Source organism: Thiohalophilus sp., assembly GCF_034521165.1.
Classification (GTDB): domain Bacteria; phylum Pseudomonadota; class Gammaproteobacteria; order UBA6429; family Thiohalophilaceae; genus Thiohalophilus.
On the sequence record NZ_JAXHMV010000016.1, the window covers coordinates 112,274 to 301,307 of the forward strand.

The 189,034-nt window shown below is 56.6% G+C and carries 178 protein-coding genes and 1 riboswitch (1 of these 179 only partly in view); of the genes, 67 read left to right on the forward strand and 111 right to left on the reverse strand.

Annotation, left to right across the window (positions count from 1 at the left end; translation table 11 throughout):
* Positions 1–96, forward strand: the 3' portion of a protein-coding gene (locus tag U5K34_RS15105; protein ID WP_322569234.1) for a thioredoxin family protein. Its footprint begins 972 nt before the window's first position; the window shows 96 of its 1,068 coding nt (coding positions 973–1,068); the start codon falls outside the window, past its left edge; its stop codon occupies positions 94–96.
* A 34-nt stretch (positions 97–130) separates the two neighbouring features.
* Here the strand turns inward: U5K34_RS15105 and U5K34_RS15110 are convergent, their stop codons facing one another.
* From U5K34_RS15110 to U5K34_RS15145, 8 genes are all read right to left on the reverse strand, one after another.
* Positions 131–2,299, reverse strand: coding sequence for a putative bifunctional diguanylate cyclase/phosphodiesterase (locus U5K34_RS15110; protein WP_322569235.1), 2,169 nt, complete (start codon positions 2,297–2,299; stop codon positions 131–133).
* A gap of 637 nt (positions 2,300–2,936) precedes the next feature.
* Positions 2,937–3,566 (reverse strand): ABC-type transport auxiliary lipoprotein family protein, encoded by a 630-nt coding sequence (locus U5K34_RS15115; RefSeq protein ID WP_322569236.1) that lies wholly within the window; start codon positions 3,564–3,566, stop codon positions 2,937–2,939.
* A complete protein-coding gene (locus tag U5K34_RS15120) occupies positions 3,563–4,372 on the reverse strand; it encodes an MlaD family protein (protein WP_322569237.1) in 810 nt (269 codons plus the stop codon). Before U5K34_RS15120 ends, U5K34_RS15115 begins: the two co-directional genes overlap by 4 nt.
* Positions 4,373–5,179 carry an ABC transporter ATP-binding protein gene (locus tag U5K34_RS15125; protein ID WP_322569238.1) on the reverse strand — a complete coding sequence of 269 codons (807 nt, stop codon included), beginning with the start codon at positions 5,177–5,179 and terminating at the stop codon, positions 4,373–4,375. It abuts the gene before it with no gap.
* Entirely contained in the window at positions 5,176–6,228 is a 1,053-nt protein-coding gene (locus tag U5K34_RS15130; protein ID WP_416224119.1) for an MlaE family ABC transporter permease, read from the reverse strand. Before U5K34_RS15130 ends, U5K34_RS15125 begins: the two co-directional genes overlap by 4 nt.
* Positions 6,229–6,885: 657 nt before the next feature.
* Entirely contained in the window at positions 6,886–9,096 is a 2,211-nt protein-coding gene (locus U5K34_RS15135) for a xanthine dehydrogenase family protein molybdopterin-binding subunit (RefSeq protein ID WP_322569240.1), read from the reverse strand.
* On the reverse strand, positions 9,093–9,560 hold the full coding sequence (locus tag U5K34_RS15140; RefSeq protein ID WP_322569241.1) for a (2Fe-2S)-binding protein: 468 nt from the start codon (positions 9,558–9,560) through the stop codon (positions 9,093–9,095). Before U5K34_RS15140 ends, U5K34_RS15135 begins: the two co-directional genes overlap by 4 nt.
* Positions 9,561–10,149: 589 nt before the next feature.
* Positions 10,150–10,461, reverse strand: coding sequence for an antibiotic biosynthesis monooxygenase (locus tag U5K34_RS15145; RefSeq protein WP_322569242.1), 312 nt, complete (start codon positions 10,459–10,461; stop codon positions 10,150–10,152).
* Positions 10,462–10,639: 178 nt separating this feature from the next.
* On the opposite strand from U5K34_RS15145, the gene U5K34_RS15150 reads away from it, so the two are divergent.
* From U5K34_RS15150 to U5K34_RS15160, 3 genes are all read left to right on the forward strand, one after another.
* Positions 10,640–10,966 carry a hypothetical protein gene (locus U5K34_RS15150; RefSeq protein WP_322569243.1) on the forward strand — a complete coding sequence of 109 codons (327 nt, stop codon included), beginning with the start codon at positions 10,640–10,642 and terminating at the stop codon, positions 10,964–10,966.
* Positions 10,967–11,019: 53 nt separating this feature from the next.
* The gene (locus U5K34_RS15155) at positions 11,020–12,759 is read left to right on the forward strand and encodes a chloride channel protein (protein WP_322569244.1); all 1,740 of its coding nucleotides are present in this window, start codon (positions 11,020–11,022) and stop codon (positions 12,757–12,759) included.
* Positions 12,760–12,935: 176 nt separating this feature from the next.
* A complete protein-coding gene (locus U5K34_RS15160) occupies positions 12,936–16,334 on the forward strand; it encodes an EAL domain-containing protein (protein WP_322569245.1) in 3,399 nt (1,132 codons plus the stop codon).
* A gap of 14 nt (positions 16,335–16,348) precedes the next feature.
* Here U5K34_RS15160 and U5K34_RS15165 read toward each other — a convergent pair whose 3' ends face one another.
* Entirely contained in the window at positions 16,349–17,104 is a 756-nt protein-coding gene (locus U5K34_RS15165; protein ID WP_322569246.1) for an SDR family oxidoreductase, read from the reverse strand.
* A 135-nt stretch (positions 17,105–17,239) separates the two neighbouring features.
* Here U5K34_RS15165 and U5K34_RS15170 point away from each other — a divergent pair, with 135 nt between their 5' ends.
* The 4 genes from U5K34_RS15170 to U5K34_RS15185 all read left to right on the forward strand — a co-directional run bounded on the left by U5K34_RS15170 (position 17,240) and on the right by U5K34_RS15185 (position 22,123).
* A complete protein-coding gene (locus tag U5K34_RS15170; protein ID WP_322569247.1) occupies positions 17,240–18,166 on the forward strand; it encodes a DMT family transporter in 927 nt (308 codons plus the stop codon).
* Positions 18,167–18,502: 336 nt separating this feature from the next.
* Positions 18,503–19,342 carry a mechanosensitive ion channel family protein gene (locus tag U5K34_RS15175; RefSeq protein WP_322569248.1) on the forward strand — a complete coding sequence of 280 codons (840 nt, stop codon included), beginning with the start codon at positions 18,503–18,505 and terminating at the stop codon, positions 19,340–19,342.
* 152 nt (positions 19,343–19,494) lie between these two features.
* A complete protein-coding gene (locus tag U5K34_RS15180) occupies positions 19,495–21,390 on the forward strand; it encodes a DUF294 nucleotidyltransferase-like domain-containing protein (protein ID WP_322569249.1) in 1,896 nt (631 codons plus the stop codon).
* Between the two features lie 10 nt (positions 21,391–21,400).
* The gene (locus U5K34_RS15185; protein ID WP_322569250.1) at positions 21,401–22,123 is read left to right on the forward strand and encodes a 3'-5' exonuclease; all 723 of its coding nucleotides are present in this window, start codon (positions 21,401–21,403) and stop codon (positions 22,121–22,123) included.
* A gap of 640 nt (positions 22,124–22,763) precedes the next feature.
* On the opposite strand, the gene U5K34_RS15190 is transcribed toward U5K34_RS15185, so the two are convergent.
* From U5K34_RS15190 to U5K34_RS15220, 7 genes are all read right to left on the reverse strand, one after another.
* On the reverse strand, positions 22,764–24,428 hold the full coding sequence (locus U5K34_RS15190; RefSeq protein WP_322569251.1) for a BCCT family transporter: 1,665 nt from the start codon (positions 24,426–24,428) through the stop codon (positions 22,764–22,766).
* A gap of 28 nt (positions 24,429–24,456) precedes the next feature.
* The gene (locus U5K34_RS15195; protein ID WP_322569252.1) at positions 24,457–24,882 is read right to left on the reverse strand and encodes a universal stress protein; all 426 of its coding nucleotides are present in this window, start codon (positions 24,880–24,882) and stop codon (positions 24,457–24,459) included.
* Positions 24,883–25,083: 201 nt separating this feature from the next.
* A complete protein-coding gene (locus tag U5K34_RS15200; protein ID WP_322569253.1) occupies positions 25,084–26,292 on the reverse strand; it encodes a hypothetical protein in 1,209 nt (402 codons plus the stop codon).
* A gap of 86 nt (positions 26,293–26,378) precedes the next feature.
* The gene (locus tag U5K34_RS15205; RefSeq protein ID WP_322569254.1) at positions 26,379–27,245 is read right to left on the reverse strand and encodes a glycine betaine ABC transporter substrate-binding protein; all 867 of its coding nucleotides are present in this window, start codon (positions 27,243–27,245) and stop codon (positions 26,379–26,381) included.
* A gap of 99 nt (positions 27,246–27,344) precedes the next feature.
* On the reverse strand, positions 27,345–28,256 hold the full coding sequence (locus U5K34_RS15210) for an ABC transporter permease (protein WP_416224120.1): 912 nt from the start codon (positions 28,254–28,256) through the stop codon (positions 27,345–27,347).
* Between the two features lie 21 nt (positions 28,257–28,277).
* Positions 28,278–29,489 (reverse strand): glycine betaine/L-proline ABC transporter ATP-binding protein ProV, encoded by a 1,212-nt coding sequence (proV, locus tag U5K34_RS15215; protein ID WP_322569256.1) that lies wholly within the window; start codon positions 29,487–29,489, stop codon positions 28,278–28,280.
* Between the two features lie 681 nt (positions 29,490–30,170).
* Entirely contained in the window at positions 30,171–32,618 is a 2,448-nt protein-coding gene (locus tag U5K34_RS15220) for a putative bifunctional diguanylate cyclase/phosphodiesterase (protein WP_322569257.1), read from the reverse strand.
* Positions 32,619–33,355: 737 nt separating this feature from the next.
* On the opposite strand from U5K34_RS15220, the gene U5K34_RS15225 reads away from it, so the two are divergent.
* Together U5K34_RS15225 and mnmH are read left to right on the forward strand one after the other, a co-directional pair.
* Entirely contained in the window at positions 33,356–34,489 is a 1,134-nt protein-coding gene (locus U5K34_RS15225; protein WP_322569258.1) for an NAD(P)/FAD-dependent oxidoreductase, read from the forward strand.
* Positions 34,490–34,530: 41 nt separating this feature from the next.
* Positions 34,531–35,634, forward strand: a complete 1,104-nt coding sequence (mnmH, locus tag U5K34_RS15230) for a tRNA 2-selenouridine(34) synthase MnmH (RefSeq protein WP_416224121.1) — start codon at positions 34,531–34,533, stop codon at positions 35,632–35,634.
* A 237-nt stretch (positions 35,635–35,871) separates the two neighbouring features.
* Here the strand turns inward: mnmH and U5K34_RS15235 are convergent, their stop codons facing one another.
* From U5K34_RS15235 to U5K34_RS15245, 3 genes are all read right to left on the reverse strand, one after another.
* Complete coding sequence (locus U5K34_RS15235; protein ID WP_322569260.1) at positions 35,872–37,653, reverse strand: radical SAM protein; 1,782 nt, start codon at positions 37,651–37,653, stop codon at positions 35,872–35,874.
* A 259-nt stretch (positions 37,654–37,912) separates the two neighbouring features.
* Complete coding sequence (locus tag U5K34_RS15240) at positions 37,913–38,557, reverse strand: adenylate kinase (RefSeq protein ID WP_322569261.1); 645 nt, start codon at positions 38,555–38,557, stop codon at positions 37,913–37,915.
* Positions 38,558–38,915: 358 nt separating this feature from the next.
* On the reverse strand, positions 38,916–39,617 hold the full coding sequence (locus U5K34_RS15245; RefSeq protein WP_322569262.1) for a PEP-CTERM sorting domain-containing protein: 702 nt from the start codon (positions 39,615–39,617) through the stop codon (positions 38,916–38,918).
* A gap of 625 nt (positions 39,618–40,242) precedes the next feature.
* Between U5K34_RS15245 and U5K34_RS15250 the strand changes: the two genes are divergently transcribed.
* On the forward strand, positions 40,243–40,995 hold the full coding sequence (locus U5K34_RS15250; RefSeq protein ID WP_322569263.1) for a Crp/Fnr family transcriptional regulator: 753 nt from the start codon (positions 40,243–40,245) through the stop codon (positions 40,993–40,995).
* 221 nt (positions 40,996–41,216) lie between these two features.
* Positions 41,217–41,450, forward strand: coding sequence for a DUF6316 family protein (locus U5K34_RS15255; RefSeq protein WP_322569264.1), 234 nt, complete (start codon positions 41,217–41,219; stop codon positions 41,448–41,450).
* 97 nt (positions 41,451–41,547) lie between these two features.
* Here the strand turns inward: U5K34_RS15255 and U5K34_RS15260 are convergent, their stop codons facing one another.
* Entirely contained in the window at positions 41,548–42,294 is a 747-nt protein-coding gene (locus U5K34_RS15260; RefSeq protein ID WP_322569265.1) for a Crp/Fnr family transcriptional regulator, read from the reverse strand.
* A 978-nt stretch (positions 42,295–43,272) separates the two neighbouring features.
* Between U5K34_RS15260 and U5K34_RS15265 the strand changes: the two genes are divergently transcribed.
* The 5 genes from U5K34_RS15265 to U5K34_RS16255 all read left to right on the forward strand — a co-directional run bounded on the left by U5K34_RS15265 (position 43,273) and on the right by U5K34_RS16255 (position 45,811).
* A complete protein-coding gene (locus U5K34_RS15265; protein WP_322569401.1) occupies positions 43,273–43,623 on the forward strand; it encodes a DUF4398 domain-containing protein in 351 nt (116 codons plus the stop codon).
* A gap of 42 nt (positions 43,624–43,665) precedes the next feature.
* Entirely contained in the window at positions 43,666–44,586 is a 921-nt protein-coding gene (locus U5K34_RS15270; RefSeq protein ID WP_322569266.1) for an OmpA family protein, read from the forward strand.
* Between the two features lie 104 nt (positions 44,587–44,690).
* Entirely contained in the window at positions 44,691–44,834 is a 144-nt protein-coding gene (locus U5K34_RS16245) for a DUF3309 domain-containing protein (protein ID WP_416224122.1), read from the forward strand.
* Positions 44,835–44,977: 143 nt separating this feature from the next.
* Positions 44,978–45,235 (forward strand): BON domain-containing protein, encoded by a 258-nt coding sequence (locus U5K34_RS16250; RefSeq protein WP_416224123.1) that lies wholly within the window; start codon positions 44,978–44,980, stop codon positions 45,233–45,235.
* A gap of 426 nt (positions 45,236–45,661) precedes the next feature.
* A complete protein-coding gene (locus U5K34_RS16255; protein WP_416224114.1) occupies positions 45,662–45,811 on the forward strand; it encodes a lmo0937 family membrane protein in 150 nt (49 codons plus the stop codon).
* 201 nt (positions 45,812–46,012) lie between these two features.
* Here the strand turns inward: U5K34_RS16255 and U5K34_RS16260 are convergent, their stop codons facing one another.
* From U5K34_RS16260 to U5K34_RS15280, 3 genes are read right to left on the reverse strand one after another with little or no spacing between them, the layout of a single operon-like run.
* Positions 46,013–46,195 carry a DUF3330 domain-containing protein gene (locus U5K34_RS16260; RefSeq protein ID WP_416224115.1) on the reverse strand — a complete coding sequence of 61 codons (183 nt, stop codon included), beginning with the start codon at positions 46,193–46,195 and terminating at the stop codon, positions 46,013–46,015.
* On the reverse strand, positions 46,195–46,317 hold the full coding sequence (locus tag U5K34_RS15275; RefSeq protein WP_322569267.1) for a hypothetical protein: 123 nt from the start codon (positions 46,315–46,317) through the stop codon (positions 46,195–46,197). The genes U5K34_RS16260 and U5K34_RS15275 overlap by 1 nt, the downstream gene beginning before the upstream one ends.
* A 31-nt stretch (positions 46,318–46,348) precedes the next feature.
* Entirely contained in the window at positions 46,349–47,101 is a 753-nt protein-coding gene (locus U5K34_RS15280) for a DUF2189 domain-containing protein (protein ID WP_322569268.1), read from the reverse strand.
* A gap of 344 nt (positions 47,102–47,445) precedes the next feature.
* On the opposite strand from U5K34_RS15280, the gene U5K34_RS15285 reads away from it, so the two are divergent.
* Positions 47,446–47,958, forward strand: coding sequence for a phage tail protein (locus U5K34_RS15285; RefSeq protein WP_322569269.1), 513 nt, complete (start codon positions 47,446–47,448; stop codon positions 47,956–47,958).
* Positions 47,959–47,966: 8 nt separating this feature from the next.
* On the forward strand, positions 47,967–48,524 hold the full coding sequence (locus U5K34_RS15290) for a hypothetical protein (protein ID WP_322569270.1): 558 nt from the start codon (positions 47,967–47,969) through the stop codon (positions 48,522–48,524).
* A 26-nt stretch (positions 48,525–48,550) separates the two neighbouring features.
* Here U5K34_RS15290 and U5K34_RS15295 read toward each other — a convergent pair whose 3' ends face one another.
* The 3 genes from U5K34_RS15295 to U5K34_RS15305 form a co-directional block, all read right to left on the reverse strand.
* On the reverse strand, positions 48,551–49,066 hold the full coding sequence (locus U5K34_RS15295) for an MOSC domain-containing protein (protein ID WP_322569271.1): 516 nt from the start codon (positions 49,064–49,066) through the stop codon (positions 48,551–48,553).
* Between the two features lie 74 nt (positions 49,067–49,140).
* Positions 49,141–50,766 carry an aspartate:alanine exchanger family transporter gene (locus U5K34_RS15300; protein ID WP_322569272.1) on the reverse strand — a complete coding sequence of 542 codons (1,626 nt, stop codon included), beginning with the start codon at positions 50,764–50,766 and terminating at the stop codon, positions 49,141–49,143.
* Positions 50,767–51,149: 383 nt separating this feature from the next.
* Entirely contained in the window at positions 51,150–51,848 is a 699-nt protein-coding gene (locus U5K34_RS15305) for an SDR family oxidoreductase (protein WP_322569273.1), read from the reverse strand.
* Between the two features lie 183 nt (positions 51,849–52,031).
* Between U5K34_RS15305 and U5K34_RS15310 the strand changes: the two genes are divergently transcribed.
* On the forward strand, positions 52,032–52,757 hold the full coding sequence (locus tag U5K34_RS15310; protein ID WP_322569274.1) for a VC0807 family protein: 726 nt from the start codon (positions 52,032–52,034) through the stop codon (positions 52,755–52,757).
* A gap of 375 nt (positions 52,758–53,132) precedes the next feature.
* Here the strand turns inward: U5K34_RS15310 and U5K34_RS15315 are convergent, their stop codons facing one another.
* The 8 genes from U5K34_RS15315 to U5K34_RS15350 all read right to left on the reverse strand — a co-directional run bounded on the left by U5K34_RS15315 (position 53,133) and on the right by U5K34_RS15350 (position 59,767).
* The gene (locus tag U5K34_RS15315; protein ID WP_322569275.1) at positions 53,133–53,633 is read right to left on the reverse strand and encodes a DsrE family protein; all 501 of its coding nucleotides are present in this window, start codon (positions 53,631–53,633) and stop codon (positions 53,133–53,135) included.
* A 210-nt stretch (positions 53,634–53,843) separates the two neighbouring features.
* Entirely contained in the window at positions 53,844–54,080 is a 237-nt protein-coding gene (locus U5K34_RS15320) for a sulfurtransferase TusA family protein (protein WP_322569276.1), read from the reverse strand.
* Between the two features lie 11 nt (positions 54,081–54,091).
* On the reverse strand, positions 54,092–54,508 hold the full coding sequence (locus U5K34_RS15325) for a DsrE family protein (RefSeq protein WP_322569277.1): 417 nt from the start codon (positions 54,506–54,508) through the stop codon (positions 54,092–54,094).
* 74 nt (positions 54,509–54,582) lie between these two features.
* A complete protein-coding gene (locus U5K34_RS15330) occupies positions 54,583–55,179 on the reverse strand; it encodes a TetR/AcrR family transcriptional regulator (RefSeq protein ID WP_322569278.1) in 597 nt (198 codons plus the stop codon).
* A gap of 222 nt (positions 55,180–55,401) precedes the next feature.
* The gene (locus U5K34_RS15335) at positions 55,402–55,995 is read right to left on the reverse strand and encodes a hypothetical protein (RefSeq protein WP_322569279.1); all 594 of its coding nucleotides are present in this window, start codon (positions 55,993–55,995) and stop codon (positions 55,402–55,404) included.
* 242 nt (positions 55,996–56,237) lie between these two features.
* On the reverse strand, positions 56,238–57,482 hold the full coding sequence (locus U5K34_RS15340; protein WP_322569280.1) for a glycosyltransferase: 1,245 nt from the start codon (positions 57,480–57,482) through the stop codon (positions 56,238–56,240).
* 3 nt (positions 57,483–57,485) lie between these two features.
* Positions 57,486–58,178 carry a hypothetical protein gene (locus tag U5K34_RS15345; protein WP_322569281.1) on the reverse strand — a complete coding sequence of 231 codons (693 nt, stop codon included), beginning with the start codon at positions 58,176–58,178 and terminating at the stop codon, positions 57,486–57,488.
* On the reverse strand, positions 58,169–59,767 hold the full coding sequence (locus U5K34_RS15350; RefSeq protein ID WP_322569282.1) for an MGH1-like glycoside hydrolase domain-containing protein: 1,599 nt from the start codon (positions 59,765–59,767) through the stop codon (positions 58,169–58,171). The genes U5K34_RS15345 and U5K34_RS15350 overlap by 10 nt, the downstream gene beginning before the upstream one ends.
* Positions 59,768–60,182: 415 nt before the next feature.
* Here U5K34_RS15350 and U5K34_RS15355 point away from each other — a divergent pair, with 415 nt between their 5' ends.
* Positions 60,183–60,836, forward strand: a complete 654-nt coding sequence (locus U5K34_RS15355; RefSeq protein WP_322569283.1) for a rhomboid family intramembrane serine protease — start codon at positions 60,183–60,185, stop codon at positions 60,834–60,836.
* On the opposite strand, the gene U5K34_RS15360 is transcribed toward U5K34_RS15355, so the two are convergent.
* From U5K34_RS15360 to U5K34_RS15375, 4 genes are all read right to left on the reverse strand, one after another.
* Entirely contained in the window at positions 60,833–61,039 is a 207-nt protein-coding gene (locus tag U5K34_RS15360) for a hypothetical protein (protein ID WP_322569284.1), read from the reverse strand. The genes U5K34_RS15355 and U5K34_RS15360 overlap by 4 nt on opposite strands.
* A gap of 247 nt (positions 61,040–61,286) precedes the next feature.
* Positions 61,287–62,396, reverse strand: a complete 1,110-nt coding sequence (locus U5K34_RS15365; protein ID WP_322569285.1) for a polysaccharide deacetylase family protein — start codon at positions 62,394–62,396, stop codon at positions 61,287–61,289.
* Positions 62,332–63,192 (reverse strand): glucosaminidase domain-containing protein, encoded by an 861-nt coding sequence (locus U5K34_RS15370; protein WP_322569286.1) that lies wholly within the window; start codon positions 63,190–63,192, stop codon positions 62,332–62,334. Before U5K34_RS15370 ends, U5K34_RS15365 begins: the two co-directional genes overlap by 65 nt.
* Positions 63,193–63,504: 312 nt before the next feature.
* Complete coding sequence (locus U5K34_RS15375) at positions 63,505–64,173, reverse strand: rhodanese-like domain-containing protein (protein WP_322569287.1); 669 nt, start codon at positions 64,171–64,173, stop codon at positions 63,505–63,507.
* A gap of 206 nt (positions 64,174–64,379) precedes the next feature.
* Here U5K34_RS15375 and U5K34_RS15380 point away from each other — a divergent pair, with 206 nt between their 5' ends.
* Positions 64,380–65,033: a rhomboid family intramembrane serine protease gene (locus tag U5K34_RS15380; RefSeq protein ID WP_322569288.1), complete on the forward strand. Its 654-nt coding sequence runs from the start codon at positions 64,380–64,382 to the stop codon at positions 65,031–65,033.
* Positions 65,034–65,159: 126 nt separating this feature from the next.
* On the opposite strand, the gene U5K34_RS15385 is transcribed toward U5K34_RS15380, so the two are convergent.
* A complete protein-coding gene (locus tag U5K34_RS15385) occupies positions 65,160–66,056 on the reverse strand; it encodes a DMT family transporter (protein WP_322569289.1) in 897 nt (298 codons plus the stop codon).
* 1,097 nt (positions 66,057–67,153) lie between these two features.
* Here U5K34_RS15385 and U5K34_RS15390 point away from each other — a divergent pair.
* The gene (locus tag U5K34_RS15390; RefSeq protein ID WP_322569290.1) at positions 67,154–68,728 is read left to right on the forward strand and encodes a PAS domain-containing methyl-accepting chemotaxis protein; all 1,575 of its coding nucleotides are present in this window, start codon (positions 67,154–67,156) and stop codon (positions 68,726–68,728) included.
* A gap of 208 nt (positions 68,729–68,936) precedes the next feature.
* On the opposite strand, the gene U5K34_RS15395 is transcribed toward U5K34_RS15390, so the two are convergent.
* From U5K34_RS15395 to U5K34_RS15405, 3 genes are all read right to left on the reverse strand, one after another.
* Positions 68,937–69,872: a lipase family protein gene (locus U5K34_RS15395; RefSeq protein ID WP_322569291.1), complete on the reverse strand. Its 936-nt coding sequence runs from the start codon at positions 69,870–69,872 to the stop codon at positions 68,937–68,939.
* A gap of 451 nt (positions 69,873–70,323) precedes the next feature.
* The gene (locus U5K34_RS15400; RefSeq protein WP_322569292.1) at positions 70,324–71,199 is read right to left on the reverse strand and encodes a DUF3494 domain-containing protein; all 876 of its coding nucleotides are present in this window, start codon (positions 71,197–71,199) and stop codon (positions 70,324–70,326) included.
* Positions 71,200–71,487: 288 nt separating this feature from the next.
* Positions 71,488–71,736, reverse strand: coding sequence for an addiction module protein (locus tag U5K34_RS15405; RefSeq protein ID WP_322569293.1), 249 nt, complete (start codon positions 71,734–71,736; stop codon positions 71,488–71,490).
* 338 nt (positions 71,737–72,074) lie between these two features.
* Between U5K34_RS15405 and U5K34_RS15410 the strand changes: the two genes are divergently transcribed.
* Positions 72,075–73,612 (forward strand): IS3 family transposase gene (locus tag U5K34_RS15410; RefSeq protein WP_322567243.1). Its coding sequence is split into 2 segments (ribosomal slippage): positions 72,075–72,537 and positions 72,537–73,612, totalling 1,539 coding nucleotides; the frame shifts between segments, so codons are not numbered across the junction.
* Between the two features lie 50 nt (positions 73,613–73,662).
* Here U5K34_RS15410 and U5K34_RS15415 read toward each other — a convergent pair.
* The 8 genes from U5K34_RS15415 to thiC all read right to left on the reverse strand — a co-directional run bounded on the left by U5K34_RS15415 (position 73,663) and on the right by thiC (position 80,041).
* Positions 73,663–73,986 carry a hypothetical protein gene (locus U5K34_RS15415; protein ID WP_322569294.1) on the reverse strand — a complete coding sequence of 108 codons (324 nt, stop codon included), beginning with the start codon at positions 73,984–73,986 and terminating at the stop codon, positions 73,663–73,665.
* 157 nt (positions 73,987–74,143) lie between these two features.
* A complete protein-coding gene (locus tag U5K34_RS15420) occupies positions 74,144–75,004 on the reverse strand; it encodes an IS3 family transposase (RefSeq protein ID WP_322567236.1) in 861 nt (286 codons plus the stop codon).
* Positions 75,001–75,312: a transposase gene (locus U5K34_RS15425; RefSeq protein WP_322567235.1), complete on the reverse strand. Its 312-nt coding sequence runs from the start codon at positions 75,310–75,312 to the stop codon at positions 75,001–75,003. Before U5K34_RS15425 ends, U5K34_RS15420 begins: the two co-directional genes overlap by 4 nt.
* Before the next feature lie 91 nt (positions 75,313–75,403).
* Entirely contained in the window at positions 75,404–75,919 is a 516-nt protein-coding gene (locus tag U5K34_RS15430) for a hypothetical protein (protein ID WP_322569295.1), read from the reverse strand.
* Positions 75,920–76,056: 137 nt separating this feature from the next.
* Positions 76,057–76,533 carry a hypothetical protein gene (locus U5K34_RS15435; RefSeq protein ID WP_322569296.1) on the reverse strand — a complete coding sequence of 159 codons (477 nt, stop codon included), beginning with the start codon at positions 76,531–76,533 and terminating at the stop codon, positions 76,057–76,059.
* Positions 76,530–76,934 (reverse strand): hypothetical protein, encoded by a 405-nt coding sequence (locus tag U5K34_RS15440; protein ID WP_322569297.1) that lies wholly within the window; start codon positions 76,932–76,934, stop codon positions 76,530–76,532. The genes U5K34_RS15435 and U5K34_RS15440 overlap by 4 nt, the downstream gene beginning before the upstream one ends.
* Positions 76,928–77,674 carry a TIGR04255 family protein gene (locus U5K34_RS15445; protein ID WP_322569298.1) on the reverse strand — a complete coding sequence of 249 codons (747 nt, stop codon included), beginning with the start codon at positions 77,672–77,674 and terminating at the stop codon, positions 76,928–76,930. Before U5K34_RS15445 ends, U5K34_RS15440 begins: the two co-directional genes overlap by 7 nt.
* A gap of 477 nt (positions 77,675–78,151) precedes the next feature.
* Positions 78,152–80,041, reverse strand: coding sequence for a phosphomethylpyrimidine synthase ThiC (thiC, locus tag U5K34_RS15450; RefSeq protein ID WP_322569299.1), 1,890 nt, complete (start codon positions 80,039–80,041; stop codon positions 78,152–78,154).
* Between the two features lie 50 nt (positions 80,042–80,091).
* A riboswitch (TPP riboswitch) is annotated at positions 80,092–80,258 on the reverse strand.
* Positions 80,259–80,775: 517 nt separating this feature from the next.
* Here thiC and U5K34_RS15455 point away from each other — a divergent pair.
* A complete protein-coding gene (locus tag U5K34_RS15455; protein ID WP_322569300.1) occupies positions 80,776–82,227 on the forward strand; it encodes an HD-GYP domain-containing protein in 1,452 nt (483 codons plus the stop codon).
* 29 nt (positions 82,228–82,256) lie between these two features.
* On the opposite strand, the gene U5K34_RS15460 is transcribed toward U5K34_RS15455, so the two are convergent.
* Positions 82,257–83,147, reverse strand: a complete 891-nt coding sequence (locus U5K34_RS15460) for an alpha/beta fold hydrolase (protein ID WP_322569301.1) — start codon at positions 83,145–83,147, stop codon at positions 82,257–82,259.
* A 200-nt stretch (positions 83,148–83,347) separates the two neighbouring features.
* Between U5K34_RS15460 and U5K34_RS15465 the strand changes: the two genes are divergently transcribed.
* The 5 genes from U5K34_RS15465 (at position 83,348) to lpxL (ending at position 88,615) form a co-directional block, all read left to right on the forward strand.
* On the forward strand, positions 83,348–84,010 hold the full coding sequence (locus U5K34_RS15465; protein ID WP_322569302.1) for a protein-L-isoaspartate O-methyltransferase: 663 nt from the start codon (positions 83,348–83,350) through the stop codon (positions 84,008–84,010).
* A 162-nt stretch (positions 84,011–84,172) separates the two neighbouring features.
* Entirely contained in the window at positions 84,173–84,496 is a 324-nt protein-coding gene (locus U5K34_RS15470) for a rhodanese-like domain-containing protein (RefSeq protein WP_322569303.1), read from the forward strand.
* Positions 84,496–85,818 carry a TolC family outer membrane protein gene (locus U5K34_RS15475; protein WP_322569304.1) on the forward strand — a complete coding sequence of 441 codons (1,323 nt, stop codon included), beginning with the start codon at positions 84,496–84,498 and terminating at the stop codon, positions 85,816–85,818. The genes U5K34_RS15470 and U5K34_RS15475 overlap by 1 nt, the downstream gene beginning before the upstream one ends.
* Positions 85,819–85,822: 4 nt before the next feature.
* Positions 85,823–86,383 carry a hydrolase gene (locus tag U5K34_RS15480; protein ID WP_322569305.1) on the forward strand — a complete coding sequence of 187 codons (561 nt, stop codon included), beginning with the start codon at positions 85,823–85,825 and terminating at the stop codon, positions 86,381–86,383.
* 54 nt (positions 86,384–86,437) lie between these two features.
* On the forward strand, positions 86,438–88,615 hold the full coding sequence (lpxL, locus tag U5K34_RS15485) for an LpxL/LpxP family Kdo(2)-lipid IV(A) lauroyl/palmitoleoyl acyltransferase (protein WP_322569306.1): 2,178 nt from the start codon (positions 86,438–86,440) through the stop codon (positions 88,613–88,615).
* A 91-nt stretch (positions 88,616–88,706) separates the two neighbouring features.
* Here lpxL and U5K34_RS15490 read toward each other — a convergent pair whose 3' ends face one another.
* Positions 88,707–89,423 (reverse strand): 3-deoxy-D-manno-octulosonic acid kinase, encoded by a 717-nt coding sequence (locus tag U5K34_RS15490; protein ID WP_322569307.1) that lies wholly within the window; start codon positions 89,421–89,423, stop codon positions 88,707–88,709.
* A gap of 48 nt (positions 89,424–89,471) precedes the next feature.
* The gene (locus U5K34_RS15495; RefSeq protein WP_322569308.1) at positions 89,472–90,596 is read right to left on the reverse strand and encodes a glycosyltransferase family 4 protein; all 1,125 of its coding nucleotides are present in this window, start codon (positions 90,594–90,596) and stop codon (positions 89,472–89,474) included.
* A gap of 419 nt (positions 90,597–91,015) precedes the next feature.
* Between U5K34_RS15495 and U5K34_RS15500 the strand changes: the two genes are divergently transcribed.
* On the forward strand, positions 91,016–92,047 hold the full coding sequence (locus U5K34_RS15500) for a glycosyltransferase family 9 protein (RefSeq protein WP_322569309.1): 1,032 nt from the start codon (positions 91,016–91,018) through the stop codon (positions 92,045–92,047).
* A 508-nt stretch (positions 92,048–92,555) separates the two neighbouring features.
* Here U5K34_RS15500 and U5K34_RS15505 read toward each other — a convergent pair.
* The 10 genes from U5K34_RS15505 to U5K34_RS15550 all read right to left on the reverse strand — a co-directional run bounded on the left by U5K34_RS15505 (position 92,556) and on the right by U5K34_RS15550 (position 104,641).
* Positions 92,556–93,353 carry a glycosyltransferase family 2 protein gene (locus tag U5K34_RS15505; protein WP_322569310.1) on the reverse strand — a complete coding sequence of 266 codons (798 nt, stop codon included), beginning with the start codon at positions 93,351–93,353 and terminating at the stop codon, positions 92,556–92,558.
* A 5-nt stretch (positions 93,354–93,358) separates the two neighbouring features.
* Entirely contained in the window at positions 93,359–94,309 is a 951-nt protein-coding gene (gene waaF / locus U5K34_RS15510; protein ID WP_416224124.1) for a lipopolysaccharide heptosyltransferase II, read from the reverse strand.
* A 69-nt stretch (positions 94,310–94,378) separates the two neighbouring features.
* Positions 94,379–95,332 (reverse strand): ADP-glyceromanno-heptose 6-epimerase, encoded by a 954-nt coding sequence (gene rfaD / locus U5K34_RS15515; RefSeq protein WP_322569312.1) that lies wholly within the window; start codon positions 95,330–95,332, stop codon positions 94,379–94,381.
* Positions 95,329–96,768: a bifunctional D-glycero-beta-D-manno-heptose-7-phosphate kinase/D-glycero-beta-D-manno-heptose 1-phosphate adenylyltransferase HldE gene (gene hldE, locus U5K34_RS15520; RefSeq protein ID WP_322569313.1), complete on the reverse strand. Its 1,440-nt coding sequence runs from the start codon at positions 96,766–96,768 to the stop codon at positions 95,329–95,331. Before hldE ends, rfaD begins: the two co-directional genes overlap by 4 nt.
* A gap of 25 nt (positions 96,769–96,793) precedes the next feature.
* Positions 96,794–97,018, reverse strand: a complete 225-nt coding sequence (locus U5K34_RS15525) for a zinc-finger domain-containing protein (RefSeq protein ID WP_322569314.1) — start codon at positions 97,016–97,018, stop codon at positions 96,794–96,796.
* 39 nt (positions 97,019–97,057) lie between these two features.
* Positions 97,058–97,981, reverse strand: a complete 924-nt coding sequence (locus U5K34_RS15530) for a branched-chain amino acid transaminase (RefSeq protein ID WP_322569315.1) — start codon at positions 97,979–97,981, stop codon at positions 97,058–97,060.
* A gap of 751 nt (positions 97,982–98,732) precedes the next feature.
* Entirely contained in the window at positions 98,733–101,624 is a 2,892-nt protein-coding gene (gene glnE / locus U5K34_RS15535; RefSeq protein ID WP_322569316.1) for a bifunctional [glutamate--ammonia ligase]-adenylyl-L-tyrosine phosphorylase/[glutamate--ammonia-ligase] adenylyltransferase, read from the reverse strand.
* 373 nt (positions 101,625–101,997) lie between these two features.
* Positions 101,998–103,653, reverse strand: coding sequence for a chaperonin GroEL (groL, locus tag U5K34_RS15540; protein ID WP_322569317.1), 1,656 nt, complete (start codon positions 103,651–103,653; stop codon positions 101,998–102,000).
* A gap of 61 nt (positions 103,654–103,714) precedes the next feature.
* A complete protein-coding gene (groES, locus tag U5K34_RS15545) occupies positions 103,715–104,005 on the reverse strand; it encodes a co-chaperone GroES (protein WP_322569318.1) in 291 nt (96 codons plus the stop codon).
* Between the two features lie 186 nt (positions 104,006–104,191).
* Positions 104,192–104,641, reverse strand: coding sequence for an FxsA family protein (locus tag U5K34_RS15550; protein WP_322569319.1), 450 nt, complete (start codon positions 104,639–104,641; stop codon positions 104,192–104,194).
* Positions 104,642–104,727: 86 nt separating this feature from the next.
* On the opposite strand from U5K34_RS15550, the gene cutA reads away from it, so the two are divergent.
* From cutA to U5K34_RS15635, 17 genes are all read left to right on the forward strand, one after another.
* A complete protein-coding gene (gene cutA, locus U5K34_RS15555; protein ID WP_322569320.1) occupies positions 104,728–105,051 on the forward strand; it encodes a divalent-cation tolerance protein CutA in 324 nt (107 codons plus the stop codon).
* Positions 105,052–105,059: 8 nt separating this feature from the next.
* On the forward strand, positions 105,060–107,285 hold the full coding sequence (locus tag U5K34_RS15560; RefSeq protein ID WP_416224125.1) for a protein-disulfide reductase DsbD: 2,226 nt from the start codon (positions 105,060–105,062) through the stop codon (positions 107,283–107,285).
* Positions 107,286–107,357: 72 nt separating this feature from the next.
* Positions 107,358–107,915 carry a TlpA disulfide reductase family protein gene (locus tag U5K34_RS15565; protein ID WP_322569322.1) on the forward strand — a complete coding sequence of 186 codons (558 nt, stop codon included), beginning with the start codon at positions 107,358–107,360 and terminating at the stop codon, positions 107,913–107,915.
* 267 nt (positions 107,916–108,182) lie between these two features.
* The gene (locus U5K34_RS15570) at positions 108,183–108,602 is read left to right on the forward strand and encodes an REP-associated tyrosine transposase (protein WP_322569323.1); all 420 of its coding nucleotides are present in this window, start codon (positions 108,183–108,185) and stop codon (positions 108,600–108,602) included.
* Positions 108,603–109,346: 744 nt separating this feature from the next.
* On the forward strand, positions 109,347–109,790 hold the full coding sequence (aroQ, locus tag U5K34_RS15575) for a type II 3-dehydroquinate dehydratase (RefSeq protein WP_310693515.1): 444 nt from the start codon (positions 109,347–109,349) through the stop codon (positions 109,788–109,790).
* 29 nt (positions 109,791–109,819) lie between these two features.
* The gene (gene accB / locus U5K34_RS15580; RefSeq protein WP_322569324.1) at positions 109,820–110,281 is read left to right on the forward strand and encodes an acetyl-CoA carboxylase biotin carboxyl carrier protein; all 462 of its coding nucleotides are present in this window, start codon (positions 109,820–109,822) and stop codon (positions 110,279–110,281) included.
* Positions 110,282–110,346: 65 nt separating this feature from the next.
* Positions 110,347–111,690, forward strand: a complete 1,344-nt coding sequence (gene accC, locus U5K34_RS15585) for an acetyl-CoA carboxylase biotin carboxylase subunit (protein WP_322569325.1) — start codon at positions 110,347–110,349, stop codon at positions 111,688–111,690.
* Between the two features lie 105 nt (positions 111,691–111,795).
* A complete protein-coding gene (gene prmA, locus U5K34_RS15590; protein WP_322569326.1) occupies positions 111,796–112,695 on the forward strand; it encodes a 50S ribosomal protein L11 methyltransferase in 900 nt (299 codons plus the stop codon).
* A gap of 178 nt (positions 112,696–112,873) precedes the next feature.
* Positions 112,874–114,574: a DUF3426 domain-containing protein gene (locus tag U5K34_RS15595; RefSeq protein WP_322569327.1), complete on the forward strand. Its 1,701-nt coding sequence runs from the start codon at positions 112,874–112,876 to the stop codon at positions 114,572–114,574.
* A 163-nt stretch (positions 114,575–114,737) separates the two neighbouring features.
* Entirely contained in the window at positions 114,738–115,724 is a 987-nt protein-coding gene (gene dusB / locus U5K34_RS15600) for a tRNA dihydrouridine synthase DusB (protein WP_322569328.1), read from the forward strand.
* A complete protein-coding gene (gene fis / locus U5K34_RS15605; protein WP_322569329.1) occupies positions 115,721–116,014 on the forward strand; it encodes a DNA-binding transcriptional regulator Fis in 294 nt (97 codons plus the stop codon). The genes dusB and fis overlap by 4 nt, the downstream gene beginning before the upstream one ends.
* Before the next feature lie 79 nt (positions 116,015–116,093).
* Positions 116,094–117,653, forward strand: coding sequence for a bifunctional phosphoribosylaminoimidazolecarboxamide formyltransferase/IMP cyclohydrolase (gene purH / locus U5K34_RS15610; protein WP_322569330.1), 1,560 nt, complete (start codon positions 116,094–116,096; stop codon positions 117,651–117,653).
* Positions 117,654–117,681: 28 nt separating this feature from the next.
* Positions 117,682–118,971 carry a phosphoribosylamine--glycine ligase gene (gene purD / locus U5K34_RS15615; protein WP_416224126.1) on the forward strand — a complete coding sequence of 430 codons (1,290 nt, stop codon included), beginning with the start codon at positions 117,682–117,684 and terminating at the stop codon, positions 118,969–118,971.
* A 161-nt stretch (positions 118,972–119,132) separates the two neighbouring features.
* Positions 119,133–120,020: a phosphoribulokinase gene (locus tag U5K34_RS15620; protein ID WP_322569332.1), complete on the forward strand. Its 888-nt coding sequence runs from the start codon at positions 119,133–119,135 to the stop codon at positions 120,018–120,020.
* A gap of 133 nt (positions 120,021–120,153) precedes the next feature.
* Positions 120,154–121,260, forward strand: coding sequence for an FIST signal transduction protein (locus U5K34_RS15625; RefSeq protein ID WP_322569333.1), 1,107 nt, complete (start codon positions 120,154–120,156; stop codon positions 121,258–121,260).
* 216 nt (positions 121,261–121,476) lie between these two features.
* The gene (locus U5K34_RS15630; protein WP_322569334.1) at positions 121,477–122,520 is read left to right on the forward strand and encodes an NADP(H)-dependent aldo-keto reductase; all 1,044 of its coding nucleotides are present in this window, start codon (positions 121,477–121,479) and stop codon (positions 122,518–122,520) included.
* 73 nt (positions 122,521–122,593) lie between these two features.
* Positions 122,594–122,935: a histidine triad nucleotide-binding protein gene (locus U5K34_RS15635; protein WP_322569335.1), complete on the forward strand. Its 342-nt coding sequence runs from the start codon at positions 122,594–122,596 to the stop codon at positions 122,933–122,935.
* Between the two features lie 227 nt (positions 122,936–123,162).
* Here the strand turns inward: U5K34_RS15635 and U5K34_RS15640 are convergent, their stop codons facing one another.
* Positions 123,163–124,245 (reverse strand): cyclic nucleotide-binding domain-containing protein, encoded by a 1,083-nt coding sequence (locus U5K34_RS15640; protein WP_322569336.1) that lies wholly within the window; start codon positions 124,243–124,245, stop codon positions 123,163–123,165.
* 230 nt (positions 124,246–124,475) lie between these two features.
* On the opposite strand from U5K34_RS15640, the gene U5K34_RS15645 reads away from it, so the two are divergent.
* Positions 124,476–125,438 carry an HDOD domain-containing protein gene (locus U5K34_RS15645; protein ID WP_322569337.1) on the forward strand — a complete coding sequence of 321 codons (963 nt, stop codon included), beginning with the start codon at positions 124,476–124,478 and terminating at the stop codon, positions 125,436–125,438.
* A gap of 73 nt (positions 125,439–125,511) precedes the next feature.
* On the opposite strand, the gene U5K34_RS15650 is transcribed toward U5K34_RS15645, so the two are convergent.
* On the reverse strand, positions 125,512–126,096 hold the full coding sequence (locus U5K34_RS15650) for a TIGR04211 family SH3 domain-containing protein (RefSeq protein ID WP_322569338.1): 585 nt from the start codon (positions 126,094–126,096) through the stop codon (positions 125,512–125,514).
* A gap of 61 nt (positions 126,097–126,157) precedes the next feature.
* Entirely contained in the window at positions 126,158–126,532 is a 375-nt protein-coding gene (locus U5K34_RS15655) for a Rieske (2Fe-2S) protein (RefSeq protein ID WP_322569339.1), read from the reverse strand.
* A 169-nt stretch (positions 126,533–126,701) separates the two neighbouring features.
* On the opposite strand from U5K34_RS15655, the gene U5K34_RS15660 reads away from it, so the two are divergent.
* Both U5K34_RS15660 and U5K34_RS15665 read left to right on the forward strand, forming a co-directional pair.
* Complete coding sequence (locus U5K34_RS15660; protein WP_322569340.1) at positions 126,702–127,088, forward strand: HU family DNA-binding protein; 387 nt, start codon at positions 126,702–126,704, stop codon at positions 127,086–127,088.
* 192 nt (positions 127,089–127,280) lie between these two features.
* On the forward strand, positions 127,281–127,877 hold the full coding sequence (locus U5K34_RS15665; RefSeq protein ID WP_322569341.1) for a CBS domain-containing protein: 597 nt from the start codon (positions 127,281–127,283) through the stop codon (positions 127,875–127,877).
* A 149-nt stretch (positions 127,878–128,026) separates the two neighbouring features.
* Here the strand turns inward: U5K34_RS15665 and U5K34_RS15670 are convergent, their stop codons facing one another.
* Together U5K34_RS15670 and U5K34_RS15675 are read right to left on the reverse strand one after the other, a co-directional pair.
* Positions 128,027–128,614 (reverse strand): hypothetical protein, encoded by a 588-nt coding sequence (locus tag U5K34_RS15670; RefSeq protein WP_322569342.1) that lies wholly within the window; start codon positions 128,612–128,614, stop codon positions 128,027–128,029.
* Between the two features lie 152 nt (positions 128,615–128,766).
* Positions 128,767–129,675: a cyclic nucleotide-binding domain-containing protein gene (locus U5K34_RS15675; protein ID WP_322569343.1), complete on the reverse strand. Its 909-nt coding sequence runs from the start codon at positions 129,673–129,675 to the stop codon at positions 128,767–128,769.
* A 208-nt stretch (positions 129,676–129,883) separates the two neighbouring features.
* Here U5K34_RS15675 and U5K34_RS15680 point away from each other — a divergent pair, with 208 nt between their 5' ends.
* Positions 129,884–131,323 carry a rhomboid family intramembrane serine protease gene (locus U5K34_RS15680; RefSeq protein WP_322569344.1) on the forward strand — a complete coding sequence of 480 codons (1,440 nt, stop codon included), beginning with the start codon at positions 129,884–129,886 and terminating at the stop codon, positions 131,321–131,323.
* Here the strand turns inward: U5K34_RS15680 and U5K34_RS15685 are convergent.
* The 15 genes from U5K34_RS15685 to U5K34_RS15755 all read right to left on the reverse strand — a co-directional run bounded on the left by U5K34_RS15685 (position 131,308) and on the right by U5K34_RS15755 (position 138,858).
* Entirely contained in the window at positions 131,308–132,747 is a 1,440-nt protein-coding gene (locus U5K34_RS15685) for a hypothetical protein (RefSeq protein ID WP_322569345.1), read from the reverse strand. The two genes, U5K34_RS15680 and U5K34_RS15685, sit on opposite strands and share 16 nt — an antisense overlap.
* Before the next feature lie 351 nt (positions 132,748–133,098).
* Positions 133,099–133,308 (reverse strand): DUF3565 domain-containing protein, encoded by a 210-nt coding sequence (locus tag U5K34_RS15690; protein WP_322569346.1) that lies wholly within the window; start codon positions 133,306–133,308, stop codon positions 133,099–133,101.
* On the reverse strand, positions 133,301–133,783 hold the full coding sequence (locus U5K34_RS15695) for a YajQ family cyclic di-GMP-binding protein (protein WP_322569347.1): 483 nt from the start codon (positions 133,781–133,783) through the stop codon (positions 133,301–133,303). Before U5K34_RS15695 ends, U5K34_RS15690 begins: the two co-directional genes overlap by 8 nt.
* Positions 133,784–133,802: 19 nt before the next feature.
* Complete coding sequence (locus tag U5K34_RS15700) at positions 133,803–133,937, reverse strand: hypothetical protein (RefSeq protein WP_322569348.1); 135 nt, start codon at positions 133,935–133,937, stop codon at positions 133,803–133,805.
* Positions 133,927–134,382 carry a YcgN family cysteine cluster protein gene (locus tag U5K34_RS15705; protein WP_322569349.1) on the reverse strand — a complete coding sequence of 152 codons (456 nt, stop codon included), beginning with the start codon at positions 134,380–134,382 and terminating at the stop codon, positions 133,927–133,929. The genes U5K34_RS15700 and U5K34_RS15705 overlap by 11 nt, the downstream gene beginning before the upstream one ends.
* Positions 134,375–134,854, reverse strand: coding sequence for a DUF2244 domain-containing protein (locus tag U5K34_RS15710; protein WP_322569402.1), 480 nt, complete (start codon positions 134,852–134,854; stop codon positions 134,375–134,377). The genes U5K34_RS15705 and U5K34_RS15710 overlap by 8 nt, the downstream gene beginning before the upstream one ends.
* A gap of 3 nt (positions 134,855–134,857) precedes the next feature.
* The gene (locus tag U5K34_RS15715) at positions 134,858–135,136 is read right to left on the reverse strand and encodes a PilZ domain-containing protein (RefSeq protein ID WP_322569350.1); all 279 of its coding nucleotides are present in this window, start codon (positions 135,134–135,136) and stop codon (positions 134,858–134,860) included.
* Between the two features lie 82 nt (positions 135,137–135,218).
* The gene (locus U5K34_RS15720; RefSeq protein ID WP_322569351.1) at positions 135,219–135,674 is read right to left on the reverse strand and encodes a hypothetical protein; all 456 of its coding nucleotides are present in this window, start codon (positions 135,672–135,674) and stop codon (positions 135,219–135,221) included.
* A gap of 52 nt (positions 135,675–135,726) precedes the next feature.
* Positions 135,727–136,083, reverse strand: coding sequence for a PilZ domain-containing protein (locus U5K34_RS15725; RefSeq protein WP_322569352.1), 357 nt, complete (start codon positions 136,081–136,083; stop codon positions 135,727–135,729).
* A 273-nt stretch (positions 136,084–136,356) separates the two neighbouring features.
* Positions 136,357–136,689, reverse strand: a complete 333-nt coding sequence (locus U5K34_RS15730) for a TraR/DksA family transcriptional regulator (RefSeq protein WP_322569353.1) — start codon at positions 136,687–136,689, stop codon at positions 136,357–136,359.
* Between the two features lie 73 nt (positions 136,690–136,762).
* Positions 136,763–137,086: a PilZ domain-containing protein gene (locus U5K34_RS15735; protein WP_322569354.1), complete on the reverse strand. Its 324-nt coding sequence runs from the start codon at positions 137,084–137,086 to the stop codon at positions 136,763–136,765.
* A gap of 295 nt (positions 137,087–137,381) precedes the next feature.
* Positions 137,382–137,675, reverse strand: coding sequence for a hypothetical protein (locus U5K34_RS15740; protein ID WP_322569355.1), 294 nt, complete (start codon positions 137,673–137,675; stop codon positions 137,382–137,384).
* A 107-nt stretch (positions 137,676–137,782) separates the two neighbouring features.
* On the reverse strand, positions 137,783–138,142 hold the full coding sequence (locus U5K34_RS15745) for a hypothetical protein (RefSeq protein WP_322569356.1): 360 nt from the start codon (positions 138,140–138,142) through the stop codon (positions 137,783–137,785).
* Entirely contained in the window at positions 138,135–138,365 is a 231-nt protein-coding gene (locus U5K34_RS15750; protein ID WP_322569357.1) for a hypothetical protein, read from the reverse strand. The genes U5K34_RS15745 and U5K34_RS15750 overlap by 8 nt, the downstream gene beginning before the upstream one ends.
* Complete coding sequence (locus U5K34_RS15755; protein WP_322569358.1) at positions 138,358–138,858, reverse strand: heme-binding protein; 501 nt, start codon at positions 138,856–138,858, stop codon at positions 138,358–138,360. Before U5K34_RS15755 ends, U5K34_RS15750 begins: the two co-directional genes overlap by 8 nt.
* A gap of 107 nt (positions 138,859–138,965) precedes the next feature.
* On the opposite strand from U5K34_RS15755, the gene U5K34_RS15760 reads away from it, so the two are divergent.
* Positions 138,966–139,352 (forward strand): hypothetical protein, encoded by a 387-nt coding sequence (locus U5K34_RS15760; RefSeq protein WP_322569359.1) that lies wholly within the window; start codon positions 138,966–138,968, stop codon positions 139,350–139,352.
* A 1,056-nt stretch (positions 139,353–140,408) separates the two neighbouring features.
* Here U5K34_RS15760 and U5K34_RS15765 read toward each other — a convergent pair.
* The 5 genes from U5K34_RS15765 to U5K34_RS15785 form a co-directional block, all read right to left on the reverse strand.
* Positions 140,409–141,302, reverse strand: a complete 894-nt coding sequence (locus U5K34_RS15765; RefSeq protein ID WP_322569360.1) for a phospholipase A — start codon at positions 141,300–141,302, stop codon at positions 140,409–140,411.
* Between the two features lie 10 nt (positions 141,303–141,312).
* On the reverse strand, positions 141,313–142,215 hold the full coding sequence (locus tag U5K34_RS15770; protein ID WP_322569361.1) for a patatin-like phospholipase family protein: 903 nt from the start codon (positions 142,213–142,215) through the stop codon (positions 141,313–141,315).
* A gap of 98 nt (positions 142,216–142,313) precedes the next feature.
* Positions 142,314–143,426, reverse strand: a complete 1,113-nt coding sequence (locus U5K34_RS15775) for a GGDEF domain-containing protein (RefSeq protein ID WP_322569362.1) — start codon at positions 143,424–143,426, stop codon at positions 142,314–142,316.
* Positions 143,427–143,478: 52 nt separating this feature from the next.
* A complete protein-coding gene (locus U5K34_RS15780; RefSeq protein WP_322569363.1) occupies positions 143,479–144,297 on the reverse strand; it encodes a DUF2189 domain-containing protein in 819 nt (272 codons plus the stop codon).
* 245 nt (positions 144,298–144,542) lie between these two features.
* Entirely contained in the window at positions 144,543–144,908 is a 366-nt protein-coding gene (locus tag U5K34_RS15785; RefSeq protein ID WP_322569364.1) for a TusE/DsrC/DsvC family sulfur relay protein, read from the reverse strand.
* 462 nt (positions 144,909–145,370) lie between these two features.
* On the opposite strand from U5K34_RS15785, the gene U5K34_RS15790 reads away from it, so the two are divergent.
* Positions 145,371–146,561, forward strand: coding sequence for a GGDEF domain-containing protein (locus tag U5K34_RS15790; RefSeq protein ID WP_322569365.1), 1,191 nt, complete (start codon positions 145,371–145,373; stop codon positions 146,559–146,561).
* Here U5K34_RS15790 and U5K34_RS15795 read toward each other — a convergent pair.
* From U5K34_RS15795 to U5K34_RS15850, 12 genes are all read right to left on the reverse strand, one after another.
* Entirely contained in the window at positions 146,555–147,025 is a 471-nt protein-coding gene (locus U5K34_RS15795) for a cbb3-type cytochrome c oxidase subunit I (protein WP_322569366.1), read from the reverse strand. The two genes, U5K34_RS15790 and U5K34_RS15795, sit on opposite strands and share 7 nt — an antisense overlap.
* An 18-nt stretch (positions 147,026–147,043) precedes the next feature.
* Positions 147,044–147,547, reverse strand: a complete 504-nt coding sequence (locus U5K34_RS15800) for an acyloxyacyl hydrolase (RefSeq protein ID WP_322569367.1) — start codon at positions 147,545–147,547, stop codon at positions 147,044–147,046.
* Positions 147,548–147,558: 11 nt separating this feature from the next.
* Positions 147,559–148,911: a TrpB-like pyridoxal phosphate-dependent enzyme gene (locus U5K34_RS15805; protein ID WP_416224127.1), complete on the reverse strand. Its 1,353-nt coding sequence runs from the start codon at positions 148,909–148,911 to the stop codon at positions 147,559–147,561.
* A 258-nt stretch (positions 148,912–149,169) separates the two neighbouring features.
* Positions 149,170–151,602, reverse strand: coding sequence for an endonuclease/exonuclease/phosphatase family protein (locus tag U5K34_RS15810; RefSeq protein WP_322569369.1), 2,433 nt, complete (start codon positions 151,600–151,602; stop codon positions 149,170–149,172).
* Between the two features lie 39 nt (positions 151,603–151,641).
* Positions 151,642–152,928: a glycosyltransferase gene (locus tag U5K34_RS15815; RefSeq protein ID WP_322569370.1), complete on the reverse strand. Its 1,287-nt coding sequence runs from the start codon at positions 152,926–152,928 to the stop codon at positions 151,642–151,644.
* Entirely contained in the window at positions 152,925–155,174 is a 2,250-nt protein-coding gene (locus U5K34_RS15820) for a hypothetical protein (protein WP_322569371.1), read from the reverse strand. Before U5K34_RS15820 ends, U5K34_RS15815 begins: the two co-directional genes overlap by 4 nt.
* Positions 155,171–155,917, reverse strand: coding sequence for a TVP38/TMEM64 family protein (locus U5K34_RS15825; RefSeq protein WP_322569372.1), 747 nt, complete (start codon positions 155,915–155,917; stop codon positions 155,171–155,173). Before U5K34_RS15825 ends, U5K34_RS15820 begins: the two co-directional genes overlap by 4 nt.
* Before the next feature lie 129 nt (positions 155,918–156,046).
* Complete coding sequence (locus U5K34_RS15830; RefSeq protein ID WP_322569373.1) at positions 156,047–156,682, reverse strand: DUF2459 domain-containing protein; 636 nt, start codon at positions 156,680–156,682, stop codon at positions 156,047–156,049.
* A gap of 346 nt (positions 156,683–157,028) precedes the next feature.
* Entirely contained in the window at positions 157,029–157,460 is a 432-nt protein-coding gene (locus tag U5K34_RS15835) for a globin (RefSeq protein WP_322569374.1), read from the reverse strand.
* 430 nt (positions 157,461–157,890) lie between these two features.
* Entirely contained in the window at positions 157,891–158,355 is a 465-nt protein-coding gene (locus U5K34_RS15840) for a DUF3617 domain-containing protein (protein ID WP_322569375.1), read from the reverse strand.
* Positions 158,356–158,595, reverse strand: a complete 240-nt coding sequence (locus U5K34_RS15845; protein ID WP_322569376.1) for a DUF2007 domain-containing protein — start codon at positions 158,593–158,595, stop codon at positions 158,356–158,358.
* Positions 158,595–158,999 carry a phosphate-starvation-inducible PsiE family protein gene (locus tag U5K34_RS15850; protein WP_322569377.1) on the reverse strand — a complete coding sequence of 135 codons (405 nt, stop codon included), beginning with the start codon at positions 158,997–158,999 and terminating at the stop codon, positions 158,595–158,597. Before U5K34_RS15850 ends, U5K34_RS15845 begins: the two co-directional genes overlap by 1 nt.
* 83 nt (positions 159,000–159,082) lie before the next feature.
* Here U5K34_RS15850 and U5K34_RS15855 point away from each other — a divergent pair, with 83 nt between their 5' ends.
* The 3 genes from U5K34_RS15855 to U5K34_RS15865 all read left to right on the forward strand — a co-directional run bounded on the left by U5K34_RS15855 (position 159,083) and on the right by U5K34_RS15865 (position 162,436).
* Positions 159,083–159,277 carry a hypothetical protein gene (locus U5K34_RS15855; protein ID WP_322569378.1) on the forward strand — a complete coding sequence of 65 codons (195 nt, stop codon included), beginning with the start codon at positions 159,083–159,085 and terminating at the stop codon, positions 159,275–159,277.
* Between the two features lie 435 nt (positions 159,278–159,712).
* A complete protein-coding gene (katG, locus tag U5K34_RS15860; RefSeq protein WP_322569379.1) occupies positions 159,713–161,872 on the forward strand; it encodes a catalase/peroxidase HPI in 2,160 nt (719 codons plus the stop codon).
* Between the two features lie 93 nt (positions 161,873–161,965).
* Positions 161,966–162,436: a Dps family protein gene (locus tag U5K34_RS15865; protein WP_322569380.1), complete on the forward strand. Its 471-nt coding sequence runs from the start codon at positions 161,966–161,968 to the stop codon at positions 162,434–162,436.
* A 194-nt stretch (positions 162,437–162,630) separates the two neighbouring features.
* Here U5K34_RS15865 and bfr (U5K34_RS15870) read toward each other — a convergent pair whose 3' ends face one another.
* Positions 162,631–163,116: a bacterioferritin gene (gene bfr, locus U5K34_RS15870; RefSeq protein WP_322569381.1), complete on the reverse strand. Its 486-nt coding sequence runs from the start codon at positions 163,114–163,116 to the stop codon at positions 162,631–162,633.
* Between the two features lie 24 nt (positions 163,117–163,140).
* Positions 163,141–163,605: a bacterioferritin gene (bfr, locus tag U5K34_RS15875; protein ID WP_322569382.1), complete on the reverse strand. Its 465-nt coding sequence runs from the start codon at positions 163,603–163,605 to the stop codon at positions 163,141–163,143.
* Positions 163,606–163,820: 215 nt separating this feature from the next.
* Between bfr (U5K34_RS15875) and U5K34_RS15880 the strand changes: the two genes are divergently transcribed.
* The gene (locus U5K34_RS15880) at positions 163,821–164,024 is read left to right on the forward strand and encodes a (2Fe-2S)-binding protein (RefSeq protein ID WP_322569383.1); all 204 of its coding nucleotides are present in this window, start codon (positions 163,821–163,823) and stop codon (positions 164,022–164,024) included.
* Positions 164,025–164,440: 416 nt separating this feature from the next.
* Positions 164,441–165,040: a glutathione S-transferase family protein gene (locus tag U5K34_RS15885; RefSeq protein ID WP_322569384.1), complete on the forward strand. Its 600-nt coding sequence runs from the start codon at positions 164,441–164,443 to the stop codon at positions 165,038–165,040.
* 409 nt (positions 165,041–165,449) lie between these two features.
* Here U5K34_RS15885 and U5K34_RS15890 read toward each other — a convergent pair whose 3' ends face one another.
* Complete coding sequence (locus U5K34_RS15890) at positions 165,450–166,070, reverse strand: DsbA family protein (protein WP_322569385.1); 621 nt, start codon at positions 166,068–166,070, stop codon at positions 165,450–165,452.
* A gap of 199 nt (positions 166,071–166,269) precedes the next feature.
* Between U5K34_RS15890 and U5K34_RS15895 the strand changes: the two genes are divergently transcribed.
* Together U5K34_RS15895 and U5K34_RS15900 are read left to right on the forward strand one after the other, a co-directional pair.
* Positions 166,270–167,439 (forward strand): acetate/propionate family kinase, encoded by a 1,170-nt coding sequence (locus U5K34_RS15895; RefSeq protein WP_322569386.1) that lies wholly within the window; start codon positions 166,270–166,272, stop codon positions 167,437–167,439.
* A gap of 124 nt (positions 167,440–167,563) precedes the next feature.
* Positions 167,564–169,957: a phosphoketolase family protein gene (locus U5K34_RS15900; RefSeq protein ID WP_322569387.1), complete on the forward strand. Its 2,394-nt coding sequence runs from the start codon at positions 167,564–167,566 to the stop codon at positions 169,955–169,957.
* 115 nt (positions 169,958–170,072) lie between these two features.
* Here U5K34_RS15900 and U5K34_RS15905 read toward each other — a convergent pair whose 3' ends face one another.
* From U5K34_RS15905 to U5K34_RS15940, 8 genes are all read right to left on the reverse strand, one after another.
* On the reverse strand, positions 170,073–170,879 hold the full coding sequence (locus U5K34_RS15905; protein ID WP_322569388.1) for a cobalamin-binding protein: 807 nt from the start codon (positions 170,877–170,879) through the stop codon (positions 170,073–170,075).
* 4 nt (positions 170,880–170,883) lie between these two features.
* Positions 170,884–171,114: a cysteine-rich CWC family protein gene (locus tag U5K34_RS15910; RefSeq protein WP_322563792.1), complete on the reverse strand. Its 231-nt coding sequence runs from the start codon at positions 171,112–171,114 to the stop codon at positions 170,884–170,886.
* Positions 171,115–171,244: 130 nt separating this feature from the next.
* Entirely contained in the window at positions 171,245–171,826 is a 582-nt protein-coding gene (locus tag U5K34_RS15915) for a hypothetical protein (RefSeq protein WP_322569389.1), read from the reverse strand.
* Positions 171,827–172,067: 241 nt separating this feature from the next.
* On the reverse strand, positions 172,068–172,667 hold the full coding sequence (locus U5K34_RS15920) for a hypothetical protein (protein WP_322569390.1): 600 nt from the start codon (positions 172,665–172,667) through the stop codon (positions 172,068–172,070).
* Entirely contained in the window at positions 172,654–172,986 is a 333-nt protein-coding gene (locus U5K34_RS15925) for a hypothetical protein (RefSeq protein WP_322569391.1), read from the reverse strand. The genes U5K34_RS15920 and U5K34_RS15925 overlap by 14 nt, the downstream gene beginning before the upstream one ends.
* Before the next feature lie 1,019 nt (positions 172,987–174,005).
* Positions 174,006–176,093, reverse strand: a complete 2,088-nt coding sequence (locus tag U5K34_RS15930; RefSeq protein WP_322569392.1) for a P-loop ATPase, Sll1717 family — start codon at positions 176,091–176,093, stop codon at positions 174,006–174,008.
* 235 nt (positions 176,094–176,328) lie between these two features.
* The gene (locus U5K34_RS15935) at positions 176,329–177,042 is read right to left on the reverse strand and encodes a hypothetical protein (protein ID WP_322563748.1); all 714 of its coding nucleotides are present in this window, start codon (positions 177,040–177,042) and stop codon (positions 176,329–176,331) included.
* Positions 177,043–177,309: 267 nt separating this feature from the next.
* Positions 177,310–180,585: an LAGLIDADG family homing endonuclease gene (locus U5K34_RS15940; RefSeq protein WP_322569393.1), complete on the reverse strand. Its 3,276-nt coding sequence runs from the start codon at positions 180,583–180,585 to the stop codon at positions 177,310–177,312.
* 550 nt (positions 180,586–181,135) lie between these two features.
* On the opposite strand from U5K34_RS15940, the gene U5K34_RS15945 reads away from it, so the two are divergent.
* From U5K34_RS15945 to U5K34_RS15970, 6 genes are all read left to right on the forward strand, one after another.
* Entirely contained in the window at positions 181,136–181,576 is a 441-nt protein-coding gene (locus U5K34_RS15945) for an Hsp20/alpha crystallin family protein (RefSeq protein ID WP_322569394.1), read from the forward strand.
* A 269-nt stretch (positions 181,577–181,845) separates the two neighbouring features.
* Positions 181,846–182,346: an Hsp20/alpha crystallin family protein gene (locus U5K34_RS15950; protein WP_322569395.1), complete on the forward strand. Its 501-nt coding sequence runs from the start codon at positions 181,846–181,848 to the stop codon at positions 182,344–182,346.
* A gap of 251 nt (positions 182,347–182,597) precedes the next feature.
* A complete protein-coding gene (locus U5K34_RS15955) occupies positions 182,598–183,983 on the forward strand; it encodes a DegQ family serine endoprotease (protein WP_322569396.1) in 1,386 nt (461 codons plus the stop codon).
* Between the two features lie 303 nt (positions 183,984–184,286).
* Positions 184,287–188,003: a response regulator gene (locus tag U5K34_RS15960; protein WP_322569397.1), complete on the forward strand. Its 3,717-nt coding sequence runs from the start codon at positions 184,287–184,289 to the stop codon at positions 188,001–188,003.
* Positions 188,000–188,380, forward strand: a complete 381-nt coding sequence (locus tag U5K34_RS15965; protein WP_322569398.1) for a response regulator — start codon at positions 188,000–188,002, stop codon at positions 188,378–188,380. Before U5K34_RS15960 ends, U5K34_RS15965 begins: the two co-directional genes overlap by 4 nt.
* 183 nt (positions 188,381–188,563) lie before the next feature.
* Positions 188,564–189,013 carry a hypothetical protein gene (locus U5K34_RS15970; protein ID WP_322569399.1) on the forward strand — a complete coding sequence of 150 codons (450 nt, stop codon included), beginning with the start codon at positions 188,564–188,566 and terminating at the stop codon, positions 189,011–189,013.
* Positions 189,014–189,034 lie beyond the last annotated feature (21 nt).

The following is a 189,034-nucleotide window of genomic DNA, read 5'->3' on the forward strand; positions in this document are numbered from 1 at the left end:
GTACTCGAGTACGTTTTGTCGGGCGCCTACCAGGATTATGAAACATACCAGTTATGGCGGCAGCACAAAGGGCGCCAGAAAGCGGGATTTGAATAAGACATAAACTGTCTATACAAGATCATTTTTCCGTTTACGAAATGGCTTTAATATGCACCTGTTGCATTAAAAACTGCTCAAACTCCTCTGACTTCAGTGGTTGACAGAGATAGAATCCCTGTACAGTGTCACACCCCAGATTTTGCAGGTAATATAATTGTTCTTCACGCTCCACACCTTCTGCCAGAACATCCAGTCCCAGGCTGTGGCCGAGTTGGACTACAGCACCGGCTATAGCTCCTGAGTCCACGTTTGTATCGATTTCCTTCACAAAGGATCGATCCAGCTTTATACGATGTACCGGCAACTGATTAAGATAGCTCAGAGATGAGTACCCGGTACCAAAATCATCGATTGCCAGACTGATACCAAGATCATGTAGTCCCTGGATTGTTGAGATTGCATCCTTAACATTATCCATAAGCATGCTCTCGGTCAGCTCCAACTCCAAACATTGCCCACTAATATTATACTTATTCAGTATTCTGTCGACGGTCTGTACAAAACTACTATCTCGCAACTGATATACGGATACGTTGACTCCAATCCGAAATCCATAAAAACCCTTATTTTTCCACTCTGCAGCCTGCTTACAGGCAGTACTTAACACCCACTCGCCAATTTCCCTGATAATTCCAGTCGATTCTGCAATCGGGATAAACTCACCCGGTGAAATATCACCACACTCCGGATGTTCCCAGCGTATCAACGCCTCTACCCCCACGATACCACGTGTATTAATATTTATCTGAGGCTGATAAACCAAATATAATTGATTTTGTAAGATCGCCTGTCGCAAGGCCTGATCCAGTGCTATGCGCCTTTCCATCTCCTTCTGCATATCCATATCGAAAAATTGGCAGGAGTTACAATCTGCCGACTTGGCACGGTACATAGCCATATCAGCATGCTTGAGCAACGCATCAGCATCCCCGTCATCAAACGGATAAATTGTCACACCGATACAGACACCTGTATGCACCTCATTTCCTTCGATGCTAAAGGGCCTGGATAGCTCGTTGACAATTTTTTCGATCATCGTTGCACTATTATCTATATGCTCAATATCACTTTGAATTATGACGAACTCGTCCCCTCCGAAGCGAGCAACCGTATCGCTTCTGCGAACACAACGTCGTAAACGCGAAGCCACCTGTTGCAGAAGTTTATCACCTGTATTGTGCCCCAGACTGTCATTAACAAACTTGAACCTGTCCAGATCCAGGAACATTACACCCAGCAACTTCTCATTCCGGTCGGCAGAGGCCAATGCCTGCTCTAAATGTTCACGCATATACGCCCGGTTAGGAAGTCCTGTGAGAACATCGTATAAAGCCATATAACGAATCCTTTCCTGAGCCTGCTTGTTCTCACTGATATCCTCATGAATAGCGACAAAGTGAGTAATTCTTCCTGATTCAATAATCGGCGTGATAACCTGTTCCACAGTATAGAAATGTCCGTCTTTGTGACGTTCCACGAGTTCTCCGCGCCATACCTCACCAGAGAGTATCGTTGACCAGATATGCCGGTAATAATCTTCTTCATGCTGACCGGAATTGAGTACCCGTGGATTTTTCCCCAAAACCTCTGCGCCGCTGAATCCGCTCATTTTTTCAAAGGCCTTGTTAACCCACTCTATGTTGCCGTTTTTATCGGTAATAAAGACAGCATTAGCAGCAGAAGACAGTGCAGTACTCTGGAGCCGAAGTTCCTTCTCGGCTTTTTTACGCTCGGTAATATCGTGAAAGGCCAGAGTCAGTCCAATCAATTTCCCATCCTGAAGCATTGGCGTAGTTACATGACTCACCGGGATCAACTTGCTGTCTTTTCGAGTAAATACGTCATCAATATTTCGACGTAACACCTGATTTTTCAGTGAAAGGTAGATATCGCACTCATCAAAAGAATAGGCTGAACCATCCGATTTTTGATAGTGGACAGCATCATGGAGAAGTACTCCGGACAATTCGTCGCCCTGCCAACCAAGCATCAACTCCGCCTGTCTGTTCATCCAGACGACACGACCTTCCGGATCGATAATAATTACACCTTCCCCAAGACTATTGAGGGCATTGTTGTAGAGTTCTTCGACAGGCAACGTTGTTGAGTTATTCATTAAATATAAATCCGGATACATTTCTGATGTATATACAGCCCCTTTACTATCAATTTTCCCCGGTCTGATACGGCTACTAACCATGTTAACAATACTTATCGCCACGCATTCGCAGGGTGATTTTATTTCTTTAATGTATTGTTATCGTGCAGTTAGATAGAGTCAGCAGACTTACAGATAACCTATTTGCAACAAAACGCCTGGTGAATTCAGCCCTGGGGTCTGGTTGTTCGGGGGAGCTGTTCATCTTGCGGCTGATCGCGCCTCTTAAGAACAGGGGTTTTATGGCGCAGCACAAGATTTAACACAAAGACCTGACAACAAGACATTATAGTTAACGTTCATTTTATGATAAACCTTTTTCTCCGGTTAAAACCCAGTCTGAAAATGTGTTGTTGATTCGCTTCCGCGCTGCTCGATTTGAAAGGGCTCACAAGGCCGGAAATTTTTATGTCACAAATTTGTTAATTTTGTTATCCGCAACACAGCAACGATCTTGATTAAACCCGAGCATCTATCTTGGTCTTTGCGGTATCGTGACACTGTTTATTGATTCATTCAGGCAGGGGTTACAGGTATCAGGGGCAGGGAAAATAATGCAACTGTGCGACAGCATCTCGGGCGTCATTGCGATCGATCATGCGATACGCAGAGCCCCTGTCGCGGCGCCCTTCAAATGAGCGACCCGGTCATGAGGGATAAGATGTGTGCCTGCTCTCGTTCAGCCCTTGCGAGACTCATTCAGTTGCTGCAAGGTCCAGTCGATCAGCTCGGTTGCCAGGACATCACTGGCGTGACCGAAGGCCTCGACGACCGCCGGGATCCTTTCGCCTTTCGCCTTCTCCCGGATGGCAAAGCGTCGGCTGGCGATAATTCGCTTGTCGGTGCTCTCGACCAGATGGACGTCCAGGCGAATGACCACTTCCGGTACGCCCGCCCGGTATTCAACCTGGAACGCGCGCAGTTTCCCGCCGAGTTCGAGTTCGGCCTGCAATCGTTCACTTCCACTGCTGAGCCGGGCTATGCGCCCGTCATTACCAAAGGCCTCGAGCAGATGATCGCGCAACAACACCGGTGCGGGCGAACTCCAGCGAACGTTCGGATAAACGTTCAGCCGATTGCCTTGCGGCACGACCACAATCCGCGTGGTGTTCAAGAGTTCATTGGCCGAAGGCCGATGAATGCGTAATGAAAGCTCTAAAGGCTCTGCCGCCGTCGCGACCACCTCCGAGGGCGGCAGCCGATAAATATCCTGCGGTGCGGGTTCGGGAAAAAGATTGCAGGCAGTCAGACCCGCGACAACAATGACCCCCAGGCCGACCAGCTTGCCCCCTTGCAACAACGATCTCATGGCTGATACTCCCTGACAGGTTCACGACTGAGCAGATAACCAGACGGATTCCGGTCGAAACGCTGCACCGCCTTGCGCACGGCCGCCGTGGAACGGCGCAGCTCATCGAGTGCCGGTCCGAGATCGTCCAGACCCTGCATACCATCGGCCAGCGCCGCCTCGTTTTCGCGCAGCAATCGCTCGACCCGCGCGCTGACCCGGGACAGACTCTCAACGCCACGACGCATCGCCTCGCTCTGGCCGGCCAGCGTTCCGGTAAACCGGTCGAGGTTCTCAAGGCTACGCGCAAGATTCGCGGTATTCTCTCTGGACAGCAACCGGTTACTGTTCTCAAGCAACAGCGAGGTATCGTCGAGCACCTCTGTCAGCGCTTCGCTCAAGCGGGCAATTTGCGAGGGTCTTGCCGTGATTGTCGGCACACTGTCATCCACCTGCTCCAGCGGCGGACTCTGTGCCGACCCGCCGAGCAACTGGATCTCGCTGGCACCGGTAATATTGGCCAGGATCAACTCGGCGCGGGTGTCCTGGCGGACCGGTGTGCTGGCAGCCACCTGGACGCGAGCGATGACCTGTCCCGGATCGTCCGGATCGATCCGGATCCGTTTGACCAACCCCACGGGGATCCCGTTATATAAAACACGATTGCCACTCGCCAGACCGGTAACCGCCTGGCGGAAAACGATATCATACAGCCGGGACTCTTCAGTCGGTCCGCTCTCCGCCAGCCATAATACAAACCACATCGCTCCGGCGGCCACCGCCACGGTGAACAGACCGATCAGAATATAGTGAGCACGGGTTTCCATTTAGCGAACCTCGGTGGTTGTTTGGGCCTGTTGCGCGGCACGACCACGCGGGCCATGAAAGTATTCCTGCACCCAGATATCCGGGGTCGCGGCCACCTCTTCGAGGGTACCGGTAACCAGCACGCGCTTGCGCGATAACACCGCAACCCGGTCGCAAATCGTGTGCAGCGTATCCAGATCGTGTGTGACCAGAAACACGCTGAACCCGAACGCATCACGCAGGGTTAATAATAACCGGTCGAAGGCGGCCGCGCCGATGGGATCGAGCCCGCTGCTGGGCTCGTCGAGAAACAGCAATGGTGGATCCAGCGCCAGGGCACGTGCCAGGGCGGCGCGCTTGACCATCCCGCCGGACAGCTCGGCGGGATAGAGCAGACCCGCCTCCGGCGCCAGCCCGGTCAACGCCAGTTTAACCCAGGCCAGCGACTCGGCCTGCGCACGCGCGAGCCCGCCATGTTCGATCAGCGGCAGAGCGATATTTTCAAGCACCGTCAGGGACGAGAACAACGCCCCCTTTTGAAACAGCACCCCGCTGCGACACATCAGTTGTGCCCGGCGCATCCCGTACAGCGCATACAGATCTTCCCCCAGGAAACGGACCGTGCCGGCGGCCGGCCGCAGCAGCCCCACGAGGCTGCGCAAGAGGACGGATTTGCCGGTGCCGCTGCCGCCCACCACGCCGAGAATCTCGCCGCGATAAAGATCCAGATCCAGCCCGTCATGCACCACATACTCACCAAAGCGGTTGACCAGTCCCCGGACCTCAACCAGTGCTTCGCGCGCCGCGCCGTCGCTCGCATGACTCACCAGCCCGCCTCCATAAAATAAAGCGCCGACACGGCATCCAGCAGGATCACGATAAAGATCGACTGCACCACACTCGAAGTGGTGTGCAAGCCGACCGACTCGGCACTGGCGCCGGACTTGAAGCCTTCCAAGCACCCGATCAGTCCGATGATAAAGGCGAACAGCGGCGCCTTGGACAGGCCGACCCAGAAGTGTTGCAGGGGGACCGCGTTGACGATCTCCAGGTAACGCGTGAGGGAGATATCGAGAGACAGGAGTGAAACAACCGCGCCACCGACCAGGCCTGAAATCACGGCAATAAACGTCAGTAGCGGCAGAGTCACCATCAGTGCCAGCACCCGGGGCAATACCAGCAACTCGATCGGATCCAGCCCCTGCACGCGCAGAGCATCGAGTTCCTCGTTGGCCTTCATCGAACCGATCTGGGCGGTGAAGGCACTGGCGGTCCGCCCGGCCAGCATGATCGCTGTGAGCAGAACGCCGAATTCGCGCATGAAGGAATAGGTCACCAGATCCACCGTGTAAATGGTCAGCCCGAAATCAACCAGCACCGTAGCGCCGAGCAGGGCCACGACCGCCCCGACCAGAAACGTCAGCAAGGCAACGATGGGCACGGCATTCAGGCCGGTCTGCTCGATATGACTGACCAGCGGTGTGAGACGCCAGCGCCGTGGTCGCGGCAGCACCATTAAAAACGTCAGCAACGTTCGTCCCATGAAATCCAGCAACGTCACCAGATCCTGCCAGATGATCACACTCGTGCGCCCGATGTGCGCCGTCACATCGCCAAAGGCATACTGACTTTTGGGAATATCCAGAACAGGGCGCCGCAGCGCATCGCAAACGGTCAGCAACAGCTCGCGGCGTTCCCCGGTCAGGCCGGGCACGGAATCCGGCAGGGCCTGCGTTCGTTCGGCCCCCAGCAACCGGACCAGTAATGTGGCCCCCGCCGTATCCATCTTACCCACGCCCTGAAGATCCAGCCGTAGCGGCGTGTCATCATCCAGGGTCAGCTTCGCCAGCGACGCGTCCAGCACCGTGTAATGCATCAGCGTCCAGTCACCGGTGAGGATCAGCGAGACGCCCTGCGGCCCCTCCTCCAGGCGCGCCTGCCCCGGCGTAGAGGCGGCCGAATCCGGCGCCACTACCCGGCCACCCGATAGCGAAAACGCGGTGGATAGTCCAACACCGCCTGTTGCCCACACCTGCTCATGCCAGGGGTCCCATCCTGTTTGCTGCTAACCTGAATTATTCTTCTGATACATCACTGTACCACTACAACTGCCCTTCGGGCAGTTGTCGGGACGAGGGGAAAAACAAGTTGGCAGATAGCAGTCACAGTTGGCAGCGCGGGATGCGGGGACGAGAGAACTGTAGGAGCGCCTCCGGCGTCCTGCGGACGCAGTGACGAGGAGCGAGGGACGAGTGACGAGGAAAAGCCTTGAGAGTGCCTCCAGCGCGGCAGGCCATGCGGCTCGCACAATCTATCGCGGCGCAGCCGCTCCTACCAAACCTGTCAGAGAAGGTGTTCTCCTCGTCACTCGCAACCCGGACCTCGCCCCTGATTTTGTAGGAGCGCCTCCGGCGCGACAGGTCGTGCGGCCCGCCCGATCTATCGCGGCGCAGCCGCTCCTACCGAACCTGTCAGGTAAGGTGTTTTCCTCGTACCTCGTTACTCGTCACTCGTCCCTGCCCAAAGGGCCAGGCTATGCGGCACTCAAATCCACATCCTTCAACGGCACGCGTCGAATCCGATTGCCGGTGGCGGCGAAGATGGCGTTGAGCACCGCCGGGGCGGCGACGGCGATGGTCGGCTCGCCGATCCCGCCCCAGAAGCCGCCGGAGGGCATGACAATCGTCTCCACTTCCGGCATCTCCTCCATCAGCATCGACGGGAAGTCATGGAAGTTGCTCTGCTCGACACCGCCGTCCTTGATGGTGCACTCGCCGTAAAGCAGCGCCGACAGACCGAAGACGAACGAGCCTTCCACCTGCGCCTCGATCTGTTGCGGGTTGACGGCATGGCCGGGATCGGTGGCGGCGACGATGCGGTGGATTTTGAGTTTGCCCTGCTCATCCACCGATACCTCGGCGCAGGCGGCCACGTAACTGCCGAAGGTCTTGACCACCGCCAGGCCGCGATGGATGCCCTCACCCGCCGGTTTACCCCAGCCGGCCTTTTCGGCCACTGCATCGAGCACCGCCCGGCTTCTGGGCTGGTCGGCCATCAGGCTGCGGCGAAATTCGAGCGGATCCCGGCCGGCGGCATGGGCCAGCTCATCCAGGAAGCATTCCATATAGATGGCGTTCTGGTTGATGTTGACCCCGCGCCAGAAGCCCGGCGGCACCGGCGGGTTGCGCATTGCGTGTTCCACCCGCAGGTTGGGCACGCTGTAGCTGATGGCGTGATCGCCCTCGGGATGAAAGCCCTGGAAAGTGACCGGATCCATGCCGTCCTGCAGCCCGCCGGGCATCACGGCGGCGAGGATCGACTGGCCCGAGATGCGCACGTTTAACCCGGTCAGGTTGCCGGCCTCGTCCAACGCGCCGACCAGCTTGCAGTGGGTGATGGGATGATAGTGACCGTGGGCCATATCCTCCTCGCGGCTCCACAACAATTTGACCGGGGTACCGGGCAGCTGTCTGGCGATGGTCACCGCCTGGGTGACAAAATCATGAAACGCCCCGCGCCGACCAAAGCCGCCGCCCAGGTGAATCTTGTACACATCGCATTTTTCCATCGGTAAGCCGGATGCCTCGACTGCCGCTGCCAGCGCCGCCTCACCGTTTTGCGTGGGGCACCAGACCTCGCACTTGTCTTTGCTCCACAGCGCGGTGGCGTTCATCGGTTCCATGGTGGCGTGGTTCTGGTAGGGATAGCGATAGGTCGCCTCGACGGTGCTGGCCGCGCCGTTTAACGCCTTGTTGACATCACCGGCCTGGTTACCGACAAAGACATCCTTGTCGGAGGTCAGTCCCTCCTCGAGCATTTTATCGATCGCGGCGCTGTCGAGTTTCGCGTTCGGCCCGTGATCCCAGGTGATCGGCAGCGCCTCAAGCGCCTGGTTGGCCTGCCACCAGGTATCGGCCACGACGGCGACGGCGTCCTCACCCACGCGCACCACCTTGCGCACGCCGGGCATGCCAGTGACCTTTTTCTCATCGAACGCTTTGAGCTTGCCACCGAAAGTCGGGCAGGCCTTGATCGCGGCGTTGAGCATGCCGGGCAGTTGCAGGTCGGTGCCGAAGATCTGCTTGCCGTTGAGTTTGTCGTCGGTGTCCAGCCGCGGGATCGGCTTACCAATGATCTCCCACTCGTCCGGTTGTTTCAGTTCTACATGCTGCGGCGGGAACAATTCGGCGGCCGCCTCGGCCACCTGGCCGTAGGTGAGCGTGCGCCCGCTGGGCGGGTGGGTAATCACGCTGTTGGCCGCGCGGCATTCGCCTTTGGGCACCTCCCAGCGCTCGGCCGCCGCCTGTAGCAGCATCTCCCGCGCCACGGCCCCGCCCTTGCGCACATAGCGATGGCTATCACGAATGCCGCGGCTGCCGCCGGTGGAAAAGCTGCCCCAGACCCGATCCCGTGCGCGGTTCTCGCCGGGGGTCGGGTATTCGGTAATGATCCTGTCCCAGTCGCACTCCAGCTCCTCGGCCACCAGTTGCGCCAGGCCGGTCAGGGTCCCCTGCCCCATTTCGGAACGGGCGATGCGAATGATGACCGTGTCATCGGGCTGGATGACGACCCAGGCGCCGATTTCGGGGAAACCTTCGGAGGGCAGCTCATCCCACTCGCCCGCCACGGCCGTGGCACTCATGGGCAGATAGAGCCCGAGGGAGAAGCCCGCGCCCAGCCCGACCGCGCGGGTGCTGGTGATCAGAAACTCGCGCCGGGAGACATTGATGCTGTCGGTTTTCATGAGGTGCGCTCCTTGCCGATCGCCACGGCCCGGTGAATCCCGCGCCGCACCCGGTTGAAGGTGCCGCAGCGGCAGATGTTGGTGACCTGGTTATTGATATCCGCGTCACTGGGCTCGGCGTTTTTATTGAGCAGCGCCGCCGCGGCCATGATCATCCCCGGCTGACAGTAACCGCACTGCGGCACATCCAGCTCCTTCCAGGCCTGCTGCAGCGGATGGCTGTTATCCTCGGAAAGCCCCTCGATGGTGACGATTTGCTTGCCCGCATCCATGGCAGAGACCGGCACGGTACAGGCGCGCACCGCCTCGCCATCCACATGCACCGTGCACGATCCGCACAGGCCGATACCACAGGCATACTTGGTGCCGGTCAGCCCCAGCTGCTCACGCAGCACCCAGAGCAGCGGCGTCGAACCATCGACCTCCACCTCGACCGTTTCGCCGTTGATGTTCAATGTCGCCATGCGAAGCCCTCCGAAAAACCTGCCAGAAGTCTAGACGCGGCAGGCAGGCTTAACAACAGGCTTTGAACGTAGTTTTTGTGGGAAAAGAAAATTGCAGAACAGCTGAATAGTGAGCCTGTAGGAGCGCCCCGCGGGCGCGACGGCCGAATCTGGCACACCAGTCGCGGTCGAAGCCCGCTCCCACAGGGATAGTTGGCAGTTGGCAGTTGGCAGTTGGCAGAAATAATGTAGGCCAGGTTGCGCGCAGCGCTACCTGGCATTCCACAGTCGACAGCGTACCTGTTATCTCTCGCAGAGCCGCCAGGGCGCTGAGAAACACTATCTTTTTAATCCTCAGCGAACTCCGCGTCCCTGCGAGAGTCAGATATCTTCGTATCAAAATAACGAGCCTGTGGGAGCGCCCCACGGGCGCGACTGCCGAATCTGGCACCATCGCGGTCGAAGCCCGCTCCCACAGGGATAGTTGGCAGTTGGCAGTTGGCAGTTGGCAGTAAAAGCTGAACCAGGTTCATTCATCGGTCAAGTGATCGCTCATCATCATCAAACAGTGCCAATAGTGGTGTATACAACGTGCCAGAGGCCTAGGCTGTTAACCGGATTGTTCGCTGGCCACGACGACCTCGTGCATTTCCAGCTTGCCCTCGCCGTCGAATGCCTCCTTTGGCATCGGATTGCTGTGGGCCAGCTTGAAATCCTCGCTGCCTACCCAGGCCTCGAACGACGCTTTGTCCTGCCAGGTGGTCAGCACCACATAGGGGGTCTCGTCACTCTCTGGCCGGAGGACTTCCATGCGCACAAAGCCCGGCTGCTGGTCGATCTGGCCCGCCCGTTGGCGAAAACGTTCCTCGAACGTCTCTTCCCATCCGGCGGCGACCGGCACGCGATTGGCGACAATAAACATGATTACAACTCCACTGATAAGCGATTTTAGTGTGCCTGGGAGTTTATCAAAGATGAGCGGGAAAGCGGTTGCGGTGAACCGGATTACATCAAGAGGTGGCTCACCGTGCTTGATGGGCGCTGCCAGGGATGCAAGACTGAGCGACCGGTTTACTGAATAACGACAATGGGAGAGCCTGATGGCGGAGATTATTGAACTGCCCGACAATTTTTTCGGCAAACACGATCGTGAACGCGTGGAAAGCTTTGCCGCTCACGAAGTGGCCCACGGACGGGCGACGCGCTGGCACTGGGCCAAAGACGACGATGATGACGATATTTTTCAACTGTTCGCCGGCGGCGCGGACGAGTACCTGATCCTCACCCTCAGCCGGGATCGCGAACAGGATGCTTACTGTGCCCACGACGGCGAGGGCCGGCATCTGGTCAGCGGCTCGATGGATCATGTCATGGCCGAGGTGGATGCCTATCTCAGCGCGCTGCATGGCGAGCCACCGGCCTCCTGAATCGCCGCCCGCCCGGGCAACCTGCCTGCCCTGGCCACTGACCGAGACAACTCATGATCCCGTCGAAAATGAGCGAATGGCTGGAGCGATTCCGCATCCAGCTGGCCCGGCCGGATGCAATATTGCCGCTCTCCTTCCTCGGGCTGGTCGCCGGTATCCTGGCGGCCCTGACGGTCATCGCCCTGCGCCTGCTGGTCGACGCGGCGCAGACCACACTCTATCCAATGACGCAGGCCGGAGACTTCGAGTCCCTGCCCTGGCACTGGCGGGTGGCCACCGCCCTGGCGGGCGGGCTGCTGATCGGAGTGCTGTTTCGCCTGGTATCGGCTCCGGCGCAGACCGTCGGGGTGCTGCATGTGATCGAACGCCTGGCCTATCATCAGGGCCGCCTGCCGTGGATCAACGCGGTGGTGCAGTTTTTCGGCGGCGCGATTTCGATGATCGCCGGGCATTCGGTCGGCCGCGAGGGACCCAGCGCCCACCTGGGGGCAGCCAGCAGCAATCTGCCGGCCCAGGCGCTGGGCCTGCCGCATAACAGCCTGCGGGTGCTGACCGCCTGCGGCGCCGCCGCCGGGATTGCCGCTTCCTTCAACACCCCGCTGGCCGGGGCGGTGTTCGCCATGGAAGTGCTGATGCTCGAATACACCGTGGCCGGTTTTGCCCCGGTGATTCTGGCCACGGTCAGTGCCACCGCCATCAGCCAGCTGGTGTTCGGCAACACCTACACCTTTTCCGTCCCCGAGCTGCATCTGGGCAGCGTGGCACAGCTGCCCTATATATTGGTATGCGGGGTTCTGATCGGCCTGCTCGCCGCCGGTTTCAATGCCCTGTTTCAGCAGGTCGCCCTGCACAGCCGACGCCTGCCCCCCTGGTCACGGCCGGTGCTGGCCGGCCTGCTGGTCGGCGTCTGCGGGCTGTTTGTTCCCGAGGTGATGGGCATTGGCGATGACACGGTCAATGCCATCCTCAGCGGCGAGACCGCCCTGCGCCTGCTGCTCGTGGTGCTGATCGTCAAGGTACTGGCCACCGCCGGCGGCATCGGCCTGGGGCTGCCCGGCGGGATCATCGGCCCGACCTTCTTTATCGGCGCGGCCGCCGGGGGGCTGCTGGGAGCCATCGGCATCCAGCTCGGCTTCATCGAACCCGGCAGTGTCGGCCTGTACGCAATGATCGGCATGGGCGCCATGATGGCCGCCACCCTGCAGGCGCCCATGGCCGGGTTGATCGCGATCCTGGAGCTGACCGGTGAGCCGAACTTTATCCTGCCGGGGATGCTGGCGGTCGTGACCTCGACCATCGTCAGCGGGCGGCTCTTCCGGCACGAATCCCTGTTCCATACCCTGCTGCGCGGCCGTGGCCTGGACTATCGCAGCGATCCGGTGGCGCAGTCATTACGGCGGGTCGGCGTGGCCAGCGCCATGAACCGCAAGATCGTCGTCCTGCCCCGGCAGGCCGAGACCCGGCAGGTGGATCGCGCCCTGCAGAATGAACCGGTCTGGGTGCTGGTCAAGGAAAAAGAAGCGGACCCGCCACAGATGGCGCTGGCAGGCGTGGATCTGGCCCTTGCCCGCAAACAGTCTCCCGAGGCCGACCAGTTCGATCTGCTGGAGCTGCCCGGCGAGCGGCGCACGCTGGTGGCCGTCGATATGCGCGCCACCATGGAAGAAGCCCGCCAGCTATTACACGACAGCGGCAAAGAGATGGCCTGCGTCGTCAGCCAGAACGTGCCGGGACTGCCCCGCATCTATGGCGTGCTGAGCCAGGACGAGGTGGAAGGCAGTTATCGTTATTGAGAGGTCGAGAGACAACCGCCGTCAATCTCCGCATCGCCAAAACGCGGGGCCGATTTGATACCCCGAAAGCAGGAGTTCAGTTCGCGTACCGGCTATGTGGTGTTATGTGATTTTCTTAAAGGCGCCACGTAAATTGACGTTAATGAATCATACCCCCTGATGTAGTATTCGTTCTCATGAGAACCGTCTTTTCTGTCAGCCGGGCCCCGATACGGGGGCAATGGTACTCCGGCCTCACATTTCTGCTCATCAGCCTGTTGTTTCTGATGAACCTGTCAACCGCACAGGCACAGGAAAGCTCGACCCCGGTCAAAATAAATAAAGACGGGTCTGCGCGGTTTAAACCCCTTCTCACCGATGAGGAGGAGCAGTATCTGCAACAATTATCCCGCATCCGGGTTGCCCTCATCGACAACCAGCCTCCCTTGACCATGGTCCAGGCAGGTGAGCCGGAAGGTTATCTTAATGATCTTCTTTTCAGGCTTGCCGAAGCATTGGGGCTCGAGGTGGAATTCGTGCCGATGTCTTATTCACAGTCCGTCGAAGCCTTGCAGAAAGGCCAACTGGACCTGTTGAATGATTATTCACCCTATCACGGACGAACCAGCGCATTGCTTGAAAGCCGGCCGGTTATTAACTCGCCTTTTGTGGTTGTCGGTAGTGCCAACCTGCCGCCGATTCATTCCATGGCGGATATCAGAGACAGGAAACTGGTCATGGTAGAGGGGTTTCAGCAAACCTCGCGGGTGCAGGAGCATTACCCCGAACAGGAACTGATGTTGGTTGATAGCATTGATGAAGCCTATCGTGCCCTGCGAAGCCAGGATGCGGCGTTTTATATCGACAATGCCACCCATGCCGGTTTCTACCTGCGCCATCACCTGATCAGCGATCTGCGGATTCTGGGTGAGCTGCCCCGACAGGAGCTTGGCAGGCTCTCACTGCGATTCGCGATTAACAAAACACACCCTCTGCTTCATTCGGCAATCGACAAATCACTCGAGCGGCTTGTAAAAAGCGGAGAATTGGAAAAACTCAAGGAGCAATGGCTGGCGCCACAAACTGAAGCACCAGTATTTCAATTAACAGCAGAAGAACAGGCCTGGCTAAAACAACACCCCGAAATCCGGGTTGTTCTGGATCCCGACTGGGCACCGGTGGAATACCGCGACCGCTCGGGCAACTATGAAGGTATCTCCCTGGACTATCTTTCCCGAATTGAAGCCATGCTGGGAATCACGATACACATCAGTGAAGGCCTTGACTGGCAAGAAGGCGTCGCGGCGGTAAAATCCCGCAATTCAGACATGTTCGCTTCGGTGGCAAAAACTCCCCAGCGAGAGGCGTACTTGACCTTTACACGCCCCTATTTGCATATGCCAATACGAATTTTCGCGCGCGATGATGTTCCCTATATTGGCGATCTGGAAAACCTGCGGGAAAAACGAATTGCCGTCGTCGAAAATTATGCCATACACGACTGGTTGAGCACGGATTATCCGCATCTAAACCTTGTACCGGTCGAAACTCCCGTGGATGGCCTGGCCAGTGTCGCTGATCGAGATATTGATGTATTTATCGGCAATGTTGTGACCACGAATTATTACGTCAAGAAACATGATTTTGGCAATGTTCGCGAAGCGGGCGACACGCCTTATTCCAACAGCCAGGCTATGGCCGTGCGCAGCGACTGGCCGATTTTCGCATCCATACTGCAAAAGGCGCTGGATGCCATTCCTGAAGACGAGAAAAAGAACATTTTTAACCGCTGGGTATCGCTCAAGTTCGAGCGCACCATCAATTACACGTTGCTATGGTGGGTTCTTTTTGTTGCCCTGGCGACAATCATGGTATTCGTGTACTGGAACAGAGCACTCGATAAACAGGTGGCCCATCGCACGCACGATCTGGCCGAAAGTGAGGCCCGATTCAGGAATATTTTCGAGAAAAATTCATCGGTCATGCTCCTGGTTAACCCGGATACCGGTCATATTGTCGAGGCAAACAACTCGGCGATCGATTATTACGGCTATACGGCTGATGAACTGATCGGAATGCCAATCAGCGATATCAATACGCTTCCACCGAAGCAGATCCAGGAACATATCGACAAAGCAAGAAACGAAGAAACAAATTACTTTATGTTTCAGCACCGGCTTGCCAGCGGAGAAGCACGCGATGTCGAAGTTTACTCAACCCCCATATATACCGGAAGCGGTTCTCTCCTGTTTTCAATTATCAACGATGTTACCGATCGAAAACGCGCCGAGGAACACATCGCCATCCAGGCCCACTATGATGCATTGACCGGGCTACCCAATCGCCTCCTGGCTCTCGACCGTCTCGCAATGTACCTGCGGGAATCCGACCGAAGCCACGAGAAAACAGGTGTCATGTTCCTGGATCTTGATGACTTCAAGAAAATTAACGATACCATGGGACATGATGTCGGCGACATACTGTTAATTGAGGCCGGCGAGCGCATTCGCGATGCATTACGCGATATCGACACGGTCGGAAGGCTGGGCGGTGACGAATTTATCATTCTGGTCGGGCATATCACCGATCAATCGACCCTGATTCCCATCGCTGAGAAGTTACTGGAAAGATTTCAGCAACCGTTTTCCATTCAAAACCGCGAACTTGTCCTGACAGCCAGTATCGGCATATCGGTATATCCGGACGATGGCAGCGATGCACAGACACTGTTGCGTTATGCCGACTCGGCCATGTATTCCGCCAAGGAGCAGGGCCGCGCCACGTATACCTTTTTTACTGATGCAATGAACCAGAGAGTCTCCCGACGTCTGAATCTGGAAGAGCAAATGAACGGTGCGCTCGAACGTGGCGAATTCTCTCTGCATTACCAGCCCAAAATTGATATATCAAGCGGAAGAATCCTGGGTGTTGAAGCGCTGTTGCGCTGGAACAACCCGGAGCATGGCGCCGTATCCCCTGCCGAGTTTATTCCGATCGCCGAACAAACCGGGTTGATTGTCCCCATTGGTGAATTTGTCATCAAGGAAGCATTACAATTTATCACCGACTGTCGCAAGAATTACGACCCGACATTGTCTATCGCTGTCAACCTCTCGCCACGTCAGTTCCGTGATCATGGCCTGGTTGATTTCATCCGCCGCTGCATTGAGGAGTTTAATCTTCCCTGGAACGCACTGGAACTTGAGATTACCGAAGGCGTATTGATGATCGGCCTCGGGTACATCGAAGAGGCGATTGAAACCCTGAGCCAGCAAGGCGCTATACTGGCCATGGATGACTTTGGCACGGGGTATTCTTCACTAAGCTATCTGCGCCATTTCCCGTTTAATGTACTCAAGATTGATCGCAGTTTTATAACCGGTATTTCGGCTAACGCCCATGATCTGGAACTGGTCAATGCGACTATTGCCATGGGACATAACCTGGGGATGGTGGTTGTTGCCGAAGGGGTCGAGACACAGGAGCAGTTGAATATCCTCAGGCAACACGGCTGCGATGTCGCGCAAGGGTACTATTTCAGCAGGCCCGTGACACCCGGAAAGCTTATGGATCAATTGAGCCGCAAAATCCAATAAGACCCGATCTGCCTTCATTCCTCATAGATCATCCGGCGCGTCATTCCCCCGTCGATGACAAAATTCTGCCCGGTGACAAACCCCGCTGCATCGCTGATCAGGTAATCGACCATCGCTGCAATGTCGGCGGGCTGGCCGACCCGCCCGACCGGATGCTGTTTATGATCGCGTTCACTCAGTTGGGACGCCTTGCGCCGGGAAGGTGCCTGCCAGTCCCCGGTGGCGATCCAGCCCGGGCTGATGCAATTGACCCGGATCGCCGGCCCAAGACTCACCGCCAACGCATGGGTTAACGCCACCACGCCGCCCTTGCTGGCGGCATAGGCTTCGGTATGCGGCTCGGACTGAAGGGCCCGGGTCGAGGCGATATTGACCATACTCCCTCCAGTTTTACGCAGCGTCGGGATCGTGTGCTTGGCCACCAGAAAATAGCCGGTCAGGTTCACCTGCAGGCGCCGTTCCCAGACGGCCAGGTCCAGCTCTTCGATCGGTCCGGTCTCGGGATCGGCAATTGCCGCATTGTTGATTACCGCGTCAATCTGAGCAAACCGTTCGCACATGACAGACACAAGCTCGCGAACCTCCACTTCACTGGCTGTGTCGCAGCGCTGGACAAGCAGTTGCCCGCTAAATTGGGCATATTCCTGGCGACAGGCGTCCATGGCCTCTTCATCGATATCGGCCATAACGACATTATGTTTTCGCATTAGAAAATAGTCAGCCAGGCCCTTGCCAATACCCTGTGCGCCACCGGTGATCAGAATATTCATTCTCGAAGTCCGCGTCCTTTTGAAATTTTGATTGTCACTTGAGCTGATAAAACCTAATCTAGTGCGGGCCCGAACTGATTGCAACGGCGGGCTTTTAATGACATACCCCTTATTGGTACTCAGGTTAATCGCTTTATGAAACAGATTATGCTTCGCCTGTTCGGTCTCGAACTGTTGTTCGTGCTGCTGTGGAATTCGGGTTTTATCGGCGCCGAGTACGGCCTGCCCTTCGCCGGACCCTGGACCCTGTTGTTCTGGCGTTATCTGATTTTAAGCCTGCTGCTCGGGCTATGGCTTGGCCTGCACGGTCGTCTCACCTGGCCGGGCCATCAGGCCGCCGGTTATACGGCAACGGTCGGGATACTCGCGCATGGTGTCTGGCTCGCCTGCGTGCTGGTCTCGCTGGATATGGGGGTGCCTGCAGGCATCGTCGCACTGGTCACCGCACTGCAGCCGCTGCTGACCGGCGCTCTGTCAGGCCCGGTGCTGGGAGAACGGACCGATGCCTGGCAATGGCTGGGACTGGTACTCGGGTTTTGTGGTGTATTGATCGCCGTCGTCGCCCGGATATCTCAGGACACAACCATCGGGATCTTCGCGTATCTGATCCCTTTCGGCTCGGTCGTCGCCATTACCATCGCCAGCCTGTTGCAACGCCGCCGCGAGCGGCACAGCCTGACACCCCGTCTGGCCGACGATACGACCCTGTTTTATCAAAGCGCCGCCACCACGCTGGCCCTGTTGTTGCCGGCCTGGTTAGTCGAGGACTTTGCCACCGACTGGACCCTGCCGTTTATTGCCACTATGAGCTGGTTGATCCTGGTGGTATCGCTGGGGGCCTACTGGAGCATGTGGCGACTGCTGGTCCGCCACGATGCCACCCGCGTGGCCAGCCTGTTTTATCTCAGCCCGCCGGTGACCATGCTGATGGCCTGGGCCTTCTTTGGCGACCGGCTGATTCTGACCGATGTAATCGGTCTGGCCGTGGCCGCTCTGGGCGTGATGCTGGTTTACCGGCTGGGCTTTCGCCGGCCGACGATCCGGATGTTACCCCCCAGGTAACTTTCTTTTTCCAGACCTTCGACCGTTACCAACCAGGGGCAACGAGAAGATAGCAATGTTCAGGTCATGCTACCCAGCGTTTTGCGAAAGCGGGCCAATGCCAGGGTGAACAGCGCACCGCCGATGACGATCAAAGCCAGCAATTGCGGCCAGTCCCCCCGAAGACACACCCTCGCAAACCGATAAATCGCCTGCAAAAGGCCGGCTTTTTTTCTGGCAGTTTATCGCCTACTATTTCAACTCGATTGGATAAAAACAGACCTATCCGCACTGCACGAGGTTTTGTGCGCCTTACCTGAAAACATACTACGGCATAGTCGGCAAGGAGTCAGATTAATGGACGAGCTCTTCAGCCCGGAGAAACTCTCAACCTACACAGACAGGGGCATTGATCTGTTAATGCAGTTTGGTCCCCAACTCGTGCTTGCGATTGTCGTTCTCATTATCGGCCTGTGGCTGATCAACCGGCTGGTCAAAGTCATGGCCAGAGGCATGGAACGCAGCAAGATGGAACCCACGCTGTCGCGCTTTCTGCAAAGCCTGGTCGGTATCGGTTTAAAAGTCCTGCTGTTGATCAGTGTTGCCTCCATGGTCGGGATTGCGACCACCTCATTTATCGCGGTGCTCGGTGCCGCCGGCCTGGCTGTGGGTCTGGCCCTGCAGGGTAGCCTGGCAAATTTTGCCGGCGGCGCGCTGATTTTGATGTTCCGCCCCTACAAGGTCGGCGACTACATTACCGCCCAGGGAGTCAGTGGCACGGTCACCGATATCCAGATTTTCAACACCATCCTGACCACACCGGATAATGTTCGCATCATCGTACCCAACGGGGCCATGTCCAACGGCATCATCACCAACTACTCCGCCGAGCAGACCCGTCGCCTGGATTTCGTTTTCAATATCGGCTATACCGACAACGTGGAGAAATCCCGCGATATCATCATGAATATATTAAAGAGCGAGGAGCGCATTTTCTCCGACCCCGAACCCCAGGTGTTATTGAGCAACCTGGGAGACAACGCCGTCGATCTCACGGTCCGTACCTGGGTCAACGCTACTGATTACTGGCCACTGAAATTTGCGCTCACCGAAAAAGTCAAAGCTGCCTTCGACCGGGAAGGTATCAGCATTCCATTTCCGCAGCGCGACATTCATATCTACCAGCATACCAGCTGATTATTCCCGGCATCGGAATCGTCTCTTGGGATTGACAGGATGGTTGGGGCTACCGGCAGATCCGGCTTCACATTGCGTAATGCTCCGTTCCATGCTGAACTTGTTATTATCCGGCCACCGGACATCCTCTGGACCTGAAGGAAAATTGTGATATGCAAGCGGAAATCAGGGAAATTCGCGATCACCTCGGTCAGTTCCCGCCTTTCGACGGTTTGAGCGAGGACCTGCTCGATGAGGTCGCCGCTTCGGTTGAAATCGCTTACTACCAGGCCGGCTCGACAATTCTGGAACGTGACGACCCCATCCATACACTGGCCTATATCCGCAGCGGTGCTGTGGAAATTTATCGTTATAACGGCGAGTTGCATAACCGGCTCGGCGAAGGCGATATCTTCGGCCAATTCAGCCTGTTGCGTAACCGGCGCGTGCTTCTATCGGCCAGGGCTATCGAAGACACCCTGCTGTACCTGATTCCGGAGACAGTTTTTGACCGTCTGTGCGAAGAAGATGGCAACTTCGCCGACTTTGTCGAACTGTCGGGTTCTCGCCTCAAGAGCACGGTCGAACAAACCCAGCGTGATAACGACATGATGATCACCCGGATCCGTCGCCTTATCACACGCCTGCCAGTGATGATCGAAAATACGGCAACGGTACAGGAAGCGGCACAGTTGATGACAGATAATGATGTCTCTGCCCTGCTGATTCTCACGCCGGCCGATGGCGAAGGCACGGATGATACCTTCACTGACAACGGTAATCGTCAATGGCGCCTTACCGGCATCATCACAGATAAAACCTTGCGTGAACGGATACTGGCCAAAGGTTCTCCGCCCCATACCCAGGTTTCCGACATCTGTGAAGGTGAGCTCATCACGATTCAGTCAGACGAGTCTGTCAACGAGGCCATGCTGACCATGTTGCGTAACAACATACAGCGTCTTCCGGTACTGCACCGACGGCGCCCGGTTGGCCTGGTTCACCTTTCGGATATTGTGCGGTACGAGACCAACAACAGCATTTACCTGGTCAGCAACATCTTTAACCGAACCTCGACTCATGCACTGGCACGTCTTATTCCGGAAATTCGTGCCGCCTTTATACGGCTTGTAGATGAAGGAGCCTCTTCCCGGATGATTGGTGATGCCATGTCAAGCGTGGGACGCAGTTTGATGCGGCGCATTATTGAACTTGCCGAGGAAGAAATAGGACCTCCTCCTGTCCCCTATTGCCTGATGGTACATGGTTCTCTGGCACGTAACGATCAGTCGATCATCACCGATCAGGATAACGCAATGATTTTGCATGATTCTTTCGACCCTCAGCAGCACAACGCCTATTTTAAAGAACTGGCCCGGCGCGTCAGCGATGGCCTTGATGCCTGCGGTTACCCCTATTGCAAAGGCGGCATCATGGCCACCAATGACGATTGGCGCCAACCATTATCGAAATGGAAATCTTACTTCGAAAACTGGATAGCCAAACCCGACCCGCAACGTCTGTTGCACAGCTCGATTTTCTTTGATCTGGATGCGGTTTATGGTGAGGAGCGATTCGTAGAAGAGCTCCAGGAGCTCGTCGCCCGGCGAGCACAAAACAGCCCGCTATTCCTTGCCGCGCTGGCGCGCAACGCACTCAGCCGAACACCGCCACTGGGCCTGTTCCGCACCTTTGTTCTGGAGAAGGATGGCCGACATAACAACTCCATTAATATCAAACGCCGGGGCATCGCCCCCCTGAATGATATAATACGCGTTCATGCGCTGGGGGTGGGTTCCCGCGCGCAGAACAGTTTCGAGAGACTGGATAATATAGAACAGGCCGGTGTATTACCCGTCGGACAGACCGACAAACTGCGCCAGGCCCTGGAATTTTTATCCCTTGTTCGCTTGCGTCACCAGGCCTACGAGCTCAAGAACGATCTGCCCGTCGACAACGCCATTGAGCCGGAACATGTCCCGGATGCTGAACGGCACAATCTCAAAGATGCCTTTCAGATCGTGAGCAATGCCCAGAAATTCCTGCGCTTTCGTTATCCCAGCCCGTAAGCCTGACTCCATGCCAAAGATTTTGAATCGCCGCACTGCATTGCCCAGCTGGCAGGAATACTTTACCCAACAGGCCGAGGCTTGCAAAACACCCGCTCTGCGCTATTTTTATGCGGCTGGCTTGCCCGAAGACGACACGCCAATTTCGCAAGTGCCGTTGATGGCGCTCGACTTTGAGACCACGGGAATGGACCCCCGTAAACACGCCATTGTCAGCATCGGAATGGTACCGTTTGATCTGCGCACCATTCGACCGGCCGAAGGCCATTACCGGGTGGTCAAACCAGCACAACCGCTCACGGGAGAGTCCATTACGTTTCATCGCATCACACATTCGGAAGTTCAGGGTGCACCGCCTTTCGATGCCGTGCTGGACGAAATTCTCGAACAGCTTACCGGGCATATTGTTGTCGTTCATTATCGCAACATTGAACGGCCATTTCTCGATGCGGCAGTAATAGCCACGCGCGGTGAACATTGTCTGTTTCCCTTGATTGATACTATGCAACTTGAGGCCCGCCGGGAACGCCAGGGCTACTGGCAGCGCATCCGGCACTTTTTCGGAAGCCAGCCCGCCTCCATTCGGCTCGCGGACAGTCGCAGACGCTATGGTTTACCCGATTACTCGACCCACCATGCCAAGGTGGATGCCATGGCCACAGCCGAACTGTTTCAGGCGCAGATCGCGCGGCACTTCTCACCAGAGACCCCGGTATCGCAGTTGTGGCTCTAAATAAAAGCACTCAACATCCGTTCGCTTCACGCAGGGTGGTTCAAGCGAAGCGGACCCACCCGGAATCGGCAGACCCTGTGACCACGGTCATGCAGGCTATCCTCAGCGTGACCGGCATAACTCAATACCACGGAAAACTGTGTCTCTCGCAGAGCTGCCGAGGCGCAGAGACAACGCTGATTCATTCCCGGCGAACCTCGCAACCCATCAAGAATCAATATGAACCCTGAAGCGCCGCGTTGATCGCCGATCGCATGCGCATCCACGAAAAAACCGCCTGGATGCTGCGCCCGATTCAGTAACAACCACGCAACCCCGTATCCCGGATCAAGGCGGGGCGCGACGGATCCGGGGTACATGGTGGAACCGCTGTGCTTGTTCCACCCTACATCAATGCACTAACCCACGTAGCCCGGTTCAAGGAGCAACGCGACGGATCCGGGGTACTCCGTGTTCCGATAGCGTCCCTGTCGTCACTCGCAGAGGGCCACGACACCGGATATATCATCTGTTTAATACTTAGCGGGCTCTGCGCCTTTACGAGAGTTGAGCAGGTCAGGTTTGCCATGATGTTTTCCCGGGCTTCGACGAATAAAAAAGGCGGCCGAAGCCGCCTTTTTCGTTACAAACCGAATGCCGGTCAGCCCACGGTTCTGGGTTCGCTCATCAATCCCTTGATAATGGCGTAACAGCCTGCCAGCAGTATCAGGGTAAACGGCAATCCCGCGGAGACGGCAATGGACTGCAGTGCCGCCAGGCCACCACCCAGTAACAGGGCAATCGCAATGGCGCCTTCGATAACCCCCCAGAACACACGCTGCGGTTTGGGAGCGTCAATCTTGCCACCGGCGGTTATGGTGTCGATCACCAGTGATCCCGAGTCTGATGAGGTGATAAAGAAAACCATAACCAGCACGATACCGATAAATGACGTGATGTCGGTCAGCGGCATCTCGCCCAGCACCATGAACAGCTGCAGGGAAAGTTCCGAAGACGCAGCGCCTTCAAAGCCTTCCTGAAGTTGCTTGATGGCCGTGGTACCGAATGCAGTCATCCAGAAAACCGATACGACGGAAGGAATCAGCAACACCGAGACCAGAAACTCGCGCACGGACCGTCCACGGCTGACCCGGGCGATAAACATGCCCACGAACGGAGACCAGCTGATCCACCAGGCCCAGTAGAAGGTCGTCCAGCCCTGGCTGAAGTTGGCGTCCTCACGCCCGAACGGGTTGGCGAAAAATGGAAACTCGCCCAGGTAGATGACAATATTTTTGAAAAAGCCGGTGGCAATCATCAATGTCGGGCCAACAAACACCACGAACATCAACAGCAAAAAAGCCAGTATCATGTTGAGTTCGGAAAGCCGTTTTACTCCCTTGTCCACGCCAAGCACGATAGAGACTATTGCCACGGCGGTGATGCCGGTAATCAAAAGAACCAGCGTTGTATCGCCGCCACTGATCCCGAACAGGTGCCCCAGGCCGGAGGCAGCCTGTTGAGCCCCGATTCCCAGGGAAGTGGCCAGGCCAAACAGGGTGGCGAAGACCGCCAGGATATCGATGATATGCCCCGGCCAGCCCCAGATACGTTCGCCGAGTAACGGGTAGAAAATCGAACGTATAGTCAGCGGCAGCCCTTTGTTATAGGAGAAGATCGCCAGCGACAGTGCCACGATGGCATAAACCGCCCAGGGGTGCAGACCCCAGTGGAAGATAGTCGCTGCCATCGCCAGGTTCGTTGCCCCGGCCGGATCGCCGGCGGCCGCGCCCAGCGGCGCCCAGTCGGTACGGGCACCGCCCTCACCCACACTGGTTCCGCCCAGGGCGGTGCCGTAGTGAGTCAACGGCTCGGACACGCCGTAAAACATCAGGCCAATTCCCATGCCGGCGGCGAACAGCATGGAAAACCAGGAAATCCTTGAAAAGTCCGGTGTTGCTTTCTCTCCGCCGATTCGAACCCGTCCCAGTGGTGAGAAGATCAACCCCACGCAAACCAGAACGAAGATATTAGCCGAAAGTAACATGAACCACGTCATGTTGGTGTTGATCCAGTTTTTTATTGAATCAAATATGGCTGTCGACTGTTCGGGCAACGCCAGTGTAAGAATGACGAAGGCCAGGATTAACAGCGATGACACGGTAAATACCGAGCCATGGATATCGATATTCACACCCAGTGGACTGGCCTGGTAATTGTCCTGGCCAATCTGATAATCCGTATCGATCAGGTTGGTCGCACCCTCGGGGGCCGGCACGCCAACGGATTGAATGGTATCTGAAGAATTGTCTGGCTTATTATCCACGAGATTCTCCCTTTTTTATATCGTGTTATCAGGCTGCATCCGGGCGAACCAGGAATACGGATGATTTGGTATGGGATGCGATCTTGCTGCCGTTGGCCGGCATGATAGCGTCAAGCTGTTTGGGCAAATGCGTGCCCATCACGACCAGATCGGCACCAATTTCTTCAATCGCCTTGACCAGAATATCGTCCAGATCGGTCACCGGATCATGACTGTTATAGACATGCGCCGAAGGCTCCTGCCCGTTATCAGGCGCATGCTCATGGGCGAAGGCCTTGAGTTTTTCTGCATATTCCTCGGGTGTGTGCGCCACGGTACTGGGCTGGGACGTTGTGACACTGACATAGCACAGTTTCGCTTCATAATGACGGGCCAGATCAGCGGCGACAGCGAGCGGTTTTTCCAGCGCATTCAGATGCGCGAGATCCACCGGCACCATTATTGTTTTAAACATGGACGGGGCTCCTTATTATAGTGACACGAATGCTTTCGTGTTAAACGGCTTCTTGGACTCTATTTCAGGTTGTTATATGTAAAACAGTATCGCAGACCCTGTAACAGGTGCCAGCCTGTGACCTGGCAGAGCAGGGAACATGATTTCCCTGGCCAGATGACCTGGCCTTTCTCGCGGCCAGGTCAAACGATACCCCAGGCCTCAGAAATAATAGCCAAAATTGATATTGAACCGGGTCTGCCACTCATCATCAGCGTTTGCACCCAGACGATCACCAAAGGTCGCATCGCCGCCAACGAACTCGTTACCATTGGAATAGGCCAGATCGGTGTAGATATACCAGCCATCGTGCGCCCAGGCCATGCCCAGCATGAACAGATCGCTGTCGTTGAAGCCGCTTGCATCCTTGATGATGGAACTGTATTCCACGTAGGGCACGACATAATCGAGCCAGTCTACTCCATCAGTGGTATAGGTATAACTGAGGGAAATGGCCGGAATCCAGGCCTCGGCCGCCGCGGTACTCGGGAAATCGTAGGCGCCAAACTGTACCAGTTGATCGCTTCCCAGCGGCTGGGCCGCATCAACATCATACTTGTAACGGGTCAACTGGGTAGCCAGCTTGAGCTTGCCCCAGGTGTTGATCATGTGCACTGACGCGGCGTAATGATCCCCATCTTTTTGTGGGCCGTTGCTTTTCAGCTCGCCATACTGCAAGGAAAAACCGATATCGGTCGGCACACCGGCATCGGGCATGCTGTAAATTCCGCGCACGTTGACCTGATTTCGTTCCTCATAGCCGCTGCCATCCTCATTGACCACATCATAGGAGTAACGGGCACTGTCTGCCGTGGAACCCCGATAGGCACCTTCATCGGCATAGTAGTAACCGAAGTCCCATTGCCAGTTGCCGCCGGCTTTGCTGTATTTCACCCCCATATCCATGTCGTCCGACAGGCCGACATAATAGTGCTGATCGAAAAACCAGCTTTGGGAAAGACCATACGGACCGGGGCCGAACGGCACCCGGTTGACACCAACCTGGAGCTGGCTGTCGTCTTCAAAGTTATAGCCCAGCCAGCCGGTGTGCAGGAAGTTGTAACCGTTATACCAGCGATACTCGAGCTTGCCGATATAGGGCCCGCTGGCATAGTCCATGTTGACGCGGAAGGTATCCAGGCTGAAGTTACCGTCATCTTCCCAGGCCCTGGAAGCATCTCCATCGGCGTCGGCCGGGTAATCACCCACCGCATAATTGGCCCGCATGGCACCGCCGACGGTCAGATTACCAAACTGGATTTTATCGCTGGCATTGGCCTGGGTTAGCGGAACAGCCAACAGTAAAACAACCGCTGAACTTCCGCTAATGACCGTACGCGAGCAGGACTGCAAAAGAGTTGTTTTTTTCATGCCGGTTCTCTCCTTGGAAATAGCAACAGCTTGTTGATATTACCTGCCCGTTTCCGGGCAGGTCTTGTTTCCTACCAGCGATCAGATTAAAGCTCCCCAGTGATCCAGTAGTCGATACGCTCTTCGTTCTCGTCGATGTATTTTGTAACTGCCTTTTCATACGAGGTTTCCTGAGCATCATTCATCGCTGATTCCAGATCCTCAATAGGCAACTGCATGCGTGAGAAGAAGCTGGCAGCCTTGATGTTATCCTGGTAAAACCCCTTGCGGGCTACGGCATGAATTCGCTCATAACTGCCGAGCACGCCTTTGGGGTCTTCCAGATAGCGTAGTTCAAAAGCGCCAAACATCCAGTGCGGACTCCAGCCGGTCACCACAATCCACTCGTCGCGACGCACAGCTCGTTTCAGCGCGGCCGTCATGCCGGCGCCGGAGGAAATCTGCAGTTCATAGTCCAGACCATATTCCTTGAGCGCCTCTTTCGACAGGCGGGTCAGTCCGGCACCCGGGTCGATGCCGGTGATGGTGCCATCCAGTTTTTCACGTACTTCCGGCTTTTTCAGGTCTTCAATCGAGTTGACCTGATCTCTGGGAATGCTGTTTGGCACAACCCAGCCCAGACGCGCATGGGTATACAACAATCCCAGATTAACCACATCCGTACAGGTTTTTTCAATATAGTCCGCGTGCGTACCCGGTTGCCAGGACATCAGCATGATATCGATACCACCGGATTTGAGCCCCTGATACTGGGGGGCGATATCGGTCTGAATGAGTTCAACATCCTGATCCATCCGCTCTTCGAGAATGCGTGTTGCCAGCTTGGTGACGAACTCGGCATCAGACCAGGCGGTCCAGCCGATCTTGACCTTATCCTGGGCCAGCGCACCGCCACTGAAACCCAGCGTTAGAACCGTAACGAGTAACAGATGCGATAGTTTCTTGATTGACATGTATGCTCTCCTTTTCTTCTGTAATTAATGCACAGGCGTCGGGTTCAATACCCGACGTTCTGCCAGTATCTGATCACAACGAAATACTTTGAGTCGTGATCAGTTTGAACCTGATTGGCGACCATTCACACGGCCGAGACTGAATAGCTGGCGAAGGCGTTCTATCAGACTGGTGCTCGTCACCCCGCGCCGACCCTGACCGAAACTCTGGGTAATCCGATCCAGCAGTATCGCCAGCAAGACAACGCCGAGCCCGCCTTCAAAACCCAGCCCGACATCCAGACGCTGAATCCCGGTCAGTACGGTATTGCCCAGACCACCGGCGCCAATCATCGAGGCGATAACCACCATGGACAATGCCAGCATGATAGTCTGGTTGACGCCGGCCATAATCGAAGGCATGGCCAGCGGCAGTTGCACCTTGAGCAACAGCTGTCGACTGGTACAGCCAAAAGCCAGCCCCGCCTCCACGTTTTCCTGGCTGACCTGGCGAATCCCCAGGTTGGTCAGCCTGACGGCCGGCGGCATGGCAAATATCAGCGTGGCAATCGAGCCCGGGACCTTGCCCAGTCCGAAAAATATAGCAGCTGGAATCAAATAGACAAACGGGGGCATGGTCTGCATAAGATCGAGCACCGGCCGCGCAACGGCTTCCACGGTCTCACTGCGGGCCATGGCGATGCCGATGGGAATACCAATCAGCAGCGCCAGCAGGCTGGAGCCGATTACCAGCGCCAGGGTGGAGACGGTCTCGCTCCAAATATCCATACCATATATAAGTACTACAGCGAGAATCGCAAACAGGCCGAATTTCCAGCTCACCCGCCAGGCCGCCAGTGCAACGATGATGACGGATAAAACCAGGGGCGGTACGGCCAGCAAACCATCCTCAAAGGTGTCGACCAGCAAGCCGACAATGTCCGCGAAGGCATCCAGCAAACCGGTAAGGTTGGTTTGAATCCAGTTAACCCCCGCTTCGACCCAGTCACCAATCGGGATTTCGAAATCGATTATTTGTTTATCCGCCATGGTTCAACTCGCCTTGTTAAAGGTTTTCAGAAGAATATTCTTGTCGATAACCCCCAGATAACGGTCTTGCTCATCAACCACCGGAACCGGGTAGCCCTCTTCGACGACACGTTTCAATACTTCTTCGAGATCCATCTCCGCTGGCGTCGATTTCACCGCGGCAAGAAACGCCTCATTCCAGCCCTGGTCTTTCTCTGTTGCGCGAATCAGGCCATTGACACTGACCATGCCACTATAGTGCTGGTCCGCATCGACGACCACGGCCAGGTGACGATCATCGTCGCGCATCTGTGTCAGGGCAGCACGCACATCGGTCTCGGCGCGGTTGATCACGGCAACGGGCTTTTGCTCGGCAATGTCACCGGCATTGAATACCTTGCTGACATCCACGCCATAGAAAAAGGAACGCACATACTCATTGGCCGGATTGGTGACAATTTCCTGCGGCGTCCCGATTTGCACAATGGCGCCGCCATCCATGATCGCGATACGATCGCCGATCCGGATTGCCTCGTCGAGATCGTGAGATATAAAGACAATGGTATGCGCCTCGGTTTGTTGCAATCGAACCAGCTCGTCCTGCATTTCGGTTCGAATCAGCGGGTCCAGGGCCGAAAAGGCCTCGTCCATGAGAAGTATGGATGCATTGGTCGCCAGCGCGCGTGCCAGACCGACACGTTGCTTCATACCTCCGGACAGCTCATCGGGATAACTGTCGGCATTGGCTTCGAGCCCCACTGTTGCAAGTGCCTTGAGGGCATGCTTGCGCTGCTCCTGTTTATCCATCCCACCGACATCCAGACCGAACGCCGCGTTTTCCACCACTGTTTTGTGCGGCATGAGGGCAAAAGACTGAAACACCATGCTCATGCTTTCCCGGCGCATGCGAATAAGTTCTTTTTTATTCATGGCGGTGATATCGCCGCCATCCAGCAAAATCCGACCGCGCGTTGGTTCTATTAACCGGTTTAACAGACGCACCAACGTGGATTTACCGGAGCCGGAAAGCCCCATGACCACGAACACCTCGCCGTCGCGTATCGAAAAATTGGCGCTCTGTACGCCAACCGTGGTACGAGTGCGTTCGAAGATTTCATCCTTGGAGAGCCCCTGCTCCAGCAGGCGTAGTGCTTCATCGGGCTCGGGACCAAATATTTTATAAAGATCTTCGACAACAAGTTTGTCTTTCGGATCATCACTACTGATGGCGGCCATTCGACTCTCTCCCGGAATTCATCAGCGCAGTATTTGCCATTTGTTGTGGCTATTATACCGTACGGTATATCAGGACAACCGGAACCGGACAACTGTAAAAATCATAGGCGTACAACGATGTTAGGTATATTCCCCAGTAATAACTTCAACTATCGGACAGTTGCTAAGTTATTGTTTTGGATTGTTTAAACCTTACGCATCGTTCTCGTACCTGTCAACTCGTCCCACTACAGCATAGCACTATTCTGGCATCTGATCGGGCATCTGATCGGGCATCTACCCTGCCGGGTACGGACAAGTCTGGGAATCAAGACGGGGGCCGATTGACTCGCGGTACTGACCATTATTGCGGTCCCCCTGCCCGTCACCCAGAGACAAGCCTCGCGACTCACAATCCGTCCCGGAGTCTCCATTTGAAGCGGAACATGCCTGAATAGGGCAGTGTGCCCGGGCTCGTAATACTAGAAGTACGGGTACAGGTACGCAGAGGCGTAGATCAGGTTGCGCGCAGCGCTACCTGACATTCTGCGTATCGGCAGGGGTGTCACGCAGGCTCACGCCAGCGTGACCTGCAGGATTGGCCAGAGTATCAGGTGTGCATGAATCTGGAACAGTTAGCTAGAAAGAGGGGTACAGCGAAATACGCTATATAGACAGGGTCGCGCTCGATCCCTTTTTACGTTACTGCTTCTTTCGCACCCGGTCTTTGGTCAGGTAACGCGCCTCAAACTCCTCCGCAGTGATCGGTTTACTGTAATAGTAACCCTGTGCAATATCGCAACCGGCCTCGCGCAGAAACCGTTCCTGATAGGCGGTTTCCACTCCCTCTGCCACGACTTCCAGTTCGAGCCCCTGTGCCAGGCCAATAATTGAGCGGGTGATGGCAATATCATTTTCATCATCAGGGATATCCGTGACAAAGGACCGGTCTATTTTTAATTGATTGATGGGCAATGTCTTCAGACGAGACAGGGAGGAGTAACCGGTCCCGAAATCGTCAATCGATAACAATAATCCCATCGCCGCGACTTCCTGCCGAATCCAGGTATTGACCTCTCGATCCTGCATCAGTCCACTTTCCGTCAACTCAAGCTGAATCTGCCAGGGATTCACGTCGTACTGTTCCATTAACGCGCGGATGCGCTGTGACAGACCGGCGGCAGACAATTGCCTCGGCGACAGATTTATCGAGGCTTTCAGGTGCGGCGCATAAACCTGCCACTTTGAAATCATCGCGATAGCCGTACACAGTACCCAGTCTCCGATGGAAACTATCAGGTCGCTTTCTTCTGCCAGCGGAATAAACTGTATTGGAGAGACAAGTCCGCGCTCCGGGTTCTGCCAGCGGATAAGACACTCCGCGCCAATCAGCTCACCCGACGACAGGTTGAATTGTGGCTGCCATAAAAGGTAAAGTTCATTACGGACAATCGCACGACGCAATTCACTTTCCATCTGTAACTTTTCCGAGACCTGACGCGTCAGTTCGTGTGTATAATATTCATAACGGTTACGTCCCTGGTCCTTGGCTCGATACATCGCGGAATCGGCATGTTTAATCAGGGTATCCCCATCATTGCCATCGTCGGGAAACAGACTGATACCGATACTGCAGCAGGCATTGAGCTCATAGTCTTCAACATTGAACGATCGGGATAGCGCCTCAATGATCTTCCTCGCCACCTGCGCGACCTGATCGCGGTGTTCAAGACTCGGCAAAAGACAAACGAATTCATCTCCACCGAGACGAGCCACCACATCCTCGCGACGCATCAGGCCCCTCAATCTCAGCGCAACTTGCTTGAGCAGATTATCGCCATAAGGATGGCCCAATGAATCGTTGATGTTCTTGAACCGATCGAGGTCCAGGAACAACACGGCCAACATCTGTTTGTGACGCTTGGCAATTTCGACCTGTTGCACAAGATGCTGCATGAAATAATTCCGATTGGGCAAGCCAGTCAGTTCGTCATAATGCGCCATCTCCAGCAGCCGCCGCTCGGCCCGTTTATGATCGGTAATATCAGTGGATATCCCTGCCACCGCATAGATTCTGCCGTACTTTTCCTTCAGCGGAAATTTCAGCGACAGATAAGTGTGCGTTTCATCCTCATGCGGTAACTGCTCCTCGAACTGCAGCAGTTGGCCACTTTTCAGCACTTCGCGATCATTGTCCACAAGCACTTTGGCTGTATTCTGTGGAAAAATTTCCGTGTCCTGCTTGCCGCATATCTCTTGTTGTGTAATTCCGAACAGGTCCTGATATCGCTTGTTGACATGCAGATAGCGCCCGTCGGTATCCTTGACGTACATCACCGAGGATGTGTTGCTGGAAATGCCGTCCAGCATTCGCTGCTGCTTCTCGTGCTCCTGTAGCGTACTCAGAATGCGTTGAACCATGATAATCAGGGCAATGCTGTAAGCCATCAATCGCATAACGTGCCACCACCACCATGCGGCATCCCATATGGTCGACAGCTCGAAGATCAGTCCCGCGGTACCGAACAGTGCGCAATGCAATGCAAAGAGGCGATGATTCTTTTCGCCCTGGCTTTCATACAGTTTGTTGAGATGATACGCCGCGTACAGAAAAAACATGCCGCCGGCAAGATTGAGCAGGCGCGCCACCGGGGTGAACTCTCCTTCCACCAGCATTGTCGGGATCCACTGCGTCTGCCAGACCGACAGTGCTGTCACGCTCACCACAACCAGGGCACACACACCCAGCGGGAAGAGATTCTCCGAGGCAGGACGGCGACCGAAGCGCAGGCTCACCGTGGCGAACATCAACCCGCCGATGAAAGTGGCGAGACTGTGCAACCAGACAAAGGCCTCCCCCGGCTCCACTGCGGCATGAGAGACATCCAGCAGGCCCATCGCGGTCAATCCCAGGGGCACTGCCAGCGGCATTTCGGCAATCCGCTGATCGCGATGAAAGATGAGGATCAGGCTGGTGACAAACAGCGCGATAAGTGCGCCGGCCGTCTCCAGCACAGCGTGCAACGGCAGGTCTATATAAAAGTGATCCTCAGGCAGCAGCAGCGAAATGGAGAATACCAGTGCGGGATAGATCAGCAATTTGACATAGGATTCAATCCTGTTGGGGACAGCTAACAGACTCGTTGCCATATATCACCACTTTGACAAATTAAAACCACTTGGCGGAGGCAGGAAGGGGACAACATTTCGCATCCGCACAAATCATTATTTATTATTGTCGGCCGCCCCGCTGTTACACTTAAATTGTGTGAATAGCCGTGATTTTCCAAGCAAACCGGGGGGTGCGGATTGGGAATGGGGATGGACAAATCCTTACCCTTAATACCAGTGTAGTCAAGTGGTTTGCCTATAATTACCTTGCCAGCAGGAAGGGAATACAGGCCGCTGCAGACGGCGGGCCCGCCTTCTGTCGATCCCGGGTTGGGCCGCGGCGTCAGGATCGGACCGACTGAACCGGGTCCTGGTGGTCGAACGGGCTCATCAGACATCCGTATCCCGCAGAGTTTGATCAGGACTTGATGATACCGGCTAACTTTCCCGGAGTCTGTTGCATCTGACTCACTTTGCGATACCGGCCATCGACAGGTTTGCCGGCACCCCCAAACAGCCGCACAGGACAGCTACAATCGGGAAGACTGCCAGCCGAACTATGGAGAAATAAAAGCATCTTCCGATCGGGACTCCCGCCTTGCGATAAAACCAGCGAATAGCAGAACCCGACACTGGCAGGACATCGATCGGTTTGATGAATCGGTACATCACGGGCGGTAGCTGAAACCGTCCTGAACCGTGTTTCTCGGCATCCCCTTTCGTTGTATCATTTCAGATTCAGAATCCCGATGCCCGCAACAAAAAGGTGATTTTTAATGAGTGATCAGGCTATTACAGTCATCGGCAGCGGTTTTGCCGCGCTGACGGCGGTGCGTGAACTGCGCAAGCGCGACAAGGCGTCCCGGATCACAGTGATATCACCGAAACCGGAGTTTATCTATCTGCCGAGTCTCATCTGGATCCCCTCCGGCATTCGCAAGGCAGGAGATCTGCGTATTCCGCTGGAGAAGTTTTTCGCGCGCCTGCAGGTAGAGCATGTCGCGGCCGAGGTGACCGGCCTCAAGGATGGCGGACGTACTGTCGAGACCAGTGCGGGCGAGATCAACAATGATGCCCTTATCATCGCCTCGGGCGGGCGGTTCATTAAAAAGCTGCCAGGGATCGAGCACGCCATCACCCCCTGCGAGGGGATTGCGGCCGCCGAGCAAATCCGCGACCGCCTGCAGGAAATGGACGGCGGCACCATTGCCATCGGTTTTGGTGGAAACCCCAAAGAACCCTCGGCCATGCGCGGCGGACCGATGTTCGAGTTTCTGTTCGGCACCGACACCCTGCTGCGCAAGCAGAAGCGGCGCGACAACTTCAGGCTGATCTTCTTCAGCCCCGCGCCCGAACCCGGCAAGCGTCTCGGCCCCGGGGCCGTGAAGGGCCTGCTCTCGAGCATGAAAAAGCGCGACATCGAGACCCGGCTGGGCCACAAGATGAAGGGCTTCGAATCCAACAAGGTCATCACCGAGGGCGGCGAGTTCGAGGCCGATCTCATCCTCTTCATGCCCGGCATGACCGGCAACCAGTGGTTCGACAACAGCGAACTGCCGCGCTCCGAGGGCGGTCTGGTCAGGGCGGACCAGTACTGCCGGGTTCCCGGTTTTGAAAAGACCTATGTGGCCGGGGATTCAGGCAGCTTCCCCGGGCCTGACTGGATGCCAAAACAGGCCCATATGGCCGATCTGCAGGCCAGCGCGGCGGCAACCAACCTGCTGGATGAACTGGCCGGCAGGAAGCCCCGTGCGGGCTTCAAGGTGGAATTGATGTGCATCGTCGACAGCATGAACAGCGGCATGCTGGTGGCACGTACGCCCAGGCGCAACATCATGCTCCCCTCCAACCGCCTCGCCCACTGGACGAAGCGACTGTTTGAATGGTGGTATTTACGGCAGTACCGTTAATTGGCCCTTTTCAAACACACGGCCCTTTGCCAACCCGAATCATGGACTTCCCGCAGACCGACGATTACCGCGCCCTGTTTCTCAACAGCACCCCGCTGATGGATGTCCGCGCCCCGGTGGAATTCCAGCAAGGCGCCTTCCCGTATACCGAGAACCTGCCGCTGATGAACGATGCGGAGCGCCACGACGTGGGCATTCGCTACAAACAACGGGGTCAGGACGAGGCCGTGCAACGGGGCCATGAACTGGTCCAGGGTGAGGTCAAGCAGCAGCGTGTTGATCGCTGGGCAGACTATTTCAGGCAACACCCGGACGGGGTCCTGTACTGTTTCCGCGGCGGCCTGCGCTCGAAGATTTCGCAACAGTGGATCTACGAGCGCACCGGCCTCGTCTATCCCCGGGTCAAGGGCGGCTACAAGGCCATGCGCCGCTTCCTTATCGACGAGCTGGAAACTTCGATCAACCGCATCGAGCCGGTCATCCTGAGCGGCCAGACCGGCGCGGGCAAGACCCGCCTGCTGCAAAAGCTACCGAACATGCTCGATCTGGAAGGGCTCTATCATCACCGTGGCTCGGTATTCGGCAATCACGTTACGCCCCAGCCAACCCAAATCGACATCGAAAACGCGCTGTCCATTGCCCTGATCAAGGCCATCGACCGGGGACACACGCGCCTGCTGCTGGAGGATGAAAGTGCCAACATCGGGCATCGTCACCTGCCGCAAAGTCTGCACGCCCGGATGCAACATGCCCCGATTATATTACTGGAGGCCGACCTGGCCGAGCGCATCGAGCTTATTTTCCAGGAATACATCACCGATGATCTGAGCAGGTATCAGTCCGTCCACGGCGAGTCACAGGGCTTTCAACAGTGGTCACAAAAGCTGTCGGACAGCATCGACAAGATCCAGCGTCGCCTGGGCGGTGTTCGCCACAAACAGCTCAAAACATTGCTGGACAACGCCCTGCAACAACACGAAGCGGGCAATCCCGAAGGCCACAGGGACTGGATCGAGATATTACTGGTCGAGTACTACGACCCGATGTATACCCACCAAATCAACAACAAGCAGAAACGAATCATATTCCACGGCGGCGAAAGCGATGTACTGGAATTTCTCAAGACCCGGTATCAAATCGTCTGAATCATCTCTTCAAGGCATTGACTGCCTTCAATGCCCGTCATTTATCTTGCTTATTCTTTTTCCCGGACCCGCGATCAAAATAACGCAGGGCACTTGCAGAGCCGATCAGAAAAAGCAATGCCAGCCCGAAAATGATCAGAAATGTCTTCATCGTATTGTCACCTGATTGCCCGTTGCGGGTGGTTCGGTTTACCCGAGCCCACCCTGCGCACGGTGAACGCGAACCGGGAGGTTGACTCAGGCGTGCTCCAGCAACCGCCGGGTCATGTACAGCCTGACCTCGCCTTCTTCGGTGAGAGCGTGAAACAGATGGTGCGGTCCGGTCGCCGCATCAATCTTGTTCTGCAGATCGTCGCGTAGCTCGGCATAGTAATCGAGCAACCGGCGATCGAAGTTGTGCAGGGCCTGGGTTAACGGATCCTTGCGCTGCCGCGCCATGATTGTCGGCATACCATCCCGGTACAGATCACCCAGGCAGATGTGCACGGCATTGAACAGCGTCACCCAGCCGTTGAACCACAACATCATATCGATATCGAACGACTCGCCCCGGGGCGGGCCCTCGGTGAGCACCTGTTGCAGCAGGTCCTTCTCCTTCACCGTCTCCCACTCCTCCAGCAGCGCCGCGCGCCCGTAACCATCGATGGTGGAACTGGTCAGCAGAACCGGGCTATCCGGGTATTTGTCGAGCACAAAGGTGGCATCCTTCAATACCTGTTGTAACTGCTCCGGGGATTTGGGATTGCGTTTCAGACGCGGCGAGCTCTTCACATCCTGCACCTGCACCCGGTAACCGCGCTTGCCCAGCTCCTGCGCCAGGCGGGCGAACACCCCTTTTTGCAACACATCCTGCGAGAAATTCATCGCCGTCTGCTTGTGCAACAACGCCAGCTGGATTTGACTGGAATAACGTGGATAGCACTCGACGATATTGGCGATTTTGGAAACAGGGATGCGCTCGGCCAGCAAGCCTTGCTTGTCGACGTAAACTTCGTTGTGAAACTCATCGAAACTGATTTGCAACAGGACTTTTGCCGCGGCCCATTTCTTGGGACGGGCATCGATAGCCTCGGCCATCTTGCCCAGTACCTCGTTGGTGATTTCAGGAGTGTCGGCAAAATCGCCATTGAGGAGCAGGGCAAAGTTCTTGATGTGACGCATCCGGCGGATGGCCGCGTAAAAATGATCCAGCTGTCGGGTCAGGTCGCCGCCGGTAAACAACACGCTGTCGGTATGCCGGTCCACCAGGTCGAAGACCTGATTCGGGTCCTCATTCTTGCCGCGCGGCGGGCGCCAGGTAAACATGCAGTGGCGGCAGGTCTGCGGGCAACCCATGGCGGGGATAATTCCCAGCTTGTCGTAGCGCGGCGACACACCCTGCAATTCATCCGGCAGAGCATCCACCAGGGCCAGCCGTTGCTCATCTTCCGGGCCCAACATGCCCGCATAGCGTTCGCGTTCCTCGCGAGCCACGTTTTTGAATTCGACCATGTAGGTCTGGGTAAACAGTCCCAGGCCATGCCATATAGCCAGGATGTCCTGAATCAGCTGCTCGGCATCCTCTTCGCGGGCTCTCAGCAGGGATTGAAACTCCTGGTATTGTTTCTGGCCATCGGCCGGATGCTCACGCCAGTGGCGGACATAACCGCGCACGAATTGCTCGGCACTGTCGCACAGCAGCAGGTCCATGAGAAAACCAAAGCGGGGACCGCGGAAGGTCTCCAGCACCGACGCGCGATAGTTCTCGTGGACGTTATGCCGCAACCAGTGCCAGGCATAGAGGTAGGCCATGGGAAAGCTGAGTTCCGCGGCCTCGGGCTGCGCGGCCAGCATCTGGCGCATGGCGCCGCCGGTCGTGAGCCGATTGACCTCGTCCTTGAAGCGCTGGCGCATCGTGGCCAGATACACCGGCAGCAGCGACGCCTGATCCGCTTCGCTGGCGACCTTGCCACCCCCGCTGACCACGGCAACGCCGTCCACACCCTTGCGTTCTATTGCACTACCGCTGACTGACGCCATGAGATGTCCTGTCGATTCATCAAATCGGAAATGACTGATTATACATCACATGCCTCTGAACGGCCTTTTCCCGCACAGTTTGTGATGTTTTCGGGCGTGGCATGATCGCCCACACAGCGGCGCCCGAACCCGGGCAGGATCAGGGAATCATGAAAAACAGCGGTGAAGCGATGGGGGAGTTAATCGGGATCAGAACCGGATAGCACCGCAACGCGGTTCATTCAGTATTCTGACCCCGGTATAGGTTATAACAAGATCGTTATGCGAGCCCGCACTTGTCTTTGATGGCAGCGACGACGTCGTCACTGGAAGTGGCATTGATGCGCATCAGCATGCCTTCCTTCTCATAGAAACCCGCCAGCGGCGCGGTCTTCTCTTTATAGGTATCCAGCCGGCTGGCAATCGCTTCCTCGGTTTCGTCATCGCGCTGCACGACCGGTCCGCCACACTCGTCACAGACGCCTTCGACCTTGGGCGGCTTGCTCTTGACGTTGTAGATGGCGTTGCACTGGGTGCAGGTCCGGCGCGTGGTCAGACGATCGAGGAGTACCTCGCGCGGCACATCCAGGTCGACCACCGCGTCCAGTTTTTCACCCATCTCTTCCAGCACGGTCTTGAGCTGTTCCGCCTGGGGAATGGTGCGCGGGAATCCGTCCAGCAGATAGCCGTTTTTGCAGTCATCTTCCTTCAGGCGCTCTTTCATGATCCCCATGATCAGCTCATCCGGTACCAGGTCGCCGGCTTTCATATAGCCCTCGGCCTCCTTGCCCAGCTCGGTGCCCTCCTTGACCGCCGCGCGCAGAATGTCGCCGGTGGAAATTTGTACAGAGCCGTCCATCTCACTCAGCATATTGGCTACGGTGCCCTTGCCAGCACCCGGCGCGCCTAACAGAATCAGTTTCACTATGTTTCCCCTTGTCTCGAGTTATTGGTAAGTCAGAATCAGGGGAGGGTTATTTCATAAATTGGGCTGAAGTGCCAAATAAATTTTTTTAGCACTCAATAAACTGGAGCCTGGAAATGGCTTTGGCAGCCTATCTCGAGTAACATGTGGTTAAAAATTGGTCAACCTAAGATAAGCTCGCCGCAATTGATAATGAGGCGTATTTGTCACCGATCTCTTTTATTTTCTGGTTCAGTCAGATCTGACAGGTATTGGCATGGGATACGTCTATTTATTTAAGAATGGTAACAGAGCCGGCAGTCGTTCCAATTACCTGGATCAGCCATCGGCCCTGTTTATTTATAACTGACTTACCGGATTACACTTTGCGCGAGCGGGTCGCCGCACCCAGACCGATGAAGCCGAGCCCGATGAGTAACAGGCTGGCAGGTTCGGAGACCGCGACGGGAACAGTGCTGATGGCACCCACGGCGTCGATATCTGCCCCGACACTCGCACCCGAGGTTCCTCCTTCGTTGTAATCGTCAGTCAGGCGGATGTAACTGAATAAATCTGACGAGCCGAAACCGAAGTTGTCGATATCAACTCCCGAGGTTGTGCCAAAAACCTTGCCGACAGAAAACCAGTCACTGCCGTCAGTGCTGATATCTACATAGGTGTCTTCAACATCTGGACCGACTTCGAAGATCCAGAGATCCAGGTCGGAGTTGTCGCTCCCCGTCAAGGCATTGTCAACAAACTCCAGGACAAGACTACCTCCTCTTCCCAGCGAGACAAACGGGCAATCTGCAGGATCCCCGGAACAGGCACCGATCGAGGTATTGCCAGGCACTTCCGGTATACCCAGAGCATTAGTCGCTTCACTGTTGGCGGCGGAAGGCACAGGTCCACCTGATGCATCGGGTGTGTATGACACTACCGAATCGGCAAAGGAAATTTCACCTTGAGGAAACTCTACGCCACCGATAATACTAGCTAACGAAAACCCCGGAAGCAGGGTACAGGTCAGTATCAATGTGAATGCGGTCGGAAAATTGCGTGAAATGCTGCGTAACTTCATATCATAACTCCGGCTGAAACAACTGTTTATCATTCTTTCCTAATCTAGACAGGCAAATCACATGCCAAAGGAATTAATGGCGATGAATCAGTAGCTTAATATCACCTACTCACCATTACCTGAAAAAGTGTTAAGTTTTTCGACACCTGTAAATCAGGACAGATTTATTTTTCACGCTAACAGAAATAAATCCGTAACCTTGTTGATTTTTCCCGTCACAGTGGAGTATTTACGCCATGGCGTGGGCCACTCAAAGTCATTGCGAGCATCAAAGTCCGATGTTGTCCTCAAAAACACACTCATCTCAAAAACAAGATGGCACACGAGGCCTTCAATCGTCTGCCCGAGAGCCTGCCCCGCCGAGGGCAACGCTGCCAGACAAAAGAGAATGTATTGGCGGCGTCACAGAGATGTTGTCGAAAAGAAGGCCAAGGGAAAAGCCAATTCAGCAGAGCCGATAAACGACTATAAAGTAAGCTGATATTGCAGGTCGAACCGCACTCGTTGAGGAGGGTCTTTTCAAAACGGCCTGTAAATTATATGTACGCTATAGAACATAAAAGTAATGACTCTCTGCTATAATTTGAAAGACAAGACTTAACAACAGAGGGAGGCTGTATCGACAATGCATGAGACAAGTGCGGACAAACCACCTCAGACCTCACCAGAACAGAATCACCTGCTTGCAGCTTTGCCGGAAGATGTTAGGCAGAGTATTTTCCCACATCTTGAACCGATCAAATTGCCACTGGGTGAATCATTGTATGAATCCGGCGATGCCATGCGGTATGTCTATTTCCCCACAGATTCAATTGTGTCATTACTCTATGTAATGGAAAGCGGTGCTTCGGCGGAAATTTCTGTTGTGGGTAATGAAGGCATACTCGGTATTGCCCTGTTTATGGGAGGGGAAAGTACACCCAGCCGGGCCATAGTGCAAAGCGCAGGGAGCGCGTATCAATTACCAGGGAAAAAATTGAAAGAGGAATTCAGACGACAGGGCGATTTTCACAATCTGTTGCTTCGCTATACACAATCACTGATTACGCAAATGGCACAGACAGCCGTGTGTAACCGGCACCACACGATTGATCAGCAATTATGCCGCTGGTTATTGTTGTCGTTGGACCGATTGACGACGAATACGCTGTCCATGACCCAGGAACTGATAGCAAACATGTTGGGAGTGCGCCGTGAGGGCGTGACCGAAGCAGCAGGGAAATTACAACGCGCAGGGGTAATCGAATATAAGCGGGGTCATATCATTGTCCTGGATAGGCCCAGACTGGAGCAACTCAGCTGTGAGTGCTATGAAGTGGTTAAAAAGGAAACGGATCGCCTGTTGCATTATGTCCCTGTTCGCACACCCCACCAGTAAACCGGCCGCTAACTGTCCTGCTGCCTGCATATGCAATGTTCGGTGTCGTACAGAGCAACCTTATACCTTCCGGCTACACTTGTGCCCATGAGTATTTACAGGGCTGGCGGCACGAGTCAATGACCCGGCCCGGCCGATTGATTTTGGACGCGTAGTTCTATACGCAACGGGCCACGGATGGCCAACCATTCAGTAGTCGCTCGATGTTAAGGAGGCCGGATATGCACCAGTTTCTTAATCGTCATGGAGAAATGGATGCCGTTCAGCCTCGGAGTGAGCGGTTTTATAACATTGCAGACGAGTGGTGGTTTGCGATTCGTCGTGGGCCGGATCAAGGGCCCTACCCGACCCAGTCAGCGGCCAGACAGGCATTGATAGAATACATTAATGACCAGCTTGCTTTTGAGAAACAACTGCAAGAGGGCCGCGAACAACTCAAGTACCTGCACTACTAATGACCGTACTTCATATCCCGTAATGGACGAGCACCGATCCTGACCGTAGGGCATAAAAGTATCCTGAAAGGCTGTAGCGTGCAGACCTTCCCGGTCCTCAATGTCTGGCAGTTTCTCTGCCCATGACGTGATCATAGGTGGTCCTGTCGGCCCAATAACAATCACACGAAGCAGTTTCAAGGCCGCGGCGGTCGAGTACCGTGATTATCCCCCGGCTGTAGCGGATCAGCTTGCGTTTCTGTAATGAACCCGCCGCCTTGGTGATCCCGACCCGGCGCACACCCAGCATGAAGGCGAGAAATTCATGGGTGATATGCAACTCATCCGAGAACGTACGATCGTGCGTCATCAACAGCCAGCGGGCGAGCCGTGCCTCGACGACATGAAAGCGCGTGCAGGCGGCCGTCTGTTCCAGCTGGCACAGACACACATAGATGTAGCGGTTCAACAGCTTTTGCAGAGCCGGGCTAAGGCGGAGCTCGCGGCGAAACGGCGCGGCGGCCATGCGCAGCGCGTGGCCAGCACCCTGCACCAGCACATGCGACTGTGAAATATCGACTCCAAGTGCCAGGGCAATCCCGTGCATGCCTTCATAGCCCACCAGCGCCACCTCCAGACCGAAGTGACCATCGATCGGCTTCACCAGAGAAATGTAGCTGTCGGTAGGAAAGTAAACATGGCGGACAGACTCGCCGGGTTCACAGAGCACTTCGGAGAGAACAAGCTCGACTGTCTCGCAACCCGCCAGGAAATGCCGCCGGTCCTTTTGGGGTAACGCTTCAAGCAGACTATTGGTTTCAGGGGCGCGCCTTTTGTGGGGCATTCGAGCTTCCGCAAGGTTCATGGGAAAACGGTTTTAATTTCGAAGATTAGTTGCTTGTCTTGTAGCGTACTAATTTGTGAATGTAAACAGAATTCCATTCAAACAGATGTACGTTAACGAACACAGCGCACAAAACATAGAATTTTCATAGCAGAACACAGCTTTAAAACGCAAGTATTACTGCGGTAATGACGAGGCGGTCATGCCGGACATTGTATTGCTACAGTTATGTGCGATATCGAACAGAGAGCCCTGTCTCAGGCGCGCAAAATAGTAACATGAGGTGTCAAACAACATACTATCGGGAATGATAACGTTCACGCCGCAACAACAGAGCAACCAGTCGAAATATTGCATCACAGCGAAACCCACCTGGAATGCTCAATATACAGCACTGAGGCTGTTGACAAACGATTGCACGGAAGAAAAACAGCTGATGGTAAAAACCCGATGCCAAATGGTTATGGAGAGCACCCACTCTGTGGGTACCTGGTGAGCCACACGGTTCCTGGTCGCCCTTTGTCATCTGATTGTTAAGCACCACCTGTGTGACGTACATGGCGCGTCCAGACAATCGTCGTTCCTGTATGCAAGCTAAATGCCACGGATTGCGCTCGTCAACAGGGAGGAAGTGGCGGTAACCATGCATGGTCATGTCACGGCATCGATATCAATAATTTTATCATGGCATTTACAGGAAGACTAAACGTTCCCGGACGCACGCGTTATGTATGGAACCGTACAGACCGTGCCCAATACTGTGGCTAGCCTGTATATCAATTTCACCAGAATCGAAGTCAGGATGCAGACAGTATTTTCGCCAGCAACACCAGCAGATAGGCAACAATGAAAGATGAAGGCGCCGAAAAATAAATCAGTTATACAGTCAAGTAGTCACCGGCGATCGAATATAGTCAACCTCAACGGATGGATAAGTTTATGAATATTTTCAATAACTCTAGTTCTAATCAGACAAGAAACTGGGCCCGTCTACCGGTGATGCTTGTCGTTTCCGCGATACTTATAGCCGGGGTTGCGGGTTGCGCAAGCACACCGGTTCCGACGGAACAGATCGCCGTTTCAAAAGCAGCCGTCACATCCGCAACCAGAAGCGGCGGTAACGAATATGCGCCAATGGAGCTCAGGTCCGCCACGGAGAAACTGACTCGCGCGGAACAGGCAATGGCTGAGGAGAATTATGCTCTCGCCAAACGTCTCGCTGAGCAGGCTCAGGTCGACGCCAGGCTAGCTGAAACAAAGGCCGGGTTAGCCAGGGCACAGAAGGCACTCCAGGACGCAGAGCAATCAAACCGTGTCCTCCGAGAAGAGCTTAATCGGACTACCCGTTGAAACAGAATCACGTCACCAAGAAGTAACGTAAAGGAAACAATTATGGACATGAATATGAAATTTCTATTCCCGATCATACTGCTAACCGGTAGTGTGCTCTCGGCATGCAGCACTCAGCCTGAAAAACACGCAGTGTTAGATATGGCCAGCAGCGACTATGCCCAGGCGCAGGGCGACCCGGATGTCACTAATTACGCGGCCATCGAGTTGCAACAGGCGGGGGATGCGTTGGATAAAGCCACCGACGCTCAACGCAAGGGTGAAGATCAGGAGGTCGTGGATCATCTCGCCTATGTTGCCGCAAAGAAAGTTGCGATTGCACAGGAAACCGCCAAAATGAAGGTAGCCGAGAAAGCAGTTGCCAATATTAGCACGGAAAGAGAAAAAATCCGCCTTGAACTACGCACGACAGAGGCCGATTCCGCCAGGCAGCAGGTAAAGACCGCGAAAGAAAGGGCTGAAAGGCAGGAAACCGCGTTAGAAGTATCTCAGGCCCAGACTGAAAGTAGCAGGCAAAGGCTTGAGGCACAAGTTGCGGAAACTGACTCTGCCAACGTCAGAATCCACCAGATGGAGGAAGAACTCAAGGAGTTGAATGCCCGGGAGACCGAACGCGGTATGGTGATTACGCTTGGTGACGTATTATTCGACACAAGCAAGGCGGAGCTTAGAGACAGCAGCATCAACAGTTTGAAGAAGCTCGCGGATTTTCTCAAGGCTTACCCGGAACGCACTGCGGTGATAGAGGGTTATACCGATAGTACGGGCGAAAGTAGTTTCAACCAGTCGCTCTCTGAAAAACGCGCCATGGCTGTGCGCGACAGCCTGTTAAATATGGGCGTCGACAGAAATCGCATCAGCACACGTGGCTTTGGTGAGGCAAACCCTGTTGCCACCAACACGACAGCCGCTGGTCGTCAATCAAATCGGCGCGTGGAAATCGTACTTCCCCAACAACAGTAACGATACACTGATGTCTTGACGGCTTGCGACTAAAGACGGAGGTTAAGTCCTCCGTTATTAGTATGGCTAGATTGCCTTGAGAAGGACCGGATACATCAGAAACCATACTATTAACTATCGTTGAGCCACCATTGATTGTTGTGTTTCGAAATTGCTCTCATAGTCGAAATCTGGCCTATGTACCAAACGGCTTGCTCGGCGCGACATTAATAATCTTTCCGGCCCTGATGTCAAGGCAGGAAATATAATGCACCATGCAAAGCGTGATCATGCAATGAACTACATTAAAACCTTACCTTAAAACTTAATTGTTTAATTATATCAAGGAGATTTTCATGAAAAATATAAACAAAAATTTCTCAACGCTCATACTGAGCATTATTTTTTATCCATACTTGGTTGCGCACCAACCGAAAAAAAGGAAGGAACAGGCGAATATATTGACGATACTTTTATCACCACCAAGGTTAAGACTGCCATATTCAACGAGCCTACACTGAAGTCAGCTGAGATCAACGTGGAAACCTTCAAAGGTATTGTGCAATTAAGCGGATTTATCAGATCGCAAGCGAACATCGACAAGGCTGTCAGCCTTGCACGTGGTGTTAAAGGGGTAAAGTCAGTCAAGAACGACATGCTGGTCAAGTAACAAAAACATATCGCACGCGCGTTCCGCGCAATAATCGCCAAAAACTCAAAGCCCGGCTTTGCCGGCCGTTGTAATAACCGGATCTGAAGAACGTGACACCCGCTTCTCACCTGCTTCAGGGTGAAGGCTCGCCCATTCCTCCATAGGCTATGTTAGCTATCACACAGATATTGCCCGGAGTTTCCCCTACCTTTAATCTATCGACGCCAGAATGGTGGTTTTCACACTGAAACTTGCCACATAATCAATACAGCCCTGTTCATAGGCATGTTGATTTTATTCCACTATTTTGACTTTCTGGGCAGCAACCCAGCCACAGAAAAGGTTGATGAGAAGTTCGATAAACCGGCGAGAAGTACACATATTTCTGAAAAGGCCAAAAAGAAGTAATTGTTTTCCTTCACAGCATCTACAGGAGCGACATCAATGCTTGAAACTATTGCGGTTATATTGATTATCCTCTGGTTACTGGGACTGGTTTCCTCGTACACCATGGGCGGTCTGATTCACATACTTTTGGTTATTGCGCTCGTGGTGATAGTGCTGCGTGTTATTCAAGGTCGACGCATATTATGACCCTGTTTTTTCCATACAGCCTGGCGCAGAATGCTATACACAGGTGATTCGTGGCAGCGGCTATTCCTGGTACACGATCCAGCCCATCACCTACGGAGGTATTTTTCTCGGTGTTTGTCCAGGCCCCGTTACTCCATCCTGTATTGCAAAAGTTCAAGTCTTTGTAACTCCAGCAGAAGTAAATCTGTCTTGAGCTACATTTCAGCTATTTTCATTTTCATCCTGTCGCCATTGGTTATAGCAATCGAGCCCACAGAACCAGCGTATATATTCTTCACCCTCATCCTTCAGAGCGTCGACGCGAGGAACCTCCTTCCGGCACACAGTACAACTGACTTTTTCCGGTAACGAAGCCTGTTCCGGGCTGCCGGGCTTTTTCGACATCAGTATTTCACCTCATCGATACGCATCGTGGATTGCATCAGTTTATACGCATCTTCCGCTTCCGCTTTGTCCCTCGCCTCAATCATGAGTACAGGATAGCCTTCTTTCAGGGCATCTTCCACGACCGCGGTCAAAACATCCTCTTTCTGAATATTATGTAATGATCGTTTCACGGTATGCGTGCCATGTAGCATAACCGAGTACCGGCGCGATGAGCACGAAGCCTATCAGTGCCGTCGCGAATCCGATTGCTGTCAGTGCCAGAATCAGCAAGGCCCAGAGTGCCAGAGCCGACTTGTTTCGCCACACCGCATGAAAGCTTGTTGTGATTGCCGTCATGGCATCGGCATCCCGGTCCAGAATCATCGGCAAGGCAAATGAGCTGGCACCAAACAGCAGGCCGCCGAAAATAACCGCAACGACAAGGAACCCTGTATTAGACAGCGGCACCGCCGCAGAAGCCGCCGACTGCCCGGATATCGTCACAACATTCATCACAATCGAAACTAGGATGAGCAGGAACATGAACATCAGGCTCAGCAACAGCGCCAGCATGAGCTCGTGCCCCATTTCAAGAAAAGCCTTGCTACGCTCGTGACGAAAACTCGGCTCGTGGTTTTTCTCGAGCTGGTGGCTTATATCGTAGAGGCCAAATGCGAGTGCGGGCCCCACTACCAGCAGACAGATAAACAGTGCAACCAGCAAATAACTCTCACTGGTCCAGGCTAAAGAAACAAGTAACCAACCGATTGCCGCGAATATCACACCGTAGACCAGGCTGTGCCAGGGCGCGCGCCGGAAGTCTTGCCAGCCTTTTTTCAGCCACCCGAACGGCGCCCTGGACGTCAGGGAGTGACAAGCTGCGTAGATCGGAGAATCATTCTTGACTGAATCTGCTGTTTTCATCCTGCACCTCCGGATACCCGTACCACCTGATCCCAGTATAGTAGGCACAACCGCTTTTCGCAGGCATCAGGCCAGGATCCCGCGAGCGGAAAAAACCATGAAAAGCAGGGGCAAAGCCCTGTAAGACCTGTCTCGGCATACACCATGCCAGGGGCCAGGTCATACGGACCCGACGGCTTACTTTTCATTAAGTAAACGCGTTAGCTGGCGGCCCCTTTTAGCCGAATATTAGCAACCGGCTATATTAGTAATAATTGTTGTCTCACCGGTTTTTTTTAATGTTTGAATCACAATATACTGGACACTTGTCGTCAGACCAGAAAACGCCAGGCAGGGAGTCGGAAATGGCAGAATTCAGCGTAAACACACACCGCTTTGATCCTTACAAAAACTTTAAATTTCGCATCAAATGGGATGGACGTTATGTCGCTGGTGTCAGCAAAATCAGTAGCTTAAAACGCAATACGGAAGTCATTGAGTGGCGCCAGGGTGGCGAGCCCAACCTCACGCGCCGTATGCCCGGATTTACAACCTTTGAGCCTATCACTCTTGAACGGGGGGTAACTCACGACACGGAATTCGAAAAATGGGCGAACAAGGTATGGCACCTGGGCGCGGGATCGGGCAGCGAGGTGTCCCTGGCAGATTTTCGCAAGGATCTCGTGCTCGAGGTTATGAACGAAGCTGGCCAGATTGTGCTGGCCTACAAGATATATCGATGCTGGGTCAGCAACTATCAGGCTTTGCCGGATCTTGATGCGAATGAACCTGCCATCGCCATCGAGTCACTCACGTTACAACATGAGGGTTGGGAACGTGACACATCCGTCACCGAACCCACTGAAACGAGTACCTGAGCCAGCCGATGCCTTCCGCCAACCTTTCGAAAGCCTCTTTGCATTTCCTGGGCAATTCCCGGGACTTGCCCGAACCGTTTATCTTTCAGTTCAATCCTGAGAGCATGACACGAGTACAGAGCTACTCTGAAAAAAACAAGAAAATCACTGAAACCATCCGCCTGCGTCTGATCTTCAATATAATGCATGGCCTGTCGGATAATAATCCCCAGGCCATAGAACATGGCATTTACCCGTTACTGGCAGCACTGGAAGAATATGTCGCCGAACAGGACAAGTTAATACGTCTACCTGGCATACTGGGGAGGTTGGGTCCGAAACTGCAGCGAGTAATGGTGCTCTCATATGGTGAGCGGAGCATTCCGGTTCGAATAGTTCGGCTCAATATAAAAGAACTTGTGCACAATGCTCAATTAACGCCCTTGCATGCAACAGCTGATCTGTCACTCCGCGTGCTGGGCGAGTCAGAGTTAAGCGGTAACCCACAGGGTAAGGCCGCGTTGGAAAATTACAGAAAGTATCGTAAGACCAGCGCCAACTCCTTAACGTCCCTGATTCATTTATAGTACTCAGGACAAGAAAATTCTGCTCCTTAAGAGCGCACAATCTTGACGCGATCTCCGACCGCGATCATTCCATCACTGACAACAGTCAAACATATACCGCTGTTTTTCCAAAGAGCGCCTGCAAGCCCCTTACCTTCAACCTTATCCAGGTAGCCACACGGCGGGCGAGGCTTGTGGTAACGAAAAATGGCATCGCCTATTCGAATGGTCTTGTCCTGCAAGTCTCGGGTTTTGAGATTGCCAATAACCAGGTTGCGGCGATGATGCCCCGTATCCAGTCTGGCGCGGAGGCTATCTGACAGGCCCTTTTTGGCTTTATCCAGGTCATCTTCGCTGATCAACGTAACCTGACAGGCTTCGGTAACTTGCCAGAACCCCCTGGCCATGCTGTAGCGGTCACCGGACAAACCGGTCTGTTCATGCACCTGTATACGATCGACAGACTGCATTTCAGCGCCAGCCGAGCTGGCAATATAGATCGCGTTGAGTTCCGGTAAAGCGCGATGACGGGGAAGGGAAAACAGCCTGTTAAGCAATGACAAGATATTGATAGTCCTGGAATAATATATCATCAGCCGGGTGTAACACTGACTTATGATTTGTGATTTGTGATTTATCAGTCAACAACACCGAGGCTGATCAGGGCAAGATGCATCCCCTGTACCAGGGCAATCACCAGAATGAGGGCGACCGGGTAGACCGACGAGTACGCGATGACCGGTCGCTCCGAGACATCGGCCTGACGAATGATATCCAGCCCCGGGGTAAAGGTCATGCCGCCGCAAATGACACCAAAACACTCGCTGACCGGGATTTTCATGTAAAAGTGCCCGAACAGGAAACTGGCCAGCATGGGAATCACGGCGAACAGCACCGCGTACAGGGCGTAATAAACGGCCTGAAAATCCAGGGATTCGACAAAGCTCTGTCCGGTGTCGAACCCGACCTGGACGAAAAACAGCGCCAGCCCCAATTCTTTCAGCACGGCTGTCGCATTGCGTGGGAAGCGCCCGATAAAATTCCCAATCCGCCCGAAGTGGCCAAAGATCAGCCCCGCCACCAGTGCCCCACCGGCGAGTCCCAGGGAAAATGGCCCCAGCGTCGGCACCGGGATGATCAGGCCGCCAATGGCAAAGGCGAGAAACAACGTCGCGGCCAGCGAGCCGATATCCACCCGCCGTTGCACGGTGTGGTGCTCATGGCCAAGGAACAGCTCCAGCTGGTCGAGCTGGTAGGGTGTTCCCACCGCGACGACGACATCGCCGTATTCCAGCGAGAGATCGTGACGCGGAACAAATTCAACATTGGAGCGAATCACGCGGGTGATAGAGATATTATATCTAAGCCGGATACCCAGATCGTTCAGGGTACGATTCACTATGGAGGTGTTCTCCACCACGATGGAGCGGGTGTCGAGTTCCGAGTTCTCATCGAACTTTTCCTGCACTTCCTCACCCAGCATCTCACCGACCGTTTGCACGTCTTCGGTCAGGCCTTCCAGCCGCACGATATCGCCGACCAGCAGTACCGTACTCCCGCTTGCCGTTCGCAGCGAGAGATCCCGCAGGATCCCGGATACCACGACATTATGCGTCTGAAGGATATCGGTATCACGTATCAGCTTGCCGGATAATTCAGGGTTATTCACTTTGTACACCGCGGTATGCATTTGTGAACGGGATTGCACTTCCGCCTCCATTCGCCCGCGTAATAATTTTACGGAAATCGTGATAAATAGAATCACGCCCAACAGGCCGAAGGGATAGGCGACGCCGTAGCCAAAGATAACCTCGCTCTCCGGGCTGAACTGCAAGGCACTGATCAGCGCTGGACTGGAGGTAAAGGCCCCGGCAAACAGGCCGAGTCCAATGCCCGTGGGCACCGCCGCAATGGTAATGATCGCAACCACGGTAACACCGGCAACGGACAGCAATATCAGGACATTGAGAATATAGCGCTTGCCGTGCTGTTTGAAGGCACGGAAAAAACTCGGACCGGCTTCCAGTCCGACACAGAGCAAAAACAGGACAATACCGAGATCCTGAAGAATAACGATAGGCTCGAATTGATAGAAATAGCCGGCAATCATCGCAACGATCAAAACGCCGCTCGAGCCAAAACCGACTCCCTTGATCCGCAGATTGCCAAAAGCAACACCGAGCAGAATGACCAGAAAGGTAACGATCAGCTCGGTCTTGCGGAAGAAGAACTCAATAGGTACAACACCTTCTGTTTCCAGCATAGGACCTGATCCCGATTAGCGCGAAGTCCAGCGGACTCCGGTGAGCGGTATTCAGTTTGCGGGCAACTGAATACCTCGCCAGGCGATGTGCGACTGGCACAGCCTGGAAAAGATAAATTTAATCATATTCAACCAGTCAGTCCGGATCAATCCAAACAGCGATGAGCCAATCCGCGATACGGGCTTTGCCTCTTTAATTCAGGCTGCGGTTCAAATCCTGGGCGATGTGCGAACGATCCTGTTCCGCCTAGTCCAGATTATAGTTCATCATTTTGGCGAATTCTTTGCCTGATTTTCTGGATTTTCCGTGATCGCCCATTATTACCTTCACAGAGTCAATCAAACCGTGATGTATCCCCTATGACTATTGTTGGGCTACGCTCTTACCAGGGCATTCGGGTGCCGTCAAAACGCAGAAATATACCTGATTGCTCAAACGTGAAATCATCGATGATTTGACGCATCCCCTGCACACTCTCCGCGCGTGTATACGGCGCCGAGTCGCCTCCCATCCGGGTCTGGACCCAACCGGGATGCAGTAACAACACACCAACCTTGCGCGGCGCAACTTCATGGGCTAACCCGGTCATTGCCGCGTTCAGGGCCGCCTTGCTGGAACGATAGGCGTAGTCATTGCCACTGCCGATATCCGTGATGCTGCCCATGTGGCTGCTGATGCCAACCAGCAGACGGCGCCGGCTGCGGGCAACCGAATCCAGCAAGGCTTCACTGACCCGCATGGCCCCCAGGACGTTCACCGCGAAGGTCTGCTGCCAGTCGTCGTAATCAATACTGCCGAGTTTGTCCTTGCCCCAACGTTCGTAATAAACACCGGCATTATTGACCAGAATATCGATAGCGACCTCGTTCAATTCTCTGGCCAGCGCTTCAATCTGCTCGGAGCGGGTCACATCGAGCGGGTGGAGGGAGACATTCGAATGGTCACTTGCCAGCCTGTGCAGTTCCTCGGCCTGCTCCAAAAAACGACACGTGGCGTACACCCGCCAGCCCAGCCGGGCATACTGGCGCACCCATTCCAGGCCCAGCCCACGATTGCTGCCCGTCACGAGGATCGAGTTCATATCCATACCCGATCTATAAGATAAATCCCGGGCTCCGTAAACCCCGGGCAAAATCGAGATACGGGCAATTCCGCCCTTTTCCCGAACAAAATTGATTTTCCCCGGTCCTATTCGTGACGTACACTACCGGCCATCCGTACACTAATATATGTACCCTGGCCAGACGCAACCAACAGGAACCCGATGGACAACGAATCAACGACAAGCGTGCAGAGCACCCCCACGCATAAACCCAGGCCGATGATCGACCTGCTGGTCAGCATCCTGATCCCGTCTGTTATCCTGATGAAATTCAGCAACCCGGAGCATCTGGGACCCAGCGGCGCCCTGGTTATCGCGCTCGCCTTTCCACTTGGCTGGGGCACGTTTGAATTATTCAAATACCGGAAATTCAATTTCATCGCACTGCTCGGCCTGATCAGTGTCCTGCTCACCGGCGGCATCGGTCTTCTCGAGCTCGGCCCCAAATGGCTGGCCGTCAAGGAGGCCGCCATCCCCGGCCTCATTGGACTCGTCATCCTCATCTCCGCCTATACACCCTATCCGCTAATCAGGACATTGCTGTTTAACCCGCGGGTTATGAATATCGAGAAGATTGAGACAAAACTGCATGAACTCGGCACTCAACACCTGTTTGACACCCGACTGAACAATGCAACATACCTGTTGAGCAGCACCTTCCTGTTTTCTGCCGTTATGAACTACCTGCTGGTCACATGGATTGTTATCAGCCCGGCAGGCACGCCCGCATTCAACGAGGAACTGGGACAGATGACGCTGCTGAGTTACCCTGTCATTGCCATTCCATCAACGGTGATGATGATGGCAATTTTGTATTACCTGTGGCGAACGATTCGTACGCTGACCGGGTACACATTAGAAGAAATCATTACCATGCCTGGGGACTGAGTAATCGGAGCCTGACACGTTCGGGAACCAATGTTTTTCTGGCGCTGCAAGGCGTGGGGTGAAGTACTACCGATTCGCATGAATAACTGTTCCAGATTCATGCACACTCTATACTCTGGCCAATCCTGCAGGTCACGCTGGCATTAGCCTGCGTGACATTCCTGCCGATACGCAGAATGTCAGGTTGCGCTGCGCTCAACCTGACCTACCTCTCTGATACCACCAGGCCTGAATAAAAGTTCCGAATATCCGATCACCCCCTGTAGGGGGGAACAAGCGAAGCGGTTCCACCTGAACCCCGAAAAAAACTGGATCTGTCGTGTTGCTCCTTGATCCAGGCTACCTGATCAATGAACGGGTTTTCGGATCACCTGTTTAGTAGACCGGCACCAGGTGATAGCCCTGTGCCTGGTATCCGATCAGTGAAATAAAGCCGTCACCGACCAGGTTAAGATCTGACAGCAGGGTGTTGTTATCAATGCCGAACGCATCGGTTGCCACGGCACAGATTTCCTGTTCAATGCCCAGTGCCGCAAGCTTTTCGACATTGCTTTCAATTTCCATCAGCACGGCGCCGTGTCGGTCTGCAATTTCCGCTTTCGGTGAGGTACTGAGATATTGCACGCTGGGGCCAATGTAGACCATCACAAAATCCGGCGTCACGCCCTGGGCCTGCATACCCTTGAAGGTGCCCTGAATAACCTCCAGATAGAAATTCATTTTCTTCGCATCGGCAATATCGATCAGAAACACCGCCTTACCGACTTTCAAATCACCCAGTGCAGCACGATCGTTGATCTTGCTGTCGGCATGACTGTGGCTGGCCGCCAGGGCCAGTGACAGAATCAGTAAGGTGTATTGAAACAATTTTCTCATGATGAATTCCGTGAGGTTTATTGGTTTGGCATGTTCTGCAGATCAATTATCGAGCAACTGGCTTTACGCGTTTGCCGGCAGTTTTGATCGCCCGGCTGATGATCGTATGCACAGCGCTTCTGTTGCAGCTCGTGATAATCAGCTTCGCTATAGGCTGTGGCGGGGAGATTGGGTGGGTAATACACGCACCCCCCGCACAGCTCGTTGACATCAACCTTTTTTGACATAGAACTGGATCACCCCGTCGCTCTCGCCTGACTCCAAAAGCGTGTGTCCCGTCCGCTCGCACCAGGAAGGAATATCCGTCAGCGTGCCCGGATCGGTGGCGATGATCTCCAGCACTTCGCCGCTGTTGATCTTCTTCATCGCGACATTGGTTTCCACGATCGGCATGGGACAACATTTGCCGCTGGTATCCAGCTTGCTGTTGGCTTTGATATCACTCATCGTTTCGCTCCTTAAAAATACTGGCAATGTTCGGCTTTGGCGGCTTTTTCATTCAAAAACCACGATGCACCGACGATCCCGCTGGCTTCCGGAATCAGGTTATCCTCGTTGACGCCGAAGATACTGGAAGCCAGGCTGCAGGCATAAAAGTTCACGTTCTCGGTGGCTTTGAGGGCCTGAATCACATCATAGATATCCTGGGGCAGGCCGGCTTTACCCACCTGCTCGCGAACCCAGTCGTGTTGATCGGCATGTTCCCCCTGGATCACCTGCCCCCTGGCCCCGTCTTCGGTCAGGGCCTTCACCGCCCAGTTCACAAACAGCAGATCCACCTGGGTGCCTTCTGACCCCTGTATAAAGGCGAACGCCAGGGGGGTGAGCAGTTTGTCGTAACCGTCTTCACGGACCACGATTGCCAATGATTTCATCGTTGCCTCCTTAGAACGAACGTTCGTTCTAATTTATGGGCCAAAAAAAAGCCGATGCCACCTGAACCGATTGTTCAGACTGCCACCGACCGCCAGGCACATTGCCAGATCTCATCGAGATATTCCGGCAATGGCGCGTCCAGAATCCCGTCCAGACGTAACTGAATTAATCGCAGCGCCCCGCCAAACACGGCCGAGGCGGCAACCACCGGGGTCATCTCGCGGACCTCGCCGCTTTTCATCCCGGCCGCCACCATCTCGCGCATCTGCACGAAGGGGCGCGAGGAGCAGACCGGTTTCTGGTCCGGAATGAACTCCCGATGACGCGAGAACAGCATGAAGCGCATCACCGCCGGCTCCTGCTCGGTCAGCTCAAACAACCGTTGGATCACCGCCCGGCAGCGATCGTGGGCCGTGGGATGGGCGGCTTCGATCTGGCTGAATTGCGCTTCCATTCGCTCGACCAGGCTCTCGTACAGGCTGCGGGCAATCCCTTCCTTGTCGCCAAAGTAGTGATAGATGGAGCCGGTACTGACCGCAGAGACTTTCACGATGTCGGGAATCGAGGTATTGAAATACCCCTGCTCGGTAAAGAGCTCCAGGGCCGCCCCCAGCACCTGCTCGGTGGCCGGGGTGGTGCGATCGCGTTTGGTTGCAGTACCGGTTTCCATGCATCAAGACTAGAATGAACATTCGTTCTAGTCAAGCAATTAAAAACATTATTTAATGTATGTTTTTTTGGTCGGACTTTCGGGTAAGGCGCGCCTGGCGCCTGTCTTGTTGCTGAAAACTTGCGTGTACCTGCTATTCCGTCACACATAAATAGCTCAGCCGATTGACTAGTCTGAAATAATGTCAACATTCCACCGCATGGCTATGACCAGTTGAGCTGTTTAATTCGCTCGATTCAAATCAGAGGCATCCTGTTCATCGGCAAGTTTTTTCGATTTGATTAGCCGCTCAAGACCATTGATAGTCTTACGTCCTTCGTTCAGCATCTTTTGTTTAGCGATAGACGATCCGATCACGGGAGGTACCCAGAAATCGGGAACATAGTCGGCACTATAGATCACACGTGTCTTACTCCCTTCGTCAATCAGCCGCCACAGGCTTTTCCCGTATCGCAGGTCACTCTCCTCGGCAATAATACTTGACATGATATACCCCGGCCCCGGTTCAGAGACCATCGCAACCTGCTCAATCGTCTGACAGAAAACCCAGATACATCCTTTACTGACGAAGAAGATCTTGTGTTTATTATCACTTCTTTCAATTAAACGGCTCTCGATAACCGTATCGTTAACTTCTGGCATTTTACTGAAATCCATCAACGTGGACCTGATCTCCTTGTGACTCGCGTCGACCCTCATATCAAGATGCAACAGAAAATGGTCGTCCACCTCATTAACATAGTATTCCAGTAATTCACCCGCCTTTATCGGACCGACCAAGAGAGCAGCAAGTAAGATCATAAATATTCGACGCATGCTGTTCTCCCCTGGTCAGAATGTGACATTAATCAGCTTATTGCGAAGAATAGTGAATTTTTATGTCACATTTTTTACGTAATGCATAAAACAAAAAACATGGTCCAGGGAATGTCGTTTTCATATAACAACTGCCACTGATATAAAAGTATCTGAAATTGTACCCAGACTCCTATTCAACTCCCGGCCTGATTTGTTGCCCGCGGACATCCAGCACATATTGATTAATAACCATATTATTTTTACAGGCTAATCAGTTTCTCCTTGACCAGGTCGATTTCGACTTCCCAACGGTTCAGCATCTGGTGCCATATCGATATTTCTTTGGTGTTCTTGCTGTATGACTTGATAACGGATTGATACAGTTCGAGCATCGTTTCTGTGCAATTCGGAATACTCAGTTTTCGCGCATCAACACACGCCGCACGTTGCATTGCACACAATTTTTCTCTGTCGCAGATAATTCGATCCATCGTGACAGCAAATTCGCGGGCTGACGTATCTTGGGAAAACAGATAACCATTGCTTTCGTGGTCGACGATGTCACGTGCACCTGGCGCGTCCAGGGCGAACACCGGGTTCCCTGCTGCCATCGCCTCGGACAACACCAATCCCTGCGTGTCTGTTAACGACGTAAAAATAAAGGCATCCATCACAGCATAGGCATCCGCACTGTCCTGACCTTTCTTCTCGCCCACATATAGCAATTGCTTGCTTGCACCATTTTCAGCGAATAACGATTCAATGGCGGTAACAGAACGACCCGAACCCACCAGCAGGAATCGACGCCGATCCGGGTCCATGTTGACAAATTCCAGCGCAACCCGTGCAAGATAATCGAGGTTTTTTTCCGGATTGAGACGTCCCAGGTGCCCGAGAACAAAGTGTTCCGATTCCAGGTTGTGCTTTTTTCGAAATTCTTCACGATTACCAGCAGCATAAAAATCTGCATCAATACCTGTTGGAATTATTGAGATTGGCATAACAACTCCTCGTTCACGTAATTTCTCAGCAACGGACTTCGTTGGTGTAATCACATGATCGGACAGGTTTGCATAGGCAACCGGTAATTTTTCAGCAATGCCCCGCAAAATCGCCCAGTCCATCGGAAGCAGATACAGATAACGCTCCATGAACGTGTGATTGCTGTATATTAACGGGACATTGAGCCGGCGTGCCACCCGTAATGCAGAATCTCCCAGTAGAAAAGGCTGATGGCTATGTATAATATCAGGCTTGAAATCGTCAATACGGCGAGCGATACTGAGTGGAAGATAGGTTTTAAACGAGTAGGGAGTGCCTGCAAAATTCTTGATGGCGGGAACTCTCAAGACCTCATCAGTAGATTTTTTTACACTCTCGTATTGCGGTGCAACAACCAATACTCGATGCCTATAACGTCGCATTTCTGAAGAAAATGTCTCTATCGACTTTTCGATCCCACCCACTGCCGGATAGTACGTATTGGTGAACATGACAATTTTCACTATTCAATCTCCTGATGAGCGACGTTTGACAGCAGCCACATCTCGATGTTCTATCAGTAAATACTTTGCCAACCATGCCAACAATATCAACAAGACAAGCGCCAACCACATCCACATTGCATTGCCATTTTCGACAGCCTTGCCCAATATCAGAAAAGGCAATGCGCTGATGATCTGGCTCAACGTACCTGTGATAAGATAAGTCCGGAACGGCACTCCGGATAATGCCGTATAGGCCAGCTTGATTATATAGGATAGCCCTGGAATCCAGGATGTGATTGTAATGAACAGTACATTATCACTCACTCTCCGCCCTGCTCTGGTTTCCGATAACAGTTTTCCTCGCCGCATAAGATTACGGATCCAGTTACTCGCATTTGTCTTGGTCAAGGCGAACACCAAAATATGATGAGTGAATATCGTCCCCCCAGTCAGCACGATCGCGATAGCCGTCGGAAAGGCAATACCAATAACCACCAGAAAAATGCTGATCGGAACGCCCAGCAATGGTGCCAGCATGAATATGACTACCAGAAATGATTCCGGAATATCATACAGCCAGTCAGCATGATTGCCTGAACTTATCTCATTCGGTAGCGTAAGAGTATCCGGCATCCATATCTGCAACCCGATCAGACATAACAATAACAGCAGTCCACCCGTTCGCCAGACTGAAAAACGCTGTCTCACTGGCATGCACTCTTTTCCGCAGCAAGCACCGGGAGCCGCATTTTATCTCCTTTGCATAACTCGAATCGTTCACTTATTCCCTTAATAGCGATCTCTCCTTGATAACAGCCGTCCGGTAATACCGTCAGGTCAACATAACCGTTTACCTGCGGCAATTTGAGATGAAAACGCAGGCCAGCTGCCTCCGCGGGAAACCCTGGTTTCAGAATGACATTGTCATCATCAACTCCAAGCCCGAACAGGCTTTCTATGACCAGGTTATTCACCAGGCCGGTCCAGCCCACGAAGTCTTTCTGTGGTCGGGTACCGAGGATTATCGCCTTCCAAAGATTACCCTTCTTGCGGCGCAGCTCATGGGTGTGGAAGCATTCAGGATCGTAAAACTCGTAGATCTGATGCTCTTGGCGCAAAACTCGAAAAACGCCGTCACACAGTCGCCAGGCGAGTGTCCTGTACTCTTCAAAAAAGTCATAACGCTGCAGTCCTGTCAGTACCAGGTAAGCGGTATTGACCCAGACAGGCCCACTCCACATGTCTTTTCTGAAATCAGCGTCATTCAATGCTACGGAAGGGAATGGTATCGGCGAACCGAACGCAGAGGCATCCCGAACAGTCTCGCGCAGACGTTCAGCCTGTGACCTGTTCGGCACACCGGCAGCCAGTGGTATGAGTGCAGCGATGGTCCTTGAGCGGATAAAATCACCTGTCTGCAAATTCCGGTCATAATAGAGCCCGTCATCTTCGTGCCATAGCTGCTCATTGATAAGCTGTCGTATCTGTTGCGCCTCCAGCTCGTACTCTCTGACTGTTGCCTGTTCTCCAAATATCTCCGCAAGCTTTGCCAGCGCCTCGCATTGCATGACCATATAGGCGGAGAGATCGGGTGCGGCAAGCATGCGTGTATCGCTTATGACTTTCTCGTCGCAAGAGCTGAAACGCGGTGAATTATCCAATCCTGACTCATAGGGATGCATCCAGAAATATAGCCCACCGGGCAGTTTTCGATGAGTATTGAGCCATTGATGGTAGGCCTTCAAAATCGTAAAGTGGCTATATTCGCAACGACCGGCCTCCTGCTCCTCCGTGCAGATACGCGCCAGCGACCAGGCGATTAGAGGTGGCTGAGTAAACGGGCTGCGGCCGAAGTCAGCAACGACATGTTGCAGTTTGTCACCATCACGAAGCCGGAGCACCGAGTCGAGAACATCGAAAGCTACATTCCGATCCCAGTGACGCCATACCTGGGCAATAAAAGCGCTATCCCACAGATAGACTCCGGCGAAAGCTGGTCCGGGCAAGGCATGTCGGATCGGCACCAGATGGTTGGGCTTACGCAGATTCGCAAACAGTATATCGAAAACAATATTGAAACCGTGCTCAAAATGCTCTGCACCTGTTCGGCCCGATATCCGCAGTTCCGGTTGAGGATACCTGACCTGCTTCTTTACACGTAATTTTTCACTGATCGCGATATTGGCAGACGTGCGACGCACCACGAATATTCGCGACCAGATAAGTATTTCCGTGAGATATCGTCCCAGACGGTAAAACCGCCAGGCAAAACGTGCGACCTTTTTCTTGAACTGTCTATGCATGCCGCCACGAATCTGTGATGCATTTACTGTCTTAATATTAAAGCATAAACCTAATCTGATTATCGCTTTGGCGCAATTGGTCGAAGCTGCGTGTCATAAATATTTAATAAATAGCTATAACTGTTTGATGAGTTCGAGGCATGACAGGCCTGGCAATATTGCTCACCTGTGAATGATTCTGCACAAACAGGCTATTCTGAATAAATGTTATTAATTTAAATAATTGTTATTCGATACGGCACTCGCGAATGCCAGACAGACTAAATACGTGATTAAAATGTCGGTACAAATGCAAGGCGCAGGGCTGGCAACATCATAGTGTCATGCTATTCGGAACTTTTATTCAGCGTCTTTCTACCACGACAGAATATTTACCATGTACACGTGACCGGTTATATCAAGTATCATTTTCGTTATGAATAATCGTAACGCATTTCCTGTTCAGGTTGTCCTGGCACTGCTGATCATCAATGGCATATTATTTCTGATGGAGATGACCGCCAGTGGTCGCCAGTTGATCGAGCTGTTTGCCCTGTGGCCGCTCGGTTCCGGATCCGATTTTGGCTTCGGCTCTGGCCTGTTTGATGGCGCCGCGCCAGGCTTTCAGGTCTGGCAGCTGGTCACGTACTCGTTCCTGCACGGCGGGGTGTTTCATTTACTGGTCAATATGTACGCCCTGTGGCTGTTCGGCTCACGCATGGAAATGGTGTGGGGCTCGAAGGCTTTTTTGATTTACTATTTTGTCTGTGTCATCGGCGCCGCTCTGGTGCAGCTGCTGGTGGCCAGCCAGGGCAGTGGGCCCGCTTACCCCACTATCGGCGCCTCGGGCGGCGTATTTGGCCTGCTGCTCGCCTTTGGCATGACCTTTCCCAACGAAAGGCTGATGCTGCTGTTTCCGCCGGTGGCAATGTCGGCCAAGTGGTTCGTCATCATCTATGGCGCCGTCGAACTCTATTTCGGGGTCACCGGCAGTATGGCTGGCGTGGCACACTTTGCCCACCTGGGTGGCATGCTGTTCGGTTATTTGCTGATTCGCTACTGGCGCAACCATCCACCGCGGTATCGTTAGTCACGTTCAGGAAGAGCAAAGGGCTTTATCTTTTTGTTCTGCCCTCTTGAATTGCATTTCAATGCGCCTGATTTCAACGCGAGCTGCTGCGCCTCTTCCAGCCACGCCAGTCGCTGGGCCGGTGTGGCACTGACCTGGAATTTGAGCTCCGCTTTCTCATCGACAGTCAATTTGTTTGCTCGCGTGTTTTGCTCAGTTTTCATTGTTGCTCAATAAACTCTGCAAGTACTTGATGTCTTCTTCGTCTTTCGCCCTGCCAGTGTCGGTTTTCATTGCAATCAAGTCCTGTATAGCACAAACCGGCACGGTTATCCCGCCGATATCCAATCGTTGAGGGCTTTAAATAGAGGCAGATAGAGTGACATCTGTTTATTTTATCTGGATCCCGGCGCACACGGAACGAGGTTCGATTGCCGAAGTCGCCCATTAGTCAGCCCTGACTGCATTCGCTCATTCCCGGTACCAGCTGCCGTCCGGCAGCGGTTTCATCCACACAAAGCTGTACCAGAACCACTGGTCTCCATCGGTCGCCGGTGCGGTGCAATTGACCTTGGAACGACCCGGTTGCAACGCCCTGGCAAGGCGCACCGACAAGCGCGGCGGGTTATCGGTCCTGAGCTCGAGCGGGAGCGTATCGCCACCCAGGTAGCAACGGATCGCCTCCGGCCGGTAGGGCCCCGGATCCAGCGTCAAACGCAGTCTCGGCCGGTCATCGCCGGGACCGAGCACGCCGCTTTCGGGTCGGGTCCCGGTCACCGGCAGCGGCCGCGAGCGGACCTTGATCGCGAAGCTGTCCATGTCGGCAAACGCGGTCGCGATCGGAAACCGCGGCAGGGCCGAGAAGTCGCTGCCGGGCCCGACGGCGCCGGACTGCTGGCCGAAGCCGACAAAATCGAGCTTGCGGACGATCGCCGCAACCGCTGGCGAGAATTCGCCGAACGGGTACGCGAACAGCCGTGCCGGTCGCTCGAGTTCCTGTTCCAGGCGGGCCTGCGCATCCACAATTTCGCGGCGCATGCGCTGCAACCAGGTAGCTTCTTTTTCGTCTTCCCGTTGCCGGATCATGTGCGGGTGATTGACACTGTGGTTGCCGATCGTCACGCCGGCCGCCTCCATCTCGCGCAGTTGCTCCCAGGTCACGTAGTTGCGGTCGCCGCCGTCGAGGTAAGCGGTCGAGATAAAGATCGTGAACGGCCAGCCACGTGCCTGCAGGCGCGGGAACACCTCTTCGTACACCGACCGGTAGCCGTCGTCGAAGGTCAGCGCGATCGCCCGCTCCGGAACTTCCCTGCCGGCACGAACGGCCGCGACCAGGCGCGGCAGCGGCCAGACCTCGAAGCCATTCGTCGCCAGGTAGTCCATGTGGCGCTCGAACGTCTTCGGCGTCACGCTGGTCGATGGGGGAGTCTCTTCAGAGACATGATGGTACTCGAGCACCACTGCGCTGTCGGCGGCGGCCGTCAGTGCAGGCAGAAACAGCGCGACCAGCGCGAGACTAGCCAGCGCCGTCAAACCGATCCAGGTCGTTGCGACGGATGACGCCTTTGATGTGTTGGACATAGTCCTCTCCAATGGCTGCATAGTTGATCAGTCCGGCCGCCAATTCCAGCCCGCTCGGCTCGCGTCCCGCCCTGCGTGCCTGCGCGCGGATATCGCGTAGCGGCTGGTAGGCCGGATGCGAGTTAAGCTTGCGGAGGTAGGTCCGCACCGATCCCGCGACGGTCTCAAAGGCCTGCACCTCGTAGGTCGCCTGCGCCGGACGCCGCAGTGGCACGATGCCGCATCCGGCCGTTATACACCACTGACCGAACAGATTGTTACCCTGACGCGCGAAGCGCGAAGTTCCCCAGGCCGACTCCAGTGCCGCCTGCGATAACGCCAGCGAGGTCGGCACAATATCGATCCGCGTGGCGAGCTTGCGCGCGCGCTCGAGATCCCCTTTCGCCTTCACCCGGTACAGGGTCGCCTGTTCCGCCAGCCAGGCCTGCTCATCGGGCGCGGCTTGCTCGCCGTCCTCGAGTTTGTCGAGGATGGCGAGCAGCTTCTCGCGCTTTTCGAGGACACGCCGGTTCTCGGACTTGACCACGGGCCACAGGAACTCGATAAACGCCTCCTTGCGCTCACCGGTGTCCTCGATCACCCGAAAATCCGGCAGCGAGCGATCGCCGGGCGGCGACACACGCAGATAATCGTAGCTGAACCACGCCACAACCAGGATCATAACGATCCCGACACCGAGCCGTCCCGGGCCCGGGTGTGCGAGCGCCCGGCGAACCGCGTCGATCGGCCTGGCCAACAGGGGCTGGCGGCCGATAGTTCGCGCCCCATTGGCCAGTCGCTTCAGTAACAGCTTCATCCGGTTATTGTGCCCGAACCCCACTGCTCGAGGCCAGACGGATTCGGCTCAAGGCAAATCAAATACGACCCGTAAAGCGGGTCGTATGATGAAAGCCCCCTGAGGAGCTATATCACAGTTAGGGTGCGTTCTACGCACCATTATCCCGGCATCAAGAATGTGGTGCGTTCTACGCACCCTGGCCGATTTTTCACACACAACATCGTCGTCCCTTATGAGACCCGCCAATTCATAAAAGGCCATTTTCTATCGAAGCACGCCGCAACGACCGAGCCGCTTTGCGGCTCGCCACCAAAGGCGGTTTACCCGGATTTAATTACTTTTCTGAGATTGCTTGACTGTGGTAAAGCCCAGGTTAGACCAGTTCTGCATACCGCCGCGATACCATTTGAGTTTATGCGCCGGGTAACCGTATTCCAGCAGGCTGCGGATATTGGCCGGTGACTGACCACACCACATGCCATTACAGAACAACACCAGAGTTTTTGCGTCCGAGTAGTTAAACAGACCGTCCTGCTCTTTCACATCGAACTGGTCAGTCAGAATATCGACAATATCAAAGGGGGCGGCACCGCGAGACGTGTCGAGTTTCACCCAGGGAATGTTAATCGAACCGGGAATGGTGCCACGCTTGACCCACTTTGAGGTACGCGAGTCGATCACCAGAACCGACTTGTCGCCGGAAGAGACTTTTTTCAGGTACTCCAGCATTTCCACTTCACCGATAGTTTCAACCCCCGGTGCCAGTGACATAGGCTGAATACAGAACGGCGGACAGTTTCGCGATGTTCTGGCATAGTCGTCAACCACCTTGTTGTCATTGTTCTGATTACGCTTGATCGTAACGGTTTTGCCATTGTGCTTCACATCCACACTGCCGAGCTCCGGGGTAATCTTGACCTTCAGCTCTTGTGCATGGGCAGGTTGTACGAGAAGGCCAATGGATAGCACTGCGGTGGAAAACAGATGTTTTATGTTCATATCAGGACTCCGTGATTTGGCCAAATCCAGGCTCTGAGCCTGGATTGAAGTTTTGAAAATAGCAGAAGAGCGTTGTAAATGAAAATGAGACGTAATAGCCACCGATCGCGTAGACGCGTTATTGGATTGTGCGCACCCTGGATCTGCTCCCCGATGCCCGATATCTACCTGGCACATGGCCGGATCTCTCTAGTATCATCACCTTTATGAATCATCGTAACGCATTTCCTGTCCCGGTTGTCCCGGCACTGCTGATCATCAATGGCATACTATTTCTGATGGAGATGACCGCCAGTGGTCGCCAGTTGATCGAGCTGTTTGCCCTGTGGCCGCTCGGTTCCGGATCCGATTTTGGCTTCGGCTCTGGCCTGTTTGATGGCGCCGCGCCAGGCTTTCAGGTCTGGCAGCTGGTCACGTACTCGTTCCTGCACGGCGGGGTGTTTCATTTACTGGTCAATATGTACGCCCTGTGGCTGTTCGGCTCACGCATGGAAATGGTGTGGGGCTCGAAAGCCTTTTTGATTTACTATTTTGTCTGTGTCATCGGCGCCGCTCTGGTGCAGCTGCTGGTGGCCAGCCAGGGCAGTGGGCCCGCTTACCCCACCATCGGCGCCTCGGGCGGGGTATTTGGCCTGCTGCTCGCCTTTGGCATGACCTTTCCCAATGAAAAACTGATGCTGCTGTTTCCGCCGGTGGCAATGTCGGCCAAGTGGTTCGTCATCATCTATGGCGCCGTCGAACTCTATTTCGGGGTCACCGGCAGTATGGCTGGCGTGGCACACTTTGCCCACCTGGGTGGCATGCTGTTCGGTTATTTGCTGATTCGCTACTGGCGCAGCCATCCACCGCGGTATCGTTAGTCACGTTCAGGAAGAGCAAAGGGCTTTATCTTTTTGTTCTGCCCTCTTGAATTGCTTTTCAATGCGCCTGATTTCAACGCGATCTTCTGCGCCTCTTCCAGCTTGGATTTCCTTGCCCTGTTGACCTCAAGGCGAGCGCTGCCGGGCCATCTCCCGGGTCAGCCAGAAGCCGGCGGCGAGCAGCATGGCGCCGCCGCCGATCATGGTGGGCGCCGGGATCTCCCCGAAGATCAGGTAACCGAGGAAGGCCGCCACCACCGGCGAGACGATGATATCCACGAGGCTGTAGAGGTTGGCCCGCAGGCGCTTGAGGACCAGGGCGATACCGAAATAGGCAAAGCCGGTGGAGACCACTCCGAGGCACACGGCCCACAGCACCACCGGCAGGCTCACGCCGAGGGCCGGGTAGAAGACAGTGGCGGTTACTGCCCCGGGGCCGGCCAGCACCGCCACCGGCGACAGCAGGAGGGTCCCCAGCAGCATGGACCAGGCGACGTCGCTGCCAGCCTCGGTCTTACCCTCGTGGCGCATGTAGGTGACCATGGCCGCGTACACGGCACCGTCGCCCAGCGCCACAAGGTTGCCCGCCATGTAGCCGCCGGCCAGCGGCTTGGCTACCACCAGCCCCGCCAGGGCCAGGGCGAAGATCCAGAGGTAGCTCGCTCGCGCCCGCTCACCGAGGAAAAGCCAGGAGAAGATAAAGGTAAAAAACGGCGCCACCGACCAAAAGATGACCACGTTGGCGATGGGCGCGAGAGTCATGGCGAAGTTGAACACGCTGATCTGGGCGGCGATCAGGGCACCGATGATGGCGGTATCGGTGAGATTGCCCCACGGAAACCGCAGCCGCTGACCGGTGGCCAGCGGCATGGTCGCCATCAGGAACGCCGTGGCGCAGGCGAGGGCGTAGAAGTTCAGGGTCTGGATGGGGATGCGGCCATCGGTAAGCTTCACAAAGACCCCGATGGTAGCCTCGGAAAACGTGATCAGGCCGAGCAAGAAAATGGTCTTCCACATACGCATACGGGTGTGCCTCGGTTCCCCGGTAGTGTCCGCCACGATGATGGCAATTCTGATCGTCCAAGTATAGAAACCGGGGTCAGAGCCGAATGGTACTTACTTAAGCCCGGCGCATGCCGGGATCCAGACTGCTTAATGGTGGCAGCCCTCCTGGATTCCGGCTTTCGCCGGAATGACGAAAATCCTGAAATTGGTCTTAAGTAAGTGCCATTCGGGTCAGAGCCTGAGGTCTCCCCACAAAATCGCGATCAAAAACAATGATTCAGGTATAAAAATGATTGGGTAGACATACAAAGGTCTATTTAATCTTCTTGTTGGTGACCAAACGCAACAGGAATGCCAAAGGAAAACCGATGCATGCTACCCACTTACTAGATAACTATTTGTCCAGGATGTGTCAAGAGAGACATTCCCAGCGGTCTAACGGATTAATGAAAATGGGACACGCCTTGATGATAGGTAAAAAAACTCTCGGTCACCGGCCCCGGTCGTCATATCCCGGGAGACAGCTATGAAAAACACCAGATCAAAAAGGCGGACCGACTAATCGGCAATCCGCATCTCAATTTAGAATGCTCTGAGATTTACAGGGCACTCCCCAGGCTGCTGATTGGCCAATATCGGCAGCCGGTGATTCATGTGAATTGATCCGATGTTGCGATAATCCGACCCCGTCATTCAATCCAACATACAAAATCAGCCGGATTTCGGCCCTGTTATCGACTTCATCTGATGCTAAAGGGTTTTTCCCCCTTGAATTACTGGAGTCCCAGGTATCAGAGAACATTTTACTGCAGTCGGAAATCGGGCTCTGGCTTCTTTAACTGGTTACAAAGTAACCCCTTCATACATTTTATACCGGCATCTAAATAACTGTTGCCGGTATAGCGAAGACACGCAAATGTTACAGAATGTTAAACATGTCATAGAACATTCAACTTTATCGATTCACGCCCGATATTCTCCTCCTGTTATGGCATGCAGGCTTTGCTGATTTTACCAGTTATCATTTTATATCGTTCATACCGCCACTTACCCGCGGACTGATTGATTTTTTGTCTCAATATTGAGCAAATAATATAATAAAGTAAGAGGATTTCATGAGACAGAATTTACCTGTCACCGACACAGAGGTCCCGGTTTCAACCACCGACCGGATCATTTCTACCACCGATCGAAAGGGCCGTATCACCCATATCAATAAAACTTTCACGGATATTTCGGGCTTCACCGAGGAGGATACACTCGGCCAACCCCACAATCTGGTTCGCCATCCGGACATGCCACCGGAGGCGTTCAAAAATATGTGGGAACACCTCAAGTCCAACATGCCCTGGCTGGGCATGGTTAAAAACCGCTGCAAGAACGGCGACTTCTACTGGGTCAGCGCCTATGTCAACCCGGTTTACGAACAGGGCGAGGTGGTGGGCTACCAGTCGGTACGCACCCAACCGGAGAGCACCGAGCGCGAACGCGCCGAGCATCTATATGCCCGCCTCAACCGGGGCAAGAATCCCTTTCCGACGTGGCGACGGCGGATCGGCGCCCGGGGGCGGGTCTTTGCCGGCTTCGCCGCCCTTCAGAGCCTCACTATCCTGACACTCGCCGGTTTCAGCGGCGCGACTGCACTCACCACCGGCGCCATTCTGGCCGCGGGCCTCGGCGGCGGCTTCGCCCTGGCACATCTGCTGACCCGACGTCTGCGCCGGGCTGCCGCCGAGTCACGTTGCTTCAGCGATAACCCGCTGACCAACCGCGTCTATGACGGTGATCTGGACGAAGTGGCGCAACTCGTCACCTCGCTCAAAGCCCAGCAGGCCAAGATCAACACGGTTCTGGGGCGGATAGGAGACACCGCCAGCAGCCTGTCGCAAACCACCAGCTCGACCACGGCGTCATCGGAGCAGACTTTCAAAGGTGCCCAGTCCCAGCAGGCCGAGGTCGATCAGGTCGCTTCGGCGGTCAACGAGATGGCCGCCACGGTGCAGGAAGTGGCGCAGAAAACCTCGATCACGGCAGATTCATCCCGAAACGCCCAGCAGGAGGTCGATACCGGCAAACAGGTGGTCAACGCCACCGCCTCGACCATCGAGCGGCTAACTGACGAAGTCGGCCAGGCCGCGCAGACCATGGACTCGCTGCGCACCCAGAGCGACGACATCGGCACCGTGATCGAGGTCATCAGCAGCATTGCCGAGCAGACCAACCTGCTGGCGCTCAACGCCGCCATCGAGGCCGCGCGGGCCGGCGAGCACGGTCGCGGCTTTGCCGTGGTGGCCGACGAGGTCCGGGGACTGGCCACCCGCACCCAGCAGTCGACCGACGAGATCCAGACCATCATCGAAAAGCTGCAGAGCGAGGCCAGGACAGCGACCTCAGTAATGGAGCGGGGTCAGAGCACGGCCCAGGAAAGCGTCGAGCAGGCCAAACAGGCCGTCAACTCGCTGAACACCATCAGTGACAATGTCGGCACCATCTCTGATATGGCAACCCAGATCGCCACCGCCGCCGAAGAACAAAGTGTAGTGGCCGACGAGATCAACCGTAATATCACCAATATCAGCGACGGCGCCGGTCAGACGCTCAGCGCGGCGCAGCAGAGCGCCGAGGACTCCACCCAACTGGCGGAGATGGTGCAAAACATGGAGAGCATGCTGAAGCAGTTCAGCAACTAATCGATAATCCAGGTGATATTGACGGATTCAGTCGCAAGCCGCAAAAGCGTCACATCCCCGTGGTCTGGATTACTGTCGGAACAAAGTAATGGTGTCAGCGAACCCTGTTCTCGGACTATTAGACGCAACTGATTTCTGCCACCGATTTATTTATGCTGAAACAGTATAAAAGGGCAGGTTTACGCCGGCCCCTTTTACGACCCAATTGTTATTGTTGCGGCTGGGTCTCTTTCTCACCGCTGAACAGATTGAACAGGTTCAGATCGATCTCGTAAGAAACCCGGTCGGCACCGTCGATTTTGCTCTCCAACAAGGATCGATAGCGACTCATTTGATGGTTCTGCAAATTGCTCTCTGTGAGCGGTTGCTGGGTGAAGTTGGCGACACGCATCATGCTGGCGAGCCCTTCGAGTATCGCGTAGCGCTTATCGGCAAGCAGGATCACTTCTTTGCCAAGATGCCAGTAGATATCCAGGTCATTGATGTCCATGGCATCCAGCGGCGGGACAAGGGGCACAATGTCCTCCGGCGTCACCAGGCGGTAAACGTCCAGATGTGCGAACTTATCGGCGCCGGCCACGTTGGTCACCTTCGGTTGCCCGAACGTCACCACTTTGTCGATACTGCCCTCGTCCAGGTCCAGGTACATGGCCAGTACCAGCGCTACCGCCCCACCCAGGCTGTGGCCGGTCGTACTGACGGTATAATCCGGCTTTAATAACGGTTTGACCTGCTCGTAGATCTTCTGGGCCGCCATCGAGAACCCGCGATGCAAGCGAATACCGGCATGCGAGTCAGTCACCAGTTTGGCATCCATATCCAGCAGCGTGTTGGCGATATTGGCAGTGCCTCTGACGCTGATAACCTGGCTTTGGGTTTTATCGTTGGTCAATAAATAATAGGTGACCGCCAGCCCGGCAATATCACTGTGGCGGGTCAGCGAATAGCCCTGTGACCGGATAATCTCCTCCACCTGTGATTCCGGCAGATAGGCTGCTTCAGAGAAAACCGCATAGTTTTCAAATTGCGCAAAGTCGATAGGATCGTTTTCAGCACTCGTCGCACCGCAACTCATGCCGATGGCAAAAAACATCAACAGTACCCGAAGCACCGGTGTCGATTTGTAATAATAAAAACGAGGCATCTCTAGCGCTCCGGAAACAAAAATTAGAAAACCCCGAAAGATGGGAGTTCCGGGGACAGGCTGTCATTTATACATTTCACAGGCGGGAATTGCGGGGATCAGAGCACAGATTTAGAGAACATAAAAGCGTAAAAGAGGCCGGCGACAAACAAGAATCATTCGTACTACCATGTGTCACCGACCCCTTTTACGGACACTATGTTCGAATGTTGGACCTGACCCCGAATCTCGGTTGGGCAGGCCGAGATGTTCCTTGGTGTTGCGGTGGTCCGACCCCGCCATGCCCGACGCTGTGGTCGGACGGCTGGGACATGCGCGAGGAGGAGAACGTGCCCGCCGGTGATCTCGCGCACGTCGACGAGATCTGCCCAACAAACGACACGCCCCATACCGGGGCGCGTCGCCGTTTTCCGTGTCAGCCCGCTGTTCTCAGCGGACGATTAGTGCAATGCTAGACGGGCAACAACCTTTTTCTGGAGGCAAACAGCCCCGCCAGCCCGAAGCCGAAAAGCAGAAGTGTGGCGGGTTCCGGTACCGGGACCGCGGGCAAGGGCTGCCCACCATTACCATCTACAACCACGACCTCCCACTGATCGTTAAACTCAATGCCCCCGGTAAGTTTGCCGGTAAAGGGCGGGGAATTGATATCGATCGAGTTGGTATCCATCGTCACCGCCCCAGTTTGCGCAAGGACCCTGCCGTTATGAATTGTTGCGGCGGTGTTGAGAGTGATGCTTGCGAGTGCCAGGATACTTCCCTCGAAATCCGTGCTGGTCCCGAGAGTCGCCGAGCTGCCGACCTGCCAGAACAAACCGCCGCCGGTACTGCCGTCCGCACCGGCATTGATTATGTTTACTGCCGAGCCACTGGCGGTTGTGAGCGTGCTACCGATCTGAAACACCCAGAACGGGTTGTCATTGCCCTCGGCGTCGAGAGTCAGGGTCCCCGTCAATTGAGCCGAGTCCGCGAAAGAATAGACGCCCGACGTCAGCGCCAGCCCGCCCAGATCCGTCCCCGTCAACACGGTAGTCGGCAGCAGATTTTTCAGAGCGTTGTACGCCGTGGTGTTATCACTCTGAGCCTGCTGCGCGACCCCATCAGTCAGGTGTTCCGTTCCTGTCAGGCTGACGGTCGAGGAGCCAGTGTACGAAGTACCTGGGTAGAGCCCCAAGTCTCCGGTGATGGTCGTTGCGCCAGTATTGGTCACCGTCGAGGCTCCCAGGACGGCGAAATCTTCCGCCGTTCCCAGTATTGGCGTAGCCAATGCCTGAGCGGGACCGTAAAGCAGTGCGACGAACAGTGGTATTGCCAGTTTCGTTGCTTGCATTTTGATTTCCTTCTGCCGTATCTCCGTAGACCCCCTCCCATACGCTTGTCGGCGCGCCCAGGAGATCTGAAAAGACGCGATGTACTTAAGCGTATGTATACAAACGCAAAAACCGGGCCAGTGACAAATATCACTCTCTTTTCAGCGAGTTAAGAAATTGCGACGGCGCGGGAGAGAAAGCAGGTGTAAAGTTTTCCGACAAAAAATCAAGGGGTCAGAACACTCGAAACAGCGACCAGGCCATGATGTAGCGGAAACAAGTGATTTGCCCCCTTGATTTGTTTAACTTTATTTCTTCGGGTATCTGGCTCTGAGATCCGCCATGACCTGCTCGGCATCCAGGAGTTCAACTCGCCCTTCCTGAATATCTTCCAGCCGGCGCCTGATCTCTTCCGACCAGGCGGCTTCCCACTCTTCGCGCGAGATCGGCTCGTCGTCTTTGTCCAGACTACGGATTAAATCAAGGGCGATACGCGCCCGGTCCTCCCTGGGCAAGGCAAAGACTTCCTTTTCAAGGTCGTTGATGCTATGTGCCATGATGTGCCTCCTGCACCGATTGTAGTCCATGAATTTTGATAAACTCTACCTTCATACATACTTAGCAGAGGGCGGTAGGAATAATTGCAAATGATAATGAGACGCGTTTGTCACCGGCCCCTTTTACGTTCGAGAGACGGACTTCAAGCAGGCGCTACGAGCACTTCAGGAGCAATTTGAGGTGCAATGTTATGCATGATTTTGTGGGGATCCGTCAGTCTCTGATAGCTGTTTCGTCAATGTTCGAATGTTGGACCTGACCCCGCCCCCTGTGTCAGGATAGTTGTCGCCTCTACTGAACTGGTCAATTAACAGACAGGGGGCGGTTTAGAGGATGTATGCCACGCTATTCTGAAGAACGTAAAGCGGCGGTGCTGAACAAGCTCCTGCCACCCCACAATCGGTCCATTCCGGAGGTCGCTGGTGAGGAAGGCATCAGTGAAGGAACCTTGTACAATTGGCGTCAACAAGCCAAAGAACAAGGAGCCCCTGTGCCGGGAAGTGGTAAACAGAGTGAGGATTGGTCGGCGGCGGCCAAGTTCGCTGTTGTGGTTGAAACCGCCAGCCTGAGCGAAGCCCAGCTCAGTGCGTATTGTCGGGAGAAAGGCCTGTATCCGGAGCAAGTCAAAGCCTGGAAGGCCGCGTGTGTCAACGGCGCCGTCACTGATGCCGAGCGGCGCCAGCAAGAGCGCGAGCAATCTCGGCGCGACAAGCAGCGTATCAAAGCCCTGGAGAAAGAACTGCGCCGCAAGGAGAAGGCCCTGGCGGAGACCGCCGCCTTGTTGGCCCTGCGAAAAAAGTTGAACGCCCTCTGGGGGGACGACGAGGAAGGCTGACCTCGCTCCCGGAGCGGCACAAACTGATTGGGTATATCGATGAGGCAGTGTGCGCCGGCGCTCGCAAAGCGCGGGCCTGCCAGGAAGTGGGCGTGAGCTTGCGCACGGTACAGCGGTGGACGAAAGACGGGGAAGTGAAGGCCGATCAACGCCCGCAGGCGATCAGGCCCGACCCGGCGAACAAGCTGACAGCGCAGGAGCGCGAACGCATTTTGACGGTGTGCAATGACCCCGAGTTCGCCTCGCTGCCGCCGAGTCAGATCGTGCCGAAGCTGGCGGATCGGGGCGAGTATATCGCCTGTGAGTCGAGCTTCTATCGTGTGCTCAATACGGCCGGCCAGCTGCACCACCGGGGCCGGGCCCGGGCGCCGAAGAAAACGAAGGCGCCGACCACGCATGTGGCCGACGGGCCGAACCAGGTGTGGTCGTGGGATATCAGTTGGATGCCAAGCCGGGTGCGTGGACTGTTTTGGTACCTGTACCTCATCGTCGACATCTACAGCCGCAAAATCGTCGGCTGGGAAGTCCACGAACGGGAGGCCGGCGAGCTCGGTGCGCCCCTCGTTGAGCGCGCCGTGCTGGCCGAGCGGTGTTTTCGCCAACCCTTGGTATTGCATGCGGACAACGGCAGTCCGATGAAATCGCAGACACTGCGGGTCAAGCTGGCGGATCTGGGTATATCGCCATCCTACAGCCGGCCACGGGTGAGCAACGACAATGCGTTTTCCGAGTCGCTGTTTCGGACACTGAAGTATTGTCCGGCCTGGCCGTCGCAGGGCTTTGCCACCCTGGAGGAAGCCCGAACCTGGGTGTTGAAATTTGTGGACTGGTACAACAACCGGCACTGCCACAGTGCGCTGAAGTTTATAACGCCGGCGCAGCGTCATCGCGGGGAAGACGAACCGATACTGAAACAGCGCGAGCGGATTTATGAACAAGCCAAAGCATGCAATCCGCAGCGCTGGTCGGGTAAGACGCGGAACTGGTGCGCTGTGGGTCCAACGGCCCTCAATCCGGAACGGCAACCGCAAGCGGCTTAAGAACGAAAAAGGCGACAACTATCTTGAAAAACACCGCCCGTTAGCGCCCCTCAGCCAAAATACTCCTTTATCCACTGAAACAGTTTCTGTGTATCCATCTCTGAGAGCGCGATGCTCTGAAAGTTAGAGCCCACTTCATCTTCAATCGTGATGAACTGATACAGCAGTACGCCAGGCTGTTCATCATGCAGAATCAGGGTTATTCGGCGACGAGTGCGCAGGCAGTCAATGGTCATCACATCGGCAGGAATGCCGGCGTCCCGCATGCCGCGGCGCACCTCTACCACCGGGTTGATGTGTTCGTGGCTGGCCTGAATGCCGGCATGGGCATCACTGACCATATCGGAAAGGACTTTCAGAGTATCTTCAGACATAACACTTACATTTTTTTGCAGTGAATGAAAACGAGTCAGAATTAATCGGAGTCTGGTCTTGTCTTTTTATCAAACTCTAAAGGGCTCTGACCCCTTAAACTTGGAAACTGTATGCTCAAAGGGCTCTGAGGTTCCCCCAATAAAACGGACAGTTTAATTAAGAGGCGAACCTCGCCTCATAGTCTACCGGACTGACGTAACCCAGGTAAGAGTGACGCCGCCGTTTGTTATAGAAGATTTCCATGTACTCGAACAAGCTGCGTTTGGCCTCGTCTTTGGTTCGGTAGTCTTCATGGTCAACCAGTTCCGTTTTCAAGGTTCCGAAGAAGCTCTCAGCCACGGCATTGTCCAGGCACTCGCCTTTTCGACTCATGCTGCACAGCAGGTTATTGTCCTTCAGCATCTTCTGGTAATCGCCCGAGGCATAAGTGCTGCCCTGATCGGAGTGAACGATGACAGAGTCGACTTTACCTCGACGCCACACGGCCATGGTCAGCGCATCCTGCACCAGTTTCGCGTTGTTCTTGTTACCCATGGCCCAGCCCAGTATCTGGCGGGAATAAAGTTCAAGGACAACCGCCAAGTACAACCAGCCCTGACGGGTCGGGATGAACGTGGTATCCGAGACCCAGGCTTTGTCAGGCTCGACCACGTTAAACTGGCGTTGCAGCCGATCCGGGGCAGGCTTCAGGGTGTTTTTTGAATCGGTGGTGATCACAAATTTTCTCGCCATCCGGGACTGAATGTCATTATCACGCATCAGGCGGGCCACGCGGTTCTCACCGACTTGCTCGCCCGATTCGAGCAGGTCGCGATGAATACGGGGTGAACCGTAGATGCCGCGACTGGCCCGGTGAAACACCGTGATCTTACTCAGCAGTGCCCGATTCTGTTTGGCCCGGGTACTCTCCGGACGATCCCGCCAGTCGTAGTAACCGCTGGCAGAGACGTCCAATATCTGGCACAGCCGGCTCACCGTATAACGAGCCGCTTGCTCTCGTATGAACGCGTACTTCACGAATGGTCCTTCGCAAAGTACGCCGTGGCCTTTTTTAAAATCTCGACCTCCTCCTTCAGACGCTCGTTCTCCTGGCGCAAGGTGGTCACCTCGGACTGGTTCTCTTTCTTTGGCCGACCCCGTTGGCCGGAAAAGGCCTGCTCACCTTTGGCCTGCAGCTGTTCTTTCCATTTGTAGAGCTGATTTCGGCGGACTCCCAGTTCCAGGGCAATCTCAGCAGCGGAACGATCGGACTCTTCCATTAGCTTCACCGCTTCGGCCTTAAATTCCTTGGTGTATGTCTTGTAGGGCTTGCGTTTTCTTGTCATCTTTTGGACACTCCTTAATCAGTATTGTCTCTGATTTAATGTGTCCGTGAAACCGGGGGAGGTTCAGACTGACCCCGTTAGTCTTTTATTTCTATTTTTTGAAACAGCTAACAATTATATCTGTCATATCCGAGGCTTTGTCTGTTCTTGCGCTTAATAATAGGTGCCCAATTATTATTTCGAAATTATCACTATTATTATTTTCGAATTTTAGCCCAGATGTCCTGACGTAATGTTTTGAGTTTTTATATTGGAAAATTAATTCCACCTTTTCGACGAATGTGCCTTCAGACATCATTTGCTTAACTCTTTCACTTGGCGTTAGAGAAGGATCATACTCATAACCCCCAAAAGAATCGTTGCTAGTTAAGTACTTTTCTTTGTATGTAACGCAATTTGCAAAGACATGGCCTTTCTCTGTAAGCGCAAAATGTATCGGATTTTTCTTACCCCCAGGAAGGATTTCTTGATATGAATTATTAGATGTGTTTTGAATTACCACTTTCCATTCACAGGCCCATACACTAGCGGATATGAAAATGAGAAATAATAAAATGGCGCCTTTTAAAGCTATAGTGTGCCAATTGACATTGTTATTGATTGTCATATCAAACACCCTCTGCCAAAGCTCTGGCCCGGTTAATTCGTAGTTATAATTAAATAAATCTGCCCTCTTTTTCCTGGTCCGACCCCACCATTCGCAACACCACCTGTTCGAATGTTGGACCTGACCCCGTTTCTTTTTTACCGGTTTAATAATTCGTCAGGAACTATATCTTGCCATTTACGAGCCTCAATAAAATTATCAATGTGCTTTATGTTTGTTGTTGCAACAATTACCTGATCCAAGTTGCCAGATATTGTACTAGCCTGCCCAACTAGAACCATGTCAGCATCTAGAGATTTATCATCAGCTGTTGGTTTACCTATCTTTCTTGCCGTAGCCCAATAATTTGATGCTTCCCTCATCGCCTCAGTAGTAATTGGCTGGTATATCAACACACTGTTTAGTTGATTAAGTTTAGAAATAGAAGTTGTTGCGTCAATTTTTAACAAAGACCTTCTGACTTCATAATCCGCAACTTCTGGCACGTAGACATCAACCCCTTTTAACAACAAAGATTTTAACCACTCAGCACAATCAACCGCATCAGGATTTGCCTGATTTGTATTCGCTAAAAGCCCTAAAGGGCTTGAATCTAAAATAACCGCAATAGTCATGAAAATAATTTTCTTATAGTTCGACTCTCGTCCATATCAGCTTTTAATCTATCTAATACTGTTCTTTGATCTTCATTTTTAGGTTCATCAAGCCACGAATCTATCAAAGCAATCGCCTTCTCTTTCTTTATATCTTTTTGTGGCTCAGAAAAAGTAGCAGTTGATGTAAACCAATTGCCAACAACCTCAAAATAATATTGAAAACCATGACTCTCGCTTTCAGAAAGGCTAGAAATATAATAAAAAGCCGAATTTTGAGGAGCCCTATATGTTTCTACCTCAAATTCACCCTCTGAATCTCTCTCGGAATCTTGAGTAAATTCTGAAGAATACCCAGAACTAGTATCAAAGAATTTACGCTTCCGGAGCTCTTCATTTAAAGCATCAAAAGTAGCTACCATCTTGGTCCCAACCTCTCAATAACATCGTCCTCGATAATACCAAAAAATATCTCTTTTTCTGTCTGATGGCATAAATCAAGGAAATCTTCATGCACATCAAAAAAGTTCTGAGCCTCAAAATTTGATATGGTATCTATTTCTAAGAGAAGACCAGAATAGCCCTCGTCTTTCGATTTCACATTGGCATTGGGTATGATTTGGATTATATTTATAAAATTATTCTTCAGAATTTCTGTTCGCAAACTAAATCCAGCTTCATTTTCTTTTACGTTGTGATCACCCAACTGCGCATTGAGCTTTAACATATCCAAATCTTTTCTATTCTCAATACTAGGCAAAACATTCAAGTATTTCATAGAAAATCTTTCTGTATTTGTGACTATATCGCATTCACGAAATGCTTGAATTAAGTTAACAATCTCATTCTTAAAACTTTCCCATCCACCATATGGTTTTCGTCGCGCCAAGCTAATTACTCTCTCGCCTAGTTGAACCATACTTGATTCACCAACAAGCCTTCTCGAAGGCTTGTACATTAACTCGGGATTTTCCTTAAAAGAATCTTTATTGAACTGCACTAAAACTTCGATCTCTGGGTACAAATCTTTTATCTTCGGGTACAACAAGCCTGGAAGCAATTCAGCAACTTGCTTCTTATTGCTCTCAAATCTTATCTCAAATGTAGACTCTAATATTGTGTCCTGAGATAAGCTTGCTGGTATTTTTTTTGCGTCATTCATATAAATAATACTATACCACCTGAATTTCTATGTGTTTTATTCGCACTCTCGCAGCCACTACTATCAACATCTTTAATTTAACTATTATATGTCACTTGCTTCTCAGTACTTGGCTAATTTAATTTGCAAACCATGAAAAGATAATTTCACTTAAATTTTATAGTTAGTACCTGCAATAATTCATACTCATAAACTTCCGCCTTCAACAGTTTCCCTTCATCCGTCTTGTCAGAATTCCATCTTCGGGTCGTATACTATAGGGTTTAGTTCAGCATTACTTCTCTATCGCTCAGGTCACCCATAAATCATACAACACTAATCTATCCCTAGACATCATCCTGCTTACTGTTTTTGATAGATTTACTCCGTGCATCCCTGCACACCGCCCTACGGGCCAGCTAAAGCTGTTCAAATCTGTTCCCGACAGATTTGTCACCGCCTGTCTCAATAAACTCCACGGTATTTACCGCTCATGGCTTATTGCTTGTGATAGATCTCCGCACCGGTCTCGACGAACTCGACAGATTTTTCCTGCATGCCTTTTTCCAGAGCCTCTTCCTCACTCACTCCAAGTTTAGCAGCGTAATCCCGCACGTCTTGTGTAATTTTCATACTGCAGAAATTCGGCCCGCACATCGAACAGAAGTGCGCAACCTTGTGGGCCTCTTTGGGCATGGTCTCGTCGTGCATGCTTCGCGCCCGTTCAGGATCCAGCGAGAGGTTGAACTGATCCTCCCAGCGGAATTCGAAACGCGATTTGCTCAGGGCGTTGTCGCGCACCTGGGCGCCGGGGAAGCCCTTGGCCAGATCCGAACCGTGGGCGGCGATCTTGTAGGTGATGATGCCGTCGCGCACGTCCTGCTTGTTGGGCAGGCCCAGATGTTCCTTGGGCGTGACGTAGCAGAGCATGGCGGTGCCGTACCAGCCGATGTTGGCCGCACCAATCCCCGAGGTGATGTGGTCGTAGGCCGGGGCGATGTCGGTGATCAGCGGGCCCAGGGTATAGAACGGGGCCTCGTAGCAGTCGGCCAGTTCTTTTTCGACGTTCTCTTTGATCTTGTGCAGCGGCACGTGGCCGGGGCCTTCGATCATGACCTGGCAGTCGTGTTCCCAGGCGCGTTTTGTCAGCTCGCCCAGGGTTTCCAGCTCGGCGAACTGGGCGGCGTCGTTGGCGTCGGCGATGGAGCCGGGGCGCAGGCCGTCACCCAGTGAGAAGCTGACGTCATAGGCTTTCATGATCTCGCAGATGTCGTCGAAGTGGGTGTAGAGGAAACTCTCGGTGTGATGCGACAGGCACCACTTGGCCATGATCGAGCCGCCACGGCTGACGATGCCGGTGACGCGCTCGGCGGTGAGCGGCACGTAGCGCAGCAGCACGCCGGCGTGGATGGTGAAGTAGTCCACACCCTGTTCGGCCTGCTCGATTAACGTGTCGCGGAAGATCTCCCAGGTCAGGTCCTCGGCCTTGCCGTCGACCTTCTCCAGTGCCTGGTAGATGGGCACGGTGCCGATGGGCATGGGCGCGTTGCGCAGGATCCATTCGCGGGTTTCGTGGATGTTCTTGCCGGTGGACAGATCCATCAGCGTGTCGCCGCCCCAGCGGGCCGACCAGACCATCTTCTCGACTTCCTCTTCAATACTGGAAGTGACCGCCGAGTTGCCGATGTTGGTGTTGACCTTGGTGCGGAAGTTGCGGCCGATGATCATCGGCTCCAGTTCCGGGTGGTTGATGTTGGCCGGGATGATGGCGCGGCCGCGGGCCACCTCATCCCTGACAAATTCAGGCGTGATCTCGTCCGGGATGCTGGCACCGAAGGATTCCCCCTGATGCTGGCGCAGCAGTTTGGCGTAACGGGGATCGTTGCGCATCGCCTGCAGTTTGTTGTTCTCGCGGATGGCGATGTATTCCATCTCCGGGGTAATCATGCCCTTTCGGGCATAATGCATTTGGCTAACGTTCTTGCCCGCTTTGGCGCGGCGCGGCTGGCGGATGTGCTCGAAGCGCAGGTGGGCCAGCTCGGGATCGTCCTGGCGGGCGCGGCCATATTCCGAGGTGGGGCCGTCGAGCAGTTCGGTGTCGTCGCGTTCGGCGATCCAGTTGGCGCGCACGTCCGGCAGGCCCTTGCGCAGGTCGATGCTCACCTGCGGGTCGGTGTAGGGGCCGGAGGTGTCGTAGATATAAATCGGTGGGTTGAGCTCGTCGCCCTGCTCGGTGTGGGTCGGGGTGCACTCGACCTCGCGCAGGGGCACGCGCAGATCCTCGCGCGAGCCGGTGACGTAAGTCTTTTTGGAACTGGGAAACGGCCGGGTGACGTCGTCGGACAGTTTGGCCGTCTTCTGGATAAATTCTTCGGGGATAGCGCTCATGGTATTTGCCTCATAGCTGGAGTTCCACGACCGCACACGAAAGGGGGACTGCTTGTGTGACTCCGCCTTGCCTACGCCAGTATTACCTGGATCAGGTTCGGAATATTTCACAGGGTATGTCTCAGCCAGTATCAGATCCCCTCACCCTTTCCCCTCTCCCTGGGGGAGAGGGGAAGTCGGTGAGAACCTGTATTACTCGGCACCCCCGGCGGTCTCTGTACAAGTTAATTAATAAGGTAGGGATTTGCAATACCGATCAAGACAGGGACGAGTTACGAGGGCCGGGTGGCGAGGGTAATGTAGGAGCGGGCTTCGACCGCGATATCGCGCCCGCGGGGCGCTCCTACCCGAGCAAGACGGGGGCAGATTACGTGGGCCGGCCGGGTGGCGGGAATGTAGGAGCGGGCTTCGACCGCGAATGGGGGGAGTCGCACCCGCCCTGCAAACCGAGGGGGTTGTCGCGCCCGTGGGGCGCTCCCACCGTGGTCGGCCTGTTCCCGGGTGGGAGCGGGCTTCGACCGCGAATGGGGGAGTCGCACCGCCCTGCAACCGAGGGGGTTGTCGCGCCCGTGGGGCGCTCCCACAGTGATCGGCCTGTTTCCGGGTGGGAGCGGGCTTCGACCGCGAATGGGGGTTATTCCACGGTTTCGGGGATTTGGGCACGCTGGAGGAACCGCACGGTGTGAGCGATTACTGCGGGGTCGCGCAGGATGCGGCGGTGGCCGAGGCCGTCGGTGCGCAGCAGGTGGCTGCCGGGGCAGAGCCGCACCGCTGCGGTCAAGTATCACCACTACTGGCCGATACCCACCCGCATGAGCCTGCAACCCCATCCCATGCAGCCGGATTACGCCCCCGGCGAGCAACTGCGCTTATCCGAAGTGATCGGCGCCTTGAGTTACGCCCTGGATCTGACCGAGGGCCAGCCGGCGGGGCACTGTATACGCTGCTGCTGGATCGGCATGCACCTGGGCAGGATGCTGGGGATGCCGCAGGCCGATTTACTGGACCTGTACTACACCCTGCTGCTCAAGGATGCCGGTTGCAGCAGCAACGCCGCGCGACTGTATCAGCTCTACGGTGGCGATGAACGCCAGATCAAAAACCGGTTCAAGACCGTCGACGGCGATCACCTGCAGGAGATCGCGCGCTTTGTCTTTGAGAACATCGACGGCAGTCAGGGATTAGTCAAAAAGATGCGGCGCTTCGCCACGCTGGTGATGCGCGGTGAGAAGTACGCCGATGAACTGGTAGAAACCCGTTGTGAGCGCGGTGCGGATATCGCCAGGCGGCTGGGCTTTAACGAAACCATCGCCGACGGCATACGCCACCTGGACGAGCACTGGAACGGCCACGGCCGGCCGTACCATATCAAGGGTGATCAGATTCCGATCCACTCGCGTATCGCGCTGCTGTCGCAGGTTATCGATGTGTTCTTTCAGATCGCCGGGCAAGATGCCGCGGAAGAAGAAATACATAAGCGCCGCGGTAGCTGGTTTGATCCGGAACTGGTGGATACCTTCATGGCGTTGCGCCACGACCGCGCGTTCTGGGAAACCCTCGTGGCGGAGGACATTCAGTTCACTATCCAGAACATGGCCCCGGAGAGCGAGCCAGCACTGGTCAGCGATGACCGCCTCGACGATATCACTGCCGCCTTCGGCATGATTGTCGACGCCAAGAGCCCGTATACTTTCGATCACAGCAGCCGTGTGGCCAGCTACACGCTGGCCATCAGCGAGGAATTATCGGTCGACCCGGCACGCCGGCATTTTTTGCGCCGCGGCGCGTTCCTGCACGACATCGGCAAACTCGGGGTCAGCAACGACATCCTCGATAAACCCGGCAAACTCGACGACGCCGAGTGGCGGACAGTGCGTGACCACGCCCGATATACCGAGACCATCCTCTCTCACCTGACCCCGTTCGCAGAACTGGCGCGGGTGGCCGGTGCCCATCATGAACGGCTCGACGGTGGCGGTTATCCCTACGGGCTGACGGCGGAGGAGATCTGTCTGGAGACGCGGATTATTACCGTCGCCGATATCTTCGATGCGATCACCGCCGAACGGCCTTATCGGGGGCCTGTCCCCCGGGACAAGGCGATCGAGATCATGCGTGGCGAGGTAAACACCGCGGTGGACGAGGCGGTGCTGGATGCGCTCGTCAACCGCCTGCCCACGCTGTGATCCCGGCAGGACCGGGGCCGGGTTGACAGCTATTCCACGTCGGCAGGGACCTCGCCACGCTGGAAGAACCGCACAGTGTGAGCGATTACTGCGGGGTCGCGAAGGATGCGGCGGTGGCCGAGGCCGTCGGTGCGCAGCAGGTGGCTGCCGGGCCAGGCCTGATGGAGGATTTCGGCCTGACTGGGGGTGACTTCGCGATCGTCGTTGTCATGGATGAGCAACGCGGGGATGTTGTCGAGCAGTTCCACGTTCACCTCCGGAGAGAGTTGTTCCCAGACATCCGCCCCGAAGCGTTCCTTGACCCGCTCTTCGAAGGCCGCGCGGGCGCGGTACGGCAAATGCAGCAGGTCGCAGAAACTGTTGAACAGATAGGGCATCCGCCCCGGCGGACTGATCCCGATAACCCGGAAGGCGGCCACGCCCAGGTGGCGCAGGGCATAGGCGGTAACCGCCATCCCGAACGAATGGGCGACGATCCCCTCGAACGGCCCGAAACGGACCGAGACGGAGCGCAGGGCGTGGGCGATCTCGATCAGATCGGTGTGTTTGCCGGGGCTGTGGCCGTGGGCCGGGGCATCGAAGGCGATGACCTGGTAGCCGGCCTGCAGCAGCGGCTCGATAAAACAGCACAACTGGGTGGCCCGCCCGTTCCAGCCGTGCATCAGCAGCACCCGCGGGCCCTTGTGGCCCCAGCGATAGAGCGCCACCATGCCGTTATCCAGGCTGGAGACATATTCCCGCTGCGCGGCATTGAGCCAGACCCGCTCACGTGGCGGCAGCCGGAAGCGGTACGGCGAGAACCAGCGCCGACAGGCGATCCCGGCGGCCAGCGACGGCGCCACGCTGCCGAGCATCGCCAGCCAGGTGGCCAGCGCCCGGACGCCGGTGAGGTGCAGCCTGGGTGTACGCGAAATGACCATAACGGGTCCCTCCTCCCCCGCCCGTGACGGGGAGTATAAATATAGTCCACACATCCGCTGTGTGCAGGCATAAACCCGCTTTATGGCCAAGTCCCGGATTTTGAAGGCCTTTGGCCGGCCCGCGCCTTGCGGGGGCGGAGCAAAGGCCGTAATCTTGAGCGCCTGATAACCATAATAAACCGGCAGTGTGAGGACCCACGATGGCGCAGATGAATTTCGAGCAGGCCCGTCTGAACATGATTGAGCAGCAGATCCGGCCCTGGGAAGTGCTGGATCAGCAGGTACTGGATTTACTGGTGGAAGTGCCGCGCGAGGACTTCGTGCCGAGCGAATTTCGCAAGCTGGCCTTCACCGACATGAATATTCCGCTGGGGCACGACGAGGTGATGATGTCGCCCAAGTTCGAGGCCCGCATGCTGCAGGCTCTCACCCTCCGGCCCGAGGACACTATATTAGAGGTGGGCACCGGCAGCGGTTATGTGACCGCCCTGCTCGCCCGCCTGGGCAAGCATGTCTACAGCGTCGACCTGCACGGCGATTTCGTCGAGGCCGCCCAGGCCAAACTCAACGCGCATAACCTGCACAATGTCACACTGGATGTGGGCGATGCCGCCCACGGCTGGGACAAACATGCTCCGTACGATGTGATCTGTATTACCGGTTCCCTGCCGATCCTGCCCAAAGCCTTCCCGCACCAGCTCGCCGTCGGCGGCCGCCTGTTCGCCATCGTCGGCGACCCGCCGGTGATGGACGTGATCGTGATGACCCGCATCGGCCAGGAAGACTGGGCCAAGGAATACCTGTTTGAAACCGACCTGCGGCCGCTGAAAAACGCCGAACAACCCGAGCGCTTTGTCCTGTAACCAGGACAAAGCGCCAGTGCCGAGGGACGAGGGACGAGTAACGAGGAAACCCGAACCTCAAAACCGAATTCATACCGCTTTTTCCTCGTTACTCGTCCCTCGTACCTCGTCCCTATATTTGTAGGGATGAAATCCAACAGGTTGATCCGCATAATAGCGCCCATGAAAAAGTTCACGCCGCGCGATCTCAAAACCCATCTTGATCAGACTCCCGAACCGCCGTTACTGCTCGATGTGCGGGAACCGTGGGAGTATGAGACCTGTCATATTGAAGGCTCGACCCTGATCCCGATGGGCCGGATCCAGTCGACCGTGGAATCATTGGACAAAAACCGGGAAACCGTCGTAATCTGCCATCATGGTATTCGCAGCCGTGCCGTGGCGATTTTTCTGGAGCGCGAAGGTTTTAACAACGTGATCAATCTCGAAGGCGGCGTCGATCGCTGGGCCGACGAGGTGGATCCGCAAATGCAAAAATACAGCTGATGAAACAAACACAACTTGCCATAACGCTGGCCCTGACTCTGACGAGCTTCACTGTCAACGCCAATGATCTGATGTCGATTTATCAACAGGCGACACAGAACGATCCGCAATTCCGCGCGGCACAGGCCGAATACCGGGCCAACCAGGAAGCGACCAGCCAGGGGCGTGCGCCGCTGCTGCCGCAGTTAACGGCCACAGTCCACTCCACCGATAATACGGATGAGGTCATCAGTTCCTCTTCAAGCCTGTTTACGGTGGGTGAGAACAAATATGACAGCAGTGGCTACTCGCTGAAATTGACCCAGGCGATCTATCATCACGACTATTACGTGCAGCTGCGCCAGGCCAACGCCCAGGTCGCCCGGGCCGAGGCCAACTTCCGCAATGCCAAACAGGAATTAATGGTACGGGTGGCACAGCGCTATTTTGAGTACCTCGGCGCCATCGACAACCTGGGCTTCGCCCGCGCCGAGCAAAAAGCCATCGAGCAGCAACTAAATCAGATCGAACAACGCTTCAATGTCGGTCTGACCGCCATTACCGACGTGCACGAAGCCCGCGCCCGCCGAGACCAGGCCGAGGCCCAGACCATCCGCGCCAGAAACGAGCTGGAAGTGGCGCGCGAGAATCTGCGTGAGATTACCGGCATGCCTTATAATCAGATCGCCGAACTGGACAAGGACAGCCCGCTGCTGCGCCCTGAACCGGAAAACATCGAACACTGGGTAGAGACCGCGCTGGAGCACAGCCTTAGTCTGATCGCTGCGGAAAAAACCCGCCTGATCGCCAAACAGGAGATCAGTCGCCAGCGGGCCGGCCATTACCCGACGCTCGATCTGGTCGCGGACCATACCAACACCGATATCGAAGGCGGCAGCTTTGGCGCGCGCGAAACCGAGGACACGGCGATCTCCGTGCAGCTGAATGTGCCGTTATATTCCGGCGGACTGGTGGCCTCGCAGACCCGCGAAGCCGCCGCCCGGCATATCCAGGCCAAGGAGCAATATGAACAGCAGCGCCGCGCCATCGAACGCCAGATCCGCAGCGCCTACCTGAGCGTGATCGCCAACATCAGCCAGGTGAAGGCCTTCGCCCAGGCCCTGGAATCGAGCCGCACTGCGCTGGAAGCGACCGAAGCGGGCTTTGAAGTCGGCACCCGGACCGCGGTGGATGTGCTCAACTCGCAGCGCGAGCTGTACCGGGCGCAGCGTGACTATGCCCAGTCGCGTTACAACTACATTCTCGAATCCTTCCGGCTCAAGCAGGCCGCCGGGATTCTCAGCGAACAGGACATCAAACAGGTCAACACCTGGCTGCAGTAATCCCATGCATCAAGCTCCCCTGCTGTGCGACACGGCCACCAGTCAACTGGTGCTGATCGATATCCAGGAAAAGCTGGCCGCGGCCATGAAGCCGGCGGTGCGCGAACAGCTGCTGCGCAACACGGCGATTTTGAGCCAGGCGGCCAACGCGCTGGGCATCCCCGTGGTACATACCGAACAGTACCCGAAGGGGCTGGGGCCGACCGAACCGGCACTGGCCGCCCATCTGCACGACACCGCCATCGAAAAAACCTGCTTTTCCTGTTACCGCGCCCCCGATTTTGTCGAGCAGTTGCGCGTCAATGCCCGCCGCCAGATCGTACTGGGCGGCATGGAAAGCCATGTCTGTGTTCTGCAGACCGCCATCCAGCTGCAGGAACACGGTTATCAGGTGTTCGTGGTGGAAGATGCCATCGCCTCGCGGCGCAAGACCCATCATCGCAATGCCCTGGCCCGTCTGCGCCAGGGGGGTATCGCCGTCAGCATGAGCGAATCGGTCCTGTTCGAATGGCTGCGCGATGCTCGCCACGAACAGTTCAGGGCATTATCCAAACTGATTCGCTGATAGCCTGCCGTGATTGGGGTATGATCCCCGACACGACCATCACCGACATCCATCATGCCCGATAGCGTCACCCCGTTCCCCGTTCGCGATTACCTGCATCCCAAGTACTGGCCGACCTGGCTGGGACTGGGCTTCATGTGGCTGGTGGCGCAACTCCCCTATCCGGCCATCAACACGCTGGGCAAAGGGGTCGGACTGCTCAGTTATGCGCTGATGCCGGCCCGCCGGCGCATCGTGCGCACCAATCTGCGCCTGGCGTTTCCCGAATACGACAAACACACCCTGCGCCGGCTGGTGCGCGAAAACTTTCACTCCACCGCCATGGCGATCTTTGAATCGGGCCTGGCCTGGTGGGGGTCCGAACAACGCCTGCAAAGCATGTATCGCATCGAAGGGCTGGAAAACCTGAAAGCCGCCCGGGCACAAGGCAAGGGCGTGTTATTACTGGGCGGGCATTACACCACGCTGGAGATCAGCGGCAAGTTTCTCGCCAATCACGTCGATAACCTGCGGCCCACCTACAAGCGGGCGCATAACCCGCTGTTTGAAGCGATCATGGTACACAGCCGCAACCGAATGCTCGATGGGCTGATTCGCAGTCGCGATATGCGCGACATCCTGCGGAATCTGAAAAACGGCAAAGTGGTCTGGTATGCGCCGGACCAGGACTTTGGCGAACGCGCGTCGGTCTTTGCGCCGTTCATGGGCATTCAGACCGCGACCCTGACACTGACCGCGCGTATTGCCAAATCCTCCGGCGCGCCGCTGGTACCGTTTTATTCGGAACGGCTGCCCGGCAATCAGGGCTACCGGATCCGGATCGGCCCGGCCATCGACGAGTTCCCCACCGGCGATGATGTGCGCGACGCCACGCTGGTCAACCAGGCCATCGAGGAACAGGTGCGTCGCACCCCGGCCCAGTATCTGTGGGCACACCGGCGCTTTCGCACCCGTCCCGACTGGGAGCCCCAGTTATACCGGGTCAAACGTCGCAAGGCCATGAAACAGTACACCCGCCTGTTGTTCGTGTTGAGCCCGGTGATTGTCCTCTACACCCTGTGGACCGCGTTTCGCAACCGCGACCAACGCTATCTACGGGAACGTTTTGCTTTTGGCAGCGGGGATGTGCGTGCCGACATCCATCTGCATGCCGCGTCGATCGGCGAACTCAACGCCGCGCTGCCGCTGATCCGGTTGCTGCAGGACAACTATCCGCAGCAAAAAATCCTGCTGACCACCAACACTCCGAGCAGCCGCCGCATTGCCGAAAAACAACTCGGCGACAGTGTCAAACATCACTATCTGCCGATCGACTTTCAGTGGACAACAAACCGGTTCATGCCAAAGGTCAGCCCGCAATGCCAGTTAATCATGGAGACCGAGCTTTGGCCCAACCTGTATGAATACTGCTTCCAGCACGGCATCCGCAACATCATCGTTAACGGGCGCCTGTCAAAACGGACCACTGAAGCGCCGCGCTTCGTCCGCAACGTGCTGATCCATGTGCTGCAGTATACCTACGCGATTCTGGCCCGAACCGAAGCGGATAAACAGCGCTTCGAGGCGATCTGGAACCTGGCCCGGACCCGGCTGGTGGGGAATATCAAGTATGCTCAAGTCGGCAAACGTCAGGTATCGCCCATCGACCTGGAACGGCCCTATGTCCTGGCCGCCTCGACACGCAATGACGAAGAAAAATTCATTGTCGAAAACTGGCTGAAACTGGACTCACCACGCCCACTTCTGGTGATTGCCCCTCGCCATATACAGCGGCTTAACCATATTCTGGACGATCTCAAATCGTTCGCACTGAATATTGCCGTGCGCAGTCGCCATGACCCGGTCAGCGCCGACACGGATGTTTATATCGCCGATACCTTTGGCGAGCTGGACGGCTTTATTGCCGGCGCGGAATTTGTACTGATGGGCGGCGGCTTCAAACCCCATGGCGGCCAGAACATTCTGGAAGTGGCCCGCGCCGGCAAGGCCGTGATTTTCGGCCAGCACATGGATAACTTCCAGGCCGAAGCCCGGGACCTGGTTGCCGCCGGCGGTGGCATTCAGATAGACACCGACGCCGGCCTGGTGCAAGCCATCGGAACCCTGCTGGAAGATCGCGAACAAAGAGCGCGCATCGGCGCAAACGCCCGGGCGTTGATCGAAGCCAATCAGGATATGGCCGAGCGCTATCTGGATGAATTGCGGGAATTGTGTCCGAAACTGAGTGCTTAGTACTTAGTACTTAGTACTTAGTACTTAGTACTTAGTACTTAGAACTTAGAACTCAGAACTCAGAACTCAGAACTCAGAACTCAGAACTCGGTTACAACTGGTTGTATCCCGCCAGCAAATCCTGCCAGTTTTGCTCGCTGAAGTGGAATGTTTCCTGCGCGCCCTGGAGTTTGGTGAGGGAACGATGCAGGCGCTGCAGGTTGCGCTGCTGCCAGCTGCGGCGTGGTCGGCGAATACAACCGCGATCGAAATCGATTAAATAGAATCGACCGCCGGCATCGAGCAGGATGTTATTGGCGTTCAGATCGGCGTGATAGACACCCTGACTGTGGAAGCGCCGGATCACGCCCCCCATGGCGGCCCAGTGACCGGTATCCAGACTCTCGTTGGCCAGCAACTGACCAACCGCTTTGGCCCCGGGAATACGCCGGGTCATGATGTCCGCCGTGTAGAGCATGCCGTGACGAATCACCTGTGCCGCGATCGGCCTTGGGACCGGCAGATTGCGTTCGCGCAGGGTCTGTAACAAATGCAGCTCGCGCCAGGCACGGCTGGACTCAAGGCCGGTCCACAGATAACGGTCGGCAGACCAGCGCGCGATCAGGCCGCCGCGATGGTAATGGCGCAGGGCCAGCTCCAGCTCGTAATAATTGACAAAAAAGGTGGTGCCCCGCCCCTCGGCAAAACCGGTAATGGCATCCTGTTGCGCCCACTGTTCCGAGGTAAAACCGATGAGATCCGGATCGGCAAACACCGCCTTGTCATACAGGACAAAACGATTTTCGTATTGTTTGGTTAAAAACGGCATTTTCAGGCCAACTTACCCTGATACTCTGTCAAGCGACTGGTGGACAGCTTAACCTTTTGCAACTTCAGACTCCAGCTCCTGGATGATCTCGTCCAGCCGGGCATAATGCGCCGCATTGGAAAACATGTCCCTGGCATAGCTCTGGCCGGCCCGGGCCATGGCGTCACGCTGCCGGGGATTGTCCACCATCTGACGGATACAGTTGGCCAGCTCGACCTCGTTACCGGACTCGAACATTAACCCGGTTTTATTGTGCTCGATAATCTCCGGTACACCGCCGGCGCGCGTCCCGATAACGGGAACCCCCGACAGCATCGCTTCGACCAGCACCAGTCCGAAGGTTTCAATGTAGGTCGTCAGCGCAACCACATCAAAGCACTTGTAATACATTCTCGAGTTATCGACAAAACCGATAAACTTTACCTGCTCAAAGACGCCTTTTTCCCTGGCCTGCTTTTTGAGTTTTTCAAGATAGGAGTCGAACATGACATGCCCCATGATGCAGGCCTGTACATCAACGCCCTCTTCTTTCAAACGGGCTACCGCATCAATCAGGGTATGCTGGGCCTTGTACCATTCGACCCGGCCGGGCAACAGGACCCGGAACTGGTCTTCCCGGATGCCGTGTTGCGCGAGAAAATCATGGCAGTCCACATCGGCGTGCAAATCGGGCGTATCCTCGACGCCATGATAGAGCAGCTCGATTTGCGAGGGCGCCATGGGCAGGTACCTGAGCGCTTCTTCGTACATGACTTTGGTGATGACAATATATTTGTCGATGCTGTTGTAGATAAAGCGATGATAGGCATCTTTTTTCTGGCGGGTCAGCCGGATATGCCGCATAAACATCAGCTTGCAGTGGCGCTTTGACAGCCGTTTGGCCAGGGCGGCCAGCATCACGTCCTTTTGCCAGTGCGCATGGATCAGGTCGATCTCGTTTTCATCGATATACCGGGCCAGCTTGCGGGCGCTGATATACGGCAGCACGGTGGAACGGGGATCGACCCGGATAGCCGGAATCCCTTCTTTTTCCACCGCTTCGTCGAGGAAGGTTCCCTCGCGTACCGCGGCATGCACGCTATGCTGCGGCCCTTTCAGGTGTTGTATGTTTTTAAGCGCGTAAAGCTCCAGCCCGCCTCGACCGCGTGAAGTACATAATTCAAGAATGCGCATATCCAGACCTGGTTTCAATTTTGATTAACATATCAATCTACTATCAAAGAGAAGAATTCATCATATGCCTGTACGTTTGTCGTGCAAGACCCTGTACAGCGCGTAGGGCTCATCCCATCTTACTAAACAACTGTTTTAAATTTATGCCCACTTTATACTCTGGCTAATCCTGCAGGTCACGCTGGTATTAGCCTGCGTGATACCCTGCCGATACAAAGAATGTCAGGTAGCGCTGCGCGCAACCTGACCTACGCCTCTGCGTCCCTTTCAGGGACAGTTATTTAGTGACAAAACGCCATCAGACTATTTTCATGACAGCGACGATCTTCATATTGATCGCTTATCGAGCATAATCCTGTACAGTTTACATACCCGGTAAGATGGGATAAATTGGCTCGAACTGGCGCAATACGTAACCCATGCAAAACTCTTTACCCCGTAAAATTCTTGTCGTTCGCAATGACAAACTGGGCGATTTCATGCTCAGCCTGCCGGTATTCTGGCTGCTCAAACAAAACCTGCCCGATTGTGAACTGCACGCCCTGGTGCCCGGTTATACCCATGATATTGGCGCTGCCTGCGATGCCATCGACAAACTGATCGTCGACCCTGGCAAAGGCGCTGGCGTGCGACAACAATCACATCTGCTGCGCGCTATTCGGGCGGAACACTACGACACCGTCATCACGCTGTTCTCGACCTCGCGGATTGGTCTGTTGCTCTGGCTGGCCGGCATACGCTACCGGCTCGCACCGGCCACCAAGCTCGCCCAGATTTTTTACAACCACCGTCTGGTTCAGCGCCGTTCCCGGTCCGAAAAACCCGAGTATCAGTACAACCTGGATCTGGCCGACTATTATCTCGATGCGCATCGCATCCCGATCGCACATCGGCCGCAAGCGCCTTACCTTGACTTTGAGCCGGAACAGGTTGCCAAACTCAAGCAAGCCTTTCTTGCCGGGGAAGGTATCGCCGGCGACCCCGAACTGATCATTGTGCATCCCGGCAGTGGCGGTTCCGCGAACAATCTCTCTGTCGAACAGTATGCCCGGTTGCTGCGCCGGCTTCCCCTGACACCGAACCGGCATATTGTCATTACCGCCGGGCCCGGCGAGGAATCGATGGCCGAATCGCTTGCCTCACAGCTTGGCGAACTGCCGCACTCGATCTATTACTCCCGCCAGGGCCTGGTCAACTTTGCCCGATTTTTGCAAAACGCGGCATTGTTTATCAGCGGCTCGACCGGCCCGTTGCATATCGCCGGCGCGCTGGACAGACCCACCGCCGCCTTCTATCCGCGCAAGCGTTCTTCCACCGCCCTGCGCTGGCAAACGCTGAGCAGCGAGAACCGTCGCCTGGGCTTCATGCCACCGGAACAGGCGGAAACCGAAGACATGCAACGCATCGATATCGAGGCGGCTGCGAAACAGATCAGCGACAAGCTCCTTTAGCCGGCTTCGGAATCCTCATCGATTTTTCATCGCGGCGCAGCCGCTCTGCCTGGCATCCGGGGTTACCATCGACCTGCTATCGCGGCGTAGCCGCTCCTACCCGGTATCTGTAAATTACCATCGATCTTCTATCGCGGCGTAGCCGCTCCTACCTGGTATCCGGGGTTACCATCGACCTGCTATCGCGGCGTAGCCGCTCCTACCCGGTATCTGTAAATTACCATCGACCTGCTATCGCGGCGTAGCCGCTCCTACCCGGTATCTGTAGATTACCATCGATCTTATCGCGGCGTAGCCGCTCCTACCCGGTATCTGTAAATTACCATCGATCTGCTATCGCGGCGTAGCCGCTCCTACCCGGTATCTGTGGATTACCATCGATCTTCTATCGCGGCGTAGCCGCTCCTACCTGGTATCTGTGGATTACCATCGATCTTCGTCGCGGCACAGCCGCTCCTACCCGGTATCTGTGGATTACCATCGATCTGCTATCGCGGCGCAGCCGCTCCTACCGGGTATCTGTAGGAGCGCCTCCGGCGCGATGCGGCTGCTGGCGAATCCACAGATCGGCGTACTTGGCAAACGTCGAATGGGCCGACAGCACGGCCAGTAAAAAGCCCTGCTTGCCATCGAGAAACCCGGCGCGCACGAGATACATTTTGATAAAGCAGCCGATGCCATGCAGGATGCCCTGTGACAGGCTGCTGCGCTTGCCCCGTTCCTGGCGCTGTTGCGCCCAGGCCGCCGCGTAATGAGCGGACTTGACCAGGTAATGTTCCAGATCCCGGTAGGTATAGTGCAACAGATCCCCGCTGAGTTTTTTCTCCGTCATGTTATCGGGACAGACCAGCTTTTCATGCACCCGGTTGGCATTGTAGCCGGCCTTGTCGCGCGGATAGAGTCGCGCCACATAGTCGGGATACCAGCCCGAATGACGAATAAAACGCCCGAACACCCACGACAGTCGCGGTAAGAAATAAACCGCTTGCCGATCATCCTGCTCGAGCGCCTGGCGGATCTGTTGCGCCAGCGCTTCGGTCACGCGTTCATCGGCATCCAGCATCAGGATCCAGTCGCCACCGGCATACTGCTGCGCGCGCTGGCGCTGCACGCCGAAGCCCTGCCAGTCATCCTCGACATACACCTTGTCGGTATACTCCGCGGCGATCTCGCGTGTGCTGTCGTTGCTGCCCGAATCCACCACCACGATCTCGTCGGCCCAGGCGACAGTCTCCAGACACTCGCGCAAGTTACCTGCCTCGTTCATAACGATCAGCACAACGGATAATGTGGGCTTGTTATTCATATAATTTATTCTATCCGCGCGAGAATGGAGTCGGGTTTGATATCGTTCAGACAGTTGGTATGTCCCAGCGGACACTCCCGTTCAAAGCAGGGACTGCAGTCCAGGTTCTGATAGATAATCTGCGCCCTGTCCGTCAACGGCGGCGTGTAGTTCGGATCGGAGGAGCCGTAAATGGCGATGACGCTGGAACCGCTGGCCGCGGCGACATGCATCAATCCCGAGTCATTGGTCACCGCCTGTTCGCACAGTGACAGCAAGTCCACCACATCCACCAGTTCGGTCTTGCCGCACAGATTAACAATATTGTCTGACACCGCGATCGCGTCACCCAGTGGCGCTTCCTTGTGGGAGCCGAGCACCCAGACCTGTTTACCCCGATCAACCAGCTGACGCGCCAGTTCGGCAAAATAGTCGGTCGGCCAGCGTTTGGCCGGACCGTATTCGGCGCCCGGCATCATGGCGATGATCGGTTTGTCCGTGGTCAGGCCCAGTTTCTCCAGGCATCGCTGGCGGTTGTGCGAATCGACCGCCAGGTGGGGTTGCGGTATCGCTGGCGCCGCATCCACATCGCCCGGCTGTCCCAGCGCGACGAAACGTTGCACGGTCCGGTACAGCACGCGTTTATCCAGGCGACGGATATCGTTGATCATGCCGTAACGCATCTCGCCCCGGTAGCCGGTGCGCCGGGGAATCCGGGCAAACCAGGGTACCAGCGCCGCCTTGTAGGAACGCGGTAGAATGATGGCCTGATCATATTTGTGCGCGCGCAGGGCGCGGCCGAGTGCCCGACGCTTGCCCAGCCCCAGTTCCTTGTGTTGCACCGGCAGGGGGATCCCCTCGTGGACTTCGGGCATGCGCGCCAGTAACGGCAGCGACCATTTTGGCGCGACGACATCGATGAGGGGATCGTCACGCTGTTGTTTCAGGCTCATGAACAGGCTCTGGGCCATGACCATATCGCCGACCCAGGCCGGGCCGATCACCAGGATACGCTCGGAAGACGTGCCGCTCACCGCTCGCCGTAATTACTGGCTGTCGCGGTGCAGCCACCGCATATAGTCGGTGACACCCTGCTCGACCGTTTTAAAAGGCGCTTCGTAACCAGCCTGACGCAGGGCGTTGATATCCGCCTCGGTAAAACTCTGGTAACGGCCCTTGAGATGTTCGGGGAAAGGAATATATTCGATTTCGCCCTTGCCGTGATAGGCGATCACCGCCTCGGCGACGTCTTTGAAGGTCTGGCTGCACCCGGTGCCCAGGTTGAAAATGCCGGACCTATCCGGGTTATCCATGAACCACAGATTCACATCCACCGCATCGCCGACATAGACGAAGTCACGGCGCTGCTCGCCGTTGCCGTAACCGTCGCAGCCTTCGAACAGTTTCGCCTTGCCGTTTTCCGTGATCTGGTTGTTTACATGAAAAGCCACGCTGGACATGCTGCCCTTGTGTTGCTCGCGCGGGCCATAGACGTTGAAGTAGCGGAACCCGACCACCTGGCTTTTGGCATCCGGCAGATGACGGCGCACATACTGATCGAACTGGAACTTGGAATAGGCGTACATGTTGATCGGCTGCTCGTACTCGCGGCTCTCTTTGAACACGCTGCCGGAACCGTAGACCGAAGCAGACGAGGCGTATAAATAAGGAATCTGGCGATCCAGGCAGTAATGCAGCAACGCCCTGGAATAATCGTAATTGTTTTCCATCATGAACTTGCCGTCCCACTCGGTGGTGCTGGAACAGGCGCCTTCATGGAAAATGGCTTTGACCTTTTTGGCGAAGCTGTCGCCGGCCTTGATACGTTCGATGAAGTCCTGCTTGTCGAGATAGTCGGCGATCTCGCAGTCGGCAATGTTCTTGAACTTGACGCCGTTGGTCAGGTTGTCGACCACAATGATATCCGTCTCGCCGCGCTCGTTGAGTGCCTTGACGATATTGCTGCCGATAAAACCGGCGCCGCCGGTCACGATAATCATGATTCCGCCTTCTGTTTGCCTGTGATGTTTTTAATGATGTCGGTAGTGGAATGGCCTTCGATAAAGTCCAGGACTTCCACCTTGCCGCCGTTATCCAGCACGCACTGGCCGCCGGCGACCTCTTCGGGTTGGTAATCGCCGCCTTTGACCAGCAAGTCCGGCAGGACCTGGCAGATCAGCCGTTCGGGAGTGTCTTCGCTAAAGGGCACGACCCAGTCGACACACTCCAGCGCGGATAACACCGCCATGCGCCGTTCGACCGTATTGATCGGCCGGGACTCGCCCTTGAGCCGCTTGACCGAGGCGTCGTCGTTGACCGCGATCACCAGCCGGTCGCCCAGCTTGCGCGCCTGTTGCAAATAGAGCACGTGGCCCGGATGCAGGATATCGAAACAGCCGTTGGTCATCACCACCGTCTCGCCGTGATCGCGGGCATCTTTCACCAGCCGCACCAGCAGATCCTCGTCGACCACGCCGGTTTCGATCTCATGCTGGGCGCGCGCGGCGCGGCGCAGTTCGTCGATATTCACCGTGGCGGTACCGAGCTTGCCGACCACCACGCCGGCGCCCAGGTTCGACCAGGCGGTGGCATTGGCCAGATCCTCGCCGGCGGCAATCGCCGCGCCCAGCACCGAGATGACCGTATCCCCGGCGCCGGTGACATCGAACACCTCGCGCGCGTGCGTCGGCATGTGCAACGCTTCCTGACCCCGGCGCAACAGCGTCATGCCCCGTTCGCTGCGGGTGACCAGCAGGGCATCCAGCTCGAACTGTTCGATCAACGCCATGCCCCGGGTAACGACCTCTTCATCGTTCCGGCAGTGGCCGACCACCGCTTCAAATTCACTCAGGTTGGGCGTGATCAAGGTGGCGCCGCGATAGCGCTCGAAATCATTGCCCTTGGGATCGACCAGCACCGGGATCTGTTTGTTGCGCGCCGCCTGGATGAAGGCGCGCGCCTCGCGCAGGGTGCCCTTGCCATAGTCCGAGAGAATCACCGCGCCCATGCCGTCGAGCTGTTGTTCGAACTGGCGCAGCAAATCCTCGGATTGATAGCTTTCGAAACCGTCCTCGAAGTCGAGCCGGATCAACTGCTGGTGACGGCTCAGTACCCGCAGCTTGGTGACCGTGGCACAGCCGGTCAGTTTACTGAAGCGGCATTCCACGCCGGCGGCGGTGAGAATATCGTCCAGCGCATTGCAGGCCTCATCGTCACCGGTCAGCCCCATGACCCGGGCGCCGGCGCCCAGCGCGGCAATGTTCAGCGCCACGTTCCCGGCACCGCCGGCCCGCTCCTCGGCCTCGCCGACCCGTACCACCGGCACCGGGGCCTCGGGCGAGATGCGCGAGGTGTCGCCGTGCCAGTAGCGATCCAGCATCAGATCGCCGATCACCAGCACCCGGGCCTGTTCAAACTGGGGAAGTTGCAGTTTCATCAGCGACTCGCCGTGGCAGCGGCGTTTACAGATCCTTGAGAATGTAGACGGCGCCGCAATAGGGGCACTTGGCTTCGCCACCCTGCTCCTCGATGGGCAGATAAACCCGGGGATGGGAATTCCACAGCGTCATGTCATCCATCGGGCAGTGCAGCGGCAGTTCCGCGCGGGTCACTTCGTAGCGACTGGCCGCGTTGGCCTGCACCGGCTTGCGCGCTGCCGGGGAGTTTGAATTTGATTTCTGGGTCACTGCCCTCGCCTCCTGTTGCCTGCTGTTCGGGTTGTTATTTTATTTTACGTAGGCCAGCCAGTCCGTGTACTTGTCGACACGGCCGTGGACCAGATCAAAATAGTGAGTCTGCAACTGCTCGGTCACCGGCCCGCGTACGCCCGAGCCGATGGCCCGGCCGTCCAGTTCGCGGATCGGCGTGACCTCGGCGGCACTGCCGGTAAAGAAGGCTTCGTCGGCCACGTAGACCTCGTCGCGGGTAATGCGCTTCTCGCGCACTTCGTAGCCCAGATCCCGCGCCAGGTGTAACAGGGTATCGCGGGTGATCCCCTCCAGGGCCGAGGTCAGTTCGGGGGTATAGATCACGCCGTTACGCACCAGAAAGAAGTTCTCGCCACTGCCTTCGGCCACGAAGCCATCCACGTCCAGCAGCAGTGCTTCGTCATAGCCGTCGCGCACCGCTTCCTGCAGAGCCATCATCGAGTTCATGTAGTTGCCGTTGGCCTTGGCCCGGCACATGGTGACGTTGACATGATGGCGGGTAAACGAGGAGGTGCGGATGCGAATGCCCTTCTCCATCCCCTCGGCGCCCAGGTAGGAGCCCCATTCCCAGGCGGCCACGATGGTGTGGACCTGCAGGTTGTCAGCGCGCAGCCCCATGCCCTCGGCCCCGTAGAAACACATCGGGCGGATATAGGCCGATTCCAGACCGTTCTCGCGCACCACCGCCAGCTGGGCATCGTTCAGGGTGTCCTTGTCGAAGCGGATCTTCATGTTGAGGATGTGCGCGGAGCGAAACAGCCGATCGGTATGCTCCTGCAGGCGGAAAATGGCCGTGCCCTGCTCCGCCTTGTAGGCGCGCAGCCCCTCGAACACGCCCATGCCGTAATGCAGCGTATGGGTCAGCACATGCACCTGGGCCTCGCGCCAGGGCACCATTTCACCATCGAACCAGATGACACCGTCACGCTCGGCCATCGACATACCACGCCACTCCTTCAAAACCTGAATCAGATATAAATGGGTATAAAGAGGGCTATTCTATGCGAAATCGGCGGCGTTGTCGTTCCTGATCAAGGGGGTGTAGGAGCGGCTGTGCCGCGACAAGCCTGCCCGTTGCCATAGACACTATCGCGCCAAAGGCGCTCCTACACTCCAGACCACACCACGGGGGTTTCCTCGTCACTCGGCCCTCGTCCCTCGGACCTGTTCACCCGGTAGGCCCGATAGAGCGCAGCGGTATCGGGCATCCCCGATGCGCTCTGTCCGGCCTACTTACTGCTCGAAGGGAGTGTAGGAGCGGCTGCGCCGCGACAAACCTGTCCGTTGCCATAGACACTATCGCGCCGAAGGCGCTCCTACCCCCGCAGACCATACCGCGGGGGTTTCCTCGTCCCTCGTCCCTGTTCACCTGATAGGCCCGATAGAGCGAAGTGCAATCGGGCATCCCCGATGCGCTCTGTCCGGCCTACTTACTGCTCGAAGGGAGTGTAGGAGCGGCTGCGCCGCGACAAACCTGTCCGTTGCCATAGACACTATCGCGCCGAAGGCGCTCCTACCCCCGCAGACCATACCGCGGGGGTTTCCTCGTCCCTCGTCCCTCGTCCCTCGGACCTGTTTATCCGGTAGGCCCGATAGAGCGCAGCGGTATCGGGCATCCCCTAATAGCATGCATGCGTTCCCCCTCCCACAGGGAGGGGGACAGGGGGAGGGGGAGGGGATATAAAAAACCTCGTCACTCGGCCCTCGTCCCTCGGCCCTGTCCATTCAGGACTTCTTCCCAGATCCGTTTCACCAGCGCAAGGTGCTCATCAAACACCTCTTCGGGTGCCAGAACCTTCTGCTCCTGCAGCGCCATGCGGTGGGTGTAGTCCCGGTAGGCGCGGTAGGCGTCCTTGAGCTGTTCGGTGTCGGTCGCGGCCAGCAGGGCGGTGTCGGCCAGGGTGTCGAGAATGCGGATGTTGTCGGTCCAGGTCAGCAGATCGGGATACTGGTGGGCGTAGCCGAGCACGTAGTACTGGACCAGAAATTCGATATCGACCATGCCGCCCTCGCCCTGTTTGATATCCACGCAGCCGGGCGCTTTTTTGGCCAGTTCGGTGCGCATGCGCTGGCGCATTTTGACGACCTCGGCACGCAGTTCCCCCAGATCCCGTTGGCGGCCCAGCACGGTCTGGCGCACCGTGCCAAAGCGGTCGATGATGTCGTGGTCGCCGGCCACGCCGCGGGCCCGCACCAGGGCCTGGTGCTCCCATAACCAGGCCTTGTTGAGTTGATAGCCTTCAAAAGAGGTGAGATTGCTGACCAGCATGCCCGAGGCGCCGTCGGGACGCAGGCGCAGATCGGCATCATAGAGCACGCCGGCCGGGGTGTGGGTGGTGAGAATATGGATCAGTCGCTGGCCGAGCCGGGCATAGAACACCGGCACCGCCAGCGGCTGGTTGCCGTCGGTCATCTCGTTCTGATCCTCGCTGGCGTGCAAAAAGACCAGATCCAGATCCGAGCCGTAACCCAGCTCATAACCGCCCAGCTTGCCGTAGGCGATCACCGCAAAGCCCTTCTCGCCGCTGTCCCGGCTGGCGACCGGCTGGCCGTGGCGCTCGCTCAGATGTTGCCAGGCCTGCTGCAGGGCTTCTTCGAGGATCACCTCGGCGATCCAGGAGAGGTGGTCGCTGACTTTCATCAGCGGCAGCACATCCGAGACATCCGCCGCTACCACGCGCAGCACGTTGGTGTGTTTGAAGTGGCGCAGCGCCTCCATCGCCTGCTCGTGATCGTCGGGCTCGAGCTGGGCCAGCTCGCCGACCAGTTCCGCCGCCAGCTCGGTTTTGGCCGGTGGCGCATAGAGACTGCGCACGTCCATCAACTCGTCGAGCAGTAGCGGATAACGGGACAGATAGCGCGACAACCAGGGACTGGCCTGGCACAGTTTGACCAGCTGCGAGAGCACCAGTGGATTCTCCACCAGCAGGGCCAGGTAGACACTACGCCGGGCGACGGTGCGCACGATCTCCAGCACCCGCTCAAAAGTGAGGTCGGGATCGTCCGCCTGCGCGGCGGCGCCGAGCAGCAACGGCATCAGCCGATCCAGCCGGCGTTTGCCATTGGTGCTCAGCGACTGGTAAAGCCGGCCATCCTGTAAATCGGTTACCCGCGAAAGAACCGCGGCGGGCTGCCGGTAACCGGCCTCCTCCAGCGCATGCGTGGCCTGCTCCTCGTCCAGGTTGGCGTGCCACAGGTCGTAGAAGATGTTTTCATTTTCCTCCTCGACATTCTGCGGCGCCGCGAAGACCTGATCGAAATGGTTATGCACATGCTGGCGATGATGTTCCAGCTCGCCGTAAAACGCTTGCCAGTTGTCGAAGCCCATACTCCAGGCCAGGCGCAGACGCGGGTATTCCTCCTCGGGCAGATCATGGGTCTGCTGATCCAGCACACCCTGCAGGCGGTGCTCCACATCGCGCAGGAAACGGTAACCCGCTGCCAGTTCGCGCACCACGAACTCGGGCAACACATCCCTCTCCTGCAGCAGCGGCAACACCGACAGTACCCGCCGTTCCTGCAGGGCCGGATCCCGGCCGCCGCGGATCAGCTGAAACACCTGGGCGATAAACTCGATCTCGCGAATGCCACCCAGTCCGAGCTTCACATTCTGTTCCAGTCCCTTGCGTTTGACCTGTTTGGCAATCAGGCCTTTCATATCGCGCAGGGATTCGTAGGCGCCGTAATCGAGATAACGGCGATAGACGAACGGATGCAACATGTTCATCAGCTCTTCGCCGGCCGCCTGATCGCCGGCCACCACGCGCGCCTTGATCATGGCGTAGCGTTCCCACTCGCGACCGTGCGCCTGGTAATAGGTCTCCAGCGCATCGAAACTGGTGACCAGCGGCCCGCCGTCGCCGAACGGGCGCAGGCGCATATCGACCCGGAACACGAAGCCTTCCGGGGTCTGCTGATCCAGCACGGCGATCAGCTTCTGGCCGAGTTTGATGAAAAACTCACCGTGGCTGAGGGTGCGCCCCTCGCCGCGGGTTTCGCCCTCCTCGGCAAAGGTAAAGATCAGATCGATATCCGAGGAGACGTTCAGCTCCCACGCCCCCAGCTTGCCCATGCCCATCACCACCAGGTTCATGGGTGAGCCGTCTTCATAACAGGGGGTGCCATACTGATCACAAAAGCGCGGGTATAACCAGTTCAACGCCCCGTCAATACAGGTCTGTGCCAGATGAGTCAGGTCCCGGCAGGTTTCCTCCAGCTCCGCCCAGCCAGCCAGGTCCCGCCACAGGATGCGCACCATCTCGCGATGGCGAAAGCGGCGCAGGACGTGCATCAGCCCCGCCTCATCCTCCACCGGGTCAATCATCGACTGCCATTGCTCGGCAAACTGCGCCTGGTCGGCCGACTGCAACAGCCGCGCCTGCAGGGCAGACAACTCCCCGGGATAACGCAGACACTGGCGGGCCACGTATTCACTGGCCGCCCAGACCACCGGCAGTGACCCGGCAACCGCCTCCTCCAGTGGAGTATCGCCCTGCTGCGGGGCAAACTCCTCCCACCAGCGCGTGACCTGTTCGGCCAGCGGTTCGGGTAACTTCGAAATAGCCTGATCGACGTTGCTGCTCATGGATAAAAAAACCTGATGGGTGTGCCGGATACTATGACCAAAACCGCCTTCTGCAACAACCGGTCTTTTAGAAAGATTGCTGTAAATAACGCAAAGGACGCAAAGACGCGGAGGACGCAAAGGATATTTATTGTAATAATTGAAAGATTACCCAAACACACCCAGCCATTAACATTCCATGATTAATTCAAATCCGTTTATATGCAAACCGGTTCACGCAATCAACATAATGAATACATAAATATTTTCTCTGCGTTCTTTGCGTCTTTGCGTCCTTTGCGTTATTCCCACTGATATATCTATGGCACAAAATAAAAAAGCCCCGCCATTGCTGGCGGGGCTTTTTGTTGTGCCTGGGTTAAGGCCGTCGGGCTTACATCATGCCGCCCATGCCGCCCATACCCATGTCGCCCATGCCACCGGCCGCGCCGGCGCCGGCACCGCCGTCTTCGTCGGGCTTGTCGGCGATCATGGCTTCGGTGGTGATCATCAGGCCGGAGACCGAGGCGGCGTTCTGCAGGGCAGTACGGGTGACCTTGGTCGGGTCCAGAATACCCATCTTGATCATGTCACCGTATTCCCCGGTGGCGGCGTTGTAGCCGTAGTTGTCCTTGCCTTCTTCCACCTTGTTGCAGACCACGGAGGCTTCCTCACCGGTGTTGCTCACGATCTGACGCAGCGGCTCTTCCATGGCGCGGCGCAGGATGTTGATACCAACGTCCTGATCGTGATTGTCGCCGGTCAGGCCATCGATACCGGTGCGGGCACGCAGCAGGGCGACACCACCGCCGGGGACCACGCCTTCTTCCACCGCGGCGCGGGTGGCGTGCAGGGCGTCTTCCACGCGGGCTTTTTTCTCTTTCATTTCCATTTCACTGGCGGCACCGACCTTGATAACCGCCACACCGCCGGCCAGCTTGGCCACGCGTTCCTGCAGTTTTTCCTTGTCATAGTCGGAAGTGGCTTCCTCGATCTGGGCGCGGATCTGGGTGACCCGGGCTTCGATGTCATGCTGCGGACCGGCACCGTCGATGACGGTGGTTTCTTCCTTGGAGACAGTGATCTTCTTCGCCTGACCCAGATCTTCAACGGAGGCTTTTTCCAGCTGCAGACCGACTTCTTCGGAAATCACGGTACCACCGGTCAGCACGGCGATGTCCTGCAGCATGGCCTTGCGACGCTCGCCAAAGCCCGGAGCCTTGACCGCGGCCACCTTGACGATACCGCGCATGTTGTTGATGACCAGCGTGGCCAGCGCCTCGCCTTCGATGTCTTCGGCCACGATCAGCAGCGGCTTGCCGGCCTTGGCAACACCTTCCAGCACAGGCAGCAGTTCGCGGATGTTGGAGATCTTCTTGTCGTGCAGCAGGATGTAGGGATCTTCGAGTTCGGCGGTCATGTTCTGCTGGTTGTTGACGAAGTAGGGCGACAGGTAACCGCGATCGAACTGCATCCCTTCAACCACGTCCAGTTCGTTCTCCAGACCGGTGCCTTCTTCGACGGTGATGACGCCTTCCTTGCCGACCTTGCCCATGGCCTGGGCGATGATGTCACCGACTTCCTGGTCGGAGTTGGCGGAGATGGTGCCCACCTGGGCGATGGCATTGTCGTCGGCACAGGGCTTGGACAATTTCTTCAGCTGCTCGACGGCGGCATTGGTGCCTTTGTCGATGCCGCGTTTGAGATCCATCGGGTTCATACCGGCGGCCACGGCCTTCATGCCTTCGGTCAGGATGGACTGGGCCAGCACGGTCGCCGTGGTGGTACCGTCACCGGCGACGTCGGAAGTCTGGGAAGAGACTTCCTTGACCATCTGTGCGCCCATGTTTTCGAACTTGTCGGTCAGTTCGATTTCATTGGCCACGGAAACGCCGTCCTTGGTGATGGTCGGCGCGCCGAAGCTCTTCTCGAGCACGACATTGCGGCCTTTGGGGCCCAGGGTGACCTTGACGGCATTGGCCAGGGTGTTCACGCCTTTGAGCATTTTATGACGGGCGTCGTCACCAAATTTCAATTCTTTTGCACTCATGTTCCTTCCTCACTATCTTTATAGATAAGCTTTCAATATCGACCGTGGTTGAATCGCCGGATCAGCCTTCAACCACACCCATGATGTCTTCTTCGCGCATGACGAGCAGTTCCTCGTCGTCGACCTTGACCTCGTTACCGGCATATTTGCCGAACAGCACCTTGTCACCCGCTTTAACGTCCAGCGCGCGGACTTCGCCGTTGTCCAGAATCTTGCCATTGCCCACGGCGACCACTTCGCCCTGGCTGGGTTTTTCGGTGGCGGAATCGGGAATGACGATGCCGCCAGCCGTGGTACGTTCTTCTTCCATGCGACGAATAATCACGCGGTCATGCAAAGGACGGATTTTCATTCTCAGTATCTCCTGAATGTTATTGATTTCTTGGATTTCAGATGGTTAGCCCGAACAGCAGCCTGCCCGGGCGGGAATTTCAGTCGGCCTTTTAGCACTCGGCATCGACGAGTGCTAATAATAGCGGTCACGGCCGCACTGTCAAGACCAGTCTCTTGATGGGGTGATAGTGGGAAAATTCAAGGCTCAGTCGTCATCCCGACGCTGAAATTCGCCTTCGATGGTGCGCGGGCCGCCCCCGGGCTTACCGGGGCCGCCACCCGGCGGGCCGGTGCGAATCACGCCGCGCCGGATGGCCCAGCGGATCAGCCCCTGGCGCAGAGGCGCCACCAGCAAAACGAAACCCACCGCATCGGTCACGAACCCCGGCGTCAGCAGCAGCGCGCCCGCGACCACCAGCAGCAGCCCCTCGAACAGCGGCAGAGCCGGCAGCTGGCCCCCGGCCAGCTCCGTCTGAAAACGCATCAGGGTAGAAAAGCCCTGCCAGCGCAACAGGCCGACACCGACCACGGCGGTCAACACCACCAGTAAAATGGTCGGCCAGGCGCCGATCACCTCGCCGATCTGGATCAGAAAATAAATTTCGATCAGGGGAATGGCGATAAACAGAATAAGGAATATTCGAAACAGGGGCATCGTCTTTAACCAGAGGATGGGTTGAGCCGATAGTGTAACAGCTTGATGCTTTGCCAGTCGTGCACCGGGCTGGTATCTTGCACGGCATGAGTGAACTCTCCCAGTGCCTGGTGCTGTGCACCTGCCCCGATACCGACACCGCGCGACAACTGGCCGACCGGCTGGTGGCGGGGCGACTGGCGGCCTGTGTCAATATCGTGCCCGGACTGGAATCGGTCTACGAATGGCAGGGCCAGGTCGAGCGCGACGGCGAGGTGTTGCTGATCATCAAGACCCGGCAGGACCGCTACGGCCAGCTGGAAGAGACCCTGCAACAGCACCACCCATATGAACTTCCTGAAATTCTCAGGGTCTCTCTGGATGGAGGACTGCAGGATTACCTGCAGTGGATTGATAACGCACTGGAATAATAATGATGATGAAAAAACTGTTTGCCACCCTGTTATTTCTGTTTGTATTCCCCGTTGCCGCCGAACAAGAGCTGCTGGAGCCCGACAAGGCGTTTGCCTTCCAGGCCGAGGTCGTCGATGGCGCGATCCAGGCCCGCTGGGACGTGGCTGACAACTATTATCTGTATCGCGGCAAGATCCGTTTCGAGGTCGACAATCCCGCTATCACCCTGGGCGAACCGCAGCTGCCCGACGGCAAGATCAAGGACGACGAGTTCTTCGGCCAGGTGGAAATTTATCGCGGCGGCGTGCCCGTCACGATCCCGATTGAATCCGGCAGCGGCGATTTCACGCTGACGGCCCACTCCCAGGGCTGCGCCGATCTCGGCGTCTGTTATCCCCCGCACCGCCAGGACGTGCTACTGACTGCCACCGGCGCCGCGGCCAGTACGCAGGACAAACCCTCCCTGCAGGATCTGAATGACGATCTCGGCCTGAACCAGGGCGACGATGAGGTCCTGCATCCCGATCAGGCCTTTGCCTTCAGCACGGAAGTCATCAGCGCCGATACGGTGCGGGCCACCTGGCAGATCGTCGCCGACCACTATCTGTATCGCGACAAATTCGAATTTTCCGTCAAGCAGGGCGACGCCCGGGTAGGCGAGGTCGAGCTGCCCAAAGGCAAGGAAAAAGAAGATGAATTCTTCGGCAAGATCCAGGTATTCGAGGGCGAACAGACCCTGACGGTCGATATTCCCCTGGTGCGGACCCGGGGCGAGGCCGGCGAGGTTGAGCTGGCATTTGTCTACCAGGGTTGTGCCGAGAAAACCGGGATTTGCTATCCCCCGATTCGCAAGAGTGAAACCGTCAAGCTGGCCGCCACGAATCAGATTACGCAGGCCGATGATTCCGAGCCGACGGCTCAGACAGGCGAACAACAGCCCATGTCCGAGCAGGACACCATCGCCGCCTCGCTGCAGGCCGGCGGCATCCTGGTCATTCTGACCTTCTTCGGCTTCGGCCTGTTGCTGGCCTTCACCCCCTGCGTGTTCCCGATGATTCCGATTCTCTCCAGCATCATCATCGGCCAGGGGGACAAGATCACCACCGGTCGCGCCTTTACCATGTCCACGGTCTACGTGCTGGCGATGGCGCTCACCTATACCGTTGCCGGGGTCCTCGCCGGCATGCTGGGCGAGAACCTGCAGGCGGCCTTCCAGAACCCCTGGATTCTGAGCAGCTTTGCCGCCGTGTTCGTGCTGCTGGCCCTGTCCATGTTTGGCTTCTACGAACTGCAGATGCCCGCCTCCATCCAGGGCAGGCTCTCCGAAGTCAGTAACCGCCAGAAAGGCGGCAGCCTGACCGGCGTGGCCGTGATGGGCTTCCTGTCGGCACTGATCGTCGGTCCCTGCGTGGCCGCGCCGCTGGCGGGGGCGCTGATCTATATCGGCCAGACCGGCGATGCGGTGCTCGGCGGCATGGCCCTGTTCGCCCTGAGTCTGGGTATGGGGCTGCCGCTGATTGCCATCGGCACCTCGGCGGGCAAACTGCTGCCTCGCGCCGGCGGCTGGATGGATGCGGTCAAGGCCATCTTCGGCGTCCTGCTGCTGGCCGTGGCCATCTGGATGCTCGAGCGGATTATTCCCGACTATGTCGCTCTGTGGCTGTGGGCCGCGCTGCTGATCATCTCGGGCATCTACATGAAAGCGCTGGAACCGCTGCCGGCCGACACCTCCGGCTGGCACCGGCTCTGGAAAGGGCTGGGGATCATCCTGCTGGTCTACGGCATCCTGCTGGTGATTGGCGCCAGTGCCGGCGCCAATGACAAGTTCCGGCCGCTGCACGGCGTGTTTGCCGGCGCCGGGGGCGCTGGCGCCGTCCAGCAACAAAAACTCGAGTTTCGGACGATCAAGACCGTCGAGGACTTCGAGCAGGAACTGGCGCGCGCCAGTGACGCCGGCAAGCCGGTGATGCTCGACTTCTACGCCGACTGGTGTATCTACTGCAAGGATTATGAAAAATACGTCTTCACCGATCAGCGCGTCATCGAGCGGCTGGATAACTTCGTCCTGCTCAAGGCGGATGTGACGGATAACGACGAAAAGGACAAGGCATTACTGCGCAGCTTCAATCTCGTTGCGCCGCCGGCCATTCTCTTCTTCGGCCCCGATGGCGAGGAGCGCCACGGCCGGCGTCTGGTGGGTGCCATGAACGCCGACGAGTTTCATAACCATCTGAACATGATGTCCTTCTAGGTGACGGCCCGCCCCGGTGGCGGGCCTGATCCGGATTTGATTCATTTAACCTCTAACGAACGGAACAGCCGTATGAAACGTTCAGTCTTTATCGCATTGATCATCGTGGTGGCGGCCATCAGTCTGCTGGCCGGCATGTACGCCAACCAGCTGTTTGACGACCAGGACAGCGAAACAGCCACAGCACAAAACAGCAGCGATGCCGCCGGCCCGCCTGAAGTTCGTCCCGATTTCGGCCTGCTCGATCTGCAGGGCAATTTGCGCCATATCAGCGAATGGGACGGTGAGGTACTGATGATCAACTTCTGGGCCACCTGGTGCCCGCCCTGCCGCCGCGAGATCCCCGCCTTCATCGACCTGCAGGAAAAATACGCCGATCAGGGCTTTACCATCGTCGGCATCGCCATCGACACCAAACAGAACGCCATCGACTTCGTCGATCCGATGGGGATCAACTACCCGATCCTGGTCGGCGACAAGGACGGCATCGCCCTCTCCAAAGCCTACGGCAACCGCATGGGCGTCCTGCCCTACACCGTCATCGTCGACCGCGACGGCAAGATCACCGAGACCCATCGCAACGAACTGAGCTTCGAAGACGCCGAGGCGATGATCAAACCCCTCCTGTAAACAAGAGGGCCGAGTTACGAGGGAAGAGTGACGAGGCCCTTTTCTTAAACCCAGCATACAATTCCCTGTGGGAGCGGGCTTCGACCGCGACCGTGCCCGATTCGACAGTCGCGCCCGTGGGGCGCTCCCACCACAGGAACATTGTTCCACTTCTGCTTCATGCCGGCAGACAGTCCCCTGTGGGAGCGGGCTTCGACCGCGACCGACACCCCCTTTACAAACACACCTGTTTGCGAGACAGTTCCCATGAACACAAGGAGGTGTTACATGCCAAATTCTCCAGCAGAGCATCGTCTGCGCATCGGTCGCCGCTCGGAAACCGATCGGATCTATCTCATCACAACCGTTACCGAGCAACGTCAGCCGGTATTTCGGGATCTTTTCCTGGGGCGATTACTGGTAAAGACACTGAAAGATAATCAGAACAATGCAACAACTCTGGCCTATGTAGTCATGCCCGATCATCTTCACTGGCTTATGCAGTTGGGTCACCGACACCCTCTCTGCACCGTCGTCTCAAACATCAAGTCGAACAGTGCCCGTTGTATTAACCTGCAATTAAATCGCTCGGGTCGCCTATGGCAACCTGGGTTTCACGATCACGCCTTGCGTCGTGAAGAAGATTTGAGGAATACGGCCCGTTATGTGATAGCCGACCCCCAGCCGGACTGGCAGTCACATGGCTGATCGCCTGGATCAGCCTGGGGAGCGGCGACCGCGACGTGCAGGTCGCACAGTCGCGACCGTGGGGCGCTCCTACTAAGGGACATTGTTCCACTTCTGCTTTGTGCCAGCAGACAGAGAACCCTGTGGGAGCGGGCCTCGACCGCGACCGTGCAGGATTCGACAGTCGCGCCCGTGGGGCGCTCCCACTACAGGAACATTGTTCCACTTCTGCTTTATGCCAGCAGACAGAGAACCCTGTGGGAGCGGGCCTCGACCGCGACCGTGCAGGGTTCGACAGTCGCGCCCGTGGGGCGCTCCCACCACAGGAACATCTGTTCCACTTCTGCCTTATGCCGGCAGACAGAGTACCCTGTGGGAGCGGGCCTCGACCGCGACCGTGCCCGTGCCCGATTCGACAGTCGCGCCCGTGGGGCGCTCCCACCCACCCGATTCAGCTTTCTTGGTGACTTCGTGTCTTCGTGGTAAATGTTTTCCCTCGTCCCTCCCGAGGCCGCGAGAGACCGAGGGAAGGACTGTGATCGAGTTCAAACCGCCCTGGTGCGAATCTTGCTAGGATTTGCAGCGAAATGGCGGGGAAAACCGGGGTTCTGGACAAACCCCTCATCTTGAGGCAGAATTCCCCTGTGATTGGCCGAAAAAACTGCGTCAAACTGGCGTCGATCTTGCTTCGATCTGTTCAGATATGTAGCCACGATAAATCGACTCAAACGGCCCGCGACGCAATAACAGTCTAATAGATAGCCCATGGCCCAGATACTGGTACTGCACGGACCCAACCTGAACCTGCTCGGTACGCGCGAGCCGGAGCACTATGGCGCGGCCACCCTGGCCGAGATCGATCAGGAACTGGGCCGGATTGCCAGTGAAGCCGGGCACACGTTATCCAGCCTGCAGAGCAACGCCGAGCATGAACTGGTTTCCCGCGTGCAGCAGGCGGCCAGCGAGAACGTGGCCTGGATCATTATCAATCCCGCCGCTTTTACCCATACCAGCGTGGCGCTGCGCGATGCGCTGGCGGCGGTGAAGATTCCGTTTATTGAAGTTCATCTTTCCAACATCCATGCGCGCGAGGATTTTCGTCGTCATTCCTATTTTTCGGAACTGGCCAGCGGCGTGATCAGCGGGCTGGGTGCCTACGGGTACACGCTGGCGTTGCAGTCCGCGCTGCATACCCTGCAGAACAACTAACCTGATAACCTTCTCAAGGCATTACTGTTATGGATATACGCAAAGTCAAAAAACTGATCGAACTGCTGGAAGAGTCCGGCGTTGCCGAAATCGAGATCAAGGAAGGCGAAGAGTCGGTGCGCATCAGCCGCACCGGTCCCAACGCGCCGATGATGATGCAGGCGCCGCCACAACCCGCGCCGGCGGCGGCACCCGCTCCAGTGCCGGCACCGGCGCCCGCCGCCGCCGCGGAAAGCGACGAGCCCACCTTGCCCGAAGGCCATGTGGTCAAATCCCCGATGGTCGGCACCTTCTACCGTGCGCCGTCGCCGGGCGCCAGCGCGTTTGTCGAGGTCGGTCAGCAGGTCAATGCCGGTGATACCCTGTGCATCATCGAAGCCATGAAACTGCTTAACCAGATCGAAGCGGACAAGAGCGGTACCATCAAGGCTGTCCTGGTGGAAAACGGCCAGCCGGTGGAATACGACGAACCGCTGTTTGTCATCGGTTAACAACACCGGCCGCCGCGAGCGGCCCGCCACTTCGCCTTTTGGGCACCAACCAGATTGTGTAAACGATGATAGAAAAAGTCCTGATTGCCAACCGTGGAGAGATTGCGCTGCGCATTCTGCGCGCCTGCCGCGAGCTGGGTATCAAAACCGTCGCGGTTCATTCCGATGCCGATCGCGATCTGAAACACGTGCGCCTGGCCGATGAGTCGGTCTGTATCGGCCCGGCTTCTTCCACCGACAGTTACCTGAACATCCCCGCCGTGATCAGCGCCGCCGAAGTCACCGACTCGATGGCCATTCATCCCGGCTACGGCTTTTTGTCGGAAAACGCCGACTTCGCCGAGCGGGTGATGGAAAGCGGGTTTATCTTTATCGGCCCGCGCCCTGACACCATTCGCATGATGGGTGACAAGGTGCAGGCCATCAAGGCGATGCAAAAAACCGGCGTGCCCTGCGTACCCGGTTCCGACGGGCCCCTGGGCAGCGACGAGGAAACCAATATCCACCTTGCCCGCGAGATCGGTTACCCGATCATTATCAAGGCCGCCGGCGGCGGTGGCGGACGTGGCATGCGCGTGGTGCACAGTGAGGCGGCTTTGCTGAACGCCATTTCCATGACCAAGGCCGAAGCCGGCGGCGCGTTTGGCAACGATATGGTCTACATGGAAAAATTCCTGGAAAACCCGCGCCATATCGAGTTCCAGGTCCTGGCCGATGAACACGGCAATGCCATTCATCTGGGCGAGCGCGACTGCTCCATGCAGCGTCGTCATCAAAAAGTGATCGAGGAAGCCCCCGCCCCCGGCATTACCGAGAAAATGCGCAAGAAGATCGGCGAACGCTGCGCCGAGGCCTGCCGCGAAATCGGTTATCGCGGCGCCGGCACGTTCGAATTTCTGTATCAGGACGGTGAATTCTATTTCATCGAGATGAATACCCGCGTACAGGTGGAACACCCGGTCACCGAAATGATCACCGGCGTGGACATCGTGCGCGAACAGCTGCTGATCGCCTCGGGGAAAAAACTGCGTTATACCCAAAAAGAGATCGAAATCCGCGGCCATGCGATCGAATGTCGCATCAACGCCGAAGATCCGGACAAGTTCATTCCCTCGCCGGGCACTATCACGTCTTATCATGCGCCGGGTGGACCGGGCATCCGGGTCGACACCCATATCTATAACGGTTACCGGGTCCCGCCCTATTACGACTCGATGATTGGCAAGCTGATCGCCCACGGCGAAGATCGCGAGACCGCCCTGGCACGCATGCGCATCGCCCTGAGCGAAATCGTGGTCGAAGGCATCAAGACCAACGTCCCCCTGCACCAGGAACTGATCCGCGACGCCAACTTCCGGGCCGGTGGTACGAACATTCATTACCTCGAAAAACTGTTGAGTGAACGCTAGTTCACTTAACAGTTTTTCAGTGCCGAGGGACGAGTGACGAGTGACGAGGCAAAACAACCGGCTTGTCCTCGTTACTCGTCCCTCGTAACTCGGCCCTTTTCTCTTATGGCATGGCTACAACTCATCATCCCCGCGTCGGCCGAACAGGTCGAACGTCTCAGTGATGCCCTGGAGGAAGTCGGGGCCGCCTCGGTGACGCTGCAGGATGCCGCCGATCAGCCGCTGCTGGAGCCGGCACCCGGCACCACGCCCATCTGGTCCCAGACCCGGGTCATCGGTCTGTTCGAAGCCGACCGGGATCCGGCAACCCTCATCAATCAGATCAACCGGCAGCTGCCCGACCCGGTCAATGACTGGAAAGCTGAGCCGCTGGAAGATCAGAACTGGGTGCGCGCCTGGATGGATCATTTCCAGCCGATGCAGTTCGGCCGCCGGGTCTGGATCGTCCCCGGCGGCTTTACCCCGCCCGATCCCGCCGCCGTGAATATCCTGCTCGATCCCGGCCTGGCGTTTGGCACCGGCACCCACCCCACCACGCGCCTCTGCCTGGAGTGGCTGGACGAACATCCCCCGCGGGATCAAAACGTCATCGACTACGGCTGCGGTTCGGGCATTCTGGCCATCGCCGCCAGCAAACTCGGCGCACGGCAGCTGTGGGGCGTGGATAACGATCCCCAGGCCCTGCTGGCCACCGCCGAGAACCTGCGCAAGAACGGCATCGAGGAAAACGTCTCGCTACACCTGCCCGGGGCCATGCCGGGTGACGTCACCGTGCCGCTGCTGCTGGCCAACATCCTGGCCGGCCCCCTGATCCACCTGGCCCCGCAACTGGCCGGCCATGTCGAGCCGGGCGGCCGCATCGTCCTGGCCGGGATCCTCGACACCCAGATGGACGACGTCATCGCCGCCTACCAGCCCTATTTCGACATACAGCTCTATCGCCAGATTGAGGAGTGGGTTTGTCTAACAGGAGCCAGGTTCCAGAAGCCAGAACCTGGAAACTGATCCAGCGTGTAGGCCCGATAAAGCGCAGCGGTATCGGGCTCTCGAAGATTGCCGGACACCGCTACGCTTTGTCCGGCCTACCAAATCAGGTTCCAGGACCTAGCACCTAGAAACTGATATAGCATGGTATGATCAAACCCATGTCTCGCACCGCCACAAAACCATTCCCGACACCGTTATGCTGACCTGTTGTCCCGCCTGTCGTACCTGTTTCCGGATCACCGAGGCCCAGCTGGCGGTGGCGCAGGGCAAGGTGCGTTGCGGCAAATGCAAGACCGTTTTCAATGCCAGGCAGCATTTGCAGCCCGTGCCCGGTCAGAGTCCACCGGCCTCGTCCACTGCATCGACAACTCCGGCCGGGGATCAAACGGATCATATTGATCTGTTCCGCGCCCCGCAGAGCGAAGAGCGTCCCCCCGCAGCCAGCGATGAAGCCGCCTCCACCGGCATTGCCCCGACGGCGGCCGGGAGACCGCCCGAACCGGAATCCGACAGCAGCGACGACACCGAAAGCGACGTCGATGCCGTTTCGCTCATGCCGTCCGCGGATCAGTCCGGGCCCACGACGCCAGCCCCGTTCAAAACCGACGAAACGCCGGACGTCTCTGCGACCGAACAGGCGCAACCTGCCGGGGACGAGGCCGAACCCGAAATCGAAGCGGACGAGCCGGAACCCGAACCGGCCACCGTCGAAATGCCAATGCCGGACCTGGCGGAGCGGAAGACGGACGCCGTTACCGACTCGCCGGCCGGCAGCGAATCCGTGAGCGAACCGGAAGAACCGGAAACCGAGCCGGCAACTGTCGAAATGCCGATGCCGGACCTGGAAGAACGGGAGACGGACGCCGTTACCGAATCGCCGGCCGACAGCGAATCCGTGAGCGAGCCGGAAGAACCCGAGCCCGAGCCGATCTCGGCGACCGAGCGTCCCCGTTATCAATACAACGAATTCACCGATGAAGTGCTCTCGGACCGGGAACTGGATGACATCCTGGCGGAGATGGACCAGCAGTTGTCGCTGGGCATCGACAACCCCGACACCGAATTGCCGGGCTCCCTGGCGTTACCGGACGAGCCGCCGCCCACCGAACCGGATGAACTGGGCGAGGCCATCGACAGCCTGTTTGACGATATAAAACGCGAACCGTCTGCCGACGAGGAACCGGCTTGGCCGGCCCCAAAAACGGCAGACGCGGCCGGCACCGCCACGACCGGACCCGGGGAAGCAGCGACGCCGCAGGCATTCGAGGACGAGCTCGAAGATTGGCCAATCGACCAGGTCGATGAAGCGGACACTCGCGATGAGACCGCCCCCCAGCCGCCACCGACGCTGGACGAGGAGCCGGAACCGGTGCCGCTGCGCCTGCGGGAGTCACTGGCGATCGAACCGCCCGAACCGCGCAGCTGGCTGGCCACCCTGGGTGGCAGTTTGTTATTCCTGATATTGGTGGCGCTTTTGATTGGCCAGCTGGCCCTGTTCCGGCCGCTGGATGTAGTCCGCTATGTCCCGCAAAGCCAGCCCTGGCTGGAACAGTTCTGCCAGCAACTACCCTGCCGCTTCACCCCGTACCGGGATACCGATCGCCTCCGTCTGCTTAACCGCGACGTGCGGGCCCATCCCGATCAGGATGATGCCCTGTTGATCAGCGCCACCCTGGTCAATGAAGCCGAGGTGGCCCAGGCCTACCCCGCCGTGCGGGTCACGCTGTTTGATTTATCCGGCAACCGGGTGGCCCGGCGCCGCTTTACGCCAGCCGATTATCTGGGCGAACGCCATTCACCGTTTATGCAGATGCAACCGGACACCCCCTTGCAGATCAAACTCGAAGTGGCGGACCCGGGCAGCGAGGCGGTGAACTTCGAATTCGATTTTCAGTAACCGACGCGCCTCGCACACGACCTCAAACAGGCGGTGCGTGTAGATCAGCTTTGCGGGAATCGCAAGGCCTGCGGAGCGGTTTTCCTGCTTTATCCTCTGCACCCGAACGGGTATGATGATCCGCCTCGTGCCGCGGGGCACGAGTCAGCCTGAAGACATCACTATGCGTATCGGCCCTTATCAGCTCAACAATCCGTTGATCCTTGCGCCCATGGCGGGCGTGACCGATCTGCCGTTTCGCCAGTTGTGCAAACAACTGGGCGCCGGCATGGCCGTGTCCGAAATGGTCTCGTCCAATTCCCTGTTGTGGGGCAGTAAAAAGACCGAACGGCGTGCCAGTCACGAGGGCGAGATCGAGCCCAAGTCGGTGCAGATTGCCGGTGCCGATCCGCAAATGATGGCCGAGGCCGCGCGTCACAATGTCGAACGCGGCGCCCAGATCATCGATATCAATATGGGCTGCCCGGCCAAGAAGGTGTGCAATGTCATGGCCGGCTCGGCCCTGCTGCAGGACGAGCCGCTGGTCGAGCGCATCGTCAAAGCCGTGGTCGATGCGGTCGACGTGCCGGTGACCCTGAAGATCCGCACCGGCTGGGACAGCCAGCACAAAAACGCGCCGCTGATCGCCCGCATCGCCGAAGAAGCCGGTATCCAGGCGCTGGCCATCCACGGCCGCACCCGGGCCGATCAGTACAACGGCGAGGCGGAGTACGACACCATTGCCGAGGTCAAATCGCGGGTCGCTATTCCGGTCATCGCCAACGGAGATATCAGCACGCCGCAAAAAGCGGCCTATGTTCTGCGGCATACCGGCGCCGACGCGGTCATGATCGGCCGCGCCGCCCAGGGCCGCCCCTGGATCTTTGGCGAAATCGAACACTATTTACAAACCGGCGAGTTGCTGCCGGAGCCGTCCGCGGAAACCATCCGCGACATCCTTGTGGGCCATCTGAAAAATCTATATGCCTTTTATGGCGAACACACCGGCGTGCGGGTGGCCCGCAAACATATCAGCTGGTACAGCAAGGGACAGTCTCATGGCGCGGCCTTCCGTCAGGCAGTGAATCGCGTCGACAGCGTGGAGCAACAGCTGGATATGATTTATGACTTTTTTGAACGCTTAATCAATCGGGAGGAACTTGCCGCATGAGTGAAGCAGTGGCTATGGAAAACGCTGTGGTGACCAATAACAACACTTTCGACTCGTCCCAGAAACCTCTGCGGGATTGTGTTGCGGATGCGATGGATAACTATTTCCGTCAGCTGGAAGGCCATCCAACCAACGATCTGTATAAAATGGTGCTCGCCGAACTGGAAGAGCCGCTGTTTCGTGCCGTGCTGCAGCACACCGGCGGCAATCAGAGCAAGGCCTCCGAAATGCTGGGCATCAACCGGGGCACCCTGCGAAAGAAACTCAAGCAGTACGGATTACACGACTGACACCGGACATCACAATCGATAAGCACAACGTCGGCCACGGCAATCCCGTGGCCGAATTGTTGGTGGGGAACTCACAATCATGAATAAAATCCAGCGCGCGCTGATCAGCGTCTCCGATAAAAGCGGGATCGCCGAATTTGCCAGACAACTGCACGAGCAGTTCGGGGTCGAGATCCTCTCGACCGGCGGCACGGCAAAGTTGCTGAGTGAGGCCGGTATTCCGGTTATCGAGGTGTCCGACTACACCGGTTTTCCGGAAATGATGGACGGGCGGGTCAAGACCCTGCATCCGAAGATCCACGGCGGACTGCTGGGTCGGCGCGGCACGGATGACGCGGTGATGCAGGAACATGCCATCCCGCCCATCGACATGGTGGTGGTGAACCTCTATCCGTTTCGCGAGGCCATCGCCAAACCCGACTGCGATCTGCCCACCGCGATCGAAAACATCGATATCGGCGGGCCGACCATGTTGCGTGCCGCCGCCAAGAACCATGCCGGGGTGGCGGTGCTGGTCAACAGCATTGATTATCCGCGCGTGCTCGAAGAGATGGCCGACAACGACGGCGCGCTGAGCGATGCCACCCGTTTCGATCTGGCGGTTAAAACCTTCGAGCATACCGCCGGTTACGACGGCGCGATTGCCAACTACCTGGGCGCGATCGACAGCGAGGGACAACACGGTGGACTGCCGCGCACCTTCAACAGCCAGTTCCACAAAGTCCAGGCCATGCGTTATGGCGAGAACCCGCATCAGGCGGCCGCTTTTTACGTGGAAGCCGATCAGCACGAGGCCTCGGTGGCCACCGCGCGCCAGCTGCAGGGCAAAGAGCTGTCCTACAACAACATCGCCGACACCGATGCGGCACTCGAATGCGTCAAACAGTTCGACACCCCGGCCTGCGTCATCGTCAAGCACGCCAACCCCTGCGGGGTTGCCCAGGCCGAGAACCTGCTGCTGGCCTATGATCGTGCCTATGCCACCGATCCCGAATCGGCCTTCGGCGGCATCATCGCCTTCAACCAGGAACTGGATGCCGAAACCGCCAGAGCGATCGTCGAGCGCCAGTTTGTCGAGGTGATCATTGCGCCGGGTGTCAGCGCCGAGGCCATCGAGGTGGTCGCGGCCAAGAAGAACGTGCGCCTGCTGGCCTGCGGCGAGTTCAGCAACGGCCAGTCGCGGCTTGACTTCAAACGGGTCAACGGCGGCCTGCTGGTGCAGGAGGCCGATCTGGCTTTATATAATAACCTCAAGGTGGTGACCCAACGCCAGCCCTCGGAGCAGGAGATGGGTGATCTGCTGTTCAGCTGGCAGGTGGCCAAGTTCGTCAAGTCCAACGCCATCGTCTATGCCCGCGAGCTGATGACCGTGGGCGTCGGCGCCGGTCAGATGAGCCGGGTCAACTCGGCGCGCATCGCCGCCATCAAGGCCGAACAGGCGGGGCTGGAAGTGCCCGGTTCGGTGATGGCCTCCGACGCCTTCTTCCCCTTCCGCGACGGACTGGACCAGGCCGCCGAAGCCGGCATCCGGGCCGTGATTCAGCCCGGTGGCTCGATGCGCGACGAGGAAGTGATCGCCGCCGCCGACGAACACGACATTGCCATGGTCTTCACCGGCATGCGCCATTTCCGTCATTGAACAGCCACCTGGCATGAGCGACACGCGTATGAAAATTCTGGTCATCGGCGGGGGCGGCCGGGAGCACGCCCTGGCCTGGAAAGCCGCCCAATCCGAACGGATCGAGACCGTGTATGTTGCCCCCGGCAATGCGGGCACCGCCCGTGAACCCGGTCTGCAAAACGTGGCCATCGGCGCCGAGGACATTCAGGCCCTGCTCGAGTTTGCCCGCAGCGAGGCCATCGACCTGACCCTGGTCGGCCCCGAGGCGCCGCTGGTGGCCGGCGTGGTGGATGAATTCAGCGCCGCCGGCCTGCCCTGTTTCGGCCCCACCCGCGCTGCCGCGCAGCTGGAAGGCTCCAAGGCCTTCACCAAGGATTTTCTGCAGCGGCATCAGATTCCCACCGCCGCCTACGGCAATTTTACCGACGTGGACGAGGCCATCGCCTATGTCCGCCAGCAGGGCGCGCCCATCGTGGTCAAGGCGGACGGGCTGGCCGCCGGCAAGGGGGTCATCCTGGCCCAGAGTGAGGACGAGGCCATTGCCGCGGTACGCGACATGCTGGCCGGCAATGCCTTCGGCGACGCCGGCCACCGGGTCGTCATCGAGGAGTTTTTGCAGGGCGAGGAAGCGAGCTTCATCGTCATGGCCGACGGCGAGCACATCCTGCCGCTGGCCACTTCCCAGGACCACAAGGCCCGCGACGACGGCGATCGCGGCCCCAATACCGGCGGCATGGGGGCCTACTCGCCCGCGCCGGTGGTCACCCCCGGGATTCACGCGCGCGTCATGCGCGAGGTCATCGAACCGACCGTGCGCGGCATGGCGGCTGAGGGCCATCCCTATACCGGGTTCCTCTATGCCGGGCTGATGATCGGCCCGGACGGCACGCCCAAGGTGCTCGAATACAACTGCCGTTTCGGCGATCCCGAGACCCAGCCGATTCTCATGCGCCTGCGCTCGGATCTGGTCGCCCTGTGCGAGGCGGCGCTGGCGCAACGGCTGGATCAGATCGAGGCCGAGTGGGACCCTCGCGCCGCGCTGGGGGTAGTGCTGGCGGCCGGCGGCTATCCGGACAGCTATCGCAAGGGCGATGTTATCGCGGGGCTCCCGGACGAGACGCCCGACAGCAAGGTGTTTCATGCCGGCACCGCCGAACAGGACGGGCAGATCGTGACCAGCGGCGGGCGTGTGCTGTGCGCCGTGGGACTGGGCGAAACCGTCAGCGAGGCCCAGCAGCGGGCCTATGCGCTGGTGCAGCAGATCCACTGGGACGGGGTCTATTACCGCAACGATATCGGTCATCGCGCGATTGCCCGCGAACAGGGTGGTAACTAGGCCGAATCGCCGCGATTTCCCTGTCTCGATAAATCAACCGATGGCGAGACTTCCAGCAGCCATTCCATTAGAATAGGCGGCTCGCTCGCGGCCCGGGGCCGCCGCAGAACAACCGAATTCATTACAACAACATTTCCAACGTTTGACCCAAGGGAGATCCCATGTCTGCAAAACATCCCATTATCGCGGTCACCGGCTCCTCCGGCGCCGGGACCACCACGGTAAAAGACGCCTTTGAGCACATCTTCTTCCGCGAGCAGATCAATCCGCTGGTGATCGAAGGGGATAGCTACCACCGCTATGACCGCGCCGCCATGAAAGAGGCGATTGCCAAGTTTGCCGAAGAAGGTAAGCAACTGAGCCATTTCGGTCCGGAAGCCAACCACTTCGACCTGCTGGAAGAGACCTTCCAGACCTACGGCAAGACCGGCACCTGCAAGCGCCGCTATTACCTGCACAGCGACGAGGAAGCGGCCGAGCACAACAGCCGCCTGAACACCGATCTCACCCCCGGCCAGTTCACGCCCTGGGAAGAAATCAAGGAAAAGACCGACCTGCTGTTCTATGAAGGGCTGCATGGCGGTGTTGCCGACGGCGATATCGACGTGTCCAAATACGTCGACCTGCTGGTCGGCGTGGTGCCGATCGTCAACCTGGAATGGATCCAGAAGATCTTCCGCGACAACGAACAGCGCGGTTACTCCGCCGAGGCGATCGTCGACACCATCCTGCGTCGCATGGAAGACTACGTGCACTACATCACGCCGCAGTTCTCCCGCACCCATATCAACTTCCAGCGGGTGCCGACGGTGGATACCTCCAACCCGTTCATTGCCCGGGATATCCCGACGCCGGACGAAAGCTTTATCGTGATCCGTTTCAGCGACCCGACCGGGATCGATTTCCCCTATCTGCTGAACATGATCCCCGATTCGTTCATGTCACGTCGCAACACCATCGTGGTACCGGGCGGCAAGATGGGCTTCGCCATGGAGCTGATCCTCAACCCGCTGATCCACGACATGATCCAGCAAAAGAAAAAAGCCTGAGACGTCACTCCCAGGCCAATAAAAAACCGGGCTCTGCCCGGTTTTTTTATGTCCGAACAAAACCAGCGTATCGATAACCGAGCCGGTTACATGCTAGCATGATCGGTCCTGACAACCGGCAGATAGAGCGACAATGACACAATTCAAACTGGGACATGCCGCCGAGAACGAATGGCAAAAGGCCGCCGATCAGGTGATACAACAGATCGGTGCCTGCGAGGAGTGCAACCTGGCCTTCCTCTATGTCACCGACGCCTTCAGTAACGAGCTGAGCAAGCTGCTGCGTTATCTCAAGGAACAGACCGGCATTGCCCACTGGGTCGGCAGTATCGGCAATGGCATCTGCTGTACCAATACCGAATATTACGACCAGCCGGCGATCGTCGTGCTCGCCTGCCAGTTCCCGCAAGAACAGTTCCGGATCTTTGATATGGCCCAGGAAGAACAGCAGGCGCCGCCGCCGGCCAATCCCAACGACTTTTCCCTGCGCCCGGCCGTGGTCCACGGCGATCCCCGTAACGGGCATCTGCCCGAGACGATCCAGGAACTGCCCGAGCAGCTGGGCAACGGTTATCTGATCGGCGGACTCACCTCCTCGGAAAACCATTATTTCCAGGTGGCCGACGATCTGACCGAAGGCTCGCTCTCCGGCGTCATCTTCGAGGATATCCCCATGGTCACGGGGCTGAGTCAGGGCTGCACCCCTATCACCGGGCCAAGGAAGTTGACCGCCTGCGATCATCATATGGCGATCACTATCGATGACCGTCCGGCGCTGGAGGTCTTCAAGGAGGACATCGGCGAGGTCCTGGCGCGCGACATTGATCGCGCCGCCGGTTATATCTTTGCGGCCTTCCCGGTCCAGGGCAGTGACACCGGCGACTATCTGGTGCGCAACGTGATCGGCTTCGATCCGGACAATAACCTGCTGGCCATCGGCGAGCACATGAGTCCCGATACGCCGATCATGTTCTGCCGCCGCGACGGCAAATCCGCCATCGAAGACATGCAACGCATGCTGGCCGATGTCAAAAAACGGCTCAAGGGCGCCGAACCCAAAGGCGGCCTCTACATCTCCTGCCTGGGCCGGGGCCGGCATCTGTTCGGCGAAAACAGTGAGGAAATGAAAATGATCAGCGAGGTCTTCGGCGACATCCCGCTGGTCGGCTTCTACGCCAACGGCGAAATCGCCGGCCAGCGCCTGTACGGCTACACCGGCGTTTTAACTTTATTTTTATAATTTTTTTCAACGCAGAGAACGCAAAGACGCAAAGGACGCAGAGTTTTAATATTTTTCAAAATAAACTGACAATGTGAGAAACAATCGGGTCGCTTGAGTTGATTGTTGCCGATTTATCTCCAGGGATAGTAATAATTATTTATTTTCCTTTGCGTTCTCTGCGGCTTTGCGCTCTTTGCGTTAATTTCTTTATCTCTCTAACAAACAGGTTTTAGCATGGAATATCGCAAACTCGGGAACACCGATATCGACATCAGTGTCATCTGCCTGGGCACGATGACCTGGGGCGAGCAGAACACACCTGCCGAGGCGTTCGAGCAGATCGAGTATGCGCTGGCGCAGGGGGTCAACTTTATCGACACCGCCGAGCTGTATTCGATTCCGCCACAGGCGAAGACCTACGGGCGTACCGAGGAGATTATCGGCGAATGGCTGCAGAAACGCGGCCGGCGTAACGACATCGTGCTGGCCAGCAAGATCGCCGGGCCCGGCGAGAACTGGATTCCGCATATCCGCGGCGGCAAGACCCGTTATAATCGCGAGTATATCCGCCAGGCGGTGAATGCCAGTCTGCAGCGGCTGCAGACCGATTATCTCGATCTCTATCAGTTGCACTGGCCCGAGCGTCAGACCAACTTCTTTGGCCAGCTCGGCTACCAGCACCGCTTCGATGAAGATTTCACGCCATTGCTGGAAACCCTCGAGGCCCTGGAAGAGCAGCGCCAGGCGGGCAAGATTCGCCATGTGGGCGTCTCCAATGAGACCCCGTGGGGCGTCATGCGCTTTTTACAGCTGGCCGAAGCACACGATCTGCCCCGCATGCTCTCGGTGCAGAACCCTTACAGCCTGTTGAATCGCAGTTTCGAGGTGGGTCTGGCCGAGATCGCCTGTCGTGAGCAATGCGGCCTGCTGGCCTATTCACCGCTGGGTTTCGGCGTCCTCTCCGGCAAGTACCTGGGCGGCAAGAAACCGGCCGGCGCGCGCCTGACCCGTTATCCGGATTACACCCGCTACAGCAACCCGCAGGCGATCGCCGCCACCGAACAATACGTGGCACTGGCACACAAGCACAATCTGGACCCGGCACAAATGGCGCTTGCGTATATTAACAGCCGGCCGTTTCTGACCAGCAATATTGTCGGCGCCACTGACATGAACCAGCTGCAAAGCAATATTACCAGTATCGATCTGAATCTGTCCGATGAGGTACTCGCCGGTATCGAGGCTATTCACCAGAAATTCCCCAACCCCAGTCCCTGAACCAGGGGCCAAGTACTAAGTACTAAGTACTAAGTACTAAGTACTAAGAGACTGGTTAATGAGGGAGAACTCTATGACATGCCTGTTTTGTCAAATCGCCGACGGCACGCAACCGGCCGATATCGTCTATAACGATGACGATGTCATCGGCTTTCGCGACATCAATCCCCAGGCCCCGCAGCATGTGTTATTCATCCCGCGGCGCCATGTCGGTACGATTAATGATTTTGACAGCGCAGATGCCGCCCTGATCGGCAGGCTGACCCTCGCCGCGCAACACTATGCCGGCGAACAGGGGTTTGACGAGGAAGGTTACCGCGTGGTCATGAACTGCAACCGCATGGCCGGCCAGACCGTCTACCACGTCCACCTCCACCTGCTCGCCGGCCGCCCCCTCCACTGGCCGCCTGGTTAGATACTCTCTGGAAATAACGCAAAGGACGCAAAGACGCAAAGTTCGCAGAGAAAGATAATTATGTATTTATCATTCTGACCGGGAGGATCGACTCATTATTCATCGAGTTCGAATTAATCATAAAATGTTAATGGCTATATCGGCACTCGGATAGTCATGCCGTCGTTAAAATGAATATCTTTGCGTCCTCCGCGTCTTTGCGTCCTTTGCGTTTATCCCACATACCTCTAACCGCGTTGCAGGTCCTGGGGCATGACCTGGATGCCGCCGTTGAGGACGCTGGCCTTGAAGCCGTTCTGGACCAGTAAAAAGGCCGCCGCTGAACTGCGCTTGCCGGTGGTGCAGTAACAGATGTATTCGATCTCCCTGTCCAGCTCATCCAGGCGCATGCGCAGTTCGTGCAGGGGGATGTTGATGGCATGGGGCATGCGGCTATGGCGAAATTCGCGGGCGTGACGGACATCCAGCCAGCGCGCGCCGCGGGCGACACGCACCCGTGATTCGTCCGGCGAGAGCCGGGCCAGCAAGGGCTCCTTGAGAAGTGCGTCAAAATCCTCCTTGGCCAGTCGCATCACTTGCCCGTCGGTTTCCATGGTCACCGAGGCGTTGCGCTTGCCGCCGGAGAGCAGGGCTTCTTCGCCAAAGCTGCTGCCGGCATCCAGGCTGGCCAGGCGCACCGTGCGGGTCACCTGCGCCTCCCCTTCTGTAAGCACATAATAATAATCACCGGGCTCACCCTGTTCGACAATGCGATCCCCCGCCCTGACGTCCAGCGGCTGCATCTTCTCCAGCAGCTGTTTGATATTGGCCGGCGGCATCGACTCAAACGCCATGATATGGCGGACCTTGCGGATCCAGCTGCGTCCGCCTTCCGCCGCCGGGTTATCCTGTTCCGCCGGCGGCGTCACCGTCTGAGCGGACGGAGGTTCACGATCTTCGGATACCGCCATCTGATCCCACATCATCATATAATCGAGAATACTGTTCTCGATACGAATCACATGCCCGCGGGTCAGGGCTGTGGCCGTTGCCTGCCGCGGCTGTCCGTCGACCAGCGGGAAACGCGCCTCGTCATCCCGCGCGGTGATCACTTTGCTGATAGCGCCATCAGAAGAACTGAGCTGAATATCCCCGTCCAGCAGGTAGACTGTCTGGTTATCGATATCGCCCTCGCGAAACAGACTGACGCCGATACCGGGCGAATCGAGTGTCAGCAGGCTCAACAACTCTTCCAGGCGCTCGGTGGAAAGTGAGGCGATCGGTTCGTATTTTTTGAGGATTTCGATTGTTAAAACCGGCTTGTCATTCATCCGCGGCACCAATTGTGATTATTATCTTTTTGCCAGACAACTGAGTTCGGGGCCGATACGCCCCCGGAATTGACAGCCTTGCCGTCCTGTTCCATAGTCAGTCGTGTTATCTTCCTGATTTCAGGCTGCAATCCGAACTGACATTCGAACCAGTATTGTTATAAAGTAACCTGTATCAGGTATGTTAACTCCATCACATAATCATAAGCAAAAAAGGAGCACCGCGCACCATGAGTGACGACAGGGACAGGGATAAGAAAAAGAACAGGGACAACGTCATTCCTTTTCGACCGCGCCAGACCCGGGAGCGCCTGGCAGAGCCGTACCTGCCGGAGGAACTGTATATCGCCGACAAGATTGAGCGGATTGATCAGTTGCCCGTGATTCCCGAACTGGCCCTGCGTATTCTGAAACTGCGTGATGATCCCGATGCCACTGTCGAGCAGCTGGTCGACATTATTATGCTCGATCCTTCCCTGGCCGCCCAGGTCATTCGTTATGCCAACTCCCCGCTGTTCGGACAGCGTGGCCATGTCAAAACGCTGGATGATGCGATCTTTCGGGTACTCGGCTTTGAAACCGTCATGTATCTGGCCATCGGCAATTCCATGGCCGGGGCTTTCCGCTTTCCCGAATCCGGCAAACTGGGATTGAATCATTTCTGGCGCAGCGCCACCTATAGTGCTGCCCTGATGCAAAATGTGGCTGAACAGATAAAGCGGGATAAAAAATTACAACCGGGGATCGCCTATCTGTGCGGTCTGACACATAACATCGGTTTTCTGGTGCTGGCGCAACTGTTCCCGGAGAATTATCACTGGCTGAACAACGCGCTAAATTCGCATTATGGCGAGCCGGTGATTGCCCTGGAAGAAGAGCTACTGGGTATTACCCATGCACATCTGGGTGTTCGCCTGATGGAGGAATGGCAAATGCCCGGTGAGCTGCAGGCCGTTGCCGGCCATCACCATAATCTGAATTACCAGGGAGAGTTTGCCGATTATGTCTGGCTGACCCAAATTACCGATCAGCTGCTCAAACGGCACGAGCTTTCCGATGCCGATAGTGATGAGCTGGCAACCATGCTTTACCAGCAACTGGGACTATCGGAGAGCGATTTGAACAATGCACTGGATGATATTTTACAATCGGCCGATGTACTCGATACCATGGTCCGCAGCCTGATAAGCTGAGCTCCGGCACGGGCTCGCGGCAACCGATCCCACGGTAACCAGTCCCGTGCTAACCAATCCCGTGGTAACCAATTCAGAAACGTAATCCGCCCAGTCGTCGACTCGTCTGATAGCGCTGCCAGACGACCCCACCGGCAAAGGCGGCAATTCCGATCAGTACCAACCCGATCACCCAGAAAATCACAGTACTGCCGCTTTTCTTTGTTTGCGCCGCGCTGCGGGCCACGCGCAATTGCAGCTTGGAGCGTTCCGCCTTGAGCTCATCGAGCTGGCTGTTGAGCGTTTGGTTGGCTTCCTCCAGGGCATTGACCGCCTGGCGTAACTCTGTGAGCTCCTTCTCCATCGCGGCGCGCTGTTCCCTGACCTGTTCCAGCCGGATCATCGCCGGGGGTTCTTCGGTGGTATAAATATCCCTGATCCAGCCCGTCAGCCCCTTGTCGGTACGAATACGGATGTAACCATCACGCCGTGCCAGCACCTCCAGATGCATACCGGTGGTCACCACGCCCACGGGGGTTACGCGACTGTCCGGCTCCGGACGCACGCCAACCCGCAGCATGTCGCTGATATACACCTTGCCATCGTCATCCTGGGCATGCACAGATCCGCCGAGCAGACCGCTCAGGGCAAACAGGAGAATGAGTACTCGGTAAGTCATAACAGGGGCAGTGTAATGAATTTCATGGATTAATGCAGTATCGGCAGGACCGCGGGAAGATTTAGTGCTCGTTCGTGGCCGGCTGCAGCAGCCGGATCTGACGACAGTCCACATAGATCTGCTGCGCCTCCACCCGCAGCGGCACAGCGGCCAGTGATTCTCCCTGGCAGGGGCCCCAAACACAATACCCGTCCTGCGGACGGAACAGCGCGCCGTGCAGTGCGCATTGTATTAACTCCCCGTTATAGTCAAAAAACTGGTCCGGCAACCAGTTGAGTGGCACTCCGGTATGCGGGCAGCTGTTGATGTAGCCACGCAGGCGGCCCTGAAATTTGATCACAAACAGGTTCTGCTCCTCTCCCTGACATGTGAGGCTCACTTCCAGACTCCCCGGATCGTCGATCTCCTCAATATGACAAACTCTGAACTCTCTCATGCACAACTCCCTGGCCACAGATGCATCTGATCCCCTGAAAATCAGGGAAAAGCGCTTGCGTCAGAAATACAAAATGGTCAAAAATAGGCTTATAACAGCTTTAAATCGCGTTAGAGTGTGCTATTTTAGCACCAGACAAACAATCCGTTCAGAACACTCAGGAGCAATCATGGCAACGAAGAAAAAAGCCAAGAAAAAAGTCGCGAAGAAGAAAACCACTGCCAAAAAGGCCCCGGCAGTCAAAACCATCAAGGAACCAATGACCAAATCCGCGCTGTACGCCCTTATCGCCGAACGCACCGAGCTGCAGAAAAAACAGGTCGCCGCGGTATTCGATGAACTGGCTACCATCATCAACGGTCATGTCAAGCGCAACGGCGCCGGTGTCTTCACCCTGCCTGGCCTGCTGAAAATCAAGGTTGTGCGCAAGCCTGCTACCAAGGCCCGCAAAGGCATCAACCCGTTCACCGGCGAACCCACCGTATTCAAGGCCAAGCCGGCCCGCAACGTGGTCAAGGCCCAGCCGCTCAAGGCTCTCAAGGATATGGCGGCCTGAAACCGTAAGATTCGAAAGGGACTCACGGCCGGGCGTTTGCCCGGCCGTTTTCGTTATATCCCCGAAAATACAAACCCTCGAACGCTTCAATTCCCGCATTCTCCATCCCGGATATCCCCGCCATCGGTTTGCAAAGTCGCGTCAGATTGACTATCTACTGAGCATGGCCCGAAATAATCGACGGTGAAACCCATGCCCACAGACTATACATCTTTACCCCTGCGCAAATTGTCCAACCATATCGGCTATCATCGGCCACACCAGATGCTCCCCGATCACCTGACGCTGGATATGCCTGCCATTTATGCCATGACCGATCTGCAACGGGTCGCGGCTATCACGGTGGAGCCAGGTACGCGACTGGATGCCGCCAACCAGAAAATGATTGCCAATCAGGTTCGCTTGCTGTTGGTGTGCCGGGCGGATAACTCGGTGGCCGGGATCCTCACTGCCACCGATATACTGGGCGAAAAGCCGGTACAGTACATGCATGAAGTGGATTGCACCTATGCCGATATCATGGTGCGGGATATCATGACACCGCATGATGAGCTGGATGTGCTCGCCCTGAGCGACATTCAGATGGCCTGTGTCGGGGATGTTGTCGCAACCCTGCAGCAGGTAGCCCGCCAGCACGCCCTGGTCATCGATAACGATCGCTACGGCTTACAACGCGTACGCGGTATTTTTTCCGCCTCGCATATCAGCCGGCAACTGGGTATGCCCATTCCCGAAAGCGGCCGGGCTCACAGCTTTGCCGAGCTGGAACAGGCCCTGACAGCCGGCTAACCCGCCATTCCCGCTAACGGCTTCATGTTCGCGAAATCAGTTCGCTAATGCATAAATTCACGGCGCACTTGTTGAAACAAACGCCAGGCAATAAAAAACCCGCCCCGGGACGCCCGGGACGGGTTCTGTATTCAAGCGGAGGCTCGACTCTAGAAGCGGATGTCCACCCCGAAAAATGAACCGTCCTCAATCTCGAGGCTGCTGGTCACCCCTCCGGGAGTTTCGATATCCACCTCGATATTCTGAATGCCGGCAACGACGCTTGCCTGCGGCGTAATCTGGAAAGAGGCGAACAGACCCCATTCACGCAGCTTCTCGGCATCCTGAAAAGAGACCACGCCCGGTGCATAGTAGAAGAAGGCACCCAGGCCGAAACCGCCCCAGCTTTCGGGTAACATCAGCATGTCGCCGCCGATACCGATAGCGGAGACATCGTTATTGCTTGCCTCGCCATAGTAGGCCCGGCCCCCGATCGACACGATCATCGGAAAATCCAGGCTTTCACCCCGCACCTGCAGACCAGCGTGAGTCAGAAAATCATCCTCACGTACCGCTTCATCGTGATCGGTAAACAGTAGACCGAACTCGGTTTCCAGACGACCGAATTGCTGCCCGAAGGCCTCGGTGGCATAGGAAAAACGTGCGGCCTCACTGCCCAGATACGCCTTGATGGCCTCGGCGCTGGCCGTACTGCTGGCAAGTGCCAGGACGATGATCGGAATGATTCTGCTTGGCATAGTGCTCCCCTGAACTGGCTTGTTGCTGTCTGGCTTGAATCGGAATAACCGGGATATTAACGGGATTCCCCGCGAAATAATAGCATTTTTGCCCTGCCCACACAGCGTCAAAACTGCAGCAAAATCGTCCAACCAGCTCACCGCAAAGATGATCAGTCGGATTGATCGATCAGATTCTGGATACGCGCCAGCGCCTCATCCATCGCTTCACGCGAGTCGACCAGTTGTCCCTGTTCGGCCGTCTCAACATGGCGATTAAACGCGATCATATCCAGCCGGTCACGGATCGCCGGATTCTCCTGGATAAATTGCAAAAACGGCTGACAATCGACCCGGATAGCATCCACCCGGGTAACGGCCGTCACCGTCGCCGCGCGTGGCGCACCGGTCAGTACCGACCATTCCCCCAGATAGTCGCCGGCGCGCAACAGGGCAAGATTCATCGCCTCATCGCCAACCTGATGGGTGACCCGCGCCGTGCCGTAGATAATGATATACAGCGCATCGCCGGCCTCGCCTTCACCAACGATGGTTTCGCCGGGGGGAATGCCCACCAGGGAAGAGTGCTCGATCAGGGCACCGAGGCGATCGGCCGGCACATAACGGAACAGGGTCACGCGCCGCAGGGCGGTCTCGGTAATCCGCTGCTTGTAGCGCTTGATAACCGCGTGATACAGCTCCGGGCGCCCGCTGATCACTTTTTCCAGGACATCGCCGGGAATCTCCAGCAGGACGGCCGGACGGCTGACACGAACCGCCGAAATCCGTGGCAGACGAAACAGCGCGGAGATTTCACCAAACAGTTCACCGCGCCCCAGACGGGCCAGAACCGTCCCTTCCTGTTCCACCGCATCGAGCACCTCGACTTCGCCGATCACCAGGATATAGACCCGGGTATCCACCTGATCCGGACGACACAGCAGCTCACCCGGGGCGGCACTGCGCACCACGCCAAAATCGAGCAGCAACTCCTTTTCCACCTGGGTCAACAACTCCCCGAACGCCTCCTGACGTTCGATCGCCTGCTCGACGGTCTCACGCAACTGTCCGTTACCCTGCATTTCCCCTCCTGAGGCACGCCAGCGGCCAGCGCGGCATACGGATGATGACAACATTAGCAAAGCTTAATAATCGGCCCGGAACCGGCCGGAGAACAGGAAGCCTTTCACAGTTTCCATTTTAAGATGCCAGCTGGCAAAATACCCCGATGCAAAATCATGTCAATGCGGCCCACTCCGCCATCGCTCGCTAGCCGGACGCTTCCCTCGCATGTTTATTCCACTGGACAGGAAACCGGAATGGCGCAACCCCCCGCTGGTCACCCTGCTGCTGATCCTGGTCAACATCCTCTGTTTTACGCTCTGGCAGGGCGACGATGAGCGTCTCGAAGAACGGGCCTACGACTACTATTTGAACTCGGAATTGCCTGCCGTCGAATTGCCGTTATATCGCGACTATCTGGAGCAGCAGGGCTTCGACGCTCAGCGCGATCGCCAGGCAGAGGACGAGGTACTGTTATCCGCTCTGCTGACCGATAGCAAATTTCAGCAGCAGTTGAAAGACAACAAGTTGATCACACCGCAACACCCGCAATATGAAACCTGGCAGGAACAACACCGGGTTTTCCAGAATCATCTTGAACAAATCGTCACCTATCGCTTCAGTTTCAAGACCGCCGAGCCGTCCCTGACGACCCTGTTTACCCATATCTTCCTGCATGCCGACTGGGGCCATCTGATTGGCAACATGATCTTTCTGTTTTTGATCGGGTTCAGCGTGGAGATGACGCTGGGACGAAATATTTATCTGTTTGCCTATCTGGTCGCCGGATTGTGCTCCGGGCTGTTTTACTGGATGCTGGAACCCGACAGCCTGATGTGGGGCGTCGGGGCCTCGGGCGCCATCTCCGGATTGATGGGGATGTATACCGTGCTGTTCGGCCGGCGCCGGATCCGTTTTTTCTACACGCTGCTGTTTTATTTCGACTTTGTGCGGGCCCCCGCCATTATCCTGTTGCCGATCTGGCTGGGCTATGAAGTGATCACCCAGATCTACTCACCGAGCAACATCAACAACCTGGCACATATCGGCGGACTGTTGAGCGGCGCACTGATCGGTTATATCGCCCTGCGCCTGGGCAAGGCCGACCTGGACTATCTCGATCGGGAAGAAAAACAACGGGCCTATGTGGCGCGCTACCAGGAAGGACTCGATTATGTCGCCCGCATGGAACTGGACAAGGCGCGCCGGATCTTTACCCAGCTGTATCAGGACTACCCCGAGCAGATAGAAGTTGTCGAACAGCTGTTCAATATCGCCCGGCTTACGCAGGACGAGAGCATTCACGATTACGCGGTCAGACTGCTGGGCACGGAGCACGCCAGGCACATGCCGATACGCCAGTTGCGGGAGACTTTTATCGCCTATGTCGAGCAGGTCCAGCCCAACGTACGACTCGGTCCCGATCAACTGATGACACTGGCACTGCGCTTTGCCGCCGGCGGCTTTCTGGAAGATGCCGAGAAGATCGTCCTGTATCTGACCACCCGCAAAAGTGACTTTGCCCGCAACCCCGAAGGGCTGATGGCACTGGCCAGTCACTATCAGCGGAACAATAATCGCAACAAGGCCGAGAAGTATCTCAACATGCTGATCGAATGTTACCCCGACAGCCGGGAAGCCAGTCACGCCCGTCAGGCGCTGGGCTGACTGGCCCCGGCCATGCGTTCGATCACCTGACGGTATTCTTCCACATCCTGTTGCAGGGGATGGCCGGGAAATTTTTTCTTCAGAAAATCGAGCACCTGCAGCGCCTTATGCTCCTCGCCGAAATACTCGAACATAATCCGGGCGACCAGCAGATAGGCCCCCGGGATCCCTTCATAGGCCGGGAATTCCTTATGCAGGTTATTCAGCAGGCTCAAAGCCGCACGGGACTGGCCATTGCTTTTAAGCAGTTCGGCCAGTTCATGGCGTTCCCGCGCGCCGCCGGGTTTGATCTTCGGTGCAATATGCGAGGCCTCAAGATAGACCCGCATCGCCTCGGACGGTTTGTTGCTGTGTAACAGGCGGGCGACATAATCGGCACTGTGCCGCAACAGTCCGTCACGGTTTTTGGTGGCGATATAAAAGCGGTGCAGTTTTTCCCGGGCGTCAAATTCACCGGGGTTTTCTTCAATCGCCTGGATCAACCGTTGTTCGGCCTCGTCGGTTTTGCCTTCCTGCAGCAGAATATCGATATGGCGAAACCTGGGATCGCCGGGGGCTGTTTTTGAGGAAAGTGTTTCGGTTTCCAGGTATTCCTCTGTAACGCTATGCCCCAGTTGTTCGTGATATTGATAAATCACATACCCCATCATGTTGTACATGATCAGAATAAAATACATACTGATAAAATTACTGCTGGCAAACCAGAGACTCTGCGGCAGAACATTTAACAACAGGTCACTGGCAATCGCCCCGCCACTGAGCAGCAACACCAGAAAAAAACACATAATGAAATAGGACGGACCGATACGCTTGATGGTGACCAGCAACATCAACGGATTGACGGCCTTGAAAAAACTGTGCTCGACGGCCAGCACCATGATGGCGGCGGGAAAGATCACCACGGAAAACAGTGCCATCAGGACAAAGGGCCCGCCACCGAAATTCACCAGCACCTGGTAATTGAGCACGCCGAGCACAATAATCAACAGTAACTGCTTGAACGGCAACTCCAGCTCATCGGTGATCACACTGCCGGTGATGGGCCGGGGCTTGAGATAACCCTGGGCCGTATCCTCCAGAATGACAAACGCGTATTTGTAAAACACCACGCTGATCGCCAGCATGAACAACAGTCCCATCAAGGAACCCGACGCCAGCAGCGTGCTCAACACCGTCAGGGCCAGCATAAACAACAACGGAACCGGGTGCGCCGGGAACAGGAAAAAACGGGGAATCCGCTGCCAGAACGGCCGGATCAGATTGCCGGCCCCTAAAGAAGTGGTGGCTTGCCCGCACAGGGGACAGGCCGGGGCTTCACTCGCTTTATCGGGGCTGGCGCAACTCGTACAAAAATCGACCCGACACGGCTGACACTGCCAGCGCGCCGGTGTGGACGGATGATATTTGCAAAAAACCTTTTCCATAAACAACAGCGTAACTCGACACGCGCCCCCGGTAATCCATCATTATCATTGTCGCCCGGGCCGCCGGGATATTCGACTCCGGCACGCTCACGGGCGGCATTTTTTTCTGTGCTTGCGGCAGATAAAAAAACCTTCCCACTCAGTGCTCAACGGGAAGGGCTCAAGCGAAGGATGGCTTGAAATGGGGGCTGTCACTCGTGACACGAGGCAGTCTGGAAACCGGTCATTTAAAGCTAGCCCCCGGCCGCCGGGCTTTCAAGCCCCCGTCCCGAATTTTATCCCTGCCGTTTAGTGACGTTCTTTCAAGCTATTCGAAAGCTTTGCCCGGCAAGTGATTGAATTACTTTTATATCAGGATTTTCTTATATTCTTCTGACAATCCCGGCAGGGGATCACATACCCGATCATACTCTGCCGACCGGCCTCGCTCTGTACCCAGGGACGATTCTGCCAGGGCGGACGATGACGCACATGCCGGCGATGACCGCAGGAGAGTTCGGCAACCCAGTCGCCCTCTTCATCCTGCACAAAACCGGTAATACTGACCAGAGACTCAGTCACGAAAATTGGTAAACTGCAGTGGCATCTCCAGGTTGGCCTCCTTGAGCGCCGCGATCGCCGCCTGCAAATCATCGCGCTTTTTGCCGGTAATCCGCACCTGCTCGCCCTGTATCTGGGTTTGTACCTTGAGCTTGCTGTCCTTGATCAGTTTGACGATCTTCCTGGCCAGGGCCTGATCGATGCCTTCTTTCATGGTCACATTCTGACGTACCTGCTTGCCGGCATGTTCGACATTGCCCGGTTCCATGCAATCCAGATCCACGCCCCGTTTGCTGAGTTTGTTGCGCAGAATATCCAGCATCTGCTTGAGCTGAAAATCGGCATCGCCATGCAGGGTGACGGTTTTGTCATTCATTTCAAACTTTGCCCCGCTGCCCTTGAAGTCAAAACGGGTCGAGACTTCACGATTGGCCTGGTCCACCGCGTTGGTGACCTCGTGCATATCGATTTCGGATACCACATCAAAACTGGGCATGCCGGCTCCTTGTTGTCATTTAGCGCAGGATGAACGACGATTTTATGGAGCTGTTGCTCTCAGGTCTACCCCGGGCAAACAGCCAGGCCAGATCGATGCGCTGAATCTGCTCACCACTGCCGTTGCCGATTCGAAACACCGGTTTACGACTCACCTTCCCACTGGTGCCAGTGAATAATATGTTCTTCATATTGTTCGGGATGAATATAGGCTTCGCTGATGACCTTGCCTTCGATCGCGATCCCCGCCTCTGCCACCGTGTCCGGATCGCCGCTGATCAGCGGATGCCATTGGGGCAAGGGGCGCCCTTCGGCCAGCCGTCGATAGGCACAACTGCCCGGTAAATGATCGATCAGATCCGGCAGGCTTTGCGGGGTCAGGGCCAGGCATTCGGGGACTTCAACAAGCCGGTTGGCATAGCAATCACACTGACAGCCAGGCTGCTGTAAATGCCGGCAAACGATACTGGTAAAATACAGCTCACCACTGTCCACATCTTCCAGCTTGAGCAGGCAACAGCGTCCACACCGGTCGCACAGGGATTCCCATTCGGCCGGGGTCATTTCGGCCAGCGACTTGTGCCGCCAGAAATCAGCCACGCTGTAAAAACGCGTTCAGATTGCGTACCAGGGCACGTTTGTCGCGATCCGACAAAAACCGGCCCAGCTCCACTTCCTCGCCATGACAGCGCAGGCGAACCTGGCTGCTATACCAGGGATGCGAGGGAGGCGTCACGTGCAGGCGGCACCAGTAACGGGGGCAGTGCCATTCGAGCACCGGCCGGCGCCGCCCGCGTTGAAAACGGATTTCCTGGTGATTGAACTGGACCACTTCCTGCACCCGGGTTTTCAGTGAAACATAATAAAGCAGCCCGAACAGGGCCATGATCTCGATGCCCGCAAAGGGCAGTATCAGCCACGCCCCGGCCAGGGCAAACCCGACGGCAAAGGAGAGACAGAGCAGCGCGGCCAGCCCCACAATCCAGAGATTGGCCCGCCAGCTCGAGGGCGGATGGGGACGCAGAATGATGCACCCCCGATCCCAGCCGGTGTCGTGCTCGATCTGCAGCATCACTCAGCGGGCTTCGAGAAAATTGACCCCGACCCGGTAACAGTGCGGGGTCAAATCCACATGCCGGATCTCCGCCTGAACATTCAACTGCCGATGCTTGCCCAGCGTATTGACCTCGAACCGCAGCCAGACCTTCTCTCCGACCTGAACCGACCGCTTGCTGAGCACCGCCATGCCAGTGAGGGAAAAATCCGACGATTCCAGCAACTGCTCATCGCCTTCGCGACGGATCAGATAAACACGGCGTCGAAACGGAATACGCCGATGTTGTCGCTTTTCCATAACCCCCTCCTGCCTTCTGCGGCGGGTCGTCTCCTGTTTCAAGCATAGACCATTTCGAGGCATGTCCCAGGCAGGCACGCAGTTATTCCTCCCGACTATCGAGCCCGCGCCCCTGACCGGGGTGATCGCGGCCCGTTTTGCGCAGACCCGGCGGGTACTTGCGACGGTGTTCCTGGTAATCCCGCCAGGGCTCCTGCGAATGGGCTTCCAGGGTGATATGTTCGCCGAGGCGCAGTCGAAACCGGCGCGGTAATTCGGCGGAGACGCGCCAGCGGCCATCGCTGTAATAAAAATAGACGCCCCGGTCCGTATCAAAATAGATCCCGCTGCGCGGGTAATAGCGATATTCGCGCTGCTGCGCCCGGCGGCCGTGAGCCGGGGCATGCGCCGGTGGCCCGGGCCGGGAATCGGCTCGCGACACAGGGCTCGGCTCACCCCACTCGCCCCCCACGCTGCCGCCCGTGTTCTGGCAGGCCCCGAGCCAGGGCAGGAATAACGCCAGAGCGGTGATTTGTATCACTCGCCCGGTTTGAGACATGGAAAATCCCTCCTGTAGTGGCCCGACAGAATCCTGTCCCGGCGGCGCCGGCTCAGTGCTGAGCCGGATTCCAGTGTTCGCGCAACTCGTCAATTTTGTAACGTCGCCCATCCACTTCGAAATCGACAAAGGTCAGTGCAATGCCTTCATCGGTTTCACGTATCACTTTCATGTTGAAGGCGATCTCGGGACGGGCGGAATCGAGAAATTGCAGCTTGATATGCGCGCCGATAGGCAGACGCAGGCGATGGCGCAGATCGACAAACAGGCCGGCATCGGAAATATCCCGGGTGACAGCCTGAATGACACCAAAGGTGGAGTGACTGATTCGGACCCGGGCCGGGACCGGCTTGCGGAACTGGAAGCGCTTCTCGCGAACATCAAAATAAGAGGAGAGTCTGGCCATCATTCTCCGTTCATCCCGGCAATTGTGATCGTCCACAGGAGTGAGTTCTTTTTATCTGGCGGCAAATTCTAGCCTGACTCGCGGCAAAGCCCAAGCCTCATCTGTGACGAGCCAATCACATTCCCGGGGGACGCCTGAGAGGGGGTGAGGGAAACCCCCGGTATCTAGCCGTCCCGGCCGGGTCGGGCAGTCGCCATCACCAGTATCACCAGCCCCACTACCAGGGCCACGATAACGACCCCTTCCAGATGTTCGAGAAGAAAAGCCAGCATCCGCTCAGGCCGATTCCTGTCGTTCGGCGCATTCGATACACAGTTCGGCGTAGGGCACGGCTTCCAGGCGGGCCTCGGCAATCGGTTTGCCGCAGGCCAGGCACAGCCCGTACTCATCCCGTTCGAGTCGCTGCAATGCCTGGTCGATCAGCGTCAGGGTCTGACGGGCTTCTTCGTCCAGCGCCGAGAGAACCTCTTCGTTTTCCAGCTCCACGGCCTGTTCTTCCGAATCGGCACTGGCGGGTAGTTGACTGTCATCGGCGATGGCCGTCACCCGTTCGAGTAATTCGCGCCGCTTGTTCAGCAGCACCTGACGGTAGTGCGCGGTATCAGACATGGTTGGGCATTCCAGCGTGCAATGAATTGTGTCTCCACCGTAAGTCAGAGCGCGCCAGCAAAGCAAGCACCGGTTATTTTTTCTTTTTCATACTATTACGCAATTCCGCCATCGTGCCGCGCCGGCCCTGGTTTTCATAATCGAGAAACATCAGCCCCATGCCATCGGTGGCGAGGCGAATCACCTGCATGTTAAAGACAATATCCGGCGATCGGGACTGGGGCAGGATCATTTTCAGCTGTTCCCCTTCCTGCAGCGGAAGCGGATGATCGGTTACGACAAACACGCCGCCGTCGGAAATATCCCGGGTCGAGCCTTCCACCATATCGAAATTGGCGTGATACAGTCTGACCCGCGCATTGACCAGTTTGCGCTTGTAATGGCGGCGCTCTTCCATACACATCTCCCCCGCAATTCGACACTGAATTCTTATTCACTGACCCATATTCACATTATGGGTAAAGACGGTCACAGCCGCAACGTGGCGGCCGAACAACAGACTTGTGTCCGGCTATCGGCAAATTTGAACCCGCCTGCGAGGGAGACGAAATAACAGTTCCCAATCCCCTATCACCCCCTGCAGGGTGGAACAAGCGAGACGGCTCCACCTGAACCTCGCAAAATCGGGATCCGTCGCGTTGCGCCTTGATCCAGGCGATTTAGTAAAATGGACGAGTATTCGGAACGCTTATTCAGTGCCGATCACCAAACGGCGTCTGCCCCTCATCGATGAAGCGCAGCACCAGGCCCTGCTCGTCGAGGCGCACGAAAGCCATGGTGAAGATCACATCCAGGGAGTCGGCCTCGAGCTGGAAATAGTCGCTGCCCAGATCGTGACCATTGTGATGGGGAATATCGCCACTGAGGCGCACCGCCCCCGGGGACCAGTCCTCGACCCGGCTGCGAAGGCTGCCCAGGACCGGGTGATAGAGACGCACCGTCGCACCGGCGCTCTGACGAACAAACTGACGACGCTCCTGTTTCATCTGCCACCTCCGCAAGGCCAGGTCTGAAACCCGGAAATTTTGTGTGCGCGTCAGTTGAGCTTAGTCCGCCAGCGGGAAAATACCAGTTATTCGCCGCCGATGGCCGGCTATTCAAGCCACCAGCCGCTGAATTCGACCTGACCCACCGGCATATGCTCGATATAGCGAGAGGCTTTTTTGAGCAGGGTATAGCACTCAAGTTGCTCTATCTGGCGGGTATAGGAGCCGAACTCCTCCGGCACGGAGAGATTCAGCTCGATCTCGCCGTCGGGCTGAACGAAAAACTGCAGGCTGTTGCCCTTCTCATCGATGATCCCGAGCAGATTGCGCGGATAGCCCAGGACGCCGCCCTGCAGAATGGCCAGAATCTGCTCCAGCGCCATATAGCGGGCCTCGTCGATGGAAATGAACTCCTCGGCGATATGGTCCGTATAAAAACAGATATAGCCTTCGACCTGTTCAGTCATGCGAGTCCGTCCCGCCGCCGGCACGGCGTTCCAGCTGATAACCGACCCAGGCCAGGATCCCGCCGATCACCAGAAACAGCACGGTCTGGGCCGAAGCGGGCGACAGCGGCGCGTAGACATACGGCGCCAGCAAGCGCCACAGGGCAAACAGCGCCAGCACGCTGCCCAGCAGCAACAGAATTCGTCCGAATATCACCTTGTTCTCCCGAACTGAACTATTCAATAAAGTCGAGCCGATCCTGCACGGCGGCAATGCCCCGGGCCGCACACTCGGCATCGATATCCCCTCCCGGCGCCCCGCTGACGCCAATGGCCGCGATGTTCGTGCCCGCCGCCTGAACCGGCAGCCCGCCATCCATCACCACAATCCCGTCGATATGATTGAGTTCCTGGCGAATATCCTGACGACTGCCGCGAAATTGCCCGGAAGGAATGCCCGACATGATCACCAGATTGGCCTTCTCCTCGGCAATTTGCAGGGTAAAGCGGCTGGCCAGGGTATCGCGCATCGCCATCTGGGTATTGCCGTTACGATCCACCACGACCGCACTGACCTGATAACCCTTTTCCCGGCAGTCCTTGACCGCCGCCCCGGCAATCTCGGCGGCCAGATCCATGGTGATCCGTTTCACGCTGATCACCTCGTTGGCCTGCAACGGCAGCGCCGCCAGCAGCAGCGCGCCCGCCAGATAAACACCGTATCGCCCTGTTCTCATTCTTGCCTCCTGGTAAATTCGCAAAACAGCTGGCCCGATTTGGCCTTGCACTGACAACTCTATCAACGATAATAACGGAAATGCCACTTTACTCTCAGGAACCCTTTATGCGCGCTCTTTTCCTTCGCACCAGCACCCTGCTGCTGGGCGCCCTCACCCTGAATGCCTATGCCGTCACCGACGACGAGCTGCAACAGGCCGCCGATGCCGTCAACCAGCAGGCCCCGATGATGGTCGATCAGGAAACCCGTCTGGACGGGGCCGACTCCGGTAGCCAGGTACTGACCTACAACTACACGCTGGTCAATTACAACGCCGGCGATCTGGACAGGAACAAATTCACCCAGGCCCTGCGCCCGACTATGCTCAAATCCGGCTGCAAGACCCTCGAGCCGTTACTCAGCGAAGGCATTGATGTTCAATATGTCTATCGCGGCAAGGATAAAGGCGAGATCGCAACCCTGGGCCTGACCCGCGCCGATTGCGGACTCTGAGCGGAGTGCTTAGTGCTTAGTGCTTAGTGCTTAGTGCTTAGTGCCTAGTGCCTAGTGCCTAGTGCTTAGTCTCGCAGGTTCTCGCCAGCGTGACCTGTGCAACTCATATCAGGCACCGGTGTCAAACGCGGAGCTCGCGGAGTCGCAGTGACGCGGAGAACCACTTTCAGGTCAGCGAAGGTGCCACAATAAATGTACTCTGCGCCTCCGCGACTCTGCGTCCTCTGCGTTATCTCCCAGCGGCCCGGCTTAGTACTTAGTCTCGCAGGCCATCGCCAGCGTGACCTGTGCGACTCATATCAGGCACCGGTGTTAAACGCGGAGCTCGCGGAGTCGCAGAGACGCGGAGAACCACTTTCAGATCGGCGAAAGCACAAAACATATAGACTCTGCGCCTCCGCGACTCTGCGTCCTCTGCGTTATTTCCCAGCGGCCCGGCTTAGTACTTAGTCTCGCAGGCCATCGCCAGCGTGACCTGTGCGACTCATATCAGGCACCGGTGTTAAACGCGGAGCTCGCGGAGTCGCAGAGACGCGGAGAACCACTTTCAGATCGGCGAAAGCACAAAACATATAGACTCTGCGCCTCCGCGACTCTGCGTCCTCTGCGTTATTTCCCAGCGGCCCGGCTTAGTACTTAGTCTCGCAAGCCATCGCCAGCGTGACCTGTGCGACTCATATCAGGCACCGGTGTTAAACGCGGAGCTCGCGGAGTCGCAGAGACGCGGAGAACCACTTTCAGGTCAGCGAAGGTGCCACAATAAATGTACTCTGCGCCTCCGCGACTCTGCGTCCTCTGCGTTATTTCCCAGCGGCCCAACTACTACTATCGCCAGCGTGACCTACACCACTTGTAGGAGCGCCCCACGGGCGCGATTGTCGAAGCCGATATTGTCGTAATTGGCACCGTCGCGGTCGAAGCCCGCTCCCACAAGTAAAGGTTTATTTTGTGATTGTGGGAGGGGCTTTCAGCCGCGACAGTCTATCGGACTGCACGACCTGTCGCGCTGGAGGTGCTCCTGCAATATTCCCAGGATGTTTTCCTCGGCACTGTTTTTTACAGCCAGTCCGTCAGCGCGATACCGATGCCCAGGCGCTTAACCCGGGCGTTGTAATCGATCAAACTTTCGCCGTAACCGTCGAAGTACTGGATAAACCACTTGGCCCGTCGGCTCATGGGAAAGCTCCAGTTCAGCTCCACGGCACCGCGGTTATCAGATTGCAGATTGTTACGCAGCCGCAGTCCAACAGTGTGATCGCCCGAAGCATAGACCAGCCGCAACTCGCCGTGACCCATATAATCTTCGATGTCCGGGTTGTCATCCTCGGCATCCGGCACTTCAAGGCGCAACCACGGCTTGAAGCTGAGATAAAAATCGCCCCGCTCAAACATAAAATCGGCGTACAGGCGATTCCAGCTGCGTGACTTGTCACCATTTTGGCCGTTGGACTGATGACTGATCCCCAAAAAGATCAACCGGTTGGTAAACCCGGCCCACTGCCAATCGTTCTGTATGGCCAGGAACAGCTCCGGCTCATGATTGGTTTCGCGAAACGGATGCGAGTTGTCATCGTTATAGGCCTGCCAGTAGGACTGGTTGGTGTAGGCAGCATATAGCGTGACACGATCGCCAAAAATCTCATCCGTCACCGGCATCTTGATGCTGATCTGAAATTTGACCTCGGGCTCTTCGATCGTCCCGTCCTGCTGCGGATCGAAGGGTGCCTGATTGGGATTGCTGTTATAGGTCAGCGGCAACAGGTAATTGGGTTTATGCGGGGTCAGGACAAACGGCTGATATCGGGTTTCACGTTCGATGCGCATCCGTTTATCCAGTGGCGAAGCCGGCTTATCCGCCGCCTGTTCCTGCGCCATCACCGCGGCAGGCAGCAGACTCCCGAACAACAGCAGACCAGTGAACAACCACCGGCTCGAAACGAAATCATTCATAGTAAAAATTTCAGCGTCGGCGAATGTCACCCAGCTCCCGTTCGGCCCGCTCGTAACCCAGGTCAATCATTTCCTGAGCCCGATGAAACTCGAAAATACCACAGGCATTCACCGGGATATCGATCAGATGGTCCGGGTTATAACCGGCTATGCGAAAACGGGCGATACTGTTTTGCATTGACTCGATGGAGCGGGAGATGATGTCGAATACATCGATCGCCGATTCCAGGTTATCGCTCAGACCCAGTTTTTCCTGCAATCCCTCGATAAACTGACCGATAGCGCGGCGATAACGGTTTTGATCGCTGGTTTGCGATTCAGGCTCGGACTCTGTCTGTTCGAGCGCCTCCTCGCTGCGCCCGCTGAGACTGACCGCGACCGTCATACTGGTACTGTCACGCAAGGTCGGTGCCACCGGTACCGGATTGAGCAGTCCGCCGTCGACCAGCAGGCGCCCATCGCGTTTGACCGGGGTAAAGACCGTTGGAATGGCAATCGAAGCGCGAATGGCCTCGAACAGGGAACCGCTGGTCAACCATACCTCGCGGCCGGACTCGATGTCGGTGGCCACGGCGGTGAAGGTAATGGGCAGGTCCTCGATATTCACATCGCCCAGCATCTCCTCGAGCTTGCCCATGATGCGCTCGCCACTGAACAGACCGCTGCGGCTGAAGGCAAAATCGAGCAGACGCAGCACATCGTATTTACTCAGCTGGGTAACCCACTCCTCATACAGGTCCAGTTTGCCGGCAGCGTAAATCCCGCCAATCAGCCCGCCCATGGAGGAACCGGCGATGGAACGGATATGAAAATCGCTGTTTTTCTCCAGCCAGCGAATCACGCCAATCTGCGCCAGTCCGCGCGCGCCGCCGCTGCCCAGTACCAGGGAAAGCTCCCGCTCGCTGTGACTCATGTTTTCACCTGTCCATGTTCAAACTGTGACTTTCGCCGCGGTCAGACAGCCGAAGACCGCCGCGCCGGGTAACACAGTCACATCATGCGCCAGGATGCTTATAAAATACAGACCCGATCGCGTCCGCTGTCCTTGGCCTTGTACATCGCCGCGTCCACCCGCTGGATCAGGCGATCGGCATCATCCGACTCATGCATTTCGGTCACACCGAAGCTGGCAGTCAGCCCCGATTCCAGCGGCTCCACCCGCAGCGCCCAAAGTGCCTCGCGCATGCGTTCGGCCATGGACGCCGCCCCGTCGCGCCCGGTTTCGGGCAGCAGGATCATGAACTCTTCACCGCCGTAACGGGCCAGAAAATCACTGCCACGAACACATTCCTGCAGGGTCCGGGCCAGGGCTACCAGGACCTCATCACCCACGGCATGGCCGTGCTGATCGTTGATGGCCTTGAAGTGATCGGCGTCGATCATGATGATCGACAGCGGCGAGCCGTAACGCACCGCCCGCGCCAGCTCCTCCTGCAGTCGCTCGTTGAGGCTGCGACGATTGTCCACCCGGGTCAAATCATCGGTGAGTAACAGCTGCTCGATGTGCACCTGGCTTTGTTGCAGTTGCTGATAGGCCCGTTCACGATCCTTGACAAAGTAATAGAGCATCAGCGCGATCAGCGAAAACCCGAGCCCCAGATTCATCAGAAAATAGAGGGTATTCAGCCACTGCGGCATGGGCCGGACCCGTTCGGCCAGCCACGGATCCAGCAACGCCGACAGAACCAGCAGCATCAAAAAGACCAGCATCCAGCGGCCGGCCTCACGCAGATCGATAAAGAACAGGGCGGCCAACGGCGCGAAAAAGGCCCAGATCATCACGGCGCTGCCGTTGGCAAAGCCGCCCAGGCTCCACATCAGAAAAAAGGGCAACAACAGAATCAACCACTGCTGGCTGATGAGAAAAAAGTCAAACTGCTTGCTGTAAAAAAAATGCAACGTGCTGATCAGCACGATCACGCTGTAACTCCAGGGAATCGCGCCCGACCAGGGATAGCCGGTGACGGCGTACAACGCTCCCCAGCCGATCGCCAGCAAGGCGATTGCCGAGGAGACGATGGTCATCACCTCTTTTTTCAGGCGCAGATCATCGCTGTCGTCTTCGCTGACACCGTGGCTTGCCCACCAGTGCAACAGTCTCAGGGGTGTCGGAAATTTTGCCATGCCAATCACAGAATTCTCGTGCCATAGGAGGCACTTTCCCTGTATCGGCTAGTTAAGTATTCTCTTGAATTGCAGCGTCATTGCGCGGCCAGGCCGAAGCATCGATCGTTTCCTGATAGGCGTGCCAGGTTGCGTGACCGACCACCGGCATGCCCAGCGCCAGCCCCAGCAAGCCCGTGGCAAACCCGGCCAGGACGATTGCTACAATCAGCGCCGCCCAGAACAACATGGCCGGCTTGTTGCGCAAGACCGCATTGATACTGGTCAGCACCGCCGTCACCGTATCCGCGCGGCGATCCAGCAACATCGGCAGGGAAAAGGCGCTGGCACAAAAGATCACTGCGGCGAAGAGGGTCCCCACCGCCGTCCCCACCCCCAGAAACAGGGCAAAGTCGGTCAGCTCCGGATCGGCATCCATCGGGAAAAAGACATGCACCATAGATGCGGCCCGCGCCCAGACCAGAAACACCACCAGCAGGATCACCGCAAACACGAGCAGATTACCCAGATGCCGGCGTCCCTCACGCAAACAATAACCCAGCACCGGCTGGCGTCCGGCCTGCAACTGACGACTGATGGAATAGAGCCCTACCGCCATCACCGGGCCGATGAAAATAAACCCCGACAGCATCGCTAGCAGCAGATAAACACTGCCGTAATGCCAGGCAATCGCGCTGATCCCGTAACTGATCGCCAGCACCGCCACGCCGTAACTGAGACTCGGCCCCGGTGCCCGGCGCAGATCCCGCCAGCCCAGTTCCAACCAGCGTAACGGCGCCAGCGCATCCAGCTGGCGGCACGGCGCGACAAACGGCAGTTCGTCCGGTGGCGTTGGGTTCGATTCAGATGTTGATTGTGAGTGTGAGTTCATGATCGTCCCTGGGTTTATCGCCAGGCCCACCGGCACTTCAACGGGATTACAGTGCAAACATGTCAAGGGCCAGACGCGACCGCAACGTCGGCGGCGGAGCCGGATCCCGTATTGCCACTATCCTCATAAGCTTATTCCAAATAACGCTATGTTCAAGGTGCCGTTTGTCCCACCCGGACCAACAAAAACCCCGCCGGCTGCACACGGCAGGTGGCGGGGTCGCGGGTCCGTTAACCGGGCGGAACTTACTGCACCGAACCAAAGTGGGGATCGGTCACGTCGGCCGGCGCCGGAACCCCGGCGATGCGGGTTCCCTGATTGACGGGACCGTTGGGAAACAGTCGATACAGCCAGCGCGAACCGCCCTCGTCCTCGAAGCGTTCGTTAAGCGCCTCGGTCAGCTCCCGGGCATGCTGCAACTGACCGTTGTTTTCATAGTGCACACGCATGAATTTGATCACCTTCCAGTGATCATCCGTCAGGCTGATACCGAGTTCTTTGGCAGCCTCTTCGGCCTTGCTCTCGTCCCAGTCCCGAAACTTCTCAACTGCCTCATCATCATGAATGCCAAGTACGTTTTCCCGTTTTTCTTTATTGGTCATATCGTTCATCAACTTATCTCCTTGCGTGTACATCATCTTCAGGGAAGCTTGTCTGAATCATCCGCCGGGCACACATTGGCAGCCCCTGATTCAAGTCTAGTTCAAATTCTATCTGGTGCTAAATCCTAACGCCCGCGGAATCCTGTGCATTGATAAATCTTAATGCTGAATCCGGCTACGCCGGGTCCGCCCCGGCAGCAATGCCGCTGCTGAACTTTTAACCAGGCTCTCGTGCCCCTTTACCCGTACTGGGTGTTCGATCGAAAGGAGCACCGCAAAGTAGCACTTTTTCTGTCACTTAATTGCGTAAACCAGCGTATACCGATCATTGGTTGTGCTCTGTCCGCTGGTGAGTCCTGGCATAAGCATTGTATAATAAATAGACGATTCCGCCGGTCATGTGCCGATAAACGGTTTTTCACAAAAAAATTCCGCCATCACTAAACCAAACAATTTAATCAACTATTCCGCATGCGCAAAAAGCTCGAGTCCAGGCAGATCCTGGTCGTTAACGCCGCGGTGGTTCTGCTGTTTGTCATGGTACTGGTTTTCGTCAACCTGTTCTATTTCAACCGGCTGAACAACACCCTCTCAACGATCAATGATGTTCATAACCGCAAGCTCGATATCATCACCCAGATGTCGCAGATCGTCCGCGATCGTTCCCTGATAATGTTAAAAATGCATCTGTCCGAGGATGTCTGGCATATCGATGAACAGTACATGCACTTTCACGCCATGGCACCCCGGTTTATCCAGCTGCGCGATCGTCTCAAAGAACTGCCGCTGTCACCGGACGAACAGGCCGAGCTGGATCGGTGCCTGGCCCTGATTAACAAAACCCAGCCCCTGCAGGAATCAATTGTACAGCGTATCTATAACGGCGGCGACGATCGGGTTCTGCATGACATCATGTACGAAGATATGCCGATGGAAACCCGGCTCTGGCAAGGGTTTGACGAACTCAACCGCCTGATTCGTGCCAATGCCGAGCGAGCACGCAAGGCCGCCAATGACGGGTTTGAGAACTCCCTGCGCATCATCATCGCTGTCGGTGCGGGGCTGGCGTTACTCATCACCCTGTTGATGATCTATTCCCTGCGCCGGCTTGGCCATATCGAATCACGCCTGATCGATCGCGCCGATCTGCTCAGCTGGGAGGCCACCCATGATTCGCTGACCAATATCTGGAATCGGCGTTTTCTGGAACATCGTGTTAACCAGCTGTTCGGAGACAACCAACTTTCCGAACCCAAACACGCACTGATCTATATCGATCTGGATAACTTCAAGCCAATCAACGATACCTACGGTCACTTTCTCGGTGATGAATTTTTGCGGGCCATTGCCCGGTGCGCCGACGCCTGCATCCGCAAAAACGACACCCTGGCACGCATCGGCGGTGACGAGTTCGCTGTACTACTGGAAAACTGCACCCTGGAGAAAGCCGGCGCCATCGCCGAGTGCATCCGCACCAGCATCAACAACTGCACTATCGTCTATAACGGCCAGACGATTCGCAACGAAGGCTGCAGCATCGGCATCGCCGCATTCGACGGGCAAATCAGGGATTTCGACCAGCTGCTCAGGCGCGCCGACCACGCCTGCTACAGTGCCAAGCGGGCCGGCAAAAACCGCATCAGCCACGCCAGCGTTCACTGATCGTCGTGCAATGCCTCGCGCGATACCCGCTGTCGCTTGTAGCCGGTGGTCGTGCGAATGCGTTTCCACATGGTCCAGATATACAGCACGATAGCGCCTATCTGTAAAAATCCGCCGGCGATCACCGCCCAGGCCAGCAATGAAACATCATCCATACCGCGCCAGAGCTCGCCGCCGAAGCGCAACAACGTCCCGCCCAGCAACAGCCAGTAAACCCACCGAATCACGTTCTCCCGGTAACGGGGATCGTCGCGGGAGGGTTTGGGAAACAGCCACAACGCCACGCCGAGAATCATGAACATCACAAAACCGACGAACATGATGTGCGTATGGGCCGAGATCAGATAGGGATGCGGCCACTCGCCGTACAGCTCGCGGCGCAGCAACATCCAGCCACCGAGCAACAGGCCGAGGATTAAAAACACAAACGCGGTTTTGACAAATCGTCTTGGCAGTTCGGTCATCGCTCACTCATAACAGGTTCAATCCAGTTGCAGGGCACAGGAAAACAATACCAGATCGATACCGTGATTGGGTTTGCTGAAACCGGCGTTGGAATAATGTCGATAGACCAGGCCCAGATCGTAACGGCCCCGTTGCCAGCCGATGCCCAGCTGATCCTCGAACTGCCAGTGACTGCTCAGAATCCGCCCGGCGATCCGGGTCCGATCCAGATACGCCACGCCAATGCCGCCCTGCAGATACCAGGGCGAGGACCCGCGACGCCAGGTGAATACCGGCGAATAACCCAGTGCCGTGATCGACTCATTGTCTTTGCGCCAGCGATTAAACGACAGGGCGTGAAACCCGGACAGGAAGCCGTTCCCGGCGAAAGACGTTTGCCAGTGCCAGGGGCGCTGCCAGGCCAGACGCCACACGTCGCTGTTTTCGCTGCCCTTGCCCACCGCCAGTGCCAGCTGATCGGCGGCAGCGGCTCCGCCGCCGATACTACTCAGCAGCACAAGCAGGACAGGCCGCCCGAGCATGGCGCGGCCGATCAGCCGACCTTCGGCAGGTGGTGCAGCGCCTGATCGATGGCGTTGGCCGGGTATTCGAAGTCTTCCAGCTCGCCGCTGAAATACTTGTCGTAGGAGCCCATGTCGAAGTGGCCGTGGCCGGAGAGGTTGAAGAACAGGGTCTTCGCCTCGCCGCTTTCCTTGCAGCGGTTGGCCTCGTCGATCACCGCGCGGATGGCGTGGTTGGACTCGGGCGCGGGAATGATGCCCTCGCTACGGGCAAACTGCACCCCGGCCTCGAAGGTGGCCAGCTGCGGTACCGCCACCGCCTCGATCAGCCCTTCATTATAAAGCTGCGAGACCAGCGCCGAGTCACCGTGATAGCGCAGACCGCCGGCGTGAATGCCCGGCGGCACGAAATCGTGGCCCAGAGTGTACATCTTCATCAGCGGGGTCAGGCCGACCGAGTCGCCGAAATCATACGCGTAATGGCCGCGGGTCAGGGTCGGGCAGGAGGCCGGTTCCACCGCCACCAGCCGCACCGGCTTGCCGGCCGCCTTGTCGGCGAAAAACGGGAAGGCCGCGCCGCCGAAGTTGGAGCCGCCGCCGCAGGGGGCGAAGACCATGTCCGGGTAATCGCCGACTTTCTCGAACTGCTTTTTGGCCTCCAGGCCAATCACGGTCTGGTGCAACAACACGTGATTCAAAACCGAGCCCAGCGCGTAGTTGGTGTCCTCGCGCGAGGCGGCCTCTTCCACCGCCTCGGAGATGGCGATGCCCAGCGAGCCGGGCGAGTTCGGATCCTTCGCCAGAATCTGGCGCCCCGCCGCGGTCTGATCGGTCGGGCTGGGCAGCACCTCGGCGCCCCAGGTCTGCATCATCGAGCGGCGAAACGGCTTCTGCTCGTAGCTCACCTTCACCATATACACCCGCACCTCGATGCCAAACTTCTGCCCCACCATCGCCAGCGACGAGCCCCACTGCCCGGCGCCGGTCTCGGTGGCCAGGCGGCGGATGCCCGCCTCGCGGTTGTAATAGGCCTGGGCCACGGCGGTGTTGGGCTTGTGCGAGCCGGCCGGGCTGACGCCCTCGTACTTGTAGTAAATCTTGGCCGGCGTCCCCAGCGCCGCTTCCAGCTGATGGGCGCGGTACAGTGGTGACGGCCGCCACAGCTGGTACACCTCGCGCACCGGCTCGGGGATCGGGATCCAGCGCTGGTCGCTCACCTCCTGTTCGATCAGCGACATGGGGAAAATCGCGCTCAGCGCCTCGGGGCCGATCGGCTGCCCATCGGGCCCCAGCGGCGGCAAGGGCGCATTGGGCATATCGGCCACCACGTTGTACCACTCGGTGGGGATTTCGGATTCGTCGAGCAGGATTTTGGTTTGCATTATTGTTATTCCGGCTGGTGGACCTCACAGAATCTTACCCGATGCGAACGGCGGGGCAAACCGCAGAGTGAGTTCTGAGTTCTTAGTACTTAGTACTTAGTACTTAGTACTTAGTACTTAGTACTTAGTACTTAGTAATCAGGAGTAGGCCGGACATAGCAACGCGGTGTCCGGCAATCGTCTTACATCAGACTACCCGCTTTTGCGGGGAGTCGTTGATTTTGTTCCTACCTCCTCCGTCACACTTGCCGTGATTTGCCATCAGACCTCGTTTTGACCGGCCGCATCGGCCGGCGGGCCAATCTCGATATCGACGATCAGCGGCAGATGGTCCGAGGCCACGCGGGTCAGTTTTGAGCACGGTATCCGGATATCGGTGACGCGGATCGACGTGTCCACCAGGAGGTGATCGATGCGCGCCAGCGGAAAGCGGCTGGGAAAGGTCGAGCGCGGGATATGGCCGGCCAGCTGACGCTGGGCATCCTCGAGCCGTTCGCGCAGCCTTCGGCAGACCTTTGAGGCGGGCATGGCATTGAAATCCCCGCACAGAATGGTCGGTCCCTGGCACGCGGGGTGGCCGAGCCACTCCTCGCTCAGCAAGGCGTCGGCCTGAATCAGCCGCTCCCCCGCCCGCAGTCCCAGATGGGTGTTGATGACATTGATCCAGAGGCCCTCGATCTGAACCGAGACCCACAGGGCGCCGCGCGGTTCGCCCCTTGAACGGGGGCCGGGACCGGGCAGGGCCGCCGCCTTGACCAGCCGCATCGGATGCGGCGTGAGGATGGCGTCGCCATAACGCTCTTCTTCCAGGTGCATGGCCGGATGGAAATGAAATTCCATCTCCAGGTGGTGGGCGATGCGCTCTGCCTGGTCCTCGCCGCCGGTGCGGGGACGTCCCACATCGAGTTCCTGCAGCGCCACCACGTCCGGCGCGTGCAGCGCGATGACCCGCGCGATGCGCCCGGGATCGAGCTTGCCGTCCGTGCCGACACAACTGTGAACATTATAGGTCATGATGCGCAGCCGCCGTCCCGCCTGATCCGGATCCCGACGGGACGATGGCGCCGGCCCAGAGCGCCGCCCGCCAAGCAGGTCAAATACCGCCTGGCGAAGATCGCTGTGGCGCAGATAGGGTTTCCCGGACGAAGGCAGGGGAGCATCCTGCGGCAACAGACAGAAGGCTTCTGTCTCCTCGGGCGTGGGGCCGGCGTGGGAGCCGTTTTCCATGGCGAAGGTGACCGGGCGGGCGCCGGCATGCCAGCCGAGCAGAATCACCTCGCCGGCGTCCCGGTGGGCGCAGAGATTGATCAGATCGGTGCCCAGCTCGTCCAGGAAAGGGTGATCGTCGCCAAACAACCCGGCGGTCTGCTCCGGCAGCCGGTATTGCCCGTCACGGGTCCAGGCCAGCACCCGGCCCGGCGCCGCCAGGGTCAGGGCCACCGGCACACTATGGCGATGGACCAGTTCACGGGCCAGCCGTTCACGCTCGTCGGGGCCGAGTTCGCGGGGCGGATAGACGAACCCGACGGGCCCGAGCGCGGCCACCTGCGGTTCGCCGCCGGCCCGGCTGTCGCTGTCGCTCGCGGGAACGTGGAACAGGCGCTGAAAGCGTTTGCCTCCCAGCAGGCGCACCCGTTGGTACTGGATACTGTCCGGCTGACCCGGCGCACGCGGCACGGCCGTGATCGTCAATGCCGCAAACGCCTTGTCGACGGCCGACTCTATGCTGTCGCCCTGCAGTTTCGCGTAGGGCAGTGCACCATGCTGACCGTGATCGGAATACACCCAGAGCTCATAGTGGCGCCACGGCGCACGGTGGGCCGCGCGCCACAGGCGGGCGATGGCGTCGTCGATGCCCTTGAGCGTCCAGTGCGCGAACAGCGAGTCGGGGCCGCGTCGGTGGGCCTGCTCGTCGTAGCCGAGAAAGTTGATATGGATGATGGGCAGACCGCGATGGAGGTCGATCTTGCCGCCGATCACGCACAGCTCGCGCATCAGGATCGAGATGGCCACCCGGGTGGGGATGAACTTGAGTTCCTTGATGAAGTCCCGTCCGCGTGACAGGCCCCGGACGAAGTCGACGCTGGCCAGCACCAGTTCCAGCCCCAGCAATACGCCGATACGCAGAAAGCTGTAGAGATTGCTGAGCAGAAAAAACAGCCGGGCAAGCGGCCTGGCCGAACGCAGTGCCGGTCCCCAGCCCAGGGCCGCGGGACAGAAGTGCGCCTCTTGCGCGCCGCCGGTAAAGTTATCGGCATAGACGCTGCCGTCCTTCAGCAGGGGCGTCTGCCCCTCGCGACGCAGGCGTGCCTCGACCCGGGTCGCGGCCTCGGGCTCATACATACGGACGATCTGCCCGGTCTCGTGATCCCGGAACGAGAACGCCGGCACCGCCGTTCTCACTCCATAGAAAAGTTCCGCCTGCGCCGCCGGCGTGGTGGCAGGCAGCCCGGCGTACTGGGTGTGCAGCCGGTAGTGTTCTTGCTCGATCAGGCGTTTGAGAAACGGCAGTTCCCCCTTGTCCAGTGCGCGGCGCAGCCGGGTCTGCGAAAGTCCGTCGATCTGGATCATGACCAGCCCCGGCCGGGTGGGCGGTCCCTTCGAGACCGGCAGGCCCAGCAGCCGGGTCAGCCAGTGGCTGCGGCTGAGGTAACGCCGGATCCGGCGCAGGCGGGTTTCAATCCGAACCAGCATTGACTGATATGGCTGCCGGTCTCTTTCGCGACAACCCGTTCACCGGTTATCGTCCGTAGAGTGGCGGTCGCTGAGGGCCTTGTCCCCGGCACGGGTGAAGCTCGAGACGATCTCCCACTCCGCCTTGATGCGCGCCATGACCTGTTCCCAGGCGCGCTCTTCTTCGGGGCTATGCTTCGGGGTTTCCCCGCACAGCGCCTGGTAACATTCCAGGGCATTTTCGGCTGAACGTTCCATGGAAAAAGCCGCCGCTGTCTCCCGGGCCGCCCTGATCCGCTCCTGCATCTGCTGCGACGACAGACGGGATAGCTCTTCCAGTGCGCCCTCAAAGGCCGCGATGGATTCTTCGTGCAGCAGCCGACCGTTTACCCGATCCTGTACGACTTCACGTGCGCCCGTGGCATCCAGCGCCACCACCGGCAGGCCGGCCGCCATCGCCTCGGTCAGTACCATGCCCTGGGTCTCGCTTTTCGAGGCGAAGGCGAACAGGTTCATGGCGTTCAGCGCGCTGGCGAGTCGCTCATGCGTCAGGGTGCCGCAGACCCGCAGCCGGTCGTCGATGCCGGCGCGGGAAAAGATCTCGCGTATCGCCTGTTCCGAAGGCCCGGTGCCGACGACCAGAAAATAGGCACTGCGCTGGTGTTTGACGAATTCGGCCACCGCCTCGGCCAGAAATGCCAGGTTCTTCTCCGGCGCCAGGCGTCCCAGGTGACCCACCACAAACGCCCCGGGCGGAATCTGCTGCTCGTTGCGAAAGGCCGCGCCGTCGCCGTGCGCGAAACGTTCCACATAGACGCCGGTCGGTACCACCCGGACCGGGCGGGTCACACCGCGCTCGAGCAGCAGATCGCGAATGCTTTCGCTGGGGGCGAAGACCTGGTCCGACAGATTGGCGTAATCAGTGGCCAGTTCAATCACGAACCGTTTCAGCAGGGGCGAGTCCCCGGGGACATAATGGGTGTACTGCTCATACAGGGTGTGGTGGGTGAACACCAGCGGCACCTGAAAGTAGCGCGCCAGGCGTACCGCTGTCATGCCCAGCAAAAACGGATGCTGGGCGTGAATGATGTCCGGCTGAAACGCCGCCAGTGCGTCGCTCAGCCCGGCGGGAATGGGCAGGGCCACGGAGAAATCACTGGCATTGAAATTCTGCAGCGCCGGCACGCGGATCACATCCGTTTCGTTCTCCGGCGTATTGGCGAACTCGGGCGCGATAACCAGCACCCGATGACCGCGCTTGCGGTACTCCTCGGTAAAGGCCTCCACCGAGCGGGCCACGCCGCCCACATGGGGCGTGAAGGTGTTGGTGAAGATGACGATATTCATGTTGCGTTACCCTGCTTGCGTACCCGGAGTGTGTTGGTGCCGGGTTGCGCGCTGACCGGTTCAAACCCGGGCAGCCGGATTTCAATCCCCGGAGCGCTGTCATGCCAGTCGGCCTGCCAGTCGACCTGGACCTCCTGCGGGGACAACGAGGTCAGGCTGACGGAGAGCGTGCCGAAGGCGGTCGGTGCCGGACCAAAACGGACGGGTTGCGGCTGTGCCAGCCAGCGCCCGGGCACACCGCCGCACAGAATCAGACGGGTTCCTTCCTCGCGCACGAAACAGTTGCGGATCATCATCACCCATTCGGCAGAGGCCCAGACATGATGGCCGTCGCCCATGCAGCCGCCTTTGGTGCGCGGATGGATGGCTTCGGGCCACTGGCCGGTGGATGTCGCCAGCCCGGCGACCGTGTCCATCAATTCGAGGTAGCGCGGATCGTCCGCGCGCAACAGGATCTGGGCGACGTGCAGGGTGAGATAGGCATTGAGGCCGGAGTGGATCATGTCCTGGAAGAAGGCGCCATCCACAAAACAGTGGGCCAGCAAAAACTCGACGCTATCGAGCAGGCGGGGATCGTCGGGCGCGCAATCCTGCAGGGGATAGCCGACCGCGAGCGATCCGATGGCGCCCGCATCCAGACGACGGTAAGGCGACGCGGGCATGCCCGGTCGGCCGAGACGCTCGGCACAGCGGGCCAGACTGCGATCGACGGCGGCGGCGAAGCGTTGCGCCTCCTCGGCGAACGTGGCGCCGCTGGCGGCATCCGAATCCTCGAGGAGTTCGTGCGCGGCACGCAGGCCGGCAATACACCAGAAGTCATCCCAGTAATAATAATCGTTCGGCCCCAGATGCTCGGCACTGAAACCGGCCGGCAGCAGCCCGGCGTGGGGCGCCTCGATATCGTCGTCCAGCCGTTTACGGATGATCCAGCGGGCACCGCGCCGTATGGGCGTGTGCCAGTCGGAGGAGAGTTTACGGCCGGTCAGCTGCTCGAAACGCGACAGTATCCATAACACTTCCCCGTTGGCGTCCCATTCGCCTTCCTGCGAACGGAAATAACCCCGCCTCGTCTGGCGCCCGGGAAAGCGGGATAAAGCCCGCTCGGCCCGGTCGTCGAGGCCCAGGCACAGCAGCGCATGGATAATGAAGGCGGCGTCGCGGAACCAGAAACGTTTGTAGGTATAGGGGCCGGGATACACATCGTGCGGCGAGTGCAGGATGAGCGAGGTCACGGCCGCATCGTACAGAAACTGGTAGCGCGGCTCGGGGCATTCGAGGCGGCAGGCCTGCTCGCGGACGCCGGACCAGGACGGCGCTTCAAGATCCGGCCCACTCTCTTCGAGCGGGATGCGGACATCGAGCTCGGCCCGGCCATCGCGATCAAGGGGAAACAGCGCGGCGGCGGTCACCAGTCCGAGATCGCACACGCCCTCGTTCTGTTCCGCCTGCTCCCCGAGATGGAGGAAGACATCCCCGGCGCGATAGTCCGAGGTGTGATGCCGCCCGGCGGCCTGGCTGAAATCGATGTGGCGACCGTCGTCGAGGCTCCAGCGTTGACGGTCGGCGGACAGTGTCACCTTGTGAATGAAGCTGATGCCCTCCGGGTTGTAGGGCCGCAGTGCCAGTACCAGCCAGCCCGGGCCATCCGCCTGCGCGTTCAGGTGCACTGTGCAGAGGGATTTGCCGGCGTCCGCTTCGACGCCGGCCTTGCTGGTGAGCGTCAGTCCCCCGGCCCGGGTCCGGGTGGTGATGGACAGGTTCTCAGCCATGTCCTGACGCTGTTCGCATTCCCTGGCACGCGAGGGCAGCAACCGGCGACCGTCCTCCGTCAGGATCCAGGCATCCAGCGACCAGCCGTCGAAGAAGGGGGTGAGCAGGCCGCGCGGATCCACCAGGGCCAGCTCCTCGCAGTCGGGATAGCCGAGCGCGGTCCAGTTGCGATGGGTGAGGTTGATGTGCGAGACCGAGAAGGCACGCGGAATAAATGACTCGTCATGCGGATCGAATTGACGCTCGATCCAGTAGGGCCACACCCAGTCCAGGTTGTGCTGGATGACCTTGCTGTTGATCAGACCGCGGGCGTGGAAGACCACGCCGGCGCGCAGCAGTTCCACCGGTTCCCCCACCTCGGAGGGCTGGGCGAAGCTGCGCAGCCGCGCCATCAGTTCGATGGGATCAAGAAATCCCTGACTGCGCGCGGCGCGGCGAATGATGTAGCGCAGGGGCAACCATTTGGTCCAACTCACGTCAGTTCCTCTCCGGTTTCCTGTGAATAACGATTGAGTGCGCGGCGGGCGAGACGATTGAAATACACCACGGCCACCACGGTGGCGACAAAGCCCAGAGCGTAGAAGGTCCATTCCAGTGGGGTACGGCCTATCTCCCGTTCGGTCAGGGTGGCGAGATCGGCGGCGATGGAACCCAGATAAACGTTATGCACGGAGAAGGGGATGAAGCCGATCAGTGAACCCGCCACATAGCCGCGAAACGAAAAACTGGTCAGGCCGAAAAAATAGTTGGAGATCTTGCTCGGGAAAAACGGGATCAGGCGAGTGAGCAGCACGACCTTCCAGTCATGACGGGCCATTTCCTGATTGACCGCCCGCAGGCGACTGTGTTCCACGACAAAGCGACGGGCACGCCGGCCAAACAGATAACGGGCGGCGAGAAAAGCGATCGCCGCCCCCAGGGTCGTTCCGACGACCACATAGATCGAGCCCTCGACCACACCGAAGACAAAGCCGGCGCCGATCGTGAACAGGATGCCGGGCAGCAGCAGAACCACCACGGCAGCCATGATCAGGATGAACAGGATCGCCGCCCACATGCCCTGCGCCTCCACCCAGCGCAGCAGGACCAGCAGTTGCTCGTGCACATTAAAATAGACCAGCGCCCCGACGATGGCGCCGACGAACAGGATACTCGCGGCCATGGCCCATAACGGCGATCTGAAACGGCGCGCTGCAGACCTGGCTAGTGTCTCGCTCATGTATAAGTCTTTGCTGAGTATGTGCAAAAGAGTATAGCTGGCTGTCGCTGGCGAGCATTGAAAATTCGCAGAACGGTAGAAGCACTCCACGAGCGCGATTCCGCGCTCCAATCTGCTAACTGCCAACTGCTAACTATCTTCCTTCGTCCCGGTTTTTGTGCCACAGGCCGATTCAACATGATCGAGCAGACTCTCGACACTGATATTGAAGGCCGGGATAACGGGACAGCCGGCGGTGCGCAGGGCCCGCGCGGTCCAGACATTACAGGTGTTGAACAGATGATAGCTATCGCGCGAGAGATAAAAGCGGCTTTGTCCGTACAGCCCCGGTTGAAGTGCGGCCGCCGATCCGTTGTCACGGGCGAAGCGGTTATCGAGATGCCGGCACAACGACGCGAACCCCTGACCGCCGAGGTCGATACGAATCACCTCGCTGTGTGGAAACGTTTTGTTCACCGGCTCGCTGAAGCCCACCACATGCAGCACACTGGCCGTCGGCCATAATCCGGCCTTGAGCAGGATGCCCCAGTGCGGATCCGGGTGCATATAGTAAGCCCGATCGCCCCAGCCGATCTCAAGATAACGCACCCCGGGAAAATCGGCCTGCTCGGGCAACAGCCCGGGAGGGATGGCCGCGCGCTCGAGCACGATGCCCGCATGCCAGCCATGGCTGACCAGCCAGATCGCCACCGTCGGCTCGTCCTCTGCCGGCGGAAATAATCCCGCAGGCGGCGAAGCACAGGCGCCCAGCCACAGGCTGGACACGATAGGCCACAGCCAGGCCCGTCTCCGCTGCCGACATGCCCATGCACGGTTCATCGACACAGCATAGCATCTGAGCAGTTCCCAGGGACGAGGGACGAGGACGAGGGACGAGGAACGGACGTCTCACCACGAAGGCGCGAAGACACGAAGAATGAATAATCAAAGTCTCGTAGGTCACGTTGGCGATAGCCTACGTGACATCCTGAACCGTAGCAGAAGCCTCGTTACCTGCAGGTCGCAGGAAAATGACGAGACGTGAGCGCTACGCGCAACCTGACCTACGCCTGTGTCTGAGTACTGAGAACTGAGAACTGAGAACTGAGAACTGAGAACTGAGAACTTTTATTTAATATTGACTGGAGAAGTGCCCGATGATGCAACCCATTGCCTCGCGCCAGCGATTCTCCAGTTGCGCGTCGAACTGCGGATCAAACTCGCCGACAGCCTTGATCAGACTGTTGAGCCAGTGATCATAGAGATGCGGCTGCACCGGTGCGTGCCCGCGGCGGCTGTGAATCTCGGCCATCTTGTCCACTTCCCGTTTCACGATCTCGCTACCGGCGGCATACATGATGGAGTTGGACAGGGTACGGCGCAACAAGCGGCGCTGGCGATCGAAGTCGGTACCGGCGAAAGCCACTTTCACTTCCGGGTGGCTGTCGAGAAAGATAGCGTAAAACCGTTCAATGAAACCCCCGTTATGCAAACAGCGGCCGTAACTCTGGTGAAGATCGTCGTAACTGTCGCCGTTGGACGACGTGGAATTTCCTGCGGACATAATACCCTCGAATGATTTGTGAACATCACGGGCCTGGCGACCCGATCACGTGGCGGCATTATACGAAAACTCGCTGCCGCCGTAAGGCGGCAACGGCAGCGATCCCGTCACAAAAATGTAAACTATCAAAAAGACAGAGAACGGCGGTCAGGTACTGCAGCATCGTAGCCGACATCTTCCATCACCTGTCGATGGGCTACCGGGGACTACAACGCAGAGACGCAGGGTGCGTTCTACGCACCATTTTCCAGAACGGTCGGTGATATTGGTGCGTAGGACGCACACCGAAGCTTTATCGAGCCCGCAAGATGGGGAAAAGAGTAGGCCGGACAAAGCGCGAGCGGTGTCCGGCACCTTGAGGATTGCCCGATACCGCTAGCGCTTTATCGGGCCTACACGATGGTTGGGAAAAGAGTGAGTCATTTGATTTTCAGCAGGACCCGACGCGCTTGCCTTTGAAAGTGTTGCGCATCTGCATGTTGCCGATCGGCCCGGCCTGGATATCCATCTCGAACCAGCCCTGTGTGGTGGTGCCGTTGAAGTTGACTTCACCCGCACCGCTGGAAGTGCCATGTTCTCCCTGGCATTGAATATCCCAGGCCACCCGGTGTGCACTTTCGTGCGTGGTGGTGAATTGACACCCCTGGCCCATATCTTCCGGCTTGAAATCGATCTCATCCCCTTCCACGCACTGGCGCTTCGTTTGGGGCTCACGTTTCATCATCTGCGCCATCTCCTTCGGCACGCCGCTCAGTTCCATTTTATAGGTCATCTCCCACAGCCCCGGCTGGATGTTATAACCCGCCGCGGATACCTGGAAACTGAGCAGCACAAAGCCCAGTACCGACAGGACAATTCCGTGCTGTGTTAACTTTCGCTTGCTTGATACAGACACCTAAACCTCCTCATCATCTTCGATTTTAAACTCGCCGTTCTCGTAACGTTCGATAAGCCGCAAGGCGGCCGCTTCATCCTCGTCATTTACGCTCAGCTTGATATGCCCCATCGGCATCAGTTCGCCGATGCCGCCCTGCAGATACCGGCCATTCACATAGGTCTCGATGCCCCGGGACTCCAGCAATCCTTTGACCAGGTTGCCCTCGATATAGTCGTTGGCAGTGTAGATAATAATCATCAGCCGCCGGTATCCGAATCATAAGGATAGCGGGTATGGCCGTAACGGATCACCAGGATCGTCACCGCGATAATCAACGCCGACCCGGCCACGGCCAGCATGCGCCAGTCTTCCATCGCCTTCATATCCAGAACCAGATATCGGGCCAGGGCGATGATGGCAATATATAATGGAATACGGATCGGCAGCTTGCCGGATTTGAGATAGATGCCGATCATCGCCAGCACCTCCAGGTAGATGAACATCAGCAGCAGGTCGGCCAGCGTCACCGCCCGGTTTTCCACCATCACCCCGATCTCGATGCCGAAGGCGATCACCGTGGCCACCGCGATCAGTACCAGGCCCAGTGCCTGCAACAGATCCAGCGACTCGCCCAGCTTCAGCTTGATGCCGCGTAGTTCCATTCCCCTCTCCCAGTTTTTATTATCGTTTGCCGGATAACACCGGCTCGCCTGACAAACCGACTCCGCTCGATTATGCTACCGGTATGAACGAGATCCAATGCCGACATTGCGGCCATCGCTTCGATGACTCGCAAATCCGTTGCCCCCACTGTCGCACCCCGACCCCGGCCGAGCAGGAGCGCCTGGCCGCCGGGGCCAAAAAGCGTTTTCTCTATGCCTTTGTCGGCCTGATCGTCTTCGCCACACTCATGATTCTCATCCTGCCGCGCGATAGCTGAACCCCCGGCGCAACCTTCTCCCTGCTAACACGCCCCGCTGGTTAACACCTGAATATTGCCGATCTGAAAATACCCAGTGTGATTGTGTATATATCGGATTCCTGATCATTCATCGCTAACTGATTTTGATCAATGGATTTAGACTTAATCTAAACTACACTGTATTTGAAAGCTTGCATCGCTGCCCCCCGGAGCCGTGACAACTTCCGGGGGAATGGCCGATTCACCCGCCAGGCGCGATGAGTGTTGTTTTTTATTAATCACGTCGATCCGATCGAATCACCCGCGAATCATGGCGCAGTCGATAGTCAGCCACTATCAGCGGAATCGAGACAAACGATTATCCACTCAGCCGACGCGTCACCTAGAGTCGAGATACGCCCTGACCCTGTCGCGGCAAACTCATTAACACGGTAAATACAAGGAGAAACAACGATGGATGATATAACCAAATGCCCGGTGATGCACGGTGGTGCCACCGAGACCGGCATGTCGAACATGGAATGGTGGCCCAAAGCCCTGAATCTCGACATTCTGCATCAGCACGACACCAAGACTGACCCGTTGGGCGAAGACTTCAACTATCGCGACGAGGTCCAAAAACTCGACTTCGACGCGCTCAAAAAAGATCTGCATGCGCTGATGACCGAGAACCAGGCCTGGTGGCCGTCGGACTGGGGCCACTACGGCGGCCTGATGATCCGCATGTCCTGGCATGCGGCCGGCACCTATCGTGTCGCCGACGGTCGCGGCGGTGCCGGAACCGGCAACCAGCGCTTTGCGCCGATCAACTCCTGGCCGGATAACGCCAACCTGGACAAGGCCCGTCGCCTGCTCTGGCCTATTAAAAAGAAATACGGCAACCGGCTCAGCTGGGCCGACCTGATTACCTATGCGGGCACCATTGCCTATGAATCCATGGGCCTGAAAACCTTCGGTTTCGGTTTCGGCCGCGAAGATATCTGGCATCCGGAGAAGGACACCTACTGGGGTTCGGAGAAGGAATGGCTGGCTCCCACCGATAACCCCAACAGCCGCTACTCCGGTGAGCGCGATCTGGAAAACCCGCTGGCCGCGGTGATGATGGGCCTGATCTACGTCAACCCCGAAGGCGTGGACGGCAACCCGGACCCGCTCAAGACCGCCCATGACGTGCGCGTCACCTTCGAGCGCATGGCCATGAACGACGAGGAAACCGTCGCCCTGACCGCCGGCGGTCACACCGTGGGCAAATGCCACGGCAACGGCGATGCCGCCCTGCTCGGCCCGGAACCCGAAGCCGCCGATGTCGAGGAACAGGGACTGGGCTGGAACAACCACACCCAACGCGGCATCGGGCGTGACACGGTCACCAGTGGTATCGAAGGCGCCTGGACATCCGATCCGACGAAGTTCGACATGGGTTACTTCGACATGCTGCTCGATCACGAGTGGGCGTCAAAGAAGAGTCCCGCCGGCGCCTGGCAGTGGGAACCGATCGACATCAAGGAACAAGACATGCCGGTGGATGTGGAAGATCCTTCCATCCGCCGCAAACCGATCATGACCGACGCCGACATGGCCATGAAGATGGATCCCGAGTATCGCAAGATCATGGACAAGTTCCGCGCCGATCCCGAGGCCTTCAGGGACGCCTTTGCGCGGGCCTGGTTCAAGCTGACCCACCGTGACATGGGACCGAAGGCCCGTTACATCGGCCCCGACGTGCCAGCCGAGGATCTGATCTGGCAGGACCCGGTCCCCGCCGGCAAGCGCGACTATGATGTCAAGGCCGTGAAAGAGAAGATCGCCAACAGCGGTCTGGCTATCGGCGAGATGGTCGCCACCGCCTGGGACAGCGCGCGCACCTTCCGCGGCTCGGACAAGCGCGGTGGCGCCAACGGCGCGCGCCTCCGCCTGGCCCCGCAGAAGGACTGGGAAGGTAACGAACCCAAACGTCTGCGCAAGGTGCTGGATGTGCTGGAACCCATCGCCAGCGAAACCGGCGCCAGTGTCGCGGATGTGATCGTGCTGGCCGGCAATGTCGGTGTCGAGCAAGCCGCCAGGGCGGCCGGCGTCGAGGTGAGCGTGCCCTTCTCGCCCGGTCGCGGCGATGCCAGCGACGAGATGACCGACGCCGATTCCTTCGAGTATCTGGAACCGCTGCATGACGGCTACCGCAACTGGCTGATGAAGGACTATGTGGTCAGCGCCGAAGAGTTGATGCTGGATCGCACCCAGCTGATGGGCCTCACCGCCCCCGAGATGACCGTGCTGGTCGGCGGCATGCGGGTGCTGGGCACCAACCACGGCGGCAACCAACACGGGGTGTTCACCGATCGCGAAGGCCAGTTGACCAATGACTTTTTCGTCAACCTGACCGACATGAACAACACCTGGAAGCCGGCCGGCAAGGGCCTGTATGAAGTCCGCGACCGCGCAACCGACAAGGTCAAGTGGACCGCGAGCCGGGTGGATCTGGTCTTCGGCTCCAATGCCATCCTGCGCTCGTACGCCGAAGTCTACGCCCAGGACGACAACCGGGAGAAGTTCGTCAACGACTTCATCAAAGCCTGGAGCAAAGTGATGGACGCCGATCGCTTCGATCTGAATTGATTTGGCCTGATCTGGCAATCAACGGTGTCGGACACCACCGGTTTCCGGCATCGCTTTTATTAACACTGAATTAATGGAACAAAAGGAGCAATCATGGCTACTGCAATCGATATCGGCATCAGCGAGAAGGACCGCAACAACATCGCACAGGGGCTCAAGCGCCTGCTCGCCGATTCCTACACGTTGTATTTACAGACCCACAACTTTCACTGGAACGTCACCGGCCCGCAGTTTCGCGAACTGCATCTGATGTTCGAAGAGCATTACACCGAACTGGCCACCGCCGTGGATGAAATCGCCGAACGCATCCGCACCCTGGATGTGCCGGCGCCGGGCACCTACAAGGCCTTCGACGAACTGAGTGCGATAAAAGAAGTCGACGGCGTGCCCGAGGCCAAAGAGATGGTCAAGATCCTCACCCGCGGCCATGAACAGGTGGTCAAGACCTGCCGCGACGCGCTGGCCAAGGCCCAGGATGCGGACGACGAATCCAGCGCCGCGCTGATCTCCGATCGCATGCGCATCCACGAAAAGACCGCCTGGATGTTGCGCGCGATCCAGTAACAACCCCGTAGCCCGGATCAAGAAGCAACGCGACGGATCCGGGGTTTGTGGTGGAACCGCGGCGCTTGTTCCACCCTACCTCAATGCACTTCCCCCACGTAGCCCGGATCAAGGAGCAACGCGACGTATCCGGGGCATGCTTCATAAAAAAGGCGGCCTTTCGGCCGCCCTTTTGATTCATGCAGTGAAAAACTCTATTCCGCCGGGTCGGAGCCCATCTGCGATTGCAGATAATTCTGCAAGCCGATTTTGTCGATCAGGCCAAGCTGTTTCTCCAGCCAGTAGGCGTGGTCTTCCTCGGTATCCTTGAGCAGCACTTCCAGAATCTCGCGGCTCTGGTAATCCTTTTCCTGCTCGCACACGTTTATGGCTTCCTTCAGAGCCGCCGTGACCTCGTACTCCACATCGAGATCGTTTTTCAGCATTTCGGGAACGGTCTTGCCGATACGCAGGCCATCCTGTTCGGACAGATCCGGGGTACCTTCCAGGAACAGAATACGCTTGATCAGCGCATCGGCATGCTGCGTTTCTTCTTCCGTTTCATGGTTGATGCGCTCGTAGAGTTTGTTCAGCCCCCAGTCCTCGTACATCCGCGAATGGGTAAAATACTGATCGCGGGCCGCCAGTTCACCGCGCAGCAGTTTCTGCAGTTGCTTGATGACTTTGTCGCTACCTTTCATTGTGATCTCCTTGCCAAACGGTGCTTACATTTGCGACTGCAGGTAATTCTGCAGGCCGGCGTTGTCGATTAACCACTGCTGGGATTCCAGCCAGTCGATATGTTCCTCGGTCTCTTCCAGCAGCTCTTCGAGTTCCTCGCGGCTGACAAAGTCCTGCAGGGATTCGCAATGAGCGATGGCCGCCTGCAGCCGGCCGGCAATCTGCGTCTGCAGTTTGAGATCGTTGGCCAGGAGTTCCGGTACGTCCTCGCCAATCAGTAATTTGCCCAGGTCCTGCAGGTTCGGCAGCCCCTCCAGAAACAGGATGCGCTCGATGATCTCGTCGGCCAGCTTCATCGCCTTGATCGAGCGTTTGTATGTCTGTTCGTTCAGCTCATCGAGGCCCCAGTTTTTCAGCATACGCGCATGCAAAAAGAACTGGTTGATGGCCGTGAGCTGATCCTTCAGCACGCCGTTGAGCTGCTGCAACGTCTTGTTATCACCTTTCATGGAATTCCTCCGCCTCAAGTGGGTATCGGTAACTGGCTGGTCCCGGAGGGGATTGGCTTGTTAGTGCTGCTGATTATAGTTCATCGGCAGCGCAGAATCCAGCTAAGTCATTGATTCTATTTGCAAAATGAAACTAGACAAAAGCCGAAAAAAGATAGAGAATAGCAATCATTCTCATTACGTTCCAGACAACCGGAAAACGAGGTGAATCCATCATGTACGTGTGTGTCTGCCATGCCGTCACCGACCGGACAATCCGCAAGGCCGTGCAAAACGGGGCCGACTCCTTCACGGAGCTGCAACAGCAAACCCGGGTATCCACCTGCTGCGGCCGCTGCCGGGATTGCGCCAAACAGGTGATGGACGACGCCCTGGCCGACCAGTGGGCAGCCCTGGAACCGGTTGCCGCCTTCGGCTGATCGCTGCAATGAAAAAACAGCTCCACAAACTGTTGAAAAACTTCCTGATTCCCCGCACGCCCAATGCCCGCCAGCAACGCTGGGACATGCTGCGCAACAGCACGCGCAATCATTCCGGAAACTAAAACATTACCACCGACGCGGTAATTCTGAATCCCGCGTCGCCCGGATCATGCAGCAACGCAACGGATCCGGGGGATGTGGTGGAACCGCGGCGCTTGTTCCACCCTACGTCAATGTACTTCCCCGTCGCCCGGCTCAAGCAGCAACACGAGGGATTCGGGACTTGCTGGTTTCATGCGATTGCAGATCGAACCGCGGCACGTGTCCGCGCTACGCGCTTGTTTTGTGTTTAATTTCCCCACTAAACTGGGTTCGATTCACGGCGCCCGGCGTTTAACACAAGGAGCATGACCATGACCGGCCTGAAACTCTATGACTTCGACCGCTCGGGCAACTGCTACAAGATCCGGCTGCTCCTGTCCATGCTGGGGCTGAAATACGAGCGCATTCCGACAGACAGCAGTGTTGGTGAGACCCAGACCCCTGAATTCAAACGCCTTAACCCGCGCGGGCAGATCCCGGTGCTGCTGGATGGCGAGACGCTGATCTGGGATTCCATGGCGATCCTGGTTTACCTGGCGCGGCGCTACGGCGACGAACGCTGGCTGCCGAGCGATGCCCTGGGCGAGGCGCGGGTAATGCAGTGGCTGGCCGTGTCGGAAAACGAACTGCTCTATGGCCTGGCCCGCGCCCGCGTCGCCCTGCGCTTCAACAAGCCTTTCGATCTGGAACAGTGCCACCGCGACGCCAGACCGGGACTGGAAACGATGGAACAGTACCTGGGGCAAAACGACTGGCTGGCGGCGGATCACCTGACCATTGCCGACATCGCCTGTTACCCCTATGTCGCCCTCGCCGACGAGGCGGGCGTTTCCCTGGCAGACTATCCGGCGATTCGCGCCTGGCTGCAACGGGTTGAAGCCGCACCGGGCTGGGTCCCGATGGTGGAATAACCCGCCACACGGGCCAATGCCTTGATCCGCCGCGTGTGCGACTGCCGGTTATACGCCGAACGCACCGCCAGCAGATAACGACGGCACAGGGCCGTCCGGGTGAGGCTGGCTGATATGTTCACGTGGTGGAACCGCTGCGCTTGTTCCACCCTACGTCAATGCACTTCCCCGTCACCCGGATCAAGGCACAACGCGACGGATCCGGGGTTGATGGTGGAACCGCGGCGCTTGTTCCACCCTACGTCAATGCACTTCCCCGTCGCCCGGATCAAGGCGCAACGCGACGGATCCGGGGTTGATGGTGGAACCGCGGCGCTTGTTCCACCCTGCCTCAATGCGCTTTCCCGTAGCCCGGATCAAGGAGCAACGCGACGGATCCGGTTTATGCTTTCAATGATCCAATGCCGAATCACGCCGGCAGCAGGGCTTCAATCATCTGCAGATTGGTTGCCGCGTCCGTATAGCTGTGACGAATAAAATGTGGCGTCTCGCCCACTTTCAGCACCAGCGAGGGATAACCGCGCACGCCCAGGCTTTCGGCCAACGCGATATCAGCCTGCAGCTGGCGTTCGATCTCTGGCGAGTGGATGCGCTCGATAAACGTCTCGCGCGGGATGCCCAGTTCCTCACCCAGATCGTATAAATTGGCATACAGCGACGGATTGCCCGCCTCCTGGTAATAAAAGCGCTGGATACGCTCGTACATGGCCACTTCCCTGCCGTACTCCCGCGCCACCAGCGCCGCCCGGCAGGAGGGATAGGTGGAACGCACCGGCGTGTTCTGCGTCCAGAAATCGAAGTTGAACTCCACCCCGCACTGCTCGCTGATCCGCTGCCAGGTCTTTTGCAAATAGTCGCTGATCTCCGGCTCCATCGGTTCATCCGAATCCGGCGCCAGGCCACCCGCCACATAAACGATATCCACTTTATCCTGCAGCGCCGCCTTGACCTGTTGCCAGACCGGCCGCAATCCCCAGCACCAGCTGCACATGGGATCGTAGATGTAATATAAGCTTGCGTCTCGATGCATAAGGTATAACTCCGGTCACGACAAACAGGTCAACCGCGGGGTTGTTCCGTCTAAAGTCCACGACTCAGTTCTGTTTATTGTAGCAATACGCCGCTGGCTTGTTGATAAATGCCGCTGAAATCAAACACCTCTATCCCTTTTCTCCCGGGCACGCTATTGTCTATATAAAGTAAAGGCAAAAAAAGGCATAAGTTTCAGTGTGAATCAGGCAATTCTGGTCTTAAACGCCGGCTCCTCCAGCATCAAGTTCGGCCTCTATACGGCGGCAGACAGTCTGGACCTGCTGTGGCGAGGCCAGGTGGAAGCCATCGGCAGCGCTCAGGCACGCCTGCTGGCAAACCAGCCGGGTGGCGAACACATTGCACGCCGACTCGAGACACCGGATCACCCGACGGCGTTGCAACACCTGTTGGCCTGGATGGAAGAGGTCATGGACAAGCGCACATTGTCTGCCGTCGGCCATCGCGTGGTACACGGCGGCAGACAGTTCAGTACGCCGGTACGGATAACACCCGGGGTATTGCAACAACTCGATGACCTGACCTCTCTGGCACCACTGCATCAGCCACATAACCTGCTCGGTATCAAACTGTTGGCGCAAAGCTATCCCCGCTTACCTCAAATCGCCTGCTTCGATACGGCCTTTCACCACAACATACCGGAAGTCGCCAGACTGTTTGCGCTGCCACGCGAACTGACCGAGCGCGGAATCTGCCGCTATGGCTTTCACGGCCTGTCCTACGAATACATCGCCGAGACATTACCGGCACACTGCGGTTCGGCGGCGGACGGGCGGGTGGTGGTGGCCCATCTGGGACACGGCGTCAGTCTGTGCGCGCTCCAGCATGGCGCCAGCATTGCCACTACCATGAGCTTCAGTCCTCTCGACGGCATCCCCATGGCCACCCGCAGCGGCGCGCTCGATCCCAGCGTGGTGTTTTACCTGCAGCGGAGCATGAACATGTCGATCGATGAGATCGAACAACTGCTCAATCACCGCGCCGGCCTGCTCGGCGTGTCGGGCCAGAGCGCGGATGTTCGCGCGCTGCTCGAGAGCACGCACCCCGATGCCAGACTCGCGCTCGATCTGTTTGTCTATCATACAGTGCGTTCTGTCGGCTCACTGGCCGCGGCACTGGGCGGGCTGGATGCGCTGGTGTTCACCGCGGGGATCGGTGAGCACGCCATCCCGATTCGCGAGCGGATCTGCCGTGGCTGCGAATGGCTTGGCGTGCAGCTGGATGCCGGGGCCAACGCCCGTCACGACGTCCAAATCAGCCGGCCTGAAAGCCCTGTCTCAGCCTGGGTGATTCCCACCGACGAGGAGCAAATGATTGCACGCCATACCTGGCGGCAGATCAACACTTGAAAATGCACTTGCAAGCCCGGCTGATTCAGCTAATTAAACAGGGACAGCATCGGTTCCCAGAACTGTCACGACTCTTTGCTACATTATCGTCACCCATTCGTATTACACCCAGAAGGAACTCACAATGAGCAGCGCCACACCGTTATCCCCGCAGGACGTCATTTTGAGCGATCAGGAACTGGAGCGGATACACGCCTACTGGCGGGCCTGCAATTACCTGGCGGCCGGCATGATCTATCTGCGCGACAATCCGTTGTTGCGCCAGCCGCTGGAGCCCGCCCATATCAAGGAGCGCCTGCTCGGTCACTGGGGCGCCAGTCCCGCATTGAGTTTCACCTATGTGCACCTTAACCGGCTTATCAACAAGTATGATCTGAACGCCATCTTTCTCGCCGGTCCCGGGCATGGGGCGCCCGGAGTGCTGGGGCCGGTCTATCTCGAGGGGACCTATTCCGAGATCTATCCCAACAAGAGCGAGGACGAAGAGGGCCTGCGACGGTTCTTCAAGGAATTCTCCTTTCCCGGCGGGATCGGCAGTCACTGTACACCGGAAACCCCCGGCTCCATTCATGAAGGCGGCGAGCTGGGCTACAGCCTGTCCCACGCCTTTGGCGCGGCGTTCGACAACCCGGATCTGCTGGTCAACGTGATGATCGGCGACGGGGAAGCTGAAACCGGACCGCTGGCCACCGCCTGGCATGCCAACAAGTTTCTCAATCCCATCCGCGATGGGGCGGTATTACCGATCCTCAATCTCAACGGCTACAAGATCAACAACCCCACCGTCCTCTCGCGCATCCCCCACGAGGAACTGCGCAAGCTGTTGGAAGGCTACGGCTGGCAGCCATTTTTCGTCGAGGGAGACGACCCCGACTATATGCACCAGCACATGGCGCAAACCCTCGAGCAATGTGTCCTGGAAATACAACGTATCCAGGCACAAGCCCGGCGCAGCGGGGAACCGAAACGGCCTCACTGGCCAATGATCGTGTTACGCAGCCCCAAGGGCTGGACCGGTCCCAAATCAGTAGACGATCACAAGGTGGAGGGGTTCTGGCGCGCCCACCAGGTCCCGCTGGGTGACGTGCGCAACAACCGCAAGCAATTGAAACTGCTGGAAGAGTGGTTGCGCAGCTATCGACCCGACGAGCTGTTCGATGAGCAGGGCCGGTTGATCGAAGAACTGCGCGAGTTGGCACCCAAAGGCCAACGTCGCATGAGTGCCAACCCGCATGCCAACGGCGGTCTGTTACGCAAGGCGTTGCGACTGCCGGATTTTCGCCACTATGCGACCAAAGTGGACAAACCGGGGCAAACTGACGTCGAGAACACCCGGCCGCTCGGCGAGTTCCTGCGCGATATCCTGCGTAACAATCCCGCCAACTTCCGGGTTTTCGGGCCGGACGAAACCAGTTCCAACAAACTCAATGCCGTCTACGAGGCCAGCGGCAAAACCTGGCTGGCGGAGTATCTGCCCGAGGACGCGGACGGCGGCGAACTCTCGCCGGACGGCCGGGTCATGGAGCTGCTCTCCGAACACACCCTGGAAGGCTGGCTGGAAGGCTATCTGCTCACCGGGCGGCACGGCTTTTTCTCCACCTACGAGGCATTTGTGCATGTCATCGATTCCATGTTCAACCAGCACGCCAAGTGGCTGGATATCGCCGAAGACATTCCGTGGCGGGCGCCGGTCTCCTCGCTGAATCTGTTGATCACCTCCACGGTCTGGCGTCAGGACCATAATGGTTTTACTCACCAGGATCCCGGTTTTCTGGATCTCGTGGTCAACAAGAGTCCCAGCGTCACCCGTATCTACCTGCCGCCCGATGTGAATACCCTGTTATCGGTGGCCGATCACTGCCTGCGCAGCACCAATGACGTCAATGTCATCGTATGCGATAAACAGAAGCACCCGCAGTACCTGGATATGGAGACAGCAATCAGGCACTGCACCAAGGGCATTGGGATCTGGGACTGGGCCAGTAACGATCAGGGCGACGAACCGGATGTCGTCATGGCCAGCTGTGGCGATGTCCCCACCCAGGAAGCCCTGGCCGCGGTGATGTTACTGCGCGAAAATTTCCCCAAACTCAAGATCCGGTTTATCAACGTGGTGGATCTGTACACCCTGTCCTCGGCCCGGGAACACCCGCACGGCCTGGACGACCGGGATTTCGACAGCCTGTTTACCGTCAACAAACCCATCATCTTTAACTTTCATGGCTATCCCTGGCTGGTTCACCGCCTGGCCTATCGGCGGACCAATCACCACAACCTGCATGTGCGTGGTTACAAGGAGAAGGGCAACATCAACACGCCGCTGGAGCTGGCAATCCAGAACGAAATCGATCGCTTCAGCCTCGCCATCGACGTCATCAACCGGGTACCCGGCCTGCTGGTCGCCGGCGCCCACGTCAAGGAGAAACTGCGCGACATGCAGATCGACTGCCGCAATTACGCGCATGAATACGGCATGGACAAACCGGAAATTCGGGACTGGCACTGGCAGGCGGGTTGAGCCTGCTTGCAGTTATTCCGGCGCCAGGTTTGTGGTGGAACCGCGGCGCTTGATCCACCCTGCGTTAATGCACTTCTCCGTCGCCCGGCTCAAGCAGCAACGCGACGGATCCGGGTCAGACGACTGAATGCGCGTCCCGCTGCTGAATGATCGCCACCAGCTGTGCCAGGCCATCACTCAACGCCGCCGGGCCCGGCTGCAAGATCAACGGGGATTTGATTTCATATAACCGGTTGTCCCGCACCGCCGGGATCCGATCCCAGCCGGGGCGTTCGGCCACCGTGGCTGGCTGAAACTTCTTGCCGCACCAGGAGCCGATGATGATCTCCGGGGCCCGTTCGATGACCTCATTGGCATCGGCGATGATGCGCCGCTTCGCATCGGGATGCTGCGCCCGATCGGCACAAACGTCCTCGCCGCCGGCGATACCGATCAACTCCGACACCCAGCGGATGCCCGAGATCATCGGATCGTCCCACTCCTCGAAATAGACCCGCGGACGACGCGACAACGTGGCGGCCTGTTCCCGGGCCTGCTCGATATTGGCGTTCAATTCCGCAACCAACGCCTGTGCCTTGTTTCCGGCTCCGACCATATTACCGAGTAACAGGATGTTATCCAGGATTTCATCCACCGACCGCTGGTTGGTGATCAGCACCTGCACGCCCTCGCGGATCAGCCCGGCGGCGATGTCCGCCTGCAGATCGGAAAAGCCCACCACCAGATCCGGTTCCAGTTCCAGGATCTTGTCCAGCTTTGCCGTGGTAAACGCCGCGACCTTGGGCTTCTCTTTACGGGCTTCGGGCGGGCGCACCGTAAACCCCGAAATCCCCACGATCCGCTCCTGCTCGCCCAGCCGATACAGGATCTCCGTCGGCTCCTCGGTCAGGCAGACGATCCGCTGCGGCAGTTTGCCCGGCATGGCGTTATGACTTGCTCAACGCGCGGATCTTGCGCGCGTGCTGCAGTTCGTTGTATTCCGACCGCACTTCCAGCAGACAGCGGCTGCACAGACAATCCTCGTACTGCTCGGAGATATACTCCAGCTGCTCGCTACTCAGCACCACCGTCTGGCACTGGCAAAGCATGATCGAGCCGGACTTGCATTCAAAAACGGTCTGACACCGCGCGCATTGTTTGGATTCGTGTTTTGGCATACCTCACCTGACAACTTGCCGGATGCGCCATGGACCGGCGCACCCGTTTAAAAATAGAGCCTTCCCTGGCGATGCGGCTGTTTTTATTGTTCCCGCAACTCTCCCGTTGAGCACTGAATGAAACTGATATTTATTGTCCACCGAATCCGTTCATTGCGGATTTTTCTTTCTTGCGCCTGATAATCGGCGCATTCACATCGAGCTGCCAGCGGGTATCGAATGCCTGGCGCTGAGCGGAGAACGTAAACTGGATACGTCCATCATCGAAGCGGTAGCCACGCATCACTTCCTTGTCCGTAAAATAGCCATTGACCGTATTTACCTGGTTTTTCTTGCGAATGCCATAATTCATGAGAGCATATCCATACAGGTCATCCGCCGAGTCGAATCGCCGACTTCGATGATGCAACTCCAGTGTAGCGTAGGGATACCCGTTCCATTTACTGTCGTCCGGGCTGGCCTTGTTCGCCAGCACCAGCAGCGCATGACCCTTACCGATCCGGCGCTTCTCGTGTTCCGTCAGTCGGGTCGGCAGCAGATAAATCGTCAGATCGTTCAATCGCTTGTCCAGCACAGCCACCGAATCGGCGACATCCATCCGCACACCGCCCTTTTCGATATACCCCTGGGCCGCGACACCAACCCCCGCCAGCGACCAGGCCAGCAACATCGCCACCATGCGTCGCATAACACCACATTTGAACAACAGCATGTCAAATACCCCGCTGCATTAAAAAATTAAAAACCGTCCCTGGTCATGCGGATTCTTATTTTTGTTCCCGCAACTCTCCCGTTGAGCACTGATAAAACGATGTTCTCCGGCTTTTTGATTAAACAGGCATTTTTAACCCAAAAATGGGGCCTCTAAGCCTTTATAAAGGCGAAAAACCCGAGAACTTTTCCACTAAATCAATACCTTACCTTGGTCCGACCCCGCTATGCCGATTTTCGAATCATACATCTCCGAATTCTTTCCCAAGATTATCAAAAAAGCCTTGAAACACTTTCTTTCCCATCTCAATATTTTCGTTAAAAATATCTAAATACGCTTCATTAGATATCGGTAAATTTAGATCTGCCCTAACTGAAAGAATTGCATCCGGAAGAAAATATGAGATATCAAAAAACTTAGCCATGCATTTTTTGGTAAAAATTAAATGCTCATTATTTTGCTTATCACGCAACTCTTTAATTTCATTCATATATCTGTCACGCTCTTCGGTATGAAACTTTATATTGTTGTTTATAACATCCCATAACCGCTGATCCCTATTCCCCTCTAAATTCACAGACTTCATCATCGAAACAAGACGCTCAAGCTCACTCATCTCTTTTGATCTCAACTCATCTACAACAGTTATATAGCTTTGCCTAGACAACAATGCACCTCTATCTAGCATCAGCTCCATTATTGCTGCACCAATTTTTCCCATTATAGTTGTAACTGCTTTTACAGTAGACTCAGAACCCACTATTTGAACTTTAGCTATCAATCCTGAATCAATATTCATTTGCTTTGTGATAACATTATTATCTAAATCAAGAATCGACAAGGCTTCCTATAATATTAAGATGCCGAGTTAACGCTTCGGTCGCCTCTAAATAAACCTCCTTTCTTATTGTTTTTTCTCGTTCAATCTCAGCAAGCTTGAGCTGATTGTTACTTCTAATCTCTTCTATAATTTGCGCATACTCAGTCTTAACTGATTCAACTTTGTTTGTAATTTCTGCCACATCCTCTTTCGTAGCTAGATTTTTCCCTTTCTCTGATAGATATGATGGTATATATGATTTGATTATTAAAAATATTAAACCACCGCCTAAAACAGCACCTACACCCAAACTACCCAACAAAGCAAACAAGTTTTCCATTTTCTCAGCGCTCGCATAAAATCTTTTCCAGACCCCTAGGGGCCTGGTCTTGTCTTTTGCTATCTAAGAGCCAGGAGGCAAAAAGCAAGACCTGACCCCGATGTTGCCCTCATTGTCTTTTACATCTCCAATAATCAAAATAACCTCGAACCCGAACCTGTTTAAAATAAAGACCATCCGTGGCGATGCGGATTATTGCTTTTATTCCCGCAACTCTCCCGTTGAGCACTGATAGAATCGTTATCCTCTGACATTTCGTTAAACAAGCGTTTTTACCTGTAAAACGGGGCTTCTAAGCCTCTAAAGTGGCCATCAAACTGCTAATTTTATTGCCAAATCATTGACTTACGCTGGTCCGACCCCGCTATGAATTTCTTAATCGTTTAAGTCTCGTCGCCTGCAATGCCTCTCTGGATCTTTGCAGGAAGCACAAAGAGATACTGGCCAAACGCCTGTACGAAATCGATAACTCTCCTTGCATCTTCGGATGAAGGAAGTGATGACGATTCATCTGCATGTCTCTGGTCATTTGCATCTAATCTGACTTGATGCGCCCAAGATGCCATCTCTTGTGTAAATCAAATGATCACCAACTGCTGAATCTATACGAGAATAGAGACTGCCATCTGCATAACCTTTAATCTTTAACATTGAATCAACTGAGCTAGCCGATAACATTATCGAACCTGCTGGCGCATGCAAAGATTCAATTGCCTGCTGAAGATATGCTTTCGACCTCTCTGGGATATCATCCTCAACACGCAAAAGTTCAGGGAACACTTGTATAACAGACTGGCCAAAGTCTCAGCGACCAGGCAGTAACCAGCCGCACCACAGCCTGTACAGCAATAAATACGCCATTTCCTTTGCATTTCCCCCGAATGATTCTTTGTTATATGCTCACCAACTTTATCCAGCGTGGGTCTAGCAATTTGACAATGCGGACAACAATCTAATTCAAGGTGGTTACCTAGAATCATAAAACCATCCTTAACATATTGAGCATTTTCAATTTTAAGTTACTTACGCGCACTCTTTTTCCTATTCATATTTTCATTTAAATAAATTCGAATGTATGTTGTCAGAAGTTTATCTAAAATTTTATCTATAGCATCATGTTTTTGAGGATTTCTAATCTTATCTAGAAAGTTTACAAAAATTTTGGCAGGCAATATGACAATAAGTTTTTTATCTTGTTTATTGTAAATCTCTCTAATCCAGACAAGATCTTTATCTCTATCAGGCTCTTTGTTTTCTGCTCTCGTTATGAAGAAGCCAATTTTCCCATACGCATCGCCTAAATAACTCGCTAACTGACGAAAGTCGGCTGGTCGCAATTCCTTATAGTTCTTTACTTCAAAAATAATTTCTCTACTACCATAATCATCCAATACTCTTCGCCAAAACCCTCTATCACTACAATTCGTCGCTACAATATCTCTTCTCTGCGCGGAATCTTTATTAGGATTGCTCTCAACATTTCTAAGAGCCCCAGCAAAACATATCCTCACAGCCTCAAGACACCAGTCTTCAAACTCTCTAAAGTCCTCATCCCCAGGATGTATATCGTTTAACTGGGAAACAAGGCGACCTATTTTTTTATTTCTTTCCTCTTGAGATGCTGATTCAATTTCAATTTCATAATCATCATGTATCTCACGAGCTTCGTCAGGGTCAAACGACTTCCTAACCAGATTAAGTGCTATTTGATAACACGGGTGTATTAATAGAACTGAATCAGCATTCATCGACACATCAGGCGTTCTGCCATCATGACAAAAAGAAAAGGAACTTGTTGTTCTGTCCTTTATTCCAATAAACCCAATACTGTATAGACTTCGCAAGGCGGATTTTGGATCATCTATTAGAAATAGATCTTGTTGCACTTCTGGAGGATAATCATCATCCATTATTACTTTATTTATAACGCTTTCTGCCTCAGAGGTGGTAAACTCTGGCTTATAGTTAGTAAACGACTCGGTTAATACTTTAATAGAAGGGAAAATCGCTGCATATTCTTTCTGAAGGTCTTCCAGACGTGTTTTCGATATATATTTCGATGTTGCCTCTAAATCTGAACTTATGAGCTTGTCGTGACCTTCTCTCGCCGCAACGAAAAACGCCTGATTAAGCAGCGCTAACAAGTCCCTTGGTCTATACAAAGTTAATTGTAAGCACTTCCTAAATCCCTCCCTACCTTTTAACTCGCTTGCAACTACTTTATTCCAAACTCGGATATCATTTTCTTGCTCTATTTCAAAAACAACTTTCAATCTACTTGCAACAAGGTTTAATAATTGTTGCTCCTCCCAGTGTAGCCTTAACGATGTTCCTTCAATATTACGAGAATAATCCGGATCTTTCTCAGCTACTGCCCTGAACATGTTATCCCTAACAAATAATATTGGCCTAACTCTTTCGTATGTGGAATTTACATTTAGCGTCCCTTGAATTATTCCCGCTATGTAAGCAATCCCAGATGTATCCGGGTAGTACCCTTCATCAAGACTATCTATTAGGACATATACATCATTATTTAAATTCTCATATGCCCGTGCGAGAGCATCTTTTAACTCCCTTAATAACAGTTTCTCTGAAAGCTCCGCAATTGACTCTTCAGGTGATGGATTGCTACCCATTCCTTTTATTAGCAATTTTCTCAGATTAAATGCAATATTTTTGCTTTCATCATAATTCTCTGAAACCAGCTTCTTGATCGCCGCTGAATTTTCTACCTTTTGAAATTTATAATGTTTACACAGTTCATTTAGTATAACTAAATGTAATATCGCTTCCCAAGCTATTTTGACTGCCGCTCTGATTAAGTCATAACCCTCATTAAAGTGCTTCAAAATAGGCCGCAAACCAATTACTTGATCTTCTTCAGGAACAAGTTTAAGAACATATGTTTTATCTTGTTTTTCGAGCTTACTCTCTAATTTATATGTTAAAGCACTTTTCCCTGTTCCCCTCCTACCTATAACAACCACTTTATCCGCGCTTTCGATTAGTGTTCTATAATCTGCAGTTTCAAGAAATGCTTTATCAAGCATTATCTTGTCAGTCTCAGCTCTAATCTCCCCCAATTTGTTTGCAGATACTTTCATTCTATTTTCCACAATAAAATAAAAACGACCGAAGTCGTTTTTTTGTAGCACACACAATCAAGGCACTCAGTAGCATATTATTTTATACTTGCGAGAGACCGTAATCTTTGGTCAAGAGCCAGCGAGGGAGTTGTAGACAAGGCGCAGTGCTTCCCGAAAAGCGCAGCGTATAAATCAATACGTGAGCATTTTCGGGAAGTGCTGCAACGCCGCATACGGCTTCCTCGCGCCGCTCTTAACCGCATTTGGAGTCGCCACAGTTAAGACACGTCAAACACCCATCCATCTTGATCACGGCCTTGGTACTGCACTTGCCACACAACTGCGCCCCGGCCGGGAAGTCGCCTTTGGCTTCCTCGGAGTCTTCGACCATTTGCCTGGCGCCTTCGAACTGGGCGCGTTTTTCCTCGATGAGTTTTTTCTGGTGTTCGTCCAGGCCGTCGTCTTTTAACAGGCCGATCATGCGCATGTGGCATTCGATGGCGTCGCCGATCTCGGCCACCAGCGAGGGCATGTATCTGCCGCCCTTCTTGAAGTAGCCGCCGCGCGGATCGAAGACCGAGCGCAGTTCCTCGACCAGGAAGGTGACGTCGCCGCCCTTGCGGAACACGGCGGAGACGATGCGGGTCAGGGCGACGATCCACTGGAAGTGGTCCATGTTCTTGGAGTTGATGAAGATCTCGAACGGGCGGCGCAGTTCGTGATCGGTGCCCTGGTTGAGGATCAGGTCGTTGATGGTGATATACAGCGCGTGTTCGGTCAGCGGAGTTTTTATTTTATAAGTCGAGCCGAGCAACATCTCGGGGCGCTCGAGCTTCTCGTGCATGTGGATGACATTGTCTTCCGCCTCCGCCTTCTCTTTCAGCGCCGCTTCGGCGGCCTGATCGTCGGCGTCGTCTTCTTTGACAACTTCGTAGGCGGCGATTTTGCTGTCGATTCTGATGGCCATGGTTGTTTTCCTCTCGCTTGTTCTTTGTGTGTCGGGACAGCCGATCTGTTCACATCTGGTCGTTCGTTTGCCGGACCTTTGTACCCGTAAGGCTGAATAGTCGCCTACATCTAATTTTCACGGCCTCTACTGACTCGTGTCCTGAGTGAGGCCTGATGAGCCTGAGGCAAGGCGCAGTGCTTGTCGAAAAGCGCAGCGTATAAGTCAATACGTGAGCATTTTCGGGAAGTGCTGCAACGCCGCATCAGGTCATCCGCCTCGCTCAGACTAGTATTTCCCATAGTACCCTTCTTTGAGGGCATCATATAAATTCGCCGCATTATGGGTTTCGCCGTCGTATTCGATCTCTTCGTTGCCCTTGGCTTCGATCACGGTGCCGTCGTCCAGGGTGAAGCGATACGTTGTATTCTCCAGGTCCTTTTCCTTGACCAGTACGCCCTGGAACGCCTCGGGGTTGAAGCGGAAGGTGGTGCAGCCCTTCAGCCCCTGGTGATAGGCGTAGGTGTAGATGTCCTTGAAGTCCTCGAAGGCGTAGTCGGTCGGCACGTTGGCGGTCTTGGAGATGGACGAGTCCACCCACTTCTGCGAGGCGGCCTGGATGTCGACGTGTTCCTTGGGCGTGATGTCCTCGGCGGTGATGAAGTAGTCGGGCAGTTTCGCTTCCTCTTCCTCGCTGTAGGGCATCGCCTTCTGGTTGACCAGCTCGCGGTAGGCCAGCAGCTCGAAGGAGAAGACGTCGACCTTCTCTTTTGATTTGCGCCCTTCGCGGATCACGTTGCGCGCGTAGTGGTGCGCGAACGAGGGCTCGATGCCGTTACTGGCGTTGTTGGCCAGCGACAGGGAGATGGTGCCGGTCGGGGCGATGGAGCTGTGATGGGTGAAGCGCACGCCCTTCTCGGCGATCTGCTCGACCAGTTCCGGGTCCACCTCGGCCATCTTCTGCATATAGCGGCTGTACCGGGCCTGCAGCACCTTGCCCTTGAGCTTCTGGCCGACCTTGATGCCGTCCTTTTTCATCTCCGGGCGCCAGCGCAGCATGTCGGCGGTGACCTTGAACTCCTGCTCCATGATCGGCGCCGGGCCTTTTTCCTCGGCCAGGGCCAGGCCGGTGCGCCAGCCTTCCAGCGCCAGCTCGCGGCTGACTTTCTCGGTGAACTCCACCGACTCGCAGCTGCCGTATTTCATGCGCAGCATGGTCAGCGTGGAACCCAGGCCCAGGAAGCCCATGCCGTGACGACGCTTGCTCAGGATCTCGTTGCGCTGGCCTTCCAGTGGCAGGCCGTTGATCTCGACCACGTTATCCAGCATGCGGGTGAAGATGCTGACCACCTTTTGATATTCCTCCCAGTCGAAGCTCGCCTCACTGGTGAACGGCTTGCGCACGAACTTGGTCAGGTTGATGGAACCCAGCAGGCAGGAGCCGTAGGGCGGTAATGGCTGCTCTCCGCATTGCCCTGTGACCAGCCCGTTGAAGATCACGGTGTTGTGATCCTGCTGGGTGGTATCGAAGACAGCTTCCCGGCCCACATACTCAATCGACTCGATGGTGGCGGTGAATTTCTGGGTCTTGTACAGCGCACGCTCGGCGGCCCATTCACGATAACGATCGTTTTTGTAATCGAGCAGGAATCCGATCTCGTCCATGAACTGTTCGCGGGACTCGCCGTCGATAATCAGTTCATGATCGGCCTGGCAGTTGTATGCCTTGCTGCCGCCATGACCGTCGGGCAACATCCGCTCGCCGGCATCGCGGCGTTTGTGGATGCGGCACAGAACGCCGAAGTTGGACAGCAGCATCTGCACTTCCTGCAACAGCTTCCTGTGACTGGAGGCGAGGCGAATGGAGCAGCTCTGGCTCTTGCCGGAGATATTCACCGTGCCGTCGGCCTGGAACAGGGCGCGCAGGTAACCCTTGATGCACTCTTGCGAGCCGCGCCAGACGACTTCCGGCACCTGCAGTTTGGTCTGTTTGGTGAAACCGTAATGTTCGAGCACCCGCGCCAGAATCACCGAGCGGACGAACACGTGATTGCGATCCGGTACGGCGACCGGGGAAACATGGTAAGCGCGCGGCGTCATGGCCACATCGCCGATCAGCGAGTTGACATAGTTAACAATGGCCGGGGCAAGCACCCGATCCTCGCCCCAGAAATTGACAATCGCCGCCTCCTTGCCGCCACCACGATTGGTGAAGTGGCCGTCGCCGGCAATCAGCCCCAGCAACATGCCCAGTTCTTTTGAACCTTCATTGCCAAACTGGCCCTTGCCGGATTGCACCAGCAGACTGTCGCCTTCCTTGAGCTCACTCAGCGGAATTTTGCCCCGACCGGTATAGAAGTCATGCCACTCGGTGGCCTTGATTTCATAACCTTCTTTGGTGGTAACCCGATAGACATCCGCCTCGCCGGCGGTCATGAAGGCCGGTACCGCCGAACGCACATCGGTGCCCCGGCCGTCCTGACCCAGCGCCCGGGTATCCACGGTGGTTTGCAGCTCGGCGCCGGATTTGTACAGTTCACCGATTTCGACCATGCCGTACTGGGTATGCAGACGGGTATCGGCGGTGACACACGGGTTGGTCGCCCGGATGTTCTCGCAGTACCAGTTGTTGTTCTGTTCGTTGACCCGATCGATCAGGATGAACCCCGGCTCGGCGAAGTCGTAGGTGGAGTTCATGATCATGTTCCACAGGTGCTTGGCCTTGAGGGTCTTGTACACCTTGCAGGCCACCAGCCCTTCCTTGTTGGTGAAGTACTTGTTCTTGACCGGCCAGTCACGCCAGATGATCTGCTCGCTGTCCTTGAGATCGATGCCGTCTTCGGTGATCTCCTTCTCGGTCAGCGGGAAGGCCAGTTGCCACCAGCCGTCGCTTTCCACTGCCTGCATGAACTCGTCGGTGATCAACAGGCTCAGGTTGAACTGGCGCAGGCGGGCGTTTTCGCGCTTGGCACGAATGAAGTCCATCACGTCCGGGTGGCCGACATCGAAGGTCGCCATCTGCGCGCCGCGGCGCCCGCCGGCAGAGGAGACGGTGAAGCACATCTTGTCGTAGATATCCATGAACGACAGCGGCCCGGAGGTGTAGGCGCCGGCGCCGGAGACGTAGGCGCCCTTGGGACGCAGTGTGGAGAAGTCATAACCTATACCTGAACCCGACTTCAGAGTAAGCCCTGCTTCATGCACCTTGTTTAATATGTCGTCCATCGAGTCCTCGATGGTGCCGGAGACGGTGCAGTTGATGGTGGAGGTGGCCGGCTTGTGGGCCAGCGCGCCGGCGTTGGAGGTGATGCGCCCGGCGGGGATGGCGCCCTGGCGCAGGGCCCAGAGGAACTGCTCGTACCAGTACTCCTGCTGCTCCGGGGTTTCCTCCACGTCGGCCAGCGCCCGGGCCACCCGTTTGTAGGTGTCGTCCATGCTCTGGTCGATGATCTGACCGTCCTTGCTCTTGAGGCGGTATTTTTTGTCCCAGATATCGAGGGATGCGTCCTGGAACGGGATTTCTTTGACACTGCCGGCGGGCAGTTTATGTAGCTGGGCGCTCATGTAGGGTGATCCTCCCGGTGCGATAAAAATCAATAAAATCAATCACCCGGACCGCCTTGTTATCTACGGCAAGCGGCGTTCTCGGGTACGGCGGGTACAACTGGTTTACAGCTCAATCCGGCAAACACTAGATATTGTGTTTGATGTAGGAGCTTAGGACCAGGAGCGGGGTCTGTCAATGCTTTATCGACTATTTTACAAGTTAGGGTTTACCCTTAACAAACAAGAACTTGCACTATTTTCAGGCCGTCTGCGCCGAACCGGTGCGAGGCGGAATTCTCACCCCGCCAGAACTATATATTGTGTTTCTAATATTGGCCCGGGGCGCTGCTCCGGGGGTTAGGGGCTACTCACGTTATGACCGTTTTGGCCAAAACAGCACAAATCACTCGCCGTCGGCGGGGCAAACCCGCATCGATTTGGCCCGCGCACTTGATAAAAATCCGGCTCACACCTATATCCCTTTCAAGCAGATGGACACTGTGCGCACAGCAACACCTGCGAATAAATTCAACCCAAGTTGTTTATTTGCAATAAAGGAGAACGAATCATGACCCTGGTACGTTATGAACCCTGGAGCATGCTGAACCAGATCCGCCGCGAAATGGATCAGATGCTCGAAGGCACCAGCGAAAGCGGTGAAAGCAGCGCCATTGCCACCAGCGACTGGATTCCGGCAGTGGATATCAAAGAGACCAAGGACGCCTTCATCCTGCATGCCGATGTCCCCGGCGTGGATCCCAAGGATGTGGACGTGCACATGGAAAACGGCATTTTGACCATCAAGGGCGAACGCGAGTCCGAGAAGAAGGACGAGCGCGAAGGCTACAAGCGGGTGGAACGCCAGTACGGCGCCTTCTATCGCCGATTCAGCCTGCCGGATACCGCCGATGCGGAGAAGATCTCGGCCAAGAGCAAGAACGGCGTGGTGGAAATCACCATTCCCAAGAAGGAAGCCGTGCAGCCGCGCAAGATCTCGGTTGAAAGCTGATAGAGCGTTAGAGCGTTAGAGCGTTAGAGCGTTAGAGCGTTAGAGCGTTAGAGCGTTAGAGCGTTAGAGCGTTAGAGCGTTAGAGCGTTAGAGCGTTAGAGCGTTAGAGCGTTAGAGCGCGAGATGGTCGAGTCGAAAGGGGTGGAGTGTCAAGCCGCCGCTGCCTCCTTTTTCGACCTCACGACCTCGCGATCTCGCGACCTGACGACCTGACGACCTCACGCTCTCGCGACCTCACGATCTCACCAACCATATATTAAGGAGTGACCATGAACGCCATGGCTGAACTACAACGTGGACTCAACCGTGCCTGGCACACCGTCAGCGAGGGCTGGACCCAGCTGCGGGACCGGGCGGCCAATGCCATTACCCGCTTCAATCCGGTCAACCGCGAGGGCGAGGTGGAATCCGCCGAGGACGTCGGCGTGCTGCGCGGCGCCCGCTGGAGCGTCCTGGCCGCGGATGTGCAGGACAAGGGCGAGGAGCTGGTTGTGCGCCTGGAAGTCCCGGGCATGGAATCCGATGACTTCGATATCGCGGTGGTCGACGACACCCTGCTGGTGCGCGGGGAAAAACGCCTGCAACGGGAACAGACCGAGGGCGATTACCATATCCGCGAATGCGCCTACGGCGCCTTCCAGCGCGCCGTCCCCCTGCCGATCGCGGTCGACCAGGACAAGGCCAAGGCCCGCTACAAGCGCGGCATACTGAGCATCAGCCTGCCCAAGGCCAGCCACGCCCGGCGCCGCAGAATCGAAGTCGGCAGTTAGCAGTTGGCAGTTGGCAGTTGGCAGTTGGCAGTTGGCAGTTGGCAGAAATTATGTAGTTCAGGTTGCGCGCAGCGCTACCTGACAGGCTTCTGACTGCAAACTGCCGACTGCTATCTGCCAACTTATCTTTATTCTTTACATATTCTTGCATTTACTCGTGAAACATTTACCTGCCAGTCAGGCACTATAACGATGCCAACACCGCCCACGGCGGGCTTTGAATTGATACCGTAGTAAAAGGGAGGCCAATCTTGAGACATCTGACTACCGCCAAACCCGTTCGACATTTTCTGCTGCTGGCACTCGGCCTGCTGCTGGTTGCCGGCAACGCCGCGGCCCTGCCCACCCACGACAGCCAGGGCCAGGCGCTGCCCAGCCTGGCGCCGATGCTGGACAAAGTCACTCCGGCGGTGGTCAATATCGCCACCACCGGCACGGTACGGGTGCGCGGCAACCCGCTGCTGGACGATCCGTTCTTCCGCCGTTTTTTCGATATGCCGGAACAACCGCGCGAGCGGCGCACCCAGAGCCTGGGCTCGGGGGTCATCGTCGATGCCGACAATGGCTATATCCTGACCAACAACCATGTGATCGAACATGCCGATCAGATCAAGGTGACCCTGCGCAACGGCAGCAGTTACGACGCCGAACTGATCGGCACCGATCCCGACTCCGATGTAGCCGTGATCAAGATCGAGGCCGACAACCTCACCGCCGTGCCGCTGGCCGATTCGGACAGCCTGCGGGTCGGGGATTTCGTGGTGGCGATCGGCAATCCCTTCGGCCTCGGCCAGACGGTGACCTCCGGCATCGTCAGCGCCCTGGATCGCAGCGGCCTGGGGATTCAGGGTTACGAGGATTTCATCCAGACCGATGCCTCGATCAATCCCGGCAACTCGGGCGGCGCGCTGGTCAACCTCAACGGCGAGCTGATCGGCATCAACAACGCCATCTTCTCCCGCTCCGGGGGTAATATCGGCATCGGCTTCGCCATCCCGATCAATATGGCGCAAAAAATTATGGCCCAACTGGTCGAACACGGCGAGGTACGCCGCGGCCGCCTTGGCGCCCAGGCCCAGGATCTGACGCCCGAGCTGGCCCAGGCCTTCGGTCTCAAGCAGGGCGAGGGCGCGGTGATCACCCAGGTGAATGACGGTTCGCCGGCGGACAGGGCGGGACTGCAGCCCGGTGACATTGTGACCGCGATCGACGGCAAACCGGTGCGTGACGCCAACACGCTGCGCAACAGTATCGGCCTGCTGCCCATCGGCAGCGAAGTCCGCATACAGGTATTGCGCGAAGGCAAGCAACATGCGCTCACCGCCACCATCGAAAAACCAGCCAGCCAGCAGGCCCAGGGCGGTGAAAAGCTGCACGCCCATCTCACCGGCGCCCGCTTCTCGGACATTACCGAAGGCCATCGTCTGCACGGGCGCATCGAAGGCGTCCTGGTCAGCGAGGTCGAGCGAGGCAGCCCGGCCTGGAGTGCCGGCCTGCGCCCGAATGACGTGATCGTCTCGGTCAATCGCCAGCCGATCAAAAGCGTGGCCGACATGCGCGATGTGATCGGCAACAGCCCGCAACTGTTGCTCAATATCCGTCGCGGTAACGGGGCCCTGTTCCTCTATCTGCGCTGATCTCCCGCCAGTCGGCTGCCCGGCCGACTGGCTCTTCTTCTCTTCTGGGGCGCTGGCCGACACTTCAGGTACTATACTGAAGAAAAACCGTCGGGCTCATGCATCACCGGCCACGCATTTGCCAAATCAAACGCTGTGACCACCCACCAGGCTGAAAATCCTCTCCGGGTTGTGTACTGTTTTTGGCCCGCGCGGGGTTCCTGTTGAGGATTTACCGGTTCCCGGCATGTCAAGCAAACCGATCAGTGGTATTTTACCCCTCATGAGAGAGCCTGCCTCGACAATCGCTCCCCGGATAGACCCATGTTGAGACTGGATCTGCGCTCCTATCTGAACCGCCTCTGCCTGGGTATCATCGTGCTGGGCACGGCGGTGGCAATCGTACTGTTTTTGTATATTCGGGATAACGAACAGCGGAACCTCGAATATCAGTTGCAGCTGGCTTTTGATGAACATTTCAATGCGATTCATGCCGAAAGCGATATCCTGGATAAAATCATGCAGGCATTGCATGGACTGTATGACGCCTCCAGGGAGGTGGAACGCCATGAATTCCGCCGCTTCAGTAATGACATCGCCCTGAACCACCATTATCTGAAGGCGGTCTTCTGGTTGCCGCGGTACGAACAGGCGCCTTTTACTTATCCCGTCGAATTCGCCGAACCCTCCAGCTACCTCGTAACCCTGGGCGGGATCGATATGGCGGATGAGCCGGCTTTTCAGCAAAAGCTGGATGCGGCCGCGCGCGAACAGCGACTATTGGTACTCCCTGATCGACATAGTGGCGTGACCGAATCGATGCAATCGATTCGCCTGTTTATGCCGGTCTACAAGGACGAGGGACTGGCCCCGCGCGGTTTTATCATGTTGCTGCTGGATGTGGATGAGTTTATCGACGCCGCGCTTACGCATCGAACCACCGCCAAGCGTACCCTGGATATTGCTATTACTCACGGTCCGGACAACCGTTTGCTGTTCTATCATCCCGCCGAACCGGATGATCAAAAGCCGGACATCTCGCAGTGGATGCAACAGGAAAATAATCACCGACGCCCACTGCATATCCTGGAGCAGGACTGGACATTGCTGATACGACCGGCCCCCGGGCACTATCCCGAGCCTCTGTCCCTGATGTCCTGGTTTGCCCTGTTCGCTACCCTGGCCATTACCTTTTTGATCGCCGGGGTGCTCAACACCACCCTGACCCGGCGCAATTACGCCGAAACCCAGGTGGCCGAACGCACTGCGGCACTGCGCAAAAGCGAGGAACGACTGGCCCGCCTGTACGACATCATCTCTTCCAACCTGGACTTTGCCGACAAGACCCGCCGACTGCTTGCCTATGGCTGTGATCAGCTGGGTCTGCAATACGGTGTGCTGTCGCATATCCAGCGAGGGCAATACCATATTTTATACGCAAGCTCACAGAAGCAGGATCTGCAGGAAGGCCAGGTTTATTCATTGAATCAAACCTATTGCGGGCAGACATTAAAGAACCACGCCATCACCACCGTGACACATGCCGGTATGTCGGGATGGCGCCACCTGGATTGTTATCAGCATTACGGGCTGGAAACGTATATCGGAACACCCATATACACCGCTGGTCAGCTGTACGGCACCCTGAGTTTCTCCGGCACCGAACCCCGTGTTCCGCCCTTCAGCCAGTCGGAGCAGGAACTGGTACAACTGATCGCACAGTGGCTGAGCATGGAGCTGGTGCACATCCAGTACGAGGATCAACTGCTGGAACAGCGCAACACCATCCGTCATATCCTGGAAAGCACGGCCGAGGCGTTTGTCGCCGTGGACCGTTCTCAAACCATCCTGTATGCCAACTCACTGACACAGGAACTGCTCAAGCTGGATACGAGCGATCTGGTCGGCCAGCATTTGCAAACGGTTGCCCCGCAAACCCGCGAACTGTTCGGTGCCGCACTGCAGAATGCACTGGAGAACGAACAGTCATGCCAGTTTGACCGCTATTATCCGGACAACGGCAAGTGGCTGGAAGTGGCCATTCACCCCACCTTGCAGGGCGCCTCCATTTCATTGCGCGATATTACCCAGCAAAAAGCCAATGCCGAGATGCTCTCGCACACGCTCGGTATCAAGAACGCGATTCTCAACAGCGCCAACTTCACCATCATTGCCACCGACGTGGATGGCACCATCATGAGTTTCAATCGTGCGGCTGAACGCATCCTGGGTTATTCCGCCGGGGAGATGATCGGCAAGCAAACCCCGATCATGTTTCACGATCCCGAAGAGATCGCACTGCGCGCCCGGGACCTGAGCGAGAAGCTGGAAATGCCGATTGCACCGGGCTTCGACGCGTTTGTCGCCATGGCACGGCGCGGTATCCCCGACGAACACGAGTGGACCTATATCCACCGCGACGGCAACCGCATTCCGGTGCTGTTATCGATTACCGAAATGACCGATGAACAGGGTAACTGTATCGGTTATCTCGGCATCGGGGTCGACATTACCGAGCGCAAGCGCATCGAGCGCATGCGCGATGAGTTTGTTTCCACCGTCAGTCACGAACTGCGTACGCCGCTGACCTCGATTCGCGGTTCGCTCGGGCTGTTAAGCGGTAACCTGGGGGAACAACTGCCGGATCAGGCGCATTCGCTGATCGAAATCGCCGAACGCAATACCGAACGCCTGTTGCATCTGATCAATGATATTCTCGATATTAACAAGCTCGAATCGGGCAAGATGGCCTTTACCTACGAACCGCTGCCGCTGAGCGGCTTCCTGCAACAGGCGATCGAGAACAACCTGGCCTATGCTCGCGAATTCAATGTGGAACTGAAACTGGCGGCCGAACCTGCCATCGATACGGAACTGTATGCCGACGAACACCGGCTGATGCAGGTTATGAACAACCTGCTTTCCAATGCCGTGAAGTTTTCCCATGCCGGCGGCTCGGTGGAGATCGAGGCCCGGCATCAACAGCATTTCGTGCGCATCAGCGTGACCGATCACGGCAAGGGCATTCCCGCCGACTTTCGGGACAAGATTTTTCAACGCTTCAGCCAGGCCGACGCCTCGGACAGTCGCAATACCGGCGGTACCGGCCTGGGGCTGAGTATCGCCCAGGCCATCGTCGAACAGCACGGCGGCCAGCTCAACTACGTCAGCCAGCCGGGCATCGGCACCACGTTCTATTTTGATCTGCCCGTCTATCGACATCAGTCGATCACCCGCATCAAGGATCAGATCATCAGCCTGAGCCCGCCGCAGCCCCATCGCCTGCTGATCTGCGAGGACGATCCGGACATCGCCGGCCTGTTGCAACTGATGCTCGCCCGTCACGGTTATCAAAGCGACCTTTGCGCCACGGCCGCCGAAGCGCGCGAGGCACTGGCACAGCAGCACTATGACGCCCTGTTGCTGGATATTCTGCTGCCCGATCGCAACGGGCTGGATCTGATCCGCCAGTTGCGCGACACGGAGACCACCCGCTGGTTGCCCGTCATTGTTGTCTCGGCCATGGCCAACGAGGCCCGCAACCAGCTCGAAGGCGGCATCGCCGATATCGTCGACTGGCTGGACAAACCGCTGGATCAGGACCGCCTGCTCGACTCGGTGCGCCGGGCCCTGCTGCATCTGCCGGACAAAGCCCGGGTGCTGTACGTGGAAGATGATCCCGACCTGCAAAGCGTGATCGGCCGTATGTTACAGGACCAGGTGGTCCTGTTTCGTGCCAGCAGCCTGCAGGAAGCCCGGGATCAGCTGAGCGGGCAGAACTTCGATCTGGTTCTGCTGGATGTGGGCCTGCCCGACGGCTCGGGGCTGGAACTGCTGGAGCAGCTTCGGGATCAACAGCCGCCGCCGGCCGCGGTGATTTTCTCCGACCGCGATCTGGAAGCGGACGTAACCCGTCAGGTCAGCGCTGCCCTGCGCAAGAGCGACACCTCGCAACAGACCCTGCTGGAGACCCTCGCGGCCTGTCTGCAGCAGCGCACCCGCCTCGAACGGGGCACATCAACCGACAAGGAACCGGTATGAGCGAATTGCGCAAGATTCTTTACGTCGAGGACGAAGCGGATATCCAGACCATCGCCCGCCTCGCCCTGCAGGACGTCGGCGGCTTCGAGCTGCAGATCTGCAGCAACGGCAGCGAGGCCCTCGCCACAGCGGAGGATTACCAGCCCGATCTGCTGATCCTCGATGTCATGTTGCCCGGCATGGACGGCCCCACCACCCTGGCCGAGTTGCGCAAACTCCCCGCCCTGAGCGGGACCCCGGCCCTGTTCATGACCGCCAAGGTCCAGCCCCAGGAGCTGGAGCAACTGCGCGCCCAGGGCGCCGCCGAGGTCATTACCAAGCCGTTCGACCCCATGACCCTGGCCGAGACGGTCCGCCGGATCTGGCACAAAATCTGATACTTTTTTCTTATTTTTCAATTGCCTGGCGGGGATTGAAATCCCGCGCCGGGCCCTTATGTGGGTAATAACTGAGATAATTACCAGGGTTATAAAAGATTTATTGGTTCACCTTGACATAATTTATGGAGCGACTATATTAGTAAGTGTTAAATAACTAACTCTGCAACGGAGGTGAGCAACATGGCTGGCGATCTGATCAAGAATTTCCCCCATGATGGTGTGGTTACTGTCAACCGCGTCATCCTGAAACCCGAATACACGATTGACGATCTGCAGGAGCGCGTCGCGTTTCTGTGCGAGAACGTCAAGACCTATCACTCTGACACCGGTTTTGTCGGCGGCTTTGTCTGCCTGAACAGCGGTGCGGTCTCCAACGAGGGTTCCACCATCGGCCAGGCGGTCGAAGATCCCCTGAAGGGCAAGGAAGCACTGATTATTACCTTCTGGAATACCTTCGAGGACCACGAGGAATCCCACAAATCCGAGACCTTCCAGCCCCTGTTCCAGCAGGTCCTGGAGCTGTGTGAAAACGGCAACGAGGAAATTGCCTACGAAATGCTCTGGTCCGGTGCCGCCTATTCACCGGAAGAAGCCGAGCAGGCCCGCAAGGCCAAGGAAGACGCGGCATAACAAAAGGCGCCCGGAGGGGCG

Excerpts from the sequence above, each read along its gene's own strand:
- U5K34_RS15110 (WP_322569235.1), bottom strand. The coding sequence starts at position 2,299 with ATGGTTAGTAGCCGTATCAGACCGGGGAAAATTGATAGTAAAGGGGCT.
- U5K34_RS15115 (WP_322569236.1), bottom strand. The coding sequence starts at position 3,566 with ATGAGATCGTTGTTGCAAGGGGGCAAGCTGGTCGGCCTGGGGGTCATT.
- U5K34_RS15120 (WP_322569237.1), bottom strand. The coding sequence starts at position 4,372 with ATGGAAACCCGTGCTCACTATATTCTGATCGGTCTGTTCACCGTGGCG.
- U5K34_RS15130 (WP_416224119.1), bottom strand. The coding sequence starts at position 6,228 with ATGCATTACACGGTGCTGGACGCGTCGCTGGCGAAGCTGACCCTGGAT.
- U5K34_RS15135 (WP_322569240.1), bottom strand. The coding sequence starts at position 9,096 with ATGAAAACCGACAGCATCAATGTCTCCCGGCGCGAGTTTCTGATCACC.
- U5K34_RS15140 (WP_322569241.1), bottom strand. The coding sequence starts at position 9,560 with ATGGCGACATTGAACATCAACGGCGAAACGGTCGAGGTGGAGGTCGAT.
- U5K34_RS15145 (WP_322569242.1), bottom strand. The coding sequence starts at position 10,461 with ATGTTTATTGTCGCCAATCGCGTGCCGGTCGCCGCCGGATGGGAAGAG.
- U5K34_RS15150 (WP_322569243.1), top strand. The coding sequence starts at position 10,640 with ATGGCGGAGATTATTGAACTGCCCGACAATTTTTTCGGCAAACACGAT.
- U5K34_RS15155 (WP_322569244.1), top strand. The coding sequence starts at position 11,020 with ATGATCCCGTCGAAAATGAGCGAATGGCTGGAGCGATTCCGCATCCAG.
- U5K34_RS15160 (WP_322569245.1), top strand. The coding sequence starts at position 12,936 with ATGAGAACCGTCTTTTCTGTCAGCCGGGCCCCGATACGGGGGCAATGG.
- U5K34_RS15165 (WP_322569246.1), bottom strand. The coding sequence starts at position 17,104 with ATGAATATTCTGATCACCGGTGGCGCACAGGGTATTGGCAAGGGCCTG.
- U5K34_RS15170 (WP_322569247.1), top strand. The coding sequence starts at position 17,240 with ATGAAACAGATTATGCTTCGCCTGTTCGGTCTCGAACTGTTGTTCGTG.
- U5K34_RS15175 (WP_322569248.1), top strand. The coding sequence starts at position 18,503 with ATGGACGAGCTCTTCAGCCCGGAGAAACTCTCAACCTACACAGACAGG.
- U5K34_RS15180 (WP_322569249.1), top strand. The coding sequence starts at position 19,495 with ATGCAAGCGGAAATCAGGGAAATTCGCGATCACCTCGGTCAGTTCCCG.
- U5K34_RS15185 (WP_322569250.1), top strand. The coding sequence starts at position 21,401 with ATGCCAAAGATTTTGAATCGCCGCACTGCATTGCCCAGCTGGCAGGAA.
- U5K34_RS15195 (WP_322569252.1), bottom strand. The coding sequence starts at position 24,882 with ATGTTTAAAACAATAATGGTGCCGGTGGATCTCGCGCATCTGAATGCG.
- U5K34_RS15200 (WP_322569253.1), bottom strand. The coding sequence starts at position 26,292 with ATGAAAAAAACAACTCTTTTGCAGTCCTGCTCGCGTACGGTCATTAGC.
- U5K34_RS15205 (WP_322569254.1), bottom strand. The coding sequence starts at position 27,245 with ATGTCAATCAAGAAACTATCGCATCTGTTACTCGTTACGGTTCTAACG.
- proV (WP_322569256.1), bottom strand. The coding sequence starts at position 29,489 with ATGGCCGCCATCAGTAGTGATGATCCGAAAGACAAACTTGTTGTCGAA.
- U5K34_RS15220 (WP_322569257.1), bottom strand. The coding sequence starts at position 32,618 with ATGGCAACGAGTCTGTTAGCTGTCCCCAACAGGATTGAATCCTATGTC.
- U5K34_RS15225 (WP_322569258.1), top strand. The coding sequence starts at position 33,356 with ATGAGTGATCAGGCTATTACAGTCATCGGCAGCGGTTTTGCCGCGCTG.
- mnmH (WP_416224121.1), top strand. The coding sequence starts at position 34,531 with ATGGACTTCCCGCAGACCGACGATTACCGCGCCCTGTTTCTCAACAGC.
- U5K34_RS15235 (WP_322569260.1), bottom strand. The coding sequence starts at position 37,653 with ATGGCGTCAGTCAGCGGTAGTGCAATAGAACGCAAGGGTGTGGACGGC.
- U5K34_RS15245 (WP_322569262.1), bottom strand. The coding sequence starts at position 39,617 with ATGAAGTTACGCAGCATTTCACGCAATTTTCCGACCGCATTCACATTG.
- U5K34_RS15250 (WP_322569263.1), top strand. The coding sequence starts at position 40,243 with ATGCATGAGACAAGTGCGGACAAACCACCTCAGACCTCACCAGAACAG.
- U5K34_RS15255 (WP_322569264.1), top strand. The coding sequence starts at position 41,217 with ATGCACCAGTTTCTTAATCGTCATGGAGAAATGGATGCCGTTCAGCCT.
- U5K34_RS15260 (WP_322569265.1), bottom strand. The coding sequence starts at position 42,294 with ATGAACCTTGCGGAAGCTCGAATGCCCCACAAAAGGCGCGCCCCTGAA.
- U5K34_RS15265 (WP_322569401.1), top strand. The coding sequence starts at position 43,273 with ATGCTTGTCGTTTCCGCGATACTTATAGCCGGGGTTGCGGGTTGCGCA.
- U5K34_RS15270 (WP_322569266.1), top strand. The coding sequence starts at position 43,666 with ATGGACATGAATATGAAATTTCTATTCCCGATCATACTGCTAACCGGT.
- U5K34_RS16255 (WP_416224114.1), top strand. The coding sequence starts at position 45,662 with ATGCTTGAAACTATTGCGGTTATATTGATTATCCTCTGGTTACTGGGA.
- U5K34_RS16260 (WP_416224115.1), bottom strand. The coding sequence starts at position 46,195 with ATGTCGAAAAAGCCCGGCAGCCCGGAACAGGCTTCGTTACCGGAAAAA.
- U5K34_RS15280 (WP_322569268.1), bottom strand. The coding sequence starts at position 47,101 with ATGAAAACAGCAGATTCAGTCAAGAATGATTCTCCGATCTACGCAGCT.
- U5K34_RS15285 (WP_322569269.1), top strand. The coding sequence starts at position 47,446 with ATGGCAGAATTCAGCGTAAACACACACCGCTTTGATCCTTACAAAAAC.
- U5K34_RS15290 (WP_322569270.1), top strand. The coding sequence starts at position 47,967 with ATGCCTTCCGCCAACCTTTCGAAAGCCTCTTTGCATTTCCTGGGCAAT.
- U5K34_RS15300 (WP_322569272.1), bottom strand. The coding sequence starts at position 50,766 with ATGCTGGAAACAGAAGGTGTTGTACCTATTGAGTTCTTCTTCCGCAAG.
- U5K34_RS15305 (WP_322569273.1), bottom strand. The coding sequence starts at position 51,848 with ATGAACTCGATCCTCGTGACGGGCAGCAATCGTGGGCTGGGCCTGGAA.
- U5K34_RS15310 (WP_322569274.1), top strand. The coding sequence starts at position 52,032 with ATGGACAACGAATCAACGACAAGCGTGCAGAGCACCCCCACGCATAAA.
- U5K34_RS15315 (WP_322569275.1), bottom strand. The coding sequence starts at position 53,633 with ATGAGAAAATTGTTTCAATACACCTTACTGATTCTGTCACTGGCCCTG.
- U5K34_RS15320 (WP_322569276.1), bottom strand. The coding sequence starts at position 54,080 with ATGAGTGATATCAAAGCCAACAGCAAGCTGGATACCAGCGGCAAATGT.
- U5K34_RS15325 (WP_322569277.1), bottom strand. The coding sequence starts at position 54,508 with ATGAAATCATTGGCAATCGTGGTCCGTGAAGACGGTTACGACAAACTG.
- U5K34_RS15330 (WP_322569278.1), bottom strand. The coding sequence starts at position 55,179 with ATGGAAACCGGTACTGCAACCAAACGCGATCGCACCACCCCGGCCACC.
- U5K34_RS15335 (WP_322569279.1), bottom strand. The coding sequence starts at position 55,995 with ATGCGTCGAATATTTATGATCTTACTTGCTGCTCTCTTGGTCGGTCCG.
- U5K34_RS15345 (WP_322569281.1), bottom strand. The coding sequence starts at position 58,178 with ATGCCAGTGAGACAGCGTTTTTCAGTCTGGCGAACGGGTGGACTGCTG.
- U5K34_RS15350 (WP_322569282.1), bottom strand. The coding sequence starts at position 59,767 with ATGCATAGACAGTTCAAGAAAAAGGTCGCACGTTTTGCCTGGCGGTTT.
- U5K34_RS15355 (WP_322569283.1), top strand. The coding sequence starts at position 60,183 with ATGAATAATCGTAACGCATTTCCTGTTCAGGTTGTCCTGGCACTGCTG.
- U5K34_RS15360 (WP_322569284.1), bottom strand. The coding sequence starts at position 61,039 with ATGAAAACTGAGCAAAACACGCGAGCAAACAAATTGACTGTCGATGAG.
- U5K34_RS15365 (WP_322569285.1), bottom strand. The coding sequence starts at position 62,396 with ATGTCCAACACATCAAAGGCGTCATCCGTCGCAACGACCTGGATCGGT.
- U5K34_RS15370 (WP_322569286.1), bottom strand. The coding sequence starts at position 63,192 with ATGAAGCTGTTACTGAAGCGACTGGCCAATGGGGCGCGAACTATCGGC.
- U5K34_RS15375 (WP_322569287.1), bottom strand. The coding sequence starts at position 64,173 with ATGAACATAAAACATCTGTTTTCCACCGCAGTGCTATCCATTGGCCTT.
- U5K34_RS15380 (WP_322569288.1), top strand. The coding sequence starts at position 64,380 with ATGAATCATCGTAACGCATTTCCTGTCCCGGTTGTCCCGGCACTGCTG.
- U5K34_RS15385 (WP_322569289.1), bottom strand. The coding sequence starts at position 66,056 with ATGCGTATGTGGAAGACCATTTTCTTGCTCGGCCTGATCACGTTTTCC.
- U5K34_RS15390 (WP_322569290.1), top strand. The coding sequence starts at position 67,154 with ATGAGACAGAATTTACCTGTCACCGACACAGAGGTCCCGGTTTCAACC.
- U5K34_RS15395 (WP_322569291.1), bottom strand. The coding sequence starts at position 69,872 with ATGCCTCGTTTTTATTATTACAAATCGACACCGGTGCTTCGGGTACTG.
- U5K34_RS15400 (WP_322569292.1), bottom strand. The coding sequence starts at position 71,199 with ATGCAAGCAACGAAACTGGCAATACCACTGTTCGTCGCACTGCTTTAC.
- U5K34_RS15405 (WP_322569293.1), bottom strand. The coding sequence starts at position 71,736 with ATGGCACATAGCATCAACGACCTTGAAAAGGAAGTCTTTGCCTTGCCC.
- U5K34_RS15415 (WP_322569294.1), bottom strand. The coding sequence starts at position 73,986 with ATGTCTGAAGATACTCTGAAAGTCCTTTCCGATATGGTCAGTGATGCC.
- U5K34_RS15425 (WP_322567235.1), bottom strand. The coding sequence starts at position 75,312 with ATGACAAGAAAACGCAAGCCCTACAAGACATACACCAAGGAATTTAAG.
- U5K34_RS15430 (WP_322569295.1), bottom strand. The coding sequence starts at position 75,919 with ATGACAATCAATAACAATGTCAATTGGCACACTATAGCTTTAAAAGGC.
- U5K34_RS15435 (WP_322569296.1), bottom strand. The coding sequence starts at position 76,533 with ATGACTATTGCGGTTATTTTAGATTCAAGCCCTTTAGGGCTTTTAGCG.
- U5K34_RS15440 (WP_322569297.1), bottom strand. The coding sequence starts at position 76,934 with ATGGTAGCTACTTTTGATGCTTTAAATGAAGAGCTCCGGAAGCGTAAA.
- U5K34_RS15445 (WP_322569298.1), bottom strand. The coding sequence starts at position 77,674 with ATGAATGACGCAAAAAAAATACCAGCAAGCTTATCTCAGGACACAATA.
- thiC (WP_322569299.1), bottom strand. The coding sequence starts at position 80,041 with ATGAGCGCTATCCCCGAAGAATTTATCCAGAAGACGGCCAAACTGTCC.
- U5K34_RS15460 (WP_322569301.1), bottom strand. The coding sequence starts at position 83,147 with ATGGTCATTTCGCGTACACCCAGGCTGCACCTCACCGGCGTCCGGGCG.
- U5K34_RS15465 (WP_322569302.1), top strand. The coding sequence starts at position 83,348 with ATGGCGCAGATGAATTTCGAGCAGGCCCGTCTGAACATGATTGAGCAG.
- U5K34_RS15470 (WP_322569303.1), top strand. The coding sequence starts at position 84,173 with ATGAAAAAGTTCACGCCGCGCGATCTCAAAACCCATCTTGATCAGACT.
- U5K34_RS15475 (WP_322569304.1), top strand. The coding sequence starts at position 84,496 with ATGAAACAAACACAACTTGCCATAACGCTGGCCCTGACTCTGACGAGC.
- U5K34_RS15480 (WP_322569305.1), top strand. The coding sequence starts at position 85,823 with ATGCATCAAGCTCCCCTGCTGTGCGACACGGCCACCAGTCAACTGGTG.
- lpxL (WP_322569306.1), top strand. The coding sequence starts at position 86,438 with ATGCCCGATAGCGTCACCCCGTTCCCCGTTCGCGATTACCTGCATCCC.
- U5K34_RS15490 (WP_322569307.1), bottom strand. The coding sequence starts at position 89,423 with ATGCCGTTTTTAACCAAACAATACGAAAATCGTTTTGTCCTGTATGAC.
- U5K34_RS15495 (WP_322569308.1), bottom strand. The coding sequence starts at position 90,596 with ATGCGCATTCTTGAATTATGTACTTCACGCGGTCGAGGCGGGCTGGAG.
- U5K34_RS15500 (WP_322569309.1), top strand. The coding sequence starts at position 91,016 with ATGCAAAACTCTTTACCCCGTAAAATTCTTGTCGTTCGCAATGACAAA.
- U5K34_RS15505 (WP_322569310.1), bottom strand. The coding sequence starts at position 93,353 with ATGAATAACAAGCCCACATTATCCGTTGTGCTGATCGTTATGAACGAG.
- waaF (WP_416224124.1), bottom strand. The coding sequence starts at position 94,309 with ATGGTCATGGCCCAGAGCCTGTTCATGAGCCTGAAACAACAGCGTGAC.
- rfaD (WP_322569312.1), bottom strand. The coding sequence starts at position 95,332 with ATGATTATCGTGACCGGCGGCGCCGGTTTTATCGGCAGCAATATCGTC.
- hldE (WP_322569313.1), bottom strand. The coding sequence starts at position 96,768 with ATGAAACTGCAACTTCCCCAGTTTGAACAGGCCCGGGTGCTGGTGATC.
- U5K34_RS15530 (WP_322569315.1), bottom strand. The coding sequence starts at position 97,981 with ATGTCGATGGCCGAGCGTGACGGTGTCATCTGGTTCGATGGTGAAATG.
- glnE (WP_322569316.1), bottom strand. The coding sequence starts at position 101,624 with ATGAGCAGCAACGTCGATCAGGCTATTTCGAAGTTACCCGAACCGCTG.
- groL (WP_322569317.1), bottom strand. The coding sequence starts at position 103,653 with ATGAGTGCAAAAGAATTGAAATTTGGTGACGACGCCCGTCATAAAATG.
- groES (WP_322569318.1), bottom strand. The coding sequence starts at position 104,005 with ATGAAAATCCGTCCTTTGCATGACCGCGTGATTATTCGTCGCATGGAA.
- U5K34_RS15550 (WP_322569319.1), bottom strand. The coding sequence starts at position 104,641 with ATGCCCCTGTTTCGAATATTCCTTATTCTGTTTATCGCCATTCCCCTG.
- cutA (WP_322569320.1), top strand. The coding sequence starts at position 104,728 with ATGAGTGAACTCTCCCAGTGCCTGGTGCTGTGCACCTGCCCCGATACC.
- U5K34_RS15560 (WP_416224125.1), top strand. The coding sequence starts at position 105,060 with ATGAAAAAACTGTTTGCCACCCTGTTATTTCTGTTTGTATTCCCCGTT.
- U5K34_RS15565 (WP_322569322.1), top strand. The coding sequence starts at position 107,358 with ATGAAACGTTCAGTCTTTATCGCATTGATCATCGTGGTGGCGGCCATC.
- U5K34_RS15570 (WP_322569323.1), top strand. The coding sequence starts at position 108,183 with ATGCCAAATTCTCCAGCAGAGCATCGTCTGCGCATCGGTCGCCGCTCG.
- aroQ (WP_310693515.1), top strand. The coding sequence starts at position 109,347 with ATGGCCCAGATACTGGTACTGCACGGACCCAACCTGAACCTGCTCGGT.
- accB (WP_322569324.1), top strand. The coding sequence starts at position 109,820 with ATGGATATACGCAAAGTCAAAAAACTGATCGAACTGCTGGAAGAGTCC.
- accC (WP_322569325.1), top strand. The coding sequence starts at position 110,347 with ATGATAGAAAAAGTCCTGATTGCCAACCGTGGAGAGATTGCGCTGCGC.
- prmA (WP_322569326.1), top strand. The coding sequence starts at position 111,796 with ATGGCATGGCTACAACTCATCATCCCCGCGTCGGCCGAACAGGTCGAA.
- U5K34_RS15595 (WP_322569327.1), top strand. The coding sequence starts at position 112,874 with ATGCTGACCTGTTGTCCCGCCTGTCGTACCTGTTTCCGGATCACCGAG.
- dusB (WP_322569328.1), top strand. The coding sequence starts at position 114,738 with ATGCGTATCGGCCCTTATCAGCTCAACAATCCGTTGATCCTTGCGCCC.
- fis (WP_322569329.1), top strand. The coding sequence starts at position 115,721 with ATGAGTGAAGCAGTGGCTATGGAAAACGCTGTGGTGACCAATAACAAC.
- purH (WP_322569330.1), top strand. The coding sequence starts at position 116,094 with ATGAATAAAATCCAGCGCGCGCTGATCAGCGTCTCCGATAAAAGCGGG.
- purD (WP_416224126.1), top strand. The coding sequence starts at position 117,682 with ATGAAAATTCTGGTCATCGGCGGGGGCGGCCGGGAGCACGCCCTGGCC.
- U5K34_RS15620 (WP_322569332.1), top strand. The coding sequence starts at position 119,133 with ATGTCTGCAAAACATCCCATTATCGCGGTCACCGGCTCCTCCGGCGCC.
- U5K34_RS15625 (WP_322569333.1), top strand. The coding sequence starts at position 120,154 with ATGACACAATTCAAACTGGGACATGCCGCCGAGAACGAATGGCAAAAG.
- U5K34_RS15630 (WP_322569334.1), top strand. The coding sequence starts at position 121,477 with ATGGAATATCGCAAACTCGGGAACACCGATATCGACATCAGTGTCATC.
- U5K34_RS15635 (WP_322569335.1), top strand. The coding sequence starts at position 122,594 with ATGACATGCCTGTTTTGTCAAATCGCCGACGGCACGCAACCGGCCGAT.
- U5K34_RS15640 (WP_322569336.1), bottom strand. The coding sequence starts at position 124,245 with ATGAATGACAAGCCGGTTTTAACAATCGAAATCCTCAAAAAATACGAA.
- U5K34_RS15645 (WP_322569337.1), top strand. The coding sequence starts at position 124,476 with ATGAGTGACGACAGGGACAGGGATAAGAAAAAGAACAGGGACAACGTC.
- U5K34_RS15650 (WP_322569338.1), bottom strand. The coding sequence starts at position 126,096 with ATGACTTACCGAGTACTCATTCTCCTGTTTGCCCTGAGCGGTCTGCTC.
- U5K34_RS15655 (WP_322569339.1), bottom strand. The coding sequence starts at position 126,532 with ATGAGAGAGTTCAGAGTTTGTCATATTGAGGAGATCGACGATCCGGGG.
- U5K34_RS15660 (WP_322569340.1), top strand. The coding sequence starts at position 126,702 with ATGGCAACGAAGAAAAAAGCCAAGAAAAAAGTCGCGAAGAAGAAAACC.
- U5K34_RS15665 (WP_322569341.1), top strand. The coding sequence starts at position 127,281 with ATGCCCACAGACTATACATCTTTACCCCTGCGCAAATTGTCCAACCAT.
- U5K34_RS15670 (WP_322569342.1), bottom strand. The coding sequence starts at position 128,614 with ATGCCAAGCAGAATCATTCCGATCATCGTCCTGGCACTTGCCAGCAGT.
- U5K34_RS15675 (WP_322569343.1), bottom strand. The coding sequence starts at position 129,675 with ATGCAGGGTAACGGACAGTTGCGTGAGACCGTCGAGCAGGCGATCGAA.
- U5K34_RS15680 (WP_322569344.1), top strand. The coding sequence starts at position 129,884 with ATGTTTATTCCACTGGACAGGAAACCGGAATGGCGCAACCCCCCGCTG.
- U5K34_RS15685 (WP_322569345.1), bottom strand. The coding sequence starts at position 132,747 with ATGGAAAAGGTTTTTTGCAAATATCATCCGTCCACACCGGCGCGCTGG.
- U5K34_RS15695 (WP_322569347.1), bottom strand. The coding sequence starts at position 133,783 with ATGCCCAGTTTTGATGTGGTATCCGAAATCGATATGCACGAGGTCACC.
- U5K34_RS15710 (WP_322569402.1), bottom strand. The coding sequence starts at position 134,854 with ATGCTGCAGATCGAGCACGACACCGGCTGGGATCGGGGGTGCATCATT.
- U5K34_RS15715 (WP_322569350.1), bottom strand. The coding sequence starts at position 135,136 with ATGGAAAAGCGACAACATCGGCGTATTCCGTTTCGACGCCGTGTTTAT.
- U5K34_RS15720 (WP_322569351.1), bottom strand. The coding sequence starts at position 135,674 with ATGTCTCAAACCGGGCGAGTGATACAAATCACCGCTCTGGCGTTATTC.
- U5K34_RS15725 (WP_322569352.1), bottom strand. The coding sequence starts at position 136,083 with ATGATGGCCAGACTCTCCTCTTATTTTGATGTTCGCGAGAAGCGCTTC.
- U5K34_RS15730 (WP_322569353.1), bottom strand. The coding sequence starts at position 136,689 with ATGTCTGATACCGCGCACTACCGTCAGGTGCTGCTGAACAAGCGGCGC.
- U5K34_RS15735 (WP_322569354.1), bottom strand. The coding sequence starts at position 137,086 with ATGGAAGAGCGCCGCCATTACAAGCGCAAACTGGTCAATGCGCGGGTC.
- U5K34_RS15740 (WP_322569355.1), bottom strand. The coding sequence starts at position 137,675 with ATGAAACAGGAGCGTCGTCAGTTTGTTCGTCAGAGCGCCGGTGCGACG.
- U5K34_RS15745 (WP_322569356.1), bottom strand. The coding sequence starts at position 138,142 with ATGACTGAACAGGTCGAAGGCTATATCTGTTTTTATACGGACCATATC.
- U5K34_RS15755 (WP_322569358.1), bottom strand. The coding sequence starts at position 138,858 with ATGAGAACAGGGCGATACGGTGTTTATCTGGCGGGCGCGCTGCTGCTG.
- U5K34_RS15760 (WP_322569359.1), top strand. The coding sequence starts at position 138,966 with ATGCGCGCTCTTTTCCTTCGCACCAGCACCCTGCTGCTGGGCGCCCTC.
- U5K34_RS15765 (WP_322569360.1), bottom strand. The coding sequence starts at position 141,302 with ATGAATGATTTCGTTTCGAGCCGGTGGTTGTTCACTGGTCTGCTGTTG.
- U5K34_RS15770 (WP_322569361.1), bottom strand. The coding sequence starts at position 142,215 with ATGAGTCACAGCGAGCGGGAGCTTTCCCTGGTACTGGGCAGCGGCGGC.
- U5K34_RS15775 (WP_322569362.1), bottom strand. The coding sequence starts at position 143,426 with ATGGCAAAATTTCCGACACCCCTGAGACTGTTGCACTGGTGGGCAAGC.
- U5K34_RS15780 (WP_322569363.1), bottom strand. The coding sequence starts at position 144,297 with ATGAACTCACACTCACAATCAACATCTGAATCGAACCCAACGCCACCG.
- U5K34_RS15785 (WP_322569364.1), bottom strand. The coding sequence starts at position 144,908 with ATGAACGATATGACCAATAAAGAAAAACGGGAAAACGTACTTGGCATT.
- U5K34_RS15790 (WP_322569365.1), top strand. The coding sequence starts at position 145,371 with ATGCGCAAAAAGCTCGAGTCCAGGCAGATCCTGGTCGTTAACGCCGCG.
- U5K34_RS15795 (WP_322569366.1), bottom strand. The coding sequence starts at position 147,025 with ATGACCGAACTGCCAAGACGATTTGTCAAAACCGCGTTTGTGTTTTTA.
- U5K34_RS15800 (WP_322569367.1), bottom strand. The coding sequence starts at position 147,547 with ATGCTCGGGCGGCCTGTCCTGCTTGTGCTGCTGAGTAGTATCGGCGGC.
- U5K34_RS15810 (WP_322569369.1), bottom strand. The coding sequence starts at position 151,602 with ATGCTGGTTCGGATTGAAACCCGCCTGCGCCGGATCCGGCGTTACCTC.
- U5K34_RS15815 (WP_322569370.1), bottom strand. The coding sequence starts at position 152,928 with ATGAATATCGTCATCTTCACCAACACCTTCACGCCCCATGTGGGCGGC.
- U5K34_RS15825 (WP_322569372.1), bottom strand. The coding sequence starts at position 155,917 with ATGAGCGAGACACTAGCCAGGTCTGCAGCGCGCCGTTTCAGATCGCCG.
- U5K34_RS15835 (WP_322569374.1), bottom strand. The coding sequence starts at position 157,460 with ATGTCCGCAGGAAATTCCACGTCGTCCAACGGCGACAGTTACGACGAT.
- U5K34_RS15845 (WP_322569376.1), bottom strand. The coding sequence starts at position 158,595 with ATGATTATTATCTACACTGCCAACGACTATATCGAGGGCAACCTGGTC.
- U5K34_RS15850 (WP_322569377.1), bottom strand. The coding sequence starts at position 158,999 with ATGGAACTACGCGGCATCAAGCTGAAGCTGGGCGAGTCGCTGGATCTG.
- U5K34_RS15855 (WP_322569378.1), top strand. The coding sequence starts at position 159,083 with ATGAACGAGATCCAATGCCGACATTGCGGCCATCGCTTCGATGACTCG.
- katG (WP_322569379.1), top strand. The coding sequence starts at position 159,713 with ATGGATGATATAACCAAATGCCCGGTGATGCACGGTGGTGCCACCGAG.
- U5K34_RS15865 (WP_322569380.1), top strand. The coding sequence starts at position 161,966 with ATGGCTACTGCAATCGATATCGGCATCAGCGAGAAGGACCGCAACAAC.
- bfr (WP_322569381.1), bottom strand. The coding sequence starts at position 163,116 with ATGAAAGGTAGCGACAAAGTCATCAAGCAACTGCAGAAACTGCTGCGC.
- bfr (WP_322569382.1), bottom strand. The coding sequence starts at position 163,605 with ATGAAAGGTGATAACAAGACGTTGCAGCAGCTCAACGGCGTGCTGAAG.
- U5K34_RS15880 (WP_322569383.1), top strand. The coding sequence starts at position 163,821 with ATGTACGTGTGTGTCTGCCATGCCGTCACCGACCGGACAATCCGCAAG.
- U5K34_RS15885 (WP_322569384.1), top strand. The coding sequence starts at position 164,441 with ATGACCGGCCTGAAACTCTATGACTTCGACCGCTCGGGCAACTGCTAC.
- U5K34_RS15890 (WP_322569385.1), bottom strand. The coding sequence starts at position 166,070 with ATGCATCGAGACGCAAGCTTATATTACATCTACGATCCCATGTGCAGC.
- U5K34_RS15900 (WP_322569387.1), top strand. The coding sequence starts at position 167,564 with ATGAGCAGCGCCACACCGTTATCCCCGCAGGACGTCATTTTGAGCGAT.
- U5K34_RS15905 (WP_322569388.1), bottom strand. The coding sequence starts at position 170,879 with ATGCCGGGCAAACTGCCGCAGCGGATCGTCTGCCTGACCGAGGAGCCG.
- U5K34_RS15910 (WP_322563792.1), bottom strand. The coding sequence starts at position 171,114 with ATGCCAAAACACGAATCCAAACAATGCGCGCGGTGTCAGACCGTTTTT.
- U5K34_RS15915 (WP_322569389.1), bottom strand. The coding sequence starts at position 171,826 with ATGCTGTTGTTCAAATGTGGTGTTATGCGACGCATGGTGGCGATGTTG.
- U5K34_RS15925 (WP_322569391.1), bottom strand. The coding sequence starts at position 172,986 with ATGGAAAACTTGTTTGCTTTGTTGGGTAGTTTGGGTGTAGGTGCTGTT.
- U5K34_RS15930 (WP_322569392.1), bottom strand. The coding sequence starts at position 176,093 with ATGAAAGTATCTGCAAACAAATTGGGGGAGATTAGAGCTGAGACTGAC.
- U5K34_RS15935 (WP_322563748.1), bottom strand. The coding sequence starts at position 177,042 with ATGGCCATCAGAATCGACAGCAAAATCGCCGCCTACGAAGTTGTCAAA.
- U5K34_RS15940 (WP_322569393.1), bottom strand. The coding sequence starts at position 180,585 with ATGAGCGCCCAGCTACATAAACTGCCCGCCGGCAGTGTCAAAGAAATC.
- U5K34_RS15945 (WP_322569394.1), top strand. The coding sequence starts at position 181,136 with ATGACCCTGGTACGTTATGAACCCTGGAGCATGCTGAACCAGATCCGC.
- U5K34_RS15950 (WP_322569395.1), top strand. The coding sequence starts at position 181,846 with ATGAACGCCATGGCTGAACTACAACGTGGACTCAACCGTGCCTGGCAC.
- U5K34_RS15960 (WP_322569397.1), top strand. The coding sequence starts at position 184,287 with ATGTTGAGACTGGATCTGCGCTCCTATCTGAACCGCCTCTGCCTGGGT.
- U5K34_RS15965 (WP_322569398.1), top strand. The coding sequence starts at position 188,000 with ATGAGCGAATTGCGCAAGATTCTTTACGTCGAGGACGAAGCGGATATC.
- U5K34_RS15970 (WP_322569399.1), top strand. The coding sequence starts at position 188,564 with ATGGCTGGCGATCTGATCAAGAATTTCCCCCATGATGGTGTGGTTACT.